The 228,416-nt window shown below is 44.6% G+C and carries 230 protein-coding genes, 1 tRNA gene, 10 pseudogenes, 3 riboswitches and 1 other annotated feature; of the genes and pseudogenes, 137 read left to right on the forward strand and 104 right to left on the reverse strand.

Annotated elements, in window-relative coordinates; translation table 11 throughout:
* Positions 1-22: 22 nt before the first annotated feature.
* Positions 23-376 carry a YlbF/YmcA family competence regulator gene (locus tag GYO_RS27730; RefSeq protein ID WP_014113218.1) on the forward strand — a complete coding sequence of 118 codons (354 nt, stop codon included), beginning with the start codon at positions 23-25 and terminating at the stop codon, positions 374-376.
* A gap of 42 nt (positions 377-418) precedes the next feature.
* On the opposite strand, the gene GYO_RS27735 is transcribed toward GYO_RS27730, so the two are convergent.
* Entirely contained in the window at positions 419-1,492 is a 1,074-nt protein-coding gene (locus GYO_RS27735) for a DNA alkylation repair protein (RefSeq protein ID WP_041521151.1), read from the reverse strand.
* Positions 1,493-1,978: 486 nt separating this feature from the next.
* Between GYO_RS27735 and GYO_RS27740 the strand changes: the two genes are divergently transcribed.
* Positions 1,979-2,845: a Cof-type HAD-IIB family hydrolase gene (locus tag GYO_RS27740; protein WP_014113220.1), complete on the forward strand. Its 867-nt coding sequence runs from the start codon at positions 1,979-1,981 to the stop codon at positions 2,843-2,845.
* Positions 2,846-2,957: 112 nt separating this feature from the next.
* Entirely contained in the window at positions 2,958-4,463 is a 1,506-nt protein-coding gene (locus GYO_RS27745) for a coproporphyrinogen III oxidase (RefSeq protein WP_014113221.1), read from the forward strand.
* Between the two features lie 17 nt (positions 4,464-4,480).
* Here the strand turns inward: GYO_RS27745 and khtU are convergent, their stop codons facing one another.
* The 3 genes from khtU to khtS are packed head-to-tail and all read right to left on the reverse strand — an operon-like array spanning position 4,481 to position 6,581.
* Complete coding sequence (khtU, locus tag GYO_RS27750; RefSeq protein ID WP_014113222.1) at positions 4,481-5,698, reverse strand: K(+)/H(+) antiporter subunit KhtU; 1,218 nt, start codon at positions 5,696-5,698, stop codon at positions 4,481-4,483.
* A gap of 7 nt (positions 5,699-5,705) precedes the next feature.
* Entirely contained in the window at positions 5,706-6,203 is a 498-nt protein-coding gene (gene khtT, locus GYO_RS27755; RefSeq protein WP_014113223.1) for a K(+)/H(+) antiporter subunit KhtT, read from the reverse strand.
* Between the two features lie 60 nt (positions 6,204-6,263).
* Positions 6,264-6,581 (reverse strand): K(+)/H(+) antiporter modulator KhtS, encoded by a 318-nt coding sequence (gene khtS, locus GYO_RS27760; protein WP_014113224.1) that lies wholly within the window; start codon positions 6,579-6,581, stop codon positions 6,264-6,266.
* 184 nt (positions 6,582-6,765) lie between these two features.
* Here khtS and GYO_RS27765 point away from each other — a divergent pair, with 184 nt between their 5' ends.
* A complete protein-coding gene (locus tag GYO_RS27765) occupies positions 6,766-7,533 on the forward strand; it encodes an enoyl-CoA hydratase (protein WP_014113225.1) in 768 nt (255 codons plus the stop codon).
* A 20-nt stretch (positions 7,534-7,553) separates the two neighbouring features.
* Here the strand turns inward: GYO_RS27765 and GYO_RS27770 are convergent, their stop codons facing one another.
* On the reverse strand, positions 7,554-7,739 hold the full coding sequence (locus GYO_RS27770) for a YhzD family protein (RefSeq protein ID WP_014113226.1): 186 nt from the start codon (positions 7,737-7,739) through the stop codon (positions 7,554-7,556).
* Positions 7,740-7,865: 126 nt separating this feature from the next.
* Between GYO_RS27770 and GYO_RS27775 the strand changes: the two genes are divergently transcribed.
* The 6 genes from GYO_RS27775 to yhaL all read left to right on the forward strand — a co-directional run bounded on the left by GYO_RS27775 (position 7,866) and on the right by yhaL (position 15,605).
* Entirely contained in the window at positions 7,866-8,762 is an 897-nt protein-coding gene (locus tag GYO_RS27775; protein WP_014113227.1) for an ABC transporter ATP-binding protein, read from the forward strand.
* Entirely contained in the window at positions 8,755-10,014 is a 1,260-nt protein-coding gene (locus GYO_RS27780) for an ABC transporter permease (protein WP_014113228.1), read from the forward strand. Before GYO_RS27775 ends, GYO_RS27780 begins: the two co-directional genes overlap by 8 nt.
* Positions 10,015-10,119: 105 nt before the next feature.
* Positions 10,120-11,346 carry a metallophosphoesterase family protein gene (locus tag GYO_RS27785; RefSeq protein WP_014113229.1) on the forward strand — a complete coding sequence of 409 codons (1,227 nt, stop codon included), beginning with the start codon at positions 10,120-10,122 and terminating at the stop codon, positions 11,344-11,346.
* Between the two features lie 4 nt (positions 11,347-11,350).
* Entirely contained in the window at positions 11,351-14,248 is a 2,898-nt protein-coding gene (locus GYO_RS27790; RefSeq protein ID WP_080010119.1) for an ATP-binding protein, read from the forward strand.
* Between the two features lie 73 nt (positions 14,249-14,321).
* Positions 14,322-15,266, forward strand: coding sequence for a 3'-5' exoribonuclease YhaM (yhaM, locus tag GYO_RS27795; RefSeq protein ID WP_003224263.1), 945 nt, complete (start codon positions 14,322-14,324; stop codon positions 15,264-15,266).
* A gap of 126 nt (positions 15,267-15,392) precedes the next feature.
* Entirely contained in the window at positions 15,393-15,605 is a 213-nt protein-coding gene (gene yhaL / locus GYO_RS27800) for a sporulation protein YhaL (RefSeq protein ID WP_003239506.1), read from the forward strand.
* 39 nt (positions 15,606-15,644) lie between these two features.
* On the opposite strand, the gene prsA is transcribed toward yhaL, so the two are convergent.
* The gene (prsA, locus tag GYO_RS27805; RefSeq protein WP_014113231.1) at positions 15,645-16,499 is read right to left on the reverse strand and encodes a peptidylprolyl isomerase PrsA; all 855 of its coding nucleotides are present in this window, start codon (positions 16,497-16,499) and stop codon (positions 15,645-15,647) included.
* A gap of 159 nt (positions 16,500-16,658) precedes the next feature.
* Between prsA and yhzE1 the strand changes: the two genes are divergently transcribed.
* Positions 16,659-16,745 (forward strand): sporulation protein YhzE1, encoded by an 87-nt coding sequence (gene yhzE1, locus GYO_RS43290; RefSeq protein WP_003327753.1) that lies wholly within the window; start codon positions 16,659-16,661, stop codon positions 16,743-16,745.
* Positions 16,746-16,869: 124 nt separating this feature from the next.
* Positions 16,870-16,956: a sporulation protein YhzE2 gene (yhzE2, locus tag GYO_RS27815; protein ID WP_003155248.1), complete on the forward strand. Its 87-nt coding sequence runs from the start codon at positions 16,870-16,872 to the stop codon at positions 16,954-16,956.
* A 52-nt stretch (positions 16,957-17,008) separates the two neighbouring features.
* Here yhzE2 and GYO_RS43295 read toward each other — a convergent pair whose 3' ends face one another.
* Both GYO_RS43295 and GYO_RS27820 read right to left on the reverse strand, forming a co-directional pair.
* Positions 17,009-17,191 (reverse strand): hypothetical protein, encoded by a 183-nt coding sequence (locus GYO_RS43295; RefSeq protein WP_024571667.1) that lies wholly within the window; start codon positions 17,189-17,191, stop codon positions 17,009-17,011.
* Between the two features lie 107 nt (positions 17,192-17,298).
* Positions 17,299-17,817 (reverse strand): DUF3267 domain-containing protein, encoded by a 519-nt coding sequence (locus GYO_RS27820; RefSeq protein WP_014113233.1) that lies wholly within the window; start codon positions 17,815-17,817, stop codon positions 17,299-17,301.
* Positions 17,818-18,024: 207 nt separating this feature from the next.
* On the opposite strand from GYO_RS27820, the gene GYO_RS27825 reads away from it, so the two are divergent.
* On the forward strand, positions 18,025-18,366 hold the full coding sequence (locus GYO_RS27825) for a YhaI family protein (protein ID WP_014113234.1): 342 nt from the start codon (positions 18,025-18,027) through the stop codon (positions 18,364-18,366).
* Here the strand turns inward: GYO_RS27825 and GYO_RS27830 are convergent.
* Together GYO_RS27830 and GYO_RS27835 are read right to left on the reverse strand one after the other, a co-directional pair.
* Positions 18,363-18,974 (reverse strand): HTH-type transcriptional regulator Hpr, encoded by a 612-nt coding sequence (locus GYO_RS27830; protein WP_014113235.1) that lies wholly within the window; start codon positions 18,972-18,974, stop codon positions 18,363-18,365. The two genes, GYO_RS27825 and GYO_RS27830, sit on opposite strands and share 4 nt — an antisense overlap.
* Positions 18,975-19,151: 177 nt before the next feature.
* Positions 19,152-19,508, reverse strand: coding sequence for a YtxH domain-containing protein (locus GYO_RS27835; protein WP_003224279.1), 357 nt, complete (start codon positions 19,506-19,508; stop codon positions 19,152-19,154).
* A gap of 129 nt (positions 19,509-19,637) precedes the next feature.
* Here GYO_RS27835 and yhzF point away from each other — a divergent pair, with 129 nt between their 5' ends.
* Positions 19,638-19,829, forward strand: coding sequence for a membrane protein YhzF (yhzF, locus tag GYO_RS27840; RefSeq protein ID WP_003239499.1), 192 nt, complete (start codon positions 19,638-19,640; stop codon positions 19,827-19,829).
* 74 nt (positions 19,830-19,903) lie between these two features.
* On the opposite strand, the gene trpP is transcribed toward yhzF, so the two are convergent.
* The 3 genes from trpP to GYO_RS27855 all read right to left on the reverse strand — a co-directional run bounded on the left by trpP (position 19,904) and on the right by GYO_RS27855 (position 22,208).
* A complete protein-coding gene (gene trpP / locus GYO_RS27845) occupies positions 19,904-20,422 on the reverse strand; it encodes a tryptophan transporter TrpP (RefSeq protein WP_003224283.1) in 519 nt (172 codons plus the stop codon).
* Positions 20,423-20,545: 123 nt separating this feature from the next.
* On the reverse strand, positions 20,546-21,625 hold the full coding sequence (gene serC, locus GYO_RS27850; protein WP_014113236.1) for a 3-phosphoserine/phosphohydroxythreonine transaminase: 1,080 nt from the start codon (positions 21,623-21,625) through the stop codon (positions 20,546-20,548).
* Between the two features lie 145 nt (positions 21,626-21,770).
* Positions 21,771-22,208 (reverse strand): HIT family protein, encoded by a 438-nt coding sequence (locus GYO_RS27855; RefSeq protein WP_003224286.1) that lies wholly within the window; start codon positions 22,206-22,208, stop codon positions 21,771-21,773.
* 486 nt (positions 22,209-22,694) lie between these two features.
* Between GYO_RS27855 and ecsA the strand changes: the two genes are divergently transcribed.
* The 3 genes from ecsA to GYO_RS27870 are packed head-to-tail and all read left to right on the forward strand — an operon-like array spanning position 22,695 to position 25,390.
* Positions 22,695-23,438 (forward strand): ABC transporter ATP-binding protein EcsA, encoded by a 744-nt coding sequence (gene ecsA, locus GYO_RS27860; protein WP_003233230.1) that lies wholly within the window; start codon positions 22,695-22,697, stop codon positions 23,436-23,438.
* Positions 23,431-24,657, forward strand: a complete 1,227-nt coding sequence (gene ecsB, locus GYO_RS27865; protein ID WP_014113237.1) for an ABC transporter permease EcsB — start codon at positions 23,431-23,433, stop codon at positions 24,655-24,657. The genes ecsA and ecsB overlap by 8 nt, the downstream gene beginning before the upstream one ends.
* A 22-nt stretch (positions 24,658-24,679) precedes the next feature.
* Positions 24,680-25,390, forward strand: coding sequence for an EcsC family protein (locus tag GYO_RS27870; protein ID WP_014113238.1), 711 nt, complete (start codon positions 24,680-24,682; stop codon positions 25,388-25,390).
* Between the two features lie 17 nt (positions 25,391-25,407).
* Here the strand turns inward: GYO_RS27870 and sndC are convergent, their stop codons facing one another.
* From sndC to hmoB, 4 genes and pseudogenes are all read right to left on the reverse strand, one after another.
* On the reverse strand, positions 25,408-26,598 hold the full coding sequence (gene sndC, locus GYO_RS27875; protein ID WP_041520909.1) for an N-acetyl amino acid acetylase SndC: 1,191 nt from the start codon (positions 26,596-26,598) through the stop codon (positions 25,408-25,410).
* Between the two features lie 73 nt (positions 26,599-26,671).
* Positions 26,672-28,063 carry a hypothetical protein gene (locus tag GYO_RS27880; protein ID WP_080010063.1) on the reverse strand — a complete coding sequence of 464 codons (1,392 nt, stop codon included), beginning with the start codon at positions 28,061-28,063 and terminating at the stop codon, positions 26,672-26,674.
* A 119-nt stretch (positions 28,064-28,182) separates the two neighbouring features.
* A pseudogene (locus GYO_RS44270) lies at positions 28,183-28,370 on the reverse strand (hypothetical protein); the annotation flags it as partial.
* A gap of 48 nt (positions 28,371-28,418) precedes the next feature.
* Positions 28,419-28,919 (reverse strand): heme-degrading oxygenase HmoB, encoded by a 501-nt coding sequence (gene hmoB / locus GYO_RS27890; protein ID WP_014113243.1) that lies wholly within the window; start codon positions 28,917-28,919, stop codon positions 28,419-28,421.
* Positions 28,920-29,040: 121 nt separating this feature from the next.
* On the opposite strand from hmoB, the gene GYO_RS27895 reads away from it, so the two are divergent.
* From GYO_RS27895 to GYO_RS27920, 6 genes are all read left to right on the forward strand, one after another.
* Entirely contained in the window at positions 29,041-31,185 is a 2,145-nt protein-coding gene (locus GYO_RS27895) for a transglycosylase domain-containing protein (RefSeq protein WP_014113244.1), read from the forward strand.
* Positions 31,186-31,306: 121 nt separating this feature from the next.
* Positions 31,307-32,368, forward strand: coding sequence for a uroporphyrinogen decarboxylase (gene hemE / locus GYO_RS27900; protein WP_003224305.1), 1,062 nt, complete (start codon positions 31,307-31,309; stop codon positions 32,366-32,368).
* 71 nt (positions 32,369-32,439) lie between these two features.
* On the forward strand, positions 32,440-33,372 hold the full coding sequence (hemH, locus tag GYO_RS27905) for a ferrochelatase (RefSeq protein WP_014113246.1): 933 nt from the start codon (positions 32,440-32,442) through the stop codon (positions 33,370-33,372).
* A 14-nt stretch (positions 33,373-33,386) separates the two neighbouring features.
* A complete protein-coding gene (gene hemY, locus GYO_RS27910; protein ID WP_014113247.1) occupies positions 33,387-34,799 on the forward strand; it encodes a protoporphyrinogen oxidase in 1,413 nt (470 codons plus the stop codon).
* A gap of 144 nt (positions 34,800-34,943) precedes the next feature.
* Complete coding sequence (locus GYO_RS27915) at positions 34,944-35,519, forward strand: TetR/AcrR family transcriptional regulator (RefSeq protein WP_014113248.1); 576 nt, start codon at positions 34,944-34,946, stop codon at positions 35,517-35,519.
* 70 nt (positions 35,520-35,589) lie between these two features.
* On the forward strand, positions 35,590-37,917 hold the full coding sequence (locus GYO_RS27920) for a YhgE/Pip family protein (RefSeq protein ID WP_014113249.1): 2,328 nt from the start codon (positions 35,590-35,592) through the stop codon (positions 37,915-37,917).
* A gap of 41 nt (positions 37,918-37,958) precedes the next feature.
* On the opposite strand, the gene fabHB is transcribed toward GYO_RS27920, so the two are convergent.
* The gene (gene fabHB / locus GYO_RS27925; protein ID WP_014113250.1) at positions 37,959-38,936 is read right to left on the reverse strand and encodes a beta-ketoacyl-ACP synthase III FabHB; all 978 of its coding nucleotides are present in this window, start codon (positions 38,934-38,936) and stop codon (positions 37,959-37,961) included.
* 128 nt (positions 38,937-39,064) lie between these two features.
* On the opposite strand from fabHB, the gene GYO_RS27930 reads away from it, so the two are divergent.
* The 4 genes from GYO_RS27930 (at position 39,065) to GYO_RS27945 (ending at position 41,751) form a co-directional block, all read left to right on the forward strand.
* The gene (locus GYO_RS27930; protein WP_014113251.1) at positions 39,065-39,841 is read left to right on the forward strand and encodes a YhfC family intramembrane metalloprotease; all 777 of its coding nucleotides are present in this window, start codon (positions 39,065-39,067) and stop codon (positions 39,839-39,841) included.
* Between the two features lie 97 nt (positions 39,842-39,938).
* The gene (locus GYO_RS44275; RefSeq protein ID WP_041520910.1) at positions 39,939-40,154 is read left to right on the forward strand and encodes a hypothetical protein; all 216 of its coding nucleotides are present in this window, start codon (positions 39,939-39,941) and stop codon (positions 40,152-40,154) included.
* 134 nt (positions 40,155-40,288) lie between these two features.
* Complete coding sequence (locus GYO_RS27940; protein ID WP_014113255.1) at positions 40,289-41,329, forward strand: M42 family metallopeptidase; 1,041 nt, start codon at positions 40,289-40,291, stop codon at positions 41,327-41,329.
* A gap of 14 nt (positions 41,330-41,343) precedes the next feature.
* Positions 41,344-41,751: an ASCH domain-containing protein gene (locus tag GYO_RS27945; protein ID WP_014113256.1), complete on the forward strand. Its 408-nt coding sequence runs from the start codon at positions 41,344-41,346 to the stop codon at positions 41,749-41,751.
* A 36-nt stretch (positions 41,752-41,787) separates the two neighbouring features.
* On the opposite strand, the gene gltT is transcribed toward GYO_RS27945, so the two are convergent.
* Together gltT and yhfH are read right to left on the reverse strand one after the other, a co-directional pair.
* A complete protein-coding gene (gene gltT, locus GYO_RS27950; RefSeq protein ID WP_014113257.1) occupies positions 41,788-43,077 on the reverse strand; it encodes a glutamate/proton symporter GltT in 1,290 nt (429 codons plus the stop codon).
* Between the two features lie 269 nt (positions 43,078-43,346).
* The gene (gene yhfH / locus GYO_RS27955) at positions 43,347-43,481 is read right to left on the reverse strand and encodes a protein YhfH (RefSeq protein WP_003224325.1); all 135 of its coding nucleotides are present in this window, start codon (positions 43,479-43,481) and stop codon (positions 43,347-43,349) included.
* Positions 43,482-43,638: 157 nt separating this feature from the next.
* Here yhfH and GYO_RS27960 point away from each other — a divergent pair, with 157 nt between their 5' ends.
* The 4 genes from GYO_RS27960 (at position 43,639) to lcfB (ending at position 47,749) form a co-directional block, all read left to right on the forward strand.
* Positions 43,639-44,373 carry an MBL fold metallo-hydrolase gene (locus GYO_RS27960; RefSeq protein ID WP_014113259.1) on the forward strand — a complete coding sequence of 245 codons (735 nt, stop codon included), beginning with the start codon at positions 43,639-43,641 and terminating at the stop codon, positions 44,371-44,373.
* A gap of 12 nt (positions 44,374-44,385) precedes the next feature.
* Positions 44,386-45,381: a lipoate--protein ligase gene (gene lplA, locus GYO_RS27965; protein WP_014113260.1), complete on the forward strand. Its 996-nt coding sequence runs from the start codon at positions 44,386-44,388 to the stop codon at positions 45,379-45,381.
* 64 nt (positions 45,382-45,445) lie between these two features.
* Positions 45,446-46,090 (forward strand): SDR family oxidoreductase, encoded by a 645-nt coding sequence (locus GYO_RS27970; RefSeq protein ID WP_014113261.1) that lies wholly within the window; start codon positions 45,446-45,448, stop codon positions 46,088-46,090.
* 117 nt (positions 46,091-46,207) lie between these two features.
* Complete coding sequence (gene lcfB, locus GYO_RS27975) at positions 46,208-47,749, forward strand: long-chain-fatty-acid--CoA ligase LcfB (protein ID WP_041520912.1); 1,542 nt, start codon at positions 46,208-46,210, stop codon at positions 47,747-47,749.
* A 39-nt stretch (positions 47,750-47,788) separates the two neighbouring features.
* Here the strand turns inward: lcfB and GYO_RS27980 are convergent, their stop codons facing one another.
* Positions 47,789-48,184, reverse strand: a complete 396-nt coding sequence (locus GYO_RS27980) for a YhfM domain-containing protein (RefSeq protein ID WP_014113263.1) — start codon at positions 48,182-48,184, stop codon at positions 47,789-47,791.
* Between the two features lie 149 nt (positions 48,185-48,333).
* On the opposite strand from GYO_RS27980, the gene GYO_RS27985 reads away from it, so the two are divergent.
* The gene (locus GYO_RS27985) at positions 48,334-49,614 is read left to right on the forward strand and encodes a M48 family metallopeptidase (RefSeq protein WP_014113264.1); all 1,281 of its coding nucleotides are present in this window, start codon (positions 48,334-48,336) and stop codon (positions 49,612-49,614) included.
* 36 nt (positions 49,615-49,650) lie between these two features.
* On the opposite strand, the gene aprE is transcribed toward GYO_RS27985, so the two are convergent.
* Positions 49,651-50,796 carry a subtilisin AprE gene (aprE, locus tag GYO_RS27990; protein ID WP_014113265.1) on the reverse strand — a complete coding sequence of 382 codons (1,146 nt, stop codon included), beginning with the start codon at positions 50,794-50,796 and terminating at the stop codon, positions 49,651-49,653.
* Between the two features lie 441 nt (positions 50,797-51,237).
* Between aprE and GYO_RS27995 the strand changes: the two genes are divergently transcribed.
* From GYO_RS27995 to GYO_RS28005, 3 genes are all read left to right on the forward strand, one after another.
* Positions 51,238-51,687 carry a GNAT family N-acetyltransferase gene (locus tag GYO_RS27995; RefSeq protein ID WP_014113267.1) on the forward strand — a complete coding sequence of 150 codons (450 nt, stop codon included), beginning with the start codon at positions 51,238-51,240 and terminating at the stop codon, positions 51,685-51,687.
* A gap of 70 nt (positions 51,688-51,757) precedes the next feature.
* Entirely contained in the window at positions 51,758-52,750 is a 993-nt protein-coding gene (locus tag GYO_RS28000; RefSeq protein ID WP_014113268.1) for an NADPH:quinone oxidoreductase family protein, read from the forward strand.
* Positions 52,751-53,071: 321 nt separating this feature from the next.
* Complete coding sequence (locus tag GYO_RS28005) at positions 53,072-54,043, forward strand: ABC transporter substrate-binding protein (protein WP_014113270.1); 972 nt, start codon at positions 53,072-53,074, stop codon at positions 54,041-54,043.
* Between the two features lie 32 nt (positions 54,044-54,075).
* Here GYO_RS28005 and phoE read toward each other — a convergent pair whose 3' ends face one another.
* The 7 genes and pseudogenes from phoE to GYO_RS28035 form a co-directional block, all read right to left on the reverse strand.
* On the reverse strand, positions 54,076-54,657 hold the full coding sequence (phoE, locus tag GYO_RS28010) for a phosphatase PhoE (protein ID WP_014113271.1): 582 nt from the start codon (positions 54,655-54,657) through the stop codon (positions 54,076-54,078).
* Between the two features lie 70 nt (positions 54,658-54,727).
* Positions 54,728-55,822, reverse strand: coding sequence for an acetyl-CoA C-acyltransferase (locus GYO_RS28015; RefSeq protein WP_014113272.1), 1,095 nt, complete (start codon positions 55,820-55,822; stop codon positions 54,728-54,730).
* A 1-nt stretch (position 55,823) separates the two neighbouring features.
* Positions 55,824-57,269 carry an acyl-CoA synthetase gene (locus tag GYO_RS28020; protein WP_014113273.1) on the reverse strand — a complete coding sequence of 482 codons (1,446 nt, stop codon included), beginning with the start codon at positions 57,267-57,269 and terminating at the stop codon, positions 55,824-55,826.
* A gap of 4 nt (positions 57,270-57,273) precedes the next feature.
* On the reverse strand, positions 57,274-57,834 hold the full coding sequence (locus tag GYO_RS28025; protein ID WP_014113274.1) for a biotin transporter BioY: 561 nt from the start codon (positions 57,832-57,834) through the stop codon (positions 57,274-57,276).
* 134 nt (positions 57,835-57,968) lie between these two features.
* The gene (locus GYO_RS44305; protein WP_371864110.1) at positions 57,969-58,484 is read right to left on the reverse strand and encodes a methyl-accepting chemotaxis protein; all 516 of its coding nucleotides are present in this window, start codon (positions 58,482-58,484) and stop codon (positions 57,969-57,971) included.
* A gap of 288 nt (positions 58,485-58,772) precedes the next feature.
* Positions 58,773-59,351, reverse strand: a pseudogene (locus GYO_RS44310) (protoglobin domain-containing protein); the annotation flags it as partial.
* A gap of 54 nt (positions 59,352-59,405) precedes the next feature.
* Complete coding sequence (locus GYO_RS28035; RefSeq protein WP_014113276.1) at positions 59,406-60,935, reverse strand: FAD-dependent oxidoreductase; 1,530 nt, start codon at positions 60,933-60,935, stop codon at positions 59,406-59,408.
* 111 nt (positions 60,936-61,046) lie between these two features.
* Between GYO_RS28035 and GYO_RS28040 the strand changes: the two genes are divergently transcribed.
* Positions 61,047-61,904 carry an SDR family oxidoreductase gene (locus GYO_RS28040; protein WP_014113277.1) on the forward strand — a complete coding sequence of 286 codons (858 nt, stop codon included), beginning with the start codon at positions 61,047-61,049 and terminating at the stop codon, positions 61,902-61,904.
* 26 nt (positions 61,905-61,930) lie between these two features.
* Here the strand turns inward: GYO_RS28040 and GYO_RS28045 are convergent, their stop codons facing one another.
* Complete coding sequence (locus GYO_RS28045) at positions 61,931-62,164, reverse strand: IDEAL domain-containing protein (RefSeq protein WP_014113278.1); 234 nt, start codon at positions 62,162-62,164, stop codon at positions 61,931-61,933.
* Between the two features lie 292 nt (positions 62,165-62,456).
* On the opposite strand from GYO_RS28045, the gene comK reads away from it, so the two are divergent.
* The gene (comK, locus tag GYO_RS28050; protein WP_014113279.1) at positions 62,457-63,035 is read left to right on the forward strand and encodes a competence transcription factor ComK; all 579 of its coding nucleotides are present in this window, start codon (positions 62,457-62,459) and stop codon (positions 63,033-63,035) included.
* 45 nt (positions 63,036-63,080) lie between these two features.
* Here comK and GYO_RS28055 read toward each other — a convergent pair whose 3' ends face one another.
* Positions 63,081-63,980 (reverse strand): SDR family oxidoreductase, encoded by a 900-nt coding sequence (locus GYO_RS28055; RefSeq protein WP_014113280.1) that lies wholly within the window; start codon positions 63,978-63,980, stop codon positions 63,081-63,083.
* Positions 63,981-64,197: 217 nt separating this feature from the next.
* On the opposite strand from GYO_RS28055, the gene GYO_RS28060 reads away from it, so the two are divergent.
* Positions 64,198-64,467: an excalibur calcium-binding domain-containing protein gene (locus GYO_RS28060; protein ID WP_014113282.1), complete on the forward strand. Its 270-nt coding sequence runs from the start codon at positions 64,198-64,200 to the stop codon at positions 64,465-64,467.
* A gap of 42 nt (positions 64,468-64,509) precedes the next feature.
* On the opposite strand, the gene GYO_RS28065 is transcribed toward GYO_RS28060, so the two are convergent.
* The 3 genes from GYO_RS28065 to GYO_RS28075 form a co-directional block, all read right to left on the reverse strand.
* The gene (locus tag GYO_RS28065; protein ID WP_014113283.1) at positions 64,510-65,979 is read right to left on the reverse strand and encodes a sodium:solute symporter family protein; all 1,470 of its coding nucleotides are present in this window, start codon (positions 65,977-65,979) and stop codon (positions 64,510-64,512) included.
* Positions 65,976-66,176, reverse strand: coding sequence for a DUF3311 domain-containing protein (locus tag GYO_RS28070; protein WP_014113284.1), 201 nt, complete (start codon positions 66,174-66,176; stop codon positions 65,976-65,978). Before GYO_RS28070 ends, GYO_RS28065 begins: the two co-directional genes overlap by 4 nt.
* A 224-nt stretch (positions 66,177-66,400) precedes the next feature.
* Positions 66,401-66,763 (reverse strand): YhjD family protein, encoded by a 363-nt coding sequence (locus GYO_RS28075; protein ID WP_014113285.1) that lies wholly within the window; start codon positions 66,761-66,763, stop codon positions 66,401-66,403.
* Between the two features lie 153 nt (positions 66,764-66,916).
* Between GYO_RS28075 and GYO_RS28080 the strand changes: the two genes are divergently transcribed.
* The 4 genes from GYO_RS28080 to GYO_RS28095 all read left to right on the forward strand — a co-directional run bounded on the left by GYO_RS28080 (position 66,917) and on the right by GYO_RS28095 (position 70,327).
* Positions 66,917-67,540, forward strand: a complete 624-nt coding sequence (locus tag GYO_RS28080; RefSeq protein ID WP_014113286.1) for a TVP38/TMEM64 family protein — start codon at positions 66,917-66,919, stop codon at positions 67,538-67,540.
* Between the two features lies 1 nt (position 67,541).
* A complete protein-coding gene (gene lepB, locus GYO_RS28085; protein ID WP_014113287.1) occupies positions 67,542-68,048 on the forward strand; it encodes a signal peptidase I in 507 nt (168 codons plus the stop codon).
* Positions 68,049-68,223: 175 nt separating this feature from the next.
* Entirely contained in the window at positions 68,224-69,723 is a 1,500-nt protein-coding gene (locus tag GYO_RS28090) for a monooxygenase (protein WP_080010120.1), read from the forward strand.
* A 76-nt stretch (positions 69,724-69,799) separates the two neighbouring features.
* Complete coding sequence (locus tag GYO_RS28095; protein WP_014113289.1) at positions 69,800-70,327, forward strand: MarR family transcriptional regulator; 528 nt, start codon at positions 69,800-69,802, stop codon at positions 70,325-70,327.
* A gap of 26 nt (positions 70,328-70,353) precedes the next feature.
* Here the strand turns inward: GYO_RS28095 and GYO_RS28100 are convergent, their stop codons facing one another.
* The 5 genes from GYO_RS28100 to ntdA form a co-directional block, all read right to left on the reverse strand.
* A complete protein-coding gene (locus tag GYO_RS28100) occupies positions 70,354-70,551 on the reverse strand; it encodes a hypothetical protein (protein WP_014113290.1) in 198 nt (65 codons plus the stop codon).
* Between the two features lie 791 nt (positions 70,552-71,342).
* Positions 71,343-72,563 (reverse strand): glucose/mannose transporter GlcP, encoded by a 1,221-nt coding sequence (gene glcP / locus GYO_RS28105; RefSeq protein WP_014113291.1) that lies wholly within the window; start codon positions 72,561-72,563, stop codon positions 71,343-71,345.
* Positions 72,564-72,634: 71 nt separating this feature from the next.
* A complete protein-coding gene (ntdC, locus tag GYO_RS28110; RefSeq protein ID WP_014113292.1) occupies positions 72,635-73,687 on the reverse strand; it encodes a glucose-6-phosphate 3-dehydrogenase NdtC in 1,053 nt (350 codons plus the stop codon).
* A 16-nt stretch (positions 73,688-73,703) separates the two neighbouring features.
* Entirely contained in the window at positions 73,704-74,549 is an 846-nt protein-coding gene (ntdB, locus tag GYO_RS28115) for a kanosamine-6-phosphate phosphatase (RefSeq protein ID WP_014113293.1), read from the reverse strand.
* Entirely contained in the window at positions 74,521-75,846 is a 1,326-nt protein-coding gene (gene ntdA, locus GYO_RS28120; RefSeq protein ID WP_014113294.1) for a 3-dehydro-glucose-6-phosphate--glutamate transaminase, read from the reverse strand. The genes ntdB and ntdA overlap by 29 nt, the downstream gene beginning before the upstream one ends.
* 104 nt (positions 75,847-75,950) lie before the next feature.
* On the opposite strand from ntdA, the gene ntdR reads away from it, so the two are divergent.
* Positions 75,951-76,940, forward strand: coding sequence for an NTD biosynthesis operon transcriptional regulator NtdR (gene ntdR, locus GYO_RS28125; RefSeq protein WP_014113295.1), 990 nt, complete (start codon positions 75,951-75,953; stop codon positions 76,938-76,940).
* A 552-nt stretch (positions 76,941-77,492) separates the two neighbouring features.
* Here ntdR and GYO_RS28130 read toward each other — a convergent pair.
* Positions 77,493-78,647 (reverse strand): AbrB family transcriptional regulator, encoded by a 1,155-nt coding sequence (locus tag GYO_RS28130; protein ID WP_014113296.1) that lies wholly within the window; start codon positions 78,645-78,647, stop codon positions 77,493-77,495.
* A 107-nt stretch (positions 78,648-78,754) separates the two neighbouring features.
* Positions 78,755-79,957, reverse strand: coding sequence for an MDR family MFS transporter (locus tag GYO_RS28135; RefSeq protein WP_014113297.1), 1,203 nt, complete (start codon positions 79,955-79,957; stop codon positions 78,755-78,757).
* Positions 79,958-80,070: 113 nt separating this feature from the next.
* On the opposite strand from GYO_RS28135, the gene GYO_RS28140 reads away from it, so the two are divergent.
* Entirely contained in the window at positions 80,071-81,798 is a 1,728-nt protein-coding gene (locus tag GYO_RS28140) for an SgrR family transcriptional regulator (RefSeq protein ID WP_014113298.1), read from the forward strand.
* A gap of 35 nt (positions 81,799-81,833) precedes the next feature.
* Here GYO_RS28140 and GYO_RS28145 read toward each other — a convergent pair whose 3' ends face one another.
* Positions 81,834-82,163, reverse strand: coding sequence for a four-helix bundle copper-binding protein (locus GYO_RS28145; RefSeq protein WP_041520913.1), 330 nt, complete (start codon positions 82,161-82,163; stop codon positions 81,834-81,836).
* Positions 82,164-82,279: 116 nt separating this feature from the next.
* Positions 82,280-82,717 (reverse strand): ferritin family protein, encoded by a 438-nt coding sequence (locus tag GYO_RS28150; RefSeq protein WP_014113300.1) that lies wholly within the window; start codon positions 82,715-82,717, stop codon positions 82,280-82,282.
* A 183-nt stretch (positions 82,718-82,900) separates the two neighbouring features.
* On the opposite strand from GYO_RS28150, the gene addB reads away from it, so the two are divergent.
* The 5 genes from addB (at position 82,901) to hlpB (ending at position 95,044) form a co-directional block, all read left to right on the forward strand.
* On the forward strand, positions 82,901-86,401 hold the full coding sequence (gene addB, locus GYO_RS28155) for a helicase-exonuclease AddAB subunit AddB (RefSeq protein WP_014113301.1): 3,501 nt from the start codon (positions 82,901-82,903) through the stop codon (positions 86,399-86,401).
* On the forward strand, positions 86,388-90,092 hold the full coding sequence (addA, locus tag GYO_RS28160) for a helicase-exonuclease AddAB subunit AddA (RefSeq protein ID WP_014113302.1): 3,705 nt from the start codon (positions 86,388-86,390) through the stop codon (positions 90,090-90,092). Before addB ends, addA begins: the two co-directional genes overlap by 14 nt.
* A 71-nt stretch (positions 90,093-90,163) precedes the next feature.
* Positions 90,164-91,339: an exonuclease subunit SbcD gene (gene sbcD, locus GYO_RS28165; protein ID WP_014113303.1), complete on the forward strand. Its 1,176-nt coding sequence runs from the start codon at positions 90,164-90,166 to the stop codon at positions 91,337-91,339.
* Positions 91,336-94,728 carry an exonuclease subunit SbcC gene (gene sbcC / locus GYO_RS28170; protein WP_014113304.1) on the forward strand — a complete coding sequence of 1,131 codons (3,393 nt, stop codon included), beginning with the start codon at positions 91,336-91,338 and terminating at the stop codon, positions 94,726-94,728. Before sbcD ends, sbcC begins: the two co-directional genes overlap by 4 nt.
* A gap of 13 nt (positions 94,729-94,741) precedes the next feature.
* On the forward strand, positions 94,742-95,044 hold the full coding sequence (gene hlpB / locus GYO_RS28175; protein ID WP_014113305.1) for an HNH nuclease-like protein HlpB: 303 nt from the start codon (positions 94,742-94,744) through the stop codon (positions 95,042-95,044).
* A 36-nt stretch (positions 95,045-95,080) separates the two neighbouring features.
* On the opposite strand, the gene GYO_RS28180 is transcribed toward hlpB, so the two are convergent.
* From GYO_RS28180 to GYO_RS28220, 8 genes are all read right to left on the reverse strand, one after another.
* Complete coding sequence (locus tag GYO_RS28180; RefSeq protein WP_010333667.1) at positions 95,081-95,299, reverse strand: spore germination protein; 219 nt, start codon at positions 95,297-95,299, stop codon at positions 95,081-95,083.
* Positions 95,300-95,330: 31 nt separating this feature from the next.
* Complete coding sequence (locus GYO_RS28185) at positions 95,331-95,732, reverse strand: spore germination protein GerPE (protein ID WP_041520914.1); 402 nt, start codon at positions 95,730-95,732, stop codon at positions 95,331-95,333.
* The gene (gene gerPD, locus GYO_RS28190) at positions 95,732-95,908 is read right to left on the reverse strand and encodes a spore germination protein GerPD (RefSeq protein ID WP_014113307.1); all 177 of its coding nucleotides are present in this window, start codon (positions 95,906-95,908) and stop codon (positions 95,732-95,734) included. Before gerPD ends, GYO_RS28185 begins: the two co-directional genes overlap by 1 nt.
* Entirely contained in the window at positions 95,905-96,522 is a 618-nt protein-coding gene (locus tag GYO_RS28195) for a spore germination protein GerPC (protein WP_014113308.1), read from the reverse strand. Before GYO_RS28195 ends, gerPD begins: the two co-directional genes overlap by 4 nt.
* 22 nt (positions 96,523-96,544) lie before the next feature.
* Positions 96,545-96,778: a spore germination protein GerPB gene (locus GYO_RS28200; RefSeq protein ID WP_003224438.1), complete on the reverse strand. Its 234-nt coding sequence runs from the start codon at positions 96,776-96,778 to the stop codon at positions 96,545-96,547.
* A gap of 13 nt (positions 96,779-96,791) precedes the next feature.
* Positions 96,792-97,013 carry a spore germination protein gene (locus tag GYO_RS28205; RefSeq protein ID WP_003239409.1) on the reverse strand — a complete coding sequence of 74 codons (222 nt, stop codon included), beginning with the start codon at positions 97,011-97,013 and terminating at the stop codon, positions 96,792-96,794.
* Positions 97,014-97,420: 407 nt separating this feature from the next.
* Complete coding sequence (locus GYO_RS28215; RefSeq protein WP_014113309.1) at positions 97,421-97,594, reverse strand: aspartyl-phosphate phosphatase Spo0E family protein; 174 nt, start codon at positions 97,592-97,594, stop codon at positions 97,421-97,423.
* A gap of 143 nt (positions 97,595-97,737) precedes the next feature.
* On the reverse strand, positions 97,738-98,661 hold the full coding sequence (locus tag GYO_RS28220) for a CotH kinase family protein (RefSeq protein WP_014113310.1): 924 nt from the start codon (positions 98,659-98,661) through the stop codon (positions 97,738-97,740).
* A 154-nt stretch (positions 98,662-98,815) separates the two neighbouring features.
* Here GYO_RS28220 and GYO_RS28225 point away from each other — a divergent pair, with 154 nt between their 5' ends.
* From GYO_RS28225 to wprA, 3 genes are all read left to right on the forward strand, one after another.
* Positions 98,816-99,721, forward strand: a complete 906-nt coding sequence (locus GYO_RS28225; protein ID WP_014113312.1) for a fumarylacetoacetate hydrolase family protein — start codon at positions 98,816-98,818, stop codon at positions 99,719-99,721.
* A 113-nt stretch (positions 99,722-99,834) separates the two neighbouring features.
* On the forward strand, positions 99,835-100,191 hold the full coding sequence (locus GYO_RS28230) for a YisL family protein (protein ID WP_014113313.1): 357 nt from the start codon (positions 99,835-99,837) through the stop codon (positions 100,189-100,191).
* Positions 100,192-100,357: 166 nt separating this feature from the next.
* Complete coding sequence (wprA, locus tag GYO_RS28235; RefSeq protein WP_014113314.1) at positions 100,358-103,042, forward strand: cell wall-associated protease WprA; 2,685 nt, start codon at positions 100,358-100,360, stop codon at positions 103,040-103,042.
* A 31-nt stretch (positions 103,043-103,073) separates the two neighbouring features.
* Here the strand turns inward: wprA and GYO_RS28240 are convergent, their stop codons facing one another.
* Entirely contained in the window at positions 103,074-103,631 is a 558-nt protein-coding gene (locus tag GYO_RS28240; protein WP_014113315.1) for a DUF2777 domain-containing protein, read from the reverse strand.
* 169 nt (positions 103,632-103,800) lie between these two features.
* Between GYO_RS28240 and asnB the strand changes: the two genes are divergently transcribed.
* Positions 103,801-105,645 carry an asparagine synthase (glutamine-hydrolyzing) gene (asnB, locus tag GYO_RS28245; protein ID WP_014113316.1) on the forward strand — a complete coding sequence of 615 codons (1,845 nt, stop codon included), beginning with the start codon at positions 103,801-103,803 and terminating at the stop codon, positions 105,643-105,645.
* Positions 105,646-105,852: 207 nt separating this feature from the next.
* Here the strand turns inward: asnB and GYO_RS28250 are convergent, their stop codons facing one another.
* Positions 105,853-106,332, reverse strand: coding sequence for a DinB family protein (locus tag GYO_RS28250; protein WP_080010064.1), 480 nt, complete (start codon positions 106,330-106,332; stop codon positions 105,853-105,855).
* Between the two features lie 499 nt (positions 106,333-106,831).
* Here GYO_RS28250 and GYO_RS28255 point away from each other — a divergent pair.
* Positions 106,832-107,661: pseudogene (locus GYO_RS28255) on the forward strand (phytoene/squalene synthase family protein).
* A 30-nt stretch (positions 107,662-107,691) separates the two neighbouring features.
* On the opposite strand, the gene GYO_RS28260 reads toward GYO_RS28255, so the two are convergent.
* Positions 107,692-109,062 carry an MATE family efflux transporter gene (locus tag GYO_RS28260; protein WP_014113320.1) on the reverse strand — a complete coding sequence of 457 codons (1,371 nt, stop codon included), beginning with the start codon at positions 109,060-109,062 and terminating at the stop codon, positions 107,692-107,694.
* Positions 109,063-109,185: 123 nt separating this feature from the next.
* Here GYO_RS28260 and GYO_RS28265 point away from each other — a divergent pair, with 123 nt between their 5' ends.
* The 3 genes from GYO_RS28265 to iolX all read left to right on the forward strand — a co-directional run bounded on the left by GYO_RS28265 (position 109,186) and on the right by iolX (position 112,317).
* Entirely contained in the window at positions 109,186-110,049 is an 864-nt protein-coding gene (locus GYO_RS28265; protein WP_014113321.1) for an AraC family transcriptional regulator, read from the forward strand.
* Between the two features lie 17 nt (positions 110,050-110,066).
* Positions 110,067-111,089, forward strand: a complete 1,023-nt coding sequence (gene degA / locus GYO_RS28270; RefSeq protein WP_014113322.1) for a transcriptional regulator DegA — start codon at positions 110,067-110,069, stop codon at positions 111,087-111,089.
* A gap of 199 nt (positions 111,090-111,288) precedes the next feature.
* A complete protein-coding gene (gene iolX, locus GYO_RS28275; protein WP_014113323.1) occupies positions 111,289-112,317 on the forward strand; it encodes a scyllo-inositol 2-dehydrogenase in 1,029 nt (342 codons plus the stop codon).
* 69 nt (positions 112,318-112,386) lie between these two features.
* Here iolX and GYO_RS28280 read toward each other — a convergent pair whose 3' ends face one another.
* Positions 112,387-112,896 (reverse strand): DinB family protein, encoded by a 510-nt coding sequence (locus GYO_RS28280; protein ID WP_014113324.1) that lies wholly within the window; start codon positions 112,894-112,896, stop codon positions 112,387-112,389.
* A 49-nt stretch (positions 112,897-112,945) separates the two neighbouring features.
* Positions 112,946-113,595, reverse strand: a pseudogene (locus GYO_RS28285) (LysE family transporter).
* A 55-nt stretch (positions 113,596-113,650) separates the two neighbouring features.
* On the opposite strand from GYO_RS28285, the gene pdxR reads away from it, so the two are divergent.
* Positions 113,651-115,126, forward strand: coding sequence for a MocR-like pyridoxine biosynthesis transcription factor PdxR (gene pdxR / locus GYO_RS28290; RefSeq protein WP_080010121.1), 1,476 nt, complete (start codon positions 113,651-113,653; stop codon positions 115,124-115,126).
* A 6-nt stretch (positions 115,127-115,132) separates the two neighbouring features.
* Here pdxR and GYO_RS28295 read toward each other — a convergent pair whose 3' ends face one another.
* Positions 115,133-115,771, reverse strand: coding sequence for a pentapeptide repeat-containing protein (locus GYO_RS28295; RefSeq protein ID WP_014113327.1), 639 nt, complete (start codon positions 115,769-115,771; stop codon positions 115,133-115,135).
* 205 nt (positions 115,772-115,976) lie between these two features.
* Between GYO_RS28295 and GYO_RS28300 the strand changes: the two genes are divergently transcribed.
* On the forward strand, positions 115,977-116,783 hold the full coding sequence (locus tag GYO_RS28300; protein ID WP_014113328.1) for an alpha/beta fold hydrolase: 807 nt from the start codon (positions 115,977-115,979) through the stop codon (positions 116,781-116,783).
* Between the two features lie 26 nt (positions 116,784-116,809).
* Here GYO_RS28300 and cysC read toward each other — a convergent pair whose 3' ends face one another.
* The 3 genes from cysC to GYO_RS28315 form a co-directional block, all read right to left on the reverse strand.
* Entirely contained in the window at positions 116,810-117,409 is a 600-nt protein-coding gene (gene cysC / locus GYO_RS28305; protein WP_014113329.1) for an adenylyl-sulfate kinase, read from the reverse strand.
* Positions 117,406-118,575, reverse strand: a complete 1,170-nt coding sequence (sat, locus tag GYO_RS28310) for a sulfate adenylyltransferase (RefSeq protein ID WP_014113330.1) — start codon at positions 118,573-118,575, stop codon at positions 117,406-117,408. Before sat ends, cysC begins: the two co-directional genes overlap by 4 nt.
* A gap of 113 nt (positions 118,576-118,688) precedes the next feature.
* Positions 118,689-119,402, reverse strand: a complete 714-nt coding sequence (locus GYO_RS28315; RefSeq protein ID WP_080010065.1) for a phosphoadenylyl-sulfate reductase — start codon at positions 119,400-119,402, stop codon at positions 118,689-118,691.
* A gap of 187 nt (positions 119,403-119,589) precedes the next feature.
* Here GYO_RS28315 and GYO_RS28320 point away from each other — a divergent pair, with 187 nt between their 5' ends.
* Together GYO_RS28320 and GYO_RS28325 are read left to right on the forward strand one after the other, a co-directional pair.
* Positions 119,590-120,276 (forward strand): 2-phosphosulfolactate phosphatase, encoded by a 687-nt coding sequence (locus tag GYO_RS28320; protein WP_014113332.1) that lies wholly within the window; start codon positions 119,590-119,592, stop codon positions 120,274-120,276.
* A complete protein-coding gene (locus GYO_RS28325; RefSeq protein WP_003224492.1) occupies positions 120,273-121,031 on the forward strand; it encodes a phosphosulfolactate synthase in 759 nt (252 codons plus the stop codon). The genes GYO_RS28320 and GYO_RS28325 overlap by 4 nt, the downstream gene beginning before the upstream one ends.
* A gap of 44 nt (positions 121,032-121,075) precedes the next feature.
* On the opposite strand, the gene GYO_RS28330 is transcribed toward GYO_RS28325, so the two are convergent.
* The 7 genes from GYO_RS28330 to GYO_RS28360 all read right to left on the reverse strand — a co-directional run bounded on the left by GYO_RS28330 (position 121,076) and on the right by GYO_RS28360 (position 128,353).
* On the reverse strand, positions 121,076-121,705 hold the full coding sequence (locus GYO_RS28330) for a YitT family protein (protein ID WP_041521155.1): 630 nt from the start codon (positions 121,703-121,705) through the stop codon (positions 121,076-121,078).
* Positions 121,706-121,800: 95 nt separating this feature from the next.
* Positions 121,801-122,916, reverse strand: a complete 1,116-nt coding sequence (locus tag GYO_RS28335) for a mandelate racemase/muconate lactonizing enzyme family protein (protein ID WP_014113334.1) — start codon at positions 122,914-122,916, stop codon at positions 121,801-121,803.
* Between the two features lie 8 nt (positions 122,917-122,924).
* A complete protein-coding gene (locus tag GYO_RS28340) occupies positions 122,925-124,193 on the reverse strand; it encodes an MFS transporter (protein WP_014113335.1) in 1,269 nt (422 codons plus the stop codon).
* A gap of 111 nt (positions 124,194-124,304) precedes the next feature.
* Positions 124,305-125,162, reverse strand: a complete 858-nt coding sequence (locus tag GYO_RS28345) for a GNAT family N-acetyltransferase (RefSeq protein WP_014113336.1) — start codon at positions 125,160-125,162, stop codon at positions 124,305-124,307.
* A gap of 5 nt (positions 125,163-125,167) precedes the next feature.
* On the reverse strand, positions 125,168-125,617 hold the full coding sequence (locus tag GYO_RS28350; RefSeq protein WP_014113337.1) for a GNAT family N-acetyltransferase: 450 nt from the start codon (positions 125,615-125,617) through the stop codon (positions 125,168-125,170).
* A 90-nt stretch (positions 125,618-125,707) separates the two neighbouring features.
* Positions 125,708-127,546, reverse strand: coding sequence for a bifunctional homocysteine S-methyltransferase/methylenetetrahydrofolate reductase (locus tag GYO_RS28355; protein WP_041520916.1), 1,839 nt, complete (start codon positions 127,544-127,546; stop codon positions 125,708-125,710).
* Between the two features lie 90 nt (positions 127,547-127,636).
* A riboswitch (SAM riboswitch) is annotated at positions 127,637-127,754 on the reverse strand.
* A gap of 107 nt (positions 127,755-127,861) precedes the next feature.
* Positions 127,862-128,353, reverse strand: coding sequence for a YajQ family cyclic di-GMP-binding protein (locus GYO_RS28360; RefSeq protein WP_014113338.1), 492 nt, complete (start codon positions 128,351-128,353; stop codon positions 127,862-127,864).
* Between the two features lie 98 nt (positions 128,354-128,451).
* On the opposite strand from GYO_RS28360, the pseudogene GYO_RS28365 reads away from it, so the two are divergent.
* Positions 128,452-129,349 (forward strand): annotated as a pseudogene (locus GYO_RS28365) (CvfB family protein).
* A gap of 112 nt (positions 129,350-129,461) precedes the next feature.
* On the forward strand, positions 129,462-129,752 hold the full coding sequence (locus GYO_RS28370; protein ID WP_014113340.1) for a DUF3784 domain-containing protein: 291 nt from the start codon (positions 129,462-129,464) through the stop codon (positions 129,750-129,752).
* Positions 129,753-129,793: 41 nt separating this feature from the next.
* Here the strand turns inward: GYO_RS28370 and GYO_RS28375 are convergent, their stop codons facing one another.
* The gene (locus GYO_RS28375; protein WP_014113341.1) at positions 129,794-130,645 is read right to left on the reverse strand and encodes a DegV family protein; all 852 of its coding nucleotides are present in this window, start codon (positions 130,643-130,645) and stop codon (positions 129,794-129,796) included.
* 136 nt (positions 130,646-130,781) lie between these two features.
* On the opposite strand from GYO_RS28375, the gene GYO_RS28380 reads away from it, so the two are divergent.
* Both GYO_RS28380 and GYO_RS28385 read left to right on the forward strand, forming a co-directional pair.
* Positions 130,782-131,624 (forward strand): YitT family protein, encoded by an 843-nt coding sequence (locus tag GYO_RS28380; RefSeq protein ID WP_041520917.1) that lies wholly within the window; start codon positions 130,782-130,784, stop codon positions 131,622-131,624.
* 18 nt (positions 131,625-131,642) lie between these two features.
* Positions 131,643-132,098 (forward strand): BsuPI-related putative proteinase inhibitor, encoded by a 456-nt coding sequence (locus GYO_RS28385; RefSeq protein ID WP_014113343.1) that lies wholly within the window; start codon positions 131,643-131,645, stop codon positions 132,096-132,098.
* Between the two features lie 30 nt (positions 132,099-132,128).
* Here the strand turns inward: GYO_RS28385 and GYO_RS28390 are convergent, their stop codons facing one another.
* From GYO_RS28390 to yitU, 3 genes are all read right to left on the reverse strand, one after another.
* Entirely contained in the window at positions 132,129-132,326 is a 198-nt protein-coding gene (locus GYO_RS28390; protein WP_003239348.1) for a DUF3813 domain-containing protein, read from the reverse strand.
* Positions 132,327-132,479 carry a hypothetical protein gene (locus tag GYO_RS43955; RefSeq protein ID WP_003239346.1) on the reverse strand — a complete coding sequence of 51 codons (153 nt, stop codon included), beginning with the start codon at positions 132,477-132,479 and terminating at the stop codon, positions 132,327-132,329.
* Between the two features lie 103 nt (positions 132,480-132,582).
* Entirely contained in the window at positions 132,583-133,395 is an 813-nt protein-coding gene (gene yitU / locus GYO_RS28400; RefSeq protein ID WP_014113344.1) for a 5-amino-6-(5-phospho-D-ribitylamino)uracil phosphatase YitU, read from the reverse strand.
* 120 nt (positions 133,396-133,515) lie between these two features.
* Between yitU and GYO_RS28405 the strand changes: the two genes are divergently transcribed.
* From GYO_RS28405 to GYO_RS28465, 13 genes and pseudogenes are all read left to right on the forward strand, one after another.
* The gene (locus GYO_RS28405; RefSeq protein ID WP_014113345.1) at positions 133,516-134,283 is read left to right on the forward strand and encodes a prolyl oligopeptidase family serine peptidase; all 768 of its coding nucleotides are present in this window, start codon (positions 133,516-133,518) and stop codon (positions 134,281-134,283) included.
* Between the two features lie 63 nt (positions 134,284-134,346).
* Positions 134,347-134,655, forward strand: a complete 309-nt coding sequence (locus GYO_RS28410; RefSeq protein WP_003224525.1) for a metal-sulfur cluster assembly factor — start codon at positions 134,347-134,349, stop codon at positions 134,653-134,655.
* A 68-nt stretch (positions 134,656-134,723) separates the two neighbouring features.
* Positions 134,724-134,894, forward strand: coding sequence for a YqaE/Pmp3 family membrane protein (locus GYO_RS28415; RefSeq protein ID WP_003232996.1), 171 nt, complete (start codon positions 134,724-134,726; stop codon positions 134,892-134,894).
* Positions 134,895-134,956: 62 nt separating this feature from the next.
* A pseudogene (locus GYO_RS28420) lies at positions 134,957-136,386 on the forward strand (FAD-binding protein).
* Positions 136,386-136,924 (forward strand): annotated as a pseudogene (locus tag GYO_RS28425) (MFS transporter). Before GYO_RS28420 ends, GYO_RS28425 begins: the two co-directional pseudogenes overlap by 1 nt.
* Before the next feature lie 203 nt (positions 136,925-137,127).
* Entirely contained in the window at positions 137,128-138,165 is a 1,038-nt protein-coding gene (argC, locus tag GYO_RS28430) for an N-acetyl-gamma-glutamyl-phosphate reductase (RefSeq protein WP_014113347.1), read from the forward strand.
* A 19-nt stretch (positions 138,166-138,184) separates the two neighbouring features.
* Positions 138,185-139,405 (forward strand): bifunctional ornithine acetyltransferase/N-acetylglutamate synthase, encoded by a 1,221-nt coding sequence (gene argJ, locus GYO_RS28435; protein ID WP_014113348.1) that lies wholly within the window; start codon positions 138,185-138,187, stop codon positions 139,403-139,405.
* A 14-nt stretch (positions 139,406-139,419) separates the two neighbouring features.
* Positions 139,420-140,196 carry an acetylglutamate kinase gene (gene argB, locus GYO_RS28440; RefSeq protein ID WP_014113349.1) on the forward strand — a complete coding sequence of 259 codons (777 nt, stop codon included), beginning with the start codon at positions 139,420-139,422 and terminating at the stop codon, positions 140,194-140,196.
* Complete coding sequence (argD, locus tag GYO_RS28445) at positions 140,193-141,350, forward strand: acetylornithine transaminase (protein WP_014113350.1); 1,158 nt, start codon at positions 140,193-140,195, stop codon at positions 141,348-141,350. Before argB ends, argD begins: the two co-directional genes overlap by 4 nt.
* 69 nt (positions 141,351-141,419) lie before the next feature.
* Positions 141,420-142,481 (forward strand): carbamoyl phosphate synthase small subunit, encoded by a 1,062-nt coding sequence (locus GYO_RS28450; RefSeq protein WP_014113351.1) that lies wholly within the window; start codon positions 141,420-141,422, stop codon positions 142,479-142,481.
* Positions 142,474-145,566, forward strand: a complete 3,093-nt coding sequence (gene carB, locus GYO_RS28455) for a carbamoyl-phosphate synthase (glutamine-hydrolyzing) large subunit (protein WP_014113352.1) — start codon at positions 142,474-142,476, stop codon at positions 145,564-145,566. Before GYO_RS28450 ends, carB begins: the two co-directional genes overlap by 8 nt.
* Positions 145,554-146,513, forward strand: a complete 960-nt coding sequence (gene argF / locus GYO_RS28460; protein WP_014113353.1) for an ornithine carbamoyltransferase — start codon at positions 145,554-145,556, stop codon at positions 146,511-146,513. Before carB ends, argF begins: the two co-directional genes overlap by 13 nt.
* Positions 146,514-146,598: 85 nt before the next feature.
* Complete coding sequence (locus GYO_RS28465) at positions 146,599-146,778, forward strand: YjzC family protein (RefSeq protein WP_003224549.1); 180 nt, start codon at positions 146,599-146,601, stop codon at positions 146,776-146,778.
* A 45-nt stretch (positions 146,779-146,823) separates the two neighbouring features.
* On the opposite strand, the gene GYO_RS28470 is transcribed toward GYO_RS28465, so the two are convergent.
* Positions 146,824-147,009: a YjzD family protein gene (locus GYO_RS28470; protein ID WP_003224551.1), complete on the reverse strand. Its 186-nt coding sequence runs from the start codon at positions 147,007-147,009 to the stop codon at positions 146,824-146,826.
* Between the two features lie 249 nt (positions 147,010-147,258).
* Here GYO_RS28470 and GYO_RS28475 point away from each other — a divergent pair, with 249 nt between their 5' ends.
* From GYO_RS28475 to comZ, 4 genes are all read left to right on the forward strand, one after another.
* Entirely contained in the window at positions 147,259-147,993 is a 735-nt protein-coding gene (locus GYO_RS28475) for a hypothetical protein (RefSeq protein WP_014113354.1), read from the forward strand.
* Positions 147,994-148,076: 83 nt separating this feature from the next.
* Complete coding sequence (locus tag GYO_RS28480) at positions 148,077-148,634, forward strand: hypothetical protein (protein ID WP_014113355.1); 558 nt, start codon at positions 148,077-148,079, stop codon at positions 148,632-148,634.
* A 90-nt stretch (positions 148,635-148,724) separates the two neighbouring features.
* Entirely contained in the window at positions 148,725-149,678 is a 954-nt protein-coding gene (med, locus tag GYO_RS28485) for a transcriptional regulator Med (RefSeq protein ID WP_014113356.1), read from the forward strand.
* A 14-nt stretch (positions 149,679-149,692) separates the two neighbouring features.
* Entirely contained in the window at positions 149,693-149,884 is a 192-nt protein-coding gene (comZ, locus tag GYO_RS28490; protein ID WP_003224559.1) for a ComG operon transcriptional repressor ComZ, read from the forward strand.
* A 29-nt stretch (positions 149,885-149,913) separates the two neighbouring features.
* Here comZ and yjzB read toward each other — a convergent pair whose 3' ends face one another.
* Complete coding sequence (yjzB, locus tag GYO_RS28495; RefSeq protein ID WP_072183380.1) at positions 149,914-150,141, reverse strand: spore coat protein YjzB; 228 nt, start codon at positions 150,139-150,141, stop codon at positions 149,914-149,916.
* A gap of 165 nt (positions 150,142-150,306) precedes the next feature.
* Between yjzB and fabH the strand changes: the two genes are divergently transcribed.
* From fabH to GYO_RS28540, 9 genes are all read left to right on the forward strand, one after another.
* A complete protein-coding gene (gene fabH, locus GYO_RS28500; RefSeq protein WP_014113357.1) occupies positions 150,307-151,245 on the forward strand; it encodes a beta-ketoacyl-ACP synthase III in 939 nt (312 codons plus the stop codon).
* 24 nt (positions 151,246-151,269) lie between these two features.
* Positions 151,270-152,511, forward strand: a complete 1,242-nt coding sequence (gene fabF / locus GYO_RS28505; protein ID WP_014113358.1) for a beta-ketoacyl-ACP synthase II — start codon at positions 151,270-151,272, stop codon at positions 152,509-152,511.
* A 75-nt stretch (positions 152,512-152,586) separates the two neighbouring features.
* A complete protein-coding gene (locus GYO_RS28510) occupies positions 152,587-153,372 on the forward strand; it encodes a DUF2268 domain-containing putative Zn-dependent protease (RefSeq protein WP_014113359.1) in 786 nt (261 codons plus the stop codon).
* Between the two features lie 191 nt (positions 153,373-153,563).
* Entirely contained in the window at positions 153,564-154,550 is a 987-nt protein-coding gene (gene appD, locus GYO_RS28515; RefSeq protein WP_014113360.1) for an oligopeptide ABC transporter ATP-binding protein AppD, read from the forward strand.
* The gene (gene appF, locus GYO_RS28520) at positions 154,547-155,536 is read left to right on the forward strand and encodes an oligopeptide ABC transporter ATP-binding protein AppF (protein ID WP_014113361.1); all 990 of its coding nucleotides are present in this window, start codon (positions 154,547-154,549) and stop codon (positions 155,534-155,536) included. Before appD ends, appF begins: the two co-directional genes overlap by 4 nt.
* An 88-nt stretch (positions 155,537-155,624) precedes the next feature.
* Positions 155,625-157,253 carry a peptide-binding protein gene (locus GYO_RS28525; RefSeq protein ID WP_014113362.1) on the forward strand — a complete coding sequence of 543 codons (1,629 nt, stop codon included), beginning with the start codon at positions 155,625-155,627 and terminating at the stop codon, positions 157,251-157,253.
* Positions 157,254-157,327: 74 nt separating this feature from the next.
* The gene (locus tag GYO_RS28530) at positions 157,328-158,278 is read left to right on the forward strand and encodes an ABC transporter permease (protein WP_014113363.1); all 951 of its coding nucleotides are present in this window, start codon (positions 157,328-157,330) and stop codon (positions 158,276-158,278) included.
* A gap of 15 nt (positions 158,279-158,293) precedes the next feature.
* Positions 158,294-159,208 (forward strand): oligopeptide ABC transporter permease, encoded by a 915-nt coding sequence (gene opp4C, locus GYO_RS28535; protein ID WP_014113364.1) that lies wholly within the window; start codon positions 158,294-158,296, stop codon positions 159,206-159,208.
* 205 nt (positions 159,209-159,413) lie between these two features.
* Complete coding sequence (locus GYO_RS28540) at positions 159,414-160,166, forward strand: YjbA family protein (protein ID WP_014113365.1); 753 nt, start codon at positions 159,414-159,416, stop codon at positions 160,164-160,166.
* A gap of 33 nt (positions 160,167-160,199) precedes the next feature.
* On the opposite strand, the gene trpS is transcribed toward GYO_RS28540, so the two are convergent.
* Positions 160,200-161,192: a tryptophan--tRNA ligase gene (gene trpS, locus GYO_RS28545; RefSeq protein WP_014113366.1), complete on the reverse strand. Its 993-nt coding sequence runs from the start codon at positions 161,190-161,192 to the stop codon at positions 160,200-160,202.
* A 58-nt stretch (positions 161,193-161,250) separates the two neighbouring features.
* Positions 161,251-161,464, reverse strand: a binding site (T-box leader).
* 471 nt (positions 161,465-161,935) lie between these two features.
* Here trpS and oppA point away from each other — a divergent pair.
* From oppA to spx, 8 genes are all read left to right on the forward strand, one after another.
* On the forward strand, positions 161,936-163,573 hold the full coding sequence (gene oppA, locus GYO_RS28550) for an oligopeptide ABC transporter substrate-binding protein OppA (RefSeq protein WP_014113367.1): 1,638 nt from the start codon (positions 161,936-161,938) through the stop codon (positions 163,571-163,573).
* Positions 163,574-163,680: 107 nt separating this feature from the next.
* On the forward strand, positions 163,681-164,616 hold the full coding sequence (gene oppB / locus GYO_RS28555) for an oligopeptide ABC transporter permease OppB (protein ID WP_014113368.1): 936 nt from the start codon (positions 163,681-163,683) through the stop codon (positions 164,614-164,616).
* Between the two features lie 3 nt (positions 164,617-164,619).
* Positions 164,620-165,537, forward strand: a complete 918-nt coding sequence (gene oppC / locus GYO_RS28560; protein ID WP_014113369.1) for an oligopeptide ABC transporter permease OppC — start codon at positions 164,620-164,622, stop codon at positions 165,535-165,537.
* A gap of 4 nt (positions 165,538-165,541) precedes the next feature.
* Positions 165,542-166,618, forward strand: a complete 1,077-nt coding sequence (gene oppD / locus GYO_RS28565) for an oligopeptide ABC transporter ATP-binding protein OppD (protein WP_072182805.1) — start codon at positions 165,542-165,544, stop codon at positions 166,616-166,618.
* Position 166,619: 1 nt separating this feature from the next.
* Positions 166,620-167,537, forward strand: coding sequence for an oligopeptide ABC transporter ATP-binding protein OppF (gene oppF, locus GYO_RS28570; protein ID WP_014113371.1), 918 nt, complete (start codon positions 166,620-166,622; stop codon positions 167,535-167,537).
* A 193-nt stretch (positions 167,538-167,730) separates the two neighbouring features.
* Entirely contained in the window at positions 167,731-168,855 is a 1,125-nt protein-coding gene (locus tag GYO_RS28575; protein ID WP_014113372.1) for an MFS transporter, read from the forward strand.
* 177 nt (positions 168,856-169,032) lie between these two features.
* Positions 169,033-169,611 (forward strand): GNAT family N-acetyltransferase, encoded by a 579-nt coding sequence (locus tag GYO_RS28580; protein WP_003224597.1) that lies wholly within the window; start codon positions 169,033-169,035, stop codon positions 169,609-169,611.
* Between the two features lie 180 nt (positions 169,612-169,791).
* A complete protein-coding gene (gene spx / locus GYO_RS28585) occupies positions 169,792-170,187 on the forward strand; it encodes a transcriptional regulator Spx (protein WP_003239281.1) in 396 nt (131 codons plus the stop codon).
* A gap of 254 nt (positions 170,188-170,441) precedes the next feature.
* Here the strand turns inward: spx and GYO_RS28590 are convergent, their stop codons facing one another.
* On the reverse strand, positions 170,442-171,098 hold the full coding sequence (locus GYO_RS28590) for a TerC family protein (protein WP_014113373.1): 657 nt from the start codon (positions 171,096-171,098) through the stop codon (positions 170,442-170,444).
* A gap of 183 nt (positions 171,099-171,281) precedes the next feature.
* Between GYO_RS28590 and GYO_RS43680 the strand changes: the two genes are divergently transcribed.
* Together GYO_RS43680 and mecA are read left to right on the forward strand one after the other, a co-directional pair.
* The gene (locus tag GYO_RS43680) at positions 171,282-171,407 is read left to right on the forward strand and encodes a hypothetical protein (RefSeq protein ID WP_120698858.1); all 126 of its coding nucleotides are present in this window, start codon (positions 171,282-171,284) and stop codon (positions 171,405-171,407) included.
* Positions 171,374-172,030: an adaptor protein MecA gene (mecA, locus tag GYO_RS28595; protein WP_014113374.1), complete on the forward strand. Its 657-nt coding sequence runs from the start codon at positions 171,374-171,376 to the stop codon at positions 172,028-172,030. The genes GYO_RS43680 and mecA overlap by 34 nt, the downstream gene beginning before the upstream one ends.
* Here the strand turns inward: mecA and GYO_RS43685 are convergent.
* Positions 172,025-172,146 (reverse strand): annotated as a pseudogene (locus tag GYO_RS43685) (hypothetical protein). The gene mecA and the pseudogene GYO_RS43685 overlap by 6 nt on opposite strands.
* Positions 172,147-172,219: 73 nt before the next feature.
* Between GYO_RS43685 and coiA the strand changes: the two are divergent.
* Both coiA and pepF read left to right on the forward strand, forming a co-directional pair.
* Positions 172,220-173,341, forward strand: a complete 1,122-nt coding sequence (coiA, locus tag GYO_RS28600; protein WP_238528874.1) for a competence protein CoiA — start codon at positions 172,220-172,222, stop codon at positions 173,339-173,341.
* A gap of 229 nt (positions 173,342-173,570) precedes the next feature.
* The gene (pepF, locus tag GYO_RS28605) at positions 173,571-175,400 is read left to right on the forward strand and encodes an oligoendopeptidase F (RefSeq protein ID WP_166854689.1); all 1,830 of its coding nucleotides are present in this window, start codon (positions 173,571-173,573) and stop codon (positions 175,398-175,400) included.
* Positions 175,401-175,437: 37 nt separating this feature from the next.
* Here pepF and GYO_RS28610 read toward each other — a convergent pair whose 3' ends face one another.
* The 5 genes from GYO_RS28610 to GYO_RS28635 all read right to left on the reverse strand — a co-directional run bounded on the left by GYO_RS28610 (position 175,438) and on the right by GYO_RS28635 (position 178,791).
* Positions 175,438-175,605 (reverse strand): hypothetical protein, encoded by a 168-nt coding sequence (locus GYO_RS28610; RefSeq protein ID WP_041520918.1) that lies wholly within the window; start codon positions 175,603-175,605, stop codon positions 175,438-175,440.
* 313 nt (positions 175,606-175,918) lie between these two features.
* A complete protein-coding gene (gene spxH, locus GYO_RS28620; RefSeq protein WP_014113378.1) occupies positions 175,919-176,818 on the reverse strand; it encodes a protease adaptor protein SpxH in 900 nt (299 codons plus the stop codon).
* Positions 176,815-177,213: a globin domain-containing protein gene (locus tag GYO_RS28625; RefSeq protein ID WP_003224612.1), complete on the reverse strand. Its 399-nt coding sequence runs from the start codon at positions 177,211-177,213 to the stop codon at positions 176,815-176,817. Before GYO_RS28625 ends, spxH begins: the two co-directional genes overlap by 4 nt.
* Before the next feature lie 253 nt (positions 177,214-177,466).
* The gene (gene cwlQ, locus GYO_RS28630; RefSeq protein WP_014113379.1) at positions 177,467-178,204 is read right to left on the reverse strand and encodes a bifunctional muramidase/murein lytic transglycosylase; all 738 of its coding nucleotides are present in this window, start codon (positions 178,202-178,204) and stop codon (positions 177,467-177,469) included.
* 14 nt (positions 178,205-178,218) lie between these two features.
* On the reverse strand, positions 178,219-178,791 hold the full coding sequence (locus GYO_RS28635) for a CYTH domain-containing protein (protein ID WP_014113380.1): 573 nt from the start codon (positions 178,789-178,791) through the stop codon (positions 178,219-178,221).
* A 123-nt stretch (positions 178,792-178,914) separates the two neighbouring features.
* On the opposite strand from GYO_RS28635, the gene GYO_RS28640 reads away from it, so the two are divergent.
* From GYO_RS28640 to GYO_RS28655, 4 genes are read left to right on the forward strand one after another with little or no spacing between them, the layout of a single operon-like run.
* Positions 178,915-179,280 (forward strand): UPF0738 family protein, encoded by a 366-nt coding sequence (locus tag GYO_RS28640; protein ID WP_014113381.1) that lies wholly within the window; start codon positions 178,915-178,917, stop codon positions 179,278-179,280.
* A 28-nt stretch (positions 179,281-179,308) separates the two neighbouring features.
* On the forward strand, positions 179,309-179,944 hold the full coding sequence (gene yjbM, locus GYO_RS28645; RefSeq protein ID WP_019713982.1) for a GTP diphosphokinase: 636 nt from the start codon (positions 179,309-179,311) through the stop codon (positions 179,942-179,944).
* 18 nt (positions 179,945-179,962) lie between these two features.
* Entirely contained in the window at positions 179,963-180,763 is an 801-nt protein-coding gene (locus GYO_RS28650; RefSeq protein WP_003224622.1) for an NAD kinase, read from the forward strand.
* A 14-nt stretch (positions 180,764-180,777) separates the two neighbouring features.
* On the forward strand, positions 180,778-181,677 hold the full coding sequence (locus GYO_RS28655) for an RluA family pseudouridine synthase (protein WP_014113383.1): 900 nt from the start codon (positions 180,778-180,780) through the stop codon (positions 181,675-181,677).
* Positions 181,678-181,689: 12 nt separating this feature from the next.
* Here the strand turns inward: GYO_RS28655 and prpE are convergent, their stop codons facing one another.
* On the reverse strand, positions 181,690-182,424 hold the full coding sequence (gene prpE / locus GYO_RS28660) for a bis(5'-nucleosyl)-tetraphosphatase PrpE (protein WP_014113384.1): 735 nt from the start codon (positions 182,422-182,424) through the stop codon (positions 181,690-181,692).
* 233 nt (positions 182,425-182,657) lie between these two features.
* On the opposite strand from prpE, the gene GYO_RS28665 reads away from it, so the two are divergent.
* From GYO_RS28665 to cotO, 10 genes are all read left to right on the forward strand, one after another.
* The gene (locus tag GYO_RS28665) at positions 182,658-184,502 is read left to right on the forward strand and encodes a monovalent cation:proton antiporter family protein (RefSeq protein ID WP_014113385.1); all 1,845 of its coding nucleotides are present in this window, start codon (positions 182,658-182,660) and stop codon (positions 184,500-184,502) included.
* A gap of 61 nt (positions 184,503-184,563) precedes the next feature.
* Positions 184,564-184,672, forward strand: a riboswitch (TPP riboswitch).
* Positions 184,673-184,753: 81 nt separating this feature from the next.
* Positions 184,754-185,461 carry a thiaminase II gene (gene tenA, locus GYO_RS28670; protein ID WP_014113386.1) on the forward strand — a complete coding sequence of 236 codons (708 nt, stop codon included), beginning with the start codon at positions 184,754-184,756 and terminating at the stop codon, positions 185,459-185,461.
* Complete coding sequence (gene tenI / locus GYO_RS28675; protein WP_014113387.1) at positions 185,439-186,056, forward strand: thiazole tautomerase TenI; 618 nt, start codon at positions 185,439-185,441, stop codon at positions 186,054-186,056. The genes tenA and tenI overlap by 23 nt, the downstream gene beginning before the upstream one ends.
* Positions 186,040-187,149, forward strand: a complete 1,110-nt coding sequence (gene thiO / locus GYO_RS28680) for a glycine oxidase ThiO (RefSeq protein WP_014113388.1) — start codon at positions 186,040-186,042, stop codon at positions 187,147-187,149. Before tenI ends, thiO begins: the two co-directional genes overlap by 17 nt.
* A complete protein-coding gene (thiS, locus tag GYO_RS28685; protein WP_072182824.1) occupies positions 187,149-187,349 on the forward strand; it encodes a sulfur carrier protein ThiS in 201 nt (66 codons plus the stop codon). The genes thiO and thiS overlap by 1 nt, the downstream gene beginning before the upstream one ends.
* Entirely contained in the window at positions 187,346-188,116 is a 771-nt protein-coding gene (gene thiG / locus GYO_RS28690) for a thiazole synthase (RefSeq protein WP_080010067.1), read from the forward strand. Before thiS ends, thiG begins: the two co-directional genes overlap by 4 nt.
* Positions 188,113-189,123 (forward strand): thiazole biosynthesis adenylyltransferase ThiF, encoded by a 1,011-nt coding sequence (gene thiF / locus GYO_RS28695; RefSeq protein ID WP_014113390.1) that lies wholly within the window; start codon positions 188,113-188,115, stop codon positions 189,121-189,123. Before thiG ends, thiF begins: the two co-directional genes overlap by 4 nt.
* A gap of 17 nt (positions 189,124-189,140) precedes the next feature.
* Positions 189,141-189,956: a bifunctional hydroxymethylpyrimidine kinase/phosphomethylpyrimidine kinase gene (gene thiD, locus GYO_RS28700; RefSeq protein WP_014113391.1), complete on the forward strand. Its 816-nt coding sequence runs from the start codon at positions 189,141-189,143 to the stop codon at positions 189,954-189,956.
* A 136-nt stretch (positions 189,957-190,092) separates the two neighbouring features.
* The gene (gene fabI / locus GYO_RS28705; protein WP_014113392.1) at positions 190,093-190,869 is read left to right on the forward strand and encodes an enoyl-ACP reductase FabI; all 777 of its coding nucleotides are present in this window, start codon (positions 190,093-190,095) and stop codon (positions 190,867-190,869) included.
* 100 nt (positions 190,870-190,969) lie between these two features.
* Positions 190,970-191,653 carry a spore coat protein CotO gene (gene cotO / locus GYO_RS28710; protein ID WP_080010068.1) on the forward strand — a complete coding sequence of 228 codons (684 nt, stop codon included), beginning with the start codon at positions 190,970-190,972 and terminating at the stop codon, positions 191,651-191,653.
* Positions 191,654-191,744: 91 nt separating this feature from the next.
* Here the strand turns inward: cotO and cotZ are convergent, their stop codons facing one another.
* From cotZ to cotV, 5 genes are all read right to left on the reverse strand, one after another.
* Positions 191,745-192,194 (reverse strand): spore coat protein CotZ, encoded by a 450-nt coding sequence (gene cotZ, locus GYO_RS28715; protein ID WP_014113394.1) that lies wholly within the window; start codon positions 192,192-192,194, stop codon positions 191,745-191,747.
* Between the two features lie 127 nt (positions 192,195-192,321).
* Complete coding sequence (gene cotY / locus GYO_RS28720; protein ID WP_014113395.1) at positions 192,322-192,810, reverse strand: spore coat protein CotY; 489 nt, start codon at positions 192,808-192,810, stop codon at positions 192,322-192,324.
* A gap of 151 nt (positions 192,811-192,961) precedes the next feature.
* The gene (gene cotX, locus GYO_RS28725) at positions 192,962-193,480 is read right to left on the reverse strand and encodes a spore coat protein CotX (RefSeq protein WP_014113396.1); all 519 of its coding nucleotides are present in this window, start codon (positions 193,478-193,480) and stop codon (positions 192,962-192,964) included.
* Between the two features lie 94 nt (positions 193,481-193,574).
* Positions 193,575-193,895 carry a spore coat protein CotW gene (gene cotW / locus GYO_RS28730; protein WP_014113397.1) on the reverse strand — a complete coding sequence of 107 codons (321 nt, stop codon included), beginning with the start codon at positions 193,893-193,895 and terminating at the stop codon, positions 193,575-193,577.
* A 41-nt stretch (positions 193,896-193,936) separates the two neighbouring features.
* Positions 193,937-194,323 carry a spore coat protein CotV gene (gene cotV / locus GYO_RS28735; protein WP_014113398.1) on the reverse strand — a complete coding sequence of 129 codons (387 nt, stop codon included), beginning with the start codon at positions 194,321-194,323 and terminating at the stop codon, positions 193,937-193,939.
* Positions 194,324-194,484: 161 nt separating this feature from the next.
* On the opposite strand from cotV, the gene yjcA reads away from it, so the two are divergent.
* The 4 genes from yjcA to spoVIF all read left to right on the forward strand — a co-directional run bounded on the left by yjcA (position 194,485) and on the right by spoVIF (position 195,953).
* Positions 194,485-194,841, forward strand: coding sequence for a sporulation protein YjcA (gene yjcA, locus GYO_RS28740; RefSeq protein WP_014113399.1), 357 nt, complete (start codon positions 194,485-194,487; stop codon positions 194,839-194,841).
* Positions 194,842-195,119: 278 nt separating this feature from the next.
* Positions 195,120-195,326 carry a protein YjzK gene (gene yjzK, locus GYO_RS28750; RefSeq protein WP_014113401.1) on the forward strand — a complete coding sequence of 69 codons (207 nt, stop codon included), beginning with the start codon at positions 195,120-195,122 and terminating at the stop codon, positions 195,324-195,326.
* Between the two features lie 81 nt (positions 195,327-195,407).
* Positions 195,408-195,566: a YjcZ family sporulation protein gene (locus GYO_RS28755; RefSeq protein ID WP_014113402.1), complete on the forward strand. Its 159-nt coding sequence runs from the start codon at positions 195,408-195,410 to the stop codon at positions 195,564-195,566.
* Positions 195,567-195,698: 132 nt separating this feature from the next.
* Positions 195,699-195,953, forward strand: a complete 255-nt coding sequence (gene spoVIF, locus GYO_RS28760) for a sporulation-specific transcription regulator SpoVIF (RefSeq protein ID WP_014113403.1) — start codon at positions 195,699-195,701, stop codon at positions 195,951-195,953.
* 72 nt (positions 195,954-196,025) lie between these two features.
* Here the strand turns inward: spoVIF and GYO_RS28765 are convergent, their stop codons facing one another.
* Complete coding sequence (locus GYO_RS28765) at positions 196,026-198,305, reverse strand: ATP-dependent helicase (protein WP_014113404.1); 2,280 nt, start codon at positions 198,303-198,305, stop codon at positions 196,026-196,028.
* Between the two features lie 119 nt (positions 198,306-198,424).
* Here GYO_RS28765 and GYO_RS28770 point away from each other — a divergent pair, with 119 nt between their 5' ends.
* Positions 198,425-198,679, forward strand: coding sequence for a hypothetical protein (locus GYO_RS28770; protein ID WP_014113405.1), 255 nt, complete (start codon positions 198,425-198,427; stop codon positions 198,677-198,679).
* 73 nt (positions 198,680-198,752) lie between these two features.
* Here the strand turns inward: GYO_RS28770 and GYO_RS28775 are convergent, their stop codons facing one another.
* The 3 genes from GYO_RS28775 to GYO_RS28785 are packed head-to-tail and all read right to left on the reverse strand — an operon-like array spanning position 198,753 to position 200,454.
* Positions 198,753-199,175, reverse strand: a complete 423-nt coding sequence (locus tag GYO_RS28775; RefSeq protein WP_014113406.1) for a GNAT family N-acetyltransferase — start codon at positions 199,173-199,175, stop codon at positions 198,753-198,755.
* 4 nt (positions 199,176-199,179) lie between these two features.
* Positions 199,180-199,695: a YjcG family protein gene (locus tag GYO_RS28780; protein ID WP_014113407.1), complete on the reverse strand. Its 516-nt coding sequence runs from the start codon at positions 199,693-199,695 to the stop codon at positions 199,180-199,182.
* 36 nt (positions 199,696-199,731) lie between these two features.
* Positions 199,732-200,454, reverse strand: a complete 723-nt coding sequence (locus GYO_RS28785) for an esterase family protein (protein ID WP_014113408.1) — start codon at positions 200,452-200,454, stop codon at positions 199,732-199,734.
* A 167-nt stretch (positions 200,455-200,621) separates the two neighbouring features.
* Positions 200,622-200,745, forward strand: a riboswitch (SAM riboswitch).
* 68 nt (positions 200,746-200,813) lie between these two features.
* Here GYO_RS28785 and metI point away from each other — a divergent pair.
* Positions 200,814-201,935, forward strand: coding sequence for a cystathionine gamma-synthase/O-acetylhomoserine thiolyase (metI, locus tag GYO_RS28790; RefSeq protein WP_041521156.1), 1,122 nt, complete (start codon positions 200,814-200,816; stop codon positions 201,933-201,935).
* Complete coding sequence (gene metC / locus GYO_RS28795; RefSeq protein WP_014113410.1) at positions 201,928-203,100, forward strand: cystathionine beta-lyase; 1,173 nt, start codon at positions 201,928-201,930, stop codon at positions 203,098-203,100. The genes metI and metC overlap by 8 nt, the downstream gene beginning before the upstream one ends.
* A gap of 32 nt (positions 203,101-203,132) precedes the next feature.
* On the opposite strand, the gene GYO_RS28800 is transcribed toward metC, so the two are convergent.
* Both GYO_RS28800 and GYO_RS28805 read right to left on the reverse strand, forming a co-directional pair.
* The gene (locus GYO_RS28800) at positions 203,133-203,675 is read right to left on the reverse strand and encodes a GNAT family N-acetyltransferase (RefSeq protein WP_014113411.1); all 543 of its coding nucleotides are present in this window, start codon (positions 203,673-203,675) and stop codon (positions 203,133-203,135) included.
* Between the two features lie 70 nt (positions 203,676-203,745).
* Positions 203,746-204,935, reverse strand: a pseudogene (locus tag GYO_RS28805) (DUF819 family protein).
* A gap of 173 nt (positions 204,936-205,108) precedes the next feature.
* On the opposite strand from GYO_RS28805, the gene GYO_RS28810 reads away from it, so the two are divergent.
* A tRNA-Val gene (locus GYO_RS28810) sits at positions 205,109-205,181 on the forward strand.
* A gap of 275 nt (positions 205,182-205,456) precedes the next feature.
* Here the strand turns inward: GYO_RS28810 and GYO_RS28815 are convergent.
* Complete coding sequence (locus tag GYO_RS28815) at positions 205,457-206,620, reverse strand: response regulator aspartate phosphatase (protein ID WP_014113412.1); 1,164 nt, start codon at positions 206,618-206,620, stop codon at positions 205,457-205,459.
* Positions 206,621-206,901: 281 nt separating this feature from the next.
* On the opposite strand from GYO_RS28815, the gene GYO_RS28820 reads away from it, so the two are divergent.
* From GYO_RS28820 to GYO_RS28840, 5 genes are all read left to right on the forward strand, one after another.
* Entirely contained in the window at positions 206,902-207,183 is a 282-nt protein-coding gene (locus tag GYO_RS28820) for a putative quinol monooxygenase (protein ID WP_014113413.1), read from the forward strand.
* Between the two features lie 516 nt (positions 207,184-207,699).
* The gene (gene manR / locus GYO_RS28825) at positions 207,700-209,646 is read left to right on the forward strand and encodes a mannose transport/utilization transcriptional regulator ManR (RefSeq protein ID WP_014113414.1); all 1,947 of its coding nucleotides are present in this window, start codon (positions 207,700-207,702) and stop codon (positions 209,644-209,646) included.
* 149 nt (positions 209,647-209,795) lie between these two features.
* Positions 209,796-211,748 carry a PTS mannose transporter subunit IIABC gene (gene manP, locus GYO_RS28830; RefSeq protein WP_014113415.1) on the forward strand — a complete coding sequence of 651 codons (1,953 nt, stop codon included), beginning with the start codon at positions 209,796-209,798 and terminating at the stop codon, positions 211,746-211,748.
* Between the two features lie 15 nt (positions 211,749-211,763).
* Positions 211,764-212,711 carry a mannose-6-phosphate isomerase, class I gene (gene manA, locus GYO_RS28835; RefSeq protein ID WP_014113416.1) on the forward strand — a complete coding sequence of 316 codons (948 nt, stop codon included), beginning with the start codon at positions 211,764-211,766 and terminating at the stop codon, positions 212,709-212,711.
* Positions 212,712-213,189: 478 nt separating this feature from the next.
* Positions 213,190-213,474, forward strand: coding sequence for a hypothetical protein (locus GYO_RS28840; RefSeq protein ID WP_014113417.1), 285 nt, complete (start codon positions 213,190-213,192; stop codon positions 213,472-213,474).
* An 87-nt stretch (positions 213,475-213,561) separates the two neighbouring features.
* Here GYO_RS28840 and GYO_RS28845 read toward each other — a convergent pair whose 3' ends face one another.
* Both GYO_RS28845 and GYO_RS28850 read right to left on the reverse strand, forming a co-directional pair.
* A complete protein-coding gene (locus tag GYO_RS28845) occupies positions 213,562-214,065 on the reverse strand; it encodes a GNAT family N-acetyltransferase (RefSeq protein WP_014113418.1) in 504 nt (167 codons plus the stop codon).
* Positions 214,066-214,332: 267 nt separating this feature from the next.
* A complete protein-coding gene (locus GYO_RS28850) occupies positions 214,333-214,728 on the reverse strand; it encodes a hypothetical protein (RefSeq protein ID WP_041520920.1) in 396 nt (131 codons plus the stop codon).
* A gap of 201 nt (positions 214,729-214,929) precedes the next feature.
* Between GYO_RS28850 and ybaK the strand changes: the two genes are divergently transcribed.
* Positions 214,930-215,412 (forward strand): Cys-tRNA(Pro) deacylase, encoded by a 483-nt coding sequence (gene ybaK, locus GYO_RS28855; RefSeq protein WP_014113420.1) that lies wholly within the window; start codon positions 214,930-214,932, stop codon positions 215,410-215,412.
* A gap of 44 nt (positions 215,413-215,456) precedes the next feature.
* Here ybaK and GYO_RS28860 read toward each other — a convergent pair whose 3' ends face one another.
* The 3 genes from GYO_RS28860 to GYO_RS28875 all read right to left on the reverse strand — a co-directional run bounded on the left by GYO_RS28860 (position 215,457) and on the right by GYO_RS28875 (position 218,036).
* A complete protein-coding gene (locus GYO_RS28860) occupies positions 215,457-215,651 on the reverse strand; it encodes a DUF4177 domain-containing protein (protein WP_014113421.1) in 195 nt (64 codons plus the stop codon).
* 1,008 nt (positions 215,652-216,659) lie between these two features.
* A complete protein-coding gene (cyoE, locus tag GYO_RS28870; protein WP_079288569.1) occupies positions 216,660-217,649 on the reverse strand; it encodes a heme o synthase in 990 nt (329 codons plus the stop codon).
* A 123-nt stretch (positions 217,650-217,772) separates the two neighbouring features.
* On the reverse strand, positions 217,773-218,036 hold the full coding sequence (locus GYO_RS28875; protein ID WP_041520921.1) for a hypothetical protein: 264 nt from the start codon (positions 218,034-218,036) through the stop codon (positions 217,773-217,775).
* A 252-nt stretch (positions 218,037-218,288) separates the two neighbouring features.
* On the opposite strand from GYO_RS28875, the gene pdaC reads away from it, so the two are divergent.
* Complete coding sequence (gene pdaC / locus GYO_RS28880) at positions 218,289-219,689, forward strand: peptidoglycan-N-acetylmuramic acid deacetylase PdaC (protein ID WP_014113425.1); 1,401 nt, start codon at positions 218,289-218,291, stop codon at positions 219,687-219,689.
* A gap of 46 nt (positions 219,690-219,735) precedes the next feature.
* Here the strand turns inward: pdaC and GYO_RS28885 are convergent, their stop codons facing one another.
* Complete coding sequence (locus GYO_RS28885) at positions 219,736-220,209, reverse strand: YjfA family protein (protein ID WP_014113426.1); 474 nt, start codon at positions 220,207-220,209, stop codon at positions 219,736-219,738.
* A gap of 129 nt (positions 220,210-220,338) precedes the next feature.
* Positions 220,339-220,506, reverse strand: a complete 168-nt coding sequence (locus tag GYO_RS28890; protein WP_014113427.1) for a YjfB family protein — start codon at positions 220,504-220,506, stop codon at positions 220,339-220,341.
* Between the two features lie 126 nt (positions 220,507-220,632).
* Here GYO_RS28890 and GYO_RS28900 point away from each other — a divergent pair.
* Positions 220,633-221,531, forward strand: a pseudogene (locus tag GYO_RS28900) (DUF2268 domain-containing putative Zn-dependent protease).
* An 8-nt stretch (positions 221,532-221,539) separates the two neighbouring features.
* On the opposite strand, the gene GYO_RS28905 reads toward GYO_RS28900, so the two are convergent.
* Both GYO_RS28905 and GYO_RS28910 read right to left on the reverse strand, forming a co-directional pair.
* Positions 221,540-221,938, reverse strand: a complete 399-nt coding sequence (locus tag GYO_RS28905; protein ID WP_041521157.1) for a ribosomal maturation YjgA family protein — start codon at positions 221,936-221,938, stop codon at positions 221,540-221,542.
* 101 nt (positions 221,939-222,039) lie between these two features.
* Entirely contained in the window at positions 222,040-222,615 is a 576-nt protein-coding gene (locus tag GYO_RS28910; protein ID WP_014113430.1) for a YjgB family protein, read from the reverse strand.
* A 148-nt stretch (positions 222,616-222,763) separates the two neighbouring features.
* Between GYO_RS28910 and fdhF the strand changes: the two genes are divergently transcribed.
* The 4 genes from fdhF to GYO_RS28930 all read left to right on the forward strand — a co-directional run bounded on the left by fdhF (position 222,764) and on the right by GYO_RS28930 (position 227,863).
* Positions 222,764-225,721 carry a formate dehydrogenase subunit alpha gene (gene fdhF / locus GYO_RS28915; protein WP_014113431.1) on the forward strand — a complete coding sequence of 986 codons (2,958 nt, stop codon included), beginning with the start codon at positions 222,764-222,766 and terminating at the stop codon, positions 225,719-225,721.
* A complete protein-coding gene (locus tag GYO_RS28920; protein ID WP_014113432.1) occupies positions 225,714-226,274 on the forward strand; it encodes a helical membrane plugin domain-containing protein in 561 nt (186 codons plus the stop codon). The genes fdhF and GYO_RS28920 overlap by 8 nt, the downstream gene beginning before the upstream one ends.
* A 290-nt stretch (positions 226,275-226,564) precedes the next feature.
* Positions 226,565-227,152: a DUF4352 domain-containing protein gene (locus GYO_RS28925; RefSeq protein WP_014113433.1), complete on the forward strand. Its 588-nt coding sequence runs from the start codon at positions 226,565-226,567 to the stop codon at positions 227,150-227,152.
* A gap of 93 nt (positions 227,153-227,245) precedes the next feature.
* On the forward strand, positions 227,246-227,863 hold the full coding sequence (locus GYO_RS28930; protein ID WP_014113434.1) for an NUDIX hydrolase: 618 nt from the start codon (positions 227,246-227,248) through the stop codon (positions 227,861-227,863).
* Between the two features lie 32 nt (positions 227,864-227,895).
* Here the strand turns inward: GYO_RS28930 and GYO_RS28935 are convergent, their stop codons facing one another.
* The gene (locus tag GYO_RS28935; RefSeq protein ID WP_014113435.1) at positions 227,896-228,174 is read right to left on the reverse strand and encodes a hypothetical protein; all 279 of its coding nucleotides are present in this window, start codon (positions 228,172-228,174) and stop codon (positions 227,896-227,898) included.
* Positions 228,175-228,416: the final 242 nt, after the last annotated feature.

The raw sequence follows: 228,416 nt of genomic DNA on the forward strand, positions 1-228,416 counted from the left end.
ATGATGAAAGGAGCTATTCACAATGGCAGTTAATTTTTATGATGTAGCATATGATCTGGAAAATGCATTACGCGGGAGCGAAGAGTTCACCAGTTTGAAAAACCTTTACGATGAAGTAAACGCAGATGAATCAGCGAAGCGCATGTTCGAAAACTTCCGTGATGTACAGCTTAGACTCCAGCAAAAACAAATGGCAGGAGAAGAAATTACACAAGAAGAAGTGACTCAGGCCCAAAAAACAGTTGCGCTTGTACAGCAGCACGAAAAAATTTCTCAGCTGATGGAAGCGGAGCAGCGCATGAGCATGCTGATCGGCGAATTGAACAAAATCATTATGAAGCCTTTAGAAGAGCTTTACGGCAGTGTCGAAGGTTAATCAGCAAAATCCCTTCTTGGAAAAGAAGGGATATTTTTTCATTCAGCAAACTTGGAAATCCAATGAATCTTTTACCTCTCCATTGATCATCACTGATAATGTATGAATTCCTTTGTAATGTTTTCTGGTAGTTAGATCCTTAAAGGATTGAACTCTTGTGTATGACTTCGTTTCGTTTTTTCTTATAGTTGTTTCTGTTATTTTAAATACTTTTTGATGACGCTGACCTCTTGCTTTTACAAAATCAATTGCGTACTCAATTCTTACTTTTTGATCCCTGTCTGAATGAATAGAGAAAGAAAATTCAAGGCTTTCGCCAATAACTATACGGCTGGATTGACATGTTAAATCATGTAATTGTATCGATTCAGCATTTTCATAACCAAAAAGCGCTAAGGCCTGTTTATCACCCTTTTTTAATAAGGTCCGATAGGCGTGTTTGATGATCCAATCGGTATAAGGATGTGTTCCGTACCATTGATCTGCGACTTTTCTCAGCAAATGAGGGTGCGTTTTTGATATATCATTCAGGTTGTTGGCCACGCTTTTCCTTACATATAAGGACTCGTCCTGCATCAGCTTCTCAAGGATCGGCAGAACGGGGGAAGGATCCGATTTTAAAGCGGGTATCGATTTTCCCCATGGCAGGCGAGGTCTGCTTCCTTCGCTCGCAAGTCTTCTCACGTGTTCATTTTCATGCTCGGCCCATTTAAGAAATTGTGCAATCATTTTTTCTTGATCTAAAAGCAAAAAAGGCCTTACAGCAAATTCTGAGGTAGAATATTGCGTAAAGTATTCCAATGCCTTTATTGATTCCTCCCAATGCGCTAACCCGTACTGTTCCACATAATCAGGGAATAGAATTCCACTGAGTCCTTTAAAATGAGGGGCTGCATCCCGTAAAATTGAGAGCGCTTCATTGTAATGTTTTGGCAGTGTTTCGTATAAGGAAGCTGTAATGCGGCGCATCCGCTCTTTTAAAGCGAGTTCAGGCCAGTCTTCCTGCAGCAATTGTTCCTCGAAGTTGTCTTGGTTAAAATCAGGACAAGATGCCTTTATATGGTGTATCAATCGAGATATTAGTTTTTCATTGTATATTTCTTTTAAATCAGCCATCTGATCACCGCTTTTTCGTTTATTATTTATATTATATGGGAATGTATGTTCTGTATCAAGCGATTGGTTCCAAAAATTAACAACAAATCCTACCTTAGTATACATCATTTGGATACTTTTTTTAGTTAAAAAAACCCTTGTCATCAGCAAGAAAAACTGAGATAATGACATTGAAAGCGCCTACACTTACAAGATTTCAATTGGATACGGTCGCATATCATGCCGTTAAATAGAGGGGATAAGCAACAGAGAGTAAGTGTGCGGAGCGCATCATCGGTCAAACAAGGGGTTCCTGATACATGATTTTTCGTAAATCGAAATAACGATATTAGGGAGAATGGCTGCTTCGATCGTATCCTATCATCATGCCATACATAAAGTCTGCTGAGTCAGGCTTTTTTTGCTTTCCAGAAAAGGTTGTTCTAAACACAGAGACAGGGTCATATCCTATACACAAGTACAGTCATCAAGGAGGGGGACATCTCTGTGTCAAAACAATTGCTTGCCTTAAATATAGATGGAGCGCTGCTACGGTCGAACGGGAAGATTCATCAGGCAACGAAGGACGCGATTGAATATGTAAAGAAAAAAGGGATTTACGTTACTCTCGTGACCAATCGCCATTTTCGTTCAGCACAGAAAATAGCGAAATCACTTAAGCTTGATGCCAAGCTGATCACCCATAGCGGGGCATACATCGCTGAGAAAATAGACGCCCCGTTTTTTGAAAAAAGAATTTCTGACGATCACACCTTTAACATTGTTCAAGTGCTGGAGAGCTATCAATGCAATATTCGGCTTCTTCACGAGAAGTATTCCATTGGAAACAAGAAAAAGGTGAATTCAAATTTATTGGGGAAAGCACTCATTCATCCGTCTGACCCGATCTTTTATCCAGTCCAGTTCGTTGAATCATTAAGCGATCTTCTCATGGATGAGCCAGTGAGTGCACCTGTCATCGAAGTGTATACGGAGCACGACATTCAGCATGACATCACAGAAACGATTACGAAAGCCTTCCCTGCGGTTGATGTTATTCGCGTAAACGATGAGAAGCTGAATATCGTCCCGAAAGGTGTCTCGAAGGAAGCGGGCCTGGCCCTTGTCGCTTCAGAGTTGGGCCTGACTATGGATGATGTCGTGGCCATCGGGCATCAGTATGACGACCTCCCGATGATTGAACTTGCCGGACTTGGGGTAGCGATGGGGAACGCCGCTCCGGAGATCAAGAGAAAGGCAGATTGGGTCACAAGGTCGAATGACGAGCAAGGTGTTGCTTACATGATGAAGGAATATTTTCGAATGCAGCAGCGAAAAGGATTTCTTGATAAGTTCCACATGAAACGTGTGTAAAAAAAGCCGCTCGCGCCCTGACAGGTGCGGCGGCTTTTTTGCCGGATTGATTTTAACGGTTTATTTCTGTACACTAAAGAAAGTTTTGAATCTGATAAATTAGGTGATGAAGTTGCAAATTAAAATAGAAGGCATACATGATGACCGCCTGCATCGGCCTCTGCAAAATATTGCAAATTTGTTTTATGAGGAGTGCGAGCTTGTGTACGGCGGAGAGGAGCCCGCAGATTTTGTCATTTCTTTAGATTGCTCACAAACGGATGAGCATGTGACGGTTTCGGGAGAAGTGAAGGGAACTGTCATAAAGGAGCAGCATACAAAATCTTTTTCTCCCGATATGAATGAAAAAGAAGCCTTTAAGCAAGTGAAAAACACGATTTCTTATGTGTATCTCAATCTTCTTCAGGCGCATACGGGCATCACGCAAAAGTGGGGAATTCTTACAGGCATCCGGCCCACAAAACTGCTTCATAAAAAGCTGCAAAGCGGAATGCCGAAGGCGCAAGCTCACACTGAATTGAAAAAAGACTATTTAATTCATGATGAGAAAATTGAGTTAATGCAAGAAATTGTTGACCGACAGCTGGCGGCAGTACCGGATTTGTATCAAGTAAAGGATGAAGTCAGCATTTATATCGGCATCCCGTTCTGTCCGACAAAGTGCGCATATTGCACATTCCCTGCATACGCCATTCAAGGGCAGGCGGGCAGAGTCGGCTCTTTCTTATGGGGGCTGCATTACGAAATGCAGAAAATCGGCGAATGGCTGAAGGAGCATGATGTCAAGGTTACAACCATTTACTTTGGCGGCGGGACACCGACAAGCATTACCGCGGAGGAAATGGATTTGCTGTATGAGGAAATGGTCCGCTCCTTCCCGGATGTGAAAAACATTCGCGAGATTACGGTGGAGGCCGGACGCCCTGACACGATTACAGAAGAAAAACTCGCCGTTTTAAACAAATATGACATTGACCGGATCAGCATCAATCCGCAATCCTATGAAAACGAAACGCTAAAGGCGATCGGGCGGCATCATACGGTTGAAGAGACCATTGAGAAATATCATCTGTCACGCCGGCACGGCATGAATAATATCAACATGGACTTGATTATCGGTTTGCCTGGGGAAGGCGTGAAGGAATTCAGACACAGCCTTTCAGAAACGGAAAAGCTGATGCCGGAATCTCTTACGGTTCATACGCTTTCCTTTAAACGGGCGTCAGAAATGACGAGAAACAAGCATAAATACAAAGTCGCCGGCAGGGAAGAGGTTTCTCAAATGATGGATGACGCGGTAGCCTGGACGAAAGAGCATGGGTATGTGCCTTATTATTTATACCGCCAGAAAAACATTCTTGGAAACCTTGAAAACGTCGGATACTCTTTGCCGGGACAAGAAAGCATCTACAACATCATGATTATGGAAGAGGTGCAGACGATTATCGGCATCGGCTGTGGCGCTGCAAGTAAATTTATTGACCGGGATACAGGGAAAATCACGCACTTTGCCAATCCGAAAGATCCGAAATCGTACAATGAGCGCTTTGAGCACTATACGGACGAAAAAATCAAATATTTAGAGCAGATTTTTGAGAAAACGACAAAGCAGCACTGATCACAGTGCTGCTTTTTTTATCCCTGTTTTCTTTCAGGCTGAACATCAGGCTTCCATTTAAATACCTTGTTCAGCAAGCGGTAAATTCGTTTTGATTCCTTTGTTAAAAGCGGTCCCAAAATCGCCAGAATGAGGACATATAATGCGGCGAACGGCTTTAATGTGGCCGACAGTCCGCCGGCTATTCCGAGATTCGCAACGATAATCGAAAATTCTCCCCGCGATACGATCGTCAGCCCGATATTCGATGAAGCCTTATGAGAAAGCCCTGCGCGTCGTCCTGCCACCATTCCGGCGATAAAATTTCCCAGAATGGTCAAAATCACTGCACCCAACGCAAGCCAAACCGCTTCACCAAGCGAAAACGGATCGATACTGAGGCCGAAGCTGAAAAAGAACATCGCACCGAAGAAGTCGCGAAACGGAACAACGAGGTGCTCAATCCTATCGGAATGCTCTGTTTCAGAAAAAACCAATCCGAGCAGCAGCGCGCCGATCGCTTCCGCTACATGGATCGTCTCTGAAAACCCGGCGATAAAAAAGAGCGCGGCGAAAATGACGATAATAAACACTTCGTTTGAGCGAATGTCCAACAGTTTATTCAACAGCGGCGGGAGCTTTCTTGCTGCGATAAAAAACAGCAGCATATAACCGAAGGCGATCAAAATGGACAAGAGCGCACTCCCGACTGATGTCGCATCGCCTAACACAAGGCCGGAAACAACGGACAAATACACGGCAAGGAAAATATCCTCAAACATAATGATGCCGAGAATCAGCTCGGTTTCCGGATTCGCGGTTCTTTTTAAATCAACGAGCACTTTTGCGACAATCGCACTTGACGAGATTGTGATGACCCCTGCGAGGACGAGGGTTTCCAGAAAGGAAAACCCGGTAATAAAACCGTAAAGCAGCCCGAGGCTGAAATTAATCAAGATATAAATCGTTCCGCCGACCGCGATTGATTTTCCGGATTTGATCAACTTTCCGACAGAGAATTCGAGTCCGAGATAAAAGAGGAGGAACAGTACGCCCATCCGCCCGAAAAACTCGATGATTTCACTGCTTTCTATAAATGTTAGGTCAATAATCCCCGCTTTCGGCGCGTGCGGTCCAACCAGCATGCCCAGCACAATCAGAAACGGAATAATCGAAAATTTAATTTTATTGGCGATTACACTGGCTATCGCGACAAGCACAAGTGCTGTACCGACTTCAAATACGAGATGATCCATCGGCCGTTCACACGCCCTCTCCAGAAAGAAAATCGTGAATCAGTTTCTTCAGATGCTTTCTTTCACCTGAGAGGACAAGTGTGTCATTTTCTTCAATAACCGAATCGGCTCCGGGATTTAAAAGTTTTTCCTGGTTGTGTTTGATGATGGCGATCACAGTGACATCGTAGTTCTGGCGGACATCAAGCTCCCCGAGTGTGCGCCCGATCGATTTGGCGCCTTTTTCGACCTTAAACCATTCAATAATGAGATCGCTGAAGGCCATTTCGATGGACTCCAGTGCTTGCGGTTTATAGACCATGCCACCTAGAATAGCGGCAATTTGCCTTGCTTCAGAATCATCCAATGAGATATTGGAAAGGAGCTCATCCGGGTCCCGGTCATTAAACTGGTAAATTTCTCTTCTTCCGTCATCATGAATGATAATCGTCATTTTTTCATGACTTCTCGTTTCGATTTCGAATTTTTTGCCGATGCCCGGCAGATCGTTTTCTTTAATATTCAATGAAAATCCCTCCGAATGTAGTGTTGGCCATGGGGCGAGTTGCAAATAAAGCTTGGGCATTTATATTCGGAGGTAATTAGACTGGTATTTGATAGGGACGGCACACACCTTTTCCAGCCTGTTTATCAGCGGTTCGTCAAGGGGCTTGACAGATAGCTGCCTGACAGACTGTGCCAGCGGACTGTACTCTTTGTTCAGGTCTGCCAGGTACAGGCTGCTCGGCGACGGAATTTTGGCCGATTGTGCTTCCTGCGGATATGAGGACATAGGCACATAGCTGTCAGTGCTTGCTTCAAGCTGGGACGGCAGAACCACGTCCGAAGGGGGAAAGTACACCACAAATAAACTTAACAGAAAACTGATCAGCAATTTATCCATGCTTCCTTTCCTCCTTTCTCATCCTAATATCCCTTCTTTCACTATATAAAACTTTATGTTTTCACTCAAACAATATGCATTTTTCAGTATCTATTGACCTTGAAAAATAAAAAGGTTTATTTGAGGATGGCAGGGAATGTATATGTGAAGGAAAAAAGCAAGCGCATACATGGAGGTGTTTCATATGGAGTTTATTCAGTATGAAGTGAATGGAGCCGTTGCCGAGATTATCCTGAATCGACCTGATGCCCATCACGCCCTTAATGAACAGATGCTGTCTGAATTGGAGGAGGCGGTCGAAATGGCGGCTGCAAGCGAGGCGCTCATCGTTCTCTTGAGAGGAACGGGGAAAGGCTTTTCGGCCGGCGGAGATATCCGGATGATGACATCAGAGCATGACCCTGATCAATTTAAGCAGCTGATGGATACGATTGAGGCTGTCACTCTGACGTTATATCAGATGAAGAAAGTAACAATTGCAGCTATTCACGGCGCTGCTGCGGGATTGGGTCTGAGTTTGGCGCTTTGCGCTGACATTGTGCTCGCGGAAAAAAACGCCGTTCTCGCGATGAATTTTATCGGCATTGGGCTTGTTCCAGACGGCGGAGGGCATTATTTGCTGAAGAAAAGAATTGGGGAAGCGAAGGCGAAAAAGCTGATTTGGAGCGGGAAAAAACTTTCCGCCGCGGAAGCCGCCGATATGGGGCTCCTTGACGGGACATTTGCCGGAGACCCTGCGGAAGGCGCAAGACCCTTTATCGAAACCCTTTTGGCCGCACCTCTTTTGGCGATGATCGAAACGAAAGGTATCTTTCAAAGCCTCCAGCTTGAAGAACTGAAAAAGGTGCTCTCTCTTGAGCGCAGCGCCCAAGAGAAAATGAGAAGGACCAAGGATCACCAAGAAGGAATCCGTGCCTTTTTAGAAAAACGGGAGCCGAAGTTCCAAGTGTAACAGATCAGCCGGAAAGCTGATCATCTGTGAAACAAAATCAGCTTTCCGGCTGCATTGACTAAACGATGGGTATGACTGTGAAGCTCTTTTTCTTTTAAGAGGGCTTCACCATGCGTTTTAGCCGCTTCTTCATTTTTCGCCTCGAATCGCTCGTTCACCAGTGTTTTCCCCGAAGGATCAAAAGCTGTAAGGAAATAATCAGCCATCAGGTTTCCCCTCCATTTTCAAGGTTTATCAGTCTTCTTCATTTATATTCTAAAAAGGAAATCAAAATCCTTTATTATGTTCCATCCAATATTAGTATATAATGGGTCAGGGAAGGAGGAGATTCAGTGCTTAAGATTGATCACGTAACGAAGACATTTGGAGATTTTAAAGCCGTTGACGGATTGGACTTAGACATTCCGGAACAGCAAATGTTCGGTCTTTTAGGCGCAAACGGAGCGGGAAAAACGACGACGTTTCGCATGATCCTTGGCTTATTAAGCATTACAGAGGGCTCAATCAGCTGGAAGGGCGACCCTGTTAATTACAGTATCAGCAACAAAATCGGTTATTTGCCGGAAGAGCGGGGGCTTTATCCGAAAATGAAGGTAAAGGATCAGCTCGTCTATCTTGCCAGATTAAAAGGGATGGAGAAGCGGGAGGCTGTAAAAGAGCTCGGCACATGGCTTGAACGCTTCAATATAACAGATTACGAGAATAAGAAGGTTGAAGAGCTTTCGAAGGGAAATCAGCAGAAAATCCAATTTATTTCGGCTGTTTTGCATAAGCCGGAGCTGCTGATTCTTGATGAACCATTCAGCGGCCTGGACCCAGTCAATGTTGAGCTGTTAAAAGAGGCTGTGATTTCTTTGAAAAACAGCGGCGTTTCTATTTTATTTTCTAGCCATCGGATGGAGCATGTGGAGGAGCTATGTGAGAACCTTTGCATACTGCAGAAAGGAAAGCCGGTTGTGCAAGGCAAGCTTAAGGAGATAAAGCGTTCCTTCGGCAAAAAGAATGTCACCATTCACGCCGATGAAGATCTGCGTTTTTTGCAGTCTCATGAAGGCATTCTCCAATGGAAGGAAACGGCCGGAGGCGTCAAGCTGCAGATCGCTAATGAAGACATTTCTCAAGAGATCTTTGCCATGCTCCAAGGAAAAGGGTTTATCAGAAAGTTCGAGCTTGAAGAGCCGTCACTGCATGATATTTTTATAGAAAAGGTGGGGGCCGTCTATGAATAAATTTTGGATCATGCTTTCTCATACATATAAAAATAAGATTATGGCAAAATCCTTTATTATTTCGACTGTCATCACAGTACTGCTTGTTTTAGTTGTAACGAATCTGGAGTCGATCATTTCTTTGTTTCAAGGTGATAATGCGAAAGAAAAAATCGCCGTTGTTGATGAAACAAACGAATTATATCCGATTTTCTCGAAGCAGCTGAAAGCGGTGGATACAAACAGTGATCTTGATGTGAAGCAATCGAAGCAATCGGAGGATGAAGTCACAAAGCAAGTCAAAGATGAAGCGCTTGATGGCATGCTCATCATCAAACGAGATGAAAAAGGAACCATTTCAGGAACATATAAAGCGTTAACGATTTCTGATGAAAGCACGTACCAAACGCTGCAGCAGGCGCTGACGCAAACCAAAACGGCTGTCGGAACGGCGGAGCTCGGCGTTTCGCAGGAAACGATCAGCAGCCTTTATGCGCCCGTTACTGTCGGGCAGGAGGCGCTGAAAGAGGGTGCGAAGTCTGAGGAAGAGCTGGGCCAGACGATAGGGCTTGTTTATATTATGCTGTTCGTCATTTATTTCTCTGTGATTATGTATGCCAGCATGATTGCGATGGAGGTTGCAACCGAAAAATCTTCGCGAGTCATGGAAATCCTGATCTCAAGCATGCCGCCGATCCAGCAGATGTTTGCAAAGCTGCTTGGCATCGGGCTCGTCGGGATCACGCAGCTTGCTATCATTATAGGAGCCGGCTCTCTGTCGCTTAAGCTGAACCAAAAGAGCGAAACGGCATCATCTGTCGGCGGATTTCTTAATCTGACCGACGTATCAGCAACCACTGTTATCTATGCTGTGATTTTCTTTTTGCTCGGCTACTTTTTATACGCGACACTTGCCGCGTTTCTCGGCAGTGTCGTCAGCAGAATAGAGGACGTGCAGCAAACGATCACGCCGATGACACTATTGGTTGTCGCCGGTTTTATGATCGCGATGTTCGGCTTGAATGCACCTGATGCAGGATTTATTACGGTAACCTCGTTTATTCCGTTTTTTACACCAATGATTATGTTCTTGCGCGTCGGAATGCTTGATATTCCGTTCTGGCAGGCTGCTGCCGGAATCGGAATCACGCTGCTCACCATTGTCATACTGGCTGTCATCGGCGCCAGAATTTACAAGGGCGGTGTATTGATTTACGGAAACTCAAGCGCATTCAAAGCGATCAAACAAGCACTTCGTTTAGCGAAAAATTGATTAAAAACAGCCTGGGGATTCTCAGGCTGTTTCTTTATTAACAGAACGTGCATTCGCAAGAATTCGATGCTAAAATAAGGGTACTTCATCCTGGAAAGGAGCAGAATGTTGACTGATCTAACCTTTATTCATGCGGCAGATCTACATCTAGACAGCCCGTTTTACGGGATATCGCATCTGCCGGAACCGATTTTTGCCCGGATTAAAGAAAGCACATTTAAAAGCGTGAAACATATGATAGATGCTGCAGTAAGAGAAAACGTTGATTTCATTTTGCTGGCGGGGGACCTGTTTGACGAAGCCAATCGAAGCTTAAAGGCGCAGCTCTTTTTGAAAAAACAGTTTGAAAGACTGAGAGAATGCGGGATTTCAGTTTATGTGATCTTTGGGAACCACGATCATCTTGGCGGGGAGTGGACGCCGATTGAATGGCCTGAGAATGTCCATATTTTTTCGTCCGCAGTTCCTGAAGAAAAATCGTTTTATAAAGAAGGCAGGCGCATAGCAAGCATTTACGGTTTCAGCTATCAGGCCAGAGCCGTGACGGAAAACCAAGCCGCACGCTATCGGAGGTCGACTGACGCGCCGTTTCATATCGGTATGCTCCATGGCACACTATCAGGATCTGAAGGACACGATCCGTATTGCCCGTTTACGCATGACGATCTCGTGAAAAGCGGAATGGATTATTGGGCGCTTGGCCATATACATAAACGCCAGGTTCTTTCTGCCGAGCACCCGGCAATCATCTATCCGGGAAACACGCAAGCGCGCCATATGAAGGAGACGGGAGATAAAGGCTATTATCTCGTTCGTGTGACTAACGGAGATATTTTTTATGAATTTCAGAAAGCGCATGATGTCCTGTGGGAAAAAGCGGCAGTTGATGTGACGGGGGCAAAGAATATGACTGCCCTTTTCCAAATGGTTGAGGACGCGTTTTCGAAGCTCCGGATAAAGGGGAGCCCTGTTTGTGTAAGACTCGTATTACAAGGGCGGGCGCCGGAATGGCTGCTGGAGGCGCCAAAAGGCACCTTGGATGAGCTTCTCGAAGCCTTTCAGGAGCAAGAGGCTGAGGAGGAACACTTCGTTTTTCCGCTTTCATTGGACGATGAGATAGAAAATGAAGCAAACCTTACAAACCTCGATCCTTTTTTTGGCGGTTTATTTGCGGACATTGACCGCGGCGATCTGTCAGATGTGCTGGAAGGGCTTGAGCGGCATCCTGTGTACAGAAGGCACGCGGACCGGTTTAGCCAAGAGGAATTACAGGAAATAAAAGAGCAGGCACAGATTTTATTGAAAAGACAGCTTAAGGTGCTTGAAATATGAGGCGGTGAAAGCTTTGCGAATTACATCTTTACATATCTACCAATACGGGAAATTTTCCAATCAGACCTTTCACTTTTCCGCCTCGCCTGTCCAATTAATCTACGGATTAAATGAGGCAGGGAAAACGACGATAATGTCATTTATTGAAAGCATGCTGTTTGGTTTTCCAAAAACGAAAAAATATGAACCGAAAACAGGCGGTGTCTATGGCGGTGTTCTTGAAGCTGAACATCCTGAGTATGGGGCTGTGAAAATTGAACGGACGAAGGGGACTGCCGAAAAGCTGAGAGTGTACACAGAAAAAGGCGAAGTGAAGCAAGAAGATTTTTTAAAGCAGCTGTTCCAGGGCACAGACAGGGCGCTGTACAAAGCCATTTATTCGTTTGACGTATTCGGGCTGCAGGAAATTCACGCCTTTAATCGGGACAAGATAGGGGAATTTTTGCTGTTTTCCAGCTTGTTTGGCGCTGAAGCCGTATCTAAGCTTGATTCACAGCTAACAAAGGAAAGCGAAAGGCTCTATAAACCAAACGGGCGAAACCCTCAATTGAATCAGGAGCTGGAAACGCTTAAGCAGCTGGGAGCGAAGCTAAAACAGGCTGAAGCAGAGGAAGCGGGCTATCATCAGATTCTTGAGGAAAAAAGAACGCTCGAAGCCCGTCTTGCAACCGCAGAAACCGAATTGAAAGAGGCAGCAGGCCATATCCGAACGATTGAGGGAGCGATTGAGCTGAAGCCGCTGCTAAATGAAAAAGCGGCGCTGGAACAGGCGATGGCACAATATCCGGAACAGGCGGGACAATTTCCGGCTGACGGACTGCATCAGCTGGAAAAATATGAATCTCACCTTCACCCGAAATCCGCACAGCTGGAGGCGCTTCGGGTGAAGATGGCGGAGCTGGACAAACAGATGCAAAAGCTTAATCCGGATAAAGACATTTTGGCGAAAGAAACGCTGATACAAGAGATTTCGGCAGCGTTTCATATGTACCAATCCTATGGAGAACAGCTCGCCGCCATTCAGGCACAGCTGCGCCAGTCATCTGCACAGGCAGCGGCAGGACTGGAACAGCTCAATAAAACGGATGAAAATGAGCTCCTGAAAATGAACTCGTCATATGACTATGAATGGCAGCTTCAGCAGGCGGTGCAGCAATACGTACAGGCAAGAGACAGAAAACGGCAGCTTGATGAGACGTTTGAACTTGCCCGGCAAGAGCTGGAAGACGCAGAAAAGGCCGTTCATGCCGCTTCGTCCGCTATCCTTGAAAACAACGAAAGAAAAGATAAAGAAGCGGCTCTTAAAGCATATGATGAAGCACAGGGGCAGCATCAGGAGCAAGCGAAGCTGAGAGAGCAGCTGAGGTTTTTTGAAAGGCAGCAGGCTAAACAGAAAAAGGTTGTCATTGCAGCTGGTATGTTGTTCATCGTTCTCTTTCTGTTGCTGCAGCAATGGATTCCCGCCATAAGTATCGGCGCTGCCCTTCTTGTATATTGGCTTGTGTCTGGGAAAAAAACACCGTCTTCCGGAAACAGCCGGGAGATGAGACAGCCAATGACAAACATTTCACCGGCAGAAGCCGAAGCGCTTAGAGAAGCGTTATGGGAGGATGACCGCAATAAACAGCATCTCATCACCCAGCGGGCAGTGCTCCAGCAAAAAGAGGCGGCGTATGAAAGAGTCATCCAGCAGTTTGAACAGTGGGAAGCCGATATGGCCCCGTCCTTTTCACAGGTCGAGTCTTTTATGAAGGAGCTCGGATTCAAGGAAGATCCTTCTTTTTTACTTGATGCATACAGCTTAATGAAGGATGTCAAAAAAGAAGTGAAGAAAAAGCATGAGCTGACAATTGAAGCAGGCAGGCTGAAAAAGCACCGACGCACATTCGAAGAACGCGTCAACATGCTTCATCCTGCGAATGAGAGTCAGAACATCTCCATCTCGGACGCCCTTCACACATTGCGGAAAAACGTTGAACGTGAAAAAGAAATTGCGAAGCAAAAAAAGGCTATTGAAACAGATATTTATTATACAAAGGAGCAGCTGCTGGAGCTGGAGCAAGAAATACAGTATTTTGAAGCACAGATCGAACAGCTATTTGCCGCGGCGGCTGCAAAAGACAGAAATGAGTTTTGCGCCATAGCTGACATCAGCAGGCAATTGAAGGATACGGAGAACAAGCTTCATCACGTAAACGCACAGCTTCAAGGCGGACACCCAGAGGAGCTTGAACTGGCGGATTCCAATACGCTTTCTGAATTGAAAAACAAGCAAGTAGTTGAAAATGAAAGAAAAGAGCGGCTGACTGAGGAGATTCAACACCTTCGCAGCCAAATCGCATTGCTCTTCGTCAAACAGGAACAATTAGAGGCTTCGGGATTGGTCTCAGATCTCAAGCTTCAAACGGAAATGCAAAAAGAGCGTGTAAAAGAAATCGCTAAAAAATGGGCCTCGATCCAAATGATCAAACAGGTGATCCGAAACAAATTGGAACGGCATAAAAAAGTCGAGCTCCCACGCCTTCTGGAGACGGCCGGAGAATTTTTCCGCCCGCTGACCGACGGAAGCTACAAGACGATTTATTTTTCTGAAACAGATGATTCTATTATGGTCATGCGTTGTGATGGAACTGTCTATCACGCGGAAGAGCTATCACAGGGAACATGTGAGCAGCTGTATACAGCGATCCGGTTTGCCCTGGCCGTTACGCGTCAGGATGGGTCAAGGCTTCCGTTTCAGCTTGACGACAGCTTTGTTCATTTTGATCAGGAAAGGCTCAAACGAGTATTAGACGTTCTTTATAATTTATCCGAAGACGGAAGGCAGATTTTATATTTTACATGCCATGACCATGTGAAAGATGCATTTCAAAGCAGCCAAATCATTCATTTGGTGTCATAAAAGAGGTTCTATAGCTGTAAAACGGTATGTGATATACTGGTATTATGTAAGATACGGAGGGAGCTTTAATAGAATGGCTAAAGGGATTATGCTACATGAGGTTGGCGAACAGGTGGACCAATATCTATTGATTAAATCCTCGACGAAAGGGATTGCCAGCAATGGAAAACCGTTTTTAACGCTGATGCTGCAAGACCAGTCAGGTGATATTGAGGCGAAGCTGTGGGATGCCAAGCAAAGCGATGAAGTGACCTATGCGCCGCAGACGATTGTGAAGGTCGTGGGGGATGTTCACCATTACCGCGGGCGCAATCAGCTGAAGCTGAGAAATATCAGGCCGGTGAGCGAGCATGAAAACGTCAATATTGATGATTTTTTAGAAACCGCGCCGATTCCGAAAAATGAAATGATGGATACCATCACTCAATATATATTTGAAATGAAAAATTCGAATATCCAACGGATCACAAGATTTTTAGTCAAAAAACACGAAACTGAATTTATGGATTATCCGGCGGCTACGAAAAACCACCATGAGTTTGTCTCAGGTTTAGCGTATCATGTTGTGTCTATGCTGAATCTGGCGAAATCCATTGCAGATTTATATCCGTCTCTTGACCGCGATCTGCTTTATGCTGGCGTTATCCTGCATGATCTTGGAAAAGTAAAAGAGCTGTCCGGCCCTGTTTCCACTTCGTATACGGTCGAAGGCAATTTGCTCGGCCATATTTCGATTATGGTCACAGAGCTGTCAAAAGCGGCTGAGGAGCTTCAAATCGATTCTGAAGAGGTGTTAATTCTTCAGCACTTGATTTTGAGTCACCACGGCAAAGCAGAATGGGGCAGCCCGAAACCGCCGATGGTGAAAGAAGCGGAAATTTTACACTATATAGACAACCTGGATGCAAAAATGAATATGATGGACAGAGCGCTTGAGCGCGTGAAGCCGGGTGAATACACTGAACGTGTATTTGCACTGGAAAACCGTTCCTTTTATAAACCGACTTTTCATAAATAATCGTAAAAGGACTGATGCTGAAACATTCAGGTCAGTCCTTTTTTATGCGCTTTTGCCGCTCATAACTCGTCTCATTCCGGCATATGGTTAAGAATAAAGAATCTATGCAAAAAGGGGGAGGAGCCCGTGTTATTTTTTCCATGGTGGGTGTATCTTTGTATTGTAGGTATCATTTTCAGTGCATATAAACTTGTGGCGGCAGCCAAGGAGGAAGAAAAAGTAGACCAGTCTTTTATTGAAAAAGAAGGGCAGATTTATATGGAGAGAATGGAAAAGGAGAGAGAACGCCGCAGTTCTCAACAGCATGATGAAGAAAATCCAAACCATTCCATCGCATAAAAAAGCTGTGCAGCTCAATGAGCCTGCACAGCTTTTTTATTATTTAGAACTGCTGCTTGTTGAAGACGTGTTAAATGTGTCTTTCAGGTCTTTATCCTTCACTTCAACGTCAGCTTTCTTCATGACTTTTTGAACAGCTTCTTGGACAGCTGTGGTGTCATTTAATTTTTGTTCAAGAACTTCGGATTTCAGTTCTTTTTTCATATCATCGTATTTGCCGCGTTCTTCAGTCTTTTTAATAATGTGGTAGCCGTATTGTGTTTTGACAGGATCACTGACTTCACCTGTTTTTAATTTGAATGCAGCTTTGCTGAATTCAGCCACCATACCGTCTTTTGCGAACCAGCCAAGGTCCCCGCCTTGTGAAGCAGAATTGTCTGTAGAGTATTCTTTCGCAAGGTCTTCAAATTTCTCGCCTTTTTTCAGCTTTTTCTCTACTTCTTCAGCTGTCTTTTTATCAGCGACAAGGATGTGGCTTGCATGGATTTTGTCTTTTAAGCCTTCCCAGTACTCTTTAGTATCAGCATCTGTTACTTTGATGTTATCTTTAGCTGCCTTTTGCGTGAGCAATTCATATTTTACTTGTTCTTTAAGGTAATCCTTTCCATATTGCTCTTCGAGAGCAGTATATTGATCGCCAAGCTGTGTTTTGTATTCTTTTAGTTTGTTGTCAATTTCTTTATCTGTCACTTTATATTTCTTGTCTAATACTTTTTCTTGCACCAGCTGTGTCAGGACGCTTGCACCAGCTGTTTTCTTCATATTTGTGTAAAGCTCGCCTTTTGTTACATCGCCTGCGTCTGTTTTTGCGATGACTTCTTTGTCGCCGCTGCTGCAAGCACTGAGAGCGAGGATGCTTGTAGCAGTGATAGCTGCTATTGCGATTTTCTTCATTGTTTTCAAACACTCCTAATCATTCCAAATTAAATTACCTATGCGTATCATAACATATTGTGGCTTTCTGTAAAAAGATTTTAAATAAAGGGCATTCGTCTAGTCAAACTTTTGCTGATGGCATACTTATATATTGATCAAGAAAAGGAGGTATGTAACATGAGCGGAGGATACTCTAACGGATTCGCGCTGCTTGTAGTACTGTTCATTTTGCTTATCATCGTAGGTGCAGCTTACATCTACTAAGCAGCCCGGGGATCGCTTGCAAGATAAGCGATCCTTTATTTTCACTAGCGCCTAATCGTTTCAAGCATGAATTGCATAAGATGTAATTGGTAAATAAAGCTTTTTACAGGAGGTGCTTTTTAAGATGGGTGAAGTATTTGCAGGCGGATTCGCTTTATTGGTTGTGTTATTTATTTTATTGATTATCATCGGCGCTTCTTGGCTGTACTAATCAAAATAAAAAAGCATAGCTGCTGAATCAGCAGCTATGCTTTCTTTTGTATTTACACTGTAAAGGAGATCTCCACAAACGAAGAGATCAGTAAAATTAATATAGATACGTTAATAAATCGGAATACCTTATCTTGCCGCTCTTCAGGAATCTCTCTGACAAGGCATAATGTATTGGTGAGCCTGTTTATGAAATATAAAATAAACACGGCAGCCACGATAAAATAGAATAAAATGATGGGAGATTCCCCCTCTCTCTGAACTGTCCCATATTACATTACCAAATATTTATTAAAAAAGATAGAATGCAAATTGAAAAATCGCCACTAGCGCCAAGGATTGGCTACTTTTCAACAAGAATATCCAAGCCGTCTGCTTCCTGATCAATGAAAGCGGCTTTCGGCGCTTTTATCAGCTTGAGAGCCAGCAAGAAGTCAGGCAGACAGTAGCCGGCATGAATGCCCGAAATCATGCAGAAATAATGGGCGTGATTCGGAAAAGCCAGCGCGGCGTAAAACAGTACAGGCGTAATCAGCAAGAACGGGCTTACGAGTGAAATCAGCATTGTTGTTTTTGGTATTCGTTTCCATGTGCGCATGCGTAGTATATAAAACTTTTTTTCTATTTTTCTTTTTTTGCAGATGATTGGCAGGACATGGATGACTTTATGTACAAATAGAATAACGACGAGCAAACCGCCGAATAAAGGTACATATTCATCGCTTAAGCTTCTGCCAGGCCGCAGCAGCTCAAATGCTAAAAAGGTAGATATAAAAACCAAAATCATAAAACATACAGCAGTTAATATTATGCGAACGGCACCATAATCCTTCATGAGATTTATGGTCTTCCAGCAATTCATCAAAGTCATCCTTCCATACATCTTGAATAGAATCTCAAAATAATTTACTCCTCCCAAGAGAAAAAATCAATGCTTTTTTAAGAAAAAATATCATCCGGCAGGTATTTTTTTGAAACAAGCAAACAAACTGCGAAATATGGGGTTAGAACTTTCTTCTCAGTGAATTATCAGCTAAAATAAGATTAAAGATAGAAAGAAGTGGTGTGGATGGATTCGATGGATCATCGCATTAAGCGATTAGAATATTACATACAATTATTAGTGAAAACAGTAGATATGGACAGGTACCCCTTCTATGCGCTTCTCATTGATAAAGGGCTGAGCAGGGAAGAGGGGGAAGAGGTTATGAGGATATGCGATGAATTGTCGGAAGAGCTGGCAGCACAAAAAGCGCAAGGATTTGTAACCTTCGATAAGCTCCTTGCGCTTTTTGCCGGACAGCTGAATGAAAAGTTAGATGTTCATGAAACGATTTTTGCCCTGTATGAGCAGGGGCTTTATCAAGAGCTGATGGAAGTCTTTATCGATATCATGAAGCACTTTGATTAACTGTTTACAGGTTCGAGCTCTTCTGCCGGTTCATCCGCCGCACTGTCCTTTGCTTTTTTCTTCAGTTTTCCGTTTGCGCTTTCAAAGTCATTGTCAATATTGGTGAGTGACGTTTCGAAAATTTCCATAAAATCATCGCCGTAGATATGGCGTATCATACACATCATTTCAGCCACTTCAGGGAATTTTCCGAATAAATGATACAGAGGCTGTGACCCTTTAAAAACCGCGTTGCGTGTCGGATCAAATTCCTCAAGCAAGCTCCAGAATACCTCAGTGCCTTCCTCAGTCAATTGGACGTATGTGTTCCGTTTATCATTCAGCCGTTTGGAGAATCTTAAATATCCTCGTTCTTCCAGCTTTTTTGAAAAGTTGAATGCGGTTGATACGTGCATGACCCCGAATTTCGCGATTTCAGAAATGGAAGCTCCATTCAATTGATACGCAATCCATAAAATATGATGCTCATTAATATTCAGGTCATACGGTTTGAGCCATTGCTGCCAATCCTTCTCGATCGATTTCCAAAGAGCCTTGCTAAGCTGAGCCATTTTCTGGGTGAAGACCAGAGCCTCTTTCACATCATAGGGCGGTTCCACTCGATTCATTACGTCACCTGCTTCTCTTTTTCTTTTTCTCTATTATGCCAATAAAATAAAGATTAATAAAGATGAAAATGTAAGAATTTTTTAATAAATTCACAATCCATTGCGGTGAGAGGCTTTTTCGGCAAAAAAAAATGCGGGTCTAATTTTGGCCCGCATTTTTTTCTTTAGAATAGGATATTAGTTTTGTAAGGTTTTCTCCAGCTGTCTGATTTTCTCTTCAATATCAGCGATTTCTTTTTGCAGATCCTGCTGGTGAGGCTTGATCTCTTCCTGCCATTTTTTAATGGACGTTTGGAGCTCGCCGCTCACGTCTTTAATGACATCTGTACTTTCTTTTGCCGCTTTGATCAGCTGGTCTTTTAATGCAAGCCCGTCTGATTTTAAGCGTTTGATCGTTTCTTCGAAAGAATCATAATTGGTTTTCATTTTTTCACGCAGCTGCTTTCCTGAGGAAGGTGCAGAAAGAAGAACTGCTGCTCCTCCGATGATGCCGCCTACGAATAGTCCTGTTAATAGAGAACGTCCGTCCGCCATTACAATCACCCCGTCTTTTTCTTGAAAATAGGATTCATTCAGCATTTTTCATTTTTGTTGAAAGCCTGAACTTCTATACATAGCTTGCTTTATTTTAGCATATTTTTTAAGTGAAAAGGAGGGAGAAGGTTGTCTGTCTTTATGATTGTGTTATCCTGCATCACCCTTGCCTTCGCTTCAGGCGCTGTTTACTATATCAGACTTCTCAGCCAGGCTGCTTCTTATCCGCCCAAAAAGGTCATCCGGCAGAAAGCGCTTGTTTGTTCAACCGGAACCGCCTTTACACTATGTCTTATCTTTTTCACAAAACTCTTCGCTTAAAACATGCTGACATGCTGCGGGCTCTCTGTTCGAAAAAAACCTCTCCCGGAAGCGGAAGAGGTTTTGTGTGACAATTATTTAGCAGCTTCCATAAAGCTCGAACGTCTTAAAATGGTTTGGACAATTGGATAAATAATGATCATTGCAATTGTATTCAGCACAGTTGCCGGCAGAACAACTGCTGCGAACAGTGCGGCAAAACCGCCGGGCAAACCGACGATCAATAAAGCTGACGATAAAAATACAATTCCCGATAAGATGGTCCCGATTGCTGTCAGCACAGCGGCTGCACCTGTTTTCTGGCTCTTTCTGAACAAGAGGAACAGGATGAAGAACAGAAACGCGGACACGGGTTTATCGATGATGTTAGGAATCTGTCCGGCTGGAAATGCGGTTGTAAGCGCGGAGATGATTCCGGTCACAATCCCGATGACGAGTACGTTTTGCACCCGCGGGAACAGAAGGATGCCCATGAACATCATGATCAGCATCATATCTGGTTTCATGCCGCCTAAAAAGGGCGGAATAATGGAATGAAGCGCTGCGCCGATTGCGGCAAACAGAGCCATAATGACTAACTCTTTTGTTTTCATATCTATGCTCTCCTCTGCTAAGCTTTTTGCCCTCCAATAATATGCTCGTCATTTATTGCGAAGGCTTAAAGAATATGATATGCAAACAGTATACCAAACGGATCGTTTGCATAGCCAGACTTTTTACTCATTTTCTTGCTGGAATTTCTTCATGAACGCAGCTAATTTTTCACAGTCTTCGAGAGACACCGCGTTATAAATAGAAGCGCGGCAGCCTCCTACTGAACGGTGTCCGCCAAGCCCGACCATTTTTGCTTCTTTTGCTTCCTGAACGAATGTTTTCGTTAATTCGTCATCACGAAGCGTGAAGGTAACGTTCATACGTGAGCGGCTGTCCTTTCTGGCATGCCCTTTATAGAATCCGTTGCTTTCATCAATACAGCTGTAAAGCACTTGTGCTTTTTGCTCATTGCGCTGTTCAGCAGCTTCCACACCGCCGTTTTCCTTCAGCCATTCCAGAACAAGGCTCAGCATATAAATCGCAAATGTCGGCGGAGTGTTGTAGAGTGAGTCCGCTTTGACATGCGTTGAATATTTCAGGACTTTTGGAACGTTCGCATTTTCATTCTGCAGCCAAGTTTTTTTCATGATGACAACTGTCACGCCGGAAGGGCCGAGGTTCTTTTGAGCGCCTCCGTAGATCACGTCAAACTTGGACACATCAATTTTTCTGCTTAAAATATCGCTGGACATGTCAGCGACGAGTGGAATAGGGGAATTCGGGAATTCCTGCCACTGTGTGCCGAAAATCGTATTGTTGGACGTGATATGTAAATACGCGCCGTCTTTTACATCCGTAAGGTCAATCTCCGGAATGTAGCTGTAATGATCTCCTTCACTTGTAGCTGTTACAGAGGTGTTCCCGAACAGCTTTGCTTCAGCGAGGGCTTTTTCGGACCAAGCCCCAGTCATCACAAAATGCGCGGTTTTTTCAGGTGTTAAAAAGTTCATTGGAAGCATTGAGAATTGAAGGCTTGCCCCGCCTTGAAGAAACAAAATATCGTAATCTTCCGGGATGCCCATCAGTTCAATTAAAAGGCTTTTCGCTTTTTGGTGCACCGCTTCATACTCTTTGCTGCGGTGGGAAAGCTCCATAACTGACATGCCGGATTCGTTAAAATCAATAAATTCTTTCTGTGCTTTTTGCAGAACTTCCAATGGCAGCGCTGCAGGACCTGCGTTAAAATTCGTTGTACGTTCCATCATGATCTCTCCCTGTTTTCCACGTTAATGTATAAAATAATACAATTATCCTATCACAAAAATTCAGTTTTTTGATAAAAAATTAGAATAATCAAAAGAAATCGACGGATGTTTGCGAAATGTTCACAAATAAAATAACCTCATCTTATGATGAGGCCAGGCGTTTTGCGATAGAGGAAGAGATGTTCTGCAGATCCTCCGGTTTGTAATCATCAGCATGTGTTTTCCAAACCGCTCCGAATCCATCTCCTTTTCCGTAGCGCGGGATAATATGCATATGGTAGTGGAAAACAGATTGTCCTGCTTTTTCTCCGTTATTGTTCAGCGTATTTAAGCCGATCGGTTCAAATTCATCCCGGATAGCGCGGGCGATTTTCGGAACGGCGTGAAAATATTGTTTTGCTAATTCATCCGTAAATTCATACACATTTTCGATATGTGTTTTCGGAATGACAAGCGTATGACCCTTTGTCACTTGGCTGATATCAAGAAAGGCCAGTACATGCTCATCTTCATACACCTTTGCGGACGGAATGTCGCCGGCGATAATTTTACAAAAGATGCAATTCTCTTCACAATGCATGAGGGTTCCTCCTTATGAAATTGTTTAGTATGTATACACTCATCGTACCACAGAAATGCAGAAAATAGAAAACAGGATGAACGGCGAGCGTTCACCCTGAATGCAGAGGAAGAGCTTATATGAAGAAAATGTGATATGCCTTTGGTAAGCACCTCATTTGTCAATAAAATGAAGACTTGTTTAATGCCTAACGATTCCTGCGATAAACACCTCATTTGACAATTTGCTTCATAATGAAGAATTCATCAATTCAGTGAAGAGAAATGGTTTCAGCATTGGACATGTTTATTTTCTATCCAACTGTATCTAAGACGTCTTTGACAAACACCTCATTTTTCAGTTGATATGCTTTTCCTCTACGACCATTATGATGTCCAGAAACCTGTCTCTTTATGACAGCAAATTCATCATTTGTTAAAAGGGAATTGTTTCAAATCAGGCCTTGTTTTTGGTACTATGAAGAAAAACAATATAAGGGGAGAAACTATGTCTCTGCTATCGGTAAAAGACTTAACCGGCGGATATACAAGGAATCCGGTTTTAAAAAACGTATCATTCACCCTTGAACCGAATCAAATTGTCGGCTTAATCGGGCTGAACGGTGCTGGTAAAAGTACAACAATCAGACATATCATCGGGCTGATGGACCCGCATAAAGGTTCAATCGAATTAAACGGAAAAACCTTTGCTGAGGACCCGGAAGGCTACCGTTCACAATTCACCTATATACCTGAAACACCTGTTTTATATGAAGAGCTGACGCTGATGGAGCATCTTGAATTAACAGCCATGGCATACGGCCTATCAAAAGAAACGATGGAGAAAAGGCTGCCGCCGCTTTTAAAGGAATTCCGAATGGAAAAGAGGCTGAAGTGGTTCCCGGCTCATTTTTCTAAAGGGATGAAGCAGAAGGTTATGATCATGTGCGCATTTTTGGCAGAGCCGGCACTCTACATTATTGATGAGCCTTTTCTAGGGCTTGATCCGCTTGCGATTAACGCGCTGCTTGAACGGATGAATGAAGCGAAAAAAGGCGGGGCGAGCGTGCTGATGTCAACGCACATTTTGGCAACGGCAGAACGCTATTGTGATTCGTTTATTATTTTACATAACGGCGAGGTGCGGGCGCGTGGCACGCTGTCTGAGCTCAGAGAGCAGTTTGGAATGAAGGACGCGGCGCTGGACGATTTGTATCTTGAGCTCACAAAGGAAGACGCTGGCCATGAATAATATGCTTGATATTTGGCAGTCGCGGCTGCAGGAGCATATCAAAGAAACAAGAACGTACATGAAATATATGCTCAACGATCACCTCGTCATTGTTTTGATCTTTTTTCTCGCGGGCGCTGCAAGCTGGTACAGCAAATGGATACGGGACATTCCTGCTCACTTTCCGTCCTTCTGGGTGATGGCCGTGCTGTTTTCGATCGTGTTGACAAGCTCTTATGTGCGGACGCTTTTGAAGGAGGCTGACCTTGTCTTCTTATTGCCGCTTGAAGCAAAAATGGAGCCGTACTTGAAGCAGGCGTTTGTCTACAGCTATGTGTCTCAGCTGTTTCCGCTGATTGCATTGAGCATTGTTGCAATGCCGCTATATTTCGCTGTTGCACCAGGGGCTTCGCTTGTATCGTATGCGGCAGTCTTCGTTCAGCTTTTGCTGCTGAAAGCGTGGAATCAGGTGATGGAATGGCGTACGACCTTCCAGAATGACCGAAGCATGAAACGGATGGATGTGATCATCCGCTTTGCGGCGAATACGCTCGTTCTTTATTTTGTTTTCCAATCTGTTTATATGTATGCTCTTGTGGTCTATGTCATTATGGCTGCTCTTTATCTGTATATGTCTTCGGCAGCAAAACGGAAAACGTTTAAATGGGAGAGCCATATTGAGTCCGAATTGAGACGCAAGCAGCGTTTCTATCGGATTGCCAACCTGTTCACTGATGTGCCGCATTTACGGAAGCAAGCGAAACGCAGAGCGTATCTTGACTTTTTGCTGCGGCTCGTGCCATTTGAACAGCGCAAAACGTTTGCCTACATGTTCACCCGCGCCTTTTTGCGTTCAAGTGATTATTTGGGTATTCTCGTCAGGTTAACGGCCATTTTCGCGCTGATCATTATGTATGTGTCGGCAAGCCCGCTCATTGCAGGGGTTTTGACTGTGTTTACCATTTTCATTACGGGCATTCAGCTTTTGCCGCTGTTCGGCCACTTTGACCATCTGGCGCTTCAAGAGCTTTATCCTGTGAAAAAAGAAACGAAGCGGAAAAGCTATTTCTCTCTATTAAAAACTGCACTTACCGTTCAAGCACTGCTGATATCTGCAGCATCTGCCTATGCTGCCGGCTTGACAGGTTTTCTTTATGCGCTGATCGGTTCTGCTGTTCTGATTTTTGTTGTTCTGCCGTCTTATATGACAACAAGACTGAAAAAACATGGAAAGCTGTGAGCTAAAAAAAGGGGTAGATCAAATGACAGACAATCAGCTGCTGATGCAGGAAGCCCTTCAATGGAAAATGCATTTTTTGCGGAAGGATTCCATGTTTGAACGCTTTTCGAAGCGTGTGCAAACAAAGGTGAATGAGCGGATTCCTGAAAAAATCCATACGGTCGTCACTGAGAGCGTGAAAAAAATGGTGGAAGCGACGATGGCCGGCTCCAATATCATCACCTATAAGAAGGATACAAGCGAACTTTCGCTCAGTGAAAAAAACGAGCTGGCGAAAAAAACGGTTGCTTCTTATCAGAAGGTGGCGGCTGCTGAGGGAGTTGGCACCGGAGCGGGCGGCATTTTTTTAGGTATTGCCGATTTCCCGCTGCTGCTTTCGATTAAAATGAAGTGTTTATTTACCTTATCCTCCATTTATGGCTTTGATGTGAAGGATGCACAAGAAAGAATGTTCTTGCTGCTTGTGTTTCAGCTTGCGTTTTCGAGTGATGACTGCCGCAAAGCGCTTTTTTCTGTCATCGACAATTGGGAGACGGAGAAAAAGAGCATCGATTGGAGAGTGTTCCAGCAGGAATATCGCGATTATATCGACGTCGTGAAGCTTTTGCAGCTTTTACCCGGAGTAGGAGCAGCTGTCGGCGGAATTGCCAATTATAAGCTGCTTGCTCAGCTTGGAGAGACGGCAAGACACGTTTTTCACCTGAGAATATCAAAGGAAACAGCCGGAGAATAAACACTCCGGCTGTTTTTTTATAGCTTATGATAGGTAATCGCAGCGCCCGCAAGGACCTTGGCCGCAGTCAGCATCGCTTTTTCATTAATATCAAATTTCGGATGGTGGTGGGAATAGACGCGCTCTGACTGTTCAGGAGCGGCCCCTGTAAAGAAAAAGGTGCCTTTGACGTTTTGTAAGTAATAAGCAAAATCCTCGCCGCCCATTTGCGGTTCACCGTCAATGACCTGCTGAACGCCCTCTGTGTTCTTTGCGATGCTGACCAAGTGGCTCGTTTCTGCAGGATGGTTTACAACCGCCGGATAGCCTCGTTCATAGTTGTACTCATAGGATGCACCGTGCATGCTGCACACTCCTTTTACAACCGCTTCAATTTCTTTCTCCAGAATAGTACGGACATTTTCGTCAAAAGAACGCGCTGTACCGATGAGTGTCGCTTGGTCTGCGATGACATTAAACGGGTTGTCGGCGATGAACGAGCCGGTCGAAATGACGGCGGATTGAATCGGGTTGACTTTGCGGCTGACAATGTGCTGCAAGGAGGAAACGATTTGCGAGCCGATCAGGACGGCGTCTTTTGTATCATGCGGGTGAGCGCCGTGGCCGCCCTTCCCGAGGATTTTTATCGTGAATCGGTCCGCCGCCGCCATCACGGCGCCGGGGCGGCAGAGAATGGTTCCGAGCGGCTCAGTCGCCCAAAGATGCGTGCCGAATATCACATCCGCGTTTTCGAGACAGCCGTCATCGATCATTGGCTTTGCGCCTCCCGGATAATATTCTTCCGCATGCTGGTGGATCATCACAAATGTTCCCTTCAGCTCATGTCTGTTTTGGTGAAGGACCTTCGCCACTGCGAGAAGAGCTGCCGTATGGCCGTCATGGCCGCATGCGTGCATGACACCTGGCACTTTGGAGGCGTAAGGAACATCTTTTTCATCTTGAATGGGAAGGGCGTCAAAGTCGGCCCGCAAAGCGACGGTGGGGCCTGGTTCGCTTCCTTCTATATATGCTAAAACCCCTCTGCCGCCGACATTCGTGCGGATCGGGACTCCTAACGATTCATAATAGGAAGCAATAAATGCAGCGGTTTTTTCTTCTTGAAACGAGAGCTCAGGATACATATGAAAATGGCGCCTGATCTCGACCATTTCTTCAAAACAGCTGTCGAGCTGTTTGTTTATCTCTTTCTGCAGTATGGATATGGACAAAGCCGCTTCCCCCTTTTTCTATGCTTTTCCATGATTGTATAGAAAAAGTCTGAATATTTCAACTCGTCGAATTTCAAAGCAACATCATGGCTGCGATGGTTGTCACTGAAAGGCCAATTGCAACGGGAATGAAGTTTTTTCTGGCAAGCTCAAAAGGATCAACTTTGCAAATGGCCGCCGCGGGAATCAGCGCCCATGGGACCAGTGTTCCGCCGCCCACCCAGATGGCAGATATTTGGCCGAGCGCGGTCAGAACGGCGGGATCAGTATGAAGAGCGGACGAAAAGAGCTTGGCGATAGAGCCTGCGAGAGAAATGCCTGAAAACCCTGATCCGTCGAGGCCGGTTATGGCTCCGGCGGCAGTTAAAGCAGCAGCGGCAAGCTCCTTTGACATGGGCATCATGTGGGATAAAGCAATGCCGAGATCATTGACAATTCCGTGGGAGCCTTTAGGGAGTGAAGTGCCTAGTATGTTTTTATAGCCTGAGTCACCAAGATAAAAGAAAGCGGCAATCGGGATGACGGGGCCGAAAACCTTAAAGCCGAACTGGAATCCATCAATAAAATAACCAGTGATTTTTTCAAGCCCTTTTTGCTTATACACGAGAAAATGAACGATCAGAAGGATGCAGATGGCAGACCCGCCAATTAAGGCGGTCGCATCATTTCCCTGTAGGTTAAACAAGAGCATGCAGGCAATATCCGCAAGAAAGACAAGCGGAATCAAAAAAGCCAGTATGGACCGCAGGCGTTTTGGCAAGTACAGCGAGGTGTCTTGTTCGCCAGAACGTACAGGGGAAAAAGAAGCTGGACCCAGCTGTTTTTTGCGTTCGCGCTGAATCATGATAAATGCAGCGGTTGTTGTGGTCACGCCCATAATCAGCACAAGGGGAATACTCGCTGAGATGACATCACCGACTGGAATGCCTGCTGCATCCGCTGTCAGCTTTGGTGCCGCCTGAATGACAAAGTCTCCTGACAAAGCAAAACCGTGTCCGAATAAGTTCATGGCCATGGCTGCGGCAATAGGCGGCAAACCGGCGCGGGCGGCTGCTGGGAGCAGGATGGCACCGATCAAAGCGACACCTGGAGAAGGCCAGAAGAAGAGAGAAATGGCGAACATCAGGCCGCCAATCAGCCAGTAGGCAGTCACAGGACCTTTCACAAGGCTTGCAAAGGGAGAAATCATCGCTTCATTTATCCCTGTTTTTGTTAACAAATCACTCATCGAAACGATAAAACAAATGATGAAAATCGTGGGCAGCAGTTCGCCGGCCGCGTAGATAAAGCTGTGGAATAAACTGCTGACAGAGGCTGAAAGTGAATGGCTGGCCCATAGCGATATGATAAAAATGCCGAATAACGAAATAAAGGTCGTATCTTTCCGCAGCAGCATAAATAGGATAATCGCCCCAATAAAAAATACATACAGAACATGGACAGACAAAATCCCGACTTCCATCATTGATCACTCCTTCCGCTTCCTACAGATTATTCATAGGCGGGCGGAAGGTGCCGGGACGGAAGGCTGGGTTATGATGGAAGATAGACATTGATCTGTTTTAGCTGCTCGATCAAATGATGCTATAAGACTCTATTCGCTTTTTGCTGATGTTCCGGGTAGCATTCAGGTGAAAAAATGATGCCCCATCGGCAAGCCAGTTTTTTCTGTAACCGATGATGCTTTCCGAGGGCTTTAAAAATGAACTATCCGCGCGCTGCATCTCGTAATCATCATATCCGAAGTGGAAACCGTAGCACGGGCACAATTTTTCACTTTGCTTTCCGTCCAATAAATAAGCTGCCGGACACGCCGGCAGCTATTCGACAGCGGAATATGTGGTGACATACGAAGGCCGGGAGAAGATTGACGTTGTATCAATTCCGGCAGACGTGCCGCGTTTTTTGTGGGCTTCTTTGTATGAATCGGACTGCTGCCAATCTTGAAAGGCTCTTTCCGTTTCCCACAAGGTGAGAATGACATAGGTGTCACTGTCAAGCGGACGGAGCACACGAATCGCTTCAAAACCGGGCTCGCTTTCGACTTTTCCCGCTCTGTTTTTAAATTTGTTTTCAAACAGCGGACGTCCTTCCTGAGTGACGGCAATATTGTTCAATACTGCAAAACCGGGATGCTTCATCTCTCCGGCTTGGTCAATCACTTCATAAGCGTGGGGTGCCTGGAAAACCGTATCTCCGCTTGTTTCGTGGATCAAAATCGCGTTTTCCTGCCCCTGCATCAAAAGGATATTTTCCGAGGGATGCTTCTTTACGATCGTTTTTAAAAAATCGGCTGTCCCATATGTAATATAAACCTTCATATCAGCCACCTCCTGCTTGCTAGTATATCAAAACAATGGTATAAGTTTCTATTGGCGAGTGCTTCGAACATAATTCCAAACAATTTTTCCCATACTACCTTTAGAAAGGCGAGGTGAGTTCATGTTTAAGATAAAGAAAAAGAAACTATTTATACCCATCATTATTTTAGTGTTAACTGCTTTTCTCGCTTTAATAGGATATATTTCAATTATTTTTCTCGGACATTATGTCATAGATGAAAAGAAGCTCATTCTTCATGCATCTTCAAAAATTGTGGATCAAAACGGAGATGAGGTTGCAAGCCTGTATACAGAAAATCGTGAGCCTGTCTCGATCAATGAGATTCCGAAGCAGGTAAGAGAAGCGTTTATCGCTGTTGAGGATAAAAGGTTCTATGAGCATCACGGTATTGATGCAAAATCTGTCGGAAGGGCAGTATATCGCGATATATTAGCAGGCGGAAAGGTGGAAGGCGGAAGCACGATCACCCAGCAGCTTGCCAAAAATATTTTTCTGACACATGATAAAACGTTTTTAAGAAAAACAAAAGAAGTGATCATTGCGATCAATCTTGAACGGGATTACAGCAAGGACAAGCTGCTGGAAATGTATTTGAACCAGCTTTACTTTGGACATGGAGTCTACGGTATACAAGCGGCGTCCCACTATTATTTTAATAAAGAAGTAAAAGATTTAACTGTATCCGAAGGTGCGGTTTTGGCCGCTATTCCGAAGGCGCCTTCTACGTATTCTCCGGTTTTGCATCCAGATAAAAGTAAGGAGCGGCGTGATACGATTCTTGGCATGATGAATGACCAAGGCTACATCAGTGCGAAAGAGGCTGTCAGCGCGCAGGGGAGGACGCTTGGGCTGAACGTGAAGAAGCAGTCGGAAACACCATGGTTTGACAGCTATATTGATCTTGTGATTGAAGAGGCGGAGGACAAGTACTCGATTTCCGGAGAGCAGCTCCTTCAAGGCGGATATACGATCAAGGTGCCGCTCGATTCGAAGCTGCAAAAGACGGCTTATCAGGTGATGAAGCAGGGAAGCTATTATCCCGGAACAGATCAGAATGCCGAAGGAAGCGCGGTCTTTATCAATAACAAGACAGGCGGTGTGGAAGCGGCGATCGGCGGAAGAGATTACACAGCTAAAGGGTACAACCGTGTCACAGCTGCCCGCCAGCCGGGTTCCACATTTAAGCCGCTTGCAGTATACGGACCGGCGATGCAGGAAAAGAAATTTAGGCCCTACTCTCTATTGAAGGATGAGCTACAATCCTACGGAGATTATACGCCGAAAAACTATGACAGCCAGTATGAGGGCGAAGTGACCATGTCTGACGCCATTACGTACAGCAAAAACGCGCCGGCTGTCTGGACGCTGAATGAAATAGGCGTCGAAACAGGAAAATCTTATTTGAAAGCAAACGGCATGGATATCCCTGATGAAGGGCTTGCTCTCGCTCTAGGCGGCTTGGAAAAAGGCGTTTCGCCGCTCCAGCTTGCCGGCGCATTTCATACGTTTGCCGCGAATGGAACGTATACTGAACCGTACTTTATTTCCAGCATAAAGGATGAAGACGGAGAAACAATAGCCGATCATAAAGAAGAAGGAAAGCGGGTATTCAGCAAGCAAACGTCCTGGAATATGACGAGAATGCTGCAGCAGGTGGTCAAAAACGGAACGGCAACGTCCGGCACTTATCACGGCGACCTGGCGGGAAAAACCGGTTCTACTTCTTATACTGGCGTCTCCGGAGCGACTAAGGACGCCTGGTTTGCAGGCTATACGCCGAAAATAACCGGGGCTGTCTGGATGGGCTATGACAAAACGGATCAAAGCCATTACTTAAAAGGCGGCAGCGCGTATTCGACGAGAATGTTTAAGGATATTTTGACACAGGCTGGAGAAACCGGTTCTGTGTTTGCGAAGCCTAAAAACGTCAAAGAACTGGAAAGCCCAATTAAGCTGGAGCCGGTCAAAACACTGAAAGCAGATTACACATTTAAAGCTGCGGGGCTCTTTACCATTGAATTAAAATGGGACGCTCAAGAGGATGATCGGGCCGTATACAGAATTTATGTAAATAAGGACGGCAAGGAGACGCTTCTTGATTCAGTTGAAGGAAAGGGAAGCTATGAAATCCCTTATGCCAACTTGTTTTCGGGCGCTTCTTATAAAATTGTGCCTTATAATACACAGACAAAGAGAGAAGGGGAAGGAACCGATTACGTTCAGCCTAAATTGTTTTCCTCTTAATGGAATTCGGCGATTTTTTGAACTTTGAGCCTCACTTCTATACCATTTGCCTAAAACAAGGTATAGTGTAATAAGTCAAGAAATACGAACGTATGGTTGCAGTATGAAAGGTGGAAATCAGATGAGTAAACGAGAAACGTTTAACGAGACGTTTTTAAAAGCGGCACGGGGAGAAAAAGCGGATCACACGCCTGTATGGTATATGAGACAAGCAGGGCGATCACAGCCGGAATACCGTAAGCTGAAGGAAAAGTACGGATTGTTTGACATTACACATCAGCCGGAACTTTGTGCGTATGTCACAAGACTGCCGGTTGAGCAATACGGAGTCGATGCTGCAATCCTTTATAAAGATATCATGACTCCGCTGCCGTCAATCGGTGTGGATGTTGAAATCAAAAACGGGATCGGGCCTGTGATTGATCAGCCGATCCGGTCTCTGGCGGACATTGAAAAACTCGGTCAGATTGATCCGGAACAGGACGTGCCGTACGTGCTTGAGACGATTAAACTGCTTGTCAATGAGCAGCTTAACGTCCCGCTCATCGGTTTCTCAGGTGCGCCTTTTACGCTGGCCAGCTATATGATCGAAGGCGGACCGTCGAAAAACTACAATAAAACAAAAGCCTTCATGTACAGCATGCCGGATGCATGGAATCTGCTGATGTCCAAGCTTGCCGACATGATCATTGTGTATGTGAAAGCGCAGATTAAGGCAGGCGCAAAAGCGATTCAAATCTTTGATTCGTGGGTCGGCGCGCTGAATCAAGCAGATTACAGAACATACATCAAACCCGTGATGAACCGGATCTTTTCAGAGCTTGCGGAGGAGAATGTGCCGCTGATCATGTTTGGTGTAGGCGCAAGCCATCTGGCAGGTGATTGGCATGACCTTCCTCTCGATGTTGTCGGGCTCGATTGGAGACTCAGTATTGATGAAGCCAGATCAAAAGGCATCACCAAAACAGTGCAGGGCAACTTGGACCCGTCCATTTTGCTTGCGCCATGGGAAGTCATTGAGAAGAAAACGACGGAAATACTTGATCAGGGCATGAAATCGGACAGCTTCATTTTTAACCTTGGACACGGGGTATTTCCTGACGTCAGTCCTGAGGTTTTGAAAAAACTGACAGCATTTGTCCATAAATATTCACAAAACAAAAAAATGGGTCAATATTCCTAAGCATATCTTTTGGTATCTGGATGATATCCTGTCAAAATGTTTGTATCAGATCATTAAAGAGGGTGTAAACAGTGAGTAGAAAGAAAATGGGGCTTCTCGTTATGGCGTACGGCACGCCTTATAAAGAAGAAGATATCGAACGTTATTATACACATATCAGAAGAGGCAGAAAGCCTGAACCTGAAATGCTTCAAGATTTGAAAGACAGATACGAAGCAATTGGCGGCATTTCACCGCTTGCCAAAATCACAGAAGAGCAAGCGCACAAGCTTGAACAGCACTTAAATGAGATTCAGGACGAGATTACGTTTAAAGCGTATATCGGACTGAAGCATATCGAGCCATTTATTGAAGATGCTGTAGCAGAGATGCATAAGGACGGGATTACAGAAGCGGTCAGCATCGTGCTGGCACCGCATTTCTCCACGTTCAGCGTGCAGTCCTACAACAAACGTGCCAAAGAAGAGGCTGAAAAACTTGGCGGCTTAACGATTACGTCTGTTGAAAGCTGGTACGATGAACCGAAATTCGTGAAATATTGGGTTGACCGAGTGAAGGAAACATATGCGTCAATGCCTGAAGATGAAAGAGGAAACGCGATGCTCATTGTATCTGCACACAGTTTGCCGGAAAAAATCAAAGAATTTGGAGACCCGTACCCGGACCAGCTTCATGAATCGGCGAAATTGATTGCTGAAGGCGCAGGCGTTTCCGAATATGCTGTCGGCTGGCAAAGCGAAGGGAACACGCCTGATCCTTGGCTCGGGCCTGATGTGCAGGATTTAACGCGTGATTTATTCGAACAAAAAGGCTATCAGGCATTCGTATATGTCCCTGTCGGATTTGTAGCGGATCATTTAGAAGTGCTTTATGATAATGATTATGAATGCAAAGTGGTTACAGACGATATCGATGCAAGCTACTACCGCCCGGAAATGCCGAATGCAAAGCCGGAATTTATTGATGCATTAGCAACAGTTGTATTAAAAAAATTAGGACGTTAAAGAAGGCGATGAACATGAGTGACGGCAAAAAACATGTAGTCATCATCGGCGGCGGCATTACCGGTTTAGCCGCCGCCTTCTATATGGAAAAAGAAATCATAGAAAAAAATCTGCCCCTTGAGCTGACGCTTGTTGAGGCAAGTCCGAGAGTCGGCGGGAAAATTCAAACTGTCAAGAAAGACGGCTATATCATCGAAAGAGGGCCTGACTCATTTCTGGAACGGAAGACAAGCGCTCCGCAGCTTGTCAAAGATGTCGGCCTTGAACATTTGCTTGTCAACAATGCGACGGGACAATCCTATGTGCTTGTAAACCGCACCCTGCATCCAATGCCGAAGGGCGCCGTGATGGGGATACCGACAAAAATTGCGCCGTTCGTTTCAACCGGTCTGTTTTCTGTGTCTGGGAAGGCAAGGGCTGCTATGGATTTCATCCTGCCTGCAAGCAAGTCAAAAGACGACCAGTCATTGGGAGAATTTTTCCGCAGACGTGTCGGAGATGAAGTGGTTGAGAATTTAATCGAGCCCCTTCTATCAGGCATCTACGCTGGCGACATTGACAAGCTCAGCCTAATGTCGACTTTTCCGCAATTTTACCAGACGGAACAAAAGCACAGAAGCTTAATTCTCGGCATGAAAAAAACAAGGCCTCAAGGCTCCGGCCAGCAGCTCACGGCTAAAAAGCAAGGGCAGTTCCAGACCCTTTCAACGGGTTTGCAGACCCTTGTCGAAGAGATCGAAAAACAATTAAAGCTGACGAAGGTATACAAAGGGACAAAAGTGACCAAGATCAGCCGCGGCGGCACTGGCTACTCGCTCGATCTGGATAACGGCGTCACACTTGATGCTGAATCAGTGATTGTGACTGCTCCGCATAAAGCGGCTGCAGGAATGCTTTCTGAGCTTCCTGCCATTTCTCATTTAAAAAATATGCACTCCACATCCGTGGCAAATGTCGCCTTGGGTTTCCCTGAAGGCGCAGTCCAAATGGAGCATGAGGGAACGGGCTTTGTTATCTCAAGAAACAGTGATTTCGCGATCACAGCCTGTACGTGGACGAACAAAAAATGGCCGCACGCAGCGCCTGAAGGCAAAACGCTGCTTCGGGCATATGTCGGAAAAGCCGGAGACGAATCGATTGTCGATCTCTCAGATAACGACATTATCAACATCGTGTTAGAAGACTTAAAGAAAGTCATGAACATAAACGGGGAGCCGGAAATGACATGTGTCACCCGCTGGCATGAAAGCATGCCGCAGTACCATGTCGGCCATAAGCAGCGCATCAAAGAACTGCGCGAAGCACTGGCCTCTGCATATCCGGGTGTCTATGTGACAGGCGCTTCTTTTGAAGGTGTCGGAATTCCCGACTGCATTGATCAAGGAAAAGCTGCCGTGTCTGACGCGCTTACCTATTTATTCAGCTGAAAACCTCCGCCTGGCGGAGGTTTTTTGTTGTGCGATGGCAATATTGTGTAAAAAAAATGATTGAATTGATCAGCGGGTTATGATACATTTGCATATGTACTTAATGACTAAAATGTTCAAACGGTCAGTTTCGAGGTGAATACAATGTCAATAGATCGAAAAAAGCTCATTTTGGAGGCGGCCACAAAGTCTTTCACCCAGTTCGGGTATAAAGCGACGACAATGGATCTTGTGGCAAAGCTTGCGAACGTGGGGAAGGGAACCATTTATACTTTTTTCAAAAACAAAGAAGAGCTGTTTGACGAGATTTTCACTACTTTATTGAAGGAAATGAAGCAAAAAGCGGACGAAGCGATGGAGCCGAACCTTCCGTTCCATGAAAATGTGCACAGGGCGCTGTTTGCCATTCTGGAGTTCAGGAAAACACATCAGCTGACGATTAAAATTTTCCAAGAAAATGCTGAGATTGGTACAATGGCAGTTCAGGAAGTGATCCAGAAAATGGAGCGAGGCATCTTGTCTTATATAAAAAGCAAGATTGAAGACGGGATCAAGAATGGTGCAATCAAGCCGTGCGATCCTGAGCTGACAGCTTTTGTGATGCTGAAGCTTTATATCGCGCTTATTTTTGATTGGGAAAAACAGCATCCCCCGCTCGATAAAGAGACGATTGCGGAACTGCTTGAGTTGTATGTTGTCAAAGGATTGTCAGCCAACTAGATAATCCTTTCTCTTTGTAAGAAAATGACCATTTTTCATGATGAGTCAGTTTTAGAATGGAGGCATCAGGATGAACACAATACGAAGTCAGTGGAAAGACATCGTAACGAGTAAAAAATTATTAATTCCCATCATTGCCATTTTGTTTGTCCCGCTTATTTACAGCGGCGTGTTCTTAAAGGCTTATTGGGACCCATACGGCACAGTTGACCAGCTGCCTGTCGTTGTCGTCAACCAAGACAAAGGAGCAACGTATGAAGGAGAAAAACTTCAAATCGGTGATGATCTGGTCAAAGAATTAAAGGATAATAATAACTTTGATTGGCATTTTTCCAGTGATCTTGACCAATCGTTAAAGGACTTATTAAATCAAAAATACTATTTAGTTGTCGAGATTCCTGAGGATTTTTCTAAGAATGCCAGCACTGTATTGGACAAAAATCCGAAAAAGCTGGATCTGAAATACCATACGAATGCCGGTTCGAACTATGTAGGGGCAACGATCGGTGAAAAAGCGATTGATAAACTAAAAGCCTCTGTTTCTAAAGAAGTGACCGAGCAATATACGAAAGTCATTTTTGATAACTTTAAAGAGATCGCCAAAGGTTTGAGCGACGCGAGCAGCGGAGCGAAAAAAATCGATGACGGCACAAAGGATGCGAAAAACGGAAGCGCCCAGCTGAAAGAAAATCTGGAGAAGCTGAAGGAAAGCACTGCCACTATCAGTGACAAAACGGCGCAGCTTGCAGATGGAGCGGCTCAGGTGACAAGCGGTATCCAATCACTTGACAGCTCGCTCGGAAAATTCCAGGACAGCAGCAATACGATTTATGAAAACTCAGGAAAGCTTGCGGCAGGATCAGGCGAGCTGACAGGCAAGCTGAATGAACTTCTTGCCGGACTTCAAAAAGTGCAGCAGGGCTTGCCTAATCTCACAAACGGGCTGGATCAGCTCAACAGTAAAGCCCAAGAAGGTTCTGAGAAAGCAGCAAAAGCGGAAAAGCTCATAAATGCAGTCGATTTAACGAAGCTTGAAACAGCTGTGAACAACCTTGAAAAGTCAGAAACAGCGATGAAAGATTTCCAAAAACAGCTGAAGGACTTTGAAAACAGCTTAAAAAACCGTGATCAGGCATTTAAAAATCTCATCAATTCGAGTGACTTCTTAACAGCGGAGCAAAAAAGCCAGCTGATCAACTCTGTTGAGAAGCAGCTTCCGCAAGTTGATGCGCCTGATTTTGATCAAATGTTAAGCCAGCTTCCTACTGCTGATCAGCTGCCTGACATTGCAACGATTAAAAGCTCTCTGGAAGATGTGAAAGCGCAGGTGGCACAGCTAAAAGCATTGCCGGAAGCTACATCTAAGCTTTATAACGGCGCAAAAACGACTCAAGATGCGATTGACAGATTAACTGAAGGAACCCAGAAGATATACAACGGTTCACAGCAGCTGACAGAAAACCAAAATAAACTGACAGCGGGTATCGGTGAATATAATAAGCAATTCGCAAAAGCAAAAGCAGGCTCAGAGCAATTGGTAACAGGAAGCAGTCAAGTATCTGGCGGATTGTTGAAACTGTTAGACGGGTCTAAACAAGTCCAAAGCGGATCATCAAAACTCGCAGAAGGATCTGAATCACTTGATACAGGTTTAGGGAAGTTATTAGACGGCACAGGACAGCTGTCTAGTAAGCTGAAGGATGCGGCTGATCAAACAGGAGATATCGATGCTGACGATCAAACATACGGCATGTTTGCCGATCCGGTTAAAACAAATGATGACGCCATTCATTCCGTTCCTAACTACGGAACAGGGCTGACACCATATATCCTGTCAATGGGCTTGTATGTCGGCGGCATCATGCTGACGGTGGTCTTCCCGCTGAAGGAAGCGTCAGGACGTCCTAGAAACGGTTTTGAGTGGTTCTTTAGCAAATTCAATGTCATGATGCTCGTTGGAATCATTCAATCGCTGATTGTGGCGACAGTTCTGCTTCTGGGAATTGGTCTCGAGGTAGAGAGCACGTGGAGATTTTACGTGTTTACGATCATTACGAGTCTCGCTTTCCTAGCGATGATTCAATTTTTGGCGACAACGATGGGCAATCCGGGACGATTTATTGCAGTCATTATTTTAGTGCTGCAGCTTGGTGCCAGCGGAGGAACCTTCCCGTTAGAATTGCTTCCAAATTTCTATCAAGTCATCCATGGCGCATTGCCGATGACCTACAGCATTAACGGGTTCAGAGCGGTCATTTCAAACGGGGATTTTGGCTACATGTGGCAGATGGCCGGCGTCTTAATCGGCATTGCCCTCGTTATGATTTTGCTGAGCATTACTTACTTTACAATGTTAAGCCGGAAGGAAGAAACTTCAGAAGAACAGCCGGCTTCATAATGAAAAAGAACTTGTTTCCTTTGAAACAAGTTCTTTTTTTATTACATTCCCCATTTGACAAGCAATCCTGTATAGGTTAATCCGCCGCCGAATCCGAAAAGCATCACGGTTTGATCTTTTTTCAGCTTTCCGGCTTTCACTGCGAGATCCAGCGCCAAAACAATCGAAACAGAAGACGTGTTTCCGTAGTATTCGACACTGGTGAGCGTTTTTTCAATCGGGAAAGGTGTTTTTTCACAAATCGACTCGATCATGCGCAAGTTGGCGCTGTGAGGCACAAACCAATCGAGGTCGCAGCTTGTCAGACCTGCTTGATGTAAAAGACGTTCAAATTCGCGGGGAACGGTTCTCGCTGCCCATTTATACACTTCACGGCCGTTTTGGACCATTTTACCGGAACCGGCAAGCTGCACCCCGTTTCGTTCATTCCGCAGTCCGGCACGATACAAAATATCTCCGCCGTTCCCGCTTGTTCCTTGGACAGACGCAAGAAATCCGGGCGCCTCTTCATCTCGTTCAACCAACAGCGCACCTGCAGCGTCGCCGAACAGAACGCATGTCGTTCGATCGGTATAATCCGTTACTTTTGACAGTGTCTCTCCGGCGATGACGAGAATTTTTTGATGAAGGCCGGATGTGATTAATCCGTTTGCCAAATGAAGGCCGTATGTCAGCCCGGCGCACGTCGCATTAATATCCAACGCGCCGGTGCTTTCCCAGCCGAAATATTCCTGCACACGGCATGCCGTACTCGGAAAGGCATAATCGGATGTTGTTGTGGCAACGAGGATCATATCGACATCATCAAGTGTCCCTTCATAACGGCTCTTAAGATCCTTCACCGCTTCGATGCATAAATCAGAGGTAAACTGCTGTTCATCCGCAATACGGCGTTCTCTCATTCCTGTGCGCTGAACAATCCATTCATCTGACGTATCAACGATCTTTTCTAAATCAGCATTGGTTAAGCGCCTGCTCGGCGCATAGGTGCCGATAGCTGAAATTTTTGCTTTTGACATATGTATCACTCCTTATGATCAGATTATAACACTAGATATTAGTATCTGGTACTAAAAAGAAGGTTTTTTCATAAAAAAAGAGAAAATGTGAAATAGGGAATCTAGAAATAGAAAAAGGAGGCTGGTAAATGGTCAGTCAAGAAGCAATAGTCTTTATGGCGTTCTCTGGAGCTGTTGCGTTTTTGTTGCCGATCGGACTGATAGTATGGTTTAAGCGAAAGTATGGCGCCTCGTTAAAGGTGTTTTTTATTGGCGCTCTCACGTTTTTTGTCTTTGCTCAGCTATTGGAGGGCGGCGTTCATGTTTATGTACTGCAAGTGAATGAAATGACGAAAGAAGCCATGCAAAATCCATTGTGGTATGGCATTTACGGCTGCTTGATGGCTGGGATTTTTGAGGAGTGCGGAAGGTATATCATGATGAGAATTTTTTTGAAGCGCCATCATGCTTGGGCGGATGGCCTGGCTTTCGGAACGGGCCATGGCGGGCTTGAAGCCATCCTGATTACTGGCGTGTCCTCTATCTCGCTTATTGTATACGCAATTGCGATGAATAGCGGAACGTTTGAACAGCTTTTGATCAATGAAGACATCAAACAGGTGCTTCTGCCGATTCAGGAGCAACTGCTGCATACCCCTTCGTATGAATGGCTGCTGGGGGGAATAGAAAGAATCAGTGCGATTGCTGTTCAAATCGGACTGTCGCTGCTTGTCTTGTATGCGGTTAAAAGCCGCCGGCCGCTGTTTTTGCTGTATTCTATTCTTTTACATGCACTCTTTAATGTACCGGCGGTTTTATACCAAAAAAGAATAATAGAGCATGCTGCTGCTGTTGAAATCATTGTTGCTCTAATAGCTGCAGTATCAGTCTATTGGATTGTAAAAGCAAAAAGTCTCTTTCAATAAAAAAGTCCAAGCAGCAGCACAGCCCGCTTGGAAAAATGCGAATGGAAATATTCATTAAGCATGGGTCATCAGAATATTTCTGATTCAGTCCTTAGCAATGACAGCAAGAGTGTCTGTGTTTTTTACAAGAGAAACAATGGTTTTTCTTTCTTTTCTTCTTCTCGCAAGGGTCATGGCATTCTTTCTTCTTCTCACAAGGGTCATGGCATTCTTTCTTTTTCTTGCAATGGTCATGGAAATCTTTATCGAACCACTCGTCAAAGAACCAAAACTCATCAAACCAATCGCGACAATGATGTTTCCGTTCATGTGAATGACGACAGCACATAGATATCCCTCCTCTTCCCATGCTTACTACAGCATATGAGAGATTGATAGGAAAAGATTGGACGGGTCCCTCGGGAAAAGAGTATATTTTATATAGAAAAATAAAAGGAGGAATGTCCTATGACGTCCGTACGTAAAACGATGGAGCTCATTAAAGAACTTGTATCGATCCCAAGCCCGACAGGAAATACATATGAGGTGATCAATTATATTGAAAGCCTTTTAAAAGAATGGAAGGTAGAAACGGTTCGGAACCATAAGGGCGGCTTAATTGCAACGCTTCCCGGACGCGACACATCCCAGCACCGCATGCTGACGGCGCACGTTGACACCCTCGGCGCTATGGTAAAGGAAATTAAAGCTGACGGCCGGCTGAAAATCGATTTGATCGGCGGGTTCCGCTACAACTCGATTGAGGGGGAGTATTGCCAAATTGAAACCGTCTCGGGAAAAACGTATACAGGCACAATTTTAATGCATCAAACATCAGTGCATGTATACAAGGATGCGGGAAAAGCTGAACGCAATCAAGAGAATATGGAGATCCGCCTTGATGAACCTGTTCACTGCCGGAAAGATACCGAGGAGCTTGGCATTGGCGTCGGAGATTTTGTGTCGTTTGATCCCCGTGTCGAGATCACATCAAGCGGATTTATTAAATCGCGCCATTTGGATGATAAGGCAAGCGTCGCCTTATTGCTCCGCTTAATTCATCAAATTCAAACAGAAGAAATTGAATTGCCGTATACAACTCATTTTCTTATTTCGAATAATGAAGAAATCGGATACGGCGGGAATTCGAATATTCCTCCTGAAACAGTCGAATATTTGGCGGTTGATATGGGAGCTATCGGTGACGGGCAGGCGACAGATGAATATTCAGTATCAATCTGTGTGAAGGATGCGAGCGGGCCGTATCATTATCAGCTGAGAAAGCATTTAGTCCATTTAGCCGAGAAGCATCATATCGACTATAAGCTTGATATTTACCCATACTACGGGTCGGATGCGTCAGCAGCGATCAAATCCGGGCATGATATTGTGCATGGCCTCATCGGGCCGGGAATTGACGCTTCGCATGCATTTGAACGCACCCATAAATCGTCTCTTCGCCATACGGCTAAGCTTCTGTACTATTATGTACAGTCACCGATGGTATAAGGGGGGAAGGCGAAATGAAGATGTATGAGCTGAAAAGCACTTTCGGCTGGGAAGGTGATGACGGTTTGGGGGAACAGCTGATTCAGCAAATCCTCGCCGGAGAAAAAACAGCCACGTGCGCCCCAAAATCATTATATTCAAAAGATGAATTGAGTGACGTGTATCAAACGGCGGGGCAGCTTGTTACCGTTTATGATAAACATGACAATCCGAGATGCAATATAAAAGTGACAGATGTGTTTGAAACGACCTTTGGAGCGCCTGATATGAGGTTAGTCAAAGGAGAGGGCAATGGAGATCGAATTGAGGAATTTCAGGAAGACCATCGGATGGCATGGGCGGAACTGATCAAAAATGGTGAACTAGAGCTGAATGAGGATACTGTTTTGATTACAGAGCTGTTTGAGCTTGTTAAAGATTAAAAAAGCCTGCGGGGCAAGAACCTCGCAGGCTTTTCATTAACCGGAAATGGTTGCGTTTTGGTCTGCTTTTGCTTGAGACATGACCGTTTCAGCTTTCGCTGGATTAAACAGGCCTTCCCATTTAGACATCACAACGGCAGCAAGCGCGTTACCAGTCAGATTGACAACTGTACGTGCCATGTCCATGATGCGGTCTACACCGGCAATAAAAGCAAGTCCTTCAGCCGGAACGCCGATGGTGCCAAGTGTCGCAAGCAAGACGACAAAAGAAGTACCAGGCACGGCAGCCATCCCTTTAGATGTCACCATAAGGACGAGCACAAGTGTAATTTGGTGCCAAAGCGTTAAATCAATGCCGTATACCTGTGCTAAAAACAGCGCGGCAATAGATTGATAGAGAACGGAACCGTCTAAGTTAAACGTATATCCAATCGGAATCACAAATGAAACAATGCCTTTCGGGCAGCCGATTTTTTCCATCTTTTCCATGATGCGCGGAAGAACTGTTTCAGAGCTGGACGTACTGAACGCCAGTAAGATTTCGTCCTTCATGTAAGCAAGGAATTTGAAAATGTTGATGCCGGCAATTTTTGCAACAATTCCAAACACGACAATTAAGAAGAAAGCAAGTGCGACATACACCAATCCGACAAGCTTTCCGAGAGAGAGAAGAGAACTGAGCCCGAATTTAGACACAGTCACTCCGATAAGCGCGAAAACGCCGAATGGCGCTACTTTCATCACAAGGTTTACAACGTGGAACATGGCATGGGATACACCTTCGAAAAAGGCTAATACAGGCTTGCCTCTTTCACCGATCGCGGAAATACCCAATGCAAATAGAACTGTAAAGCAGATGATGGCAAGAAGATCCCCTTCAACCAAGGACTGGAAGAAGTTTGTCGGCACAATATGCAGGAACGTTTCCGCCACTGATTTATTGCTTTGCTCTTTTTCGGTTTCAACATATTGACTAATGTCAGATTTTTGAGCTTCGTGTATATTAACTCCTGTACCCGGATGGAAGATGTTTGCAAGGGCTAGTCCGAGAATGATAGCAAAAGTCGTAATGATCTCGAAGTACAGAATTGTTCTGAAGCCTAATTTACCGACTTGCTTTCCATTTCCTGCACCGGCTACACCGATGATTAAGCTGGAGACAACAATAGGAATCACTATCATTTTGATTAAGCGTAAAAAGAGATCCCCGATTGGCTGCAGGTAAGTAGGCAATGCTGGGTTGCCATACCAAATAACGCCAACAATGACACCTAGAATAAGTCCAACGAATATTTGTGTGGCTAATCCAAACTTAATTCTTTTCATAGATTACCTCCCAAAAAACAAAGTATCAACATATATCATGAATAGACATATATTTAATCTCACTATTAGATCAAATTATAATAGATAAGAAATGAATTCGTCTATAGTAAATTATATTTAGAAAATAAAGAATTTTCTAAAATGTGTTTGAAATCACCAGAATTATCTAAAAACGGGTGAGCTTTGACCTAACCTGATTATTATTTCAAAATAAAGAAGTGTTGAAAAATAAAGAAAATCCCGCGCGTGCTGCGCGGGATTTTCGCTCTTTACAAATCGTTAACTTTTATGCAGTCATTGCAGATATTTCCATAACACTCATGCTGCTCTTCAATCTTTTTTCCGCATTCCGCGCACTTTTTCGAAGGCAGGTTTCTAAAAAAATCTGTGATTTTCCCCAGCATAACCAATCCCTCTTTCCCCTTTGTAGTGACTTCATTGTAATATAACAGATTATAAAAATCAATAACTGTTTTGATACAATGTTTAAAACATGCTTTTTTTAAGAAAAATGGGTATATTGAAGGAGGATCAATTTTCTTGAAAAGATAGGAGGACATTATGAAAGTTACAGTTATCGGATGCTATGGCGGTTTTCCGGCCGCAAATGAAGCGACGTCGGGCTATTTATTTCAGTCAGGTGATTACTCTTTGCTTGTCGATTGCGGCAGTGCCGTATTATCTAAGCTGTTCGGATATGTGCCGGCGGAAAAGCTGGGTGCGGTGATTCTGTCTCATTATCACCATGACCATATCGCTGACATCGGGCCGTTGCAATTTGCCAAACAAGTCGGTTCGTTTCTCGGCAAAGGAGAGCATACGCTTCCGATTTACGGACATGATGCTGATATAGAACAGTTTCAAAAGCTTACATATAAAACACATACGAAAGGGATTGCCTTTCAGCCGGATCAGCCGCTGACTGCCGGTCCGTTTACGATCACCTTTTTAAAAACGATTCACCCGGTGACGTGCTATGCCATGCGGATTACTGACGGCAGCCATACTGTCGTATATACTGCTGATTCCAGCTATCAGGAATCATTTATTCCATTTTCGGAAAATGCCGATTTATTGATCTCAGAATGCAATTTTTATGCCGATCAAGACGGGACAAGCGCAGGTCATATGAACAGCCTGGAAGCCGGGCGAATTGCAAAAGAAGCGGGAGCGGGAGAGCTGCTGCTGACGCATTTGCCGCATTTCGGCGTGCATGACAATCTTCGCAAAGAAGCGAAAACCGTTTTTAGCGGCGAAGTGAATATTGCGAAATCAGGTTTTGTGTGGGAAGGATAAAGGAGGAGCACCATGTTATTTATCGACAATCAAAATATCAATGATCCGCGGATCAATCTTGCTATCGAGGAGTACTGTGTAAAGCATTTAGACCCTAAACAGCCGTATTTGCTCTTTTATGTAAATCAGCCGTCTATTATCATTGGGAAAAACCAAAATACAATAGAAGAAATCAATACAAAATATGTAGAAGAAAACGGGATTATCGTCGTCCGACGTTTATCAGGCGGAGGAGCTGTGTATCATGATCTGGGGAACTTGAACTTCAGCTTTATTACAAAGGATGACGGGGACAGCTTTCATAACTTCAAAAAATTCACTGAGCCGGTGATCCAGGCTTTACGCCAGCTCGGGGTAGAAGCAGAATTGAGCGGCCGGAACGACATTGTAGTGGATGGCCGGAAAATATCCGGAAACGCCCAGTTTGCAACAAAAGGACGCATTTTCAGCCACGGCACTCTCATGTTTGATTCAGCCATTGATCATGTTGTGTCAGCGTTAAAGGTAAAAAAGGATAAAATTGAATCAAAAGGCATCAAATCGATCAGAAGCCGAGTGGCAAACATCAGTGAGTTTCTCGATGATAAAATGACTACGGAAGAATTCCGCAGCCATTTGCTTCGCCATATTTTCAACACAAATGACATTCAAACCGTACCGGAGTATAAGCTGACGGAAAAAGATTGGGAGGTCATTCATCAAATTTCGAAAGAGCGCTACCAGAATTGGGATTGGAACTATGGCCGTTCACCGAAATTTAACCTCAATCATTCGAAACGTTATCCGATCGGATCGATAGATTTGCGTCTGGAAGTCAAGAAAGGCAAAATTGAGGACTGCAAAATCTTCGGAGATTTCTTCGGTGTCGGTGATGTATCTGAAATTGAAAACCTGCTGGTTGGAAAACAATATGAACGCAGTGTCATCGCTGATGCGCTGGAAGGTGTGAATCTTAAGCATTACTTTGGGAACATTACGAAAGAGGATTTCCTTGATCTGATTTATTAAGGCAAAACACATTGTTTGAAAGAGCGGTTGTGTTTTTGAAATAATGGAGGCAGGAGGGATTCACATGAAAGTGTTTTTAATCGGAGCGAACGGACAAATCGGACAAAGACTCGTTTCTTTATTCCGAGACAATCCTGATCATTCTGTCAGAGCGATGGTCAGAAAAGAAGAACAGAAAGCGCCTCTCGAAGCTGCCGGTGCAGAAGCTGTGCTTGCGAATCTGGAAGGCAGCCCGGAAGAAATCGCCGCAGCGGCGAAAGGCTGCGACGCGATCATTTTCACAGCGGGTTCAGGCGGGAGCACAGGCTATGATAAAACGTTGCTGGTGGATCTAGACGGAGCGGCAAAAGCGATGGAAGCTGCGGATATCGCGGGCATCAAGCGGTTTGTCATGGTTAGCGCCCTGCAAGCCCACAACCGTGAAAATTGGAATGAATCACTTAAACCTTATTATGTGGCCAAGCATTATGCTGATAAAATTCTGGAAGCAAGCGGTTTAACTTATACGATTATCCGTCCGGGAGGCCTTCGCAATGAGTCTGGAAAAGGAACTGTTTCAGTCGCCGCCGATCTGGAACGGGGATTCATTTCCCGTGATGACGTGGCGAAAACGGTCATTGCTTCTTTAGATGAAACCAATACGGAAAATCGGGCCTTTGATCTGACAGAAGGAGATACACCGATTGCTGAAGCATTAAAGAAACTATAACAGTACTGACACTCAGGGCTTTTTGCTCTTGAGTGTTTTTTTCTGTTTCTCTATAATGGAGGAGAAAGCTTGGCTTCAATAATGAATGACTATTCATTCACTTTAAGGGGTGGGAGAATGAATCTTGTTTCCAAATTGGAAGAAACAGCATCTGAGAAGCCCGACAGCATCGCATGCAGGTTTAAGGATCACATGCTGACGTATCAGGAGCTGAATGAACACATTCAGCGATTTGCGGACGGCCTTCAGGAAGCCGGTATGGAGAAAGGGGACCATCTAGCTTTGCTGCTTGGCAATTCGCCTGATTTTATCATCGCGTTTTTTGGTGCGTTAAAGGCTGGGATTGTGGTGGTGCCCATCAACCCGTTGTACACGCCAACAGAAATCGGTTATATGCTGACAAATGGCGATGTAAAGGCGATCGTGGGCGTTGATCAGCTTTTGCCGCTTTATGAGAGCATGCATGAATCGCTGCCAAAGGTTGAGCTCGTCATTTTATGCCAGACGGGAGATGCCGAGCCAGAAGCTTCAGACCCAGAGGTCAGGATGAAAATGACAACGTTTGCAAAAATATTGCGTCCAACATCCGCCGCTAAACAAAGCCCGGAGATTGTCCCTGATGATACCGCGGTCATTTTGTATACGTCAGGAACGACCGGAAAACCAAAAGGCGCAATGTTGACCCATCAAAATTTGTACAGCAATGCCAACGATGTCGCCGGCTATTTGGGAATGGATGAGAAGGACAATGTGGTCTGCGCTCTTCCTATGTTCCACGTGTTTTGTTTAACCGTCTGTATGAATGCCCCGCTGATGAGCGGCGCAACTGTCTTAATTGAGCCTCAGTTCAGTCCGGCATCTGTTTTTCAGCTTGTTAAGCAGCGGCAGGCGACTATTTTTGCCGGTGTGCCTACGATGTATAATTACTTGTTTCAGCATGAAAACGGAAAGAAAGATGACTTTTCTTCCATTCGGCTGTGCATTTCAGGAGGTGCGGCGATGCCAGTCGCGCTGCTGACCGCGTTTGAAGAAAAATTCGGCGTGACCATTTTGGAAGGCTACGGGCTTTCGGAAGCATCACCCGTTACGTGTTTTAACCCGTTTGACAGGGGCAGAAAGCCGGGCTCCATCGGTACAAGTATATTGCATGTCGAGAACAAGGTCGTAGATCCGCTCGGACGCGAGTTGCCCGATCACCAGGTCGGCGAATTGATCGTGAAAGGCCCCAATGTAATGAAGGGCTATTATAAAATGCCAATGGAAACAAAACATGCGTTAAAAGACGGGTGGCTTTATACGGGCGATTTGGCAAGAAGAGATGAGGACGGCTATTTTTACATTGTTGACCGGAAAAAAGACATGATCATTGTTGGAGGATACAACGTGTATCCGCGCGAGGTGGAGGAAGTGCTGTACAGCCACCCGGATGTCAAGGAGGCGGTTGTCATCGGTGTGCCGGACGCCCAAAGCGGGGAAGCGGTAAAGGGATATATTGTACCCAAACGCTCTGGCGTAACAGAAGCGGATATCATGCAGCACTGTGAAAAACATCTCGCCAAATACAAACGGCCTGCCGCCATTACGTTCCTTGACGACATTCCGAAAAATGCGACGGGGAAAATGCTCAGACGGGCGCTGAGAGATATTTTGCCTCAATAATACGAAAAAAGCGAAGCGGCAAGCTTCGCTTTTTCATTTTCAATCCTTTGCTTCTTTTTTAATAATGTTTAGCAGCGCCTTTGTATCGCTTTTACTTAATTTGTAGTATGTCCCGTCCTTCAAATAAACGGCTTGCTGGCTGCCGTCAATCCATAGTCTGAATGAGTCGTACCGGTCTTTATGAAACTTGATTGTCCCTTCGTAATCAGGGGCTGATGTTTTTTCTGTCTTCAGCTGTTTTCCCTGATTCATGATGTCCAGCATATCTTTGACGTGCTGCCTTTTTTCAATCTCGATTTCTTCCTGGCCGCTTGAAGACAGCGTGATCAAATCCGCGTCTACCGATTGATACACATCGCCTGACCGGCTGTAAAGATAGAAAAATGCAAGAAACACAAGACCGATAACCACGATGGCTGCCGCTATTTTTTTCATTTGCATCACTCCAAACATTGTTAGTTTTCCCAGCGATCGGGCTTTCCATGCCTAAAAGGACGGAAAAGTACGGATACACAGCTTGGTTCTAAGAATTTGAATTTATGATTACAATAGAAGTAACGGGTTGATGTGAGGAGTGAGGCGTTATGCGCAAGTGGATTGCGGCAGCAGGGCTTGCTTACGTGCTGTATGTGCTGTTTTTTTATTGGTATTTTTTCCTGTCCGGTGATTCCGCAGTACCGGAGGCTGTGAAAGGGACGCAGGCTGACCCGGCTTCTTTCATGAAGCCGTCTGAATTGGCAGTAGCTGAGCAGTATTCGAATGTAAAGAATTTTTTATTTTTTATCGGGCTTCCTCTTGATTGGTTTTTGTTCTTTGTATTGCTGGTCAGCGGCGTTTCAAAGAAGATCAAGAAATGGATGGAAGCAGCCGTGCCCTTTCGGTTTTTGCAGATTATTGGTTTTGTGTTTGTGCTTTCGCTGATCACAACGTTAGTGACGCTGCCTTTAGGTTGGATAGGCTATCAAGTATCGCTTGAATACAACATTTCCACACAGACAGCGGCCAGCTGGGCTAAGGATCAGGTCATAGACTTTTGGATCAGCTTTCCGATCTTTACGCTTTGCGTTCTCGTGTTTTATTGGCTGATCAAAAGGCATGAAAAAAAATGGTGGTTATACGCTTGGCTGTTAACTGTGCCGTTTTCGCTGTTTCTGTTTTTTATTCAGCCGGTCATTATCGATCCTTTATACAATGATTTTTATCCGCTGAAAAACAAAGAGCTTGAAAGCAAAATTTTAGAGCTGGCAGAAGAAGCCGATATTCCGGCTGATCATGTATATGAAGTAAACATGTCTGAAAAAACAAATGCGCTTAATGCCTATGTCACAGGAATCGGGGCGAACAAACGGATTGTATTGTGGGATACGACGCTGAACAAGCTTGACGATTCAGAAATTCTCTTTATTATGGGCCACGAAATGGGCCATTATGTCATGAAGCACGTCTATATCGGACTGGCCGGCTATTTGCTCGTGTCGCTCGCCGGATTTTATGTCATTGGTAAGCTTTACAAGCGGACGGTCCGCTTTACCCGCAGCATGTTTCATTTGGATGGACGGCATGACCTTGCAGCACTGCCGCTGTTGTTGCTTTTGGTGTCCGTTTTGAGCTTTGCGGTCACGCCTTTTTCTAATGCGGTTTCGCGTTATCAGGAGAATCAGGCTGACCAGTATGGGATCGAGCTGACGGAGAATAGAGAAGCCGCTGTCAAGACGTTTCAGGATTTGGCTGTGACGGGACTGAGCCAGGTTGATCCTCCCGTGCTTGTAAAGATTTTCAGAGGCAGCCACCCTTCGATCATGGAGCGGATTCAACACGCGGAAAAAGAAGAGAATGCATCGGAACATCAGGATGCTGACAAATAAAAAGAAGCAGGTATGGAGAACCTGCTTCTTTTTTTATTATTGTGCAGCTGCTTGTACGTTGATTAACCCTTTTCCATAGTAGAAAGAGCTACCAAGGTATGTTGCAGTGCTTTCTAAACGATCACGGACTTGCGCGTTTGTCCAAGTCGGGTGCTTAGAAAGAATTAACGCTGCTGCTCCAGCAACGTGCGGAGTCGCCATAGACGTTCCGTTGTAAGCGCCGTAAGTGCCTCCAGGAAGTGTGCTTTGAATGGATACGCCAGGAGCCATCACATCAAGCTCGGGACCTGCGCTTGAGAATGAAGCCCTTTGGTTGCTGCTGTTTACCGCACCTACCGCAATGGTAGAAGGATATTTTGCAGGGTAGCCGACTGTGCTTGTGCTTCCGGACGAACCTTCGTTTCCGGCCGCAGCAGCAACGACGATACCGTTGGAAACGGCTTTATCAACTACTGTTTTCAGCGCTGTAGAACCAGAAGGTCCGCCAAGGCTCATGTTGATAACGTCCATATTGTTGGAAATGGCCCACTCAATGCCGTTAATAATCCAGCTGTATTGGCCGCTTCCTGTTGAATCAAGAACTTTTACTGCATATAACGATGCGTTTGGTGCTACGCCCAGAACACCGATTGAGTTATTAAGAGCGGCAATCGTACCGGCTACATGCGTGCCGTGAGAACTGCCGTCCTGGTATGGGTTTGTTTCAGAAGGTACGAAGCTTGCTCCGCCTCTGACATTTAAGTCAGGATGAGAAGAGTCAATTCCGCTGTCGATAACAGCTACTTTTACGTTAGAGCCTGTGTAGCCTTGAGAGTGAAGAGCCGGCGCTTTAATTTGAGAAATGCCGTAAGGAACAGATTGCGCATATTCATGTGCAATATGATCTTCTTCCACATATGCAACGCTCGGATCTTGTTTTAATTCTTTTACAGCTTTTTCATTCAATGTTGCTGTGGCTGCGTTAACATACTTAAACTGCTTTTGAATTTTTCCGCCTTTCTCAGAAATAACATCTTTTTTCTTAGCGGAACTCATTGCACTCATTGTCTGTTTAAATCCGACAATGTACTTCTTTTCTGTACTGCTTTTTCCGGCAGCCTGCGCAGACATGTTGCTGAACGCCATCGTAAAGATTAACGTTAACGCAAACAACAAGCTGATCCACAATTTTTTGTTTCTCACTCTTTACCCTCTCCTTTAAAAGAATTCAGAGTAGACTTACTTAAAAGACTATTCTGTAAATTTATTGTAATAGATGGAATAATATTTTAGTAGACCCATTTTTTCGCGATGATTTTATCTCTATTTAGGTATATCATCTCTCGCTATTTCTGTAGAGACTCGAAATAACTAATTTTATACAGAAAAGAACGAAAATAGACATGAGTAAATGTTCATTATGCTGAAATGTCATTCTTTTTCAGGTTAAATGCTCCTGAGTCCCGGCAAATTCCTGTCGAAAAAAATCCTTCAAATGACCTGCATGTGTTTCCGTGAGATCAATGGATATTATTGTGATATTTTTTCTATGCATGCTGATAAAAGTATTCTAAAAAATAAACTTTACAGAAAATTCTATTAAAGTTAAAATAGAACGATTCTAAAGAGAGAGGAAGAAATGAGATGAACATTCGCCAAGCAAAGACATCAGATGCCGCAGCCATCGCGCCGCTGTTTAACCAGTATCGGGAATTTTATAAGCAGGCGTCCGATCTGAAAGGGGCAGAGGCTTTTTTGAGAGCGCGTCTGGAAAATGACGAGTCCATTATTTTGACAGCAGAAGAAAATGGAGAATTCATAGGTTTTACCCAGCTCTATCCAACGTTTTCTTCTGTGGCTATGAAAAGAATTTACATATTAAATGACTTATTCGTCGCTCCTCATGCGCGGACAAAGGGAGCCGGCGGGCAATTGCTATCTGCCGCAAAAGATTTTGCTGCGGAAAACGGGGCAAAATCTTTATTGCTCCAGACGGAACACCACAACCGGACGGCAAGAAGCTTATATGAGCAAAACGGCTATGAAGAAGAAACTGCATTTGTCCATTATCGTCTCAATGTGCCAGCGAAGTAAAATTGAAGCTTGATGATTTGGTTTTTTGAACGTTCTTCGGTTACGATATAAACGAAAAGGAGTGTGCCGAATGTCAACGTTATTTCAAGCATTGCTGGCAGAAAAACATGCCGATGATGTTTCAGTTCATGTGAAAACCATGTCAACAGAGGATTTGCCGAAAGACGGTGTTCTGATTAAAATTGCTTATTCCGGCATCAATTATAAAGATGGCCTGGCCGGAAAAGCAGGCGGCAATATCGTCAGAGAGTATCCGCTTATTTTGGGCATTGACGCTGCGGGTACGGTTGTCTCTTCCAATGATCCGCGCTTTGCCGAGGGGGATGAGGTGATTGCGACAAGCTATGAGCTCGGTGTCTCCCGCGATGGCGGATTAAGTGAATATGCTTCAGTGCCTGGTGACTGGCTGGTGCCTCTGCCATCGAATCTTACACTAAAAGAAGCGATGGTGTACGGAACGGCGGGATTTACTGCGGCGTTATCGGTGCATCGGCTTGAACAGAACGGTCTGTCTCCGGAAAAAGGGAGCGTGCTAGTCACAGGAGCAACCGGCGGTGTCGGCGGAATTGCGGTATCGATGCTGAACAAGCGGGGCTATGATGTGGTGGCAAGCACAGGAAACCGGGATGCGGCCGATTATTTGAAGCAGCTCGGTGCAAGCGAAGTGATCAGCAGGGAAGATGTCTATGACGGATCGCTTAAGGCGCTGTCCAAGCAGCAATGGCAGGGAGCGGTTGATCCTGTCGGCGGAAAACAGCTTGCCTCGCTTTTAAGCAAAATCCAATATGGCGGAGCTGTCGCGGTGAGCGGCTTAACGGGCGGGGGAGAAGTTCCTGCAACGGTTTATCCATTTATTCTTCGCGGGGTCAGCCTGCTCGGAATCGATTCAGTGTACTGTCCGATGGATGTCAGAGCCGCTGTTTGGGAGCGCATGTCTTCTGATCTCAAGCCTGATCAGCTGCTGACCATCGTGGACAGGGCAGTGCCATTGGCAGAAGCGCCGGCTGCGTTAAAAGATATTTTGCAAAATCGCATTCAAGGTAGGGTCATTGTGAAGCTTTAACAGGATCAGCTTGCAGAGAAAGCTATGTTTTTCTGCAAGCTTTTTTGTGTACATAATGTTAAGCTGCTGTACCGCTGTGTCCTGTCACTTGAAAGGATGTCCGTTTTTAACCGTTCCTCCAGAAACCTAATTTGATTTTGATCCATACCCTTTCTTCCCTTTATAGTCCTACTTCGTTACAGAGAGAAACAAGATGTACCTGTAAGCTGAACTTTCTCTTCTTATTTTAAAAATAATTAGTGATAATGATTCTCATTCCGTGTTATACTATCTTTTGGACATCTTAATCTTAGAAACTACATACAGGAGAGACTGGAACGTATGAAAAAAACACTGATTATTCTTACAGTTTTACTTCTTTCTGTTCTAACGGCTGCCTGCTCGTCTTCAAGCGGCAATCAAAACAGCAAAGAACATAAAGTGGCGGTAACACATGATTTAGGGAAGACAAATGTGCCTAAGCATCAGAAGCGGGTTGTTGTTCTTGAGCTTGGTTTTATCGACACACTGCTCGATCTCGGCATTACGCCTGTCGGGGTTGCCGATGACAATAAAGCGAAGCAGCTGATCAACAAGGATGTGCTGAAGAAAATTGACGGCTACACATCTGTCGGCACTCGCTCACAGCCAAGCATGGAAAAAATCGCTTCATTAAAACCCGATTTAATTATTGCTGACACGACCCGGCATAAGAAAGTATACGATCAGCTGAAAAAAATCGCGCCGACCATTGGGCTTGATAATTTAAATGCTGATTATCAGGATACAATTGACGCTTCACTTACGATTGCAAAAGCAGTCGGCAAGGAGAAGGAAATGGAGAAAAAACTGACAGCGCATGAAGAAAAGCTTAGCGAGACAAAGCAGAAAATCAGCGCTAACAGCCAGTCCGTCCTTTTGATCGGAAATACAAATGATACGATTATGGCAAGAGATGAAAATTTCTTTACATCAAGACTTTTAACACAGGTCGGTTATCGATATGCGATCAGCACGTCAGAAAACAGCGAATCAAGCAATGGCGGCGACTCAGTGAACATGAAAATGACACTTGAGCAGCTGCTGAAAACAGATCCGGATGTGATCATCCTGATGACAGGAAAAACAGATGACATCGATGCGGACGGCAAACGCCCGATCGAAAAGAATGTACTTTGGAAGAAGCTGAAGGCAGTGAAAAACGGACATGTGTACCACGTGGACCGTGCGGTGTGGTCTCTGCGCCGCAGTGTGGACGGAGCGAATGCTATTTTGGATGAGCTTCAGAAAGAGATGCCGGCTGATAAGAAATAAAAGAAAAGACAGGCGTTTCGCCTGTCTTTTTCTTATTTGATAAAGCCGGATAAGTGGCTGTTAATATTATAGTCTTTAATCCGCCATTTCTCTTCTGCGAATTCAATGTTGCTGAGGCAGGCATTGACGAGGCGCGTGCTTTGTAGCTCTGGGTCACCCCCGGAAATTTCCGTCAGCAGTGCGTGAATCGCTGCGCCGTGCGCGACGATCAGCACCTTTTTGTTTGGATACGCCTGATTCACTTTTACCAAACCGCCCATCAGCCTGTCAGTGAGTTCTTCCAGCGTTTCCATATTCGGATAGTTTTTATCCGGATAGCGCTTTGTCCGTTCTTCCAACAGCATGCCCTCCGCATCTCCGTAATCGCGTTCCTTAAAATCATCCATCTCGACAATCGGAAGATGCAGATATTCATTAATGATTTCCGCGGTTCTTTTCGCTCTTTTCAGCGGGCTCGTCACAATAATATCCCAAGAGAAATCCTTTACATATTCTCCGGTTTCTCTTGCTTGGCGTTCACCTGTCGCGTTCAGCGGGATATCGGTTTTGCCTTGGCATTTTTGCTGCAGGTTCCAATCGGTTTCTCCATGTCTTACTAAGCAAACGGCTGTCATAAAATCCCCTTCCTGACTTTGGTCATATCGCTATTATACTAAATCAAAAGCACGCATCCTATGAAAAAGCCTATGCAAGAACTTCAAATAATAAAGCCAGTCCGATTCCGCCGCCGCTTCCGATGGCCGCAACGGCATATTGACAGTCTGTCCGTCTTTGCGTTTCATAAAACAATCTGGTTACCAGAGCTGCACCCGATGCGCCGTACGGATGGCCGAGAGCTAATGCGCCGCCGCGCACATTGATTTTTGAAAAGGGGATGCCGAGTTCTTGCGAGCAGACACAAATTTTGACGGCAAAGGCTTCATTGATCTCATATAAATCGATATCATCAGGTGTTACATCGTGTGCAGTTAAAAGCTTCCGGATCGCATCAACCGGCGCCGCGGGCGGATAGTTCGGGTGAATCCCGCTGACAGCACTGCCGATAAACCGGAGCACTGGCTTAAGCCCTAGGGCTGCAGCTTTTTCTTCTTCCATTACAAGGAGAGCGGCCGCTCCGTCTGATATGCCGCTGCTGTTGGCTGCTGTAACCGTTCCGGAGCTGGTGTCGAAAATCGGTTTTGCACGGGAAATAATCGCTTCTATCGGCCGCTTTTTCAGAAATGCTTCATCCATCTCCAATTCGCCGAGAGGAACAATTTCTTCACGGTAAAATCCTCCATCATGCGCGTTTCTGCTGCGTTGATGGCTGAGAAGCGCGTATTCATCCTGCATGCTTCTGCTGATGGAATAGCGTGCTGCCGTATATTCGGCTGCGATGCCCATGTCGGGATCACCGATCGCATTTGGAGAAAAGCGGGCCCGTTCTGAAAAAGGTGATTGGCTGCTGCTTTCTGAGCCGCCCGCGATATACATCGTGCCGACTCCGGCTTGAATGAGACTGCAGGCATAGCGCACAGCTTCAAGGCCGGAGCCGCACTGTCTGTCAATCGTCATACCGGGAACCGATAAAGGCAGTCCGGCTTGCAGAGCTGACAGCCTAGCGAGGTTGCCGCCTCTGCCGGTCGCGTTTCCGAGAATCACTTCATCAATTTGATCCCCTAGCTTTCGGCTGAGACAGCTTATGATGGGAGCCGCCAAATCCTCCGGTAGAAAGGGCTTTAGCAGCCCATTTTGTTTTCCAAAGATCGTTCGTTTTGCATCAACAATAACCGCATTCAAGTTACACTGCACCTTCTTCTAGCCATTTCCTCACGCTGGAACGGGCAATTTTTCCGCTGCTCGTTTCTGGCAAGGAGTCAGTAAATACCCATTTTTTCGGGATTTTGTAGGCTGCCAGTTTCTGTTTGCACCAGGCTTTCAGCTTTCTGGCATCAGTGTTTCCGTGAACGACAGCTACAGCGATTTCTCCCCAATACTCGTCAGGGATTCCAACGACAGCCGCGTTTTCAACCTCTGCACAGGAGAGAAGCACACGTTCAACCTCTTCTGGGAAAATATTTAATCCTCCGTATACGATCATCCCGTTTTCTCTTCCTGATATGTATAGAAAGCCATCCTCATCGATACAGCCCATATCATCTACTGTCATCCACCCGGATTCATGTGGTGCGCTGCCGTTGACATAGCCGGAAAACCTCATTGGGCTTTTGACAAATATTTTTCCGATTTCCCCCGGCTGACAGCGTTCCCCGGCAGCATTGCGGATTTCAATCTGGACGTTGTGAAACGGGCGGCCGGCTGAATGCGGCTTCCGTTTGCTATCTTCCGGAGTGGAATATGTCACAAAGCTAAGCTCTGATGTGCCGTAAAAATCGTATAGCTTGAGATGGGGCCATGTAGCGGCGAGCTTCTTCTTAGATTCTTCCGGCCAGTCTGCACCCGATGAAATGATTTTGATGGGACTGTTGGGAAAGGCCGTAACACGGGTGAGGGCGTCTGTCATTGTCGGTACGGTATAGAGAACGCTGATGGATTCACGGCTCAGCCATTCCTTCGTTTGGACAGGCGAAAACTTTTTCAACAAACAAACGGTTCCTCCCAGAAACAAGGTGCTGACAGCCCCATATAGGAAGTGAGAGGACATTAACGTCCCGGGAATCAGAACCTTATCATCTGATGAAATCGAAAAATCTGTTTCCGTACAGGTAAAGCTCTCCATCCAAGAGCGGTGAGAACGCGTAAAGGCCTTCGGTTTTCCTGTCGAGCCTGACGTAAATCCCATATAAAAAGGGTGCTCGGGATTAATGGTAGGCAAGAGAGCGGCGGATGCTTCAGAAATATCTGCCATACAGTGATCCAGCAAAACAACATGTGTCTTGCTATCTGTCAGTTTGTTTTTGAAAAAGGCTGAAGTAATCACAAGATCCGCATCGCTTATGGACAGACGCTCCTTGCATTCAGCCGCGCTCCAGCGTGTGTCGATGGGAACAGCCGTGCATCCTGCCGCTGCAGCTCCGGCAAACAGCTGTAAAAACGCCAGGCTGTTCGGGAGCAGGATCGCCACACGGTTCGACATGCTCGGCTGCGGCCGCGACCGCAGCCAATTTGCGGTTTGAGAGACGAGCTGAGCCCAATCCCGGTACGTGATTTGCTCCGATTCAGTTTGGATCGCCACACGGCCGGGCGATTTTTCCGCAATAGATGAATAGGTATGAGTTATTGTCATGAAATTAGCCTCCTTTCGTAAACTTCGTATCAGAAAGAGACAAGGCTTGGGTGATTTTTATCGCCAGAAACGCAGATACAGCCGCTTTTATCAAATCACCAGGCACATATGCAAGGCTCATGAAGGCGGCCTGTGACAAATCAATATCCATCATGACAGCTTGTACAGGTATACCGAGCAGGTAAATAAAGATGATGCCGAATACAATATGAGTGAAAAAGAGACGCAATGGAGTCACCTTTCGCAGTCTGCAAACAGCTAAACTGATCAGCCATGAGGCGAAGGGATAAGCGATCAAAAAGCCTGCGCTCGGTCCGAAAAAAACCCCAAACCCGCCTCGTCCGCCGGGCAAAAGCGGCGCTCCGAAGGCGACGAGCAGCAAAAAGACAAGCTGGCTTAAGAAAGCAGACTTAGGCTTGAGGATGCTGCCTGCCAGCATGACACCAAGCGTTTGTAATGTAATCGGAACGGGTGTAAAGGATAAGAAGAGAGGGGGCATAAAACCCAACACGGCCATCAACGCAGTGAAAATGGCAATATGCATCATGTCTATTAATCTAAGCATGTGAAATCCTCCAAACAGTAATAAAATATGGTTATACAATAAATGCAGGCTATTACTATGTCAACTTATTTTTGATTTTAGTTAACATAATAGACGTGAAAAAACCGGCTGCTTGGCAGACCGGTTTTTGATATTTATTCTTCTGTCAGGATGACAAGCGAATCAACAGATGCGGCCACATGAGAAACAGCGCGGCTGACTTCCTGAAGACCCCCAAGAAAGGCCTGCAAATCGACGTCGATTTTGCCTGATTGCTCTTTGCTGACTTTCATGCTGTGGACAATTTCATCGAATAAGCGGTTAATTTGCGTCATTTTTTCTTTGCTCTCGCTGACTAGCCCATTCACGTCTTTGATATGCTTTGATACGATGTTGATTTGTGTATTCGTATTATTCACAAGCTCAGACACGGTAGAGACGGTTTTTTTCGTATCCTCAGAAAGCTTCCGCACTTCGTTTGCCACTACGGCGAAGCCTTTGCCGTGTTCGCCGGCCCTGGCTGATTCAATCGAAGCATTGAGCGAGAGAAGGTTTGTTTGTTCAGCAATGCCTGTGACAATGCCGAAGATCTTTTCAATTTGCTGTGCGATTTCATCCAGCTTGACCATTTCTTTTTCGATTTGGACAAGGCTTGTGTCAATTTTATTCATCTGTTTTTGCTGGATTTCAAGCTCTTTTTTCCCGCCGATCGATTTTTCTTCAACAGTGCTGGATGTCACTGTGCCGGCTTTGGACGCTTCGGAAATGCCTTCAGATTTGTCCACAAGCTCTTGAACAGATCTGCTCGTTTCTGAAAACAGATTTGCAATCGACCCAGAGGTTTCTTGAATTTTCTGATGAAGAAGGTTTTTCTTTTCCTCTTGTTCATCGCGGGTTTGGTTGTACTCGCTTTGAAACGCTTCAAGGACAAGCTGCTGTTCTAAGTTCAAAATTTTAGTTGTCGCTTTGATGGCTTTCAGCAGTTCTTGGTGATTTGTAATGGATGTTTCGTAAATGTTGATCATTGACAAAAGTAGTTCTTGAAACGCGCCCATGTACCATTTTGGCAGGAGGCCGATTCTTAAATGAATGGAGGCAATTCTGTTTCGCTTTTCAATGAATTCGTCATCGATAACGCCTGCAAACATTTCCTGAATATGCCGTTTTAACGTTTGTTTTAAGCGATCAACTGAGCTGTGATCATTAATGATATCCATCAATGAACTTTCGTGGTCAAGGTTTTTATAAAACGCATCGACGATATATACGATGTTTTCTTGAATTAACGGTTGAAGCTGCTCTAAAACGTAAAGCTCGGCATCTCCTAGTCTGACCATTTTGAGCTGTTTTTTGACATCTGCATGTTTGTTTGTGAGCTGAATGCGGTTTTTTTGTTGTCCGTTTGACTCAGAAAAATAAGCTGTTTCTTGTTTTCTATCTTTTTTAAATAACAATACCATGATCCCCCTTGGGAAAAATATAATTTTCACTTTTTGGCTTTTTAAGCCTTTTTCTTTTTTATCGGCCAAGAGAAACATGAATGAAGATGCAGATGAAAAATATTTAAAAAACCGTTCATTAAAATGAACGGTTTAATCGAGATCTATTTGTTTTAATGGTTTGATGGCCGGTCCCTCCACAACTTCACCGGTTGGCTTAAAGCGTGATCCGTGGCACGGACAATCCCACGTATGCTCGCCGTCGTTCCACTCGACCTCACAGCCTAAATGGGTGCACGTCGTATCGACGAGATGGAGGCAGCCTGTTTCATCTCTGAATGCTCCCGCACGTCTGCCGTTAATGGTGACGGCTTTTCCTTCACCCGGCGCAATCTCTTCAAATTGGACGTCGGGCTTTTCAAGCTTTCCTTTAATAAAATGTTTGGCGACATCGGCATTGTATGAGATCACTTTCTGCAGTCCGGGATTCAGATGGAAACGGGACGGCGTAAATATGCTTTCGTATGGATTATCTTTTCTCTCTACAAGGTCTGACAATAGAGTGGCCGCAACCCCTGATGACGTCATGCCCCATTTTTTGAACCCGGTCGCTACTAGAATATTGTCCTCATTTTCCGACATCGGCCCGATAAATGGGATTTTGTCAATTGTCACGAGATCCTGAGTGGACCAGTAATATGGGATGCTTTCGATGCCGATGGTGCTTTCGGCCAGCTGTCTCAGTGTTTCATAATGTGTAGACATGTCTTTTCCCTGGCCTGTTTTATGGCTTACCCCGCTGAAGAGAACCAGCTTTTCACCGTTTACAACCGTATAGCGGAGCGCCACTGACGGCTGATCGATACTTAAATACATGCCCTCGGGATATTCGATCTTCGGCTTGATGGCGAGGACATAAGATCTGTCAGAGTACATTCTCGTAGCATATAATCCGCCTCCGTCGTAAAAAGGGAAGTGGGAACAGCATATGATAAAGCGGCTCTTAATGGAGTGCCGGCTTTTTGTTACCACTTCTGGCCTTTCTCCTTTTTTGATATCAAGCGCAACGGTCTCTTCATAAATCCGTCCGCCTTTTTGAACAATCTGATCCAGAAGCGCCTTTAAGTATTGCAGCGGATGAAATTGGGCTTGATTTTTCATGACAAGCGCCAGCTTAGAACCTAAGGGAATCGGAAGATCCTTGATAAGGTCTCTTTCAATTCCGAGCTTTGTGTATGCCTCATGCTCAGTGCGGATTTTTTGTACAGCATTTTCTTTTGCTGTGTAAAGATAAGCGTCTTGTTCGATCCATTCGCAATCAATTTGATGTTCATCCACAATGCCTTTTATGTAATCAATTGCGTTTTGATTTGCTTCATAATAAAGCCTCGCGTGATTCAAACCAAAATTGCGGATAAATTCATCGTATATCATGTCATGCTGGGCGGTTATTTTAGCGGTTGTATGGGCAGTGGTGCCGTTGAGAACCTGATTTGCTTCAATCAAGACGACACGGAAGCCTCTCTTCGTGAGTTCGTACGCCGTTGTGATTCCCGTAATCCCGCCTCCGATAATGGTGACGTCACATTCAGTATCCTCTTGAAGCGCCGGAAAAGAAGGCAGGTCAGTTGATGTTTTCCAGTATGTTTCAGGTGCTTCCTTTGCAAAATATGGATTAGCCAAGCCATGATACCTCCCATCAGATTTATTCTTAATTTTTCCATATTATATCTTTTCATACATAGGAGGCAGGGATTGTTCATAACATAATAGGGTTGAAAAGGAGTGATTTCATTGGCGAATCAAAAAAAGAAAACATTGCCGCCTCAGCACCAGAACCAGCAGCCGGGTTTTGAATATCTCATGGATCCCCGTCCGGTTTTTGATAAGCCGAAGAAAGCGAAAAAATTAGAGGGCAAAACCGCTATCATTACTGGAGGAGACAGCGGGATCGGACGCGCTGTATCGGTGTTATTCGCAAAAGAAGGGGCTAATGTGGTCATTGTGTATTTGAATGAGCATCAGGACGCTGAGGAGACAAAGCAGTATGTAGAAAAGGAAGGGGTAAAATGCCTGCTGATTGCAGGAGATATCGGAGATGAAGCGTTTTGCAATGATGTGGTCATGCAGGCAAGCCAAGCGTTTCCGTCGATTGATATATTGGTCAACAATGCAGCTGAGCAGCATGTCCAGCCCAGTATTGAAAAAATCACAAGCCACCAGCTGGTCAGAACCTTCCAAACGAACATTTTCTCCATGTTTTACTTAACAAAGGCGGTGCTTCCTCATTTAAAAAAGGGAAGCTCTATCATTAATACTGCATCAATTACCGCCTATAAAGGGAATAAAACGCTGATCGATTATTCAGCGACAAAAGGTGCGATCGTTACGTTTACAAGGTCACTTTCCCAGTCGCTTGTTCAGCAGGGCATCCGGGTTAATGCAGTAGCGCCGGGCCCCATTTGGACACCGCTTATCCCGGCCAGCTTTGCGGCAAAGGATGTGGAAGTGTTTGGTTCAGACGTGCCGATGGAACGCCCGGGACAGCCGGTGGAAGTGGGGCCAAGCTATTTATACCTTGCCAGCGACGATTCCACCTATGTCACAGGACAGACGATTCACGTCAATGGCGGAACAATTGTGAATGGGTAATAAAAAGCCAATCCTTGAGGATTGGCTTATTCGCTCTGCTTGAGCGTTGCATATTCTTTAGAGAGCGTAAGAAACGCATCTTTATCTTTTTCGTCCAAGGCTTTGTTGATTTGGTCCGTCAGCATGGCCAGCCGACGCTTATACAAGGATTCATCGAGCACCATTTGAATGTAGACATCCGTCATTGTGACATCAAATTCTTTTGTTTTTTGCGTGTTGCGGGACTTCATGAGCTCAGTGTACGATTTTTTCTCTTTCATAAAGAATCCCCCCAATGCCTTTTTTATAGTATATGGATAACGGTCGAAAAAATCAATTAATTTTTATAATTTTTAGACAACTAATACTTGGCAATCTATCGACATATCCTGCAAAATGCCGTAAAACGGAAGATCTTATGAATGTAAAACCGGGTTATTACTAGTAATTTAGTACCAAAAAATATCATTAAAAGATGATTTTAGCTCATTTGTTAAAAAAACCTGTCGTTTTATAAAAACAGATGATAGATTATTAGTATAAATTTTGCAGAAAAAGGATGGAGGTCATAATATGAGTCAGAAAACAGACGCACCTTTAGAATCGTATGAAGTGAGCGGCGCAACAATTGCCGTGCTGCCAGAAGAAATCGACGGCAAAATTTGTTCCAAAATTATTGAAAAAGACTGCGTGTTTTACGTCAGTATGAAGCCGCTGCAAATTGTCGACAGAAGCTGCCGGTTTTTCGGATCAAGCTATGCGGGAAGAAAAGCAGGAACTTATGAAGTGACAAAAATTTCACACAAACCGCCGATCATGGTGGACCCTTCGAATCAAATCTTTTTATTCCCTACACTTTCTTCGACAAGACCCCAATGCGGCTGGATTTCCCATGTGCATGTGAAAGAATTCAAACCGACTGAATTCGACGATACGGAAGTGACGTTTTCGAATGGGAAAACAATGGAGCTGCCGATCTCCTGCAATTCGTTCGAGAACCAGGTATACCGGACAGCATGGCTAAGAACCAAATTCCAAGACAGAATCGAACACCGTGTGCCAAAACGGCAGGAATTTATGCTGTATCCGAAGGAAGAGCGGACGAAGATGATTTATGATTTTATTTTGCGTGAGCTCGGGGAGCGGTATTAGAAAAAAGAAAGGAGCTGACCAAACAGGGCAGCTCCTTCTCCTGCTTTAGGCTGTCGGAATTCCGCCGGTGATGCCATATACCTGAGATGTCACATAGCTTGAATTCTCTGAAGCTAAGAATACATAAACATCTGCCAATTCTACTGGCTGCCCAGCGCGGTTTAATGGAGCGGGCGGGGTGCCTTGGCCGAATTTTGGGATATTTTCCGTCGGCTGTCCACCGGAAATTTGCAGCGGTGTCCAGATTGGTCCAGGCGCAACAGAGTTTACTCTGATGCCTTTGGAAGCCAGTTGTTTTCCTAGTCCGACGGTAAAGCCGATAATGGCGTTTTTCGTTGCTGCGTAATCTAACAGCATCGGGCTTGGATTGTAGCCTTCAACTGAGGTGGTCGTAATAATTGATGCGCCCTCCGGCAACAACGGAAGTGCCGCTTTTACAACCCAGTAAAGGGAAAAGACGTTCACTTCAAATGTTTTATAGATTTGTTCAGTAGGCAGGTCTTCGATGTTTTCGACTGCTTGCTGTTTGCCGGCAACCAGTGCTAGCACATCCAGCCCGCCGAGCTCCTCCTGCGCCTGTTTGACTAAATCCTGGCAAAAGGATTCGTCACTCAAGTCTCCGGGAATCAGCACTGCTTTTCGCCCTTCTGCTTCTATCAGTTCTTTCACCTCTTCAGCATCAGGCTGTTCCACAGGCAGGTAGTTAATGGCTACATCGGCACCTTCCCGGGCATAAGCAATCGCGGCAGCGCGGCCGATACCGGAATCGCCGCCGGTGACAAGCGCTTTTCGTCCAGTCAGCTTGCCAGATCCTTTGTAGCTTTTCTCTCCGCAATCCGGCACAGGCTTCATGTTCTGCTGCAGGCCAGGCGGTTCTTGGTATTGTTCAGGAAATTCATCATGAAAAAATGCTGTTAAAGGATTGCTAAGATTTGAATCAGACATCATCAACGCTCCTTTTCTGTTTGGTGTACATTCGTATGTGTACCCCTGAGCATATAGAGAAAAACATGTTTTGGCAGATTGAACACTGAAAGACAAAGAAAACAAGAAAAAACAAACCCTTCTTCCATATTTATCTTGTCAAATAAGATTATATGAATTATGATAAATTCGGGCTATAAATCAACTAAATATTGGATATAAGGGGGAGTGTAACGTCATGAAAAAAGCGGCTGCGGTTTTGCTGTCACTCGGTCTCGTTTTCGGTTTTTCATATGGATCTGACCATGTGGCGGAAGCCAAAACAAAGGTGAAGGTCTATAAGAATTGCAAGGAGTTAAACAAAGTATACAAAGGCGGGGTGGCCCGCACGTCGAAGGTGAAAAACAAAGGCGGAAAAACAAAGTACAAGCCTTATGTCTCTAAGGCGCTTTATGATGCCAATAAAAAGAAAGACCGCGACAAAGATTATATCGCCTGCGAACGTTAAACAAGAAAAAGCAATCTGATGTCCAGATTGCTTTTTTATGATTTATGCCGCCTGATCAGCCGCAGCACTTTTCGTTTTTCTTGTCGCAAAGCTTACAGCTACCATGACCGTAACATTCAAAAGCAGGGCGACTATGCCGACATTTAAGTCTTTTGCTGCTTGAGGCAGCGCGGGAAATAAAGTGCCGATCGTCGTTTCCGTCAATGTAATATAAGAAACCGCTCCGACACCTGTAATGATGCCGGCAAAGGCTCCCTGCTTCGTCACCATATTATGCTTGAACAGGCTGAACAGCAGGGCCGGAAATAATTGTGTGACAAGGCTGTAGCCCATCAATAACAGCGTAACGATGGTATTCCCGCCCTTGAAGGTAAAGTACACCGAAACCAGCGCGATCACCGGCACTAAAAACTTAGCAAGCACCGATACTTGCTGTTCTGTCGTGCGGGGCGCGAACACTTTGTACACATTTTTAGCAAACAGCGTAGAGGCAGACATTAAGATCATAGACCCCGGCACAAGCGCTGTCAGCAGTCCGGCGGCACCGATAATCCCGACAAACCAAGGGTCAAATGTTTGCAGTGACAGTCTCAAAAGCGATAGATCCCCGTCTGCGCCTTTCAGACCAGGAACTTGCAGGATAGCCGCAAAGCCGACGAAAAGGACGAAGAGCAGGACCAGCTGGTATAAAGGCATGATGATGGCGTTTTTGCGAAAGACTTTTGGGTTTTCGGCTGAATACGAAGCGGAAAACGTATGAGGCCACATGTAAAACCCAAGTGCTGTCAAGAGCACGGTTGAACTGAACCAGGCCGCACTTTGCCCCGTTTCGGGAAGCGTAAGAAAGCCTGGCTTTGCCGTTTCAATCTGCTGAAACATGTCTTGAAATCCGCCGTAGTAATGAATTGGCAAATACACACCTAAAAACAGAACGACAACCAAAATCATGATGTCTTTCACAACCGATATCCAGGCAGACCCGTGAATGCCGGATACCATAACGTAAACCGTGATCGAAATGGCGCCGATCCAGATGGCGGCGGTCGGAGAGATTTTGCCGTACGATGTTTCCGATACAATCAGCCCGAGGCCTTTCAGCTGCAGCACAAGATACGGAATGAGCGCGGCGATGCCGACCAGTGAAACGAGCACGCCAAGCAGCGGACTGTTATATTTTTTGGTGAAAAAATCAGACTGTGACATCAGCTTATGCTGTTTCGCGTACGTCCAAACCGCCGGCAGAAGCCAATAAGAAAGGATGTAAGCCAGGCATCCGTAGGCGATGATGTAAAAGGCCGGTCCGCCTTTGCCGTAGGCCCAGCCGCTTCCGCCGAGAAACGTAAATGTGGTATAAATTTCGCCTGCCATCAATAAGAACACGAATACGGTTCCGAAGCCGCGGCCTCCGACCGTCCACTGCTCAAGGTTCATATCTTTTCCTTTTTGGGCGCGTATGCCGAGAAAAATACTCAAAAGCAGGACGCCGAAAATGATGATGAGAGCTGCGTTCATTCTGCTTCCTCCTTTTTATTTTCGTTATCGAGGACATACACAATCGCCATCAACGCAGAGGTCAAAAGAGCCCACATCACGATATAGGCAAGAATAAACGGCATGCCGAACACATAGGGAGTCACTTTATTTGCAAAAGGGATGCCGAGTAAAATTCCGATAAAGGGCAAAGCGGCGAGAACGTGAATCAGTTTCATAGAATCCTCCTTCTCTTTTAGGATTGGGGTGTGCAAGCCCAAGCGTACTGAAAATGATGTCGCAGATATGGCGGCACATGTCATTTTTTGGGGCGAAAGGTTGTGGTTCGAATTATAAATAAATTTATTTTGTTTGTATAGTGGGAATTGTCTGAAATTTATTGTTGGAATTGCCCGAAGAGGGAGCGGGCAATCTTGGGAGAGTACAGAATGATTCAAAAGACTCATGGCCTGTCCGGGGCATATAAATAGAATGTTAATAATTCGCTGACCTGCTCCCGAATTCGCGGATTAAAATAGCGGTGCTTTTCTTCATAACCATCGATCACAAATACATAAAGCGTAAAGGCCTCATCGCGTTCCGCCTCGTGTATCGCAATTTTTCTTTTCCTCAGCTCTTTTCTGACCTCCATCAAATCCTTTTGTGCTATTTTTAATGATTCGCTGATAAGCTGTTTATAAGGATGCTTCAATTTTAATGTGCTTTGCTCAATTCCGGCGAGATCACGATTAAAAATCGTAATGGCCATGGGCAAAAAGAGAGCCCGTTCAATTAATTCGTATATTTCCTCCTGCAGATTCGGCATTGCTGACTCCTTCTTTCTAATGGGAACGTTTGTTCTATTTGTATTCTATATCGGCTGGTGAAATGTTTCAAGACAGAAAAAATCGCCAAAACTTTTTAGTTTTCTGCTGATAATGTGTAGAATAAGGATAGACAAACCCGGTAAGGAGTATAAATGTTGGAGCATTTTTTATCCTATTTCACACAAGAACATTTAACTGAATTATTTCAAAGCTATAGGGCTTTCGGTCCGCTTATTGCTGTGCTGCTGCCTTTAATTGAAGCATTTCTCCCGTTTTTGCCGCTGATCGTGTTTGTGGTGGCAAATACAAACTCGTTTGGTCTGTGGGAAGGATTCATCCTGTCTTGGGCGGGATCAACTGCTGGATCTATTCTCGTATTTTTGATTGTCCGTCAATACGGACAGAGAAGATTGCTTGGTTTTATCCGCAGTCATCCTTCGGTCAGAAAGCTGATGTTATGGGTGGAGAGGCACGGCTTCGGTCCCATGTTTCTTCTGCTTTGTTTTCCGTTTACACCGTCAGCCGCGGTGAATGTTGTTGCCGGTTTGTCGAGGATCGGAACGCGGCCGTTTATTTTGGCGGCAGCTTCGGGGAAGCTTGTCATGATTTTTATGATCAGCTTCATCGGATATGATCTGCACGCACTGATTACACAGCCGATTCGAACGGTCATTGCTGTATTGGTGATCACTATCTTATGGTATGTCGGCAAAAAGGTAGAGCGGTACCTGCATGTGAGAGCCAGTCAGCGTGAGCATGATGGAGGGAGACAGTAACATGAAAAAACGGTTTTGGTTTCTTGCCGGTGTAGTGTCCGTTGTTCTCGCCATTCAGGTTAAAAATGCCGTCTTTATTGATTACAAGGTAGAAGGCGTCAGTATGAACCCGACCTTTCAGGAAGGAAACGAACTGTTGGTCAATAAATTCTCACATCGATTTAAAACCATCCATCGTTTTGATATTGTCCTTTTTAAAGGCCCTGATCAAAAAGTGCTGATTAAGCGGGTAATCGGCTTGCCTGGTGAATCGATCAAATATAAAGATGATCAGCTGTATGTGAACGGAAAGCAGGTTGCTGAACCATTTTTGAAGCATTTGAAATCAGTTTCTGCCGGAAGCCATGTAACGGGTGATTTTACCTTGAAAGATGTGACAGGAACAAGCAAAGTGCCGAAAGGACAATATTTTGTTGTTGGAGATAATCGCATATACAGCTTCGACAGCCGGCACTTTGGTCCGATAAGAGAAAAAAATATTGTCGGTGTTATCTCTGATGCTGAATAAAAAGACGCCAATTGAAGAGGCGTCTTTTTTGTGCTGGTTTGGAAAAATGTGTTGAAGAAAAATTTGTAAGAGGATATAATTTAAATTGTTACGTGTGTAACAAAAAATGAAAATGGTTTTAGTTTTTCGTTTATTTTATTGGTTTTTGTTCGTTTTGTATGAAACAAAAGGAGTGATTAAGATGAATGTAGAAGCAGTGATTATAGGGGGAGGGCCGGTCGGATTCATGCTGGCTTCCGAGCTTGCGATGGCCGGGGTGAAAACATGTGTGATTGAGCGCCTTGAAAAGCCTGTTCCGCATTCCAAGGCGTTGACCCTCCATCCCCGGACGTTGGAGCTCCTTGAGATGAGAGGGCTGTTGGAACGTTTCGTATCCAAAGGAAGCAAGATACCTTCCGGGCACTTTTCGATGCTGGATACCCGTCTTGATTTTTCAGGCTTGGATACGAGCTGTCCTTACACGCTTTTGCTTCCGCAGGCCAAAACAGAGCAGCTGCTTGAGGAACATGCGCGAAGCCTGGGAGCAGAGGTGTTTCGAGGGGCAGAGGCATTGTCGGTTACGCAAAACGGGACAGAGACGCAAACGATTTTTAAGGATCGGGGCGGCAGTCTGCGGACGATCACGAGCATGTTTGTCGTTGGTGCCGATGGAGCAGGAAGTACCGTCCGGAAACAGGCTGGAATTGAGTTTCCAGGAACAGACAGCACTGTCACCGCTGCGCTTGGAGATGTGGCGCTCCTTTCTCCGCCGCCGTCAGGAGTGCTGTCCCTTTGCACAAAAGAGGGCGGTGTCATGATTGTTCCACTCTCTCCGGACCAATACCGTATCGTCGTGATCAGCCCTTATCGCACGCAGACGCCGAAAGATGTGCCTGTCACTGAGGAGGAGCTGAAAGCTGATCTCGCACGAATTTGCGGAACTGACTTCGGTTTAACCGAGCCTTCTTGGATGTCGCGGTTCGGGAACGCCGCGCGCCAAGCGAAGTGGTATCGGGACGACAGAATCTTTCTCGCTGGGGATGCGGCGCATATTCATTTTCCAGCGGGCGGCCAAGGGCTGAATGTTGGCCTACAGGATGCAATGAACCTTGGATGGAAGCTGGCGGCGGCCGTCAAGGGCGTTGCACCTTCATGGCTTTTGGACAGCTACCATAAGGAACGGCACCCAGCTGCTGAAGGGCTCCTGAGGAACACAGAGGCACAAACAAAGCTGTTTGATTTCAATCAAGCAGGCCTCCATTTGCGAAGTATGATGTCGGAACTGCTCGCCTTCCCTGAAGTGAATCGATATGTAGCGGGACAAATTTCTGCGCTCGATGTCAGGTATGAAGCTGATCCTAACATGCCGCCGCATCGTTTGAACGGGTCAAGGCTTCCTGATATGGAGCTGATTCTTTCCGACGGCAGTTCGGAACGGCTGTACAGCTGTCTCCATAACGGGACATTTGTTTTGTTATCGCTGACACAGGAGGCTTGTGATCATAGTCGATTAAAAGGCTTACGTACGGTAAACGCCTCGCTTGCAGAACCTAATGAAAAGTTGCGGGACGTGCATACGATTTTGATTCGCCCTGATGGACATGTTGCCTGGGCAGTGGGGGCATCGGAGCCCGATTGTGCCGAAGTGATTCAAGCAGGGGTCAGCCGCTGGATTTCCGTTGCCAGCCGGGTGTAGCTCAATTCGATTGTTTCATCTGTAACAAAACGGTATGATAGAAGAAACAATCGAATGAAAAAGGATGGAAAACCCGATGAATACAGATCATACGAAACGCAATATTTTTGAATTATATGCGGAGCTCATTCATCAGCAGGAGAAGTGGGAGGGGCTCATTAAAGCCTTTTTGTCTGACGAATTGAAGAAGCTGGATGCCGAGCACGGAAGTAAATCTCAATTGTCGATGACAGAAATTCATGTTCTTTCTTGTGTTGGGGACAATGAACCAATCAATGTCACGTCTATTGCAGAAAAAATGAATACGACAAAAGCGACTGTATCGCGCATCAGCACAAAGTTGCTCGGCGCAGGCTTCCTTCACAGAACACAGCTCAGCGATAACAAAAAGGAGGTCTACTTCCGATTGACGCCGGCGGGAAAAAAACTGCACAGTTTGCACAAATATTATCACCAGAAGGTCGAACAGCGTTTTCTGTCATTTTTTGACCGATATACAGAGGAAGAGATTCTTTTTGCGGAACGGCTGTTTCGGGATCTGGTGACAAAGTGGTATCCGTCATCTGAAGAAATGGAAGAGGGTCTTCACAACGTTTTTAAATAAAAAACACGCACTGAGGTGCGTGTTTTTCACGTTTCTTCTTTCTTTTTCAAGATTGTAACGTAAATCAGATTTCCTCCGGCTAAAATCATAAGCGGCAGTCCAGGGGAGCCGGATGTCACCAAATTATAAATCAGCCAGATTCCTAAACATATTCCATAATATAAGTGCATTGCCTTCTCGGGATTGTCGCGCAGCAAACTTCCTTTAATAATCTTTTTCATCATATCGCCCCTATTAATTTTAGGATTTCCCTTTAGTTTACATGCATCTTCGGTTCATCTCAAAATTTGCTCTTTGGCTTTTGATGCTCTCAAAATATTTCGAGGGAATTTTAGAATTATTTTTTTACAGATACGTTTTCTGATAACTCTGCTAATTCTTTGTATGCTTTGTTAACCACCTTTTCTGTTGAATTGTTAATCCCTCTTTTACAAATAAATTACCTTGATCACCTTTTCGATAACTCAAGTGAACAAAGTTCTCGGACAGTAAAGAATCATAATCACTTCTATCATCTACTATCTCCCTTGCTAAAACACTGTTTTCTCCATATAAACAAGGAAAGATCTTCTGTAGCAAGCCACCCGTTTAGTCCTTTTATTTCCTCTTGGGGAATGTCCCACTTTCTATTTCGGCTAATACTCCCATAGAATCAACAAATGTAATATATGTTTCATTTTCACGCGTAAGAATTTTCGTACCCTCACTTAATAGACCCTGTCATTTCTCAGCTAAGTCTGTTGTTAACTTGCCAATATCTTCTGCAGAGATGCCGTACCATCCAACAATACGTTATGAATCAACCTATTCTGAAATTGGTCAGAGATCTCTAGAATACCCAAGTAACTTGTAATTTTACTTTCTCATAATCGGAACCACTGATCTTTTTCACTCAATGTATCTTCTATATATATAAATTTGTACATGTATTTACCTCAATTCATTCATTTGTTTTATTTTTATTTGAAAAGTAAAAAGAGGACATTAAGTCCTCTTCTTACTTACGATATGTCTATTAATATCTTTCATTTACATGTGTTTTTGAAGCTGTGCTTTCAAGTGAAATGGGGTCTTCTGTTTTAGTTCTCCTAATCTTTACAGAAATACCTACTAGAATGACTGCCATAGTTGTAAATATTCCCATGGTTAATAAGATCGTATCATGATTTAAACTCCATCCAATTAAGAAAGAGATGATTGCTCCTCCGAAACTTGCCGAAGCTATAAATAAACTTGTAACTTCGTCAACGTACTTCTGAATAATGATAGATGCTAGTGTTAAAGCAATGGGAAATATGCCCGCTATACTTAGACCAATTAAAAATGTGCCACCCAATTGAAGTATTGGGTTACTTATATAAGAGAAGGCGATCAATAAAACAATTAAACAACTGCAACTAAATAGGAGGTACTTAGAAAAATCAAGCCTTCTGCTTACTAAACCAATCAGTATTCTTCCTATGATGATCCCTACCCAGAAAAAGGAGACACTGATAAGACTGATTTGTTCATTGTCTTGGTTTATCATGATTGAAGGTAAAAAGTTGGCGAAATTTGTTTCAATACCAGCATATAGGAAAGCGAAAAATACAAAAAAACCTAATTGCTTTGATTTTTTTCTATCTCCTATAAAGTATTGGAATGCTCCTACATTTGGCAAGGTCACTTGCTGGTTAGCCTTCTTAGCGTACTTTCGGTTCTTGGATAAGAAAATTAACCATCCTCCTAATAGGACAAACAAAAAGGTGAATATGCAGTAATACGGTAAAAACCAGTTATTGATATTGATGAAGGAATTAATTAATAATGGGAAAGTTAAAGCGCCTAATCCAAAGAGGACTTCCAACTTACTCATTTTTTCTGCATTACTTTCGAAATTAGCAATAACAAAGGAACCAACTGTCGTTTCTAATGTACCTGCTCCATATCCTAAGAGAAAAGCCATTACAACAATATAATACCAATCCTTAGTTAGAAAAAAGATACTTAACGCTACAAGCATTATTGTCAAAGCTAAAGTAAGTGTCCTAAAGTGACTGTATTTCTTAATCATTAACGGTGCGATTAATACTCCGCTTAGGAATCCGGTAAATTGAAAGAAAATGATGACCGAAATATCATCTGTTGTCTTGTTAAAAGACTCTAATAGAAATGGTGTCAAACTCCCTGTTGATATATGGATTATACCTACTGTAAAAAAGAAAGCATATCCAAATAAATATGTTCCTCTTAACATTCATTACACCCCTATATGAAAAAGCAGGAAAATAAATTCCTGCTTTTTCAGTAACTTATCTCTTCGAAATACTAGTTGACTGCTAAAACAGACATTGTTTGAGAGTTGCTATCTTTCTCAAAGAACATTTCTAATACTTCCTGAGATCTAAAACCATCGTTAAAAGAAGGGATCTCAACCCAATCTTTCTGAGTTGATGCAATCCAATTGATTAACTCGCTTCTAAAAGAATCAGCCCAACCATAAAATTCGTTTGGCGGATCGCTTAATAGGCTTTGCGGCACTGGGCAGTCTACCACGTTCAAGCCATCTATGAGCTTGTAAACGTGAGGATTGCCTGTATGGTATTTAAACTCTTTTTTGTGTCCTACTACCTCAATGCTAAAACCACAGTCTTCAGGTACAGAACATTTTGATGTGATGATATTTACAAATACCTTGTTCTTCAGTTGGCCATAAATTTCAGCATAGTCATCTACAAGTACCTGTTTATCCTCTTTTGTTTTTACATTTGTGTTCATCTTTGCCCTTACTGATTCTGTGATGAAATCACTCTCAAACAAATACCATACCATGTCGATGAGGTGAATACCCAGATCCCCCAATGACCCGCTAGTCTTCTTACTATTAGCGTCATCTCTCCAAGTAAACTTCTTACGTCTAATTGCACTATTTTTCTTGAAGTGTGCTTTTATGGACAATATGTTACCTAGTTCATTATTGATAATTAAGCTTTTTAAGATATTTACGTAAGACAAATATCTATAATTAAATCCCATACTAGCTCTTACGCCTAACCTTTCAGCAGTATCTTTCATTATGCTTGCTTCCTCAAGAGAAATAGCCATAGGCTTTTCACACAATACATGCTTATGTTTTGCTAATGCTTGCAAAGCATGTTCTTTATGGCAAAAGTTTGGTGATGCTACAATTACACCTTCTGAGACATCAATTAGTTCATCTACATTTTCATATGTCTTTCCACCGAAAGTTTTCACAAAGCTTTCCGCATTTTGTTGATTGATGTCATACACCCCAACTAACTCTGCATTTTTTATTGTAGATAAAGCAGTTGCATGCGCTCTTGCAATACCACCTGCACCTATGATACCAATCTTCTTCATATCTATTTCCTCCTGATTATCCAATTAATTTTTTTAAGGTATTGGTAATTCCTTTTGAGTACTCATTATCAGTTATCAGTGGGTGCAAGTTTTTGGCTTCTTGTGTTGCATTTTTTAGTAGATATCCATTCCCTACTGCCTGTAACATACGAACATCATTTCCGCTATCTCCAAATGCGATAGCTTTTTCGGTATTTAGGTTGTGTTTCTCTAACATAAACTTTACAATTTCATTCTTTCCTGTTCCGATAGGTATAAAATCTACATCATAGCTGTCTTCTGGATCACCTGCTAAGGGATTACAGCGATTTATATTAACTGAAACTCCGTATTCCTCGCAGATCTTTTCAATTGCTAATAGGTTTTTCTTGTCGTTTATTTCATCTTGTTCCTGATAATAAAAATTATGCTTATACCGTGACTTTCCTAATTGAGTTTGGGGATTCAAAAGAATGTTATGATGTTCATGTAACTGTTTCACAAGTATTTCAATCTTTTCTTTACTAAACTCTTCATTTATACGACTGTTCCACTCATTATCTTGCTGTCCGAAGTTATGCTCTGAAAAGTACGTAATTTCAGTTCCAAGATCACTAGCTATAAAATGCGGGAAATATCTAAATTTTCCTCGTTCCATTTTATCGAGAATAGATTCTATACTACTCCCAGTAACCCATCCGATGAGTAGTTCCCCATCTTTACTTTTTTGTTCTAGATAGTCTTCGAGTTCATAAATGTCTTGTTGTTTTTGTTCGTCGATTGTATGCGGAAAATACGTTTCATCAAAATCACAAAAAACAATATACTTAGGATGTTCAACCTTGGATAACGTTTTATACTCCGACTTCTTGCTTAATAACATGAAACAGTCCCTCCATTACCCTGTCTTGTTCTTCTAAAGTAAATGACGGATATAAAGGCAAATGCAGTACCTGACTATGAGCCTTTTCCGTATGAACCAATTGGAGTTTTGTATACTTGTCCTGTACTAAAGGAGTTTTTTGCATATGAGACAGTATTGGATAATATACATCTGTTTGAACACCAAACTCTTCATTTAATTTAGTCATGATATCTGTCCTATCTTCTGTTCTTACCTTAATAGGAAACAGATGCCACACATGATCTTCACTTAATTCTGGTAATTCAATAAGGCCTTTATTCTGTAATTCTGCTAATTGAGTAATGTATCTATCCGCCAAGAATAGTCTTTTGAAGTTGTTTAATGAAAGATACTTCATTCTCTCTAAACCAATTGCTGCCTGTAAATTGTCCATTTTTGAATTAAATCCAAAATTGATGACTTTCTTATTTTTCACATTTACTTCAAAACCATGATAACTAAATTGTATGCATTTTTTAGCGAGTTCTTCATTATCAGTTGCTATTGCCCCAGCCTTACCACATACACCAAAATTCTTATATGGATTAAAACTTAATGTAGTTATGTCTGCATGCTTTCCTAAGTCTGTCAGTCCAATTCCTTGGCAAGCATCCTCAATTACTTTCAATTGATAACGATTTGCTATTTGACGGATATGCTTCATTTCTGAATGTTTTCCGTATAAATGCACAGGTAGAATAAACTTTGTATAAGGAGTTATTGCTTCCTCGATTTTGTTAGGATCGATGCAGAATGTTTGTGGGTTAATATCTACATAGATAGGAACGCCTCCCAAAGCTAACACAGCATTTTCAGTAGCTGAAAAGCTATTAGCTGGCATGATAACTTCATCCCCTCGGTTTAACCCTAAAGCCAATAATCCTATCATAATTGCATCCGTTCCACTGCTAGTTGCAATTACATACCTTTTATGTAAATATGTAGATAAAACTTTTTCGAATTGCTCTAAATAGGAACCACTAGTAAATTTTCCAGTTGGCAAAACTTTCGTTAATGTATTTAAGATATCATCCACTTCATCATTGGTTATTAATCTGTCTACAGGCATAAAAGGGACTTTACTGATTTCACGATTTTTTTGGTAGTTGAAAAGGTCGTTTTCAATATCTGTATTTTCTTTTAATACTTGTTTCCATCGCTCGTTTGCAATACTGTCTTCAATAACAAGTTCTTTTCCTTGCACGTCACCTTTTAAGTGTTTTAGGAGTAACGTGTTTTCTTTGCTTTTACCTGAAACTCTAACCTGTTTTTGCATGAACAGTACCTCCAATGATTTTATAATCTGGAAAATTTGATACAAATTTATCCTAATTTCTGAAACCGATAACATGTCAATAACTTTTTTGAGGAAGGGAAAATATGCCTACAATTGATGAAATAGCAAGATTATGCAACGTGTCTAAAACCACAGTATCAAGAGTATTGAATAATCATCCTTATGTGTCGAAAGAAAAAAGAGATATGATCTTAAAGGCTATTAACGAACTTGACTACACTCCCAATTATTTAGCTCGGAATTTTAGGAGAAATAAGACACAAACGATAGCTTTATCTGTTCCGAGTATCGACCATCCATTTTTTGCTCAATTAATAAAAGGGGTCTCTCATGAAGCACTGTCTAAGAATTACAAGGTAATTGTATTTCAAACCTTTTATGACAAACAGACAGAGCTAGAATTATTAGAGTTATTGAAACATAAAGAAGTGGATGGTATTATTCTTGGAACTTTAGAAAATGAATGGGATCAGATATCCCCTTTTTTAAAGTATGGTCCTATCTTATTATGTAATGAATATCATCACTCAGCGGACATCACGATAATTGGGTATGATGAATTTGAAGCCGCATACATGGGGGTAGTACATTTAATTGAAAGAGGGCATAAAAAAATTGGGTTTTGTTTTGATACTCCATATAGCGAAGCTCAATGTCAGAGGAAAGAGGGTTATTTGAAAGCTTTACAAGATTACAATTTACATCATAGAAACGAATGGATATTCGGCGAAATGTTTAATATCGAGGATGGTTTTCGTGTTTTTCATAAGATAAAGGATCTAAAGGACAGACCCTCAGCAATATTTACAGGGAATGATCAAGTCGCCGCAGGGATTATTAAACAGGCGATAAAAAATGGCTTTCATGTTCCAGAAGACTTAGCTGTCATTGGTTTTGACAACCAACTGATTTGCCAAGTAGTGACTCCGACCATAACAACAATTGATATTCCCATAATAGAATTAGGTCAACAGGCTGTGTTGAAAATAATCGAGTATATTTCGGGTAACACTTCTTTAAACAGAAACATTATTAAACTGCCAACAAGTCTTATTATAAGAGAATCAACTTAACTATAGATTTTCTTTTCACTTCCTTATCATTTTATATCTTTTTATAGAAAAAGAGGTTATTCATATTTAACCTCTTTTTCAATCAGGAAACCTGTTTTTTGAAATTCTCATAAATGCTCCTATACCAAAGTCGTCAATTATTTCTACGCCTTTCATTTTCGCCCTCTGGTAGTATCACTTCAAATCTGATCCATTTTCTTATCAAACAAATTTTGTGCAGCAATGCGGATGAGCAGACATATACAATAAAAAAACCATCCTATGCTATTAAGCAAGAATGGTTTTTTTGGTTATATTGAGTTTGTACATAACCTTGAATCACTTCTAACAAAATGAGATTTAAATAAGTGTGAAATTGCTCTACCTTTGTAGATAGTTCTTTAACTATCCCTGCCAAATGATTCTTTTACAGCATCCGCAAACTCCTGTGGACTTAATTCTTGAACCCTTTTATTTCACTTACCTGCCCCATTTTGAAGTCTTCCATACTCTACAGATAGAGTAACTCCTATCCTTTACTGCCTAAGTCTACCATGTTGGGATTTTTTCCAACTAGGCATTACTGCCGCTTACCGAACGCTCTTTGCCTTTTTTTTCACCATGAAGATGGTGAAGCAGACGATAAAACGGCGGCAAGAGGGCAATGACAAGGATGACGCGTATGACCTGAACCGCAACGACAAAGGTGGAATCGGCATGCAAGGTAACAGACGTCGTTGCCATTTCTGCAATGCCGCCGGGCGCAAATGCCAGAACAGAAGTGATGAGCGAGATTCCTGTCAGCTTGGATACGATCACGGCGCTTAAAAACATAGCTGCGATTAAACCGACGGACGAGACAAATCCGACGATGATAATGCGGCTGACGCCGGCAAACATGCTTTTGTACATCTTAGAGCCAATCGTTGCCCCGAGAAATACTTGCGACACATGGTTAGCTTGTGACGGCCACCAAGCTGTCATGTCGTGCCCTGTCACCGCAGCTCCGCCAACGTGTACAAGTGCTACACCGAGCATGCTGCCGAGCAGCCAAGGAGCCGGAAACTTTAAAAATTTCGCAGCTTTGCAAGCTCCCCAAGCAGCGAGAATCAAAACGGCGGTCCATAAAACGGGAGCGAGCCTAAAATCTATCGTTGTTGAGGAAAGTGTTTCTGCTGCGGCACTTGCGGAACGATCTTGTTTTGTATAGATCAGAATGACTAAAAACGGAATGGAAAGCACCACGAGCAGCACCCGCATCATTTGAACAAGGCTGACAATGGCGGTATTGGCGCCGACCTCCTGCGCGATGCTCGGCATGGCGGACAGCCCGCCGGGAGCCGTGCCGACAAAGCTTGTCATCATATCTGTTTTGCTGAAACGCCAAAGCACATATCCTGACAGCATGGCCAGCAGTATAGACAATATCAGCATAACGCCGACTGAAAACCAATGGTCTTTGAGGACAGAAAGAACGGATAAGTTCAGCTTTTGGCCCAATTCGATGCCGAGGATCATCTGCCCGAGGGCGAGCCATCGGCGGTTAATTCCTTTTTGGTCTGGCGCCATCATCAGCCATGCCGGCCGTATCATAGCGAGACAGCAGGCGACAATCAGCGTTCCGATCATCCATCCAATCGATATTCCGGTCAATGAAAGAATAAACCCCCCGGCAGCACTGATTGCGATAAACCATAGATCTTTGAGGAGATTTTCGTCTTTCTTCAATGTAAAACCCTTCTTCCTTTTCACGTAGCACTCCAATTGTTCACGTAGTGAATGTATTATTACTATAGTATATTTTCGTTGATAAAGAAATTATGAATTATTTTCTATTAGCCATTCACTTTTCTTATGACTTTGTGTTCGAGCTTCTCGATTGTGTAAGTCAGGCATAAACCCGCTGCCAGCAAACACACGGCAAGGGCGTAAAAAATCATTTCTCCGCCAAACGATGTCAGGATCAGCCCGCCTGCCAGTGGTCCGATTGAGCGGGATATATCCCAATGCAGGCCGTATACCGCATAAAACCGGCCGAGCAGATGAGGCGGTGACAATTTTGAAATGAAGGTCTGGATGTGAGTTAGTCCGATACTTTCGCCAACTGTCATCACCGCTGCCGTCACTAATAGCATTGTCAGGGAGGTAGAGCATGCAAAGCCGGCAGCCGCAAGAGAGTAGCAGAGATAAGTAATGAGAAGGATCGTTTTCATTGAAAGTTTTTCTGTCCCTTTTACAAGAGGAACTTGGAGAACAAAGCTGAATAAAGCTTTTGCCGCCGAGTAGATGGTCAGCATGGATAGATAATCGGAAAACATGTTTTTGCTGAACAGCCTGTATGTTGTTTCTGTTTGCGCGTATAACATGCTGATGGGGAGAGAAAGCAGCAACAGAAGCAGTACAGGCCTGTATATCGTAAAGCTTTCGGACATTTCCGATGTTACAGCTGTCTTTAGCGGCTTTGTTTCTGGCAGTTTCAGTGCAGCGATCAGAAAGTAGATGAACAATGCCGCAGCATCTAATGCGAATATCCACACGGGGTTATGATTGTACAGCAACATCCCCACTAGCGGCCCTGCCGTCAGGCCCGCCGAATAGATCGCATTGATGACCGCAAACACTTCCGAACGTCTGCTTTCCGGCGTACTTTCGGCGATTTGGGCGCGGGAAGCAGGTATGTACAACGATCTCCCGATGCCATTCATGACGTAGAGAATGGCAAAAAAATACGCATGATCGGCAAACACAAACCCCGCCATGGCCGCTGATTGCAGCAGCAATGCGATCAGAATCGCTGTGCGCCGCCCAAGCTGGTCCGTTACCCGTCCTGCAACGAGTGTCAGGCAAATATCAGCAAATGGCTGAAGGCTGATGATCAGCATCGGAATCATGACACTGCCGTTTAATTGTTCATGCAGGTACAGCACCATAAAAGGACCCATCATTGCACCCGTCAGGCTTGTCAGCATTTCGCCGATAAAGCGGAGCCAAACTGGAGCGGTATATCTCGATTTTATAGCTTGAAAGCTGGTCAACATGTGATCGCCGCCTTTCGCTGTTTGATATAGTAGTAGTGTATAGAAGGGGCGGCGGCCCAAAAAGTGAAGAAAATAAGAGAAAAAGATTCCCCTTTTGTCGGGAGGTGTTGGGATTGAAGCTGATTGAGCACTACGTGGCACTTGTGAAAACAGGACGCGCTGCGTATGGGCAAATGAACGAAATGACGCTCACTGAAGTTGCTGACTGTTTATTTTGTACAGAAAGAAATGCAAAGCTCATATTACATAAGCTGGAGAACAAGAATTGGATCATACGGGAAAGCGGGGCAGGGCGCGGCCGCAAATCCAAAATCGCGTTTCTTTGCCAGCCTGAAGAACTGCTTCTTCAAACTGCCAAGGAATATACAATGGCTGGAAAGCTTAAAAAGGCAAAGGAGCTGCTTCAGCAGTATCAGTCCGCGTTTCCAGGGCTTCAAAACGAATATGGCATGTGGTTTTCTGAGGTATTCGGTTTTGTGACAGAGACCGGCCGGGATGGAGAAAAGGATGTTCTCCGGCTGTTCATCACCCCTGAATCAGTCAGCAGTTTGGACCCGTGCCAAATATTTTTGCGGTCTGAGGGGCATTTCGTCAAGCAAATATTTGATACATTGCTCACGTTTGATTCGGCTGTGCAGAAGCCGAAGCCTCATTTGATACATGGATGGGAAGAGGAAGGGAAAAAACGATGGAGATTTTTTCTTCGAAAGGGTGTGTCTTTTCATAATGGACAGCCGCTGACAGCGCGGGATGTTGCGTTTACGTTTCAGCGCTTTTTGACACAGGCTGACAACCCGTATAAATGGCTGTTACACGGAGTGAAACAAGTCTTAGAAAATGGCTCTTATTGTGTGGAGATCATACTCGATAAGCCGAATGAGCTATTGCTGTATGTTCTTTGTGATGAACGGCTGTCCATTCTGCCGGCAGAACAGGGCGGCGGGATCAATGGAACAGGGCCTTTTCGGGTGAATCAGCATTGCGGGCAGATGCTTGTGCTTGAAGCCAATGAGCGCTACTTCAAGGGACGGCCCTTTTTGGATCGCGTTGAGTTTGTGTTTTCTGAACAAGCCGGAGAGATGAACGGTTTTACCATTCAAGAAAAACAAACATTTTCTGAGCAGCAAACCGTTTTTGATGAGCGGCATGTTCAGTATTTGTCACTCAATCTGAAAAAGACGGGGCCTCTTCAGCATCGAAGCTTTAGAAAAGCGCTCCGCCTGCTGATTTCCTCTGAACGGCTCGTTCGTGAAGCGGGAGGGCACCGCAGAACCCCGGTTACGGCTTTTTTGCATCCGAGTCCTTTCGATTGGGGAGGCGTTTCACCTTCTGAATTGCTGAAGCAGAGCGGATATGAGGGAGAAACGCTGGTGCTGTATACCTTTTCGGAAGCGGATCATCGTGAGGATGCCGAGTGGATTCAAAATGTTTGCGCCCAACATGGCATCAGGCTTACACTTCAATTCTGTGATTCTGCTGAGCTGCGCCGGCACGAAATCGTGCAGATGGCGGATATCATTCATGACAGTGCGACGTTTTATCAAGACAGTGAGTTTGGTTTTTTGCATTTGCTGCTGTCGGAGAACAGTTTTTTGTGTCAGCATCTATCTGAAAAGCTGGAACAGATATGCTCAGGAATGACAGAACGGATATTTTCAATGTCTGACCGCTGTTCGAGAATCCATATGCTGCAGGACATTGACTGTCAGCTTATACAGGAGTTCAATGCGATTCCGCTGTATCAAAATGTACTGCAGGTGACATCGAGTGAGAATGTGAAAGGTCTGATGCTTGATGAAGAGGGGTGGATTGATTTGTACTCCGTGTGGCTGTCCAAATAAAAAAGAGGGTTCTATTATTGAACCCTCTCCGTCTTTTAAGACGCTGCCATGCTGCGGCATTGTTCAGCGCAGGCAAAGCAGGACTTCGCACATGTTTGGCAATGATCGTGATCATGCTTTTCACATTCAGTGCCGCACGCTTCACAAATATCGGCGCAAAGTGCGCAAATTTCTTTCATGAACGGGCTGTCCGTTTGCATGGCTTTGACCGCCAGCGTGCAAATATCCGCGCATTCCCTGTCAAGCCGGATGCAGCCGCTGAGATCGTGATGCGCGCTTTCTTCCAGGCATTTTGTAAAACAATGATTGCAAGCCTCCATACAATCGATGCAAGCCTCAATACAAGCTTCTACATATTGCTCCATGGTTGATTCCCCCTGTATGGCAGTGTATGGTTTTATGTTTCCCGGCTGCATTTGAAAAAAACAGGTGAGTGTGTTTTTGGGGAATGGATATGTACATATACCCTTAACGGGTATATCTAACGTTCCATCAGATAGTATAGAAACCAGACAGCGTGATGTTGTTCATCCCGTGCGGCGCGCGTAAAGATGCCTTTCGCTTTTAAGTTTGAGGTTTCCTCGGCCGCACGCAAATAAAAGTCGACTGTTTCTTGTTCATCTTTAAAAGCGGCGTCCAGTCCTCTTGTAAAAGTGTCCGGGCATTCCTCCGTTTGTTTCGGCATGATGTGTTTGCCGGTAATGGCACCGTACAGTGTGGAAAATTCACGGAGGTGGCGCATTTCGTCACGCCTGATTTCTTCAATCTGTTTTCTGACTTCATCGCGGTGGGTAAGTTCGGCAAGCTTGCGGTAGCATTGAATCGCACTGAATTCTCCGTTAATGGCCTTTTCCAGATTCCGAATCAAAACAGGATCTTCCCGGTATGGCGCCGGATAGGGATAGTAGCTGTAATGCAAAAGGGTTCAACTCCATTCTTAGGAATTGGGCTTCTGTAAAAGTATATGTTGGGCAGGGAGAGATGTGCGGAGATCATCAGCTTTTTATATGTGAAAAGGCCGTTTTTACCAATAGATCAGATTGGTCATTTTCGTCAACATTCGATAAAATATATAGAGATAAAAAGAGAGGGGTCTTCTAATTTGGGAGCAGAGTTTTTAGTAGGCAGATCCGGGAGTGGAAAAACGAAGCTGATCATCGACAGCATTCAGGATGAACTGCGCCGGGCTCCATTCGGGAAACCGATCATTTTTCTAGTCCCGGATCAAATGACGTTTTTAATGGAATACGAGCTTGCTAAAACGCCTGATATGGGCGGAATGATACGTGCTCAATTGTTCAGCTTTTCACGATTGGCCTGGCGCGTCCTTCAGCATACGGGAGGAATGAGCAGGCCGTTTCTTACGAGCACAGGCGTACAGATGCTCCTGCGGAAGCTCATTGAGGAGCATAAACAGGAGTTTAAAGTCTATCAAAAAGCAAGTGACAAAAGCGGATTTACCGCACAGGTTGAACGGATGCTGACAGAATTTAAGCGTTACTGCCTGGAACCGGAAGATATCCGCCGGATGGCGGAAAGCGGAACGGCTTCCGAGTATCGCGGGGAACGTGTTTTATCTGAAAAGCTTCATGATTTATCAATTCTGTATCAGCAGATGGAAAAAAGCCTTGCAGATCAATATCTTCACTCTGAGGATTATTTGACATTGCTGGCAGAGCATATTCCGTTTGCGGAAGATATAAAAGGCGCGCATATTTATGTGGACGGCTTTTATCAATTTACACCGCAGGAATTCAGGGTGTTGGAGCAGCTTATGGTTCATGCGGAGCACATCACGTTTTCGCTCACAGCGGACAAGCCGTCATATGAGCGGGAGCCGCATGAACTGGAATTGTTCAGAATGACGGGAAAAACGTATTATCGCCTGCATCAGAAGGCGAAGGAACTGAATCTGGACATTACCTATAAAGAGCTAAGCGGGACTGAGCGGCATACGCAGACGCCGGAACTGGCACATCTAGAGGCGCAGTATGAAGCGCGACCGGCCATCCCGTACGCAGAAAAACAAGAGGCTTTTACTGTGATGCAGGCCGCAAACAGACGAGCTGAACTGGAAGGCATTGCCCGGGAAATTCACGCTCTTGTCAGAGAGAAGGGCTATCGCTATAAGGATGTAGCGATTCTTGCGCGCCAGCCGGAAGACTACAAGGATATGGTGAAGGAAGTTTTCGCAGATTACGAGATTCCTTATTTCATTGACGGAAAAGCTTCTATGCTGAACCATCCGTTAATAGAATTTATCCGGTCGAGCATTGATGTTCTGAAAGGGAATTGGCCTTATGAAGCGGTGTTTCGCTGCGTGAAAACCGAACTGCTATTCCCGCTTAACGAGCCGAAAACTAAGGTGAGAGAACAGGTCGATCAGCTTGAAAATTACTGTATCGCCTACGGGATCAAAGGCGATCGCTGGACAAGGGGCGACCGTTTCCATTACAGACGTTTTGTGTCATTGGATGATGATTTTGCGCAAACCGATCAGGAAATCGAAATGGAAAACATGCTGAATGACACACGCGACTGGATTGTTCCGCCGCTTTTTCAGCTTCAAAAACGAATGAAAAAAGCAAAGACGGTTCAGGAGAAGGCGGAGGCGCTCTACCGCTATCTAGAAGAGACGGATGTGCCGCTGAAGCTGGATCAGGAAAGACAGCGTGCTGAGGAAGACGGCAGAATCATTGAAGCGCAGCAGCATCAGCAGGCGTGGGATGCAGTCATTCAGCTGCTTGAGGAGTTTGTTGAAATGATGGGAGATGAAGAGATTTCTCTTGATTTGTTTCAGCAAATGATGGAGGCCGGCGCGGAGTCGCTTACATTTTCTCTAATTCCGCCTGCGCTTGACCAGGTGTTTGTCGGCAATATGGATTTATCCAGAATGTACGGCACCTCTTGCACCTTTGTGCTGGGGGCAAACGACGGCGTTCTGCCTGCACGCCCCGATGAAAATGGGGTGCTGTCAGACGATGACCGGGAATGGCTGAAAACGGTTGGGATTGAACTTTCCTCAGGCGGGCGGGAGCGTCTGCTTGATGAGCATTTCCTCATCTATATGGCGTTTTCCAGTCCGTCTGACCGGCTTTACGTATCGTATCCGATTGCCGATGCGGAAGGAAAAACGCTTTTGCCATCGATTGTCATTAAACGGCTGGAAGAACTGTTTCCGCAGCATAAGGAGCGTCTGTTGACAAATGAACCTGAACAGGTCAGCGATGAGGAACAGCTTATGTATGTCGTCAATAAAAGCGTGGCACAGTCCTTTACCGCGAGCCAGCTCAGATTATGGACTCGGGAATACGACATCAGCGACGTCTGGTGGAGCACGTACAATGTGCTGATGAGTGAGCCGGACAGGCTGCAATCGAAAAAGCTGTTCTCAAGCCTGTTTTTCCGGAATGAAGTGAAGCAGCTTGAACGCAGCGTGTCGAGACAGCTTTATGGTGAACGCATTCAGGGCAGTGTATCGAGAATGGAAACCTTTAACGCGTGCCCGTTCTCCCATTTTGCATCACACGGGCTGCATCTAAAGGAACGGCAATTTTTCAAGCTCGAAGCACCGGATATCGGCCAGCTGTTTCATTCCAGCTTAAAGCTGATTTCAGACCGGCTGCGCGAGCAAAAAATGGATTGGCGCGATTTAACGAAAGAGCAGTGCGAACTGTTTTCCTATGATGCGGTAGAGCGGCTGGCGCCGAAACTGCAAAAGGAAATTTTGCTCAGCTCAAACCGGCATTATTATGTAAAGGAAAAACTGCAAAAAATTGTGACACGCGTGTCTGGCATTTTAAGCGAGCATGCGAAAGCGAGCGGATTTGTGCCGATTGGGCTTGAACTGGGCTTTGGAGGAAAAGGGCCGCTTCCGCCGCTGACCTTTAAGCTGAAAAACGGCTGCACGATGGAACTCGTCGGGCGAATTGACCGCGTAGATAAAGCGGAAAGCTCAAAAGGCCTGCTCCTAAGGATTGTCGATTATAAATCAAGCGACAAAGGCCTTGACTTAGCGGAAGTATATTACGGACTGGCGCTGCAAATGCTGACGTATCTTGATTTATCAATTACTCATTCAGCTGACTGGCTCGGAATGAGGGCGACGCCTGCCGGAGTGCTGTATTTCCATATTCATGACCCGATGATTCAATCTAATCTCCCGCTTGGGCTTGACGAGATTGAACAGGAGATCTTTAAGAAATTTAAAATGAAGGGCTTGCTCCTCGGCGATCAGGAAGCGGTTCGCCTCATGGATACGACCCTTCAAGAGGGACGGTCGAATATCATCAACGCGGGCTTGAAGAAAGACGGCTCTCTCAGATCGGATTCAGCGGCAGTCGGCGAGAAGGAATTTGAGCTGTTGACGAAGCATGTGCGCCGCACCTTCCAAGAAGCAGGCGAACAAATCACTGACGGACGCGTATCGATTGAGCCGTATAAAATGAAGAACAAGACGCCGTGCACATACTGTGCGTTCAAATCAGTATGCCAATTTGATGAGTCATTAGAAGAAAACGAGTATCGCCCGTTAAAGGCTGAAAAGGATAAGACGATACTTGAGTGGATAAAAAAGGAGGCGGATGGCAATGAACATTCCTAAACCGGCAGACAGCACATGGACAGATGACCAATGGAATGCCATTGTCTCAACCGGCCAGGATATTCTCGTGGCAGCGGCGGCGGGCTCCGGTAAAACCGCTGTGCTCGTTGAACGAATGATCCGGAAAATCACCGCGGAAGAAAACCCGATTGATGTAGACCGGCTTCTCGTTGTGACATTTACAAACGCCTCAGCGGCAGAGATGAAACACCGGATCGCGGATGCCCTGGAAAAAGAGCTTGTAAAGCGCCCCGGCTCGCTGCATATCAGACGCCAGCTGTCTCTTTTAAACCGGGCCAGCATTTCGACACTTCATTCCTTTTGCCTGCAAGTGCTGAAAAAATATTACTATTTGATTGATCTTGATCCGGGCTTTCGGATTGCTGATCAGACAGAAGGCGAGCTGCTCGGGGATGAGGTGCTGGACGAGCTGTTTGAAGACGAATACGCAAAGGGCGAAAAGGCGTTTTTTGAACTTGTTGACCGCTACACGACAGACCGGCACGATCTGGATCTGCAATTTCTCGTCAAACAGGTGTACGAGTATTCACGTTCCCACCCAAACCCGGAGGCATGGCTGGAAAGCTTTGTTCATTTGTATGATGTATCGGAAAAGAGCGCCATCGAGGAGCTTCCGTTTTATCAATATGTCAAAGAGGATATTGCGATGGTGCTTAACGGAGCAAAGGAGAAGCTTCAGCGCGCGCTTGAGCTGACGAAAGCGCCGGGCGGCCCCGCGCCGCGCGCTGACAATTTTCTTGATGATCTTGGGCAGCTTGATGAACTGATTCAGCATCAGGATGATTTCACTGAGCTTTATAAGCGGGTGCCCGCAGTCTCTTTTAAGCGCGCGAAAGCAGTAAAAGGAGACGAGTTTGATCCTGCACTCCTTGAAGAAGCGACAGATTTGAGAAACGGTGCAAAAAAACTGCTTGAAAAGCTTAAAACCGACTACTTCACAAGAAGTCCTGAACAGCATTTGAAAAGCTTGGCCGACATGAAGCCTGTTATTGAAACGCTCGTACAGCTTGTCATCAGCTATGGAAAACGGTTCGAAGCCGCGAAGCAGGAAAAATCAATCATTGATTTTTCTGATTTGGAGCATTACTGTTTATCCATTTTGACAGCTGAGGATGAAACAGGTGAGCGCCAGCCGAGCGAGGCAGCAAGATTTTATCAAGAGCAGTTTCATGAGGTGCTCGTTGACGAATATCAGGATACCAACCTAGTGCAGGAATCGATCCTGCAGCTCGTCACAAGCGGACCGGAGGAAACAGGCAACCTGTTTATGGTAGGTGATGTCAAACAGTCCATTTATCGATTCAGGCTTGCGGAGCCGCTTCTTTTCCTCTCCAAATACAAACGGTTTACAGAGAGCGGAGAAGGCACAGGACGGAAAATTGACTTGAATAAAAATTTCCGAAGCCGGGCTGATATTTTAGATAGCACAAACTTTTTATTTAAACAGCTGATGGGCGGCAAAATCGGTGAGGTTGATTATGACGAGCAGGCTGAGCTGAAGCTTGGTGCGGCGTATCCGGACAATGATAAGACGGAAACGGAGCTGCTGCTGATCGACAACGCAGAAGAGACGGATGCAGGCGAAGAAGCAGAAGAGCTGGAAACGGTGCAGTTCGAGGCGAAAGCGATCGCTAAGGAAATTCGCAAGCTGATTTCATCACCATTTAAGGTGTATGACGGAAAAACGAAAACACACCGCAATATTCAATACCGCGATATCGTGATTTTGCTCCGCTCCATGCCGTGGGCGCCGCAAATCATGGAGGAGCTAAGAGCTCAGGGCATACCGGTTTACGCCAATTTAACGTCAGGCTATTTTGAAGCGGTCGAAGTTGCCGTCGCGCTTTCTGTGCTGAAGGTAATCGATAACCCGTATCAGGATATACCGCTTGCCTCTGTTCTGCGCTCACCAATTGTCGGAGCAGATGAAAACGAGCTCTCTTTGATCCGGCTTGAAAATAAAAAAGCGCCGTACTATGAAGCGATGAAAGACTATTTGGCTGCCGGCGACCAGAACGACGAGCTTTACCAAAAGCTGGAAACGTTCTACGGACATCTTCAAAAATGGCGTGCGTTTTCGAAAAACCACTCAGTATCTGAGCTGATTTGGGAAGTGTACCGCGACACGAAATACATGGATTATGTCGGCGGGATGCCGGGCGGAAAACAGCGCCAGGCCAATTTGCGTGTTCTCTATGACCGTGCGCGCCAATATGAATCGACGGCATTTCGCGGCCTGTTCCGTTTCCTGCGGTTTATCGAACGCATGCAGGAGCGGGGCGATGATCTTGGAACGGCGCGAGCGCTCAGCGAGCAGGAGGATGTTGTCCGCTTAATGACGATCCACAGCAGCAAAGGGCTCGAATTTCCCGTCGTGTTTGCAGCAGGTCTCGGCCGGAATTTCAACATGATGGACTTGAACAAATCGTACCTGCTGGACAAGGAGCTTGGGTTCGGCACAAAGTATATTCATCCGCAATTGCGCATCAGCTACCCGACGCTGCCGCTCATTGCGATGAAGAAAAAAATGCGCAGGGAGCTGCTGTCAGAGGAATTGCGTGTTCTCTATGTTGCATTAACGAGAGCGAAAGAAAAACTGTTTCTGATTGGCTCGTGCAAGGATCATCAGAAACAGCTCGCAAAATGGCAGGCATCCGCGTCTCAAACTGACTGGCTTCTTCCGGAATTTGACCGTTATCAGGCAAAAACGTATTTAGATTTCATCGGACCGGCTCTTGCCAGACACAGAGATATGGAGGTTTTGGCTGAAAACGATGCGGCTATGCATGCTGATATATCAGGACACCCGGCTCGTTTTGCCGTTCGAATGATTCATTCCTATGATTTGCTGGATGATGATCTGGAAGAAAGAACGGAAGAAAAAAGCGAACGCTTAGAAGCGATCCGCAAAGGTGAACCAGTTCCCGGCTCGTTTGCATTTGATGAAAAAGCCCGCGAGCAGCTGAGCTGGACATACCCGCATCACGAGGTCACACAAATTCGTACAAAGCAGTCGGTTTCTGAGATCAAGAGAAAAAGAGAGTACGAGGATGAATACAGCGGCCGGGCCCCCGTTAAACCTGCTGACGGAAGCATTCTGTACAGGCGTCCCGCTTTTATGATGAAAAAAGGCCTGACAGCGGCGGAGAAAGGGACGGCCATGCATACGGTTATGCAGCATATCCCGCTTACACATATCCCAACGATAGAAGAAGCGGAGCAGACGGTTCACAAGCTTTATGAAAAAGAACTGCTCACTGAAGAACAAAAAAACGCTATTGATATAGAAGAAATCGTGCAATTTTTCCATACAGAAATCGGCGGACAGCTGATCGGCGCTAAATGGAAGGACCGGGAAGTGCCATTTAGTTTAGCGCTTCCGGCCAAGGAGATCTATCCTGATGCACAGGAGGCGGATGAACCGCTTTTAGTGCAGGGAATCATCGACTGTCTCTATGAAACTGAGGACGGCTTATATCTCTTGGACTATAAATCAGACCGGATTGAGGGCAAATTCCAGCACGGCTTTGAAGGAGCAGCCCCGATCTTGAAGAAACGATATGAAACGCAAATTCAGCTGTACACGAAGGCAGTTGAGCAAATTGCAAAAACAAAGGTAAAGGGATGTGCGCTTTATTTCTTTGACGGAGGGCACATTCTGACATTATAGCGAGATCCGTAAGCTCCGGGAATTCAGAAGGAGCGGATCTCGTTTTCTATACAAAAGTGAGGTGAAAGCATTTGCGGATTTTACATACGGCTGACTGGCATCTTGGAAAAACGCTAGAAGGAAGAAGCAGGCTGAGTGAACAGGCAGATGTGCTTGATGAATTGAATACGATTGTAAAGGAAGAGCAGATCGATGCCATTGTAATGGCAGGGGACGCGTTTGACACCGTGAACCCGCCGGCTTTAGCCGAGCAGCTGTTTTATGAAAGCTTGTCTGCGCTTAGCGACAGAGGAAAGCGCCCGATTGTTGTCATTGCCGGAAACCATGATAATCCTGACCGTTTGTCCGCCGCTTCACCGCTGACACATGAAAACGGCATTTATTTAATTGGCTATCCGACGACAGAACCGCTGCATATTGAAGTGCCTTCAGCAGGGGAGCTTTTGGCTGTCGGAGCGCTGGCGTACCCATCTGAAGCGCGGTTAAATGAAGTGCTTTCCGATACATTTGATGAAAAGCTGCTCCGTGATCATTATGACGTGAAAATCAGGCAGGCGTTTGAGCATATGACAAGCCGGTTCTGCAAGGATGCAGTGAAGGTTGCCGCCAGCCATATTTATGTGGCAGGCGGCAACCAAACGGATTCAGAGCGGCCGATTGAAGTCGGCGGCGCTTATACGGTGGCTGCTGAAAGCCTGCCGGCGGATGCCGCTTATGTTGCGCTCGGCCATTTGCATCGTCCGCAAACGATCAAGCGGGCGCGGACGCTTGCGCGTTATTCAGGCTCTCCGCTCGCTTACAGCTTTTCTGAAGCGGGCTATGCCAAATCAGTGACGATCGTGGACGCAAAACCGGGGGAAGAGGCCTCTTGGCGTGAGGTGTTATTATCAAGCGGCAAGCCACTTGTGAAGTGGAAAGCCGCAAATGGCTTAAGCGAGGTGTACAGCTGGCTGGATGAAGGCAGGGATCAGAATGCTTGGATTGACCTTGAAATCCGTGTCTCGGACCAGCTGTCACTTGAAGAAATTCACAGGCTGCGAAAGGCGCACCCGGGCTTTATCCATATCAGGCCGGTTTTCGAAGAACAGAACAAAGACCGGGAACGGATCGAGGTAAAGCATGTGTCGATCGAAGACCGCTTTAAGAAATTTTATGAAAAACAAACTGGCGGCGCGGTGCCGGATGAAGAAATGGTGAAGCTGTTTTTAGAGCTTGCATCAGGCGTTGAAGAGGAGGATGCGAAATGAAGCCGATCGCCTTAAGCATTAAGGGGCTCCACAGCTTTAGAGAGGAGCAGACGATAGATTTTGAAGGTCTTTCCGGTGCCGGTGTTTTCGGCATTTTCGGCCCGACAGGAAGCGGTAAATCCTCTATCCTCGACGCAATGACGCTTGCTTTATACGGAAAGGTGGAGCGGGCAGCGAATAATACGCACGGGATTTTAAACCATGCGGAAGATACGCTGTCTGTTTCCTTTACCTTTGCGCTTCAGACAAATCATCAAATCTCTTACAAAGTCGAGCGCGTTTTTAAGAGAACGGATGAAATGAAGGTGAAAACGGCACTTTGCCGCTTTATCGAAATCAGGGACGAGCATACGGTGCTGGCGGATAAAGCCAGCGAAGTCAATAAAAGAGTAGAGGAACTCTTGGGGCTGACAATCGACGACTTTACGAGAGCGGTGGTCCTGCCGCAAGGAAAATTTGCTGAATTTCTGTCTTTAAAAGGGGCGGAGCGCAGGCATATGCTTCAGCGTTTATTTAATTTGGAGCAGTATGGAGACCGGCTTGTGAAAAAGCTGAGACGGCAGGCACAGGAAGCCAATGCGAGAAAAAATGAAATGCTTGCTGAACAGTCCGGTCTCGGTGAGGCGAGTTCAGAAGCGGTTGAGCAGGCGGAAAAGGCTCTCGAACAAGCAGAAGCACGGCTGGAAGCGATGAGAAAGAATCGTGATCAGGCAAAAGCGCGGTTTACGGAGTATCAGGAGATTTGGAATGTCCAAAAGGAAAAATCCGCTTACGAAGACGAGAAAAAACGTCTCGAAGAAGAACAGCCGCAAGTAGACAGCATGCAAAAGCGTCTGCTGGAAGCCGAAACAGCCGCCGCTCTGAAGCCCTATGCGGACCGGTACGCAGAGGCGATCCAGCATGAGGAAAAAGCTGAAAAGGAACAAACGCTTGCTCAAAAGGATTTAGCAGACCGGACCGCTTTCTTTCATCAAAAACATGAAGAGTATGAAGAGTGGCGCCAGCATAAAAGCGAGAAAGAGCCTGAACTTTTAACTGAGCAGGAACAGCTTTCCCGTTTGCAGGAGATCGAAATCAAACTGAGTGAGGCCAAGCAAGAGGAAGAGCGCAAAAAAGCTGAACTCCAGCAGAAAGAAGAGGCCCTTCAATCTGTCATGAATGAATTGGAGACTGTAACAGACCGTCTCACACGAGGGCAAAACAGACAGACGGAATTGAAGCAGCAGCTCAAATCCCTGCAGGTGACATCAGATGAGCGAAAAAGCTGCCAGCAGGCCGCAGAAATGGCATTGCGCATCAGACAGACTGAAGAGCAAATCACGAAAGAGAAAAAACGAAGTGACGCATTGAACCTCGTGCTTCAAAAGATGAATGAGGAGAAGAGTACACTCGTTCAAAAGATGGAAGCCGAAAAAAGCAACATCATACAGGCATATGAGGCTGTACAAACCGTGTACCATATGGTGTGTGAGACAGAACGTTCATTAACACGTATGACTGAGCAGGCTAAAAAGAGACAGCAAACGCTTCACTCGCAGCGTGAAAAAGCAAGAGTGGCCCTGCTCACAAAAGAGTTAGCCGAAAAGCTGACCGCCGGAAAGCCCTGTCCGGTCTGCGGTTCAATCCATCATGATCCGTCTGCCTCAGTACATGAAACATATGAGCTCGACAGCAATCTTGAAGAGAACATCAAACAAACGGATGTGTTATTGACGGAAGCGGTAGCTCTCAGCCAGGAGATTCTTTCAGCCAAAATCACGCTTGAAGAACAGTCCGCGCGCTTTATTGAACAGTGTCCGTTTTTGCAAACGATTCAAGTACCGAACCTTGAAGCGGCAGCTTCTTACGAGAATCAGCCGGTGCATGAGGCGTTCGATACTGCCACAATTGAATGGAAACGAGTCAAACAGGATATTCTTTCTGTTAAAACACGAATGGCACAAATGATCAGCGCCTATCAGGAGTCTTTGAAAAAGGCCGATCAGCTTAATGAAAAAATCGGTTTTGAAAAAAGAGAGGCTGACCGGATTGAAAGCATCATCGCCGAGCTTCAGTCCTCGATGGACAGCCGCCTGAACATGTTTAAAGAAGCGTTTCAGGATCAGTCTGTGAATGAAGCGGAAAAATGGCAACGAGCCATAGAAGAAAAGGATCGGGCTGCAGAAGAATGCGAAAAACGGATTGAGAAGAGCATCGCGTTTCTTGCTGAGCATGAAGCACAAAAGGAAAAGCTGCGGGAATCGGGACACCAGCTTGAACGGGAAAAGCTGGAGCTTCATTATGCGGCTGAACGCATCAAGAGCTTGATAGCTGATTATGAGCACGAGCTAGGAGATTACGCTAGAGGAGATTCGATCCAAATCAAACTCCGCTCTGTCCAGCAGGATCTAAAGCTGTTAAAGGAAAAAGAGCAATCTCTGTATGAAGAACTGCAAAGCGCCCAAACGATGCTCAATCAGGCGAAAAGCCGCGCTTCAGCAAGCGAGCTCACTCTTAAAGAAGCGAAGGACAGATTTGAAAAAGCGGAAGCTGCTTGGCTTGAGCATGCGAAAAGCACCCGTTTTACCCGGACTGAAGAGGTGGAGCGAAGTCTCATCCCAGCCGATGAACTTGACAAGATGAAAGCGGACATAGATCAGTTTATGGATAAACTGAAGCAAAATGCTGCAAACTTAGAACGAGTTGCAGAGATACTTGCCGGCAGAGCCTTATCCGAGAGCGAATGGAGCGAAACCGTTACGGCATTACAAGAAGCTGAGGACGCATTTGGCGCTGCTATAGAGGAAAAAGGCGCAGCAGCGAAAGCGCTGGCCGTCATTCGCGACCATCATAAACGATTTAACGAAATTGAAGCTGAATTGAAGAAATGGCAGACGCATATCGACAGGCTGGACAAGCTGCAAGCTGTGTTTAAAGGCAATACCTTTGTTGAATTTTTAGCTGAGGAGCAGCTTGAAAGCGTTGCGCGGGACGCATCAGCAAGACTCGGCATGCTGACGAGACAGCGCTATGCCATCGAAGTGGATTCAGAAGGCGGATTCGTGATGCGGGATGACGCGAATGGAGGCGTCAAACGCCCGGTATCTAGCTTATCTGGGGGAGAGACCTTCCTCACCTCGCTTTCTCTGGCTCTTGCGCTGTCTGCGCAGATCCAGCTTCGCGGAGAATACCCGCTCCAGTTCTTTTTCTTAGATGAAGGGTTCGGCACCTTGGATCAAGATCTGCTTGATACGGTTGTGACAGCCTTGGAAAAACTGCAGTCAGACAATCTGTCTGTTGGTGTCATCAGCCATGTGCAGGAACTGCGGGCACGGCTTCCGAAAAAGCTGATCGTCCATCCGGCTGAACCGAGCGGCCGTGGAACACGGGTATCACTTGAGTTGATGTAAGGGAGGAGCGGATATGGCAAAGCGGATTGCCGGAATATGTGAGCTGTGCGGCCGGAGCGATGTCCAGCTGACAGAGCACCATCTCACACCGAAAGAGGAAGGCGGAACGTTTCTGCCGACAGCGATGCTCTGTATTCCTTGCCATAAACAGATTCATGCCTTATATACCAATCAAGAGCTTGCCGTTCGCTTAAACGGAATAGATGAACTCCGAAGCGATCCGCAGCTTGCCCGGTTTGTCAAATGGATCAGAAAACAGCCGTCTGAGAAGCTGATCAAAACAAAGAAATCAAATGAACGAAAAAAGAAAAGATGACTAAAAAGCAGCCCTCTCTTTGCAGAGCGGCTGCTTTTATCCGTTTCCAACCATATCCTGATCGCTGACATCGGGGTCTATATAATTTGTCGCGTTGACTGCGTTGTTTAATAGAAGGAAATCTCCCGTGTTTCCTGCTCCCGAACCGAGCGCAGATTTTGAAGAGCTTTTCGGAGAAAGGTAAAAGGAATCACCAAAGTTTACGACTCCGCCCGATATGGAATTGATAGCTATAGGCCCGACAATTGCTGGCATAAACGACACCCTTTATCGAAGTCTCTGTTTATTATATGCTCTTGTCTGGCGATTGTGAGCGCGGAGACTGAATCTGCCTGATATGTTTGATTCTCGCATCGCCGCGAACAAGCGAGGCCGCCCCCACATGAAAAACAGAAGAGGAGGAGACCCCTTGAATTTTGATGCTGCGAACATGAATAACCGGCACCTCGTGGCAAAATGCGCTTTGTACACCTGTTTCGGGAATCGGCTTCACTGCCTGCTGCTGAAAGATCTGGTATTCCTTTCTGTTAAATGAGCCTTCATTATTGTAAAACGTGGACAGTGAGCGCTGAACAGCAAATACTTTTACACTCATATCGATTTCGTTTGTGTCGCCGACTTGAAACACACTTGCTATTCCAAGGGAGTTAATTTTAAGCAGTCTAATGCGGGATATACGCTTAAGCATTATTCTGACGGCAGCGGAGCAAACGGCCCGATAATAAGAGATTCTGGCGGTGTATCGAAAATAGAAGACAGATAGATGGATTCAGTGTCTCCGATGTGGAAAACAGAGGAGCTGGATACACCATTCATCCGGATATCCCCGACTTCCAGGTTGCGGTTGATGACTGTAAAGATCATGCTTGCTCATCTCCTTTCATTTCGGATGGAATATGTTCCAGGAAATGTTCTACAGCACGGATCACGTCACGCTTCACATGCTCAGCGATATGTTCCGCATATTGTTTAGGCGGTGTATGTTCTTCTTTTTTGATATGGGACATATAATAGTGAATTCGGCTGTCCATTTGTTTTCTGATGTCTTCAATGACATGATGCTTGTTTGTATCGTCAAGCCTGCTGTTATATTGGTTTTCAAGCTGCTCCAAAACATCTGGGATTTCCTCGGTTAAGTACATGTCGACATTCTGGCGGATCTGCTGCATGAGCTGGGCACTCTCTTCCTGCTGCATCATCCCAATTTCAGGTGCTGTTTGGCTGACTTCAAAATTTTGGAGGCTGTTCGGGTCTGTCGGATTTAAGCCGATATTCAAAGTCCCGTCAAGCCTTTCGATTTTCAGCTGATCAAATTTATACTCCACCCGCTCAATGGTAGTGGCCGGCCGCTGTTTCATCGTATTCATTTCAGTTTGAATCTCTTTCAGCTGACGTTCGAGCTGCTGAATATGAAGCGCCTGCTGCTGAACGAAGGAATTCAAGTTTTGCAAGTAAGAGGAAACAGATTGATCATACATGTCTTTCACCTCTTTCATATGATTAACGGCCAGGAGGCTGGAGCGGAACCAATGAACCTGTATCGGGCTCCTGTAATTCGACTGGCTGCCCCTGAGCGGAAACCTCGGGAGCCGCTTCTACATAGCTGCCTGTATTGTACAGGTTAGAAAGCGATTTAATGGACCCGGCGCTTCCGATTTGCAGAATAGAGGAGTTGCTGATTGATTCCAGCCGGAGATAGTTAATTTGAATGGTTTGATTAATATAAAAGTTCATGAAGCACACTCCTTTATGCATTCCCTACGATCGGCTGATCAACTGCATCGTTGTCATACACATTCGTCGCGTTTTTGTAATTCATCACCTTGAGGCTGTCACCGGTATTAAAACTGCCCGCACCGGCAAACGTTCTGACCTCGGCCTGAGGAGAAATCGTAATACAGTCCCCGATGTGAATGACTCCGCTCGTACCAATCGCATTAATTTTAAACGCTCCGACAATGGCCGGCATACGAGCACATCCTTTGTTGAAAAATTGAAAAAAGGCAGGTAAAGTAAAAATAGAATTTAATTTTAATTGGGCTATTCACGATAGCTTATGACAAACGCACATATGTGTGAGAGAAATTTAAAATGGGGCATATCGGCTTTGAATGTAAGCGATCACATTTTTCGGCCGTTATGTTTAAACATTTCAAAAGCGGGTATTGTATCAATTGAGCGGAAATGCGGCGATGGGTGCCGCTATCCGCCTGCGTGATTTTTGTTTCAGTCTCTTTTGGTGTTTTTGCGTGAAGAAATGCTTTTTGGAGTATGTCGTGCTGCGGAATCCGATTTTTGGGCGGCATATTCTCGCCCCAAGGTATATCCCAGAAGTGCTGAGCAAAAAGCGGAGTTACATGTGGTGTATTCAAATTGTTATAGATAATGATTTACATACGGGAGTTTTCGGGCTATCCCCTCTTCTTTAATTCGGGTGTTCAGCAGGCTATCCAGCTTTTGGCTGCATTGAATCGTTTCCTTGGAATTCATGCCGTATTTTTGTGCTGTTTCAATTAGTGTGACTCTCATTTCTTCAATTTTGCTGTTCATTACACTATCTCCAATTCTAGAATTTATTTTGATAAACACAGGATATCGTTAGTATAACCCATTTTTACTGAAAAGGTTGCCTTTCGTCAATTTGACTAAAAAAGCGACAATTTTTGCTGCGGCCTTTTTAATGGAAGAAAGGACTATAGTCTTGCTAAGTGTACTTGCAAAAAGTCCTGCCGCTCCTCAATTTCTCTAAGTATGTTTGTCTGCTCCTTTTCGAATTGCAAGGGGCTTTTTTTTATGAAAGGATCATCATAAGCTTTTTGACAAATGTCAAGATGCCATTCGCTGATGAAAGGAGACAATCGTTCAATGGTAAACGACCGGTTCAGCACGTTTTTCATTAACGTGTGATATTGAGACCGGAAGGCGGGAATGGCAAGAAGCCTTGACGAAAGCGTCCGACCTTTTGTCAGCAGAGGGTCTTCGTCAGATCTTCCGCGTGCGGCAAGCGGTCTGGTCTCTATCGGAGAAACGTGAAGCCGGCCGGATTCGTTTAAACAAAATGTGTAATAAAAGCCTTGATTCGTGCAGGCGCTGCCGATCAGCCACAAAAAAAACAGTTTGACATCCAGATACATTTTAATGCGTTCAGCCAATTCGTCATCTTCAGCTGTGCGGATCAGCGTCAGAAATTCGTGTAAGAACGGGGAAGATTCATGTTTAAAAACGGACAGCGGAACCCTCGGATCGGCTGTCTTCATTCGATAACTTGTTCTATCGGCTAGCTGATGGTTCTTGATGCTCAAATAAATCCCTTCTGGCTCGCCATTGATGGTCAGAAAGCTGTACGAGGCAGCGGGAGCAGGGACGCCGATCTGGTTAAAAAAACAATAAGCGAGCCTGCGACGCATCAGGGACGGATCATCCTGTTCCGCATTCAAAAAAAGTGTGCTTTCACCAAACAGAGACTTTTCCCAGCTGATTTCATAGGATACCTTTTCCGCCTTGTCACGCTGTGTGAGAAGAATGGGAGAAACTGATCGGTTTGTCACCAGAAGCCCTTTGGCAGTACCTTTACGATTCAGCTGCTGCCGATGAAAAAATAAATGTACGCTCTCCATATTCTTTCCTCCTCCTCAAAACGACATTTGTATGATATGTGCAGCAAGCCCGTCCTGAAACGAAATGAAAACGGATATGAGAAAAAGGGATTTCAGCATTCGACAGAGAATACATGAAGGAGCATTCTGATTTAAAAGATGATGGAGGAATAACATGAAATTTGCGACAGGGGAACTTTACAACCGAATGTTTGTCGGCCTGATCATTGATGATGAGAAAATTATGGACTTGCAAAAGGCTGAAAAAAAACTGTTTGAACTTGAGACGATTCCGGGATCGCTGATTGAATGTATCGCAGAAGGGGATAAATTTGTTGCACATGCAAGGCAGCTGGCCGAGTGGGCAAAGAAACCGAATGATGAGCTGGGATCATTTATGTATTCATTATCTGAGGTGAAGCTTCATGCACCCATTCCTAAGCCGTCAAAAAATATCATCTGCATCGGCAAAAACTACAGGGACCACGCGATTGAAATGGGAAGCGAAGCTGACATTCCGGAGCATCCGATGGTATTTACAAAATCGCCGGTAACGGTTACAGGGCATGGTGATATCGTTAACAGCCATGAAGAGGTCACCTCTCAGCTTGATTATGAAGGAGAGCTTGCTGTCGTCATCGGAAAAAGCGGCACTCGCATTTCAAAAGAAGATGCCTATGACCATATTTTCGGATATACGATTGTGAATGATATCACGGCGCGTGATCTGCAAAAAAAGCATAAGCAGTTTTTTATCGGAAAAAGCCTGGATACGACATGTCCGATGGGACCCGTGCTTGTACATAAATCATCGATTCAGGAGCCTGAGCGCCTCAAGGTTGAAACAAGAGTCAACGGCGAGCTGCGCCAATCCGGTTCGACGAGCGATATGATCTTTTCCATTCCGGAATTAATTGAAACCCTCTCAAAGGGGATGACGCTTGAAGCGGGAGACATCATTGCCACCGGTACGCCGTCTGGAGTCGGAAAGGGATTTAAGCCGCCAAAATTCTTGCGGCCAGGTGACAAAATCGACATTACGATTGACCCGATCGGAACGCTGTCAAACCAAATCGGCTGAATCAAACAGGGGCGGACTCGAACCCGCCCGTTTTTTCTGAGACTCATCTTTGTGGCAGAGGACAAGTTCATGGTACTATAAGTGGGGTAATTTATCTGATAGGGGGAACCTGTATGACACACCTACATATTACGACATGGGTGGTAGCGCTGATTCTGCTTTTCGTCAGCTACTCGCTGTATTCGTCAAGAAGTGCGAAAGGCGCAAAAATCACTCATATGATTCTGCGGTTATTCTATATCCTTATTATTTTGACAGGAGCTGAGCTGTTTGTCCGTTTCGCCAACTGGAACGGAGAATACGCCGGCAAAATGATTCTTGGCATTATCACCATCGGCCTGATGGAAATGCTTCTCATCCGCAAGAAAAAAGAAAAGTCAACCGGAGGCCTATGGATCGGCTTCATCATTGTCCTCGTGCTGACAGTGCTGCTCGGTCTGCATTTGCCAATCGGTTTTCAATTGTTTTAATAGAAAGAGCATGAACCCGGCCCTAAGATGGAGTCGGGTTTTTAGGTATTTCCTCCCTTATATTCCAAATCATTTAAAATAACCTTAAAATTCCCTATAAGCGGTATCTCGTCCTATGAAATTATGATACCTTCAAGAAGATTCATTATTTTACAGGAGGGATATCATGAAACGCAGAAAATTCAGCTCGTTTGTGGCGGCAGTGCTCATTTTTGCACTGATCTTCAGCCTTTTTTCTCCGGGAACCAAAGCGGCAGCGGCTGGAGCGATCGATCAGGCGGCGGCTCTGGAAAACGGCAAAGAACAGACAGGCACCATGAAGGAACCGGAACAGGTGAAATGGTACAAAGTGACTCCGGGAAAAGCGGATATTCAGAAAAACTCACATATGGCCTTGACCGTAAAGAGTGATTCAGTACTGAATGTATCTGTATATCCAAGTATGGAAAAAGCGCTTAAAGATGAAACGTTTGAGATGTACCGTTCTTATACGGCGGAGGATGGAAAAAGCGAAATCATTTTTCCATACGCGTGGAGCGGCCCTTACTATGTAAAAGTTGAATACCTCGGAGAAGAAGAACCAGAGGACGGCGGAACGGCCGAAGCAGCTGCGGAAGCCAAGTATTCGATTGGGTATAAAGGCACGAATAAGCAGCCGTCAGATTTAGAACAGGAAGAAGCTTGTCCGGTGGAAATGAGTGTCGATCAGAAAAAATCGGGAAAAAGCATCCTAGACAAGCTGAGAGCGATTCGTGATGAGCAGCTGAGCCAAACAGCAGAAGGCAAAGAGCTGACTAGCCTTTACTACAAAGCGGCACCGTTTATCGTGGCAAAGCTCGCACTCAATAAAACTGCGAGAAATGAAATCTATCAAGATCTTGTGACATTAAAGCCGTTGTTTGATGATGTGTCAGAAACCGGTGCGTCTTCTTCATATAAGATAACTGAAAAAGATCAAAAAGCAATCAACCGGCTGTATGATACAGCTTTACAATCAGTCCCGTCTTTCCTTAAAGAGGAGATAAAGAAACAGGCGGAACGATTCAATATCAAGCAGCTGCAAGGCAAAACAGCAGGAGCTATTTTAACAGAAAACAGTATTGCGGCAAAAAGTGAAGTTCAGACAACAAAGGTCATTTTCAAGGTGAAGAACAATAAAAGCCTCTCATCCGTACATAATGAAATGAAGGGCTTTTCTGCAAGTGCGCAATCGAAAAAAGACATTTCCAATGTGAAAAAGGCAAAGAAACTGTTTGACAATCTTTATTCATTTGAGCTTCCGAAAGACGAGAAACAGAACGGCACATATACGGCAAGCGCAAAACGGGTCAAAAGTGCTGCTGCGACATTATCCAAGATGTCTAACGTAGAGTTTGCGGAACCTGTGCAGGAATACAAAAGCCTTTCGAACGATATTCAATACCCTTACCAATGGCCGCTTAAAAACAACGGTGAAAATGGCGGTGTCAAAAATGCCGATGTGAAATACGAGCCTGCCAGCACATTGCTGTCTAAACGCAAGCTGAACGATACATTGATTGCGGTAGTAGACACAGGTGTGGACAGCACGCTTGCTGATTTAAAAGGAAAAGTAAGAACCGATCTCGGGCGTAATTTTGTGGGACGGAATAACAACGCAATGGATGATCAGGGGCATGGGACACACGTCGCAGGCATTATTGCAGCTCAAAGCGATAACGGTTATTCTATGACTGGATTGAATGCCAAAGCGAAAATTATCCCGGTAAAAGTGCTTGATTCCACAGGCTACGGAGATACTGAACAAATTGCCCTCGGCATCAAATATGCTGCTGACAAAGGAGCCAAGGTAATTAATTTAAGTTTGGGCGGAGGCTACAGCCGCGTACTTGAATTTGCTTTGAAATACGCAGCTGACAAAAATGTCTTGGTTGCCGCAGCCAGCGGGAATGATGGAGCCAATTCTTTATCTTATCCTGCTTCTTCTAAATATGTGATGTCAGTCGGGGCAACGAACCGCATGGATATGACTGCTGATTTCTCTAACTATGGAAAAGGTCTGGATATCTCTGCTCCAGGGTCTGATATCCCGAGCTTAGTGCCGAACGGAAATGTCACGTACATGAGCGGAACATCTATGGCGACGCCATATGCTGCCGCTGCTGCAGGATTGCTGTTCGCTCAAAACCCTAAGCTGAAAAGAACAGAGGCAGAGGATATTTTGAAAAAGACGGCAGATGATATTTCCTTTGAAAGCGTGGATGGCGAGGAAGAAGAAATGTATGACGATAATGGCGATCCGATTGACATTCCAAAGACGCCTGGAGTAGACTGGCACTCTGGCTACGGGCGGCTGAATGTCATGAAGGCTGTCAGCGCAGTTGATATACAGCTCAAAGTCAACAAGCTTGAAAGCACACAAACAGCCGTCAGAGGAAGCGCGAAGGAAGGCACGCTTATCGAGGTCATGAACGGCAAGAAAAAACTCGGCAGCGCCAAAGCCGGAAAAGACGGTGCGTTCAAGGTCAATATCCCGACTCAAAAACAAGATCAAGTACTGTATGTGAAAGCGACAAAAGGCGATGCAAAAACATCGTATAAAGTTGTCGTCGTCAAAGGGAAACCTTCCGGCACACCGAAAGTAAATGCAGTGAAAACGAAGGATACGGCAGTGAAAGGAAAGGCGAACAGCAAGGCAATGATCAGAGTGAAAAACAAATCAAAGAAAGTCATTGCTTCTGCCAAAGCTGACGCGAAAGGAACGTTCACGGTGAAAATCAAAAAACAAAAAGCCGGAACGGTACTGTACGTCACGGCTGCTGACACAGACAAAAAAGAAAGCAAGGATGTAAAAGTTGTTGTTGAAAAGTAATCTAAAAGCGGTGCTCACTGCACCGCTTTTTTTATTTGCGCCCCCGCTGGACTGCTGAATACATAATGGATCGCTTTCCATTTGAAGCCGTCCATTCGAACCGGTCTCCTGTCCCTTCGCTGCTGTAGTGATGCTGCATCGCGCATTGGGCGGTGTCGTTTGAAAAGTGATAGAAAGAAACACCCTGCTCCTCCGATGAATTCGAAAAGACTCCTTTATTATAAGAAAAGACGCAATCGAATACCGATAAGCCAAAGCTGTGCAAGTGCTGTAAAAATGCGAGAAAGGTTTCGTCATCAAGCGAATCCAAAAGCGCCATAAGCGGCCGCTTGACTGATTTTTCATAGCGGATGCGTTCTCCGCCTGAAAGGGAGATGTTTTCTTCACCGCATGCCAGAATCAATTTATCCTGGAAGCCGGCCTGCTCCCATTTTCCTTTATGATGGATCCAAATTGGGCTGTGATGAAGACTGTCTGCCAGCAGTATATCGCCTTCCCCGTTTTCGATTAAACAGATGCCATCTTCGATAAGGATGGTGCCGTATTCCCATTTTCTTTCCTCTTTATATAATAATTGTTTCCGTTTCATGCATGCTGTCTCCTTTTTCTTCTTTCCTCTCCTTTCTTTCCAATTCAAGCCTGTCCCATACAACTCTTTTGTGGACAAATCAACTATCTGCCTATAGATGCATAAACTTACTAAGGTGCTGAAAGAAACGAAGTTGTTACGAAAGAAACGGGATTGGAGCTGATATCACATGTGTGGAATTACGGGTTGGGTCGATTTTAAAAAGCAGCTCGTCCAGGAAAAACAAACGATCAACAGAATGACAGACACTCTTTCCAAACGGGGGCCTGATGATTCTAACGTTTGGGGAGAGCACCATGTTTTATTCGGACATAAAAGGCTTGCGGTTGTGGATATTGAAGGCGGACGCCAGCCGATGGCATGCACTTATAAAGGGGATACGTACACCATTATTTACAATGGTGAGCTGTATAACACGGAGGATCTGCGCAAAGAATTGCGGGCGCGGGGCCATCAGTTCGAGCGGACGTCAGATACCGAGGTGCTGCTGCACAGCTATATTGAATGGCAGGAAGACTGTGTAGACCATCTCAATGGCATATTCGCTTTTGCTGTGTGGGATGAAAAGCGCGATCTGCTGTATGCCGCGAGAGACCGTCTCGGTGTGAAGCCGTTTTTTTACACAAAGCAAGGATCTTCTTTTCTCTTCGGGTCCGAAATAAAAGCGATCCTCGCACACCCTGATATAAAAGCGCAAGTGGACAGAACAGGACTTTCTGAAATTTTCGGGCTTGGACCGTCCAGAACTCCGGGAACTGGTGTATTTAAAGGCATAAAAGAAGTCCGGCCGGCTCACGCGCTGACGTTTTCTAAAGACGGGCTGAATATTTGGCGTTATTGGAATGTTGAAAGCGAAAAACATACGGACAGTTTTGATGACACGGTTGCCAATGTCAGATTGTTGTTTCAGGATGCGGTGACGCGACAGCTTGTGTCGGATGTGCCGGTTTGTACGTTCCTATCAGGCGGACTGGACTCAAGCGCCATTACAGCGATTGCAGCAGGCCATTTTGAAAAGGGAGGAAAAGCACCACTTCATACTTATTCGATTGATTACGAAGAGAACGATAAATTTTTTCAAGCGAGCGCTTTTCAGCCGAATGACGACGGGCCTTGGATTGAAAAAATGACAGAGGCCTTCGGCACAACACATCACAAATGTGTCATCAGCCAAAAGAATCTCGTCGATCATTTGGAGGAAGCCGTGCTGGTCAAAGACTTGCCGGGAATGGCTGATGTCGACTCGTCTCTGCTGTGGTTTTGCCGGGAAATCAAAAAGGACTTTGTCGTCAGCCTGTCGGGAGAGTGCGCGGATGAGATTTTCGGCGGGTACCCGTGGTTCCATATGGCAGACGTTGAGTCGGGCTTCCCATGGATGAGGTCGACAGAAGAGCGGATCAAACTGCTTTCTGATTCATGGCAGAAAAAATTGAATCTCAAAGAATACGTAAATGCCAAATACGAAGAAACCTTGGCGGAAACGCCATTATTAGACGGAGAAACGGGTGTGGACAAAGCAAGAAGACAGCTGTTCTATTTAAATATGCTTTGGTTTATGACGAACCTTTTGGATCGGAAGGATCGCATGAGCATGGGTGCGAGCCTTGAAGTGCGGGTGCCGTTCGCCGATCACCGGCTCGTGGAATATGTTTGGAATATCCCATGGGAAATGAAAATGCATGACAACCGGGAAAAAGGCATTTTGCGTAAAGCGCTCGAGGGCATTTTGCCTGATGACATTCTGTATCGCAAAAAAAGCCCGTATCCGAAAACACACCATCCGGAATATACAAAAGGCGTCAGCGAATGGCTGAAAACGATCAGAAGCCAAAAGGACTCGGTGCTTCATACTCTGCTGGACAGAAAACAATTGGATCAGCTTTTAGAGACAGAAGGCTCTTCCTTTCAGGTTCCGTGGTTCGGGCAGCTCATGAAGGGGCCTCAGCTGATCGCCCACCTTGCCCAAATTCATACATGGTTTGAAGCGTATCGCATTGATATTGATGAGGGATAAAGAAAAAGCCGATTCTGCACAAATTTTATTAAAGGTCACTATTATCTAGAAGATTCCCAATGAAATGTCACACTTTTATAGACTAAAACAAAAAAAGGATAGGTGAGCAGAGAAAAATGCTCTATCTATCCTTTTTTGTACTACAAATGACTTCATTTACTACAACAACAATATCGGACTTGTTGTTACAATAAAGCCCCCCTTACTTCAATAAGAATGGATAGATTTTAATTTTCTGCCAATAAAATTAGCTGATATTGGGCTTAATTTTAATTCCCTAGCCCATACAGAAAGTTGACCAATATGGTGAATTTCGTGAGCTATAATATGGTGTAATATTTCGTCTCTCGTATATAAAACTTCTTTATCCCAAGGAACGCTTACAAGTTCATCTTTTATTTCATCTACATTTGTTTCTAAAAAGTCAATAATTTCAGTTCGGAATGTATTTGAAAGCGATTTAACCTTATCTAGTGTATGATAATCAGCGAACTGAACAACTATATCTTCTTTCCCTTGGATAGCACGAACCCAACTATATTCCACGTCAATAATATGAAAAAAGGTATTTAAAATACTTCCTACTCCACCAAGATGGTTTTTAAGTAACTCTTCAGTGGTTAGTTGATTACACCAAGTAAACCATTGATCCCTAACCTGCCAGTTATACTCAAAAAATTTTATCACTCAAATCACTCCAATAATATGATACATCAAATAACAATTAGCCTTTTTCCTCTAAATTCCTCCTTTTATTGAAGTAACGTGCCTCGATTAAAAATAAGAAAGATTCCTTCGTTGATTATCCTGTTCAGGTTTAATAATTCTCCAACCTCTATGCCACTATTTCTATACGAGCTAGGTATCTTGCTTTAACGTATCCAAGGTTTAATAGTTTAAAAGGAGTATACGTTCCGGGAATAGAAGTGATTGTTTGATTGAAAAAACATGTTTTTCCACATTTTTAATTCTTGTTGTTGTGGTGAATGAGGTCATTTAAGAGGTCGAATAAATAAAAAAGTACACCTCTAATATAAGTGATGTACTAATTTAAAATTTTTGTGTGACATTAAAGATAGGTTTAGCTGTCATCATAAAAACATACACTCACTTATCTTCTACAAAGCAGGAATCGGCTTTTTCTTCATATACAATTGGGAAAAAACATAATAGACTTGAAGAAGCAGTGATACATAGGAGTGAAAAGAAATGAAAGAGATAAAAGAAGCCTATCAGCAGTGCGGGGAGATCGTCAGCGCCCGTGAACCAGCCTGTTACAAAGCATTCTCGTTTCTTCCGCTGAAGCAAAGACAGGCTGCTTGGGCGGTCATGGCATTTTGCCATACGGCAGCCAATGCGGATGAGCACGCGTTATCTGCCATTGAAGCTGAGGCGGAACATGTTTTTTCCGGGACATATAACGGGAATCATTTTTTATGGAAGGCTTTCAGCCATGCGTATCAGACCTTTACATTGGACAGCGAGCCATTCCGTGAGTTCATTGCCGCACAGAAAGCGGAAGATACACCGTACGAAAGCCTTGATGAACTGCTTATGCACGCATACCAAACGGGAGGTGCGGCCGGATTGATGCTGCTCCCGGTCATGGCGCGCCGGCATCGGGAACAGCTTACACATGCAGCCGGTTCTCTCGGTTTAGCGATTCAGCTGATTCGGCTTCTGAGAGATATCGGCACTGGCCAACAGCAAAAAAGCCGCATCCCCCGGCAGGTGATGCAGCAATTTGGATATACAGAGGACGACCTTCAGAAGGGTGTCGTGAATAAGGCATTCACAATGACGTGGGAGTATATCGCTTTTGAAGCGGAAGCCTACCTTGAGGAGAGTCAGGATGCCTTGCCGCTATTTCCGCAGTATTCTCAAAAAACGGTGAAAGCCGCTCTTCATTTGTACCGGGCTGTTTTAGAAAAAATCCGGGCGAAGCAGCACGATGTATTTCAACATCAATACGGTCTCACAGAGAACGAAGTGAAGCAGATTCTGTCTGACATCTAAAAAAACACCCGGCCTTGTTTGTGCCAGGTGTTACGCCATACCTTTTTGAATCCAGATGCGTGAGCGCCATCTTCTATACATTAAGATTCCCCGGACCCATTCGTCCGCGATAAAGGAAATCCAAATGCCGGCAAGACCGAAACCGAGGTGGATGCCGAATAGATAAGCAAGCGGGAGACCGATGCCCCACATTGAAATCATTGCCATGTAAACCGGGAATTTCGCATCCCCCGCGGCACGCAGGGAGTTAATGATAATGACATTAAACGAGCGGCCCGGTTCAAGGATAATCGTCATGGCAATCAAAAGGCTCGCAGTCGCAATAATGTCAGGGCTTTGTGTAAAGATGCCGATCAGGTCTTTTGAAAAAATCGTCATCAAAACCGATGTAGCCGCAGCAATTCCGAGTGCCCAATATAGGCTCTTCATGCAGCGCTCATACGCGGCATCAAACTGTTTGCCGCCGATATAGCGTCCGATTAAAATTTGCGTGCCCTGGCTGATCGCAGTGCCGAACAGCAAAATAAACATCGTAATATTTTGCGTATACACTTTTGTTGTCAAAGCCTGCGCGCCCATAATGGCGATAAAATATGTGACAATCATTTGCGACAGGTTGTAAGAAAGCTGTTCTCCCGCAGAAGGGATGCCGATTTTCAGCAGCTTGCGCAAATGCTCTTTATGCATATGAAAGACTTTTTTCAGCGACATTTTCAGCTGGATGCGTTTGTTGACAATGACAATCATCGCGATTAATCCGATGACGCGGGCGATAGATGTAGACATGGCCACACCGGCAACGCCGAGAACAGGAAAACCGAACAGACCGAAAATCACAACAAAGTTTCCGGCAATGTTTAATACGTTCATGCCGATTGTGACAAACATTGTATCCTTTGTGTAGCCGTAGCTTTTTAAGATCGCGCTGAATGTCATGATTAAAGCCTGAATAAAGGACAGACCTCCGACAACTTGTAAAAAGACTTTTGCATCAGGCATCAGGTCGCTTGTTAATCCCATCATATGAAGCAGAGGGGCAGCCGCGAAAAAGACGATGGCGCTGATGGCAAGGCTGATGAAGAAGTTGGCGCCGATTGACACATAAGCGACTTCCATGGCTTCTTTCTTTTGCCGTGACCCTAAAAATTGTGAAATGATAACGGTCGTTCCTGTTGCGATAAAGCTGAACATCACGATAATTAAATTCAAAATCTGGTTGCTGACGCCGACTGCTGCCACGCTGTTATCTGAGTATTGGCTGAGCATCAGTGTATCGGCATTACCCATAAACATATATAATGAGACCTCAATAAAGATCGGCCAAGTAAGCGAAAATAATGAGAACGTTTTGTCAGCAGCGGGTTTTTTCAAAGCAGTTGATTTGAAGACAGCTTGTTTCATCGTGTCTAACCCCTTTCGTAAATAAAATCAACGTTTTAAAGTGTACCTCCATTTCCTTATAATAAAAAGGGAGAGAAACGATACTTCTTGCAAAAATCCGACTTAAAAAGGAGGATGATCAAAATGCCCCGCATCCTGTTTACAGTACCGCCTTTTCCGGTATTTATCGCAGCTGGAGAAGGGGTTTTTAAAAGGGGAGAAACCCATGTGAAACGTGTATTCTCCGTGTTTGATCTGATATACGTCAAACAGGGAACGTTATATATAACGGAAAATGAAACATCATTCTCTGTTGAAGGCGGCGAGTACATCTTGCTTTCCCCCGGTCTTGAACATTACGGGACGAAGGGCAGTGATGAAGCAACCTCCTATTATTGGCTTCACTTCGATGAACATCAATATGAATTTACGGCAAAAGGAGGCAGCAATTGGTCTGAGCTTCAGCAGGAAAAAGGAAGTTTCGAGGAGCCGGCTCGCTACGGACTGGTTTTGCCGAGAAAAGGAAAGGTGCAGCGTCCGCAGTTTATGGCGCAGCAGTTTGAAAGGCTGATCGATTACTCCGCGGAAAACTCCGATTTGCCGCTTAGAAAGCAAATTTTATTTGAGGAGTTGATGTTGCATCTTCAAAAAGAGGCGTTTCAAATTCCGTCTGCGAAAGAGCGGGTTGCCTGGGAGGCGGCCCGGTACTTACAGGAACATTATAAGGAAAAGACGACAATCAAGGATCTCTCGCTCGCCCTTCACTATCATCAGGATTATGTGAGCCGCTGCATGCAGCAGGTGCTAGGCGTTACGCCGGCACAATACACGAACCGGGTGAGAATGACGGAAGCAAAGCGTCTTTTATCCTCTACAAATGATAAAATGGGCGTCATTGCGGAAACGGTCGGAATGGAAGACCCGACATACTTTTCAAAACTCTTTAAGCAGATAGAAGGCATTTCACCAATTGAATACCGGAAAATTGTCAGCCGGAAAGTTCAATAACCAGACGAGGGATGAACATGAAAACAACAATTTACGATGTGGCAAGGGCGGCGGGAGTCTCGATCACAACTGTGTCGCGCGTGATTAACAAGACGGGCAGAATCAGCGAGAAAACGCGGCAGAAGGTGATGAATGTCATGAAGGAAATGGCGTACACGCCCAATGTCCACGCCGCGGCGTTAACAGGAAAACGAACGAATATGATTGCACTTGTGGCGCCTGATATTTCAAATCCGTTTTACGGCGAACTTGCCAAAAGCATTGAGGAAAGGGCGGATGAGCTCGGTTTTCAAATGATGATTTGCAGTACTGATTACAATCCGAAAAAAGAAACAAAATATTTTTCGGTGCTGAAGCAGAAAAAAGTGGACGGGATTATTTTTGCGACAGGGATTGAGAATCATGACAGCATGTCTGCTTTGGAGGAAATCGCCAGCGAACAAATTCCGCTCGCCATGATTTCTCAGGATAAGCCGCTGCTTCCGATGGATATTATCGTGGTGGATGACGTTCGTGGCGGGTACGAGGCTGCCAAGCATCTTCTGTCACTCGGCCATACGAACATCGCTTGCATTGTGGGAGACGGGTCAACGACGGGTGAAAAAAACAGAATCAAAGGCTTCCGTCAGGCGATGGAGGAAGCGGGCGTGCCTGTCGATGAATCGCTTATCGTTCCGACGCGATTTTCTTTGGAAAGCGGTAAGGAAGAAGCGGGAAAATTGCTGGACAGGAACGCTCCAACGGCTATTTTTGCTTTCAACGACGTATTGGCTTGCGCCGCCATACAAGCTGCGAGAATGAGAGGCATAAAAGTGCCGGATGACCTTTCCATCATCGGTTTTGATAACACGATACTTGCAGAATTGGCTGCCCCGCCCCTGACCACCGTGGGCCAGCCGATTAAAGATATGGGGCGAAGTGTCATCGAACTGCTGGCAGAAGCAATCGAAGGAAAACGAAAGACGAAACAAAAAATCGTGCTGCCGCCTGAGCTCGTGGTCAGACATTCTACATCACCCCTCAAACCCAGAGCCCGCTAATAAGCGGGCTCTTTTCATTTTGACAGTTGAAGCTAAAAAACATATTGCGTGTAAACAACAGGCAGTGTAAAATGAAACCATCTTTTGAGAAAGCGCTTGCGCAATATGTTAAAGCGGATTGAACCGCTGTTTTTTTAGCTGTTAGGAGAAAGCGCTTTCTCGAGGCGATCCTAAAATGACATAAAGGAGAGGATGGGACGTGAAACATCAAATAAGGTGCGCAGTATTAGGATTAGGAAGGCTCGGTTATTATCATGCGAAAAATCTCGTCTCCAGTGTTCCGGGGGCAAAACTGGTCAGTGTCGGTGATCCGTTGAAAGGGAGAGCGGAGCAGGTTGCCAGAGAATTCGGTATTGAAAAATGGTCAGAGGACCCGTATGAGATGTTAGAAGATCCCAGCATTGACGCTGTCATTATCGTAACGCCGACAAGCACACATGGTGATATGATCATCAAAGCAGCGGAGAACGGCAAGCAGATCTTCGTTGAAAAACCGCTGACATTAAGCCTTGAGGAATCAAAGGCAGTTTCTGAAAAAGTGAAAGAGACGGGAGTCATTTGCCAAGTCGGCTTTATGAGACGATTCGATCCCGCATACGCAGATGCCAAACGGCGGATCGACGCTGGGGAAATCGGCAAACCCATCTACTATAAAGGCTTTACGCGCGACCAGGGAGCGCCTCCCGCAGAGTTTATCAAACACAGCGGCGGGATCTTTATTGACTGCTCTATCCATGACTATGATATGGCCCGTTATTTGCTAGGAGCGGAGATTACTTCTGTTTCGGGACACGGCAGGATCCTGAACAACCCGTTTATGGAGCAGTATGGCGATGTGGATCAGGCGCTGACGTATTTAGAATTTGACTCCGGTGCTGCGGGGGATGTCGAGGCAAGCAGAACCTCTCCATACGGACATGACATCCGGGCGGAAGTTATCGGGACTGAGGGCAGTATTTTCATAGGGACTTTGAGAAATCAACATGTGACCATCCTGACAGCGAAAGGGAGCAGCTATGATATTATCCCAGACTTTCAAACTCGTTTTCATGAAGCCTACTGCTTAGAGCTGCAGCATTTTGTTGAGTGTGTCCGGAATGGAACAACACCGATCGTGACAGATATCGATGCGACGATCAATTTAGAAGTCGGCATCGCCGCGACCAATTCGTATCGAAGCGGCAGGCCCGTACAGCTGGATGTGAAGGGTGCGCACACTAGTTTGTAAACGTTATCACGATACGCCTGCGGCTTCCGCACTCCCGCAAATCGTTCTTATCAAAAAAGCAAGGACAGTTTAGCCCTTGCTTTCTCTCTTTTCATATAAATAGTACACATAATCAGTAGGTACACCTGTGTGGCCAAGCTGCCTCAGCATTGCGGTCACGTTCCCTCTGTGATAAGTGCCGTGATTGACGACATGCAGGATGATGTCTGCATAAGTTGTTTCCAGTGTCCCGAGTTTCGGATGCTGCATTGATACGGTCTGTTCTAAGTCCGTCTGGCGGCTGAAGAAATCATGATACTGTGACTCCAACTCGGAAGAGTGCTGTTTTATCGCTTCCATATTACCATGCAAGGACTCAAATTTGCCTGCGCCGACTATAATCTCTTGGTAGGCCACTCCCGAAAGAACGTTCAGCCAAATGTAGTCAGCCCTGCACATATGAAGCAGCACGTCGCTGATAGAAGGAAATACGCTCTTTACTTCTTGATAAGCAGTTTCCTCGGGCAGGTTTTCGATATGGTTACATATTCGCTTGTTCGCCCAGGAATGGTAGTCATAAAACTGTTTTGCATCAGTCATCAGCATTGCCTCCTTTTCTAAGACATTCGCTGTTTCATTCGTTATTCCTTCAATTGCTGAAAAGCGATACCCCGAAATACCCTGCTGCTGCCCACATCACAACTGCAGAGCATTTGTTTACGATCAGCATAAGCCTGCCGCTCGTATCTATCGTCTGAAACAGCCGGCCCGCTATCGCAAGACTGATAAACCAAATCCAAGAAACAGCGATGCAGGCAGCCATAAAGAGCCATTTCTCAAGCCCAGAATATTGGAGGGAGCTCGTGCCGATGACGCCGATCGTGTCGAGAATAGCGTGTGGGTTTAAAAGAGAAACGGCGGCCGCAAACGCAGCTTGCTTTTTAGCTGTGAACGTATTTTTCTCATTTTGATTTGCTTTCGGACGGCTGTTCCAAGTCACCCAGCCCATATAGAGGAGAAACAAAAATCCGCCGGTCATCATGACTGTCTCAAACACAGGCAGCTGCTCCACGATGACAGATACGCCTGCAACAGCTAAAACAATTAACAGAGTATCGCAGACAGAAGCGCTGATGATGGCTGGGAGTGCCCGCCAAATATGCCTTTGCCACGCTCCTTGCTGAAAAATAAACACATTCTGCGCTCCAAGCGGCAAAATTAAGCCAAAAGCAAGCACAACTCCGTGAATGATTGCATTCATGCTGAAAAAACTCCCTTCACATCTGTTTTTTTAATCATAAGAGAGATTTTCTATCATGTCTCCGGCCATTTGGTTGGGTTTAGAACCAGCCAAATGTATAATGTGAAAAAAGGGGGCACGACTATGTCGCAATGGCAGCCAAGCCGAGATTCGGATATTCCGCTGCATCGGCAGATTGAACAATACATGAAGGACAAAATTCTTCACGGAGAGTGGGCTGTGGGGACGAAAATCCCTTCACAGAGAACGCTGGCCGACATGTTTCAAGTCAACCGCAGCACCGTGACAACAGCCATTGATGAACTCACGTCTCAAGGCCTGTTAGAGGGGAGAAGAGGAGGCGGCACGAAGGTTGTAAACAGTACGTGGAGCGTGCTGGCGGCTGAGCCTCCGCTCGATTGGAGCGATTACGTCCGTTCAGGCATTCATCACCCTAATTCTTCTATCATTCAGGATATTAATCAAAACGAACCAAGAGCGGATATCATCAGATTAGGCACAGGAGAACTTTCACCGGATCTGCTTCCAGTTGACACAATGCGCCGGATGTTTCAGCAGATCAATCCGCACGCCCTGTCTTTAGGATACGAGCAGCCGAAAGGAAATCCTAAGCTGCGGGAGGCGGTGGCGGACCATTTAAAAGGCAAGCAGATCCATGTATCACCGTCATCGATATTAATTGTGTCTGGCGCACTTCAGGCACTTCAGCTCATCTCGATCGGGCTTTTAAAACGAGGTTCTGTTATTTTGACGGAAAAGCCCTCCTACCTTCAATCTTTGCATGTGTTTCAATCAGCGGGGATGCGGCTTCGCGGCTTGCCGATGGATGAAGAAGGAATCAAGGCGGGGCTTGTTTCTTCTTATCGAAAACAATACGGAGGACAGCTGCTTTACACCATTCCGTCGTTTCATAATCCGACAGGCACTGTCATGTCAGAGCAGCGAAGGAAAGAGATCACCGGCCTGTCAAAAAAAGAGCAGCTGCCAATCATTGAGGATGATGCGTACGGTGATTTATGGTTTGAAGAAAAACCGCCGCAGCCTTTAAAAGCAATGGACCATGAGGGCAATATTCTGTATCTGGGCACTTTTTCAAAAACGGTTAGCCCCGGTCTTCGAATCGGCTGGCTTGCCGGACCGGAGCCGGTCATTGAAAGGCTGGCGGACATTAAAATGCAGACAGACTACGGATCGAGCGGCCTGTCCCAGTGGGCGGCTGCCGAATGGCTGTCACAGGGGTATTATGAAGAGCATCTGACATGGATACGAAGGGCACTAAAACAAAGAAGAGACACGGCAGTTCATTTTCTCAAGCGGTATGCCGGAGACATCGCGACGTGGCAGATTCCCGCCGGCGGCTTTTATATTTGGGTGACATTTCACAAAACCTTGCCTATCAGCCGTTTCTTTCATGAATTGCTGAAACAGCAGGTGCTGGTGAATCCCGGTTCCATTTATGACGGCGAAGACCGAAACAGCATCAGGCTGTCATATTCCTATGCATCTCTTGCGGATTTGGAAACAGGCATTAAAGCGGCAGCCGATACAGCCCGCCGCCTGATGTCCTAACGTTTGTTACACAATGACAGCTCCCAGCGCTCTGGCGAAAGCAATCGCATGCTCAGGCGCGATTTTGCAGCCTTTCAATTTGTCGAGGGAGACATGAAGCTGTTCAAAACGGCAGGTGCTGATGTCCATGTTTTGAAGGGACGTTCCGGTAAAGCTAGCGCCTTCCAGTTCGCACCCGTCAAAGTGTGTCTGCTGAAGCGCCATATTGCTGCACTCACTTTGCATAAGAGCACAGTGATCAAAACGAACTTGTTTCATATTTGAGTACGAAAATGAACTGAAATGTCCGTGGCACTCCTCGAATGAGACATTCCGCAGCGTTGATTCTGCCACATTCATTCCAACCATTTTTGATTGCTTAACGGAAGTTCTGTGAATGACAGCCCCACTGAAATCGGCGTTTGACAAATCACATTTTTCAAAGATCACATCGGTCAGTTCAATATGCCGGAAAGACACATCGATAAACACGACATTTCTGAATATCGTGTTTTCTACACAAAGTCTTTCTATATCTTCGTCGCAGATTGTACAATCTGCAAACAAATGCATGCTGACCACATCATCCTGTGTCACGGTTTCATGAAAATCTGCGGTTTGCAGGTTTTCCGGTATGTGCGGTTTTTGAATCACTACTTTATTCATGAGATGACATCCTTTGCTGCCCGAAAAACCAGAGGCCTCCGGGATCAATTTAATAGATCGTTATGGAAGTTGATACATATAGTAAATCGTGAAGAGCCTTTTCTTGGTACAGCAGCCCGCTCGTTTTGTAAGCATAAATGGAAAGCTTCCTGTGCGTCAAGGCATTTACAGGCCGGGAAAGAAAAGGGAACAGGAGGAATGCGGAATGGGGCATTACGTCAAAACCGAGGAGCATGTGACACTGTTTGTAGAGGATATCGGGCATGGTAGGCCGATCATCTTTTTGCACGGGTGGCCGTTGAATCATAAGATGTTTGAATATCAAATGAATGAGCTTCCGAAAAGAGGATTTCGTTTTATCGGCATTGATTTACGGGGATATGGGCAATCTGACCGCCCGTGGGAAGGGTACGATTATGATACAATGGCCGATGATGTGAAGGCAGTCATTTATACGCTGCAGCTTGAGAACGCGGTTCTTGCCGGTTTTTCGATGGGCGGCGCAATTGCCATCCGTTATTTGGCAAGGCATGACGGAGCAGATATTGGTAAGCTGATTTTATTGTCTGCAGCGGCACCCGCATTCACAAAACGCCCGGGTTATCCGTACGGGATGAGGAAGCAGGATATTGACGATATGATTGAACAATTCGAAACGGATCGGCCAAAAACACTGGCTGATTTAGGAAAACAGTTTTTTGAGAAAAAAGTGTCTCCAGAGTTCAGGCAGTGGTTTCTCAATCTGATGCTGGAGGCTTCCTCCTACGGGACGATCCACTCAGGCTTTGCATTAAGAGACGAGGATCTCAGAAAGGATCTTGCCTTAATCAAGGTTCCGGCACTGATCCTGCACGGGAGAAAGGATAAAATTGCGCCGTTTGATTTTGCGAAAGAATTGAAGCGCGGCATCAAACAGTCGGAATTGGTTCCGTTTGTAAATAGCGGGCACGGAGCCTTTTATGAAGAAAAAGAGAAGATCAACAGTTTGATTGCGCAGTTTGCCAAATTATAAAAAAAACCCGATATTGATCGGGTTTTTTATATGATTCCTTTGCTTTGCAGTTCTGTAATGATCAAATCAGCCCCGGCGGAAATAGATATCTGGTCTGATTCAATGATGAAATCAGGTGAACGCGGCGCTTCATACGGAGAATCGATCCCGGTGAAATGTTTGATTTCTCCGTTTCGCGCTTTTTTATAAAGTCCTTTCGGATCGCGCTGTTCACAGACATGCAGCGGACACTTCACATAAATTTCGAAGAATTCCTCTTCAGGAAAGAGCGCTCTGACCATATCCCGGTCCTCTCTGAATGGAGAAATAAAAGCCGTTAAAATCATTTGCCCGCTGTCGACAAACAGCTTCGCCACTTCTCCGATTCGGCGGATGTTTTCAATCCTGTCTTCAGTCTGAAAACCAAGATCTTTGTTTAAGCCGTGACGGATATTATCGCCGTCGAGCACATAACTCTGAATCCCCATGCGGTAAAGCTTTTCGTCAACGGCATTGGCCAGCACCGATTTTCCTGAGCCGGACAGCCCGGTAAACCAGAGGGCGCAGCTTTTGTGTCCGTTTAACGACTGTCTGTCAGACTTTGTGATTGCAGTGGGGTGCCAAATGATGTTTGGGTTGTGTGTCATCCCAATCCCCCGCTGTTATGCTGGATGGCAACGGGCTGTTGCTGAAGACCTTTGATCAGAACGTTTGCGACCTCAGGCCGGCTGAATTCTTTAGGCGGTTTTTTGCCTTGGCGGAGAAGCTCTCTCACCTTTGTGCCGGATAAGTGGATGTGGTCTCTTTGGCTGTGCGGACATGTTTTCGAGGTGCCCATGTTTCCGCATTTCCGGCAGTAAAAGCTGTGCTCGAAAAACAGCGGTTTGATGCCCAGTTCCTCCTCTGTGAATGATTGAAAAATATTTTGCGCGTCGTACGTTCCGTAATAGCTGCCGACCCCCGCGTGATCACGGCCTACAATAAAATGGGTGCAGCCGTAATTTTTGCGGACGAGCGCATGGAAAATCGCTTCCCGCGGACCTGCATACCGCATGGCGGCAGGGAAGACCGACAACATGACACGATCCTTTGGATAATAGTGTTCAAGCAAAACCTGGTAGCTCTCCATTCTGATATCACTCGGGATATCGTCGGACTTCGTTTCTCCGACAAGCGGGTGAAGCAGCAGACCGTCGACCGTTTCTAACGCTGTTTTTTGAATATATTCATGTGCTCTGTGAACAGGATTCCTGGTTTGAAAACCGACAATCGTTTTCCAGCCGAGCTTTTTAAAGGCTGCTCTTGTTTCTGCGGGCGCTGCGTAAAACTGTTCGAAGGATTTGTCGGGAAGGCGGCTGACCGTGATAGGCCCTCCGATATAGTAATCCGGACGCGCCAGCATTTTTTTCACGCCTGGGTGGGCAGGGTCGTTTGTTTTAAAAACAGACAGTGCTTCTTGTGTTTTATCAGGCTGGTATATATCAGTAACTGTGATCATGCCGTAGGTGATGCCGTCTTTCACAAGTTTGACGCGATCTCCGGCAGACAGTTTGTTTGCTGTTTCTTCTCCGACAGGCAGCGTGATCGGCAGGCTCCAAGGCAAGCCGTTTGCCAGCCTCATCTCTTTCACAACAGTATGATAATCTTTTTCTCCCAAAAAACCAGTTAACGGGCTGTAGCCGCCGATCGCGATAAGCTCCAGGTCGCTCAGTGCAAGCTGATCCAGCTCCGCTTCGCACGTGCACCCTTCAAAATGGCATGCGGGATCGCAGCGGTTGATTAACACCCCTCCATGGGGCTCGCTTCCATTCAACGTGTTCAACCTCCATTTTTACGTTTCCTTTGTTTTTCTTTTCTGCGCTGGTTGAAAACTTCAAAGCAGCGCCTCAACATCATTTCATGCCCATAGCATGAGCATGCTGGACATTATTCTTGATGCAGGCCGCATTCTGTTTTCTCCCGTCCGGCCCATCTTCCAGCCCTCTCATCGTTCGGGTCCGAGGAAGGCAATGTACACATTTCACAGCCTATGCTCGGGTAATGTTGATCGTGCAGTTTGTTATAAGGCAAATTGTGCAGGCGGATGTACGTCCAAACGTCATCCCATGTCCAGTGGATGAGCGGGCAAATTTTAATGACCTTAAACTTCTGATCCAGATTCACGTATTGAATATGCTTTCTCGTAGGCGACTGCTCCCGGCGCAGTCCTGAAATCCAAGCTGTCATGCCGGACAGGTGTTTTTTAAGCGGCTCGATTTTCCGCAATTGGCAGCATAGATTCGGGTTATGCTTCCACAGCTCTCCGCCGTATTGCGTCTCCTGTTCTTTTAAGCTCAGCTCGGGTTCGAGCAGCTGGATTGTCAATCCCGGATATCGCTCTTTGACGGTCTCGATCAGCTCATATGTTTCCTGAAAATGCAGCCCTGTATCCAAAAAGATGATGTGCGCGTTGTTGTTGATTTTTGATATGAGGTCAAGAAGCACCATCCCTTCTGCGCCAAAGCTGCACGCGTACACAATCTTTTCCCCGTATATTCGGTAAGCCCATTTCAACACATCGAGCTCATCGATCAATTGATCCGTTATCTGTTTGGACAGCGTGTCGTTCCATGTGTCATATGTGATGATTTGTTTGTTCAACGTTTTCCCCCCGTTTGCATCTGTCTGTTTCTTATCTATTGATCGAGTTATAGGCAGACTATTCATTTTTTGCATAAAGGTTCAGGGTTTTTAGGTGCGGCACCGCCTAAAATGGGGAACGGAACCATTAAGAGGCCGGCTGAATATGCTTTTAAGCAAAATGGTTTTATGCCCAAGGAGAGGTATTATGCCGATTACCATTTATCAGGGGCATCATCATTCGCTTGCCCCGGCGGATATTAACATCGTCATTGATGTCATCAGAGCCTTTACGGTCGCCCATTATGCGTTTATCGGCGGAGCGAAAGAGATTTTATTGGTCGGAACAGCAGAGGAAGCCTTTGCGCTGAAAGACACTTATCCGGATTACGTATTGACGGGAGAGGAAAAGGGGGTCGGTATCAGCGGATTTGATTTAGATAATTCTCCAAAACGCATGGCGATGCAGGATATGGCGGATAAGCGCTTGATCCAGAAAACAACAAACGGCGTCACAGCGGCGTTAGGGGCGCTGAACGCTAAGCACCTGTTCGTAACTGGATTTTCCAACGCCAAAACAACGGCAGAGTATGTGAAAACACTCGCCGTAAAGGATTGTGTCTTGAACATTGTGGCTTCCCACCCGTCAGGTGATGACGACATGGCGTGTGCGGAGTATATCAAAGGCATCATTGAAGGGACAAATGCGGTTACGGCTGCGGGGGTAATTGAAAGAATAAAACGCTCTTCTGTTGCAGAGAAATTTTTTGACCGCAGCCAGCCATTGTTTGATCCGGAAGACATATCATACTGTACAAAAGAACTGACAGGCGATTTCGTGATGAAAGTGAAACAAGAAAGAGAAGTTCCAACGATAGAGAGGGTCATAATATGAATGATTTTTCACTAGAATTGCCAGTGAGAACAAGCAAGCCGAGAGAAACCGGGCAGACCATTTTAATTGATAACGGCTACCCCTTGCAATTTTTCAAAGATGTAATAGCCGGAGCGTCCGACTATATTGATTTTGTGAAATTCGGCTGGGGCACATCATTACTTACGAAAGATCTTGAAGAAAAAATCAGCTCGCTGAAAGAGCATGACATTAAATTTTTCTTTGGCGGCACATTGTTTGAGAAATATGTAAGCCAGAAAAAAGTGAATGAATTTCATCGGTACTGCACCTACTTCGGCTGTGAATATATTGAGATTTCAAACGGTACGCTCCCGATGACGAATAAAGAGAAAGCGGCTTACATTGCCGATTTTTCTGATGAATTTCTTGTGCTCAGCGAGGTGGGCAGCAAGGATGCGGAATTATCAAGCCGGCAAAGCTCTGAGGAATGGCTTGAGTATATCGTTGAGGATATGGAAGCGGGCGCGGAAAAAGTGATTACGGAGGCCAGGGAAAGCGGGACAGGAGGGATCTGTTCCAGCAGCGGCGATGTCAGGTTTCAAATTGTTGATGACATCATTTCCTCAAATATTGATATCACCAGGCTGATTTTTGAAGCGCCGAACAAAACGCTCCAGCAAGGGTTTATTCAAAGGATTGGACCGAATGTGAATCTGGCCAATATCCCCTTTCATGATGCCATCGCGTTAGAGACACTGCGCTTAGGGCTAAGATCCGATACCTTTTATTTGTAAAACAGCGGCTGCGGGGCTCTCGCTATGAAGAGAGCCTCTGCCTATTATTTTTTATGGCGGTACATAGGCGTGAGATAGGGGAGTGAAGTCAGACGGATGTTATAGATGAAGTCGATGACTCTTGTCGATATGACTTGGCATATCAGGGCTTGAATGACGATGCCCCAGGCAATAATAGACGCAGTAACCATAAAAATAATGCAATTCATGATGAGCAGGATCGTTCCGGGACTCCCGCCGCGGTAGATCGAAATCATAAGAGCAAGAGCCCCGAATCCTCCGTTCGAAATTTTGTATTTGTATAAAAGTCCGATGCCGAGTCCTAATAACACAGCGCCACTGGCCAAATCAAGCCACAGGTTTGATGTGATATCCGGAAAAACGACATCAAATATCAATACCGAGACAGAGGTGACGGTAATCGAAGCGAGGGTGCCGGTGAAGGTTCTCATCTCCAGCCATTTTAAAGCAGTAAAAAGCATCGAAACATTCACTGCCCACACTGAAAAGCCATGAGGAATTTGAAACAGATAATGCAGCAGCACCGCAATACCTGCTGCCCCGCCTGTCGGAATATCATGGGGAAATAAAAACAAGGACATGCCGAGTCCCTGTAATACGCCGCCTACGACAATCATAAACGTGAGTTTTGCTTTCATCAGCAGTTCAGCCATTAAGTCATTTGCTCCTTTATGAAAAGACTTGTCCGCTGTTTTCATTTTATGAGGCTGTCCATCATTTATGTCTGCAAATATAGAAATGGCCCAGCTTAATATGCTGAACCATCCCACTTGTAGCGATGAATGATCTCCATATTGATCTCTGTTCCAATGCCTTTTCCTTTCGGAATGTGGACCATTCCTTTTGAAGGCTGAAGGCTGACGAGATCTGTAAAAGGATTCTCCATGACGTCCCACTCAATCGGTTCAATTTGATCTTTTTCCATTTTAGACCATGGAGGCAGACAGGCTTGCGAAAATAAAGCATAGAGCCGTGAAAGTGATCCGTCATATGCATGGGCGGACGCTCTGACGCCGAAATAACGCGCGAGCTGGAGGCAGTCCCGAAACTCATCGATCCCGTTGACATGCATAACATCGGGCTGAATGATATCCAAGCAGCGCTGTGAGAGGAGGGGGGCAAATTTCGCCGCGCTTTTCATATTTTCTCCACCGGCAACAGGAACCGATAAACGGCTGCGCAGCAAAGCGTAATCCTGCGGCTGATCAAAGGGCAAAGGCTCCTCGAACCAGCCGATATTCGTCCATGCTGAGAAATAGCGTTCCCAACTCATAGCTGTTGCTGCATCGTAGCTTTGGTTTGCGTCCAGAATCAACGTAATCGAGCTGCCGGCCGTATGCTGCAGCGCACTGATGTGCCGGACATCTTCCTCGAATGAAGTCCCGCCGATTTTGACTTTGATTTGCTTAAAGCCCTTTTTTAACTGGTCTTCAACGTTGGAAACCGAACGGCTGATCCATTGCGGCTGGTCTGAATACGATTGGAATGAGGCATATACAGGGATCTCTTCTCTGTACCACCCGCCCCATAGTTCGCAAACCGAGCAATCAAAAGCTTTGGCCGCAATTTCTGTCAGCGCCATGCTCACGGCGGAGGCCGCCCGCTGATGCCATTTTTGAATCGTGCTCACTAATGGCAGGCGGCTGCTGGCCTGTTTTCCTAAAAGATAGGGAATGATCCGTTTGGTAAAACCGATATGCAAAGCCGGGAGCCAATCAACGCATTCTCCCCAGCCGTCAATCCCGCTTTCTGTGACAATTCTGATGAGATAGCAAGTTCGATATTGTTTAAACCCGTTTGCGTCGCCGTACGGCTCTTCTAATCGATGCAAAAGCGGAAAAGTCTCAACCCGTTCGATTTTCAAATTGGATGCTACCTTTCCTCAGCTGGCTGAAGCCGATTGCCAGCCATTTTAGGATCTTCTTTTTCTTTTGTTTCTTCTTTGTTTTGATTCACATGGATCAGCAAAATCACGAGAATGCCGACAACAAGCGTCAATCCCGCAATGCTCAAAAACATGCCGGGTCTGGACCATTCCATCAGGCGGCCGAAAATCGGAGGCCCGATGGCAACCCCTAAGAAACGAACCGATCCGTAGAGCGAAGTCACAAATCCACGTCTTTCTTTCCCGACAGCTCCGGTTATAAAGCTGTTCACACAAGGAAGAACAAGGCCTGAACCGATACTGCTCAGCACGAGAACACTGATAAAAAGGACAAGGTTCTCAATGAATGACAGTGCCGCGTAAGACACGGTCATGAACGCCAATCCGAGTACGATCAGCTTTTTCATTAACGATTGCTTTTGGCCGATTTTGCTCCCGGTTGTATAAGACGTCACACACATGACCAAAAGCGGGATCGCCAAAATCAAGCCTTTTTTGACGCCGTCGGTATCGTATGTTTTTTCCAAGACATCTGATAGATAAAACAGGATGCCGAATAAAGTAAACAGGCAGGTCGCCCCGGCTAAATAAGCGGTAAACAGCCATCTGCCTTCATGTTTAAAAACACTTAACAGCCCTTTCGCATATTTTCCGATCGGGGGCGGTTCTTTTTCCTTTTTCTTTTCTTTAATAAAAATCCAAGTCAGCACGATCGAAATGATACAAAATACCGGGAAGGCAAAAAACGCGCCATACCAGACAAGAAGGGCGATAAGCGAGCCGATGATCGGCGAAAGCACTTTCCCCATGCCGTTTGAAGCTTCAACGAGACCGAGCACCTTGCTTTCCTGGGCGCCTTTAAACAGATCTCCCGTCAGTGCCATGGCAATCGGGCCTGTCCCGGCTGCCCCGATTCCCTGAAGCGCCCGTCCTGCCATGACCCAAGGGTATGCATTGTCAAAAAAACCTGCCGCAAACCCGGCTAATAAGCCGCCGGCACCATACAAAAATAAGCAAGGGATAATGATGATTTTCCTTGAGAATCTGTCAGCGAGATAACCGACAATCGGAATGGCAAACGCCGCAATCAAGGAAAATACTGTGATCACGAGACTGACTTGAAATTGTGATAAATGAAGTTCAGATTTCATTTTTGGCAAAATCGGAATAAGCATCGAGTTTCCAAGTGTTAATATTAAAGGGATTGAACCGATTGCAACAATCGTCATTCCGTTATTTTGTTTTGATGATTCCATCTCAGAGCACACTCCTTTTCTTCTGCTTAGAATGTCCCTGCTGGCTTCGTTTATTCAACGTTCAGACAGCAAAAAACCGAACAGAAAATACCTGTTCGGGAAAAAGGAGGGTTAACCGAGTGCCTGCGAAATCAACGCATATAAGTGTCCATTTTGGTCAGGAAGCATCTTTATCTGGTAAAGCATAAGCGGTGGCTCTTCGTCCGCTTGAAATCCCATTTCTATTAGCCTGTCATGTAAAGATGTGTGTTCACCCGGTATATCGATGCGCATCGGACCTTGTTTGCCGGCGGCCAGCCTGTTGATGAATTGTGCAGCCACGTCTGATGATGGGGCAATGATGGGGCCGAATTTCAAATTGGCAGGTGTCTGTACAGATAGGCCGTAGCCAATCAGCTGTCCCTCATTGTTTCTGGCGATGACGCATTCCTCTGAAGTGGAAATAAGCTGCTGCAGAAGATTTGATCGATCCCCGCCAAAGGCTGCCAGATCGGCCGTGGCTAATTCTTGAAAGTCTTGTTTTCTAAAGGCTGTCAGTTTAGCATCAAGATGATCTTGCTTTTCAATCGGTTGAAAACTGTGACAGCTGTACTTTCGGACTGAACCCGCTGTATGAAAACCCGCTTTCTCATAAAGCGGCAAACCTTCTTTTGTGGCGCAAAGCCTGATGGCGGTGCTTTCATCCGTTTTACTGATACACGCGTTTACCATCCGCCGCCCGAGACCGAGCCGTTTGTATTCCTTGTCTACGATGACGAGTCCGATAGAGGCAAGACGGCCAAACAAAAACAAGCCGATGCAGGAAATAATGTCTCCCCGGACATTTTGATAACCGAAAAAACGCCCCTGTTGGACAAGCAGTGCCAGCTCTTGTTCGCCATAATCCGGCCACCCGGCTTGCCTGCAAAGCCGCAATAGTCCGGAGGTATGTTCTTCATGAAGCTCAATCAGCTCATCCATTACCTTCATACGGGTCACCTGCTTGTTCCGAATGTTTTGTACATGACAATATGAGTGCCAATGCCGGGAATCTCAAACGGTTCGCCAAGTTCCTCCCAGCCAAGCTTTGCGTAGTAGCCTTTGACATGTTGTCTTGCATTGCACCAGACCGCCTGTACGCCTCTGTCTGCCAGTTTTTGTTCCGCATATTTGATCAGCGTGCTTCCGGCTTTTTGATCACGATATCCTTCAAGCGTCGCCATGCCTCTCAGCCGATATGCAGGGGATTCCGTTAATAATGGCTGATTTTGAGGGGAAAAAGAAGCGATGCTGATCAGGGTTCCTTCATAAAACACACCGAGATGAAAGGCGCCTTCCGCATGATCCTGTTCATATTTGCATTGTTCGATGGATTGATGGGGACGCAGGATGCGGTGCCTGATGTCGTATGTATCTTCCGCAGAAATGGTTTTAACTTCGAGCATGATGATCCTCCTCATAAACTGATTTTCTTTATCGTAACACGAATTACGTTGAAAAAGACCGCCCGATTGGCTCAGGCAGTCTTCAAGGTATTAATGCAAATAGATATTTTGGCGCTGCTCATCTTTTTGCTGAATGTACGAAGTGAGCTCGGCGGTTAAGTCAGATCTGAGAAAAGGCGTAATCAAGTAGATGCCGTTAAACAGCTCGCATGCCGTATCCAACAGGGAGCGTGCAATCGCAAGGCCTTCCGCTTTTTGTTTCTCTTTATCCTCGCCGGCGAGGGCCATTTTTTCGCGAATAGAGTCAGATAGCTTAATGCCCGGAATTTCATTGTGGATGAATTCAGCATTTCGGCTGCTTGTGAGTGGCATAATGCCGATATAGATCGGTGTCTTCAGATGCTTTGTTTCGTTATGGATATCGACAAGCTGCTGCTCGGAATAGACAGGCTGTGAAACAAAATAATCGGCGCCGCAATCTATTTTTTTCTCCAGCCGTTTTACCGCTTTATCCAGATGGCGGACATTAGGATTAAATGCGGCGGCGACTGAGAAATTCGTTTTCTTGCCAAGCGGTTTTCCAGACAGGGACAGTCCTTCGTTGAATTGTTTGATCAGCCTGATTAAATCAAAGGATGTTAAATCATACACAGACGTCGCACCCGGAAAATCCCCGATTTTAGAAGGATCGCCAGTAATGGCCAGCACGTCATTCAGCCCTAACGTATCCAGACCCATTAAATGTGACTGCAAGCCGATAATATTTCGGTCACGGCATGTAATATGGACAAGAGAGCGCATATCGAGCTGTTGCTTCACAAGGGCGCCGCAGGCAACATTGCTGATCCGCGGAGTAGCCAGGGAATTGTCAGCGAGGGTCAGGGCGTCGATTCCCGCTTCTTTTAATTCAGCAGCAGCGGACAGAAATTTGTCGAAACTCAATTTTTTCGGCGGGTCCAGCTCTACGATAATGGAGCGTTTTTCCGCTGCGATCTCATTCAGGCCGGGTTCTGTCCGCTCATGCTGAACAGAAATGAATTCCTTCGCCCGGGTTTTGACTTCTTTTTCTGTAATCGGAGCAAGCCCGCCAACCGCTTCTGCCATCGCCTGGATGTGATTCGGCGTGGTGCCGCAGCAACCGCCGATAATCCGCGCGCCTTGCTTGCGGAATTCTGACGCGCTGTTTTGAAAATACGTGTCGTCTGTTTCATAGACGAGCCGGCCTTCTTCAAGCGAGGGAAGACTGCTGTTCGGATAAACTGATAAGAACACGTCATCAAAAATCGGCACTTCGCTAAGCGCTTCAATCATGTGATAAGGGCCGAGCCGGCAGTTAATGCCGACGATATCAGCTCCGAGATCCGCGATCGATCGCAATGCTTCAGAAAGCGGTGTTCCGTCCTGCAGTACGCCTTGCTCATGCATGGAGACATTCAGCATAATCGGAAGGCCAGTCTCTTTGCGCGCGATTTTTAGCACTTCACGGGCTTCTTCCAAATCATAATACGTTTCTAACAGCAAGCCATCTGGCTCTTCATGCAGCAGCAGGTACAGCTGCTCGCGAAAGCTGCGTTTGATTTCGTCAAGGCTGTACGCGTTTTTATTAAAGGTACGGATGCCGCCCATCGTCCCCAGCACGTACGCATCGCCTGCTGAAGCCCGCGCGATTTTTACCGCCTCCTGATTCATTTTTTTGATGTCATCCTCAAGCCCGTGTCTGGATAATTTAATATAATTGGCCCCGTACGTATTTGTTTGAATGATGTTGGCTCCAGCCTCAACGTACGCTTTATGTATGCGCTGAATTTCCTCCGGCTTTGAAATGTTGAGCTCCTCAAAGCACCTGTCAATACCATAGGAGTAGAGGAGCGTCCCCATGGCGCCGTCGCCAATTAACACCTGTTTTTGCAAATCTTCTAAAAGTCCCATTGTTTGCCTCCTTTATTCACATTCAGCAAGGAAAAAAGAGAAATAAAAAAAGTCCTCTTAAGAAGAAGACTTTGTCAGTGATTTTGTCTCTTCTTATCTTCCAAGCTGTTCGAGCTTGCTGGATTTAGCACCTTGGTCATGGCTGATCGCCATTACACCGGTTGCTGAAGCTTCGTCGGGCCAGTCCCTCTGCTTCTCTTGATAAGAACGGATATAAAATTTTCGTGTTCAGGAAGTGCCCTAAAGATGCCTGGCATTTTCTCTTTCTCCAAATTTACCGAAAATAAAGACAATAATCAATAGGATTCAGAAAATTTATCTGAAATTTATAAATTGAACGTCAATTGGCAGATCCGCGCCCCGCACTGCTGTGATAATCTGCTGCAGGTCATCCTTGTTTTTTCCGGTGACGCGCACTTGATCATCCTGCACTTGAGACTTTATTTTCAGTCCGGAGTTTTTGATGATGGTATTGATTTTTTTGGCGTTGTCCTTGTCAATGCCTTGAACAAGTTTTGCACGCTGGCGCACTGTTCCGCCTGACGCGCTTTCAACCTTGCCGTAATCAATGTTTTTTGTCGGCACGTTTCGTTTAATTAATTTACTGACCAGTACATCTTTCAGCTGGCTTAATTTAAATTCGTCATCAGAAACGAGGACAAGCTCCTCTTTATCTAAAGAAATGTCGCTTTTGCTTCCTTTAAAGTCATAGCGTGTGCTGATTTCTTTCAGTGCGATTTGAATCGCATTTTGCACTTCGGGCAATTCCACCTTTGATACAATATCAAATGAACTTTCTTTTGCCATATGAAAACCTCCATAACATTTAACTTATGTGTTGATTATAGTAGAATAAAGAGAAACTTCCAACAGAACAAAGAATCAATTTGTGATGATTGGAAAAAATGTTAACAGAATCCGCAGAAAAATAAGCGGAACAGGAAGGACGATAGCATGAGACCAGGGCAGCAATTAACCTTGAGTATAGATCACCAAACTGACTTCGGTTACTTTTTAACCGACGGAGAAGATACGATTCTCTTACATAACAGTGAAATAACTGAGGATATCGAAGACAGAGATGAGGTAGAGGTCTTTATATACGTGGACCAGCAGGAAAGACTTGCGGCCACGATGAAAATTCCGGTCGTCAGCGCTGATGAGTACGGCTGGGTCGAAGTGGTGGATAAAGTGGAAGATATGGGCGTTTTCGTTGATGTCGGCTTATCTAAGGATGCGCTTGTTGCAACTGAGCATTTGCCGCCATACGAGGATGTCTGGCCGCAAAAAGGGGATAAGCTCTACTGTATGCTGAAAGTGACGAACCGGGGGCGCATGTTTGCGAAACCAGCGCCTGAAGATATCATCAGCGAACTGTTTACCGACGCTTCAGAAGATCTGATGAATAAAGAGCTGACAGGTACGGTGTACAGATTAATCGCAACGGGTTCATTCATCATCACAGACGACGGTATCCGCGGTTTTATCCATCCGTCAGAAAGAAAAGAGGAGCCAAGACTCGGCTCAAGAATCACGGGACGGGTGATTCAAGTAAAAGAAGACGGTTCAGTCAACATGTCGCTGCTTCCGAGAAAACAGGATGCATTGTCTGTAGATGCCGAGTACATTCTGACGTATATGAGAACAAGAAACGGCGCTATGCCGTATGGCGACAAAAGCCAGCCTGACGATATCAGAGAACGTTTTAATATGAGCAAAGCCGCCTTTAAACGCGCGCTCGGCCATTTGATGAAAAACGGAAAAGTGTATCAGGAAGACGGATGGACATACGAGAAAAAATAGAAGGCCGCACAGGCCTTCTATTTTTTATATAAGAACTTCACAAATAAAATTTTGTTACGTATCATTAGGGGAGACAGAGTGTTTTGTCAGTTAAAAGACAGGGGGAGAGTTCGTGGAAATTCGCATCGATTTTTTATTGATCTTGATTGCGATGCTTTTCTTTTGGATTGCTTATATGGCAGGAATAAAAAAGCAAACATGGATATTGTCCGGTTTCCGTGAGTCTCGGATACGTGACAAAGACCGCCTGGCTAGTATTGCGGGATACTTTTTTCTGAATTCAGGGATATTTATTCTTTTAAACGGTTTTATTTCATTTCAGGGACAAGATCAGTTGATTCCGCCAATGATTTTGGCATATGGAGCTGGAGTCATCATTTATGTAAATAAAAAATTAATATAAAACCTCCAGCATATATCAAATATCTGGAGGTTTTTGTTTGCTCACTTTTTCAAAAAGAAAATCGCCAATGTGCCGGGACCGGCGTGTGAGCCGATTGTAGAACCGATTGAATGCATGATGATCTCTTTCGGCTTGAACGTATCTTCAATCAAATTTTTCATGTCAATGGCTTTTTCTTCGTTCGCAGCGTAGCTGATCCCCACGGTTTGATTGCCCCAATCACCACCGCGTTCTTTCATCAGTTCGATGATCCGTTTGAAAAGTTTTTTCTGTCCGCGAATTTTTTCCAGAGGCACAAGCTTGCCGTCCTCCATCTGAAGCAGCGGCTTAATATTCAGCAGGCCGCCGACAAAAGCGGATGTTTTGGAGATGCGGCCGCCTCTTGCAAGATATGTGAGGTCATCAACGGTAAAAATGTGCTCAAGCTGTTCGCAAAAGTTCTTTACAGACGTTTCAATTTCTTGTATTGTATTCCCGTTGATACAGAGATCGGCAGCATGCCGGACAGCCAGGCCGTATCCTAATGAAGCACATTTGGAATCAATGACCCGTAAATCGAAATCGGGGAATTCCTCCTTCACTTCATTGGCCATCATCACAGCTGTCTGATACGTGCCGGAGAGGCCTGAGGAAAAGGCAATGTAAAGAGCGGGATCACCTGTTTCGGCATATTGCAAAAACACATTTTTAATCGTTTGCGGTGAGGCTTGGGACGTCTTAGGCGTTTCTCCATTTTGCATCGCTTCAAATATTTGATCCGCATCAATCGTGACTGCATCTTCGAATTCTTTATCGCTGAGAGAGACTCTGAGCGGAATAAAGCCAATGCCGTTTTCTTCAAAATAAGAACGAGGCAAATCAGCGGCGCTGTCAGCGATGAGATGAACTGTCATATTGCTTCCCTTCTTTCCGTTATCGCTCGTTATCATAAGAGTTAAGCCAACTATATCATATTAATTTGCCAAAATCGTGTTCAAATATTTGTTTTAAGGGAAAACATAATAAGAAGAAAGAGCGGAGGAACATGCCATGGTACTAGATCAAACAAAAAAATTACTCATCGTCATCATCGGCGCTTTACTCAATGCGGCCGGGCTGAACTTATTTTTGATACCGGCAGATGTATATGCCAGCGGATTTACGGGTGTCGCCCAGCTTTTATCAAGCGTCATTGTTCAATATGCCCCCTTTTACATATCGACGGGAACGCTCTTGTTCCTCTTAAACATTCCGGTCGGTATTTTAGGGTGGCTGAAGGTCGGCAAATCGTTTACGGTGTACAGCATTTTAAGTGTCGCACTTACTACTCTGTTTATGGGGATCCTGCCGGAAACAAGCCTGTCACATGACATTTTGCTGAACGCAGTGTTCGGCGGCGTCATTTCCGCAGTCGGTATCGGTTTAACATTAAAATACGGCGCTTCAACAGGCGGTCTCGATATCGTCGCCATGGTGCTTGCAAAGTGGAAGGATAAACCCGTCGGCACGTATTTCTTCATTCTGAACGGGATTATCATTTTGACGGCAGGATTATTGCAAGGTTGGGAGAAAGCATTATATACCCTGGTTACACTGTATGTGACAACGAGGGTGATCGACGCCATTCACACCCGCCATATGAAGCTCACGGCAATGATCGTGACGAAAAAAGCGGACGAAATCAAAGAAGCCATTTACGGGAAAATGGTGCGCGGCATCACAACTGTTCCGGCCAAAGGAGCCTTTACGAACGAACAGAAAGAAATGATGATTATCGTCATCACAAGGTACGAATTGTACGATTTAGAGAAGATCGTCAAAGAAGTTGATCCGAAAGCATTTACGAACATTGTTCAAACGACAGGGATTTTTGGTTTCTTTAGAAAAGACTGACGAAAGCAGGTGGAAGTCGTGAAACGGCTGCTTGTGATGCTCCTTCCCGTGCTGCTTTTGATAGGCTGCGGGAAAGATGAGCAGACAGAACCCGATAAGGAGGTATCAGGCGGAATGGAGAATCAAGAGGTTGTTTTATCTGTTGACGCAATTCAGGAGCCTGAACAAATCAAGTTTAACATGTCGCTGAAGAACCAAAGCGAACGTGCTGTCGAGTTTCAATTCAGCACAGGACAAAAATTTGAACTTGTCGTGTATGATTCTGACAACAAAGAAAGATACCGTTATTCGAAAGACAAAATGTTTACGCAGGCTTTTCAAAACCTGACATTGGAACCTGGAGAAACATATGATTTCTCTGATGTGTGGAAGGAAGTCCCTGAGCCGGGAACTTACGAGGTAAAGGTAACATTTAAGGGCAGAGCGGAAAATCTCAAGCGGATTCAGGCTGTTCAGCAATTTGAAGTCAAATAAGAGGCTATGGCGAATCGCCATAGCCTTTTTTTATTGCAGTTTGTCCAGCTGATCCTGAAATTGATGGAGCTGGCGACGTTCCGCATCTGTCGAGTTGGCATACGCAGAAGATACGGCATTTTTGGCTCTCAGAATCGCTTGCTCCTGATCGCCTTCCTCAAAGCCGTTTGTCACCATAACAGCCTGTTGAACAAATGATTTTGCCTGCTGAAACAGTTCGTTTCTCATTTAATATTCAACCTGTCTTTCGGCCGAGTCTCGTGCCGCGGCATGCTGGTGAGCTTCTTCTAATGTAGACCGATATGGAAATCTTGCGGCGTGTAGCCCGATGGAGTCTTTACCCTGCTGAATAAACCTTCTGGATTTGCTTCGTTTACCCATTTTGAGACTGCCCCCTTCCATACTTTGACGAGATGAGTCGTCTTCAATAGTATGGTGGGGCGAAGTAACGTTTATGAGTGGGAAAAATTAATACGGGTGGTCTTTAAAGTGAGAAATATTCTTTTAAAAATCTTGCCACGCCGTCCTCTTCATTTGTAGCCGTTGTCCGGTTGGCAATCTGCTTGACCTCGTCGATTCCATTTCCCATCGCAACGCCGCAGCCTGCGAATTCAAGCATTTCCAAATCGTTATCCTCATCTCCGAAAGCAATGATCCGCTCCCTCGGCACACCGTAATAATCGCTGATTTTCTGCAGGCCGACCGCTTTATTCATGCCGCTTTTAATAATTTCAATGACATGCCACGGCGCGGCCCATCTTCTATGATCGATCACCTCGGCATGCACATCCGATAAATAGGAGCGTATGGCCGGTACATCTTCTTCTTTTGCGTGAATGAGCACGGATGTAACATCCTCACCGAGAGTTTCCCGCAAGTCTCCGACCGTCACATTCGTTGTGTTCATGTTAAAGGCATCAATCAGGTGCTCATCATGGTAATGAAAGTACACGTCGTCAATGACTTCAGCAAGCACATTATGTACGTTATAACTCTCGCTGATCTCCACTAGCTGTTTGACAACATTAAGCGGCAGCGAGGTGTGATACCGTCCCCAGCTGTCGTCCTGCGGATGATGGACAAACGCTCCGTTAAAATTGACAATCGGCGTTGTCAGCTTCATCTGATGGTAATACATGGAACTTGAGCGGTACGGCCGGCCCGTTGAGATGCAGACATAATGCCCGTCATCTTTTAGGCGCTGTATCGTCCGAAGAGTGTTTTCTGATATGGTTTTGTCATCCTTTAATAAGGTTCCATCTAAATCTAAAGCGATTAAATAGGGTTTTGTCTCCATGAAAAGCTCCTTTAACCTTAGAATTTGCTTGTTTTGCCTTACTTACAGTGTAGCTTTTTACCATCTTTATTGTCTACATGTTACACTTATGATTATGGTTATCCTAAGGAGGGGCACATTGTGATTCAAATTGAAAATCAAACCGTTTCCGGTATTCCGTTTTTACATATTGTAAAGGAAGAGAACAGGCACCGCGCTGTTCCTCTTGTCATCTTTATACATGGTTTTACAAGCGCGAAGGAACATAACCTTCATATTGCTTATCTGCTTGCGGAGAAGGGCTTTAGAGCCGTTCTGCCGGAGGCTCTGCACCATGGTGAACGGGGAGAAGAAATGGCTGTTGAAGAGCTGGCCGGCCATTTTTGGGACATCGTCCTCAACGAGATTGAAGAGATCGGCGTACTCAAAACCCATTTTGAAAAAGAGGGCCTGATAGACAGCGGCCGCATCGGCCTCGCAGGCACATCAATGGGCGGCATCACAACACTTGGCGCGTTGACTGCTTATGATTGGATAAAAGCCGGCGTCAGCCTGATGGGAAGTCCGAATTACGTTGAACTGTTTCAGCAGCAGATTGACCATATTCAATCTCAGGGCATTGATATTGACGTGCCGGAAGAAAAGGTAGAGGAGTTGATGAAGCGTCTCGAATTGCGGGATCTCAGCCTTCAGCCGGAAAAACTGCGCCAGCGCCCGCTATTATTTTGGCACGGCGCAAAAGATAAAGTCGTGCCTTACGCGCCGACCCGGAAATTTTATGACACGATCAAATCCTATTACAGCGAACAGCCGGAACGCCTCCAATTTATCGGAGATGAACACGCTGACCATAAAGTCCCGCGGACAGCTGTGTTAAAAACGATTGAATGGTTTGATACGCACTTATAAAGCACAATGGTGTGAAGAAGGGCTGGATTTACGTTATACTGTAGAAAAAAGGAGTGAGGGAACGTGGAAGAAGCATTAAAAGAAAACATCATGGGCGCTCTGGAACAGGTTGTTGATCCTGAGCTGGGCGTTGATATCGTGAATCTTGGTTTGGTATATGATGTTGATATGGATGAAGACGGCTTAACGCACGTTACGATGACATTGACATCAATGGGCTGCCCTTTAGCGCCGATTATCGTTGATGAAGTGAAAAAAGCATTAGCGGACATTCCGGAAGTGAAAGAGACGGAGGTTCACATTGTGTGGAATCCGCCTTGGACAAGAGACAAAATGTCCAGATACGCGAAAATCGCGCTTGGCATTCAATAAAACAAAACAAAAGAGGACAGCCTTACTGTGAGGCTGTCCTTTTTTACAACTGAAAGGAGTGAGGTAAAATGATGTACCTGCTTGCTGTCCTATGCCCGCCTCTTGCTGTTTTGTTTTCGGGAAAACCGTTTCAGGCATTGCTGAATCTCATATTGACCTGCATCTTTTGGCTGCCGGGCGCGATTCACGCCTGCTTTATCGTCGCCGACCGCCGTGCCGAAAAACGGGCAAGAAGATAATCTGGAAAAATGAGGGCGCAGACATGGTATAATGGTCATAAAAAAACAGCAGGGAGAGCGCCATGAAAAAGAAATTGCTTGCATTCGCGCTTTGTATAGGCGCGTATGCGGCCCTGTTTGCGTACTCTGTGCACTCAGATCAAAAAACAGACACAAGCGAGATGACGGATGTCAGCCGCCTGATGCCTGTGAAAATTAAGCAGACAGTGAAAGGGCAAGAAGGGGAAACGCTCATTGACACGGTCAAAGAGGCAAATCGAAAAAACATAAAGATCTCAATCGCCGGGGCCCAGCACTCCATGGGCGGCCATACATATTATGAGGACGGCATCGTTCTCGACATGACAGGCTACAACAAAATCCTGTCGTTCGATCAAGAGAAGAAAACCATCAGAGTGCAAAGCGGCGCGACATGGAATGACATCAGAAATACGTGAATCCATACGGACTCGCGGTAAAAGTCATGCAGTCACAAAACATTTTTACAATTGGAGGATCTCTCAGCGCCAATGCCCACGGACGTGATATCCGCTACGGCTCGCTGATTGATACAGTCAAATCATTTCGGCTTTTAAAAGCTGACGGATCAATCGTCACCGTCACTCCAAAAGATGATTTGTTCAGGGCAGTCATCGGAGGGTACGGTCTTTTTGGCGTGATTCTTGATGTAACGCTTGAGCTGACGGATGATGAGCTGTATGTCATGCAGACTGAAACAATGAATTACAGTGCATACGCAGACTATTTTACAAAGCACGTAAAAGGAAATCCGGATGTCCGAATGCATCTGGCGCGAATTTCAACAGCGAAAAAAGGATTTCTGAAAGACATGTATGTTACGAATTATGAATTGGCTGATCATCAGGATCAGCTGTCATCATACAGCGATCTCAAAGAAGACGAGTATACGGGGCTCACAAAGTTTGCACTCGGCTTGTCAAGGCGATATGAATGGGGAAGACATTGGCTGTGGAACACACAGCAATCCTATTTTCTGAGCCAAAACGGCACAAAGATCTCACGCAATAACGTCATGCGGTCTGAATCAACATTTCTCGAATATGAAAACAATGACAACACAGATGTTCTGCAAGAATACTTTGTGCCGGTGAAGGAGTATGCGTCCTATATTGACGACCTGAGACAAACACTGTCGGACGAGGATTTGAATCTGCTGAACATTACGATCCGCTACGTGCAAAAAAATGAAAAAGCCGATCTTTCCTATGCGAAGGATGATATGTTTTCGCTCGTGCTTTTAATAAACGAGGGCTTTTCAAAAGAAGACCAGGCAGATACTGCCCGGATCATCAGGCGCATGACAGACGCTGCCATCAAGCACGGCAGCAGCTATTATTTGCCGTATATGACGTACCATACAAAAGCGTAAATGAGACAGGCATACCCGAAAAGCGAAGCGTTTTTTCAGAAAAAACGAACGTATGACCCGGATGAGCGCTTTATGAATTACTTTTATCAGAGGTATAAATAATGGGGAAAAACAAATTAAAATGGCTGACATTATCACAAAGCAGCGTATTTTTTGCAAGCAGCTTAATCTTTCCGTTTTATATTCTGTTTGTGAAAAATATCGGCTCAAGCTACACGCAGTTCGGCTTTTCCTACGGATTGTTCGGGCTGAGCGGAGCGCTCATTTACCGCTGCTCGGACGGCTGTCTGAAAGGTTTGACAGCCGTTATTTTCTGCTTGCAAACTCTTGGGGAATGGCCGTGCTGCTTTTATATGTCCCGCATATTGGAAGCGTCGTTCAAGTGTACATCGTCCAAGTGCTGTTAGGGCTCTTTGGTGCGATGCAAAAGCACGGAGAAAAAGTGCTGATCGCCAATTTTACAGACAGCGGAGAGCGCGGAAAGAAGATTGGGAATTACCATTTTTGGACAGCTGTTTTTTCAGCAGCAGCCATTATGCTCGGCGGCTTTCTCGCTGACTTTTTTACAGTACAAATGATTTTTTATGCAAGCTCTATTCTATATTTTTTGAGCGGATTGATGATGATGAAAACAGGCTGATGCGGTCAGCTTGTTTTTTTATGTGGCTGAAAAAAGCGTCAGATCAACGTTTTCTGATGAATCAGTGCAGTTTTTTTTGAGCGGATTTTTTATTGAACAGAAAATTTATAAATGAATAAAAATATTAAATATACGATTGAATTAATTTTTATTCATGTTATAATGTTAAATAATTTCACAAAGACCAAGAAGGTGAACTTGTTTTGAAAATAGGAATTGTAGGCGCTACAGGATATGGAGGCACCGAACTTGTCAGGATTCTCTCACATCACCCTCATGCAGAGGAATGTATACTTTATTCATCCAGCGGAGAAGGGAATGTCTATAGCGAGGTTTATCCTCATCTTGCCAGCTTAGCGGATCAAAAGCTGAAGCCGATTGATATGAATACGATCAAACACGAAATAGATATCATGTTTCTTGCTGCGCCGCCCGGGGTATCAAGTGAATTGACTCCGCAGCTGGCAGATGCAGGGATTCCGGTTATTGATCTTTCAGGTGATCTGAGGATACAAGAGCCGGCTGAATATGAAAAGTGGTATAAACGGACAGCGGCACCGAAGGAAGTGATTCATGAGGCGGTATACGGTCTCGCAGAATTGAATCAAAAACAAATTCAACAGGCGAAACTCATTGCCAATCCGGGTTGTTTTCCAACGGCTGTTTTACTTGGCCTCGCCCCATTGGCTCAAAAGAAACTGCTCAATGAATCTTTCGTTATCGTTGACGCGAAGACCGGTGTTTCCGGAGCGGGAAGAAAAGCATCCATGGGAACTCATTTTTCTGAGCTGAACGACAATTTTAAAATTTATAAAGTCAATGAACATCAGCATACGCCGGAAATTGAACAGGCGCTGCAAGAATGGCAGCCGGGGCTCGGGCCTATTACATTTTCGGCTCACTTGGTTCCGATGACAAGAGGCATCATGGCGACGATGTATACACAATTAACCTCTGATCTATCGGCAGATGACCTGCATGATTTATATTCGGAATTTTACCAAGATTCATATTTTGTGAGAGTAAGGCCAAAAGGGCAGTATCCGCAAACGAAGGAAGTGTGCGGCAGCAATTTCTGTGATATCGCCGTTACCCTCGACGAGAGAACGAACAGAGTCACAATCGTTTCGGTAATCGATAATTTAATGAAGGGTGCCGCCGGTCAGGCTGTGCAAAACTTTAATTTGATGAATGGCTGGAATGAAGAGACTGGACTCACCATGACGCCAATATATCCATAGAACGGGAGAGAATCGAACCATGATTCAGTTAAGTGAAGATCAAATTGTAAAAGTAACAGGTGATGTATCCTCGCCAAAAGGTTTTCAGGCAAAGGGCGTGCATTGCGGGCTACGCTACTCGAAAAAAGATCTCGGCGTCATTATCAGCGAGGCACCAGCCGTAAGTGCAGCGGTTTATACCCAAAGCCACTTTCAAGCCGCTCCAATCAAAGTTACACAAGACAGCTTAAAACATGGGGCAGCATTGAAAGCCGTCATCGTCAACAGCGCGATTGCCAATGCCTGCACGGGAGAACAGGGCATAAAGGACGCATACACAATGCGTGAGAGCCTTGCTTCGCAGCTTGGCATTGAGCCGGAGCTTGTCGCCGTTTCATCTACAGGCGTCATCGGCGAACATTTAGACATGGAAAAAATTCAGGCAGGCATCAAGCTGCTGACACAAACACCTGCGGGATCAGGAGATTTTGAGGAAGCGATATTAACAACCGATACAGTGATCAAGCAGACGTGCTATGAGCTGACAATCGGCGGCAAAACAGTCACGATCGGCGGAGCGGCCAAAGGCTCGGGAATGATTCACCCGAACATGGCCACGATGCTGGGGTTTGTCACAACAGATGCAGCAATCGAAGAAAAAGCGCTGCAAAAGGCGCTGCGTGAAATCACTGACGTTTCATTTAACCAAATCACAGTTGACGGTGAAACATCCACGAACGATATGGTCTTGGTCATGGCAAACGGCTGCGCGAAAAACGAGTGCCTGACGGAAGATCATCCAGAATGGCCGATCTTTAAAAAAGCGCTCTTGCTTACTTGCGAGGATTTGGCTAAAGAGATTGCCAGAGACGGAGAAGGCGCGACGAAACTAATCGAAGCGCAAGTGCACGGGGCGAAAAACAATCTTGATGCAAACGTGATTGCCAAAAAGATTGTCGGCTCTAGTCTCGTGAAAACGGCGGTCTACGGAACAGATGCCAACTGGGGGCGCATCATCGGAGCCATCGGGCACAGCGCAGCTCAAGTGACGGCAGAAGAAGTAGAGGTTTATCTCGGGGGCCAATGCCTGTTTAAGCATAACGAACCTCAGCCATTCTCTGAATCTCTCGCCAAGGAATACCTTGAAGGAGATGAAATCACCATTGTCATCAAGATGGATGAAGGGGACGGGAACGGAAGAGCGTGGGGCTGTGACCTGACCTATGACTATATCAAAATTAACGCGAGCTATCGCACGTAATAAAGGGGAGCATTATGAAGAAAACAATCGTTTTTAAATGCGGGGGAAGTGTCATCCGTGAGCTGTCTGAGGAATTTTTTCATAACCTGAAAGAACTGATGGCGTCAGGATGGAAACTGGCGATCGTTCACGGCGGCGGCCCGGAAATCACAAATATGCTGAAACGGTTAAATATCAAAACAGAATTTTCAGGAGGACAGCGGAAAACAACGAAGCCAGTGTTAGAAGTGGCGGAGATGGTTTTATCGGGCTCTGTGAATAAGTTTTTCGTTGCTGAGCTTGCCAAACACGGACTGCGTGCTGCAGGCATCTCCGGTAAGGACGGCGGTCTTTTGGAGGCGGATTATCTCGATCCGGAAACATACGGGGAAGTCGGAGAAATCAAAAAGGTTGATGCATCCATGGTAAACGCGCTGATGGAAAAGGGCATCATTCCTGTTATTGCGCCGCTGTCTATGACAAGTGACTGCAAGACGCTGAATGTGAATGCCGATCTGGCCGCTTCAGCTGTCGCCGGAGCGCTTGAAGCCGATAAGCTGATGTTCGTCACTGATGTAGATGGAATCATGAAGGAAAAACAGCGTCTCGACGTCCTGACCCCTGAGGAGGTTCAAATGCTGATCAAGCAGGAAGTGATCACAGGGGGGATGATTCCGAAGGTCAATTCAGCCTTGTCAGCTTTATCGGATCAGGTGTCTGAAGTCATGATCGTAAACGGTAAAGGATCATTCTTCACAGAACAAACCTTTCAAGGTACAAAAATTGTTAAAGCAAAGGAGGCTGTTTCATGAGCAGCTTGTTTCAAACCTACGGACGCTGGGATATTGACATCAAAAAAGCAAAGGGAACGTACGTTGAGGATCAAAACGGCAAAACCTACCTCGATTTCATTCAGGGAATTGCGGTATCTAACCTAGGCCACTGCCATGAAACGGTTACAGAAGCAGTCAAAAAACAGCTCGACAGCGTATGGCACGTATCCAACTTGTTTCAAAACAGTCTCCAGGAGCAAGCGGCACAAAAGCTGGCGGCACACAGTGCGGGGGATCTCGTCTTTTTCTGCAACAGCGGCGCGGAAGCGAATGAAGGCGCGATAAAGCTCGCCCGAAAAGCAACCGGGAAAACGAAAATCATCACTTTCCTACAGTCGTTCCATGGCCGCACGTATGCAGGGATGGCTGCGACCGGACAGGAAAAAATCAAAACAGGCTTCGGCCCGGTGCTGGAAGGCTTTCACTACCTGCCATACAACGATCCTTCCGCTTTTGAGGCTCTTGGGGAGGAAGACGGCATTGCCGCGGTGATGCTTGAGACAGTGCAGGGAGAAGGCGGAGTCAATCCGGCAAGCGCTGAATTTTTAACAGCCGTACAGTCGTTTTGTAAGGAAAAGCAAGCTCTTCTGATCGTTGATGAAATCCAGACCGGCATCGGACGGACGGGAAAGGGCTTCGCATACGAGCACTTCGGACTTTCACCGGATATCATCACAGTCGCAAAAGGATTGGGAAACGGATTTCCAGTTGGCGCTGTCATCGGAAAGAAACAGCTTGGAGAAGCGTTTACCCCTGGTTCTCACGGAACGACTTTCGGAGGAAATATGCTGGCGATGGCTGCTGTAAATGCCACATTGCAAATTGTATTCCAGCCTGACTTTCTGCAAGAGGCTGCTGACAAAGGGGCGTTTTTAAAAGAACAGCTCAAGGCTGAGCTAAAGAGCCCGTTTGTAAAACAAATCCGCGGTCAAGGATTAATGCTTGGAATTGAGTGTGATGGCCCTGTTGCTGACATCATTACTGAATTGCAGACATTAGGCTTGCTTGTATTGCCGGCCGGCCCGAATGTCATTCGGCTGCTGCCGCCGCTCACCGTGACAAAGGATGAAATAGCAGAAGCTGTCAGCAAGCTGAAACAGGCAATCGCTCATCATTCCGCTGTAAGCCAGTAGTTTTTTTTGACATGAAGGTATAAAAATTCATTTTTATAATTAATTATTCATCAAGAGGTGGGCTGTTAGATGGAAGGTTATTTAGTGTTAGAAGATGGAACAGCGTTCAGCGGCGAGCTGGACGGTCATGAAAACTGCACGGGAGAAGCTGTTTTTTTTACAGGAATGACAGGTTACCAGGAAGTGCTGACAGATCCATCATATAAAGGGCAGATTATCGTATTTACCTATCCGTTGATTGGCAACTACGGCATTAATGAAAAGGATTTTGAAAGCAAGAAACCTCAAGTGAAAGCCGCGGTTGTCTACGAGGCGTGTGATCATTTTTCTCATCATGAAGCGGTATACAGCCTCAAGGAGTATTTACAGAAATGGAACATTCCGCTGTTGACCCATGTTGATACGAGGGCTGTCGTGAAAAAAATCCGTTCAAACGGAACGATGGGTGCGACTGTCACAGCCACTAAAGAAGCAGCTGAGATTGCCCCTCAGCCAGAGAACGTTGCAGAACAGGTTTCCGCACAGGAAATTAGCACATTCGGCGACGGAAATAAACATATCGCTCTCATCGATTTCGGCTATAAAAAGTCCATCGCGTCATCACTTGTCAAACGAGGCTGCAAGGTCACCGTGGTGCCGTATCAGCAAATGGAAGCTGTCAACGATATAAAGCCGGACGGCATTGTGTTATCGAACGGACCTGGAGACCCAAAAGCGATTCAGCCGTATTTAGGAAAGATCAAAAGCATCGTCAGCCGTTATCCGACTCTCGGCATCTGTCTCGGCCATCAGCTGATCGCGCTCGCGTTCGGAGGGAATACATTCAAGCTGCCATTCGGACACAGGGGCGCAAATCATCCGGTCATCGACAGTAAAACGAAACGCGTCTTCATGACAAGCCAAAATCACAGCTATGTGGTTGATGAACAGTCCATAAATGAAGAAGAGCTCACGATCAGGTTTCATCATGTCAATGATACGTCAGTTGAAGGGCTTTCCCATAAAAAGCTGCCTGTCATGAGTGTTCAATTTCACCCGGAAGCCCATCCCGGGCCGGCGGAAAGCGAATGGATTTTTGATGATTATTTAAAGAATGTGATACCAGCAAGGAGAGAAATCGCACATGCCTAAAGACACCAGTATTTCAAGCATATTAGTAATCGGCTCAGGCCCGATCATTATCGGGCAGGCGGCAGAATTTGATTATTCAGGCACTCAAGGGTGCATCGCGCTGAAGGAGGAGGGCTATCGGGTGATCCTCGTCAACAACAATCCGGCGACCATTATGACCGATGAAGCCTTCGCAGATGAAATTTATTTTGAGCCGCTGACAGCAGAAAGCCTGACAGCTATCATTAAGAAAGAACAGCCTGATGGGCTTCTTGCCAATTTAGGCGGGCAGACCGCGTTGAATTTAGCGGTGGAGCTTGAAGAAACGGGTGTTTTAAAAGAGCACGGCGTCAAACTGCTCGGCACATCCGTTGAAACGATACAAAAAGGTGAAGACCGGGAAAAATTCCGTTCGTTAATGAACGAATTGAATCAGCCCGTGCCAGAGAGTGAAATTGTTGATAACGAGACCGACGCCCTCCGCTTTGCGGAATCCATCGGTTTTCCTGTCATTATCAGACCTGCTTACACTTTAGGCGGAAAGGGCGGAGGAATTGCTCCTGATAAAGAAGCCTTTACCGCTATGATCAAGCAGGCGCTATTAGCAAGCCCGATCAATCAATGCCTTGTGGAAAAAAGCATTGCCGGCTTTAAAGAAATCGAATACGAAGTCATGCGTGACAGCAATAACACATGCATCACCGTATGCAACATGGAAAACATCGATCCGGTCGGTGTGCATACAGGCGACTCCATCGTTGTGGCGCCGTCACAAACATTGACGGATGAAGACTATCAGATGCTGCGGACAGCTAGTCTGACAATCATCTCAGCACTTGATGTTGTAGGCGGCTGCAACATTCAATTCGCGCTTGATCCATTCAGCAAGCAATATTATGTCATTGAAGTCAATCCGCGTGTAAGCCGGTCATCGGCTCTCGCGTCTAAAGCAACCGGTTATCCGATTGCGAAGATGGCTGCAAAACTGGCCGTAGGATATACTCTTGACGAGCTGAAAAATCCGCTTACAGGCTCGACTTACGCAAGCTTTGAACCGGCGCTGGACTATGTCATTGTCAAATTTCCGCGCTGGCCGTTTGATAAATTCAAAAACGCAGACCGCAAGCTTGGCACAAAAATGAAAGCCACCGGTGAAGTGATGGCGATTGAACGGAATTTAGAAGCGGCAATACAAAAGGCAGCCGCGTCCCTAGAATTGAAAAATATCGGCACACACCTTCCAGAGCTCAGCGGCTTGTCAATTGAAGCGCTGTGGGATTTGGCAGTTACTCCGGATGACCGCAGATTTTTCGTTGTCATGGAGCTATTGAGCCGCAGCGTGTCGATTGATGACATTCATGAGAAAACAAAAATTGATCCGTTTTTCCTGCATACCTTTGACAACATCATCAAACTGGAAAACCGCATGATGGAAGCTGGCAGCGATCTCTCTTCTGAATTATTGAAAAAAGCAAAGGAAAAGGGATTTTCAGACGCAACGATTGCCTCACTGATCGGCAAAACAGAAGAAGAGGTGCGCGCGATTCGCAAGGAGATGGGCATTACGCCTTCCTTCAAAATTGTAGATACGTGCGCGGCTGAGTTTGATGCGAAAACAAACTACTTTTACTCCACATATTTCGGAGAGACCGATGGGGACATCAGCCGCAAAGAGAAAAAACGCGCGCTGATTATCGGCTCAGGCCCGATTCGGATCGGCCAAGGTGTTGAATTTGATTACAGTGCTGTTCACGGCGTGCTGACACTGCAAGAGCTTGGGTTCGAAACCATCATGATCAACAATAACCCGGAAACGGTCAGCACCGATTATGAAATTGCGGACCGCCTGTATTTTGAACCGATGACAACGGAGCACATTTTAAACGTAGCGGAGCAGGAAAACATTGATTTTGCAATCGTGCAATTCGGCGGCCAAACCGCGATCAATGCTGCTGAAGCGCTTGAAAAAGCCGGCATTACCCTTCTCGGCACCTCGTTTGAAACGCTCGATGTGTTAGAGGATCGGGATCAATTCTATCAGCTTCTTGATGAGCTTGGATTGAACCACGCAAAAGGAGAAATCGCATATACAAAAGAAGAGGCCGCTGAAAAAGCTGATGAGATCGGCTATCCGGTGTTAATCCGCCCATCTTACGTCATCGGCGGAATGGGCATGATCATTGTTGGCTCGCAAGCCCAGCTTTCTCAGCTGTTGAACGGTGAGGACAGCATGCCGTACCCGATTTTAATTGATCAGTATGTGTCAGGAAAGGAAGTCGAAATTGATTTGATTTCCGACGGTGAGGATGTCTTTATCCCAACATATACCGAGCACATTGAACGGGCAGGTGTCCATTCGGGAGACAGCTTTGCCATCCTTCCCGGACCGTCCATCACAAGCGGGCTAAAGCAGGGCATAAAAGATGCCGCGCAAAAAATTGCCCGAAAGCTTTCATTTAAAGGTATCATGAACATCCAATTTGTGATCGACAATGGAAACATTCTCGTTCTTGAAGTGAACCCGAGAGCGAGTCGCACGGTTCCCGTTGTCAGCAAAGTAATGGGCGTTCCGATGATCCCGCTCGCCACACGTCTGCTGGCGGGGGCATCTTTAAAAGATGTAAACCCGGCAGTTCAGAATCATCATGGGGTTGCCGTGAAGTTCCCTGTTTTTTCTTCTCATGCGATTCAGGATGTGGATGTCAAGCTAGGGCCGGAAATGAAATCAACGGGAGAAGGCATGTGTGTTGCATATGATGCCGACAGCGCCTTGAAAAAAATCTATACACGTGCCTGGAATCAAAAAGGAAGCATTTACTTGCAAAACGGGCCGGACGATGTGAAGGAGTTAGCGGAAAACGCCGGTTTTACGGTTCATGAAGGGACATTTACCTCATGGATGGAACAGGAAGGGAAAACGCTCCACATCAATCTGTGCGGCTCTGAAGAAGCGCGCAAAGAACGTTTGGAAGCCATGACGCACGGCATCACCGTCTTTACAGAAGAAGAAACCGTGCGGGCGTTTTTACAAAGCGGTTCAGGCCATCCGCAGCCTGTATCTCTCAAAGATCTCTATAAAAAGGAAGTGGCATCATGCACACAGTGACGCAAACCAGTTTATACGGAAAAGATTTATTAACGTTAAAGGATCTTAGTGAACAGGATATAAACGCCTTGCTCGCAGAGGCCGGTGAACTGAAACAAAACAAAATCCAGCCTATTTTTCAAGGCAAAACCTTGGCGATGATTTTTGAAAAGTCATCAACGCGGACCCGTGTTTCATTTGAAGCCGGCATGGCGCAGCTGGGCGGGAGCGCCCTCTTCTTAAGCCAAAAAGATCTGCAGCTGGGACGCGGTGAGACTGTTGCTGATACGGCTAGAGTGCTGTCAGGCTATGTGGATGCCATCATGATTCGGACCTTTGAGCATGAAAAGGTAGAGGAGCTTGCCAAAGAAGCTGACATTCCGGTCATCAACGGACTTACGGATAAATACCATCCATGCCAGGCGCTGGCGGATCTTTTGACGATTAAGGAAATGAAAGGGAAGTTTAAAGGCGTGAAAGTCGCGTACATCGGTGACGGAAATAACGTGGCGCACTCATTAATGATCGGCTGCGCGAAAATGGGCTGTGATATCTCGATCGCTTCGCCAAAGGGGTACGAAGTGTTAGATGAAGCAGTTGAAGCGGCAAAATCAGCTGCACTTCAATCAGGCGCTTCTATCACGCTTACAGCTGACCCGGTTGAAGCTGTAAAAGAGGCGGACGTGATTTATTCTGATGTGTTTACCAGCATGGGACAGGAAGCGGAAGAGCAAGAGCGTCTCGCTGTCTTTGCACCTTATCAGGTGAATACGGCGCTTGTCAGCCATGCCAAGCCTGACTATACATTTTTACATTGCCTCCCTGCGCACCGTGAGGAAGAAGTGACTGCGGAGATTATTGACGGACCGAATTCTGCAGTATTCCAGCAGGCGGAAAACCGTCTCCATGTGCAAAAAGCATTGCTGAAGGCCATTTTATACAAAGGGGAATCATCAAAAAACTGCTGAGCCAGACTCAGCAGTTTTTTTGATGGCAACATATTCACAGCCGCTTAGGCGCATACTACAGCAAAAAGGAAAAGGAGGAAAAACAGTGGGACAGCAGCATCAATTCCGGCCCGGGCAGAAAGCGCCTAATAACGGTGTCTACGTAGAAATCGGCGAGACGGGGAGCATGGTTAAAAACCCTCAAAAGATCCATCTGTCAGCAGGAGAAATGTTCCCTGAAACATCAAATCACAATCGGCTGTGGACATATAAAAGAAAGCCGTGATCAAGAAAAAACCCAAAACAATAAATGTTTTGGGTTTTTGGCTTTTTAATGCTGGCTTGCATTTTTGTTCATAGGCATGATTTCCGCTAAAACCATGATTAAGACATACAGTACAACAGCAATGACAGATGATGTTTTGAAATTATACGCAGCGCTGTTCATGCTGGCAATCAAGTAGCATGCCATATGTGATAAAAGGAACGTCCAAATAAAGGCAATAATATATCGCACGTTTCCACCTCGTCCTTCTCATTCTATTCTAAAAGTTATCATACCATACAAAAAGCGAAGGGGGAATCCAATTTTAGCAGAAAGTGAGGTGATAAAAGAGTCTAATTCGTCACACTTTAATGGTAAAATATAAAAACATCAATCAGTATATTAGCCAAAACTGTAAAAGGCTAGGACTTTACCTTATTCGTTTCTTTTCTTTTTACATAAGATAGCGTGAGATGAAGTGTGAAAGGAGGCGGGCAAGCGATGGGAATAACGGAAAGGTACTTTCAATTGGGAACGGAGCATAATGTCATTCATCTGCCCTATCGCCCGAACGGCTTCGGCATCTTTATCTTGGGGGACAGAACCCACTTTGTCGGGAATAATTCAAGCTTTTGGCTTCAGCATTACGGAAGAAATCAGCTTCTGAACATGCTGAGGAATGAAGGATATACTCTTTTTAACAGCAATCTGTTCGGAAGGCATTGGGGTGCGGAAAAAGCGGTCACCTATGCCAAACAGCTGATACATTCCGTGCTAAAGCAGGAAATCCTCAATCCGAAGATTCATATTTTAGCAGAAGGCATGGGTGCTCTCGTGGCCGATGAACTGCTTCGTTTTTCCCCGGATCATATCCGCTCAGCCGCAATGTTGAATCCTTGTCTCGATCTTCAGGCACATTATGAATCAGAGAAAGAAAATAAATTTTTCTATAAGCAATTTTTAAAAGAAGTATCGGAAAGCTACGGAATTTCTGAAAAAGAAGCGGAAGTGCTTCGTTACAAAACCATTGAAAGCTATCCGAGCGGCGTGCCGGTTCATATATGGCAGCGTATGACCGGAGCTCCCTATCCGTACAGCGTACATGCTGAAGTATTCAAGGGAAAACAGCAAAAGCAAGGTTCACCGGTCGACATGACATTTCACTTATTTGAGCATCCAAGCAGAATTTATGCTTCAATCTGCAAATTCTTTCACAGTCATGAAAAAGCGTTATAAAGAATACAATAACAACAGCCTTCTCTTTTGCGGAGGCTGTTTTTTGCTTTGGGAATAGAAAAACCGGAAGGGCGGCAGATGCAATGGAATCAACGCTGATTGTAGGTGCGGACGAATTTTTCGGCCTTTCATTATGCGAGCGAATGATGAATGAAGGCATACATGTTGACGTCATTCTGGCGGAAACAGAAGATGAAATGAGACAAATGTACTTAGAAGAAAGACTCATGTGGCTTGGGAGAAATGGACTCTTTCGCCAGCTTGAACACATTGGAGATCAAAAATATGATACAATTTGTATCCAGTTCGGCGGCTTTTTGCCTTTAGACCAATTTGATTCTCCCTATATATTAATATATGAACAAGACCGAAAAGAATGGGAAAAGCGTGAAAAAAAGGAATCAGAAAAAACGGTTATCCTGCCGAAAATGTATGGGCCGTGGAAAGAAGAAATCGAGGTAGACGGCTATTACACAGACGATGTGGCTGACGAGCTGCTGAGATTCCTGCTTGAATCAAGCCGCGATAGCAAAGATCAGTTTTTTGATTTGCAAGTCACAGAAAAAACCTCAAAAGAAGAAGCAAAAGCAAAAATTTCCGAGTGGAAAAGACAATTTTCATCAATTTTCGACAAATATTAAGAAATACCTTCCATGTTTCGAGTTTTCTAGATACAATAAACGTATAAAAATGATACATGTTATAGCTTGTCAAAAGGAGTTGAACATGACTTGATCACAAGGCTTGTCATGATCTTTTCTGTCCTCCTTTTATTAAGCGGTTGTGGACAAACTCCGTTTAAAGGAAAAATTGAGAAGGTCGGCATGCTCTTTCCTGATACGATTAATGACCTCGTATGGGGCACAAAAGGGTATAAAGGATTACTGAATATACAATCAAAATATAATGTGGATGTCTACTATAAAGAAGGCGTTAAAACAGATGAAGATATTATAAATGCGATTGAGGATTTTCATAAGCGGGGCGTTAATCTTCTCTATGGCCATGGGAGTGAATATGCAGAGGTGTTTAACTTGGTCAGTGAAGATTATCCAGATATGGAATTCGTCATTTCTAATGCTAAAGCAAAAGCTGATAATGTGACGAGTGTCCATTTCAGCGGCGAAGCAATGGGTTTCTTTGGAGGAATGACAGCTGCCCATATGTCGAAAACGAATCAGGTCGGCGTGATTGCTTCCTTTACTTGGCAGCCGGAGGTTGACGGTTTTATCAAAGGGGCCAAATATGAAAATCCGAATATAGAAGTAAACACAAAATATACGGATCATTGGGATGATGATACGACAGCAGTAAAGCTTTATCAGAAAATGAAGAACGAAGGCGCGGATGTTGTGTATCCCGCCGGAGATGGGTATAATGTTCCTGTCATTCAGCAAATCAAAAAAGACGGCCTTTATGCCATCGGATACGTCACAGATCAATCGGATCTGGGCGAGAATACCGTATTAACCAGCACGGTGCAAAATGTGGACAAGGCTTATGAAATCATCGCTGAGCAATTCAACAAAGGCACCCTTGAAGGCGGCGATCATTACTACGACCTGAAAACGGGAGTTGTTGAAATGGGAACATTCAGCCCGCTTGTCGATAAAGACTTTCAGCAAAGAATCGCCAAGCTGATCAAAACGTACAACAAAACAGGCGAACTGCCAAAAAACGAGTAATGGAGTGACGTCACATGCAGCACGAAAAATCACTTGAGTTCTTGCAAATTGCCATGAAATATCTGCCTGAAGCGAAAGAACAGCTTGAAAAATCAGGCATTGAGCTGTCGATGGAGGCCATACAGCCGTTTATGAATCTATTTACAACGGTAATGGCGGAAGCTTATGAGCTTGGCAAGTCTGACGCGAAATCTGAAACCGAATAAAAAGAAGCCACTTTTTCGAAAGTGGCTTTTCACTTGATTTTCTTTTTAATAGCGGAAACCATAGGTGCGAGCTCCTTGAGAGCGGGCTTGATTTGATCGAGAGAGTTCATAATCGAACCGATTTGGTTCATAATATACATGTAATCAATCGTCTCTTCTTCGTTTGTCCGGGAAACCTCCTCCTCCACTTCTTCCTTCTCTGGGTTTTGTTTTGCGTTATCGCCGAACATCATCTTTGAAAATATATCCACCTGTATACGCCTCCTTTTCCATATACCATACTGTATGAGTAAGATGAACTGATAGTTTAGACGAATATATTGCCATGTGAAAAAAAATAGGATAGAATTAGTACCTGATACTAATAATTGATCACAACCTGATTGATCTTCTAAATTTACTATATAAAGGAGTCTTCCCTTATGAAAGCTGGAATACTTGGAGTGGGACGTTATATCCCTGAGAAGGTTTTAACAAATCATGATCTTGAAAAAATGGTTGAAACTTCTGATGAGTGGATTCGTACAAGAACAGGAATAGAAGAAAGAAGAATCGCCGCAGACGACGTCTTTTCATCACATATGGCTGTTGCAGCTGCAAAACAAGCGCTTGAACAAGCTGAAGTGGCTGCTGAGGACCTGGATATGATCCTGGTTGCAACTGTTACACCTGATCAGTCATTTCCTACGGTCTCTTGTATGATTCAAGAACAGCTCGGCGCGAAGAAAGCGTGTGCTATGGATATCAGCGCGGCTTGTGCTGGCTTTATGTACGGGGTGGTCACCGGTAAACAATTTATTGAATCCGGAACGTACAAACATGTCCTTGTTGTCGGTGTAGAAAAGCTCTCAAGCATTACAGACTGGGAAGACCGCAACACAGCCGTTCTGTTTGGTGACGGAGCTGGCGCTGCGGTAGTCGGACCAGTCAGTGATGACAGAGGGATCCTTTCATTTGAACTTGGAGCAGACGGCACAGGCGGTCAGCACTTGTATCTCAATGAAAAACGACATACAATCATGAATGGACGAGAAGTTTTTAAATTTGCAGTCCGCCAAATGGGAGAATCATGTGTTAATGTCATCGAAAAAGCCGGACTTTCAAAAGAAGACGTCGACTTTTTGATTCCGCATCAGGCGAACATCCGCATCATGGAAGCTGCACGTGAGCGTTTGGAGCTTCCTGTCGAAAAGATGTCTAAAACCGTTCATAAATATGGAAATACTTCTGCCGCATCCATTCCGATTTCTCTCGTAGAAGAATTGGAAGCCGGTAAAATCAAAGATGGCGATGTGGTCGTCATGGTAGGATTCGGCGGAGGATTAACTTGGGGCGCCATTGCAATACGCTGGGGCCGATAAAAAAAGGTGAGAGGTGCACACAAGATGAGTAAAAAAAGAGTAGTTGTTACAGGGCTCGGAGCATTGTCTCCGCTTGGCAACGATGTCGATACAAGTTGGAATAACGCAATCAACGGTGTGTCCGGAATCGGTCCGATCACTCGTGTTGATGCTGAAGAATATCCGGCAAAAGTAGCCGCTGAATTGAAAGACTTCAATGTTGAAGATTATATGGATAAAAAAGAAGCTAGAAAAATGGACCGTTTTACACAATATGCGGTTGTGGCTGCAAAAATGGCGGTTGAAGACGCAGATCTTAAGATTACGGATGAGATCGCGCCAAGAGTCGGTGTTTGGGTAGGTTCCGGCATTGGGGGACTTGAAACACTAGAGTCTCAATTTGAAATCTTCTTAACAAAAGGACCGAGACGGGTTAGCCCGTTTTTCGTGCCAATGATGATTCCCGATATGGCGACAGGCCAGATTTCTATTGCATTAGGAGCAAAAGGGGTTAACTCTTGTACGGTTACAGCATGTGCTACAGGAACGAACTCTATCGGTGACGCGTTTAAAGTCATTCAGCGCGGCGATGCAGACGTTATGGTCACAGGCGGAACTGAAGCGCCGCTGACAAGAATGTCATTCGCGGGCTTCAGTGCCAACAAAGCGCTGTCTACTAATCCAGATCCGAAAACAGCGAGCCGCCCGTTCGATAAAAACCGTGATGGCTTTGTCATGGGTGAAGGTGCAGGGATTATCGTTCTTGAAGAGCTTGAACATGCTCTGGCCCGCGGCGCAAAGATTTACGGAGAAATTGTCGGCTATGGCTCAACAGGAGACGCTTATCATATCACAGCGCCGGCACAAGACGGTGAAGGCGGAGCGAGAGCGATGCAAGAAGCCATTAAAGATGCGGGCATCGCGCCTGAAGAAATTGATTATATCAATGCTCACGGGACAAGCACGTATTACAACGACAAATACGAAACAATGGCGATTAAAACCGTATTCGGCGAGCATGCGCATAAACTTGCGGTAAGCTCTACAAAATCGATGACAGGCCACCTCTTAGGAGCAGCTGGCGGTATTGAAGCGATTTTCTCTGTGCTTGCCATTAAAGAAGGTATGATCCCGCCGACAATCAATATTCAAACACCTGATGAAGAATGCGATTTAGATTATGTGCCAGATGAAGCCCGCAGACAGGATCTCAATTATGTTCTCAGCAACTCATTGGGATTCGGCGGACACAATGCAACATTAATCTTTAAGAAATACCAATCATGATCACGCCAAACCGGCTGCCCCTAAAGGGTAGCCGGTTTTTTTTGTGCGCATAGAATAAAAAGGGGAGGCGATCACATGAGTGTGGAACAAACACATAGCTGGCTCGGGAAGGCTGCTTCAATAGATGATTTGGCCCATTACATTGTCCCGCTTTTTTCAGGTGTGGAGAAAAAGAACTGGAAAGGCATTCTGGGACACCTTCAGCATCATGGGATGTTTAAAAACATAAAAGAGGGCATTCAGACTGCTTCCAAGCTGAAAGAAAAAGGTTTTTACGAGCATATTCAAAAGGAAGAACAGTACCTCAAAAACAAATGGCATGGTCCTGATGTACCAATTGTCACGCTGCCGGTTGATGAACGAAACAAGAGAATTCGTTTAGAATTCGGATCAAAATCAGGACTCGCCTTTCAAGACAAAATGTTCCTCTTTCTCTCGTCAAATTTAGATTTTGCATCGGTATCTGCTCTGATAACACATGAATATCACCACGTTTGCCGGTTAGATCATCTGACGAAAGAGGAAAAGGATGTCACATTACTTGATACAATCATCATGGAAGGGCTGGCAGAATATGCTGTTTATGAGAGGTTCGGCCGAAGTCAAACGGCTGAATGGACGTCTTGGTATACGCCGGAGCAGCTGCAAGCTTTATATGACAAAAAGATTGCGCCCCACCAGGATATCAAACGGGACAATCGATTATTCTCACAGCTGTTATTCGGCAAAGGATATCAGCCCAAAATGCTTGGATACGCAGTCGGATTCAATATTGTAAAAAAATATTTAACGGCCAACAAAGCAAACACGGCAGACGGGCTGTCCATCCCTGCCGAAACCTTTTTGAGTGCAACGCTTTAAAAGAATAAAATAATGGAATTTCGTTAATAATATTACATTTATCCTAAAAAATTCTTGATTTTGCAAAATGATTGTAATAATATACAACTATAAAATTTTTCGATAATTCAATATTATTTATTATTTCTGAATAAAGGGATTGCTTTCTCTTGAAAACGTTTGACAACAAGAGGGGGGAAAGGGGAGCTAGCATGAGCACACTTTTAGAAGTGAATAATTTAAAGACTTATTTTTTCAGGAAAAAGGAGCCGATCCCTGCGGTTGACGGAGTCGATTTTCACATCAGCAAAGGCGAAACCGTCGCGCTTGTAGGTGAATCGGGCTCGGGAAAAAGCATTACTTCTTTATCAATTATGGGCCTTGTCCAAAGCTCAGGCGGAAAAATCATGGACGGCTCTATTAAACTCGAAGACAAAGACCTCACCTCGTTCACTGAAAACGACTATTGCAAAATCCGCGGAAACGAAGTATCCATGATCTTTCAGGAACCAATGACCTCCCTGAATCCGGTGTTAACAATCGGAGAACAAATTACCGAAGTGCTGATTTACCATAAAAACATGAAGAAAAAAGAAGCTCGCCAAAAAGCTATTGAACTCTTGCAGATGGTCGGTTTCTCCCGGGCCGAGCAAATGATGAAGGAGTACCCGCACCGGCTGTCCGGCGGAATGAGACAGAGGGTGATGATTGCCATCGCACTCAGCTGTAATCCTAAACTGCTCATTGCCGATGAACCGACGACAGCACTGGATGTGACAATACAAGCCCAAGTTTTGGAGCTCATGAAAGATCTCTGCCAGAAGTTCAACACGTCGATACTTCTCATCACACACGACTTAGGTGTCGTATCGGAAGCAGCCGACAGAGTGATTGTCATGTACTGCGGACAAGTCGTGGAAAACGCCACCGTTGACGACTTATTTTTAGAGCCGCTTCATCCTTATACAGAAGGCCTGCTTACGTCGATTCCCGTCATAGATGGAGAGATTGATAAATTAAATGCGATTAAAGGAAGCGTGCCGACACCAGATAATCTGCCGCCGGGGTGCCGATTTGCCCCAAGGTGCCCGAAAGCCATGGATAAATGCTGGACAAATCAGCCTTCGCTTTTGACGCACAAAAGCGGAAGAACGGTGAGATGCTTTTTATATGAGGAAGAGGGTGCCGAACAATCATGACAGCAGCTAATCAAGAAACAATCTTAGAGCTTCGTGACGTAAAAAAATACTTCCCGATCCGCTCAGGCCTTTTTCAAAGAAAAGTAGGCGATGTTAAAGCGGTGGACGGTGTTTCATTTTCGTTAAAAAAAGGAGAAACACTCGGAATCGTTGGAGAGTCCGGCTGCGGGAAATCGACTGCCGGCAGGACGATGATCAGGCTGTACAAACCGACAGAAGGCCAAATCCTTTTTAAAGGACAGGATATTTCCAACCTGTCAGAGGAGAAGCTGCGGAAAAGTGTTCGCAAAAATATTCAAATGGTGTTCCAAGATCCATTTGCCTCGTTGAATCCAAGAAAGACGCTGCGTTCCATCATAAAGGAGCCGTTTAATACGCACCACATGTATACGATGCATGAACGAAACGAGAAAGTCGAAGAACTGCTTGCGAGAGTAGGCCTTCACCCGTCGTTTGCCAACCGTTATCCCCATGAATTTTCCGGCGGACAGCGTCAGCGGATCGGCATCGCCAGAGCGCTCACTTTGAATCCAGAACTGATCATCGCAGATGAACCAGTTTCCGCACTTGATGTATCAATTCAGGCCCAAGTTATTAACTTAATGGAAGAATTGCAGGAAGAATTTAATCTGACGTATCTATTTATCTCTCATGATCTTAGTGTCGTCCGCCATATCAGCGACAGAGTCGGAGTGATGTATCTTGGAAAAATGATGGAACTGACCGGCAAGCATGAGCTTTACGACAATCCGCTCCATCCGTATACCCAAGCTCTTTTATCGTCCGTTCCGGTTACAAGAAGAAAAGGGTCTGTCAAACGTGAACGCATCGTCCTGAAGGGAGAACTGCCGAGTCCGGCCAATCCGCCAAAAGGCTGCGTTTTCCACACAAGATGTCCTGTTGTAAAGCCAATATGCAAGGAACAAATACCAGAATTCAAAGAAGCTGCTCCCAGCCATTTTGTGGCTTGTCACCTTTATAGCTAATTGTTGCCCGCACAGCTTTGAGAGGGGGTATGCACACTACATAAACAACAGCTGAGAGGAACGAACATTTCAAAAGGGGGAATATCTAATGAAAAGACGGAAAACCGCACTGATGATGCTAAGTGTATTGATGGTTCTGGCCATCTTTTTATCGGCCTGCTCGGGATCAAAATCGAGCAGCAGCAGCGAGAAAAAATCAAACGGAAAACCTCAGCAAGGCGGGGATTTGGTTGTTGGCTCAACTGGGGAGCCAACTTTGTTTAATCCACTCTATTCTACAGATGTCGCCAGTTCAGATATTGAAGGGATGATCTATAGTACATTATTAGAAACAGATGAAAAATTAAATGTGAAGCCTGCGTTAGCCGAGAAAGTGACAGAATCCAAGGATGGTCTGACTTATAATGTCAAGATTAGAAAAGGTGTAAAATTCCATGACGGGAAAGAGCTTACAGCGGATGATGTTGTTTTCACATACAGCATACCTTTAAATAAGGACTATAATGGTGAACGCGGCTCTGGTTTTGAATCACTAAAGACTGTTACAAAAAAAGGTGATTATGAAGTTGAATTTAAATTAAAGAAAAAGGATGCGTATTTTTACAATGTTGTTTTAGATAGTTACGGTATTCTGCCTAAACACATTTTAGGGAAAGTACCAGTTTCAGATTTAGGAGAAAATGAATTTAATAGAAAGAATCCGATTGGTTCGGGTCCATTCAAGTTTGCTGAATGGAAAAAAGGAGATTATGTAAAACTTGAAGCTAATGAAGATTATTACGGCGGAAGGCCATATTTAGATACAGTTACAGTAAAAACAATCCCGGATTCAAATGCAGCTGTTGCTCAGTTAAAGGCTGGAGATATTGATTTCTTTGTTGTTCCGGGTACTGATTTCGAGACAGTCAAGACATTTGATAATGTAAAAGTAAAATCAGATCTTGGTTTGAACTACAGTTATATTGGTTGGAATGAAAAAAATGAATTATTTAAAGACAAAAAAGTCCGCCAAGCTCTTACGCATGCACTTGATCGAAAAGCAATGGTTGATCAAGTGTTAAACGGTGATGGTGAAGTTGCAAACGTTCCTGAAAGTCCGCTATCTTGGAATTACCCGAAAAGTGATGTACCTACATTTGATTACAATCCTAAAAAAGCTAAGAAGCTATTGAAAGAAGCGGGATGGAAAGATACAGACGGAGACGGTTACCTTGATAAGGATGGAAAGAAGTTTTCGTTTACCATTAAGACTAATCAAGGCAACAAAATTCGGGAAGATTTAGCGGTTGTTGTTCAGCAGCAGCTAAAAGAAGTAGGAATTGAAGCAAAACCGCAAATTGTAGAATTTAGTGCGCTTATTGAACAAACAAGTGCACCGAAATGGGATTATGATGCTTTGCTGCTTGGTTGGAGCTTGGCTACATTTCCGGATCAATTTTCGATTTTCCACTCAAGTCAATCAGAGAACGGATTAAATAACATATGGTATAAGAATCCTAAAGTCGATAAACTTTTGGAAGAAGCTAAATCTATTACAGACAGAAAAGAATATCAGAAAAAATACGAAGAAATTTATAAATTGATTGCAGAGGATCAGCCTTATTCATTCTTATTTTATTACAATTATCATAGGGCAATCCCGGCAAACATGCATGGCTATGTATTCCATCCAAAAAATGACTTATATCAAATTGAAAAATGGTGGCTTGAACAATAATAATTAAATCCCTAGAGAGGTGAGGATCCAGTATCCTTTCCTCTTTATCCTATTTTAGAAAAGGGGACAAGAATATGGTTACATATATTGTTCGTCGAACATTAATGTCTCTGCCAATTCTTTTGGGCATTACAATATTATCATTTGCGATAATGAAAGCAGCGCCAGGTGACCCGATGTCACTAATGATGGATCCGACCATTAGTCAAGCTGACAGAGCAAAATTTATTGAAAAGTATGGACTTAATGACCCGGAACCTGTTCAATACTTAAAATGGCTTGGAAATATGCTTCAAGGCGACTTTGGGACATCTATTGTTAAAAAGGGTACACCAGTTTCTGATCTAATCCTTTCACGTTTACCGAATACTTTGGTGCTTATGGTTTTTTCAACTCTTGTTGCTCTTCTGATTTCAATTCCTTTCGGTGTTCTTTCCGCGAAACGCCCTTATTCTAAACTTGACTATGGTATAACTGTCACATCATTTTTAGGGCTGGCAATACCAAATTTTTGGTTTGGATTAATTCTTATTATGGTTCTTTCCGTAAATCTCGGCTGGTTTCCTACGGGGGGTGTCAGCACATTAAACGCTGACTTTAGCATTTTTGACAGGCTCCATCATTTAATTTTGCCAGCATTTGTTTTAGCAACTGCTGATATGGCCGGTATTACTCGTTATACACGTTCAAGTATGCTCGATGTATTGAAGCAAGATTATATAAGAACAGCTCGGGCAAAAGGGTTTAAAGAAAATAAAGTTATTTTCAAACATGGCTTGCGAAATGGCCTACTGCCTGTTATTACAATTTTCGGATTGATGATTCCATCATTTATTGGTGGTGCTGTCGTGGTTGAACAGATTTTTACTTGGCCGGGATTAGGGAAGTTATTTATTGATTCAGCATTCTCTCGAGATTATCCGGTTATTATGGCGATGACTGTTATTTCTGCTGTTTTGGTTGTACTGGGTAACTTGATTGCGGATATTTTGTATGCTTTAGTTGATCCACGTATTGAATATTAAAAGGGGGAGACACATATGACACATCCAAACACTGTAGCTCCCTCTAATGAGGTAAAGCTAAAAGAAAATATAAGAAAAAAACCAGAAACAATGACTAGGATCTTTTTTGAGAAGTTCTTCAAAAATAAACTTGCTGTTGTTGGAGGTATCATTTTAACAGTTATTATTTTAATGGCGGTCTTTGCCCCTTTTATTGCGCCTTATTCGCCTGAGAGCCAATCTCTTCTAAATAAACTGAAGCCGCCAAGCCCTAAAAATCTAATGGGGACAGATAAGTTTGGGCGCGATATATTTACAAGGGTTTTATACGGGGCTCGTGTGTCTTTATTGGTCGGTTTTGTTTCAGTAATTGGTGCCATTACTATAGGAACCGTTGTTGGCGCCTTAGCGGGGTACTTTAAAGGGATAGTCGATGCTGTATTGATGAGGGCAGTCGATGTAGTCTTATCTATTCCGGATATTTTTCTTCTTATTACCTTGGTGACAATTTTTCAACCGGGGATGGATAAATTAATTTTAATCTTTTCTCTGACGGGTTGGACTACAACAGCTAGGCTTGTCAGAAGTGAATTCCTATCTCTAAGATCAAGAGAATTTGTATTGGCTGCTAAAACAATAGGAACCAAAAATTATAAAATTATTTTTTCGCATATTTTACCGAATTGCATCGGGCCAATTATTGTCTCCGCTACTTTAAAAGTAGGCAGTGTCATTTTAGCTGAATCAACCTTAAGCTACTTGGGCTTCGGTATCCAGCCTCCGATTGCAAGCTGGGGAAACATGCTTCAGGATGCTCAAAACTTTACATTAATGATTCAAGCATGGTGGTACCCGTTATTTCCCGGGCTATTCATTTTAATTACCGTTTTATGCTTCAACTTTGTCGGTGATGGTCTGCGGGATGCATTGGATCCAAAAAATATTAAATAAAAATGAAAATAATATCTGGTATAAAATATAACAAAATCATAAGAAAAGCAGATCTCTTTTTGTCGGAAAATATACAAAGAGATCTGCTTTTTGTGATTTTTACATAAACCCAGCGATTCCAGATTTCCTCAATCTCTTTGGAATAATTTCTCTGTCCCTTGCCTATACTGTGGACAACAGTTTTTATAAAAGTGAGGGGTTAGAGATGTTATTTCTTCATGATGTGTGGGTCAATTGGTTTGAAGGGGAAGAAAATGGCTACAATGTATGCCACTTTCACGAATGGCGCAAGGAAGATACGGTTGAGCTTTTGGATCAGGTGCCGCTGTTAAGGGTGCCGTCGGTACTGTTTCATTACATAGAAAACGATTTGTCTGAGCTTCCGAAAGGTTTGCTTGACGACGTACATCAGAAATCGTACATTCGGAAAAATCATGAGCGGACAAAGCTTGAGTATTGTTTTGTTGTAACAGACGGAATCGGCATTTTGGCTGTCGACACGATCGGCTACACGATCCCTGTCAGAAAAAGCCGTTTGATCCCAAGGCAGGAGCAGCTCGTTTATGAAATGGTAAAAGATGTAGAGCCTGAAACATATGAATTTGAGCCAAAGAAGCTGGAATCCTCTAAAGAATATCACATTTTATCATTAGCACCAGAGCACGTCAGAGGGCTGACAAGAAAAGAACGGCAAATCAAGCAGCTGATGTTTATGGCGCTGGACCAATTAAAAGGGCTGAAAAACCGCGCTGAAATCGGCTATTGGTACACAGAGTGGAACCCGCATATGTATGAACAAATCAAACGGATGAGCTTTGAAGAGATTTGGGACATGCTGTATAACGAAACAATTGAAGGCTGGTCGGACAAGCATCTGGCATTTTGCGAAAACCTGATAAAAGGACAGCCTTTTTTCGAAAAGCTGTGGGAAATGGAAAATGAATCAAAGGTAAACTAAAAAAACCGCTCTTTGCAAAGAGCGGTTTTTTGATTAGCGTCTTTTTCGGCCAAGGCCCATGGCGTTCTCCATTTTTTTCAGCATTTTGTTCGCTGTCCGGTTTGCCCGTTCCGCGCCTTCATCGAGAATCCGGTCTAATTCATCAGATTCAATTAGTTCATGATAGCGGTCCTGGATCGGTTTTAATGCGTTAACCACGACTTCTGCCAAATCACCTTTAAACTCGCCGTAGCCTTTCCCTTCGTACTTTGCTTCAAGCTCTTCAATTGTCGTATTGCCGAGGATTGAATAAATCGTAAGAAGGTTGGAAACGCCTGGTTTGTTTTCTTTATCAAATTTTACAATGCCTTCAGAATCTGTCACAGCGCTTTTGATTTTCTTTTCAAGAAGCTTCGGTTCATCCAGTAATGTAATATAAGCTTTCTGGTTCGGATCGGATTTGCTCATTTTCTTCAGCGGATCATTCAGAGACATGATGCGTGCGCCGACTTTTGGAATTTTCACTTCCGGAACCGTAAAGATGTCGTTATATTTTTTGTTGAAGCGTTCTGCGAGATTTCGCGTCAGCTCAAGGTGCTGCTTTTGATCCTCGCCGACAGGCACAAGATCTGTTCCATACAGCAGAATATCAGCGGCCATCAGCGGCGGGTATGTTAACAGGCCGGAGACAACAGCTTCATTGCCTTTGGATTTGTCTTTAAATTGGGTCATCCGTTCAAGCTCGCCGATATACGCGACACACTGCATCATCCATCCGGCCTGTGCATGCGCGGGAACCTCTGACTGAATAAACAATGTTGTTTTTTCTGGATCAAGTCCGACAGCTAAGTAAAGCGCCGCCAGACTGCGGATATTCTTTCTTAGCTGAAGCCGGTCTTGAGGCACGGTTATCGCATGCTGATCCACGATGCAAAAATAGCTGTTATAATCATGCTGCAGTTCGACAAACTGCTTCATTGCACCGATATAGTTGCCGAGCGTAACGGAGCCGCTTGGCTGAATGCCTGAAAAAATCGTTTGTTTCATGAAAACATCAACCTCATTTCTTAAAACATAATAAAAAAGGCCCATTCTTCCCCTATAAAAAAGGGACGAATGAACCGTGGTACCACCCTGATTATTCCATTAAAATGGAATCACTCTGACGTTTGTAACGGAGACTGCTCCGGCTGAGCCTACTTTTTCGGTTTCGGTCAGCTGCTCCAAAGTCCATTCCACATTGCCCGTTATCTGCTCCCAGCACCGCAGACTCTCTTCAAACGGGTGAAATGTGTACTACTCTTTTTCATAGCACGCTTTTCTTTTGATTGCTTCATTATAAATCAATTATAACCAATTGTCATCATGAAAAAACATTCTTTTTTCCAGTAACATTGTAAAGATATAAATACCACTGGTGCTGTAAAACCCCTAAATGATAACTGCTATCAGCGTGAAAACAGCTAGATATTATATGTAAAAAGCAATATGGATAGAAAACTTATCAAATAGTTTTTAATCAATTTATGCTTTAAATGGTAGAAGGATATTATGTTCGTGGAAGAAAAACTAACGAAGTTCAAATATTTTAAATTGATAAAATAATATTGCAATAAATTATTTGTTTCATTATAATGAACTTGTTCACTCTATTGTTACAGCTTTTTTACAAAAATAATCAGAAAAGACGGAACAGAATAAAAGTTATGGAAACTCAGGTTCATTTGTCTGATATTTCTGAGGATTTAGCCGTAAGGAGCTGAAAAATTATTATTAGGGGGTTTGCGATAATGAAAAAGCGTTGGTCGATTGTCACGTTGATGCTCATTTTCACTCTCGTGCTGAGCGCATGCGGCTTTGGCGGCAGCGGATCAAACGGTGAAGGGAAAAAGGACAGTAAAGGAAAGACGACACTTAACATTAATATTAAAACTGAGCCGTTCTCCTTACATCCAGGATTGGCAAATGATTCAGTTTCAGGCGGTGTCATCCGTCAGACTTTTGAAGGATTGACACGTATCAATGCAGATGGTGAGCCTGAAGAAGGCATGGCTTCTAAAATTGAAACGAGCAAAGATGGAAAGACATATACATTTACAATTCGTGATGGTGTGAAATGGTCTAATGGTGACCCTGTAACAGCACAAGATTTTGAATATGCTTGGAAATGGGCACTTGATCCTAATAACGAATCACAATACGCTTACCAGCTTTACTACATAAAAGGTGCTGAAGCGGCGAATACCGGCAAAGGCAGCCTTGATGATGTGGCAGTAAAAGCTGTAAATGACAAAACGCTAAAGGTTGAATTAAATAACCCGACTCCATATTTCACTGAATTAACAGCGTTCTATACGTATATGCCGATCAACAAGAAAATTGCAGAGAAAAATAAAAAATGGAACACAAATGCCGGAGATGATTATGTATCGAACGGACCGTTCAAAATGACGGCATGGAAACACAGCGGTTCTATCACTCTTGAAAAAAATGATCAGTATTGGGATAAAGACAAAGTCAAACTGAAGAAAATCAGTATGGTTATGATCAACAATAACAATACTGAACTGAAAAAATTCCAAGCTGGCGAACTTGATTGGGCCGGTTTGCCGCTCGGACAGCTTCCGACAGAATCTCTTCCTACCCTGAAAAAAGACGGTTCTTTACATGTTGAGCCGATGGCAGGTGTCTATTGGTACAAATTCAACACTGAAGCTAAGCCGTTAGACAATGTAAATATCCGTAAAGCATTATCTTATGCGATTGATCGTCAATCGATTGTTAAAAACATTACGCAAGGTGAACAAATCCCGGCAATGGCTGCGGTGCCACCGACAATGAAGGGATTTGAGGATAACAAAGAAGGCTACTTCAAAGACAACGATGTCAAAACGGCAAAAGAATATCTTGAAAAAGGCCTGAAAGAAATGGGCTTAAGCAAGGCATCTGACCTTCCGAAAATCAAATTGTCTTATAACACTGATGATGCACATGCGAAAATCGCTCAAGCCGTGCAAGAAATGTGGAAGAAAAATTTAGGCGTGAATGTTGAGCTTGATAACTCAGAATGGAATGTATATATTGATAAGCTTCACAGCCAAGATTATCAAATCGGCCGTATGGGTTGGCTTGGCGACTTTAACGATCCTATTAACTTCCTCGAGTTGTTCCGTGACAAAAACGGAGGTAATAACGATACTGGCTGGGAAAATCCAGAATTCAAAAAGCTTCTGAATCAGTCACAAACTGAAACTGATCCAACAAAACGTGCAGAGCTGCTGAAAAAAGCAGAAGGTATTTTCATTGATGAAATGCCTGTAGCGCCAGTTTATTTTTATACGATTCCTTGGGTGCAAGACGAAAATCTGAAAGGAACCATCATTACTGGAACCGGAGAAATTTATTTCAGAAACTCGTACTTTCAATAAGTCTTATTTGTGAAAACAAAAACCTCAAGGTATATGGGGACCTATTTCCCATATACCTTTCTTACTGAAAGAGTATAAAAATGTAAAAATCATGGAGGTGTTCCCCCTTGCTAAAATATATCGGAAGACGCTTAGTCTATATGATTATCACATTATTTGTGATTGTAACTGTGACATTCTTCTTAATGCAGGCAGCACCGGGTGGGCCATTTTCAGGTGAGAAAAAGCTTCCGCCTGAAATCGAAGCAAACTTAAATGCGCATTACGGCTTGGACAAGCCGCTGTTTGTACAATACGTCAGTTATTTGAAATCAGTTGCAATGTGGGATTTCGGACCGTCATTTAAATATAAAGGTCAGAGTGTTAACGACCTAATCAGTTCAGGTTTCCCCGTTTCATTCACTCTTGGAGCAGAAGCTATTCTCCTCGCTTTAGCGTTAGGTGTATTGTTTGGGGTCATAGCAGCCCTTTACCATAATAAGTGGCAGGATTATACCGTCGCGATTTTAACGATATTTGGCATTTCAGTTCCGAGCTTTATCATGGCGGCTGTTCTGCAATATGTGTTCTCCATGAAGCTTGATCTGTTTCCTGTCGCGGGTTGGGAGTCCTGGGCATACACCTTTTTGCCTTCAATCGCACTTGCTTCCATGCCGATGGCGTTTATTGCCAGACTTTCTCGTTCAAGCATGATCGAAGTGTTAAACAGTGATTATATTCGCACAGCGAAAGCAAAAGGGCTGTCCCGTCCAGCAGTTACAGTGCGGCACGCCATTCGAAACGCGCTTTTGCCAGTCGTTACATACATGGGCCCGATGGCAGCGCAGGTCTTAACGGGAAGCTTTATTATTGAGTCCATCTTTGGTATCCCGGGGCTTGGTGCACACTTTGTAAACAGTATTACAAACCGTGATTATACAGTCATTATGGGTGTAACGGTGTTCTTCAGTGTCATCTTGCTATTGTGTGTATTAATCGTAGACGTGTTATATGGCATTATTGATCCAAGAATCAAGCTTTCAAAAGCAAAGAAAGGAGCCTAGGCCATGCAAAACATTCCAAAAAACCTGTTTGAACCAGCCGCAGCGAATGCCGGCGATGCAGAAAAAATAAGTAAAAAGAGCCTTTCCCTCTGGAAAGATGCGATGCTTCGCTTCCGCAGCAATAAGCTTGCAATGGTCGGGCTTATCATTATTGTACTCATTATCCTTATGGCAATTTTTGCGCCAATGTTCTCAAGATACGATTATTCAACTACTAATCTCTTAAATGCGGATAAGCCGCCTTCAAAAGATCACTGGTTCGGAACAGATGATCTTGGACGGGATATTTTCGTCCGTACTTGGGTAGGTGCGCGAATCTCAATCTTTATCGGTGTTGCAGCCGCTGTTCTTGATTTGCTGATCGGTGTGATTTGGGGAAGCATTTCAGGCTTCCGCGGAGGCAGAACGGATGAAATTATGATGCGTATCGCTGATATCCTTTGGGCAGTTCCTTCATTATTAATGGTCATCTTACTGATGGTTGTGCTTCCGAAAGGGCTATTTACGATTATTATTGCCATGACAATTACGGGCTGGATTAATATGGCCAGAATCGTGCGTGGACAAGTGCTGCAGCTGAAGAATCAGGAGTATGTGCTTGCTTCACAGACACTTGGTGCAAAAACATCCCGTCTGCTGTTTAAACATATCGTGCCAAACGCAATGGGTTCCATTTTGGTCACGATGACATTGACAGTTCCGACTGCGATTTTCACAGAAGCCTTTTTAAGCTATTTGGGACTTGGTGTTCCGGCTCCGCTGGCAAGCTGGGGAACGATGGCTTCTGACGGATTGCCTGCATTGACCTATTATCCGTGGCGTCTATTCTTCCCTGCCGGTTTCATCTGCATTACGATGTTTGGCTTTAACGTTGTCGGCGACGGATTAAGAGACGCATTGGATCCTAAGTTACGTAAATAAGGGAGTGATACGGGTGACACGCCTATTAGAAGTAAAAGATTTAGCGATTTCATTTAAAACATATGGCGGAGAAGTTCAGGCGATCCGCGGAGTGAATTTCCATCTGGATAAAGGAGAAACGCTGGCCATTGTCGGAGAATCAGGTTCCGGAAAAAGTGTGACCTCTCAAGCGATCATGAAGCTGATTCCAATGCCTCCGGGTTATTTCAAACGAGGTGAGATCTTGTTTGAAGGAAAGGATCTGGTGCCGCTGTCCGAAAAAGAGATGCAAAATGTCCGGGGAAAAGAGATCGGGATGATATTCCAGGATCCGATGACCTCTTTAAATCCGACGATGAAGGTCGGCAAACAAATTACGGAAGTGCTTTTTAAACACGAGAAAATTTCAAAGGAAGCGGCTAAAAAACGCGCGGTTGAACTGTTGGAATTAGTCGGTATCCCGATGCCGGAAAAGCGGGTTAACCAATTTCCGCACGAATTTTCAGGCGGGATGAGGCAGCGGGTTGTCATCGCCATGGCGCTTGCGGCGAATCCGAAGCTTCTGATCGCCGATGAGCCGACCACTGCTCTTGATGTAACGATTCAAGCGCAAATTCTGGAATTGATGAAGGATTTACAAAAGAAAATTGACACGTCCATCATCTTTATCACACACGATCTGGGTGTTGTGGCTAACGTTGCTGACCGGGTCGCTGTCATGTACGCGGGACAGATTGTAGAAACCGGTACGGTAGACGAGATTTTCTACGATCCGAGACATCCGTATACGTGGGGGCTTCTTGCATCCATGCCGACACTGGAAAGTTCAGGAGAAGAACAGCTGACTGCAATTCCAGGCACGCCGCCTGATTTGACAAACCCGCCAAAAGGAGATGCTTTTGCGCTGCGGAGCTCTTACGCGATGAAAATCGATTTTGAACAGGAGCCGCCAATGTTTAAGGTGTCTGATACTCATTATGTAAAATCGTGGCTGCTTCATCCGGACGCGCCAAAGGTAGAGCCGCCTGAAGCGGTAAAAGCGAAAATGCGTAAACTGGCAAATACCTATGAAAAACCTGTCTTAGTGAGAGAAGGTGAATGAATTGAGTGAGAAACTATTAGAAATCAAACATTTAAAACAGCACTTTGTCACGCCAAAAGGAACGGTTAAGGCTGTAGACGATTTATCATTTGATATCTATAAAGGTGAAACATTAGGGCTGGTTGGTGAATCTGGCTGCGGTAAATCGACAACAGGCCGAAGCATTATTCGGCTATATGAAGCGACCGATGGTGAGGTGCTGTTCAACGGCGAAAATGTGCACGGGAAAAAATCGCGGAAAAAGCTGCTGGAATTCAACCGCAAAATGCAGATGATTTTCCAAGATCCATATGCATCCCTGAATCCGAGAATGACAGTTGCTGATATTATTGCTGAAGGCCTCGATATTCATAAGCTGGCGAAAACGAAAAAAGAGCGGATGCAGCGGGTCCACGAGCTCTTGGAAACAGTCGGTTTAAACAAGGAACACGCGAACCGCTATCCGCATGAATTTTCCGGCGGCCAGCGCCAAAGAATCGGGATTGCCAGAGCTCTCGCTGTAGATCCGGAATTCATTATCGCAGATGAGCCAATTTCCGCTTTGGATGTATCCATTCAAGCACAGGTCGTGAATTTAATGAAAGAACTGCAAAAAGAAAAAGGGCTCACATACCTGTTTATTGCCCACGATTTATCGATGGTCAAATACATCAGCGACCGCATTGGAGTCATGTATTTCGGGAAGCTGGTTGAGCTTGCGCCGGCAGATGAGCTTTATGAAAATCCGCTTCACCCGTATACAAAATCATTGCTTTCAGCGATTCCGCTTCCTGATCCGGACTATGAGAGAAATCGCGTCCGCCAGAAATACGATCCGTCCGTCCATCAATTAAAAGATGGGGAAACGATGGAATTCCGTGAAGTCAAACCGGGACATTTTGTGATGTGCACGGAGGCAGAATTTAAAGCTTATTCATGAATCAAAAATCCTTCAAGAGATTACTCTTGAAGGATTTTTTTTAATCATAGAAAGTGAGAGTGATAACATTTACAATTAGAGGAAAAAGCGGAGGCGAAATACGATTCAATTTCTGCATAACAAAAATGTTTTTGCGCTATTACTGTCTCAATCTCTTTAATCTTTAGCAGGAGTCCTTGTCACAATCGTATTAATGGTCAGGGTCTATCAAATGACCGACTCCGTCTTTTTGGCGGGTCTTGTTTTATCGTTCATGTCGTTTGCGAGTATAGCGGCAAGCTTTTGCATCTCCCCAGTGCTTCGCAATCTCGGTTTTAAAAAGGTGCTTGCGGGTGCAAATCTGCTGAGAGCGGTCTTTACAATACTGATGGCTTTTAGCATCAGTCATCACGAACAGGTTTTCTTTTGGATAACGCTGCTATTTGTCTTCTGTTTTTCCTTCGCGGGCGCCTTTTTTCAGCCGGCAAGATTCGCGCTGCTGCCGATTATTGTTCCAAAAGAGCAATATGTAAAAGCGAACGGTGTGATCTCCCTCTCGAATCAATTGTTTTTAACAGCAGGCTGGGGCCTTGGCGGCCTTCTGACGTATGCCGTACCTTTTGAACTCGTTGTCGGTGCAGCCATTTGCTTGTTTGTTCTTTCGGGAGCTTCCCTCAATGTGCTTCATATAAATGAAAAAACGACTGATGGAACAGCTGAAAAAGCATCTGTCAAAAGTATATGGAAGGATTTAATGATGATCCCTATTGTAAGAGACATTACTCTAATGGACATGTTAGAAGCTTTGGCGGGTTCTGTTTGGTCGTCTGCTATTCTTCTTGCATTTACTGCGGCTGTTTTGCATGAAACAGAAGTGTGGTGGGGGATGTTTAACGCTTCTTATTTTATAGGTGCCATTGTCGGCAGTGTGATTGCCATTCGTTTTTCTGCTTTTTTTGAGCGGAACATGGGCTACGTTATTATTTTCTGCTCGCTTGTGATGGCGGCGCTGACCCTTCTGTTCTCATTTTCTCCAATCCCGTTTTTATGCGCTCTGGCTTGTGCTGCAATGGGACCTTTTTATCAGGTGCGTGATATTTGCCAGGAAACCATGCTGCAAGAGGTCATTCCCAAGCAGAAGCGTATCGGGATCATGGCTGCCAAAAATGCGATTTTGACTCCTTGGTCAGGCGTCACCTACTCCATTATGGGGCTCGTGGCTGATGCTGCTGGTGCGAAAACAGCTTTTATCGCGGCAGCTGCATTATATATCATGGCGTTTTTTATTGCACTGGCGCAGACCCGCCTGCTTCATTACAAGCAGGAAAGCCAAGCTTAATGAAAGCTTTTTACATACACTTCAAAATGAACGGAGCATCTGACTCTGTTTTTTGCTGAAAAAAAATGAAACCATGGCGGAAGTTTGTACGTCTTTATAGATGTAACGCTGTTTAAACAATATGAAATGGGGTATATCTAAAAGTATGAAGACAATGAACTCATAAGGAGCAAATCAATGAACTGGTATGAAAAGCTTAGCGAGTACTTTCCAATTGAAGAAATGAAATCAAAAGCGCATATGGAAGCTCTTCTGAAAGAGCGGAGCGATATTTATCATAAAGATGAAGGCAAACATCATATCTTAATGTTTGCGGAATTCGATTCTTTTATCTTCGTTGATTATCTGTATGTGTCTAAGGATGCAAGAGGGCAGGGGCTTGGCGGCAAATTGATCGCGAAGCTGAAAAAGAAAAATAAGCCGATATTGCTCGAGGTGGAGCCTGTGGATGAAGATGATACTGATACAGAAAAACGCCTGAGGTTTTATCAAAGAGAGCATTTCAAACATGCTCAGTCAATTGGGTACCGGCGCCGGTCATTGGCTACGAATGAAGTAAATAAGATGGAGATTCTGTACTGGTCACCGAAAACAGAATCAGAAGAAGAAATTCTTGAAGCCATGAAACAGACATATGAAAACATTCATACTTATAAAGATGAGAAATGGTACGGGGAATCGTACGAAAAAACAGATGAGGTCTTGAAACTCATTGATGAAGAAAAACAAAAAAATATTTTCGATCAGTTAAGCTAATTGAGAATTAGAACATATCATTAAAATTAAAAATTTGCCGGATTGACACATTTTTTTCTTAGGATACTGTTCACACTTACTTTTTTATAGTATAATACCTATAAAGATTCCTTTTTTAGAGTAATTTCAATTTAAGAATAAAATAGATGTTCATCCTACTAATTAGAGGAGTGAAGATGAATGGTTACACTATACACATCACCAAGCTGTACTTCATGCAGAAAGGCGAGAGCGTGGCTTGAGGAGCACGATATTCCATTTGAAGAAAGAAACATTTTCTCTGAGCCTTTATCAATTGATGAAATAAAACAAATTCTTCGAATGACTGAGGACGGAACAGATGAAATCATCTCAACCCGTTCAAAAGTATTCCAAAAACTGAATGTGAACGTTGAATCTATGCCGCTGCAAGATTTGTACCGCTTGATCAACGAGCACCCAGGTTTGCTTCGCCGTCCGATCATCATCGACGAAAAACGTTTGCAGGTCGGATACAACGAAGACGAAATCAGACGTTTCCTGCCAAGAAAAGTCCGCTCTTTCCAATTAAGAGAAGCACAGCGTTTGGCAAACTAATAGATCGTATCATCAAAAGAAGGCTGAGTGATCAGCCTTCTTTTGATGATAGTTGACAAAATCCTAAAACGGTTTTTTGTTTTAGGATTTTGTTACCTTTTCAGTTCAGAGTGATTGAAAACCTTTGAAGTCTAGGAAGGCCGAGCATTGGAGCACAACGAATATGTTTATTCGTGAGCACCGACGCGCAGGTCTGACAACGAATGCGAAGGTTTGTCGACACGCTGAAAGAAGGCTGAGTGATCAGCCTTCTTTTATTTTTCCACCTGCTGATAATAAATACTCGCAAGGATGACAAACGCGACCGTTAAAATGGGGAGGAGCGTTTCGACTGCGCCGTGCTGCGCCATAAAAAAAGACAGCTTTTTGTCCCTGACAATCATTTCTCCTCCTGTATAAGCAAGCAGACCGCTTCCCGCGTAAATCAGAACCGGTATTTTCTCAAGTACGATGTGGATGAGTTTGCTGCCCCAAATAATAACCGGCACCGATACACACAAACCAATGACCACGAGAGAAAACTCACCGTGTGACGCTCCCGCAACTGCTATGACGTTGTCCAGCGACATAAAGAGATCTGCAAGCACAATCGTTCGTATCGCTCTCCACAGCGAGGTGCTGCTTTTGATGTGCTGCGTGTCTTTTTTTTCAATCAGCAGCTGATATCCTAAATACAGCAGGAAAATTCCGCCGGCGCACTGCAAGAACGGAATGTTCAAAAGGTATACCGCTGCGCTTGTTAATCCGATTCTCATGGCAACGGCGATAAATGTTCCGAGAATAATGGCTTGCTGTCTTTGCTTGTCCGGCAAATTTCTGCTGGCCATGGCAATGACGACCGCATTATCTCCGCCGAGGATCAGGTCGATCCCAACAATAACAAGCAGAGAAATCAGATAGTCATGCTCCATGATCGGCACCTCGCTTTCGTTCCATCGCTTGTACTACTACTATATGAGACAGGTCATATTTTATGATATGAGCCGCAGATCTGCCGTTTTTTAGGTGAAGGTGCATTTTTATTTCTTTTGTGACTGTTTTATCATAAAATAGAAATACAAAGGAATTCACACTGGCCTTGCATCAAGGTTAAGATGTGGACGGAATGGGTAAAGTGTAGTAAAGTACTATTAATCGGGAGCTTAGATGTCCCTTCAACATCTTATATAGAAGGGAAGGTTGGCAAATGGAAATTGAAAGAATTAACGAGCATACAGTAAAATTTTATATGTCTTACGGAGATATTGAAGATCGCGGTTTTGACAGAGAAGAAATTTGGTATAACCGTGAACGCAGTGAAGAACTTTTCTGGGAAGTCATGGATGAAGTTCATGAGGAAGAGGAATTTGCTGTGGAAGGCCCTCTTTGGATTCAAGTTCAGGCACTGGACAAAGGATTAGAAATCATCGTCACAAAAGCCCAGCTTTCCAAAGACGGACAAAAGCTCGAACTGCCGATTCCTGAGGATAAAAAGCAAGAACCAGCATCTGAGGATCTTGACGCCTTGCTGGATGATTTCCAGAAAGAAGAGCAAGCCGTCAATCAGGAAGAGAAGGAGCAAAAGCTTCAATTTGTCTTGCGGTTTGGCGATTTTGAGGATGTTATTTCTCTATCTAAATTGAACGTTAACGGAAGCAAAACGACTTTATATTCGTTTGAGAACCGATATTATTTATATGTAGATTTTGGCAATATGACTGACGAAGAGGTTGAAAATCAGCTAAGCATCCTGTTGGAGTACGCAAATGAATCCTCAATCAGCATACACCGTCTTGAAGAGTACGGCAAGCTGATTATTTCAGAGCATGCTCTGGAAACGATAAAAAAACACTTTGCATCATAGCAAACCGATTTCTTTCCGGAAATCGGTTTTTTTTATGCAATGAAATGCTATGTTTGAGACGTGAAAAATCAAAAACATACATACAAGAGAAAATACGGCGAACAGGAGTTGATCATCTTTTCCAGAAAGTATACCTCATCTGGAAAGGAGAGATGACAATTGTTTAGTGCTGTGACTGAAGACGGCGAAATGTTTCACCTTCTAGGCGCTCGGCAAAGCCAGAAATTAAAGCGGAGACGATTCTTCTGCCCGGTGTGCGGGGGTGAGCTTGCTGTGAAGCTCGGACTCCAAAAAGCACCGCATTTCGCCCATAAACAGAACAAATCCTGTTCGATAGACATAGAACCGGAAAGCGCCTACCACTTAGAAGGAAAAAGGCAGCTGTATATATGGCTGAAAACGCAACAGGCTTCCCCGATATTAGAACCGTATATCAAGAACATCAATCAAAGACCGGACATCATGACAAAGATCAAGGGACGCATGCTTGCTGTTGAGTATCAATGTGCCACTCTTGCACCAGATGTCTTTCAAAAGCGAACAGAGGGCTTCAAACAAGCAGGAATCATCCCGCAGTGGATTGTGGGACACAGCCGCTTAAAATGCTCTGCTCCATCCTTTTATCAGCTTTCTGCTTTCCATTGGCAGTTTATCAATGCAAGTCCATACAGGGAACTGATATGTTATTGCCCGGAAACACGTTCTTTCCGCCGGCTCAGCCACATCATTCCGTTTTACACAAACCATTCTTATTCCTCCGTTCAAACGATCCCTATCCATCGGGCTGCTGCAAACGATCTTTTTTTTACTGAACCGACGCCCGCATTTCAATATTCCGGCTGGACGAAAGCGATTCACCGTTTTCGCCATAAACCCCATCGGTTTACCTCCAAGGAAACAAATCGCCTCAGGCTGCTGTTTTATGAAAAGCGGCAGACGCCCCTTTCTTTTCTTCCGACGGAAGTGTTTGTCCCTGTTATAAAAGGGGCTGTTTTTCATAGTCCGGTTTTTGTGTGGCAGGGGTTTTTATATCTGTTTATTACGGATCTGGGATATAAACGCGCGCCAATTCGCTTTTCAGCCGTTTTACAGCAGTGCAAACTGCACATTCATAAAAAGAACATTTCACTCAGATACAAATGCAGTGAAGATTGTCTTTCTGAAGCGGTGAAACAGTACATTGATTTTTTGTGCAAGAAGGGATTTTTAAGGGAGACTCAGAAAGAAGTATATGTGCTGAATCAGCCTGTAGAGGGCGTACGCTCATTACAGGATCTCATAGAAAGTGACCGCAGCTGTTTTATAGAATGAGTTTGTCTCATTTGGCTCACTCTAATACAAAGGTGGTGGGCTGGCTGTGAAAGGCACAAAAGAAAAGGTTTTTCGTGTTTTTACTGCTTTTTTGGCATTCGTTCTCTTCATTACTGCATATGATTTGACAAAAGGCAGTGAAAAACCGGAAGATATTCACAACACAAGTTTATTGAGAAACAGCGGTTTTTTCAATTGGCTTGAATCAAAGAAAACGAGGGGGATCACCATGGCTGAGGAAAAAAAAGCAAACCAACTGCCTGACAGAAGTGAGGTAAAGGCAGAAGACACATGGAGACTTGAGGATATTTTTCCTAATGATGAGGCCTGGAATAAAGAATTTCAAGCTGTAAAAGAATTAATTCCGAATTTATCTAAGTATAAAGGAAAGCTGGCAGATTCAGCCGATCATTTATACGAAGCTCTTACGTTCCAAGATAAAGTGATGGAGCGGCTGGGCAGGCTGTACACATATGCGCATATGCGCTCTGACCAAGATACCGGGAACTCTTTTTATCAGGGGCTGAATGATAAGGCGGGAAACCTATATACACAGGCCGCAAGCGCGACAGCTTATTTGGTTCCGGAAATTTTATCCATAGAAGAAGACAAACTGCAGCAGTTTATTCTTGAAAAAGAAGAACTGAAACTGTACTCTCATGCGATTGAGGAGATTACAAAGGAACGCCCGCACGTGCTGAGCGAGAAGGAAGAGGCGCTGCTTGCTGAAGCTTCTGATGTGCTGGGTTCATCTTCCAATACATTCAGCGTATTAAATAACGCCGAGATTACATTCCCGTCCATTAAAGATGAAGAGGGGAATGAAAAACAGATCACTCACGGGAATTTTATTAATTTCTTAGAAAGTGAAAACCGTGAAGTCCGCAAAAATGCCTTTGACGCAGTATATAAAACATACGGTCAATATAAAAACACAATGGCCACGACGCTAAGCGGCACTGTGAAAAAGGACAACTTCTACGCGAGAGTGAAAAAATACAAATCAGCGCGTGAAGCGGCGCTTTCTAACAACAGTATTCCTGAGGAGGTATACGACAACCTCGTCAAAACGATTAATAAGCATTTGCCGCTCCTGCACCGCTATATCGCGCTGAGAAAGAAAGTGCTTGAGCTTGACGAAGTGCACATCTATGATCTGTATACACCGCTTGTGAAGGATGCGGGGATGAAGGTCACGTACGAGGAAGCCAAAGATTACATGCTGAAAGGTCTGGCACCTTTAGGGGAAGAATACGCATCCATCTTAAAAGAAGGGCTGGAAAACCGTTGGGTCGACGTTTATGAAAATAAAGGCAAACGAAATGGCGCTTATTCATCAGGAGCTTACGGCACGAATCCGTATATCTTGATGAACTGGCATGATAACGTCAATAATCTCTTTACGCTCGTGCACGAGTTTGGACATTCCGTACACAGCTACTATACGAGAAAGCACCAGCCATATCCATACGGCAATTACAGTATCTTTGTCGCGGAAGTTGCGTCCACGACAAACGAAGCGCTTCTTGGCGAATACCTGCTGAACAACTTAGATGATGAAAAACAGCGCTTATATATTCTCAACCATATGCTTGAGGGCTTCAGAGGAACGGTCTTTAGACAAACGATGTTTGCTGAATTTGAACATCTGATCCATACAAAGGCGCAAGAAGGGGAGCCGCTTACACCTGAGCTTCTGACAAATGTCTATTACGATCTGAATAAAAAGTATTTCGGAGACGGCATGGTGATTGATAAGGAAATCGGCCTTGAATGGTCACGGATTCCGCATTTCTATTACAATTACTATGTGTATCAGTATGCGACAGGGTACAGTGCTGCCCAAGCGTTAAGCAGCCAGATTTTAAAAGAAGGAAAGCCGGCGGTTGACCGTTATATTGACTTCCTGAAAGCGGGAAGCTCACAATACCCGATTGATGTCCTGAAAAAAGCGGGCGTTGATATGACGTCTCCAGAGCCGATCGAAGCTGCGTGCAAAATGTTTGAAGAAAAACTTGATGAAATGGAAGAGCTGCTGATGAAAGTCAAGCAGTCTTAAAAAAGAAAGCCTGTGCAAAAATGACGCACAGGCTTTTTTAAAACCCTTTAAAGGTTTTCCGATGGTTCAGGCGATAGAGGGTAAACAAAATAGACAGAAACAGCAGAGGAGAGGTAATATAAAGCGGCAGCATATGCATCATGCCTAATATATTCAAACAGAAAAAAACGGCAATGCACACAATTAAGATCACAGTATACATCATGGCGGTCCCCCTCGTCCTTTTTCCTTATTAGGATATGAGTGAATGTACTTCGTTATGTTTTGTGACAAAAATATGAACATTAAGCATAGAGGTTGTCAACAGTCGACATCTTTTGTTATCATAAGGATGTGAAATTGATCACAAACAAACATTACCCCTTTGTTTGACCGTGAAAAATTTCTCCCATCCCCTTTGTTGTCGTTAAGACATATGAAACCGCGCTTATCCCGGCGCGGTTTCTTTAGTGCTATGGACAGAACGTATGTTTGATGCCGGTGCAAAAAAACAGCCTCAAGCATATACACGCCTGCGGCTATTTTTCACATGATTGATATTCATCAGAATAAGTGCTGAGAGACTTCCAAAACATTCCGTGTTTGGCTTCCACTTTGGCAACCTTTTTAGCAAACGCCAATTTTTTCATTTCTTTTTCTACCTCTTCAAGGCTCAGGTCATAAACTAGAGCAATTTCCTTGGAGGCAACGAAGCGGAAATATTCAATAAAACATTCCAGAGGCGGTGTTTCCGACGGCTTCGGCTCGTCGCCAAGCATCTCAAATAAGATTTCTTCATATACATCATATGAATAGCTGCCGGGTACTTTAAGTCCTTCGTCCTCATGCTGTGTATTGAAAAACGTCAGCGTCGGATTGACGGAAACATCCATCTCAGCGGCAATTCTCATATCACATTGAAGCGCCTTGACCGCGCTTTGAGAATGCAGGTCATTTTTGAACTCTTCAAGATCGAGACTCGTTTTTTCTGCGATTTCCAAAAGCACGTTTTCATCCGTAATATTTTTCTTTGAAACAAACAGACTCTCCTGCATATTTCTGAGAAATTGCATGCCGACTTTTCTTCCTTGCAGTTCGGCTGCTTTAAAAGCGAGAGCAGCCATATAAGGCGATGAAAGCGGCTGATCCTGCTCGAACCAGACATTGCCGTCACACGACATGCCGGAGCGGCTCGCGATCTTTTCCCATGCTTCTGCGAGAAGATGCTTTTTCCGTTTCTTATTTAACGCGGTAAGGCTTGCGGAAGCTATAATGCGTAATGTGAAAAAGCGTCCGTATCTAATTTTCAGCTTTTTAATGACGGGCTCTAAGGACCAGCATTCAGGACATAAAGGGTCTACAAACATGTAAATTTCAAGCGGTTTTTTTGGATGACCGTGGCAATGGGCGAAGTATTGCTCATGCTGATAGTTTGTCAAGATGATCGATCCTCCGCTTCCGTTTGATTCACCATATGCCTTGCTGTCAATTCCAGCCGGCCAAACAAAAACTCACGAATATCGCCCTCCAGCCCTACATGGTCCATTGCGTCCTTCATACAGCTGAGCCACGCATCAGCTCTCTCGTTTGTAATTGGAAAGGGAAGATGCCTTGCTCTGAGCATGGGGTGGCCGTGTTCCTCAGTATAAAGCGGAGGCCCGCCTAAATACTGAGTCAAAAATTGCTTCTGTTTCCTGGCGGTTTCTGTTAAATCGCTCGGAAAAATTGGCTTCAGCAAAGGATGAGACGCGACACGCTCATAAAAAGTATCAACAAGTTGCGATAGAAGTTCCTCTCCAATCGCTTCATAAGGTGCGTTAAACGATTGTCCCATGTTGACTACTCCTTTAAATATGGCTAATAGGAATCATAAATCCTATTGCAAAAAGTAATTTTCTGTATTTCAACATTTCATCTAAATTTATTTTAGCAACAAGGCATCATTTCTACAAACAAACTGCCTTTTATGCGTTTGATGACTAGTTTCGGCTGTAAGCCAGGTTTGTATTTCATATCATATCACATAAAAATCAGGAATGCGTAAGATTTCACTTCGCAAAAAAACCAGAGGGCAGAAGCCGCTCTGGTTACGCGTAATAAGCTGAAGTTATTTTTTTTACATAGTTTTGCGTTTCTTGAAAAGGAGGAATACCTCCGTATCGGTCAACATTTCCCGGTCCGGCGTTGTAGGCTGCTAATGCCATAGACACATTGTCGTCGTATTTATTCAGCATTTGTTTTAAATATTTCGTTCCGCCCTCCACATTTTGCTGCGGATCCAGCGGATTAGAAACGCCAAGTGAGCTTGCTGTTGACGGCATGAGCTGCATTAGGCCCATCGCACCTGCTCCGCTGACCGCTTTTGCATTAAAGCCTGATTCCTGCTTGATGACGGCACGGATTAGTTTTTCATCGACGCCATATTTATCAGCTGCTTTTTTTATAGCGCTATCAATGGAGAAGTCTCCCGAACTGATCTGTTTTGCTTCATGTTTGTTTGAAGGTGAATCTGCAGCATCTGTTTCGGTGCTTTCTGCCGCTTTTGTGATATAACCTGAATTGCTATTTGTATATGAATTAAGCCCATAAGCTGAAAGCAGTGACGGCGCTGTTGAAGAAGCGCTGTTCAGCAGACTGAGCGGGCTTGACGTTGCAGAAGATGCTGTTGGTTGCGGAGTCGCCAGACCGTTTGTATATTGGCTAAGCAAAGAGCTGAAGCTTGAGAGCGGGCTTTCCGCATCATTTTGAGTGCCTGTGCTGCGTGCATTAGATATGGACTGTAATGCTTGAAGCTGAAGTAAAGCTGCCCAATTCGTTACATTCACGATGTCATTCCACCTTATATAGACTTTCGTTTTTCTTCATAAAAACGCAGAATTTTATTTTTGGTTTCGCGCTGAGGAATGCTGAATTGCTGAAGCAGCTTCTCAAAGGCTTGTTTGCCCTCATGCCAGTCTGCCGCCTCAAATTCGATTTCATAGTCCTCTTTATTTAAATATCGGCTATGGTCTAAAACTATTAAGCCTTTTTCTGTTTCTTTTTCCGCGCGGTTTGTTGCTAAAGATCCAAAGTATTGAATGGCATCTGTATCGATCTGAAGCTTGTGCAGCTGGTCCTTCACAGGACCTTCGGGAACTGAAAAGCCAGTAAGGTCTGATACCTCTGAAAGCCGCTGGTGCGTTTCCAGAAGCCCTACATCTGCCGGTTCTTTTAACGTCAGGACATACTCTCCGTTTTTTCTGCGGATTCGCAGCGCAGCGTGTTTTTGTTTCAGCGCAAAGCTGCCTGTGTCAAAATAATGATTCTTTTGATCTGTAAAATCTTTTTCTGTCAGCTTGAGTGCGGCTGTTATCGTTTCAAATTCTTGTTTGGTCAGCATGTTTTTAAATTCTATTTCAATTTCTTGGCTCATGATGCTCTTCCTTTCCGCCCTGTAAATCTTATTTTTACTATTATCTCTTTAGATGTTAGGTTTATCAATATCCAGCTTGATATGATAAAATGAATCTGTACTTTGTTTAAAAAGGAGAGCATTATGCAAAACAGAATCGAAATCTTGAACGCAACATTATCGGATGATCAGCTTCGCCTTGCCTGTGAGACGGAAGGAAACGAAGCAGAACGCAAGCCGTCAGGTCAAATGCTTGTTGATTCTGACCACTTTGCTTTTGTATACATACTTGAATTAGCTGATTCTTTTGAATATGTCATTATAAAGGAACATGTATGGCCGGAACTGAAGCAGGCCCATGCACAAAGAATCCCGGTTGTTTTAGAGGCCGGAGGCAAAACCATTGAACTGGCAGGCCTGCATGAGGAACTGGAGTATCTTTTAGAAAATATTAAAGATAATGCAAACTACGGAGAAATGGAAGAAAAAGTGAAACGCGTGTTTTTATAGAAACTGGTTCGGAATTGGGGGATGTATGATGGATGACAAACAATGGGAGCGTTTTTTAGTGCCTTACCGCCAGGCTGTCGAAGAGTTGAAAGTGAAACTCAAGGGGATCCGCACATTATATGAATACGAGGATGACCATTCTCCGATCGAATTTGTGACCGGGCGCGTCAAACCTGTGGCGAGCATACTTGAAAAAGCGAGACGGAAAAGCATACCGTTACATGAAATTGAAACCATTCAGGATATCGCAGGCCTTAGAATCATGTGCCAATTTGTCGATGACATCCAAATCGTAAAAGACATGCTGTTTGCCAGAAAAGATTTCACCGTTGTGGATCAGAGGGATTATATTGCGGAACATAAAGAGAGCGGGTACCGGTCATATCATCTTGTTGTACTATATCCTTTACAGACGGTGTCCGGAGAAAAGCATGTTCTTGTGGAAATACAGATCCGTACGCTGGCGATGAATTTTTGGGCGACCATTGAGCATTCATTGAATTATAAATACAGCGGAAACATTCCTGAAAAAGTAAAATTAAGGCTTCAGCGTGCTTCTGAAGCGGCTTCCCGGCTTGATGAAGAGATGTCGGAGATCAGGGGTGAAGTACAGGAAGCTCAAGCTGCCTTTTCAAGAAAGAAAAAAGGAAGCGAGCAACAATAGGTAAAGGGGAAGAAAAGCATGAAATTTGCCGTATCATCAAAAGGTGATCAAGTTTCTGATACGCTGAAAAGCAAAATACAGGCGTATTTGTTGGATTTTGATATGGAACTGGATGAAAATGAACCGGAAATCGTCATTTCAGTTGGGGGCGATGGAACGCTTTTGTACGCTTTTCACAGATACAGCGACCGCTTGGACAAAACAGCATTTGTCGGCGTTCACACGGGTCATCTGGGGTTTTATGCCGACTGGGTTCCTCATGAAATTGAAAAACTTGTTCTCGCGATTGCGAAAACGCCGTATCATACCGTCGAATATCCGCTTCTCGAAGTGATTGTGACCTATCACGAAAACGAGCGGGAAGAAAGATATTTAGCATTGAATGAATGCACGATTAAAAGCATAGAAGGAAGCCTTGTGGCTGATGTGGAAATCAAGGGACAGCTCTTTGAAACCTTCCGGGGCGACGGCCTCTGCCTGTCAACGCCATCCGGCAGCACCGCCTACAATAAGGCGCTGGGCGGAGCGATTATCCATCCGTCTATTAGAGCGATCCAGCTTGCGGAAATGGCTTCTATTAATAACCGCGTATTCCGGACGGTCGGATCGCCGCTGCTTCTCCCTTCCCATCATGATTGCATGATTAAGCCGAGAAACGAAGTTGACTTTCAAGTGACGATTGACCATTTAACCCTTCTTCATAAGGATGTAAAGTCGATCCGCTGCCAAGTTGCATCCGAAAATGTGAGGTTTGCGAGATTCCGTCCGTTTCCATTTTGGAAAAGAGTCCAGGATTCGTTTATCGGAAAAGGTGAATAGAAAGAGGACGTATCGTGGATTATTTTTTTATCAGAAAGAACATTACTTCCGCTGAAAATGGGATAACTCTAAAAGAATATGCCGCTGAACTGGGAATTTCGAAACGTCTGCTGACCGATATCAAGTTTGGCGGTGGAGACCTGCTTATCAACGGTGAGCATGTGACGGTCAAATACGTTTTGAGAGAGGGAGATCTTCTTGTCGTCAAGTTTCCTGAGGAACAGGTAAGCGAGATGCTATTGGCAGAGCCTGTTCCGCTCGATATCCTGTATGAGGATGAACATGTACTTGTGATAAACAAGCAGCCGTATGTGTCATCTATCCCTTCGAGAGAGCACCCATCCGGCAGCATTGCCAATGGAATTATCCATCATTATCAAAAAAACGGAGTGCGGGCGACGGTTCACCTTGTAACCCGGCTTGACCGGGATACATCTGGTGTCATGCTTGTTGCCAAGCATCGCTTTGCCCACTCCATTTTATCGTCAGCGCAAAAAAACGGGCTTGTGAAACGCCGGTATGCGGCAGTGGTCCACGGGCGGTTGACACAGGCGGAGGGAACAGTCGATGCACCGATTGGCAGACATCCTGACAGTATTATTGAACGGAAGGTGACACCGGACGGCCAGAAGGCTGTTACTCATTTTTATGTCACATGCGCAAATGACGACTTGACCTCGGTGACATTGCAGCTTGAGACTGGACGTACCCACCAAATTCGTGTTCATATGAGCTATCTCGGGCACCCGCTGTGCGGCGATACACTGTACGGCGGAACGAGGCGGGAAATTGGCCGTCAGGCCCTGCACAGCGAGCAGCTTTCATTTATCCATCCGCTGACACAGGAGAACATGACATTTCATGCTTCACTGCCTCAAGATATGAAAGAACTGATAAAAGGAGAGAATCAATGATTCTCTCCTTTTTTATATGGGGCGAAATCTTGATTCGTCATAAGGCAGGGAACTTGGAACAGAGACGGTTTCTATTTCTGGAAAGCGAAAGCCTGTCAGTTTATTTCCGAACACGCAGCCTGTATCAATGTTGATGGTGCGATTGACCTTCCGAGGCTCTTTCACAGGTGTATGGCCGTATACGACCCAAGCCTTGCCGTTATAGGCTGCCGCCCAATCACGTCTGACGGGTCTGCCGTCCGGATACGTTTCACCCGTCACATCACCGTAAAGCACAAAGTCTTTCACTCTGCGGGTATATTTGCCGATATCGTCAGCCTTTATGCCAGCATGGGCGACAACTAATTCTCCGTTATGTAAGATGTCGTAAAGCGGCGCTGTTTCGTACAGCTTCATAAACTGTTCACTTACTGCTGTTCTTTCTTCTTTAGAAAGTTCTTCAAGCTCTGCCGCTGTTGTTTCGAGACCATGCATCACTTTCACCGGATTTCCTTTTAAGTAGCGGAACAGCTTATTGCAATGATTTCCCGGGACATAACGTACAGCGCCTTTTTCGTAAGCGCCCGCTACAAAGCGGATGACCTCTATCGATTTGGGTCCTCTGTCGGTTAAATCTCCGGCAAAAACAAGCATCCTGCCTTCCTCGTGGACAGGTACTCCATTTTTGATCGTATAGCCAAGCTTTTGGATTAATGCAGTCATTTCGTCATAGCAGCCATGAATATCGCTGATTATGTCGTAAGCCATTCGGCATCCTCCTTACCAATGATTTTATTTATTATGATGCAAAGTGTTGTGAGTCATCACAAGCTTTTATGTGCAAATTATAGAAGAATCATTTTCTAAACAGGATTTAGACCATATTACTTTATTTTTTATCATCACCCTTGTTAAAATCGCGTTATGTTTTTTTAAAAATTGAGGTTTTGTTCTTTGATTAAGAACTAGAATAACCCTGATCTAAAAAGGAGGTTCTGATTATGGCGCATACATCTGTCGCATCTTTAGTTGTTGTACTTATCGTTGCATTTTTGACACCCATCCTTTTGCATCGGTTTAAACTCAGCATTCCGGTTGTTGTTGCTGAAATCATTATGGGATTGATCATAGGAAAAAGCGGCCTTAATTTAGTTGTGGAGGGTGACACATGGCTCCAGACGCTTTCTATGCTCGGATTTATCTTTTTAATGTTTTTAAGCGGGCTTGAAATTGATTTTTCATCGTTTGAGAAAGGAAAGAAAAAGCAGCTTATGCCGAACGGCAAAGAAGCGCCTAATACGTTTGCTGCGGCATCTATTATCTTTGGCGGTATTTTTATTTTATCATTGCTGCTGTCCTATGGGTTCGTCTTGGCAGGATTTATCGAAAATGCTTTTTTAATGACGCTTATTATTTCAACGATTTCATTGGGCGTTGTCGTTCCAACATTAAAAGAAGAACGGATCATGAATTCAAATATCGGGCAGATTATTTTGCTCGTTGCTGTTATTGCTGATTTGGCTACGATGATTCTTCTTGCTGTTTTTTCTTCTTTATACGGAGAGGACAGCGGAAACATGTGGCTCCTGATGATCCTGTTTGCAGCCGGAGTGGTGCTTTACTTTTTCGGCCGGGTCTTCAAACATCGCTCTTTTGTTCAATCCATGTCAAAAGGGACGATCCAGATCGGAACGCGCGCGATTTTTACGTTAATTATCGTACTTGTTGCCCTGTCTGAATCACTTGGGGCAGAAAATATTCTCGGCGCTTTCTTAGCAGGGGTTCTCGTTTCCCTTCTTTCACCAAACAAAGAACTTGTTCAGCAGCTGGATTCATTCGGCTACGGGTTCTTAATTCCGATTTTCTTTGTGATGGTCGGTGTGAAGCTGGATATATGGACCCTTTTCCAAGATCCGAAAATATTAATCATGATTCCGCTTCTGCTTCTGGCGCTGTTAGTCAGCAAAATCATTCCTGTCCTGTACTTGAAGAAGTGGTATGATAACCGAACCGTTTTGGCATCTGGTTTCCTGCTGACATCAACGCTTTCGCTCGTGATAGCCGCTGCGACAATCGGCCAGCAGCTTCACGTGATTAGCGCAAATATGTCAGGAGCACTGACGTTAGTAGCCGTCATTGCCAGTATTTTTTCGCCGGTCTTCTTTAAAAAATTGTACAAACGGGAGGAGCAGCCGGAGGAGAAAAAGACGATTACGTTTATCGGTGCAAACCAAATGACATTGCCTGTTACTCTTGAGCTGCCAGAGGAAGAGTATGATGTGCGTGTTGTACACGTATACCAAGAGAATGCGGAGGAAAAGCTGTCAGAATCAGTATTTACTGTCGAAACGATTTCTGACTATGAACACGAGACGCTTGAATCACTCGGCATTTTTGATACGGATATCCTCGTTGTTGCGACAGGGAATGAAGACATGAATGCGGACATTGCATTACTTGCAAAAGAAAAAGGCACAGAAAGAATCATTGCCAGCGTAGGATCACCGGAGAATGAAGCAGCTCTGAAGGAGCAGGGAATCAGCATCTTTTCTATTCTGCTGTCAACAAAAACACTGCTTCGCGCTCTGATAGAAGCGCCTGGAGTCATGAGGCTTCTCACGAACCAGGAGTCTTCGCTGTATCAAATTAATATGGAAAACAGCACTTACGACGGTGTGATTTTGCGGGAATTCCCTTTAACAGGCGACGTCATCTTTGTCAGGATTTTCAGAGGTGTGGATAGCATCGTTCCACATGGGGACACAAGGCTGAAACTGGGAGACCGCTTAATTGTTACCGGATCTCGCGGGTACGTAACGGAGCTTAAGAAAACATTAGAAGGATAAACCTTGACCAAATAGGGATTCGTGTTAATATAGAGGTGCAGAACAATTCAATATGTATTCGTATAACCACTAGGGGTGTCCTTCATAAGGGCTGAGATAAAAGTGTGACTTTTAGACCCTCATAACTTGAACAGGTTCAGACCTGCGTAGGGAAGTGGAGCGGTATTTGTGTTATTTTACTATGCCAATTCCAAACCACTTTTCCTTGCGGGAAAGTGGTTTTTTTATTTATCAGACAGGGGGAATGACGTGTGAAGTTTTCAGAAGAATGCCGCAGTGCAGCCGCAGAATGGTGGGAGGGGAGTTTTGTCCATCCGTTCGTTCAGGGAATCGGTGATGGAACGCTTCCGGTTGACCGTTTTAAATACTACGTGCTTCAGGATTCTTATTATTTAACGCATTTTGCGAAGGTGCAATCGTTTGGCGCCGCTTATGCGAAGGACCTTTATACAACGGGACGGATGGCAAGCCACGCCCAAGGTACATATGAGGCGGAAATGGCGCTTCATCGCGAGTTTGCGGAGCTGTTGGAAATCAGTGAGGAAGAGCGTAAGGCGTTTAAGCCGTCTCCTACGGCATACTCTTATACATCCCATATGTACCGTTCGGTTTTGAGCGGGAATTTTGCTGAGATCTTAGCTGCCCTGCTGCCATGCTACTGGCTTTATTACGAGGTAGGTGAGAAATTGCTGCATTGTGATCCGGGGCATCCGATTTATCAGAAGTGGATCGGCACATACGGCGGTGACTGGTTCAGACAGCAGGTCGAAGAGCAAATCAATCGGTTTGATGAGCTGGCGGAAAACAGCACGGATGAAGTGCGCGCCAAGATGAAAGAGAATTTTGTTATTTCCAGCTTCTATGAATATCAATTTTGGGGAATGGCCTATCGAAAAGAAGGCTGGTCCGACCGCGGCATAAAAGAGGTGGAGGAATTTGGAGCTTCACGCCATAACTGATGACTGCAAGCCGGTTGAAGAGTTAACGAGAGCCATCATAGCTATTCGGAATGAAGTTGATTTTATACACATTCGGGAACGGTCAAAATCGGCGGCCGACATTTTGAAACTGCTCGGGCTTATTTCCGAAGGCGGTGTTGATAAGCGAAAACTGGTCATGAATGGGCGGGTGGATATTGCGCTTTTTTCTACGATTCATCGCGTGCAGCTGCCGAGCAGCAGCTTTTCGCCGAAGCAGGTCAGAGCCAGATTTCCTCACCTTCATATCGGTCGGTCGGTGCATTCGCTTGAGGAAGCGGTTCAAGCAGAAAAGGAAGACGCTGACTACGTGTTGTTCGGCCATGTGTTTGAAACGGATTGTAAAAAGGGTCTTGAAGGCAGAGGGGTGTCATTGCTGTCAGATATCAAACAGCGGATTTCCGTCCCGGTTATTGCGATCGGCGGAATGACGCCGGACAGATTAAGAGACGTAAAACGAGCAGGAGCAGACGGTATTGCAGTCATGTCGGGAATTTTTTCTTCCGCTGACCCTTTGGAAGCTGCCAGACGATATTCCCGCAAGCTAAAGGAGATGCGCTATGAAAAGGCATTATGATGCAGTTGTCATTGGAGGCGGAATTATCGGTTCCGCGATTGCTTATCATTTAGCAAAGGAAAACAAAAACATCGCATTGTTTGAAAGTGGAACAATGGGCGGCAGAACAACAAGTGCTGCTGCCGGAATGCTGGGCGCCCATGCCGAGTGCGAGGAACGTGACGCGTTTTTTGACTTTGCCATGCACAGCCAGCGTTTGTACAAAGGTCTTGGAGAAGAGCTTTACACATTATCCGGTATTGATATCAGACAGCATAACGGCGGTATGTTTAAGCTTGCGTTTTCTGAAGAAGACGTGCAGCGGCTGAGGAAGATGGATGACTTGGATTCTGTCAGCTGGCATACAAAAGAAGAAGTTTTAGAAAAAGAGCCGTATACGTCTGGTGACATTTTCGGGGCAGCCTTTATTCAAGATGATGTGCATGTTGAACCTTATTTTGTTTGTAAGGCATATGCGAAAGCAGCGAAAGCGCTTGGGGCGGAGATTTTTGAGCATACTCCTGTCCTGCATGTCGACCGTGACGGTGAAGCGCTGTCCATCGAGACGCCGAATGGTAACGTATGGGCGGATCATGTCGCGGTTGCCAGCGGGGTGTGGAGCGGAATGTTTTTTAAACAGCTTGGGCTGAACAATTCATTTTTCCCTGTAAAAGGGGAGTGCCTGTCTGTTTGGAATGATGATATACCGCTGACAAAAACACTTTACCATGACCATTGCTATATCGTACCGAGAAAAAGCGGCAGACTGGTTGTCGGCGCGACAATGAAGCCAGGTGACTGGAGTGAAACACCGGATCTTGGCGGATTGGAATTGGTAATGAAAAAAGCAAAAACGATGCTGCCGGCCATTCAGAATATGAAGGTGGATCGTTTTTGGGCAGGACTGCGGCCGGGAACAAAGGGTGGGAAACCGTACATCGGCAGACACCCTGAGGACAGCCGTATTTTATTTGCGGCGGGCCATTTCAGAAATGGGATTCTGCTCGCTCCGGCAACGGGCGCTTTGATCGGTGATCTCATGATGAATAAAGAGGTCAATCAAGACTGGCTGCACGCATTCCGAATTGATCGCAAGGAGGCGGTTCAGATATGATGCTACAGCTGAACGGTAAAGACGTGAAGTGGGAAAAAGACACAGGTACAATTCAAGACCTGCTGGCGTCTTATCAGCTTGAAAATAAAATTGTTATCGTTGAAAGAAATAAAGAAATTATCGGCAAAGAACATTATCACGAGGTTGAACTTTGTGATCGCGATGTTATTGAAATTGTCCATTTTGTAGGAGGCGGATGAGCATGTTAACAATTGGCGGGAAATCATTTCAATCAAGATTGTTGCTGGGCACGGGGAAATACCCATCGTTTGAAATTCAAAAGGAAGCGGTGGCCGTTTCCGAGTCTGATATTTTAACATTTGCTGTGCGGAGAATGAACATCTTTGAAGCGTCTCAGCCTAATTTTCTGGAACAGCTTGATTTATCCAAATATACGCTTCTGCCGAATACAGCGGGCGCCAGCACCGCTGAAGAAGCGGTCCGGATTGCAAGATTGGCAAAAGCGTCAGGGCTTTGTGACATGATTAAAGTCGAAGTCATCGGATGCAGCCGTTCTTTGCTGCCTGATCCTGTTGAGACATTAAAAGCGTCCGAACAGCTTCTTGAAGAAGGCTTTATTGTGCTCCCGTACACGTCGGATGACGTTGTACTGGCAAGAAAACTGGAAGAGCTTGGCGTGCATGCCATCATGCCGGGGGCATCTCCGATCGGATCGGGGCAAGGAATCTTAAATCCTTTGAATCTGTCATTTATTATTGAACAGGCGAAAGTGCCGGTCATCGTGGACGCCGGCATTGGATCGCCTAAAGACGCGGCATACGCAATGGAGCTTGGAGCGGACGGCGTACTTCTCAATACGGCTGTATCAGGCGCAAATGATCCTGTGAAAATGGCGCGTGCCATGAAGTTCGCAGTGGAAGCAGGGCGCCTTTCTTATGAGGCGGGCCGCATTCCGCTTAAGCAATACGGAACGGCAAGCAGTCCGGGAGAAGGTCTTCCTGTATGACGGACAGGTACTCCAGACAGGAGCTGTTTGCTCCGATCGGCCCAGCCGGCCAGAAGAAATTGAAAGAAGCGCGCGCCGTGATCATCGGCGCCGGCGCGCTTGGAACAGCGAGTGCTGAAATGCTGGTCAGAGCAGGAGTCGGCTCTGTGAAAATTGCCGACAGAGATTACGTTGAATGGAGCAACCTCCAGCGCCAGCAGCTGTATACAGAAGATGATGTCAAAAAAGAAATGCCGAAAGCGGCCGCTGCTGAGCATCGTCTCCGTTCGATTAACAGCGATGTCGATGTGACTGGCCTTGTCATGGATGTGACAGCGGAAAATATCTTCGAGCTGATTAAGGGCGCTTCGATCATTGTGGATGCGGCTGATAATTTTGAAACCCGCCTGATCGTAAATGATGCTGCGGTCAAAGAAGGGATTCCTTTTCTCTACGGTGCCTGTGTAGGGAGCTACGGCCTCACCTTTACCGTAGTGCCGGGATCAACCCCCTGCCTGCATTGCTTGCTCGATACACTTCCGATTGGCGGAGCGACATGTGACACAGCCGGCATCATCAGTCCGGCTGTTTTGCAGGTAGCGGTCTTTCAGGTGACAGACGCGCTGAAGCTGCTGACGGGAGAGGAGTGCGAGCCAGTGCTGCGCTCCTTTGACTTGTGGAAAAACGAACGGTCAGAGGTGAGAGCGGCGGGTCTCAAACATGACGCATGCCCAAGCTGCGGCACAAAGGATTTTCCGTTTTTGTCATATGAGAACCAAACAAAAGCGGCTGTATTGTGCGGCAGGAACACGGTGCAAATCAGATCATCCTTTACAAAAGAAGCGAATCTTGAAGGGCTTGCCGGTCAGCTGAAGCAAGCAGGGCTTGAAGTAGCCGCGAACCCGTATTTAATTTCCTGCCGTTCGGATGATATGAAAATGGTGCTGTTCCGGGACGGCAGAGCATTGATCCATGGAACAAATGATATTGCCCGGGCAAAATCTATTTATCATAAATGGATTGGGTAATAAAAGGAGTGTAATGTATGAGTATATATAAAGCATTGACAATCGCCGGCTCTGATTCAGGCGGCGGCGCAGGGATACAGGCCGATATTAAAACCTTTCAGGAGCTTGAAGTTTTCGGAATGTCTGCGATTACGGCGGTAACCGCCCAAAATACGCTTGGCGTCCATGGGGTGTATCCGCTGACTGTAGAGGCACTGAGACAGCAAATTGACGCTGTTGCCGAGGATTTGAAACCGGACGCCGTAAAAACGGGAATGCTCTGGAATGCCGAAATGATTGAAGAAGTGGCGAGAAAAATTGACGAGTACGGGTTTAACCGTGTGATTGTTGATCCGGTTATGATCGCAAAGGGCGGTGCATCCTTGCTGCACGATGAATCAGTTGCTACCTTAAAAGAGCTGCTCATTCCGAGGAGCTACGCGATTACGCCGAATGTTCCGGAAGCAGAAACGCTGACAGGAATGACAATCCGCTCGCTGGATGACCGAAAAAAAGCAGCGGAGCAGCTCGTAAAGATGGGGGCGCAGCATGTGATTATCAAAGGCGGGCACCAGCCTGAGGACAATCACATTACTGACCTTCTTTTTGATGGAAACATGTTTATGCAAATCAGCCATCCTTATATCGATACGGAGCATACGCATGGCACGGGCTGTACCTTTGCTGCGGCTTTAACGGCTCAAACAGCTAAAGGAGACAGCATCCATCAGGCATTCGAGGTTGCGGCCAACTTTGTCCGCGAAGCGGTGGAAAATACGCTCGGCATCGGATCGGGCCACGGGCCGACAAACCATTTCGCCTTTAAACGAAACAGCTTAAAAACAAGCCAATGAGATCACCAGCGGATGGTGATCTCTTTCACGTTTGTCTATCGTATGCGCTTTTCATCTGGACAAGGTTATGATATGATAGGAATTAAGATCAGGTACTAATACTATGTCTTTATAAAATATAGGAGGCTTTATACATATGAATTTTTCACTTGAAGGCCGCAACATTGTTGTGATGGGGGTAGCCAACAAACGCAGTATCGCGTGGGGAATTGCGCGCTCTTTACACGAAGCGGGTGCACGTTTGATTTTCACATACGCAGGAGAACGCCTTGAGAAATCTGTTCACGAGCTTGCCGGAACGCTAGAACGCAATGATTCCATTATCCTTCCTTGCGACGTAACAAACGACGCGGAAATCGAAACTTGCTTCGCAAGCATTAAGGAGCAGGTCGGTGTGATCCACGGTATCGCGCATTGTATCGCGTTTGCCAATAAAGAAGAGCTCGTCGGCGAATACTTAAACACAACTCGTGACGGTTTCCTTTTGGCCCATAACATCAGTTCATATTCTCTGACAGCTGTTGTGAAAGCTGCACGTCCGATGATGACTGAAGGCGGAAGCATTGTCACTTTGACTTACCTTGGCGGAGAGCTTGTGATGCCGAACTACAACGTCATGGGTGTAGCGAAAGCTTCTCTTGATGCAAGTGTGAAATACTTAGCTGCTGACTTAGGAAAAGAAAATATCCGCGTTAACAGCATTTCTGCCGGCCCGATCAGAACATTATCTGCTAAAGGCATCAGCGATTTCAACTCCATCTTAAAAGACATTGAAGAGCGTGCGCCGCTTCGCCGCACGACAACACCTGAAGAAGTGGGCGATACAGCTGCGTTCTTATTCAGCGATATGTCCCGAGGCATTACAGGTGAAAATCTTCACGTTGATTCAGGTTTCCATATCACTGCCCGCTAAGCAGGATCTATGTCAAGCAATCCCGAACAGGGATTGCTTTTTTATTTCTTCTGATTTTCAGCTTTCTGTCATATAGATAGAATATGACACAATCGGAGGGATGAAGATGTCTAATAAGAAAAGAAACGCGGATAAAAAACCGCTCATGTATATTGTTCAGCCGGATTATGCAGAAACAGCAAGATCATCCATGCAGGAGATTGTCATCAAAAAAAAGGCCAATAAACCCGCTCCGCCAAAAGCAGAGGAAAAGCCGGCCTACCAGGAGAAACAGCAGGAGGAAGCCGTGGCAAAGGAGGTCCAGCAAGCAGACCAAAAGCCTGCAGCTGAGCCAGTGAGTCAGCAAACACAAGAGGTGAGAGAGCCAGAGAACACAAAGAACCAGCAGGAGCAGGAAGCAGAGCCGCAGGCCATTGAAGAAACCGTCGAACACGAGCCTCCGAAAGCAGAAAAAAAGGAAGAGCCTGCGCTTGAGGCCCGGAAGCCTGAAAAAGAACCGGAAGCTGTCCACAGTGCTGATAAAGCGGAGGAAAAAGCACCGCCGGCACGAAAAGTGAAAAAGCCGATGAGCAAGATGACGATTCATGAAAAAATTGATTTTTTAACAAAGCTGCCTCATAACATGCCGAGAGCGCTTTGTTTGATTGAAGCCAATGGAAGAACGTACAGGGGCGTCATTGTCGGAAGAAGAAATGATTCCGTCCTGCTCCGGACGACTGGAAACGGTGCGCCGACTGAACTGTCGATTGATGAAATCACCTCTTTGCATCCGCTCGGTTTTTAATGAAATGAAAAAAGCTGCCCGGCAGATCTTCCCGGACAGCTTTTTTACATAGAGAAAAGCCTGCAGGCCTGCAAGCTTTTCCAGCTTATGATTAATGGTGATGATGCGTGCGATTGATTAATCGTGGATTTAAGCAGTTGATTGCGCAAAAGCAGTCTAAGTCCACTTCAATGCAGTAGTTCGTTTTTTCAAGTCGGAACACTTCACAAACCGTATCTGTATCGGTGAAGTCCAAAATGTGTTTGTGTTCGTCAAATGCGATTAATAATGACAGTGTTGCGCAGCTGTCATGAACTTTTTCTACTCTGAAAAATACTGTATTAAAGCAAGGGCCGTTATCGAGTTCGCCGACATTTCCGAAGGCCACTAAGGGCTTTGATTTTGATGTAAATATTGCAAAAGGCACCGTATCGCCTAGCGAATGGGTTGGTGACAAAAGCTTTGAATGGCAGCTTGTCGGGCAATCCTCTTCAACAGCGTGTTGCAGTTCTTCAATATTTTCTACAGCTTCACGCACGCAGCATGATGTTTTCTGGCTCATATTATCCCTCCTGCCTTATAAATTTGAGACTGGCGAAATGATGGAGAGTCAGCTGCCTCACGCTGGAAGCAGCTGAATAATTTGCACCTGTAATAGAGTTTGGAAGGGGATTCCTCTTTACAAGTGTTTATCCATTGTGATGATGCTTTTTATCTCTGTTAGGGGATGTTCTGTCAACTAACTCTGGCGACAGGCACTGAATGGCACAGAAGCATCCAAGATCCACTTCAATGCAGAAATCTGTTTTTTCAAGCCCGAAGAAATCCGGGTCGCAAGGGTGGCAAACACTTAAGGTATCGCCTTTGACATCGACCGGGCGTAAAATAGACAGTGTTGCACAGCAATCGCATAATTTTTCGACGCGGAAGAAAATGGATTCAAAGCATTGCATATCATCCACAAATCCCCCCACGTTTCCGAATGTGGAGAACAATCCGCCTTTTTTATCAAAAACGAGAAACGGAATTGTGTCTTTTCCAGCAATCGTAGGGTTTAAAAGGTTGGTATAGCAGCCAGTCGGACACTGTTCTTCAACTGCCTCCTGCTCTGCTAAAATCTTTTCCACTGCATCGCATACACAGTTCTCATGCCGGCCATGGGTTTTTCCGCAGCTCATTGATTTCAGCTCCTTCTTTATAGGGTATTTGACTTTAGTCCTTAACAACATATGTACCCGTGCCCCACTTGGTGTGGGTGAACGTCTATATATTCATCATATGCTTGGAAAATAAGAAAAAGCAGAGCGTTTTTAGCTCTGCTTTTAAGTCCTAGAGGACAAGAGTAATAACTAGGATAGCTACGAGGGTATTTGTTGCTGTAGAGATAAGTGTTGCGATATCGGCATCTACTGTTGAGACGTTTACGCCGCGGGAGCATTCGATGAGAACTTTTTGGCGGTTTACTTGTTTGTTAGCTGTAAGCTGCAATAAATCTTGTGCGACTAATTCGGCAATTACTCCGTCTGCAATGGATGTCAGAGTAGCTGTAACTACAGCGGCATTAAGCGCTGTTACAACTGATGTTACTGCTTGAACGTCTGTAGATGTAACGTTAATGTCACAAGAATCTCTGATAATAATCGTCTCATCGGAGACTTGTTTGTTGAGATTTGCCTGAGCTAGATCTTGGTCGATGAAGGCGTTGTCGTTGCCAAAAAACCCATTGCCATTACAGCAAACATCGCAATGACATTTTCTTTCGTGTTTTTCTTTCTCTTTCTCTTTGTCATCTAACGGATGGTCACAGTCAGGATCAAGTGCAACCCAAGAATATGGTCTGCTTTCCATATCTATTCCTCCTTTTCTTTTACTGTTATTAAATGAGCGAGCCTCTTACTTTGACTGAGTCATATATCTTGATGAAGCGCCCTATTTTTTATGATTAATTTGAATTGTTATTATTTTGCCGTCTTTGTCTGAGCTGTTCAATTAGCTGTTCTCTGCGGCTTAGCGGTTTTGCGTTCTTTTGCTCTTGCACCGATTCTTCTTTCTTCTTCTTTTGGTTTTCAATTAATGCTTCTGATTTAGCCTGCAAATCCTTTACCAGATTCAAGAGCATTTCTTTTTCTTCGTCTGATACTTCTTTCATTTTGTCTTTCGTAACACCATGTTTAAGAAATATATTTTGGACCAGCATTTTCGTCATCGGATCAACTTCCGGAAGCTTAGCAAGCTCTTCTTTGATTTTATCGTTGTCTGACATTTGTTTTCACCTCGACTTTTAAGTTTGTGAAAAAGAAAGGGTTAAAGGACGTCAAGTTCATTGAGAATGCTGTTTAACACCTGAAGCAAGATTTGTACAAAGGTTATTATCTCGTCGGCAGACAAAGTAATTGTAATGTTTCGGCTGTTGATAATTTTAATAATGGTTCTTTTTTTGATTTGGGAGTTATCCAGAATAAGAATTTCACTTGCCACTGCGTCAGCCAAATCCTCGTCGGCGATGACGAGCTGAGTCGCCAGGATAATCATGGTTGTCACAAAGGCTTGTATAGAAAGGGCAGATGTTATATGTGATGTATCTATTGTGATATTTTCGCAATCAATGACTTCGATCTGCTGTTCGAATTCGCTTGATAATTGCTCAAATATTGCAGGGTGCAGGGATTCAACTTCTTCTTCAAACGACATAACCTTCACTCCTTTCTTATCCATACTCTATATAATGCAAATGGGGTGCAGAGCGGAATAATAAAAATAACCAATTTTCCACCGGACAAGATACAATTCATGAAGAATAGGGTTTTGGCATATATGTGAAAGGGATCATGATTGGGAAAAGGAGTGAACAAGTGGTTATTAATGGGCTGACAATTGTTCTTCTTTCGCTTGCGGTCTTTCGGCTCGCTCGGCTGCTGGTGTTTGACACGATTATGGCGCCGCTTCGCAGCCTGTTTCATGAAGAGAAGGAGGAAAAGGATGCAGACGGGAACATTGAAACGTATATCGTCATTAAGGGAACGGGGGTAAGGGCGTTTATTGGTGAATTGCTGAGCTGCTATTGGTGCACAGGCGTGTGGTGCGCCGGCTTTTTGATTTTATGCCAGGCATTAATCCCGCAAATTGCCCAGTGGCTGATTTTACTTCTGGCGATCGCCGGTCTTGCCGGTATTATTGAAACACTTGTATCAAAATGGCTGCAGGAATGAGGCGTTCCCACCAGCAACTTTTCACTAGCATCCGCATAAAGTAGCATATATGACATAAGGAAAGGAAGGGACCATAATGAATCAAATCAATAAACCTTCCCAAAAAACTCCATATACGGATTCATCGTCTCAATCAAAAAAGATCAAAAAGAAAGGCTGCGGGTGCGGAAAGAAAAAGAAAAAACCTCAATAACCTGGCAAAGAAACCGGAGATTTCCGGTTTTTTGTTTTTAACGGAGCGGTCTCACTCAGCATATATCATGAGTGGGGGGATGCCAGTGAATGAGTTTGAAAAATGGATTGACGGGAGATATGAAACTCACGAACAAAAGCAAAAAGAGCATGAAGACACTATGAGCAGTATCAGAAAAGACTTGGATGCATTTGATGAAGCCGGTTTGGCGTTTGAAGAGGAGATTGAAGAACTGGCTGAAAAAACTGAAGCCTTGCTCAAAAAACACAAGGCTCAGTACGAACAATCATAAATCCGCAAACGCCCTATGCGAATATCCAAGCCGATTAAGGCTGCACACATAGTGTATAGAGAGTAAAGGAGGTGCTTATCTATGGGCTTTGGATACGGATTCGGAGGAGGCTACGGCGGCTGCGGCTATGGCGGCGGTTATGCTGGCGGTTACGGCGGCGGCTATGGTTCAACATTTGTTCTTTTAGTCGTATTGTTCATTCTCCTTATCATCGTGGGTGCATCTTTTTATAACTTCTAAGGTTTATTGAGGGAAGTACGGGTGATGTCCCGTACTTCCTTGCCTTGTGTTCATTTTTTATTTTTGGAAAAAGCACATTGAACAATGGGTATTCATACAATACTGTATCACTCCGCCAAAAGGAGGCGTATTATGGATAATCAATTTTTTAAGAACATCGAAAAGAAAACAGGTGTCAATATGCAGGATGTCATGAATCTTGCCGGTTCCCTTCAAAACGCCAATTTTAAAGACGAAAACACAGTCCGCAGTGTCATTAAGCGCGTAGCGCAGCTGGCAAACAGACGCGTGCCGAAAGAATTAGAAGATAAGATTGTTCAGTCCATTACAAGCGGAAAAGAAAAGCTTGATTTTGGTACGATTTCTAAAATGTTGGATAATAAATAAGCAGAGGGCCTGGCTGACTCATTTCAGCGGGCCTTTTTTATAGAAAAAACCCGGCAGATCACTGCCGGACTGTTAGTTATGCAAGGGATGTCTTGCTTGCTGTAAAAGAGGATATAAAAATCTTGAACGGTGGGCCGTTTTGCCGCGCCTGTTTGCGGGACAAGACAAATATAAATGCTGTTTGGCCCGGGTCATGGCGACATATAAAAGGCGTCTTTCTTCCTCAAGAGGAGCTTCATCTCCTTTTCTCGCTGTTTCTAATGAGAAATCGTGCGGAATCGAGCCATCTACCGTGCCTAACACGTAGACGGTTTTGAATTCAAGCCCTTTTGACCGGTGAATGGTCATCAGCTGAACGCCATTTTCATCCGTTCTGTTTTTCTCAGCGGCTCTCATATGGTCTACGTGGGCGAGAAAATCAGGAATCGTTTTGAACTTCTTGGCGACGACCTTGATGTCACGCAGGTCATCGGATCCTTTTTCCAGCTTGTTGCTCTCATTGCCCCGTTTTTTTAAATACTCGGAGAAGCCCATTTTTCCTTCTGCAAAGGTGATCGCTTCCACCGGCTTCATTGTGCGGAGGCTTGCGAAAAACGGTACGATCTTCTTGATTTTGTCCAGCTGGAATGGCTTTAGATCAGGCAGTTTGGCCAGCGCTTTAATCATGGAGCAGTCCTCGGTAATCGAGAGCGCCTTCAGCGTGTTCAAAGCGGACTGTTTTAAGAACAAGGCTGGCAGCAAGTGCTTAATCGCCTCAGTGTCATCCTCATTTTGGCTGGCGTACAAGTATGCGAGAATCTGGCGGACGATCCGTCTGCTGTAAAACGATTGGACGCCGCGGTCTGCTGTATACGGAATTGACGATTGATGAAGCCTCTCATATATAGCACGGCCTCCGCTGTTTGTGCGGTAGAGAACTGCAAAGTCTTCAGGGCTTGCCCCGTTTTGAATTTTTTCTTTGATATCGGAAACGACCATTGTTGCTTCTTCCTCTTCGTCATAAGGATAAAACAGCACAGGGACCTGGACGTCATCACGCGCCGCTTCAAGCATTTTGGCATACCTGTTTTTATTCTTTTTCACGACGATATCAGCACTGGAGACGATCGGGTGCGTAGACCTGTAGTTCGCGGTTAAATAGATCGTCTTCGCTCCAGGGTAATCCTTTTGAAAATCAAGAATAAAAGACGGATTGCTTCCGCGGAATGCGTAGATAGACTGGTCATCGTCACCGACGCAGCACAGGTTTTGCTCCGGGCTTGCCAGCATTTGCATGATTTTATATTGAACCGGGTTAATGTCCTGAAACTCATCAATTAAGATATAAGTAAACCGAGATTGATATTGTTCCAGAAGATCCGGCCGATCGATAAACAATTCATAGCAGGCTGAAGCCATGTCATCAAAATCAAATTGGTTGTGCTCTTTTTTCTGGCGTTCATAATGTTCATATAATCGATAGACTTGTTTTTCCCACTCATCTTGTAAAGGGATGCGTTCATTCGGCACATAAGTGTTTTTCCAGAAACCGATCTGCTGCAGGGCCTGATCAACAGGGAACTCTTTCTCATCTATACCTTCTTCATAGAGTGCTTTTTTGATATATTGTTCCCGCTGCCACTCCATTTTCAGCAGATGCTCGCCGTTCCATTTAGCAGAATCATAGTGATACAAAATCTTATAAAACAAGCTGTGGAATGTTCCGGTGACAAGTCTTCTCACTTTTGCAGGCTGTAAACCGTACTGCTTCGCCATACGCTCTTTCATTTCGGCGACGGCTTTTGTCGTAAAGGTGACAAGCAGCATGTTTTCCGGCGGTATGTCTAAGTGTTCAATCATGTGGGCGGCGCGAGCCGTTAGCACCCGTGTTTTCCCGCTTCCCGCACCTGCAAGCACTAGCAGTGGGCCTTCCGTTTCCGTGACAGCTTTCAGCTGATCCGTGTTCAAGCCGACAGACGGAAATAGATTCGTATCAGGTTCTATTGTTTTTTGAACAAATGGTGTTCCGGGTTTAATGCTTCTCGGCCGCTTCCATTCAGTTACAGCTGGAGACGATTCAGCAGCGATCGCTTTTCCCTTGGGCAAACGAAAGACACCGGATTCCTGATCGTCTTCATTTTTCTCCTCTTTAGCGGGTTTCGTTTCGCAGGCCTCCTCACAATCCGGAAAATGGCCTGGCTGGCGGTGGATAAACTCCGGCGGATCGGCGATATTGAGCCTTAACAAAACGGGTTTTCCGCAATGAGAACAAAATAAATGTCCTTTTATTCCTTCTTCAAAGAGGAATTGGTAATGTTCTCTCGAATATGTATGTAAATGTATAGTTCGATCATTCAGTCGGGCGCATTTCAAACAGGGATCCTCCCAATCAAAAAAAGGTGTTCATTACAGACAAAGACTATCATATCAAAAGAAACGTGTTTCAAAAAGTAAGTTTAAGGGAAAAGAGACAGCAGAAGGGTGGGTATTGTATGATATATGCAGGTCAAATTCAGAACCAGCAATACGCTCAATATGCAAATAGAACGATTGGACATAAGCAGGATTACGCCGGAACCGAAAAAATCAACTATGTCTCGTTTCAGCGGGTATACAAGGAACTTGAAAAGCAGCAGGAGAATCAAACGGCCGCTGAAAGAAAAGTAAACAAGACAAAACGTAAGCGCTCTCTTTATAAGAGTTTGCGAGAAAAAGGAATGGGCACTTATATTAATCGATATGTATAAAAAACCGTTCACATCAAGAGAACGGTTTTTTATGTGCGGGAAAAATCCGGATCTCAATAGACCCGGATGCTGTTTAGTCTTTAATCATTTGTAAGTGGGGAATGCCGGCATCGAGAAATTCTTTTTCAGAAAGCACGCGATACCCATGTTTCTTGTAAAACGGCACAGCCTGCGTTTGCGCGTTTAAAATGAAACCGGAAGCGCCGCCGTCTGCCGCCGCTTTTTCGAGTGCCTTCATAATGATGCCGCCGACACCGGAGGAGCGGTGGCTTTTCAATACGCAAATCCGCTCTAACTTGCCGTAGCCGTCCTTCATTCGCCATCTTCCGGCGCCGACAGGCTTTCCGCCGTCATACACGACGATATGCTCCGACTCATTTTCAAGTTCGTCAATTTCTTCTTCAGCAGGTACGTTTTGTTCTTTGACAAAGACTTCTTTTCTTACATAAAATGCATCTTTCATTTGTTCTTCATTTTTTGCGATAACTGCTTCCAAACGATTATTCTCCTCCGCCTAGCAAGAAGGTTTCATATACTGTCCACGATCCGTTTTCTAGCTGGTAAAGCAAGTGGAAACGATCAACGATTTCTTCATGCGACACTTCCTGCATTTTTAATTGTCCCAGCACATCTGAATGCTCATCGTCGGAAAGATTTTGGCCGACCGTCACATGCGGAACGAAATTATATTCCTGTTCACCAGCCAACACACCGGTGTATAACTTTTCATTGAGTGTTTTTAATTCTTCCGTCGGCTCTGCTTTGATGTAAATGACATTATTGACAGGCGCAAATGAGCTGTATTTTGTCATTTTGAGAACGATCGGATGGGACTCCTTTGCGATGTTTCTCAGATGTGATACAAGCTGATCCGCTTTCTCCTCTTTACATTCAAACGATGCTCTCAGCGTCAAATGGGGCGGGATCAGGGAATAGCTCGGATCATAGCGCTTTCTGTAAGAGTTCGCAAGGTCTTGGAGTTTTTTTGATGGAAATAAAACGATTCCGTATTTCATATTATGTCCCTCCTGGAAATAAAGTATGATAGAATATCAAAGCATTTTTTTCAGCGCCGGCGTGATGAGCGGCTGCCAGTATGTCCATTTGTGATCTCCGTCAAATGATTCAAAATAATAATCGGAAAGCTTCTCCTCCAGCAGCTGTTTCAGCTCCTGATTCGGTTCTGTAAAGTCCAGAATGTTTCCGTCTGTCGTGTGGACGTCAGTTTCTTTTGTTCCGATTTGGTGATAAATAGAGAGGTGTTTGATATCGTCTGACTGTTTCACAGCTCCCAATACATGTTTGTCAACATAGGGAGACTGCATGATGATGTTTCCGAACATATTCGGATAATCAAGCGCTGTCATAAGAGAAACGGTCGCTCCGAGAGAATCACCGATCAGCGTCCGACCGTAGCCGACTTGATAGGTTGGATACTCGTCATCCGCAAACGGAACGAGCTCATGGGCGATGAACCGTTTATACGCCGAAAATTTTGAGCCTTCCGGATGATAGGTTTTTCTGCGCTCTTTTACATCCTTATAAGGAACACCGATAATAATGCTCCGGTCTATTTCTCGCTTGGACAGCAATTCTTCGACCTGTCTGCCGATTCTCCCCAGCCTGAAATAATCGTGGCCGTCCTGCGCGATAATGACATGGTATTTATAAAGCGGGGAGTAGTTGGACGGCAGATAAACGAGCAATGTCATTTCCTCGTTAAGCTCTTTTGAAAAGAATTTCTTTTCTTGCACTGTGCCGTTTTTCGGTGCCATAATACATTCCTCCAGGACATCACTAGACTTTCTTGCTGTTTTCCATTATTGTACCATGAATTATTAGAAATTTCTCTCTTTAAACTGTTCGGAACTCGAAGAAAAAAGTGTTGAAATAAACTGCAAATTGCGCTAATATAAAACAATCAGAAAATTGAAATCGATATTTCTTATCGTGAGAGGTGGAGGGACTGGCCCTTAGAAACCTCAGCAACCGGCTTGTTTTGCATTATGTGCAAAACGCCAAGGTGCTAAATCCAGCAAGCGTTTTTTATGCTTGGAAGATAAGAAGAAGCGTTAAACCCCTTCTTCTTATGAGGAAGGGGTTTTTTATTTTGAAAAGGGAAGGTGTCAGCTATATGTCACAGCACGTTGAAACGAAATTAGCCCAAATTGGAAACCGAAGCGACGAAGTAACGGGAACAGTGAGTCCTCCTATTTATTTATCAACAGCATACCGCCACAGAGGAATCGGAGAATCTACCGGATTTGATTATGTCCGCACAAAAAATCCGACACGCCAGCTTGTTGAGGACGCGATCGCCAGCTTAGAAAACGGAGCGAGAGGGCTTGCCTTCAGTTCGGGAATGGCTGCCATCCAAACGATTATGGCGCTGTTTAAAAGCGGAGATGAACTGATCGTTTCATCGGACCTATATGGCGGCACATACCGTCTGTTTGAAAATGAATGGAAAAAATACGGATTGACCTTTCATTACGATGATTTCAGCGATGAGGACTGTTTACGCTCTAAGATTACGTCGAATACAAAAGCGGTGTTTGTGGAAACACCGACAAATCCGCTCATGCAGGAGGCGGACATTGAAAAGATCGCCCGGATCACAAAAGAGTACGGTCTTCTGCTGATCGTTGATAATACATTTTATACACCGGTCTTGCAAAGGCCGCTTGAGCTGGGAGCCGACATTGTGATTCACAGTGCAACCAAGTATTTAGGCGGGCATAACGACCTGCTTGCGGGACTTGTCGTTGTAAAGGATGGGCAGCTTGGTGAGGAAATGTTTCAACACCAAAATGCGATCGGCGCCGTCCTGCCTCCGTTTGATTCGTGGCTTCTGATGAGAGGAATGAAGACGCTGAGCCTCAGAATGCGCCAGCATCAGGCAAACGCGCAGGAGCTTGCGGCGTTTTTAGAAGAGCAGGAAGAAATTTCTGATGTACTATATCCCGGAAAAGGCGGCATGCTGTCCTTCCGTCTGCAGAAAGAAGAGTGGGTTAACCCATTTTTAAAAGCGCTGAAGACCATTTGTTTTGCAGAAAGCCTCGGCGGGGTGGAGAGCTTTATTACATACCCTGCCACACAGACACACATGGATATTCCTGAAGAAATCCGCATCTCAAACGGAGTCTGCAATCGTCTGCTGCGTTTTTCAGTCGGAATTGAACATGCAGAAGATTTAAAAGAAGACTTAAAACAGGCGTTATGTCAGGTCAAAGAGGGAGCTGTTTCATTTGAGTAATCACAATTGGACGCTGGAAACCCAGCTCGTGCACAATCCATTTAAAACAGATGGCACAACAGGAGCGGTTAGTGTACCGATTCAGCACGCATCAACTTTTCACCAATCTTCATTTGAAGAGTTTGGCGCGTATGATTACAGCCGCTCAGGAACGCCGACAAGAACAGCGCTCGAAGAAACAATTGCCGCACTGGAAGGCGGAACGAGAGGATTTGCTTTCAGTTCAGGCATGGCTGCGATCTCAACAGCATTTTTATTGCTGTCACAGGGTGATCACGTTCTTGTGACAGAAGATGTATATGGCGGAACCTTCCGCATGGTAACAGAGGTGCTGACCCGGTTTGGCATTGAGCACACGTTTGTTGATATGACGGATAGTAACGAAGTGGCGCGGAATATCAAGCCGAATACAAAGGTCATTTATATGGAGACACCGTCAAATCCGACACTTGGGATTACTGATATTAAAGCGGTTGTTCAGCTTGCAAAAGAAAACGGCTGTTTGACCTTTCTGGACAATACATTCATGACACCTGCACTGCAGCGTCCGCTTGATCTCGGTGTGGATATTGTGCTTCACAGTGCAACAAAGTTCTTGAGCGGACACAGTGATGTGCTCTCAGGCCTGGCTGCTGTAAAGGATGAAGAGCTTGGGAAGCAGCTGTATAAGCTGCAAAACTCGTTCGGCGCCGTCCTTGGCGTGCAAGATTGCTGGCTTGTGCTGCGCGGATTAAAAACATTGCAGGTCCGTTTAGAAAAAGCAAGTCAAACAGCTGAGCGGCTTGCGGAATTTTTCCAGAAGCATCCGGCGGTGAAGCGCGTGTATTATCCGGGGCTGGCTGATCATCCGGGCGCTGAAATCCATAAAAGCCAGTCAACGGGAGCGGGCGCCGTGCTATCTTTTGAGCTTGAAAGCAAAGAGGCCGTTAAGAAATTAGTAGAGAATGTATCACTTCCGGTCTTTGCTGTAAGCCTCGGCGCCGTGGAATCGATTTTGTCTTATCCGGCAACGATGTCTCACGCGGCAATGCCTAAGGAAGAGCGTGAAAAACGCGGCATCACAGACGGCCTGCTCCGTCTTAGCGTGGGAGTCGAACATGCAGACGATTTAGAACGTGATTTCGCACAAGCGCTGAAAGAAATTGCGCCAGTGGCGATTCGTTAAAAAGAAGCCGGGGATGGCCCCGGCTTCTTTTGTTATTCATCATCAGGATTCAGAATCGCGAGGACTTGATGATCCTCCCAAACGCCGTTGATTTTCACATTTTTCCGGGCGATGCCCTCTTTATGAAATCCCGCTTTTTCCAATACACGCATGGACCCGAGATTGCGGGGCATCACACCGGCTTCAATACGGTGCAGTTTCAATTCGTGAAACGCAAAATCAACAATCAATTTGACGGTCTCTGTCATAAGGCCCTTTCCATTATGGGCTTTGTCTAAAAAATACCCGATGAACGCAGTTTGCAGCGCCCCGCGGATGATTTGAAAGAGCGAAACCGTCCCGATTAATGTATTGTCTGACGCAGCGAAAATGCCGAAATGATACTCTTCATCTTCCTCCAGTCTTTGCTGATACTCTGCTATTCTTTTTCTTTGCCCCTCAACCGTATAGTAATCGTCTGCGCGTATCATGGAGAACTGTTCAAAGAAGTCCTGATTTTCGCTTTGCAGTCGCAGATTTTCTTCCGCATCCTTTACTTCTAAAGGTCTTACATAGATGTTTTTTCCTTTTAACATATCAGTGATCTCTCCGTTCTCATGTCAGCATTCCTCTTACATTATTCTGAGGAAACTGTAAAAATCCTTTTTATAAGAAAGAAGAAAACCAGTTTCCCATAAAGGTGCCGACATAGTTCCCAATTAAGTAGCCGAGCGTACCAACAAGCATGATCGGGGCGACAAGTTCCCGCCATCCCTTGGCAATTGCCATCGCAGCTGCGGTCGTAGGCCCCCCGACAGCAGCGTTGACAGCGAGCAGAATTTCTTCAAGCCGCACGCGGAACAATTTTCCGACGGCTAAGGAAACAGTTAAATTGCTAATCGCAATGATAAACACAAATAATAGAATAAAAGGCGCATTGGTAACGATTAAGCGCAGATCTGCAGGAATGCCGATCACCACAAAAAACAAATATATCAAAAAGGTTCCAAGCTCTTGAGATCCATTAAGCCTTTCAAAAAACGAGGGAATAGAAAAATGATAAGAACAGTTAAAGACGTGAGCATCAGATACTGATCGCCAAGCGTTCCGGTCAAAAGGGGATGAGAAAAAAGGCTTTTAAAAAAGCCGGAAATCTTCACACTAACTGCAACAAGCGCAAAAGCAGCACCGGCATTAAAAGCGATATCCTTTAAGGAAATGTCCTTCCGTTTCCAATAGCTTTCTGCACTGTTTCCGCTCTTTCCATCGGCTTTTACTTTTTCTTCAAACGGCATAGCATAATGCCGCTGAAACCATTTAACTGCAGGAATGCTGATTAATATAAAAAACAAAAGCGCCATCATAACATTATCAGCCACAACGGTAGCTGACACATATTCCCCCGGTGTCTCAAATTTTGCCGCCATCGCCGCAAAATTGATCCCGCCGCCGATATAAGAGGCGCTGATCATCCCGCCGATTTTATCTAAATAAGGAATATGCTGTTTGAGTAGAAAAAAAGCAAGGATGCTGCCGAGCACAGTTCCAGCGGAGCTAATCAGAAATATAAACAGCAAACGCCTGCTTTCCTTAAAAATCTGCCGCACATTGATCTGAAACAGCAAAAGGGGAATCGCCAGGGGCACCACATAAGCCCACACAGTATCATACACAGGCGACTCAACAGGAAGCACTCCTATATTTGTAAACACCATAGCACCTAAAAGCGCAATGATAGCACCCGACACAGCGGACGCCCACTTAAAGCGCTGCTCCAGCCCGATGCTCACTGCCGCCCACACCGCAATAAATCCCCACAATACCCAAACATCATCAGAAGAAATCAAAGAATGCAAAACCCCATCACTCCTATTGTTAGAAAATTAAGACATATTATAATAGCCGGGGAACGGAACAGCAAGTCCGAAAAAAAGTTTTTCTAAAAAAGCAGTTGACGAATAGAAGGGAAGGTTATATAATAGAACTTGTCAGAAAGACAACAACATACCCAGCAACACATACATATCATGATTCCGTAGCTCAGCTGGGAGAGCGCTACCTTGACAGGGTAGAGGTCGCTGGTTCGAGCCCAGTCGGAATCATAGCTTAAACCCTTGCACAGCAAGGGTTTTTTACTTTTTATAGGGGCTGTCGGTTTTATTAATGCAGTATATGATTTAAATGAAAACCTAGGAATAATATTGAGTTGAGAAGATAAAATAAAAACCCCATTTCTAAAGTCCAAAATGGGGTTATTTCAATATCATATTAAGTTGCTGCTCTATCTGCGACCTTATAAGTGGACTGCTCAGAAAGAGCGTATGAAGCGCTGGATACTCCAACAATGCCAAGCAAGAGCGCTAAACAAATTGCAATTTTACATTTTTTCATTTAAATGTTTCCCCCTTTGAATTTGTTTACGTGCTTCAATTGCCATTTGATAAAAATCGACCGCATCATGTCTGTCTTCTTTGTTGGTCAAAAAATCAGCAACAGCAACAGCGTATTCTTCCATATCACCATAAAGGTTTTTCTCTTTGAAGAACTTGAACACTTCTCTAAGTGTTTGTAAGTCAAATGATAAATAAAGACCTTTAACCAGTTTTAATTTCTCGGTTACTTCCTGGTTGTTGTGTCGAGCAGCAACCTTCTGACCTTCCTGGTATAATTCTAATGCAGCCTTTACATCATTCTTCTTTGCTTTGACATATGCAAGATTAAAAATCGCTTTGGACTCATAAATGTGCTTTCGATCCTTATGAATTTCATAGGCGATTTGAAAATGTTTCTCAGCATTGTCAAGTTCTTCAAGGTTATTATAACATAACCCCACATTAAAATGAGCTGAACCAATTAAATGTTGCTCCCCTATTTCTAGGGCATCTTTTAAAGCTTTTTCAGCTGTTTCTAAAGCATCCTCATAACACATTTTGTCTAGCCAATTCCCAAATATAACAAATTGACATTGGACCATTTCTTTGCCATATGTAAGGTTACCCTGAGCATCTTTTTGCTCCTTAAATATAGAGTATGCTCGCTGAGCATAATTCATTGAAAAATGAGTCTCTTTCATATAGTAATAGACTTCAGACACTTTGAAATAGAACTCTGCCTTATCTGTATTTGCGTTTTCATCTAATAAATCAAGATATTTTTCTGCTTCGCGATAATATGTTAAAGCAATAACTAAATCTCTCGTTCTAAAATGATACATGCCGGTAAAAAAATTATAATAGAACTCTATTGTATTCGTGAGGGATTCAGGGGCCATATTTTCCCTTGTCTTTTTGAGATCAGAATAAACACCATCTATATTTTTAACAGAGTCAGGTTCGAGATACGACAGCATTATTTCGTGCCGTAGCTTTAATAGCTGGAGATAGACTGCTACTTTTTCATTTTTCTCCATCATATCGAATTCTTTTTCAACTTTTTGTTTCATTTCTTTTGCTTTCTCAACTCGACCCTGCTTTATGACAACATACCAATGATTAATGTCTGTAGTTACATAATGATATGGTATTAAATCCGAAACAGACAATCAAATACCTCCTTTTATTTACATATATTTAATATTATACCACCAAGGGCACACTCTAATAGAACCATTTTTCGAAAAAACTTTCTATTCAGACTGAAATAAAGGTCAGAATAAGCATAAATAAGGACATCTGATACGGACCCTTTAGCTTGCTTTAGAATTATAGAAAGTTGGTCTAAAAGGCTCCCAATGTCGTTTAATGATTTATAAATGATATCTACATTTTTCAAGAAAATGTTATAATGAAAAGCCATAAAATGATATGAAGAGGGGCAATTTCGATGCATTACATAACGGCATGCTTAAAAATCATCAGTGATAAAGACCTTAATGAAATAATGAAGGAATTCAAAAAACTTGAGGAAGAAACGAACAAAGAAGAAGGGTGTATCAAATTCCATGCTTATCCGCTTGATCCATCAGAACGTAAAATAATGCTTTGGGAGATTTGGGAAAACGAAGAAGCTGTGAAAACCCATTTCACGAAAAAACACACAAAAGACGTTCAACAACAAGAATTAACGGAAGTAGAATGGTTAATGAAAAGCAATGTGAATGATTAAAAGGCTTTTTAAAAAGAGAGATAAAGTTGGCAGTTTGTTGTCCAACTCTATCAACAATCATCCTTTTCATTCAGAAGTCATCAGATGTACAATTCAATAGCCTTGAAGTTATAGGGCTGGTCAGAATCGAATATACTTGTTCAAAAGGCATCAACTAACTTGACAGGGGAGAGGTCGCTAGTTCGAGCCCAGTCGGAATCATACACGGCGGTTAGAAGCGTTATCACGTTTCTAGCCGTTTTTTTGCGTTGACTTAGTCGTATTAAGGCGGAGAATAGCGGTGGACCATTACGTGTCTGAGCGTTTCTTATTCTATTAAATGGGAATGGGAAGCGGGTAACGTACTTGATCATAGAACACTCTAATAACATAAAAAACCTTTTTTCCGGAACCTTCGGTAAAAAACGAAACTTTTGAATCTATGATTTTACGTTATAATGTAAACGGTTACATTTATAATATACTTATACTATCTATTTGTTCAAGTGGATATTGACAGGAAGGATAGAAAAACAGATGAAAAACATGAATACAAGGCAAAAAGAGATTTTGTATCTGTTGTTATCTGAACCTGATGACTATTTAGTTGTGCAAGATTTCGCAGACAGGGTACAGTGTTCTGAAAAAACGATCAGGAATGATTTGAAAGCGATCGAGGATTATCTGAATGAACATTCTCATGCTCAGCTCATTCGGAAACCAGGGTTAGGCGTCTTTTTACATATAGATGAACAGGAAAGGACCTGGTTAAGCCAACAATTACATACAGAACATTTTTATTCTAGGCAGCGAACCGATGAGGAAAGAATGCTGCACATTGCTTATGACTTATTAATGAATCTAAAGCCTGTTTCTGCAAAAGAAATTGCCGCTCAGCATTTTGTTAATCGATCTTCCATTAAAAAGGATTTATGTGCGGTAGAGGAGTGGCTGAAGCGATTTGACCTCACGCTGGTTTCGAGGCAGCGGCTTGGTTTGAAGGTTGATGGGAACGAAAAAAATAAAAGAAAAGCATTGGCAAGAATATCTGATTTGATTGATAACACGGAGTTTACTAGCCAATTTATTAAAAGTAAGTTCTTAAGTCACGAAGTAGATTTTGTAGCGAAAGAAATCAAATCATTACAAAAAGAGCATTCGCTTTATTTCACAGATGAGACGTTTGAGAGTTTGCTGTTGCATACATTGTTCATGATCCGCCGAATCAAAATGAAGCAGCCGATCTCGATATCTCCAAGAGAACTGGCAGCAGTAAAAAAGAAGAAAGAATATCAATGGACATTTGCTTGTTTACAACGGCTTGAACCGGTTTTTGCAATCCGCTTTCCTGAAGAAGAGGCCGTGTATTTGACATTACATATATTGGGCGGGAAAGTTCGTTATCCATTACAGAAAGAAGAAAACCTTGAAAATGCAGTGCTTCCAAAGGTTGTAATGCATTTAATCAACCGTGTTTCAGAGCTGAAAATGCTGGATTTTCATAAAGATCAGGATTTGATCAACGGATTGAATATTCATCTCAATACAGTGTTACAGCGGCTGAGCTACGATCTTTCTGTATCAAATCCTATGCTTAATGACATCAAAAAGATGTACCCTTATTTGTTTCATCTGATCATTGACGTTCTGGAAGACATCAATCAAACGTTTGATCTTCATATCCCTGAGGAAGAGGCAGCATATTTAACGCTGCATTTTCAGGCAGCAATCGAACGGCTGCATCACAGCAGTGATACACATAAAAAGGCGATCATCGTTTGTCACATGGGTATTGGGATGTCACAATTGCTGCGGACAAAAATTGAACGGAAATGTCATCAAATCGCTGTAATGGCCTGTATCGCAAAAGCCGATTTAAAGGACTTCATAAAACAGCATGAGGATATCGATCTTGTCATTTCAACCATAGCTCTGGAAAATATAACGATCCCATATATTGTTGTATCTCCGCTTTTGGAGCCTTCAGATGAGAAGGAATTACTTGCATTTGTGCATCAGCTTGATAAACCACAGCGCCAAAAACAAAAAACCTTTCAGATGCTGAACAATACGACTCCTTTTTTGGTTTTTTTACAGCAAGAGGCAGAGCACCGCTATAAGGTAATTGAACAGCTGGCGACAGCTTTGTTTGAGAAAGGCTATGTTGAAAAGGAATACGCGGTTCATGCGGTTATGAGGGAAAAAATGGCGGCGACAAACATTGGGGCAGGCATAGCCATTCCTCATGCGAACGCTAAATATATCAAACAATCAGCAATCGCAATTGCCACATTAAAAGAGCCGCTTGATTGGGGAAATGAGAAAGTATCGCTTGTTTTTATGCTGGCTGTCAAACACGAGGATCAAAATATGACAAAGCAGCTGTTTCGTGAGCTTTCATACCTGAGTGAGCAGCCGGCCTTCGTGCAGAAGCTGACGAAAGAAACAAACGTCATGACATTTTTATCTTATTTGGATTATTAAAAGCAGGGAGGCATTCCTTGCTTTTTTTGTTTATAGGGAAAAATGCCGTTATTTCCGGAACTTATGGTAAAAAAAGCGATTTTAACGGCATGATTTCGGTATACAGTTGAGACAAGATCTTGTTATTCACACTTTAAAGGAGGTTTCGTATGAAACTGTTAGCGATTACATCTTGTCCGAACGGAATTGCCCATACGTATATGGCAGCGGAAAATCTGCAAAAAGCAGCTGACAGATTAGGCGTTAGCATCAAGGTTGAGACCCAGGGCGGAGTCGGGGTAGAAAATGAGCTAACCGCAGAGGAAATTCAGGAAGCGGACGCGATCATTATTGCGGCAGACCGCTCGGTAAACAAAGATCGATTTATAGGCAAAAAACTGCTGTCTGTCGGGGTTCAGGACGGCATTCGTAAACCGGAAGAATTGATTCAAAAAGCACTTAGCGGGGATATACCGGTCTATCGTTCCGCTTCAAAATCGGAATCCGGTAATCATCAGGAGAAGAAACAAAATCCGATTTACCGTCATTTAATGAACGGCGTTTCATTTATGGTTCCTTTTATTGTTGTCGGCGGATTATTGATAGCGGTTGCATTAACGCTTGGGGGCGAGAAAACACCTAAAGGCTTAGTTATTCCGGATGATTCCTTCTGGAAAACGATTGAACAGATCGGCAGTGCTTCATTTTCATTTATGATTCCGATTTTAGCCGGCTATATCGCATATAGCATCGCTGATAAGCCGGGGCTTGTGCCAGGGATGATCGGCGGATATATTGCAGCGACTGGAAGTTTTTATGACAGCGCAAGCGGCGCCGGTTTCCTCGGTGGAATCATTGCCGGATTTTTGGCTGGCTATGCTGCACTTGGGATAAAAAAATTAAAAGTGCCAAAAGCAATCCAACCGATCATGCCAATTATTATCATTCCGGTGTTTGCATCACTGATTGTAGGTTTAGCGTTTGTGTTTTTGATCGGCGCACCTGTAGCTCAAATTTTCACATCTTTAACGGTTTGGCTGGCGGGGATGAAAGGATCGAGCTCGATCCTTCTGGCACTGATTTTAGGCGCGATGATCTCATTTGATATGGGCGGTCCCGTAAACAAGGTGGCATTTCTGTTTGGATCGGCCATGATTGGAGAAGGAAATTATGAAATTATGGGGCCAATTGCCGTCTCCATTTGTATTCCGCCGATTGGCCTTGGAATTGCAACGTTTTTTGGAAAAAGAAAATTCGAGGCGTCACAAAGAGAAATGGGGAAAGCGGCATTTACGATGGGGCTCTTTGGCATCACTGAAGGAGCCATTCCATTTGCGGCACAGGATCCTCTTCGAGTCATTCCCAGTATTATGGCAGGTTCTATGACGGGTTCTGTGATAGCGATGATTGGCAATGTGGGAGACAGAGTAGCGCACGGCGGGCCTATCGTTGCAGTGCTTGGTGCAGTTGATCATGTCTTGATGTTTTTTATTGCTGTATTGGCGGGATCTCTGGTCACTGCTCTGTTCGTCAATGTACTAAAAAAGGATATTACGGCGGCGTCCCCTGTGCTCAGCGAAGCGGCACCCCCAAGTGAAGCTGCTGCAGCAAAAGAAATACCGCAGCAGATTCAAGCCGAAAGCCAAAAAGCTGAGATGACGGAAATCAAAAAACTGACAGACATCATCAGCCCCGAGCTGATTGAACCACATTTATCAGGGGAAACCAGGGATGACATTATTGATGAAATGATTCAAACATTGTCCCGCAAAGGTATGCTGCTGTCCGAGAGCGGGTTTAAACAAGCCATTTTGAATCGTGAACAACAGGGAACAACGGCGATTGGCATGAATATCGCAATTCCGCACGGGAAATCTGAGGCGGTCAGGAAGCCGAGTGTTGCCTTTGGAATCAAACGATCAGGTGTTGACTGGAACAGCCTGGATGGATCAGATGCAAAATTAATCTTTATGATTGCTGTACCGAAAGAGAGCGGAGGGAACCAGCATCTGAAAATATTGCAGATGTTATCCCGAAAACTAATGGATGATAGCTATAGGAAGCAGCTGCTCTCCGTGCAAACAAAAGAAGAAGTATACAAGCTACTGGATGAAATCGTGTAATGCGGGGGGATTTTCATGACGGCTGAACCGTTATTTTTCAAGCCTGTTTTCAAAGAGAGGATTTGGGGCGGCACCGCTTTATCTGCTTTCGGCTATAACATTCCGTCAGAACGAACGGGGGAGTGCTGGGCTTTTGCTGCTCATCAAAATGGACAAAGCGTTGTTCAAAACGGAATGTATAAAGGGTTTACGCTCTGCGAATTATGGGAGCAACACAGATATTTATTCGGACATCTTGAAGGGGACCGTTTCCCTCTTCTTACAAAAATGTTAGATGCAGACCAAGATTTATCCGTTCAGGTGCATCCGAATGATGAGTTCGCCAAAATACATGAAAACGGGGAACTCGGAAAAACCGAATGCTGGTACATCATTGATTGCGAAAAAGATGCTGAGATCATTTACGGACACAACGCAAAAACAAAGGAAGAACTGATCTCGATGATTGAACTTGGAGAATGGGACGAACTTTTGCGCCGGGTAAAGGTAAAGCCGGGGGATTTCTTCTATGTGCCAAGCGGTACCGTTCATGCGATTGGAAAAGGCATTCTCGTTTTAGAGACGCAGCAGAATTCAGATACAACCTACAGATTATATGATTATGAACGAAAAGATGCAGAAGGCAAGCTGCGCGAGCTTCATCTGGAGAAGAGCATAGAAGTGATAGAGGTTCCATCTATCCTAGATCGGCAAACAGTTCATCATGAACAAATAGAGGAGTTATTTACAACAACATTGATTGAATGCGCTTACTTTTCGGTAAAAAAGTGGAATTTATCAGGATCAGCAAGCCTACAACAACAAAAACCATTCCTTCTTATCAGTGTTATTGAAGGGGAAGGCCGAATGATATCCAGTGGGTATCTCAATACCTTCAAAAAAGGAGATCATATGTTGCTGCCCTACGGTTTTGGAGAATTTAAACTGGAGGGACAGGCAGAGTGCATTGTCTCTCATCTATAATTGTTTAATGTAGCAGACTAAAGTGTTGCTGAATGTGGAAAAACCCTTCTTAAATTGGAGGGTTTTTATGTCCTTTATTTTAGTCCCACCCGCATTCACGATTTAAAGTCTGACGTTCTTTAAGTTCGTGGTTTTACATTATTTTGTTTAACGTTGTTAATTAAACCTTGAATCGGCTGTAACACATTTTTTCTGCTGTTATTTTTTCTTAAAACAATTGCAGCTATACTAGCTCCTCAACCTAAAAGAGACACCCACATCATCCCTCTGTTTCGGCGGTTATTCACCGGAAATGATTCATTTTAGAGCAACTTTCTATCATGATTTTTGTTTCGATACTTAGTTTTCGCAAAAAGAGAAATTGATATGCTGGAATGATAAAGATGGAATTCAAGAAAGAATATATAAGAATGCAACGAATTAAAGTAAACATGCTGGACAAACTTATAGGGATTAAAAAGAAGAAAGGAGGATGGAAATGAAAAAATGGCTGCAAATCGTTAGTGCGTTGTTTCTATCGAGTTTTGTATTAATGGGCTGTAATAATGGTCAAGATAATAATGATAATAATAACAATGCTCCGGATGTTGAGGAGAACGATCAAGATAATAACGGCAACAACCAAGATACTGACAATAACAACGCTCCAGGTGTCGATGAGGATGATACCATCAATAAAGATGATGAAAAAGATAATGATCCTGATCCTGAAGATCCAGTTGAGGATCCTGAAGATACCGATAAAGATAGAAAAGACGAGTAAGGAAACTGTACAAATATTGTTTGAAGAAAAACCCGCTCTCAGTTTAGAGGGAGGGTTTTATCTCTTTGCATGGGCTTTTTTATTGTTTTACATGGTAACGTATCTCCAATGCATAAAATCTTCTGACTTATGCTCCAATTCAAACCCTAAGGTCTCTAAAATATGTTGTGAACCAAAATTGTTATGTTCACATCTAGCTGTGATATGGTTCACCGTATCTTGGCTTAAGGCCCAGTTTATTATTTTTTGGGCAGCCTCAACACAATACCCTTTGCGGCGTTGGCTTTTATTTGTTGCAAAGCCGATTTCAATCATGCCATTCGTATCCGGGTCACCTAAAAATCCGGTTCCTCCTACAATTTCATGATTGTCCTTCTTTACAATAATCCATGAATCAAATCCTTTTGTTCCATTGTTTTTAACTAATTTCTCGCGGAAATAAGGGATGGCTTCAAAAAAATCAGGATTTGGCCATTCACCATTTGTTTCATAACCTAGGTCTTTAATGGCCTGATGATCTCGTTTAGATGCAGCGTTAAGAAGGGGAATATCAATCGTTTTTAAAAGCAGCCGATTTGTTTCAAGAACCATATATCTAATCCTCTTTTCTTTTAACTGGTAATCATGATAACATATTGAAATATTTATCGGTGCAAAAATTCTTGGACAACATGAAGAACATGAGCTGAATTTGAAATGAATTGTTTTATTGAAACCAAATTTCTACGGGCACCAACTTCCTTTCGCACTGTCTTGACGGGGAAAGATCGGAAGTGTCATAAATCCAAAACGGGTAGGAAAGCGCTGATATCAAAGCGTTCCTACCCGTTTTTCTGTTTCTGCTGAAAACATTTTGTACTACCTTTTCGCAATCAAGTAAAGCGATATCGCTCTTTGGGTTTGAACAGGGTTATGAATGATTATGACCCATTGGTTTCTTCTCCTTGGAAAGCTTGCGATTGCATACAATGGAGCAGTATCACGTGGGGTAAACCCGCCATTAATCACTTGTATATCTCTTCCTTCAAGATGACAAACAAGATATTCACCAGGATCTATTACCTGTTGGCCAGCCCATGCGAAGGAATAAAAGCCGTCTCCGAGATCCTCAGAGGAAGATGGCGGTATAATGCCATCTACATTCAGTGTGATTTCTCTTCTTCGCTGTCTTTCTGAAAAGTCTGGATTTCTTTGAGTGTTATGAGTATGTGTAAAGTAAGGAATTAACGCGGGACCATAATAGTAATGATACAAAGCAACCACTCCTTAATTTTACATTCATACAAATTGTATGTTATTACATGTCGTTCATTCCTTTTTGTTTCGTATTTTGGCTTTCTAGAGGTTTTTCTCTCTTTTGAACATGCAGGTTAATAGCATATGTCTGTTTTCGATGATAGTATTTATATATTAATCACAGTATATTTAGGTTTTTTTCGATAGTGGGGGAAAAGTATGGCGAAAAAAATGGCAAAAACAAATGCGGTTCGTTTGATAAAACAGCAGAACATCTCCTATGAGTTATTAGGGTATAAAACAGAAGGCGGCCAACCGGTAGATGGCATCTCTGTTTCGGAAAAAATCGGTTATCCTTCAGAATATGTATATAAAACATTGGTGGCAACAGCAGGAGCAAAAGATTATTACGTCTTTGTTGTACCCGTTGCAGAAGAATTAGATGTAAAAAAGGCAGCAAAAGTAATAGGAGAAAAGAAAATAGAAATGATTGCGATGAAGGAATTATTAGGGGTAACTGGCTATGTTCGCGGCGGCTGTTCACCAATTGGCATGAAAAAATCGTTCCCGACCTATATTGATGCAGCCGCTAAAACACTTGATTTTATCATTGTCAGTGCAGGGAAAATCGGTATGCAGCTAAAGGTGGCGCCTCAAGATTTAGCGAAAGCATGCGATGCCGCATTTGCAGAAATTGTATAGATGGCACGCAATGAAGATAAACCGAAAAAGCTTAGTCATATGGACTAAGCTTTTTCCACATCTCTTTCAAATATGATCTCAAAATAAGCAGCTGCTCCATACCCATCTATACTGGGAGCGAAAATCTGAATGAATGTCCAGCCTCTTTTCGCATAGTCATGGATGATTTGCTGGTAGTCTTCTTTAGGCCTTCTTCTCATCGTACTCAGTTCAACTCTTACGAATTCATACTCTTTCATCGTTTGATCCCTCCTATTAAGGTATACGTAAGAGTGAGAGGGATGTTCCGAAAACATGGGTGTAGGGCAAAAGTAAAATTTGTAATAGAAATAAGGCCTTACGAGTGTCCACTTTCTCAATGTCTTCTTTATAAATGGTGCAACACATGAAATTCTTTTCCGCTTCTGCAATGACCCCAACAATAACAAGCGTAAGTTTTCAATGAAATAGGTCTGCAACAGCTCGCTTCCACCAACCTTGACAGCGGGTTCCGTTTCAATTTTCTAGACTTCCAAATCTATGAACATAGGCAAACTATCATATGGATAATCGGTACAATTTCTCTTACTGTCCTTGTATGCAGATAAAGACAAAGTCTATTTTTTTGTTTGTTTTTGGCTTATAATACCTGATGATGGAAAAAGAGTTCGAGTTTATAGAGCGAACACCCGATAGTAAGCTGGGGGACGTGCTGTCTTTTCGTTTATGGGTTTATTTTTTCTTGTATCGGCTTTAAGAAAAAAGTGCATTTCCCGATTGACTTATTCTAATGTTCTTATTTTCATTAGGCGAGAGTACAGCAGCAGACGGTTCGAGCTTTCCGCTGCTTAGTTTATCGCAAAAGATCTGCTTTTTCTCTGAAGCAGTTTTCATCTGTTTGCCTGAACTTTGCAAAATGGCTGGCTGAAAAAACAAGGATATCATTCAATTAAAACATGCAACGATGCAGACATGTTTTGTATCCGACTGGACTTTACCTCATCATTTATTTTGCATTTCAGTAATATTTTAAGAAGGCGATGGTATTTCATGAACAAAGAAACTTTAAAAAACATACTCATGATTTTTTCAATATGCGCAACCCTCCGAGAAACCGATGGTATGCGTATTGCCCATAGCTGGATTTTGAGTGAAATCGTACGATTTTTGATTTGCATGGCTGTGTTTTTGATCGTGACATTTCTATTAGATGCTGTTTTTCAAAATAAAAAAGAGTCACATTAATGTGTGGCTCTTTTTGCATAACATCATCTGATCAAAAACATCACAAATGAATCAACCATCATGATCAAAAACAGCAAGCAAAAATAAATGAGCGAGTAGACAAACATATCCTTTGCCCACTTGACGTCATCGTCCGTTTTGAATCCCTGAATGCTTTTTTTGATCCATATGCCTCCGAGAACCAGGGCAGCTAAGAAATAAAATGGGCTGATATGGCCGGTGCCGAGAGAAAAAGGAAATAATAGCGTGACCGGTACCAGAACTGCAATATATTGAATCATTTTTATTTTTGTTACATGATTTCCTTTTACAACCGGCAAGAGCGGGACGCCTGCTGCCCGATATTCCTCTTTGCGTCTGATCCCAATCGCCCAAAAATGCGGGGGCTGCCACAGAAACATAATCGCGTACAACAGCACTGCAGTCATACTGATGTCTCCGGTTACCGCACAATACCCCATCAACGGCGGCGCAGCTCCCGGGAAGCTCCCGACAAATGTGCTCCACACAGAGGTTCGTTTCACCCATACTGTATAGATTATTGCATAAAAAATAAAGGCAGCCAGTCCGAGAAGGGCAGTTAATGGATTGAGGGAATACAGCATTGCAAGGCCTGCGATTCCTAAGACGGAGCCATACGTTAAGATCATGGCAGGCGGCATTTTCCCTGTGACGGAGGCCCTGCTGCGGGTGCGTGCCATTTTTGCGTCCATATGCCGATCAAAAAAGTTGTTATAAACAGTGCCGGAAGCCATTACAAACGCAGTTCCAAGCATTGCTGTCACCATTGTCATCAAAAAAGCCATTCCGGTTAATGGTTTTTCTGCGCTTGCAAACGCGATCCAAAATCCGCCGAAGGCTGCTATCGAGTTTGATATGATAATGCCGGGTTTTGCAAGTTTGATAAAATCGTAAACTGTTACCCGGTTCGAAGCTTTTATGTATTTCGTTTCAGATAGAGCTGCAGAATCTCTTGTATTCTCCAAAAACAGACGCCTCCCCCAAAACTGCATGCTTTTGTTATCGTAACAAGAGGGCTATGGAATCACAATTATTTCCTATATTTGTCATGATATTGTCATTTTTTAAAACAAAAAAATGGGGAGCTGGACTGCCCCCATTTTGGTAAACGGCGTTTAGTATCCGTATCCTCCGCCGTATCCTCCACCATATCCTCCGCCGTATCCTCCACCATATCCTCCGCCGTAACCGTACCAAGGGTAGTAAGGCGGGCGTGGGCGCGGGTAATAGTAAGGCGGACGCGGATAAAACGGATAGAACGGTCTTGGGTAATAATAAGGCGGATAAAATGGCGGTCTCGGGCGCTGATAATAATAAGGCTGTCTTTCATCATAAGGTGTAATTTGTTCAAATGTCTGTTCATTCAAAGGATAATCCAAGAGGAAAACCTCCCTAGTTTTTTTATTCCTTTTACCATATTCTTGATGTTTAGGTTGGGTGTATGTACATTCGAGAAATCGGATTTTTTTTATGATGAAATCCCTGAAAAAGGATTGACAAGAACTTCTAAATCTCATAGTATTACAAATGTGAAATAAATGTTACTCTAATGTTACAAAAGTATTTCTAAATAGATACAGTTCTAACTGATGAAAAATAAATCGAAACGGTTATGAAAGAAGGAATTTGGGTTGTTGGCAAAAAGAATCAAATGGTTTCATGTATTAATAGCAGTCGTATGTGTGGCGGGCCTTATCGGCTTTTTTCATAATTCATTAAAAAAAGAAACGGTTATGAATAAAGTAAAAACTGATTCTCAGTATGGGAATGTGGAGATCGCAACGCTTGTGAATGACGGGAAAACCTTCAATTACGCGGTCAACTATCCCGTTTTCAAAAATAAAAAAATGGATTCGGTATTAAAGAGTTTCGCAGAGAAAGAGGTTCGCCAATTTCAGAAGGAAACAAAAGACGTTGACCAGGAACATACGACAAAGCGCAACGAATTAAATGTTGATTATAAAATTGTCCATTATGCCAAGCAGACTGTAGCGATTGTATTTAATGAATATAAATATATCGGCGGTGCACACGGGCAAACTGTGAAAAAAACGTTCAACTATGATTTTAGTAAACAAGCTTTTCTTTCAATCGATGATATTTTCAAAGAGGACGCTGACTATTTACATAAGCTCTCGTTAATCGCTTATCATGAGCTGAAAAAGGATAAGGACATTGCTGCAGACGATGCGCTGTTAAAGGAAGGAACGGCACCGAAAAAAGATAATTTCAGCCGCTTTGCCATCAAGGAAGATTATATCGAATTTTATTTTGATACATATCAGGTCGCAGCAGGTTATCTTGGAGAGCAATCGATTGCCATTAAGAAAAGCCTTTTGAAAGACATCGTGAAAGAACAATATATTGATAAAGCAAAAAACAAAAATAAAATCAAAGAGAAAAAGCCGAAGCATGAAGTGATTTCTTTGCCCAAAGAAGAAGCGGTTGATCCAAATCAAAAAGTCATTGCGCTTACTTTCGACGACGGCCCGAATCCTGCGACAACAAATCAGATTCTGGACTCCTTGAAGAAATATAAGGGACATGCCACGTTTTTTGTTCTCGGGAGCAGGGTGCAATATTATCCGGAAACGCTAAAAAGAATGCTGAAGGAAGGAAATGAGGTGGGGAACCATTCGTGGAGCCATCCGCTTCTCACAAGGCTTTCAGTGAAAGAGGCGTTAAAGCAAATCAATGACACGCAAGATATCATTGAAAAAATAAGCGGATACCGCCCGACGCTTGTAAGACCTCCATACGGCGGGATTAATGATGAGCTGCGGAGTCAATTGAAAATGGATGTCGCATTATGGGATGTTGATCCGGAAGATTGGAAAGACCGAAACAAAAAAACAATCGTTGACCGTGTCATGAGCCAGGCGGGAGATGGAAGAACCATCTTGATTCACGACATTTACCGCACCTCTGCTGATGCTGCCGATGAAATTATCAAAAAGCTCACTGATCAAGGCTATCAATTGGTGACGGTCTCTCAGCTTGAAGAGGTTAAAAAACAAAGAGAAGCAAATTAATACGTAAAGGCTGCCGCGGATATTGCCCGGACAGCCTTTTTTCTTTTTAATAAGAGCCTGTGGTGGCCCAAACATTCAGGTTGGGTCCTGAATACTTGCCGAAAGCGTAAGAAGTCCTTGGATCTAAATCATATACCATCGGTGTATAACAAGATTTTTGCCCGGCCACCGCTTTTCCATTGCCGCCTGCAGAATCACAATTATATCTCTTTCCGTCCGTGTTCCGGGTAATCTCCGCATTTGCTTCAAAGCCTGACGTCAATGTATGATTCATCGTGATTTTTGCCCAAGCCGTTTTACATGTACTGCTGAATTTAAGCTCGACTACTCCGATGACTTGATTGTTGGCATTCACTAAGTTTGAGGATTTTTTTGTAGAGCCGCTGGACGCACAATCATTGTAATAAGGGCTTTTTCCATCATAGGCATGGGTTTCCGCATTGGCGGGCGCTCCTTTGACGGCAAAAACAAATACAACTGCGAATAACACCAATGAAGCCTTCGTAAACAGTTTTTTCATGTCCTTTATGACCTCCTTAATATGGCAAACAATAAATCATACGGAGGAACAATCAAAACATGCATGCTTTTTTGTGAACAATAAAGGCGGCCGGGAGGATGGAGTTCTTGGCCGCCTTTGGTGTGGGGGTTAACCTTTTATATCAATGGTTTGTCCGAGCGTCGGATGCTGAATCATCTTTAAGGTTTGATCGGCATTTTGCTGGGCGGTGTCCAGCATTTTTTTCGTTAAGGCGATATCAACATTTTGGGCAAGGGATGCTTGGTGCATCGCAACTGATAAAGCAGGAATATCCATCGTTCCACCTCCTATGCCTTACCTATCGGCGGCTTTGGATGATTTTACAGTGAAAAATGGCTTAATTTTCCCTGTTGACCCTTACGCTGCGGCATACCGTATGTTTTTGACAAGGGGGGAATCAGGATGAACCTTGCAATGGGAAAGACCTTTGAGCAATATGAAAAGCTGTTTTCAATGGTAGAAGAGAAAAGAGAGGATGAATTTCGGTATATGATAGATGAGGCCGTTTGAAAAGATGTGGAGCGCCATCCAAGTTCCCCTGAGAGCGAAGGAGCCGAACGGCTATGATGTAATCATGGCTGTGAAAATGCTTGGTTATTTGGATGTCCGTGATGCTGAAGCCGGGCAGCAAGCATTAAGGATACTGAAAGAATCACATGCTGCAGAGACAGCTGAATCTGCGCTCCGGCAATGTATCTATTTTGCAGAGCGCGAACAGTTGCGGGTGAATGCAGACGAGATCAAATTCGGCCTTTACATCGCCGATCCAAATAAGCTTCAGCTGCAAAAAGGCTACTGCGGATTTGGCGGGATACCGGGATTTATACATGTATGGATGAATCCGGACAGCTATAACCTGCCAAGGATACCTTCAATTATTGCTCATGAGTTTCATCATAATTTGCGGTTTTCGTATGTTGATTTTCATCATGGCTCTGTGAGTGTCGGAGATTATCTTGTGATTGAAGGTTGGCTGAATCATTTGCCAGAGAGCTGTTTGGCGAGGCTCAATTGGGTCCTTGGGTAACACGCTTTGATCAAGATCTTTGCAGTATTCCATTGAAGTCATCAATGAGGTGCTGGATGTGAAAGGCTTTTCGGAAGTAAGCCGTTATATGTTTGGTGATCCAATTGCGAAAGTCCAAGGCTTTGAGCCTGCCGGATTATCGGCTTTTGCGGGTTATGCCGTTGGGTATCACGCCGTTCAGTCATTTATGGATAAGCATCAAGTCACGATAAGCGAGGCCACGCTCTTGGATGCGGAGACCATTCTGTCTCAGTGCGGGCTGTTTTCCAAATGAAAAAAGCGTCACATATAGCGGCACTTTTTGATTCCCAGAACCAGCCGTTCTATGGCGGCACAAAAGGCAATTCCAATCGTATACGCTTCGATATCGCTCCATAAAAATCCGTACCCCAGTACAAGTCCGCCAAGAGAAGTGTCTCTGATCCGGTCGATCCACTCGGCGTGATACAACTGGCTGATTTCAATGATAAAACAGAAAGAAAGACTGATAATGCCCGACAACATTGTCCTCATTTTCTGAAATAGAAACCCGCATCCCGTAAAGATCATGGCAGCCCAAAGCGAGTCTCCCAGATAAGTATTGATGGTATTGGGCAGAACATTGGAGAACGCTCTTGATCCCAGCCCCAGCACCATGATCAGAATGGTGACAGCTGCATATATCCATCGATTTCGCTTCATTGAGAATTGATACCCCGTCTCTGCTTCATCTCCCATGTATTGTAAGGAATATATCTTCTATTTGTCCAATAAAAAAGCGGCTGAACAGCCGCATGATGGGTTTATTTTGCTTTAAGGTTTACATGGTCAGCGGTCTGGTCCTTGCCAATTACAAAATGAAGTTCATATCGGCCTGTGTCATATACATAGTCGATTTCATCGGTAAACGGGACGGTTAACACTCGATTCGCGGGGCCTATTTCATTCCGCAGCATTTCCGGGGTAACTCCGCCTAAATTCAGCTGCCGTTCGACACCGGTTCCATAGTAGCGGATTTCTGAAATTGTCATATCTTTATGATAGGAAAATCCGTAGCCCGGGTTCCCCATATTCCAGTGATATAAATCAAACCGATTGTCTCCTCTGGACGGTCGTTCGGGTTCCCCTAATGTAGCATGGACATCGCCTTTCGTGCTTTTGTTAACTGTAAGGCCTTGCACCTGCTGAGGCATTTCCCCTGTGTAGGCGGAGTTGTAAAGATTTTTGACAAGCTCGGCGGCTGATTGGTTTGTGTTTTCAGAGAGCGAGGTTGTTTGAGTTACGGCGTTTGCCGGTGTTGAAAAGGACGCCGCCCCAAAGCCGGAAAGAGAGCCTGTCAGTGCTGCTGCCGCGGTTAGAACAGACATTGCTTTTTTCATGCTGATCCCTCCTTTTTCATCTACCCTCTCGTTTCCCGGTGATGATGCAATAAAACATGTGAGTGCGCTTTGTATGTTTTATTGATCCCTTGCAAGGGAAGAGAACTGGGTAATTCGGTATATACACAAGCAAGAAAGGGGAATGGAGATGGCTGAACAGAAAAAAATCATAATAAACGGCGTTGAAATGGAAGCATCCGAAGAACAGACGGTGCTTCAGCTTTTGAATAACAGTTCGATTGAAGTGCCGCAAGTTTGCTATCATCCAAGCTTAGGGCCGATTGAAACATGCGATACGTGCATCGTCAGCATCAATGGCGAGCTGAAGAGGTCGTGCTCCGCTGAATTAAAGGATGGCGACGTCATTGATACGCTTTCGCCTGATGTGAAAAAAGCGCAGGTCATCGGGATGGACAAGATTTTATATAATCATGAGCTTTACTGTACAGTTTGCGATTACAACAACGGAGGATGCGAAATACATAATACGGTGAAGGAAATGAAAATCAATCACCAAAGCATCCCGTTTGACCAGAAGCCTTACCATAAGGATGAATCTCATCCGTTTTACCGGTATGATCCAGATCAATGTATTTTGTGCGGACGCTGTGTCGAAGCGTGCCAGGACGTTCAGGTAACTGAAACACTGACCATTGACTGGGAGCGGAAACGCCCGCGCGTCATTTGGGATAATGATGTGCCGATCAATGAGTCATCTTGTGTATCATGCGGCCACTGTTCTACCGTCTGTCCGTGTAACGCGATGATGGAAAAAGGAATGGAAGGGGAAGCCGGGTATTTAACAGGCATCAATGACAAAACACTGCGTCCGATGATTGAGATCACGAAAGGCGTAGAGACAGGTTACGGCTCGATTCTCGCCATTTCTGATATGGAATCCGCCATGCGTGATGAGCGAATCAAAAAAACGAAAACCGTCTGCACCTATTGCGGTGTCGGCTGCAGCTTTGATGTCTGGACAAAGGGAAGAGACATTCTAAAAGTTGAGCCGCAGGAGGAAGCGCCGGCCAACGGCATTTCTACTTGTGTGAAAGGAAAGTTCGGCTGGGATTTCGTGAACAGTGAGGAACGCCTGACAAAGCCGCTGATCCGCGAAGGCGACCATTTCCGTGAAGCGGAGTGGGAGGAGGCATTATCACTGATCGCCAGCAAGTTCACGGATTTAAAAGAAGAGTTTGGCCCGGATTCACTTGCCTTTATTACATCATCTAAATGTACAAACGAAGAATCCTACCTCATGCAAAAGCTGGCGAGAGGGATCATCGGCACAAATAATGTGGACAACTGCTCGCGCTATTGCCAATCTCCTGCGACTGCCGGCCTCTTCCGGACAGTCGGCTATGGCGGTGACTCAGGGTCGATTACAGATATCGCGCAAGCGGACCTTGTGTTGATTATCGGTTCGAACACGTCTGAGTCGCACCCGGTCTTGTCCACTCGCATTAAACGGGCTCATAAGCTGAGAGGGCAGAAAGTGATCGTAGCGGATATCAGAAAACACGAAATGGCAGATCGTTCAGATTTATTTGTCCAGCCGCGTGCCGGATCAGATATCGTCTGGCTGAATGCCATCGCCAAATTTTTGATTGAAAACGGCAAGGCCGATGAACGCTTTTTACAGGAAAGAGTGAACGGACGGGATGAATATGTGAAAAGCCTGGCACCGTATACCCTTGAATATGCCGAGGAGAAAACCGGAATTGATCAAGAAACCCTCATCCAAATGGCAGAGATGATTGGTCAGGCTGACAGTGTGTGCGCCTTGTGGGCAATGGGCGTGACACAGCATATTGGCGGAAGTGACACAAGCACGGCAATCTCAAATCTGCTGCTTGTGACAGGAAACTACGGAAAACCGGGAGCAGGCTCTTACCCACTGCGCGGCCATAACAACGTGCAGGGAGCAAGTGACTTCGGAAGCATGCCTGACAGAATGCCGGGGTATGAAAAAGTGACGGACGAACAAGTCCGCCAAAAATACGAGCGGGCGTGGGGTGTACCGCTGCCGAAGGAGCCGGGCATGACCAACCACGAAATGATCGAAAAAATCCATTCCAGCCAGCTGAAAGCGATGTATGTAAAAGGTGAAGAAATGGGTCTGGTCGATTCCAATATCAATCATGTACACGCCGCATATGAAAAGCTTGATTTCTTTGTGGTGCAGGATATTTTCCTTTCACGTACAGCCGAGTTTGCTGATGTTGTTCTTCCTGCGAGCCCAAGCCTTGAAAAAGAGGGAACCTTTACAAACACTGAACGCCGTATTCAGCGGCTGTATCAGGTGTTTGAACCGCTGGGCGAATCAAAGCCTGACTGGCAGATTATTATGGAGGTTGCCAATAAACTCGGTGCTGACTGGCACTATGAGCACCCTGGAGACATTATGGAGGAAGCAGCCATGCTGTCGCCGATTTATGCCGGCGTCACCTATGAGCGCCTTGAAGGGTACAACTCCCTGCAATGGCCTGTAAGCGCTGATGGAAAGGATTCGCCTTTACTTTTTACTGAGCGCTTCCCTTTCCCAGACGGCAAAGCCATTCTCTATCCTGTTCAGTGGACAGAACCTGAAGAGTTCGGTGAGGAATATGATATCCACGTCAACAATGGGCGGCTCTTGGAGCATTTCCACGAAGGGAACCTGACCTACAAATCAAAAGGCATTTCGAAGAAAACACCGGAAGTGTTCTTAGAAATTTCTCCTGAACTCGCGGCAGAACGGGGGATTCAGGACGGAACCCTTGTCAGACTCACATCGCCTTTCGGAAATGTCAAAGTGAAGTGCGTGATCACTGATCGTGTCAAAGGGAAGGAAGTATACCTGCCAATGAACGATTCAGGGGAAGCAGCGATCAACCTGTTAACAGGCAGCCATGCCGATAAGGATACCGATACGCCTGCTTATAAAGAAACATCAGCCAAGATGGAAATTTTGAAGTACGACGGAAGCAATCCGCTGCCTAAGATCAATCACCGCAACGGGAATCCGCAGCCGCAAATCGGTGTGCAGGTACAAAAGAAATGGGCGCGGAAGGATTATATTTTCCCTGGCGACGCTGTGAAAAGGGGGATTGGGCATAATGGCTAAAGCGATTAAACGAATTCAGAAAATCGAGATAACCGAAGAGGATCAGAGAAAGCGTGATATGAAAGAAATTGAAGATGCATTAGTCGAGAATAAGGAAGCCATTCTTGAAACGCTGCATATGATTGGCCACATGAACGAGCGTGGTGTTTTGCCATTGCTCCGCGGCCTTTTTGGCCAAGGAGATAAAGTCCTTGACATCTTAGTGAAAAAGGCAGATACAGAGGAAACAGCCAATACGTTGAAAAATTTGCTTCTTCTGTTTGGAACGCTAGGCATGCTGGATGTGAAACAGCTGGAGCCCCTCATTTTGAAAGTGAATGCGGGTGTGGCAAACGCGGTGGAACAGAAGGACAGCGAAGAGAAAACAGGTTATTTTGATATCATCCGCTCGCTCAAAGACCCGGAAATCAACAAAGCAGTTACACTGCTTTTCTCCTTTTTAAAAGGAATGGGACAAGATACAAAGGAGCTGGAACGCACGACTCAGCCTCCCGAGCACCAAAAACATCATCAGGAACCCCGAGAGAAAAGGGAAATGAATAAGCGAGATTGATCACCTGCCCGAGACGGCTGCTGCCAGCTCGGGTTTTTTGTGAGATGAGCCTCGTGAACCAGGTATAAATACCCAAATTAGAAACTAGACAAAGAAGCTTTTGTTTTGGAAAATGATATGCCATCACCGGCCTGTCCAGTATTTTTTCCAGTAAAGGATAAATATCTATGTCATTGGCTGACCTATACTATGAATGGATATGATAGAGTAATTTGTTACTTTGTTCCCTGTTAAGAAAAGGAAAAGCGTGATTATAATAGAAAACGATTACTTTAGATGGAGGAACAGCAATGAAAAAAGCATTATTCATTTTGTTTGTGCTAACGATTGGATTTGCGCTTTCTGCGTGCAGCCAGTCCAGTGATGCGTCAGCTGAGCAAAAGACAGAAAAGAAAGAAGCAACAGCAACGGAAAAGAAAACAGAGGAAAAAGAAATCAAAACGGATGAAAAAGTGCATAAAGTAGGCGAAACTTTTAAAGCTTCCAGCACAAATTTCTCGGTCAATAAAGTATATACGACGGCAGAACAAGGCGAGTATAAGACAAAAATTGGCGACAAAGAAAAAACAATAAATAATAATGAAGAATTTTTAATAGCTGAGGTAACGATCGAAAATACAAGCGACAAGTCTTTCAATTATACGAGTGGCGGTTTTGAATTGAAAGACAGCAAAGATCAATCGATCAGAGCCAACATAGTATCTACTGCTGACCTGAAAACAAGCCTTAAATCAGGAAAGTTAGCCTCGGGTAAAAAGGTAACAGGCACAGTCAGTTTCGTGATTCCAAAAGGAGAAAAAAACCTTAATCTGTCATATAATCCATCATTTTTAAATTTTGAAACAGAGGATATTACATATTTCGTAAAACTGAATTAAGGTATCTTTTGAGCATGTCACCGGAAAATCGGAGCATGCTTTTTTTATTTTAAAAGAGATTGATAGTATAAAATGGTAGTGAGGTGATCAATTATGCAAACCAAATGGCTAGAACGTGCACAGCGGATTCGGGCAATCGCACAAGCGGGGCTGGCTTTTTCCAAGGATGTGTATGACAGGGAAAGGTACGAAGAGCTGATGAAGCTCAGCGTAGAGATGATGGTGGATTACTCTCAGACGGAAATTGAAGTTATCACTGATTTATGGAAGGGCGAGATAGGCTATCCGACACCGAAAGCGGATGTTCGCGGAGCAGTATTTCGAGAGAATCAGATTTTGCTTGTTCGGGAGAAGCATGATGAGCTGTGGTCACTGCCGGGCGGGTTTTGTGAGATTGGTTTATCACCGGCTGAAAACGTGATCAAAGAAATCAAAGAAGAGTCGGGTTACGATACTGAACCGTCCCGATTGCTGGCCGTGCTAGACAGCCATAAGCACCCTCATCCGCCTCAGCCATATCATTACTATAAGATATTCATTGAATGCAGCATAACAGGCGGGCAGGGGGAAACAGGAATTGAGACGAACCATACCGCTTTTTTTCCGGAAGACAGGCTCCCGCCGCTTTCTCCAAAACGAAACACACCTTCACAGCTCAGCATGCTGTTTGACTTTTTGCGCCATCCAGAAAAGAATACGATATGTGACTAAACAAAGAAAGAGCCCGGAAGGCTCTTTCTTTTTTATAGCGCAATATGTTTTTCATTGGCGAGTTTCAGAAGGGTCAAAATAGAATCGGCTTGTTTATGGCCGAGTTTTTGCTTTAATTTGTTTTCTTCAACTAATCGGCTGCCGTAAATCTCGACAGAGGCTTTGTCGACGACAGTATGCCAGTTTTCCTGCTTTTTTCCCTCAACAAGCGGTTTTTCATGTCTCTCAGAAAAAGAGAACACAAACAATACAAATGCAAGTGAAAGTAGGATGCCGACAACTTGTTTTTTGAAATCAGTCTGTGCTGACATGTTGTTCTCTCCTTCACCTTTTACCTTTTATTTAATCATAGAATCAGCTTGTTTTATATAATGGAAAAGTCATTTTTTTAGGTTAGTGCTATTGGTTGGAAATAGGGGTATTTTCTGATTGGAGCGGTGCAATTGAATGCATATTGGATTTGCGTGCTTATGCCTAAGGTCACGTTGTGAGCCAAAACAGCAGTGCAGAATAGAAAAAAATTGAAAGATTATGGTAAGATGAACGAAATTCG

The organism is Bacillus spizizenii TU-B-10 (assembly GCF_000227465.1).
GTDB lineage: Bacteria > Bacillota > Bacilli > Bacillales > Bacillaceae > Bacillus > Bacillus spizizenii.

What these genes read in the sequence shown, in the direction of transcription:
- GYO_RS27730 (WP_014113218.1), top strand. Translation starts at nt 23, where the DNA reads ATGGCAGTTAATTTTTATGATGTAGCATATGATCTGGAAAATGCATTA.
- GYO_RS27735 (WP_041521151.1), bottom strand. Translation starts at nt 1,492, where the DNA reads ATGGCTGATTTAAAAGAAATATACAATGAAAAACTAATATCTCGATTG.
- khtU (WP_014113222.1), bottom strand. Translation starts at nt 5,698, where the DNA reads ATGGATCATCTCGTATTTGAAGTCGGTACAGCACTTGTGCTTGTCGCG.
- khtS (WP_014113224.1), bottom strand. Translation starts at nt 6,581, where the DNA reads ATGGATAAATTGCTGATCAGTTTTCTGTTAAGTTTATTTGTGGTGTAC.
- GYO_RS27765 (WP_014113225.1), top strand. Translation starts at nt 6,766, where the DNA reads ATGGAGTTTATTCAGTATGAAGTGAATGGAGCCGTTGCCGAGATTATC.
- GYO_RS27770 (WP_014113226.1), bottom strand. Translation starts at nt 7,739, where the DNA reads ATGGCTGATTATTTCCTTACAGCTTTTGATCCTTCGGGGAAAACACTG.
- GYO_RS27780 (WP_014113228.1), top strand. Translation starts at nt 8,755, where the DNA reads ATGAATAAATTTTGGATCATGCTTTCTCATACATATAAAAATAAGATT.
- GYO_RS27785 (WP_014113229.1), top strand. Translation starts at nt 10,120, where the DNA reads ATGTTGACTGATCTAACCTTTATTCATGCGGCAGATCTACATCTAGAC.
- yhaM (WP_003224263.1), top strand. Translation starts at nt 14,322, where the DNA reads ATGGCTAAAGGGATTATGCTACATGAGGTTGGCGAACAGGTGGACCAA.
- prsA (WP_014113231.1), bottom strand. Translation starts at nt 16,499, where the DNA reads ATGAAGAAAATCGCAATAGCAGCTATCACTGCTACAAGCATCCTCGCT.
- yhzE1 (WP_003327753.1), top strand. Translation starts at nt 16,659, where the DNA reads ATGAGCGGAGGATACTCTAACGGATTCGCGCTGCTTGTAGTACTGTTC.
- yhzE2 (WP_003155248.1), top strand. Translation starts at nt 16,870, where the DNA reads ATGGGTGAAGTATTTGCAGGCGGATTCGCTTTATTGGTTGTGTTATTT.
- GYO_RS27820 (WP_014113233.1), bottom strand. Translation starts at nt 17,817, where the DNA reads ATGAATTGCTGGAAGACCATAAATCTCATGAAGGATTATGGTGCCGTT.
- GYO_RS27825 (WP_014113234.1), top strand. Translation starts at nt 18,025, where the DNA reads ATGGATTCGATGGATCATCGCATTAAGCGATTAGAATATTACATACAA.
- GYO_RS27830 (WP_014113235.1), bottom strand. Translation starts at nt 18,974, where the DNA reads ATGAATCGAGTGGAACCGCCCTATGATGTGAAAGAGGCTCTGGTCTTC.
- GYO_RS27835 (WP_003224279.1), bottom strand. Translation starts at nt 19,508, where the DNA reads ATGGCGGACGGACGTTCTCTATTAACAGGACTATTCGTAGGCGGCATC.
- trpP (WP_003224283.1), bottom strand. Translation starts at nt 20,422, where the DNA reads ATGAAAACAAAAGAGTTAGTCATTATGGCTCTGTTTGCCGCAATCGGC.
- serC (WP_014113236.1), bottom strand. Translation starts at nt 21,625, where the DNA reads ATGGAACGTACAACGAATTTTAACGCAGGTCCTGCAGCGCTGCCATTG.
- GYO_RS27855 (WP_003224286.1), bottom strand. Translation starts at nt 22,208, where the DNA reads ATGCATTGTGAAGAGAATTGCATCTTTTGTAAAATTATCGCCGGCGAC.
- ecsA (WP_003233230.1), top strand. Translation starts at nt 22,695, where the DNA reads ATGTCTCTGCTATCGGTAAAAGACTTAACCGGCGGATATACAAGGAAT.
- ecsB (WP_014113237.1), top strand. Translation starts at nt 23,431, where the DNA reads ATGAATAATATGCTTGATATTTGGCAGTCGCGGCTGCAGGAGCATATC.
- GYO_RS27870 (WP_014113238.1), top strand. Translation starts at nt 24,680, where the DNA reads ATGACAGACAATCAGCTGCTGATGCAGGAAGCCCTTCAATGGAAAATG.
- GYO_RS27880 (WP_080010063.1), bottom strand. Translation starts at nt 28,063, where the DNA reads ATGATGGAAGTCGGGATTTTGTCTGTCCATGTTCTGTATGTATTTTTT.
- hmoB (WP_014113243.1), bottom strand. Translation starts at nt 28,919, where the DNA reads ATGAAGGTTTATATTACATATGGGACAGCCGATTTTTTAAAAACGATC.
- GYO_RS27895 (WP_014113244.1), top strand. Translation starts at nt 29,041, where the DNA reads ATGTTTAAGATAAAGAAAAAGAAACTATTTATACCCATCATTATTTTA.
- hemE (WP_003224305.1), top strand. Translation starts at nt 31,307, where the DNA reads ATGAGTAAACGAGAAACGTTTAACGAGACGTTTTTAAAAGCGGCACGG.
- hemY (WP_014113247.1), top strand. Translation starts at nt 33,387, where the DNA reads ATGAGTGACGGCAAAAAACATGTAGTCATCATCGGCGGCGGCATTACC.
- GYO_RS27915 (WP_014113248.1), top strand. Translation starts at nt 34,944, where the DNA reads ATGTCAATAGATCGAAAAAAGCTCATTTTGGAGGCGGCCACAAAGTCT.
- GYO_RS27920 (WP_014113249.1), top strand. Translation starts at nt 35,590, where the DNA reads ATGAACACAATACGAAGTCAGTGGAAAGACATCGTAACGAGTAAAAAA.
- fabHB (WP_014113250.1), bottom strand. Translation starts at nt 38,936, where the DNA reads ATGTCAAAAGCAAAAATTTCAGCTATCGGCACCTATGCGCCGAGCAGG.
- GYO_RS27930 (WP_014113251.1), top strand. Translation starts at nt 39,065, where the DNA reads ATGGTCAGTCAAGAAGCAATAGTCTTTATGGCGTTCTCTGGAGCTGTT.
- GYO_RS44275 (WP_041520910.1), top strand. Translation starts at nt 39,939, where the DNA reads ATGACAGCAAGAGTGTCTGTGTTTTTTACAAGAGAAACAATGGTTTTT.
- GYO_RS27940 (WP_014113255.1), top strand. Translation starts at nt 40,289, where the DNA reads ATGACGTCCGTACGTAAAACGATGGAGCTCATTAAAGAACTTGTATCG.
- GYO_RS27945 (WP_014113256.1), top strand. Translation starts at nt 41,344, where the DNA reads ATGAAGATGTATGAGCTGAAAAGCACTTTCGGCTGGGAAGGTGATGAC.
- gltT (WP_014113257.1), bottom strand. Translation starts at nt 43,077, where the DNA reads ATGAAAAGAATTAAGTTTGGATTAGCCACACAAATATTCGTTGGACTT.
- yhfH (WP_003224325.1), bottom strand. Translation starts at nt 43,481, where the DNA reads ATGCTGGGGAAAATCACAGATTTTTTTAGAAACCTGCCTTCGAAAAAG.
- GYO_RS27960 (WP_014113259.1), top strand. Translation starts at nt 43,639, where the DNA reads ATGAAAGTTACAGTTATCGGATGCTATGGCGGTTTTCCGGCCGCAAAT.
- lplA (WP_014113260.1), top strand. Translation starts at nt 44,386, where the DNA reads ATGTTATTTATCGACAATCAAAATATCAATGATCCGCGGATCAATCTT.
- GYO_RS27970 (WP_014113261.1), top strand. Translation starts at nt 45,446, where the DNA reads ATGAAAGTGTTTTTAATCGGAGCGAACGGACAAATCGGACAAAGACTC.
- lcfB (WP_041520912.1), top strand. Translation starts at nt 46,208, where the DNA reads ATGAATCTTGTTTCCAAATTGGAAGAAACAGCATCTGAGAAGCCCGAC.
- GYO_RS27980 (WP_014113263.1), bottom strand. Translation starts at nt 48,184, where the DNA reads ATGAAAAAAATAGCGGCAGCCATCGTGGTTATCGGTCTTGTGTTTCTT.
- GYO_RS27985 (WP_014113264.1), top strand. Translation starts at nt 48,334, where the DNA reads ATGCGCAAGTGGATTGCGGCAGCAGGGCTTGCTTACGTGCTGTATGTG.
- GYO_RS27995 (WP_014113267.1), top strand. Translation starts at nt 51,238, where the DNA reads ATGAACATTCGCCAAGCAAAGACATCAGATGCCGCAGCCATCGCGCCG.
- GYO_RS28000 (WP_014113268.1), top strand. Translation starts at nt 51,758, where the DNA reads ATGTCAACGTTATTTCAAGCATTGCTGGCAGAAAAACATGCCGATGAT.
- GYO_RS28005 (WP_014113270.1), top strand. Translation starts at nt 53,072, where the DNA reads ATGAAAAAAACACTGATTATTCTTACAGTTTTACTTCTTTCTGTTCTA.
- phoE (WP_014113271.1), bottom strand. Translation starts at nt 54,657, where the DNA reads ATGACAGCCGTTTGCTTAGTAAGACATGGAGAAACCGATTGGAACCTG.
- GYO_RS28020 (WP_014113273.1), bottom strand. Translation starts at nt 57,269, where the DNA reads ATGACAATAACTCATACCTATTCATCTATTGCGGAAAAATCGCCCGGC.
- GYO_RS28025 (WP_014113274.1), bottom strand. Translation starts at nt 57,834, where the DNA reads ATGCTTAGATTAATAGACATGATGCATATTGCCATTTTCACTGCGTTG.
- GYO_RS44305 (WP_371864110.1), bottom strand. Translation starts at nt 58,484, where the DNA reads ATGAATAAAATTGACACAAGCCTTGTCCAAATCGAAAAAGAAATGGTC.
- GYO_RS28045 (WP_014113278.1), bottom strand. Translation starts at nt 62,164, where the DNA reads ATGAAAGAGAAAAAATCGTACACTGAGCTCATGAAGTCCCGCAACACG.
- comK (WP_014113279.1), top strand. Translation starts at nt 62,457, where the DNA reads ATGAGTCAGAAAACAGACGCACCTTTAGAATCGTATGAAGTGAGCGGC.
- GYO_RS28055 (WP_014113280.1), bottom strand. Translation starts at nt 63,980, where the DNA reads ATGTCTGATTCAAATCTTAGCAATCCTTTAACAGCATTTTTTCATGAT.
- GYO_RS28060 (WP_014113282.1), top strand. Translation starts at nt 64,198, where the DNA reads ATGAAAAAAGCGGCTGCGGTTTTGCTGTCACTCGGTCTCGTTTTCGGT.
- GYO_RS28065 (WP_014113283.1), bottom strand. Translation starts at nt 65,979, where the DNA reads ATGAACGCAGCTCTCATCATCATTTTCGGCGTCCTGCTTTTGAGTATT.
- GYO_RS28070 (WP_014113284.1), bottom strand. Translation starts at nt 66,176, where the DNA reads ATGAAACTGATTCACGTTCTCGCCGCTTTGCCCTTTATCGGAATTTTA.
- GYO_RS28075 (WP_014113285.1), bottom strand. Translation starts at nt 66,763, where the DNA reads ATGCCGAATCTGCAGGAGGAAATATACGAATTAATTGAACGGGCTCTC.
- GYO_RS28080 (WP_014113286.1), top strand. Translation starts at nt 66,917, where the DNA reads ATGTTGGAGCATTTTTTATCCTATTTCACACAAGAACATTTAACTGAA.
- lepB (WP_014113287.1), top strand. Translation starts at nt 67,542, where the DNA reads ATGAAAAAACGGTTTTGGTTTCTTGCCGGTGTAGTGTCCGTTGTTCTC.
- GYO_RS28095 (WP_014113289.1), top strand. Translation starts at nt 69,800, where the DNA reads ATGAATACAGATCATACGAAACGCAATATTTTTGAATTATATGCGGAG.
- GYO_RS28100 (WP_014113290.1), bottom strand. Translation starts at nt 70,551, where the DNA reads ATGATGAAAAAGATTATTAAAGGAAGTTTGCTGCGCGACAATCCCGAG.
- glcP (WP_014113291.1), bottom strand. Translation starts at nt 72,563, where the DNA reads ATGTTAAGAGGAACATATTTATTTGGATATGCTTTCTTTTTTACAGTA.
- ntdC (WP_014113292.1), bottom strand. Translation starts at nt 73,687, where the DNA reads ATGAAGAAGATTGGTATCATAGGTGCAGGTGGTATTGCAAGAGCGCAT.
- ntdB (WP_014113293.1), bottom strand. Translation starts at nt 74,549, where the DNA reads ATGTTATTAAGCAAGAAGTCGGAGTATAAAACGTTATCCAAGGTTGAA.
- ntdA (WP_014113294.1), bottom strand. Translation starts at nt 75,846, where the DNA reads ATGCAAAAACAGGTTAGAGTTTCAGGTAAAAGCAAAGAAAACACGTTA.
- ntdR (WP_014113295.1), top strand. Translation starts at nt 75,951, where the DNA reads ATGCCTACAATTGATGAAATAGCAAGATTATGCAACGTGTCTAAAACC.
- GYO_RS28135 (WP_014113297.1), bottom strand. Translation starts at nt 79,957, where the DNA reads ATGTTGACCAGCTTTCAAGCTATAAAATCGAGATATACCGCTCCAGTT.
- GYO_RS28145 (WP_041520913.1), bottom strand. Translation starts at nt 82,163, where the DNA reads ATGGAGCAATATGTAGAAGCTTGTATTGAGGCTTGCATCGATTGTATG.
- addA (WP_014113302.1), top strand. Translation starts at nt 86,388, where the DNA reads ATGAACATTCCTAAACCGGCAGACAGCACATGGACAGATGACCAATGG.
- sbcC (WP_014113304.1), top strand. Translation starts at nt 91,336, where the DNA reads ATGAAGCCGATCGCCTTAAGCATTAAGGGGCTCCACAGCTTTAGAGAG.
- hlpB (WP_014113305.1), top strand. Translation starts at nt 94,742, where the DNA reads ATGGCAAAGCGGATTGCCGGAATATGTGAGCTGTGCGGCCGGAGCGAT.
- GYO_RS28180 (WP_010333667.1), bottom strand. Translation starts at nt 95,299, where the DNA reads ATGCCAGCAATTGTCGGGCCTATAGCTATCAATTCCATATCGGGCGGA.
- GYO_RS28185 (WP_041520914.1), bottom strand. Translation starts at nt 95,732, where the DNA reads ATGCTTAAGCGTATATCCCGCATTAGACTGCTTAAAATTAACTCCCTT.
- gerPD (WP_014113307.1), bottom strand. Translation starts at nt 95,908, where the DNA reads ATGATCTTTACAGTCATCAACCGCAACCTGGAAGTCGGGGATATCCGG.
- GYO_RS28195 (WP_014113308.1), bottom strand. Translation starts at nt 96,522, where the DNA reads ATGTATGATCAATCTGTTTCCTCTTACTTGCAAAACTTGAATTCCTTC.
- GYO_RS28200 (WP_003224438.1), bottom strand. Translation starts at nt 96,778, where the DNA reads ATGAACTTTTATATTAATCAAACCATTCAAATTAACTATCTCCGGCTG.
- GYO_RS28205 (WP_003239409.1), bottom strand. Translation starts at nt 97,013, where the DNA reads ATGCCGGCCATTGTCGGAGCGTTTAAAATTAATGCGATTGGTACGAGC.
- GYO_RS28215 (WP_014113309.1), bottom strand. Translation starts at nt 97,594, where the DNA reads ATGAACAGCAAAATTGAAGAAATGAGAGTCACACTAATTGAAACAGCA.
- GYO_RS28220 (WP_014113310.1), bottom strand. Translation starts at nt 98,661, where the DNA reads ATGGAGAGCGTACATTTATTTTTTCATCGGCAGCAGCTGAATCGTAAA.
- GYO_RS28225 (WP_014113312.1), top strand. Translation starts at nt 98,816, where the DNA reads ATGAAATTTGCGACAGGGGAACTTTACAACCGAATGTTTGTCGGCCTG.
- GYO_RS28230 (WP_014113313.1), top strand. Translation starts at nt 99,835, where the DNA reads ATGACACACCTACATATTACGACATGGGTGGTAGCGCTGATTCTGCTT.
- wprA (WP_014113314.1), top strand. Translation starts at nt 100,358, where the DNA reads ATGAAACGCAGAAAATTCAGCTCGTTTGTGGCGGCAGTGCTCATTTTT.
- GYO_RS28240 (WP_014113315.1), bottom strand. Translation starts at nt 103,631, where the DNA reads ATGAAACGGAAACAATTATTATATAAAGAGGAAAGAAAATGGGAATAC.
- asnB (WP_014113316.1), top strand. Translation starts at nt 103,801, where the DNA reads ATGTGTGGAATTACGGGTTGGGTCGATTTTAAAAAGCAGCTCGTCCAG.
- GYO_RS28260 (WP_014113320.1), bottom strand. Translation starts at nt 109,062, where the DNA reads ATGAAACAAGCTGTCTTCAAATCAACTGCTTTGAAAAAACCCGCTGCT.
- GYO_RS28265 (WP_014113321.1), top strand. Translation starts at nt 109,186, where the DNA reads ATGCCCCGCATCCTGTTTACAGTACCGCCTTTTCCGGTATTTATCGCA.
- degA (WP_014113322.1), top strand. Translation starts at nt 110,067, where the DNA reads ATGAAAACAACAATTTACGATGTGGCAAGGGCGGCGGGAGTCTCGATC.
- GYO_RS28280 (WP_014113324.1), bottom strand. Translation starts at nt 112,896, where the DNA reads ATGACTGATGCAAAACAGTTTTATGACTACCATTCCTGGGCGAACAAG.
- pdxR (WP_080010121.1), top strand. Translation starts at nt 113,651, where the DNA reads ATGTATAATGTGAAAAAAGGGGGCACGACTATGTCGCAATGGCAGCCA.
- GYO_RS28295 (WP_014113327.1), bottom strand. Translation starts at nt 115,771, where the DNA reads ATGAATAAAGTAGTGATTCAAAAACCGCACATACCGGAAAACCTGCAA.
- GYO_RS28300 (WP_014113328.1), top strand. Translation starts at nt 115,977, where the DNA reads ATGGGGCATTACGTCAAAACCGAGGAGCATGTGACACTGTTTGTAGAG.
- cysC (WP_014113329.1), bottom strand. Translation starts at nt 117,409, where the DNA reads ATGACACACAACCCAAACATCATTTGGCACCCCACTGCAATCACAAAG.
- GYO_RS28320 (WP_014113332.1), top strand. Translation starts at nt 119,590, where the DNA reads ATGCCGATTACCATTTATCAGGGGCATCATCATTCGCTTGCCCCGGCG.
- GYO_RS28325 (WP_003224492.1), top strand. Translation starts at nt 120,273, where the DNA reads ATGAATGATTTTTCACTAGAATTGCCAGTGAGAACAAGCAAGCCGAGA.
- GYO_RS28330 (WP_041521155.1), bottom strand. Translation starts at nt 121,705, where the DNA reads ATGGCTGAACTGCTGATGAAAGCAAAACTCACGTTTATGATTGTCGTA.
- GYO_RS28340 (WP_014113335.1), bottom strand. Translation starts at nt 124,193, where the DNA reads ATGGAATCATCAAAACAAAATAACGGAATGACGATTGTTGCAATCGGT.
- GYO_RS28345 (WP_014113336.1), bottom strand. Translation starts at nt 125,162, where the DNA reads ATGAAGGTAATGGATGAGCTGATTGAGCTTCATGAAGAACATACCTCC.
- GYO_RS28350 (WP_014113337.1), bottom strand. Translation starts at nt 125,617, where the DNA reads ATGCTCGAAGTTAAAACCATTTCTGCGGAAGATACATACGACATCAGG.
- GYO_RS28355 (WP_041520916.1), bottom strand. Translation starts at nt 127,546, where the DNA reads ATGGGACTTTTAGAAGATTTGCAAAAACAGGTGTTAATTGGCGACGGC.
- GYO_RS28360 (WP_014113338.1), bottom strand. Translation starts at nt 128,353, where the DNA reads ATGGCAAAAGAAAGTTCATTTGATATTGTATCAAAGGTGGAATTGCCC.
- GYO_RS28375 (WP_014113341.1), bottom strand. Translation starts at nt 130,645, where the DNA reads ATGACAGTTCATCTCATCGCTGACAGCGCCGCTGATTTGCCTCGTTCT.
- GYO_RS28380 (WP_041520917.1), top strand. Translation starts at nt 130,782, where the DNA reads ATGGTACTAGATCAAACAAAAAAATTACTCATCGTCATCATCGGCGCT.
- GYO_RS28390 (WP_003239348.1), bottom strand. Translation starts at nt 132,326, where the DNA reads ATGAGAAACGAACTGTTTCAGCAGGCAAAATCATTTGTTCAACAGGCT.
- GYO_RS43955 (WP_003239346.1), bottom strand. Translation starts at nt 132,479, where the DNA reads ATGGGTAAACGAAGCAAATCCAGAAGGTTTATTCAGCAGGGTAAAGAC.
- yitU (WP_014113344.1), bottom strand. Translation starts at nt 133,395, where the DNA reads ATGGAGACAAAACCCTATTTAATCGCTTTAGATTTAGATGGAACCTTA.
- GYO_RS28415 (WP_003232996.1), top strand. Translation starts at nt 134,724, where the DNA reads ATGATGTACCTGCTTGCTGTCCTATGCCCGCCTCTTGCTGTTTTGTTT.
- argJ (WP_014113348.1), top strand. Translation starts at nt 138,185, where the DNA reads ATGATTCAGTTAAGTGAAGATCAAATTGTAAAAGTAACAGGTGATGTA.
- argB (WP_014113349.1), top strand. Translation starts at nt 139,420, where the DNA reads ATGAAGAAAACAATCGTTTTTAAATGCGGGGGAAGTGTCATCCGTGAG.
- argD (WP_014113350.1), top strand. Translation starts at nt 140,193, where the DNA reads ATGAGCAGCTTGTTTCAAACCTACGGACGCTGGGATATTGACATCAAA.
- GYO_RS28450 (WP_014113351.1), top strand. Translation starts at nt 141,420, where the DNA reads ATGGAAGGTTATTTAGTGTTAGAAGATGGAACAGCGTTCAGCGGCGAG.
- carB (WP_014113352.1), top strand. Translation starts at nt 142,474, where the DNA reads ATGCCTAAAGACACCAGTATTTCAAGCATATTAGTAATCGGCTCAGGC.
- argF (WP_014113353.1), top strand. Translation starts at nt 145,554, where the DNA reads ATGCACACAGTGACGCAAACCAGTTTATACGGAAAAGATTTATTAACG.
- GYO_RS28475 (WP_014113354.1), top strand. Translation starts at nt 147,259, where the DNA reads ATGGGAATAACGGAAAGGTACTTTCAATTGGGAACGGAGCATAATGTC.
- GYO_RS28480 (WP_014113355.1), top strand. Translation starts at nt 148,077, where the DNA reads ATGGAATCAACGCTGATTGTAGGTGCGGACGAATTTTTCGGCCTTTCA.
- comZ (WP_003224559.1), top strand. Translation starts at nt 149,693, where the DNA reads ATGCAGCACGAAAAATCACTTGAGTTCTTGCAAATTGCCATGAAATAT.
- fabH (WP_014113357.1), top strand. Translation starts at nt 150,307, where the DNA reads ATGAAAGCTGGAATACTTGGAGTGGGACGTTATATCCCTGAGAAGGTT.
- fabF (WP_014113358.1), top strand. Translation starts at nt 151,270, where the DNA reads ATGAGTAAAAAAAGAGTAGTTGTTACAGGGCTCGGAGCATTGTCTCCG.
- GYO_RS28510 (WP_014113359.1), top strand. Translation starts at nt 152,587, where the DNA reads ATGAGTGTGGAACAAACACATAGCTGGCTCGGGAAGGCTGCTTCAATA.
- appD (WP_014113360.1), top strand. Translation starts at nt 153,564, where the DNA reads ATGAGCACACTTTTAGAAGTGAATAATTTAAAGACTTATTTTTTCAGG.
- appF (WP_014113361.1), top strand. Translation starts at nt 154,547, where the DNA reads ATGACAGCAGCTAATCAAGAAACAATCTTAGAGCTTCGTGACGTAAAA.
- GYO_RS28525 (WP_014113362.1), top strand. Translation starts at nt 155,625, where the DNA reads ATGAAAAGACGGAAAACCGCACTGATGATGCTAAGTGTATTGATGGTT.
- GYO_RS28530 (WP_014113363.1), top strand. Translation starts at nt 157,328, where the DNA reads ATGGTTACATATATTGTTCGTCGAACATTAATGTCTCTGCCAATTCTT.
- opp4C (WP_014113364.1), top strand. Translation starts at nt 158,294, where the DNA reads ATGACACATCCAAACACTGTAGCTCCCTCTAATGAGGTAAAGCTAAAA.
- GYO_RS28540 (WP_014113365.1), top strand. Translation starts at nt 159,414, where the DNA reads ATGTTATTTCTTCATGATGTGTGGGTCAATTGGTTTGAAGGGGAAGAA.
- trpS (WP_014113366.1), bottom strand. Translation starts at nt 161,192, where the DNA reads ATGAAACAAACGATTTTTTCAGGCATTCAGCCAAGCGGCTCCGTTACG.
- oppA (WP_014113367.1), top strand. Translation starts at nt 161,936, where the DNA reads ATGAAAAAGCGTTGGTCGATTGTCACGTTGATGCTCATTTTCACTCTC.
- oppC (WP_014113369.1), top strand. Translation starts at nt 164,620, where the DNA reads ATGCAAAACATTCCAAAAAACCTGTTTGAACCAGCCGCAGCGAATGCC.
- GYO_RS28575 (WP_014113372.1), top strand. Translation starts at nt 167,731, where the DNA reads ATGGTCAGGGTCTATCAAATGACCGACTCCGTCTTTTTGGCGGGTCTT.
- GYO_RS28580 (WP_003224597.1), top strand. Translation starts at nt 169,033, where the DNA reads ATGAACTGGTATGAAAAGCTTAGCGAGTACTTTCCAATTGAAGAAATG.
- spx (WP_003239281.1), top strand. Translation starts at nt 169,792, where the DNA reads ATGGTTACACTATACACATCACCAAGCTGTACTTCATGCAGAAAGGCG.
- GYO_RS28590 (WP_014113373.1), bottom strand. Translation starts at nt 171,098, where the DNA reads ATGGAGCATGACTATCTGATTTCTCTGCTTGTTATTGTTGGGATCGAC.
- GYO_RS43680 (WP_120698858.1), top strand. Translation starts at nt 171,282, where the DNA reads ATGTGGACGGAATGGGTAAAGTGTAGTAAAGTACTATTAATCGGGAGC.
- mecA (WP_014113374.1), top strand. Translation starts at nt 171,374, where the DNA reads ATGGAAATTGAAAGAATTAACGAGCATACAGTAAAATTTTATATGTCT.
- coiA (WP_238528874.1), top strand. Translation starts at nt 172,220, where the DNA reads ATGTTTCACCTTCTAGGCGCTCGGCAAAGCCAGAAATTAAAGCGGAGA.
- pepF (WP_166854689.1), top strand. Translation starts at nt 173,571, where the DNA reads ATGGCTGAGGAAAAAAAAGCAAACCAACTGCCTGACAGAAGTGAGGTA.
- GYO_RS28610 (WP_041520918.1), bottom strand. Translation starts at nt 175,605, where the DNA reads ATGATGTATACTGTGATCTTAATTGTGTGCATTGCCGTTTTTTTCTGT.
- GYO_RS28625 (WP_003224612.1), bottom strand. Translation starts at nt 177,213, where the DNA reads ATGGGACAATCGTTTAACGCACCTTATGAAGCGATTGGAGAGGAACTT.
- GYO_RS28635 (WP_014113380.1), bottom strand. Translation starts at nt 178,791, where the DNA reads ATGAGCCAAGAAATTGAAATAGAATTTAAAAACATGCTGACCAAACAA.
- GYO_RS28640 (WP_014113381.1), top strand. Translation starts at nt 178,915, where the DNA reads ATGCAAAACAGAATCGAAATCTTGAACGCAACATTATCGGATGATCAG.
- yjbM (WP_019713982.1), top strand. Translation starts at nt 179,309, where the DNA reads ATGGATGACAAACAATGGGAGCGTTTTTTAGTGCCTTACCGCCAGGCT.
- GYO_RS28650 (WP_003224622.1), top strand. Translation starts at nt 179,963, where the DNA reads ATGAAATTTGCCGTATCATCAAAAGGTGATCAAGTTTCTGATACGCTG.
- prpE (WP_014113384.1), bottom strand. Translation starts at nt 182,424, where the DNA reads ATGGCTTACGACATAATCAGCGATATTCATGGCTGCTATGACGAAATG.
- GYO_RS28665 (WP_014113385.1), top strand. Translation starts at nt 182,658, where the DNA reads ATGGCGCATACATCTGTCGCATCTTTAGTTGTTGTACTTATCGTTGCA.
- thiO (WP_014113388.1), top strand. Translation starts at nt 186,040, where the DNA reads ATGAAAAGGCATTATGATGCAGTTGTCATTGGAGGCGGAATTATCGGT.
- thiS (WP_072182824.1), top strand. Translation starts at nt 187,149, where the DNA reads ATGCTACAGCTGAACGGTAAAGACGTGAAGTGGGAAAAAGACACAGGT.
- thiG (WP_080010067.1), top strand. Translation starts at nt 187,346, where the DNA reads ATGAGCATGTTAACAATTGGCGGGAAATCATTTCAATCAAGATTGTTG.
- thiF (WP_014113390.1), top strand. Translation starts at nt 188,113, where the DNA reads ATGACGGACAGGTACTCCAGACAGGAGCTGTTTGCTCCGATCGGCCCA.
- thiD (WP_014113391.1), top strand. Translation starts at nt 189,141, where the DNA reads ATGAGTATATATAAAGCATTGACAATCGCCGGCTCTGATTCAGGCGGC.
- fabI (WP_014113392.1), top strand. Translation starts at nt 190,093, where the DNA reads ATGAATTTTTCACTTGAAGGCCGCAACATTGTTGTGATGGGGGTAGCC.
- cotO (WP_080010068.1), top strand. Translation starts at nt 190,970, where the DNA reads ATGAAGATGTCTAATAAGAAAAGAAACGCGGATAAAAAACCGCTCATG.
- cotZ (WP_014113394.1), bottom strand. Translation starts at nt 192,194, where the DNA reads ATGAGCCAGAAAACATCATGCTGCGTGCGTGAAGCTGTAGAAAATATT.
- cotY (WP_014113395.1), bottom strand. Translation starts at nt 192,810, where the DNA reads ATGAGCTGCGGAAAAACCCATGGCCGGCATGAGAACTGTGTATGCGAT.
- cotX (WP_014113396.1), bottom strand. Translation starts at nt 193,480, where the DNA reads ATGGAAAGCAGACCATATTCTTGGGTTGCACTTGATCCTGACTGTGAC.
- cotW (WP_014113397.1), bottom strand. Translation starts at nt 193,895, where the DNA reads ATGTCAGACAACGATAAAATCAAAGAAGAGCTTGCTAAGCTTCCGGAA.
- cotV (WP_014113398.1), bottom strand. Translation starts at nt 194,323, where the DNA reads ATGTCGTTTGAAGAAGAAGTTGAATCCCTGCACCCTGCAATATTTGAG.
- GYO_RS28755 (WP_014113402.1), top strand. Translation starts at nt 195,408, where the DNA reads ATGGGCTTTGGATACGGATTCGGAGGAGGCTACGGCGGCTGCGGCTAT.
- spoVIF (WP_014113403.1), top strand. Translation starts at nt 195,699, where the DNA reads ATGGATAATCAATTTTTTAAGAACATCGAAAAGAAAACAGGTGTCAAT.
- GYO_RS28770 (WP_014113405.1), top strand. Translation starts at nt 198,425, where the DNA reads ATGATATATGCAGGTCAAATTCAGAACCAGCAATACGCTCAATATGCA.
- GYO_RS28780 (WP_014113407.1), bottom strand. Translation starts at nt 199,695, where the DNA reads ATGAAATACGGAATCGTTTTATTTCCATCAAAAAAACTCCAAGACCTT.
- GYO_RS28785 (WP_014113408.1), bottom strand. Translation starts at nt 200,454, where the DNA reads ATGGCACCGAAAAACGGCACAGTGCAAGAAAAGAAATTCTTTTCAAAA.
- metI (WP_041521156.1), top strand. Translation starts at nt 200,814, where the DNA reads ATGTCACAGCACGTTGAAACGAAATTAGCCCAAATTGGAAACCGAAGC.
- GYO_RS28800 (WP_014113411.1), bottom strand. Translation starts at nt 203,675, where the DNA reads ATGTTAAAAGGAAAAAACATCTATGTAAGACCTTTAGAAGTAAAGGAT.
- GYO_RS28820 (WP_014113413.1), top strand. Translation starts at nt 206,902, where the DNA reads ATGCATTACATAACGGCATGCTTAAAAATCATCAGTGATAAAGACCTT.
- manR (WP_014113414.1), top strand. Translation starts at nt 207,700, where the DNA reads ATGAAAAACATGAATACAAGGCAAAAAGAGATTTTGTATCTGTTGTTA.
- manP (WP_014113415.1), top strand. Translation starts at nt 209,796, where the DNA reads ATGAAACTGTTAGCGATTACATCTTGTCCGAACGGAATTGCCCATACG.
- manA (WP_014113416.1), top strand. Translation starts at nt 211,764, where the DNA reads ATGACGGCTGAACCGTTATTTTTCAAGCCTGTTTTCAAAGAGAGGATT.
- GYO_RS28840 (WP_014113417.1), top strand. Translation starts at nt 213,190, where the DNA reads ATGAAAAAATGGCTGCAAATCGTTAGTGCGTTGTTTCTATCGAGTTTT.
- GYO_RS28845 (WP_014113418.1), bottom strand. Translation starts at nt 214,065, where the DNA reads ATGGTTCTTGAAACAAATCGGCTGCTTTTAAAAACGATTGATATTCCC.
- ybaK (WP_014113420.1), top strand. Translation starts at nt 214,930, where the DNA reads ATGGCGAAAAAAATGGCAAAAACAAATGCGGTTCGTTTGATAAAACAG.
- GYO_RS28860 (WP_014113421.1), bottom strand. Translation starts at nt 215,651, where the DNA reads ATGAAAGAGTATGAATTCGTAAGAGTTGAACTGAGTACGATGAGAAGA.
- cyoE (WP_079288569.1), bottom strand. Translation starts at nt 217,649, where the DNA reads ATGCAGTTTTGGGGGAGGCGTCTGTTTTTGGAGAATACAAGAGATTCT.
- GYO_RS28885 (WP_014113426.1), bottom strand. Translation starts at nt 220,209, where the DNA reads ATGAAAAAACTGTTTACGAAGGCTTCATTGGTGTTATTCGCAGTTGTA.
- GYO_RS28890 (WP_014113427.1), bottom strand. Translation starts at nt 220,506, where the DNA reads ATGGATATTCCTGCTTTATCAGTTGCGATGCACCAAGCATCCCTTGCC.
- GYO_RS28905 (WP_041521157.1), bottom strand. Translation starts at nt 221,938, where the DNA reads ATGAAGCGAAATCGATGGATATATGCAGCTGTCACCATTCTGATCATG.
- GYO_RS28910 (WP_014113430.1), bottom strand. Translation starts at nt 222,615, where the DNA reads ATGAAAAAAGCAATGTCTGTTCTAACCGCGGCAGCAGCACTGACAGGC.
- fdhF (WP_014113431.1), top strand. Translation starts at nt 222,764, where the DNA reads ATGGCTGAACAGAAAAAAATCATAATAAACGGCGTTGAAATGGAAGCA.
- GYO_RS28920 (WP_014113432.1), top strand. Translation starts at nt 225,714, where the DNA reads ATGGCTAAAGCGATTAAACGAATTCAGAAAATCGAGATAACCGAAGAG.
- GYO_RS28925 (WP_014113433.1), top strand. Translation starts at nt 226,565, where the DNA reads ATGAAAAAAGCATTATTCATTTTGTTTGTGCTAACGATTGGATTTGCG.
- GYO_RS28930 (WP_014113434.1), top strand. Translation starts at nt 227,246, where the DNA reads ATGCAAACCAAATGGCTAGAACGTGCACAGCGGATTCGGGCAATCGCA.
- GYO_RS28935 (WP_014113435.1), bottom strand. Translation starts at nt 228,174, where the DNA reads ATGTCAGCACAGACTGATTTCAAAAAACAAGTTGTCGGCATCCTACTT.